The sequence below is a fragment of the Arenibacter algicola genome (assembly GCF_018860365.1).
Taxonomy (GTDB): Bacteria; Bacteroidota; Bacteroidia; order Flavobacteriales; family Flavobacteriaceae; genus Arenibacter; species Arenibacter algicola_B.
In genome coordinates this window covers 115,344-346,029 of the sequence record NZ_JAHKPO010000013.1, presented here as the reverse complement: position 1 = coordinate 346,029, position 230,686 = coordinate 115,344, and the positions used below count along the sequence as shown (strand labels likewise).

The following is a 230,686-nucleotide window of genomic DNA, read 5'->3' as shown; positions in this document are numbered from 1 at the left end:
CCTCGATTATCGCTGTAGTCTATGCTATGATTATTGGCAAATTCGTGTATAAAAAATTGAATTTGAAAAACACACAGGTCATTATCCTGGACAGCATGAAGACTTCGGCCTCCCTTATGGTCTTGGTGGGTTTTGCCAACCTTTTTGGCTATATCTTGATTACAGAGCAAATTCCACAAGAGATATCCAAGGAAATCTTGGGGTTTTCGGACAATAAATATGTAGTCTTACTTCTGATCAATCTGCTATTGATCGTGGTAGGCACCTTTATGGAGACCATTGCCGCCTTATTGATACTTTTTCCAATCCTTTTAAAAGTGGCGGTTGCCGTGGATGTGGACCCGATCCACTTTGCCGTGATAGCCGTTCTCAATTTAATTATAGGATTAACAACTCCTCCTGTGGGGGTTTGCCTTTTTGTGGCTTCCAGTATTGGAAAAATTTCCATTGGTGCAGTAAGTAAAGCTGGTCTACCATTTTTGTTGGTAAGCTTTTTGGTGCTGATTTTAGTTACGTTATTTCCGTGGTTCTCCTTAGCATTGCCAAACTTGTTTATCGATTGATTTTTAAACAGTCAGATAAGGTTCAAACCTTGTTTTAAAATTGAAGGAAAATTGATATTTCAGGCCCCTAAATGAAACATAAAATTTTTACAAAGGATAATTTCTTAGTCGGTTATTATCTAAAACCTATAAATTAATATACTTAAAATTAAGCCTATGAAACCCATAAATACAGCCTTATGCTCTTTTGGAATGAGTGGATTCGTTTTTCACGCCCCCTTCATTGAAGTACATCCCGGATTTAATTTATACGGAGTTTGGGAGAGAACCAAGAACAACGCCCAGGCCAAATATCCAAATATAAAAACCTTCCGCACCTTGGAGGAATTGTTGGCAGATAAAAATATAGAATTGGTAGTGGTAAATACACCAAGTGTAACGCATTATGATTTTACCAAACAGGCCATAAATTCAGGGAAAAACGTAATTGTAGAAAAGCCCTTTACGGCTACCGTAGCACAGGCGGAAGAATTGATCCAATTGGCCAAGGAGAAAAAGGTAACACTTTCTGTGTATCACAATAGAAGATATGACAGTGATTTTAAGACGGTAAAAAAAGTAATGGATGAGGGCTGGCTAGGAAATATTGTAGAGGCGGAAATCCATTATGATCGTTATGACCCAGGGCTGAGTTACAAGGTTCATAAGGAAATACCCACGGCCGCCGTTGGAAGTATATATGACTTGGGTTCACATTTGATAGATCAGGCTTTGATGTTGTTTGGTATGCCAAATGCCGTCTTCGGTGATCTGGACACCTTTCGCCCCAATTCCAAAGTAGGGGATTATTTTGATGTAAAATTGTTCTATAACAACCATAGGGTAATATTGAAATCCAGCTATTACGTTCGTGAGGCTTTGCCTGGAAATATTCTTCACGGAACCAAAGGCTCTTTTATAAAATCCAAAGCCGATGTACAGGAGGCTGCCCTTCAGGCAGAAAAAACACCAGGTACACAAAACTGGGGAGCAGAACCGGAAAAAGAAAAAGGAATGTTGCATACAGAAAAGGATGGTAAAATTATCAAGGAATACGTCCCAACTTTAAATGGGGACTATATGGCGTATTACGAAGGTATCTACCAAGCTTTAAGAAATAACAAGTCGGTCCCAGTCTCCGCAACAGACGGCATGAACGTTATAAAAATAATCGAGGCGGCTCTGAAAAGCAACAAGGAAAAGAGGGTCGTGGAATTATAGATGGGAACTGATTTTGAAATAGGAATTAACTGCCTCCGTTAAATACACTGGTGTTGAAAAGACCCAAGAGCGACAATCAAGTCCTGTGGACAGTTGGCACTTGGGAAGAGCCTCAAGCTAAATACCTTTTATTTTCTTGGCTCAAATCACCTTAAATCAAAATAAAACTATTAGAACCAAGATGGAAAAAATTGGATATAAAATAATTTCCACTACATTTGTGCAATCGATTACATTATTGCATGGATATGATTATAAAAGCTTAAGTGCATCCAATAGGATAATCGGTTCAAGACATAATAACATTTTAAAAAAGTAATATGCAACCATTAAACAGAAAAAACACCAATTTAGAGTCGACCCCACCAATTAAGATCGTACAATTTGGGGAAGGAAACTTTTTAAGGGCATTTGTGGATTTTGCTTTCCAAAAATTAAATCAGAAAGCTAATTTTGATGCCGGGATTGCGGTGGTCCAACCTATTGAAAAAGGTTTGGTAAAAATGCTTAATGAGCAAGATGGACTTTATACCCTGTTTTTGAAAGGAATACAGAAAGGTAAGGAAATACAGCATAAAGAGCTTATTACCAATATTGTAAAAGGTATTGACCCTTACAGCAATTTCAAGGACTACTTAAGTTTGGCCAAGGAAGAGGAACTTCAGTTTATTATTTCCAATACTACGGAAGCCGGTATAGCTTATGTTGCCACAGACACATTGGATATGCAGCCACCAAGTTCATTTCCCGCTAAATTAACGGTGCTATTGTATGAACGTTTCAAACATTTTAAAGGCGATGCCAATAAAGGCCTAACTATAATTCCTTGTGAGCTAATCAATTATAATTCTGATACACTCAAGGAAATAGTATTGAAATACTCCGATGACTGGAAACTGGGCCAAGACTTTAAAACCTGGCTTACCACAAATTCCACATTCCATAACACCTTGGTAGACCGTATAGTACCGGGATACCCAAAGGATGAAATTGAAGATTACAATGCCCAACTATCCTATAAGGACAATTTAATAGTAGCTGCGGAAACATTTCTACTTTGGGTCATTGAAGGAGAGGATAAGCTTAAAGAAAAATTACCTTTTCATAAAACGGATCTGGACGTTAAGATTGTAAAGGATATGCAGCCCTATAGAACTAGGAAGGTCCGAATATTAAACGGTGCACATACCTCAATGGTACCATTTTCCCTTTTATATGGGAATACAACGGTAAAACAAACCGTGGATAACGCCTTTACCGGCAAGTTTGTGAATGATGCCATTTTTAATGAAATAAACCATACGCTTCCTATGGGAAAAGAAGAGCTGGACAGCTTTGCGGAAGAGGTTTTAGACCGATTTAGAAATCCGTTTATTATTCATAACTTATCCAGTATTGCGTTAAATTCAATTTCAAAATTTAAGGTGAGGGTATTGCCAAGCTTATTGGAATACATAGACATCCACAAAAAATTACCAACAAACCTAACCTTCGCCTTCGCGGCCTTAATCCGATTTTATAAGGGAACCTGGAAGGGCGCGGATTTACCAGTAAATGATAGTGCTGACATAGTGGAGGCATTTGCACAAATCTGGAAATCCAATAATTATTTGGAAATCGCCAAAAAAACCTTGAGCAATACATCGTATTGGGGGGAGGACTTAACCCAGGTGGAAAATCTCACCGAAGCAGTTGCCCTAGCTTTGGAAGAAATTGATGCAAATGGTATTGAAGTAGGCTTTGCCAATTACAGTAAAAGGTTTTAAACCATTAGAGTAAAACTTATAAGAGGAAGATAAAATGAAAAGTAAAATTATAAAGGTAAATTCATCGGACAACGTTGCAGTTGCTTTGGTTAATTTAAAGGCAGGGGAAGTAATATCATTTGAAGGTGAGGAAATTACTGTGATATCCGATATCAAATTAAAGCATAAAATTGCCCTGCAAAAATTTGAATCCGGAGACCTTATCTTTATGTACGGTGTACTCGTAGGAAGCGCCAATGGTGTCATAGAAAAAGGAGATGTTTTAACTACAGAAAATGTTAAGCACCAGAGCGAAAAAGTTTTTGGAAAAACGGAAACCATAGGTTGGACCGCCCCCAATGTGGAGAAGTGGAAGGATCGAACATTCTTAGGGTACCATCGTGAAGACGGACAGGTAGGTACCGAAAATGTATGGCTATTTTTCCCCTTGGTTTTTTGTGAAAACAGGAACATCGAAATCTTAAAGGAAGTTTTTGAAAAGGAGCTTTTAAAACAAAAAGTGAATCCACATCAAATGTTGCTTCGTTCCTTGGTGAACAACACTGCGGAAGAAGCTTCCGTTGAAAACAATTCCAGTAATGTATTTGACAATATTGATGTAAAATTTATAACCCACCCAGGGGGTTGTGGCGGCATAAGGCAAGATTCCGAAAGTTTGGCCAAATTACTGGCAGGCTATGTAAATAACCCAAATGTGGCTGGCGCCACCGTATTGAGCTTGGGTTGCCAAAACCTTCAAATAAGTGTTTTTAAAGAAGCTTTGCACACCATAAATCCCAACTTGAACAAACCTGTACTCATATTTGAACAACAGCAAATGGGTACGGTGGATGAGATGTTATCGGCCATTGTCAAAGAGTCCTTTGAAGCCATTAAAAAGGCCAATAATGCAGTACGTAGACCTGCTCCGTTGTCCAAATTACGGGTTGGCCTGGAATGTGGGGGATCGGATGGATTTTCAGGTATATCCGCAAATCCCACCTTGGGGGCCGTTTCAGATTTATTGGCAGCACTTAATGGTACGGCCATACTATCAGAATTTCCGGAACTATGTGGTGTAGAACAGGAATTGGTAAATAGATGTGTTGAAGACGATAAGGGCCAGAAGTTTCTAAAGTTAATGAAGGCCTACGAAAAATCTGTTGTAGACGCAGGTTCTGGTTTTGACATGAACCCTTCGCCAGGAAATATTAAGGACGGCTTAATTACCGATGCCATGAAATCTGCAGGAGCTGCCAAGAAAGGAGGCACCTCCCCTATTCAAGATGTTTTGGATTATGGCGAATACATTACCAAACCCGGCCTTAACCTATTGTGTACTCCCGGAAACGATGTGGAAAGTACTACGGCCATGGTAGGTTCAGGTGCCAACATAGTTCTGTTTACTACAGGATTGGGAACACCAACAGGAAATCCTATTGCTCCTATTATTAAAGTATCCTCCAATACGGAACTAATGGAAAGAATGCCCGATATTATTGATATTGAAACCGGAGCGGTAATACGGGGTGAAAAAACGATTGAAGAAATGGCAGGAGAAATGTTGGACTTTATAATCGAAGTGGCCAGTGGAAAAATTCAGACCAAAGCCAAATTATTAAATCAAAATGATTTTATTCCTTGGCGTAGAGGAGTGTCTTTATAATATTTGTTAGACAATTGCCCTAATTATAAAATAATGGAAGGTTGAAGAATTTAAATAATTTCTTTAACCTTCTTTCTGTTTTAATGAAGATTTTCTAATAATCAGTTGGGGTGTCAACACCACGTTTTTGGTTATTTTAGTGTCCTCAGTATTGCTTACTTCTTCCAAAAAAACCTGAGCGGCGGTTCTTCCCATTTCCAGCGGAAATTGATCAACAGTCGTAATGGTAGTAAGTTCCATAAATCTGGTAAAGGGTTCATTGGAAAAACCTACTACGCAAATATCCTCGGGAATATTAAGTCCACTTTCCTTAATTTCCTGAATAGCTCCCAAAGCAGCGAAATCGCTTGAAGAAAATATAGCGTCTGGTGGAGTTTTCATATCCAAAAGATGGCGGGCAGCTCTTCTGCCATCAAGAACGTTACTCTGTGTCTCAATGACCAAGCTTTCATCAAAATCAATTCCATTATCAGCCAAGGCCTGCTTATAACCCAAATATCTATTCCTAAATATTTCAAAATTCCGATCGTTGGATAGGTGTGCTATACGCTTACAACCTTGGTCCAACAAATGTTTGGTAGCATCGTAACCACCTTTAAAATCATCAATGGTTACTGAACTGATACCTTTTATATCCTTCTTCCTATCAAAAAAGACCAAAGGCGTTTTTTTATTTTTTAGAAGTTTGTTAAACCCCTTATTTTCTTCCAGATTGGCATTGGAAATAGACATTAATATGCCATCCACCTGCACATTTACAAGCGAATTTATTTTTTCGTTTTCTATATGTTCCTGGTTGTGGGTCTGACAGATTATTACGTGGTAACCCTTAGGGTACAATTCTTCTTCAATACCACGTATAACCGATGAAAAGAAATTACTATCTATCCTTGGAACAATAACGCCTACATTATAACTCTTGCCGCTTTTAAGGGCCAAAGCCAACTTGTTCTGCTCATAATTCATTTCCAAGGCAGTCTCCAGAACCAGCTTGCGAGTATTTACACTTATTTTGGTATTGTTGTTCAGGGCCCTGGAAACGGTTGCAGCAGTGAGACCAAGTTTTGTCGCTATGTCGTATATGGTCGTTTTCTTTTTCATGAATTATCTAACTTGGTTCTTAAACAATATCACTATTGTTAGCTATTAATTGGGAACAAACTTAGTCCTAAACAGGCATAAAATTAAAGGAAATAAATGCAATAGGTGCGCATTCCTTTTCCCATCTTCTATTGGACCAGGCCTTCCTTTTAAAGAGCGTTTAGGTATAACCTTGGCAAGATATACTATTTTAACCATTAGATTGTAATCGATTGCAATTTAAGCTGAAGGTGTAATTTGGGAGCCATGATTAAGGAGCTTTAGGTACAATTGTCTATCCTTAACCCTTACTTCAAGTACTTTTCTACAAAATCTTCCTTAAAGGCGCGCCCAATAGGCACATACGTTTCCTTGTCAAAAATGATACGCTTTCCAGATACCTTCACAATTTGCCGTGTATTCACGATATAGGATTTATGTACCTGGGCAAACTGGTCCAATGGTAGGGTCTGCAACCAATACCTTAAGGAATGGGAGGTAAGATGTTTTTTTTCAGTGGTGAAAATTTCGGTATAGTCCGCTTCGGATTGGATATAAAAAATATCTGCAACTGCAATTTTAAGATGCTCGTAGCCCGACTTTATAAAAATCACCTCTGGAACTGTTTTCCTTTCCAAATCCCTTTCCGCGGTAGATCTTTGTAAATTAGGTGCAGGAACTTTGGAAACGGCCATTACGAAGCGTTCAAAAGAAAATGGTTTTAACAGGTAATCCGTCACTTGATATTCATAACTTTCAAGTGCGTATTCTGAAAAGGCCGTGGTTAATATCACATGAGGTTTCTTGTTCAAAGTCTTTAAAAAATCCATTCCCGAAATCTTGGGCAAATGGATATCCAAAAAAATAAGGTCTACCTCTTCCGCTTTTAGATAATCCATGGCCTTGAGGGCATCCGCGAAAGTAGCCTTGAGCTCCAAACTCTTCATTTCACCTATATACTTTTGTAGTACACGCTGTGCGGGCGGTTGGTCCTCTATGATTATGCAACGGATCATGCGCTTCCCTTATTAAGATCAATGTTCAACTTAACAGAATACGTGGTATCTGTTTCCTCAATTGATAAACTATGGGCTCCAGGATAAATAAGCCCTAGACGCTTTTTTACGTTCTGAAGACCTATGCCATGGGAAAGATCGTCAGTATTGGTTTCACGCCGAAAGGAATTGGAGCATTCAAATTGTAATAGGCCATTTTCAGATACTTGGATATCTACGCTGATAAAAATATCTTCTGATTGACTAGCGGTACTGTGCTTAAAGGAATTTTCCACAAATACGGTCAATATTAGCGGCGCAATTCGGTATCCGGACCCTATAATATCTGTTTTAAAATCTACGGTTCCCCTATTTTCAATCTGCAATTCGCTTAATTGGGTATAGTTTTTAAGGTGTTCTATCTCCTTGGTCAGTGGCACATATTTTTCCTTGCAGTCGTACAACATATACCTCAACACCGAAGAAAGTTCCAAAATAATGGTAGGTGTTTTTGGGGAATTATCAATGGCATAAGAGTAAAGATTGTTCAAATTGTTGAACAAAAAATGGGGATTGATCTGTGATTTTAAAAATTGCAGTTCATTTTCCTGTGCCGACATTTTTAACTTTTCTACTTCACTTTGGGAACTTATGGCATCCCAAGCAAACTTAAATCCCGACAAAATTCCAATTACCGGCAAAACATCGAAAACGGCATAATAAATCCCAGGAACAATTCTTGCTCTTTTGGTTCCTGGATAAAAAACCAGTTCCAAAAGCTCTTCGGCCCAAATCACACCAAACAACACCAAAACCACCAATCCCAAAAACTGCCAATATTTTTTTCGGTATAAAAATCTGGGCATTAGGAAGTAGGTAATAAAAGCGGCAAAAACGGTATAGACCAAAAAGAAAACCAGCTGGGCAAAGGTAATCCCCGGATTGTTCTTGTCGAAGGAATAGAAAAGCAGCACCAGGATATGGAGCACGACTTGAAAGAACAGTTCCTTCCTGGAAATCATGGCTTTTTTCATAATCCAAATCTAAGCTATTGCTCCCATTTCAAAAAATAGTGCTACGTCAACGGCAAAATTAAACCCCCAAACGGCGTATGCCCTACATAAAAACTACCCGCTGTCGTTCAATGGAATACTTTTGTCGTTCACAGAAAATACCCCTCTCATCTCGGTAAAAAAATGAATCTTTGTAATTCTTACAATTAAAATTAATAAAGGAAGCCATGAAAAAAATTTTGGTACAATTGTTAATCGCTACTTCATTCATACTCTATTGCCCTGTTGCCATGGCACAGGTAACCATAAAGGGAACTGTGGTGGAGGAATCCAGCGGACAGCCTATTGCCTATGCAACGGTAATGGTCGGCGATAACGAAACCAAAAAACCAATAGATGGCACTACCACTATGGATGATGGCAGTTTTAGCTTGGAGACCGATGCGTCCGACTATTATATAGAGGTAAGTTTTCTAGGTTTCCGGACCAAAACATTTGGACCGCCACCAACACAGGGCAAAACTATAGATTTAGGGAAGGTTGCCCTTACAGAGGATGCAGAACAACTACAGGAAGTAGTGGTACAGGGCGAGGTTTCACGTACCGAATTTAAATTGGACAAACGAGTATTCAACGTAGGCAAAGATCTTAGTACTACTGGGGCAAGTGCCTTGGAAGTTTTAAACAATGTTCCATCCGTTAACGTTAACATTGAAGGTCGCATTAGTCTGAGGGGGAGCCAGGGAGTTCAGATTCTCATCAACGGAAAGCCATCCATCATTGCTAGTGAAGAAGGAAATGCCCTGGGAACTATTACGGCAGATATGATTGAAAAGATTGAGGTAATGACCAACCCTTCAGCCAAATATGATGCCGAAGGGACTTCAGGTATAATCAATATCGTTTTAAAAAAGGAGGAGCGCAAAGGACTCAATGGCTCCATCTCGGTGAATACTGGGGCGCCTGATAGCCATAGTGTTGGGGTAAGCCTAAACAGAAGAACAGAGAATTTTAACCTGTTCACGCAATTGGGAATAGGCCTTAGGGATATGCCCAACGACCTTGAAACCAGAAACGTAGATTTGGAAAACAACACCACCATTCTTAGTAATGGTACCGAGTACCGAAATGAAACCTATTATAATATAGTCCTTGGAACCGATTATCACATTAATGACAACAACGTACTAACTCTCTCAGGCAACTTTGCCATGGAAATAGAGGAACAACCCTCCAACACCAGTTTTGTGGCCTTAGACTCCAACAATACCATTAGCTCAGAATGGGAGCGAACCGAAGTTACAGACGCAAAAAATCCTAAATTTCAGTATGAACTACAGTATAAAAAGGATTTCGAGAACCATGAGGACCATACCCTGCTTTTTAGTGGCTTAGGAAATTTCTTTGGGAAGGACCAATCCTCCGAATTCTTGAATACCACCATTTCCGGGGATGACAATGATAGCAGACAGCAGACTAGAACAGATTTTAAAGAAGCTATATTTACCTTTAAACTGGATTATACCAATCCTATAACTGACGAGTGGACCTTGGAAACAGGGGCGCAATATGTCATGAACGACGTAAGCAATGATTATGAGGTAAATAATTTCACCGACGGTGCCTTTGTTAACGACCCCGGTCTGACCAACGTCTTTGAATTCGATCAAAAAGTGCTAGGCCTATACGGTACCGGTTCATATGAAGGAAAAAAATGGGGCATAAAGGGAGGCTTACGCTTGGAACAGACCGGTCAGAATACCTTGCTTGTTACTACAAGCTCGACTAACGATCAAAACTACGGTAATTTTTTTCCCAGTCTTCACAGCTCCTATAAATTTAGCGACAAGGTTTCCGTTCAAGCTGGTTACTCCAAACGTATTTACCGACCAAGAATGTGGGATTTGAATCCCTTTTTCAATATCCGAAACAATTATAGCGTACGCCAGGGTAATCCCGACCTACAGCCCGAATTTACCGATTCCTATGAGATAACCAGTATATACATTTTAGGCCCTGCAAGCATAAATTTTGGGGTGTACCACCGCTATACCACAGACGTCATAGAGCGTATTACTACCTTCGAAAACAACGTTAGCACCACCAAGCCAGAGAATATTGGAACCAATAAAGCTACTGGTATAGAATTCAATGCGAAGTATAGTCCTGCCAAATGGCTAACCTTGAACGGGGATTTTAATTATAATCAATTTCAAAGGGATGGCATCTTCGAGACCACGGTTTTCGATTTTAGCAACCAACAATGGACTTCCAAATTAATGACAAAAATTAAACTTCCTTCCGATTTCGATTTGGAAATGACGGGCAACTATCAGTCCAGTTACCAAACGGTACAAAGTGACGTTAGTGATATGCTGTTTATGGATATGGGGCTTCGAAAAAATATAATGAAAGGCAAGGCCGTCCTCAATTTAAGCGTAAGGGACCTATTCGCCTCTAGGGTGGACGAGAGCCAAATTGCCCAGGCCAATTACGAGGTTTACAATCGCCGTCAAAGAGGCACATTTGTGGCCCTTGGCTTTAGCTATGGCTTCGGTAAGGGAGAGGCCATGCAGTATTCCGGACAACGTAGAAGGTAAACAAAGTCCTCGTATGGGCTAACAAAAAAATCCAACCTAGTTGAATAGGTTGGATTTTTTTGTTTGGATCGTCAGGAACTAATTTGGTATAATGCCCCAGTTCCCTATGAGCACTAACCAATTTTTAGTGGGAGCCCTATCCCTATTACTCCATTTCGAAACGCTCTAGGTAGACGACTCCTTTTTTGCCCTTAAGGGAAATACCCCATCCCGGAATTTCTTTGACCTGGTTCCCATCCTCCAAATGTGGGCGATAAAGGCCTGGAGCTATTGGAATTTTCTTTAGATTTTCTTCTATTGGGGAAAAGTTAATTCCATCCTTGGCCCAATGTATGGATTTACTCAGCGATGCCAGGGAAGCAATCCCCCCATTTTGGTTCCAGATCAATACTTCATGTCCCCTATCTATCAAGGGTTCTGGGTGCTTTTTATACGGTCCTTCTGGTTGGTCGGCCAAAGCGACCCCCATTTTTGTGAGCCCGGGCCCTTTTTTTCCATGAACAATAGAGCGACCCTTGTAATACAACCAAATTTTATCATCCTTTACCAACAAACTGGCATCATCTATCCGGTAACTATCAAAATCCTCGGGTACCTCACTAACTTCCAAAATCGGATTGTTTTTGACCCTAACGAAAGGACCTTCCGGGCTATCGGCAACTGCCAGGCCAATGGCGGTAAAGTCGTTCGTTGAATTATTTTCAAACTCCTTTTTTGCATTACCTGGGGTAGGTTTTACACCCGTGTAATACAAATAATATTTTCCCTTATGGGCCAATATATTGGGGGTAAAAACAGAGTGGCTGTCAAATTCGCCCTGCTGTCCAACATCCAAGGCCATGCCCTGCTCCTCCCAGGTACGCCCCTCATCCTTTGAGGTAGCATACCAAATGGTTGCCCAATACCCTGCCGTTGTTGGTCTATCCATTCGAGAATACCACACATAATAGGTGTCCCCTACATTTATAACATCACTATTGTCCCGTCTGTTGTACAGACTGTCTATTCCTATGCCCGGAATCTCCTGATAGGTAAATGTGGTAGTCGCTGCCTGTGATTGACTTGCAACTTCTTCTACTTCTTTTGGTTTCTCCTCGATTTTGGATTTACAGCTTGTTAAAAATAGTATTGATAATGCCATACAAACATTTATTACATTCAGGGGTTTTTTAACTGATTTTTGCATAAGTTTTCTTGTTATGAATTTTTCTTTAAAATGGTAGTACGGACGCCGGCGGAAGCGGCACTTTATTGTTTTTTCGCCAAGTTATTAGTTCATTCAACAATTGGGAAGCTATTTCAGGATTATTTTCCGCCAAATTATGAGCTTCCTTTAAATCTTTTTCCAAGTTGTACAATTCTACAATACCATCGTTTAAATACTGGATCAGCTTCCATTGGTCCTTTCTGATTATGGAACAGGGCGGATTTTTATAGGTACTTGCCACATGCCAAAATAGCGCCCGCTCTTTAAATGCAGCTTTTTTCAACAAAGGCAGCAAACTTTCCCCATCAAGTTTTCCCTCATAACCCTTCACCTGGGCCAACTCTAAAAATGTGGGAAAATAGTCCATTCCGCATATCGGGGTTTCTGAAACCCCGGCCTCAACATGACCTTTCCAATTTACAAAAGCAGGTACCCGTATGCCGCCTTCGTAAATAGTTCCCTTGGCTCCGCGCAAGGTATTTGTACCGCTTTGCAAACCGTTAAATCCGTTATCGGAAGTGAATATCACCATGGTATTTTCCCTCAACCCCTCCTGATCCAAATAATCAAAAATGCGTTTCACATTTTCATCTATGGAGGCAATCATGGTGGCGTAACCGGCAATTTCTTCACGGTTATTTTCTCCTTGACCTGTTATGGAATCAGCCGCTTTGCCCATAAATTTCTGAAACGAATCCTTGTCTCTTGGCACTGTAGGGCGATGTGGTGCATAATAATGAAGGTTCACCAAAAAGGGTTGCTGTTTATTGCGTTCAATAAAATTGATGGCATCATCCGTCAAACGGTCCGTCAACCATTCATCATCGTCCTTATCCCCAATAAAAGGATTCTTGAAAGGGGCCTTATAGCCACCGCTTTCAGATTTATAGCCTTCTGTATACCCGCGGGCAGGATCGCCCCACCAGGTGCCTCCTACGTTCTCATGAAACCCCTTTCCCAAAGGATAGTATTTTTGAATATCGATGGATAAGTGGTCTGCCAACCAATCCAAGTTTCCGTTGGCAGGTTGCTTTAAGGGTTTTTCAAATGGATAATCTGTTTCCTCTTCTGGATTGGGACCTACCACATGCCATTTTCCCAAGTGGATGGATCGGTAACCTGCATTTTTTAATGGCTCTGCATACATGGTATGTTCCAGGCCAACCGTCCAACGCGAAAATATATTGTGTTGGTTATCCCCTTTTTCCAAAACGGGGACATTGTATATTCCCGTCCTAAACGACTGTTTACCCGTTAACAAAGCTGCCCGTGAAGGGGAACAGGTGGGGTACATATAGGCATTGCTAAAGACAAGGCTTTCCCCTGCCAGCTGATCCAGATTGGGGGTTTCAAACCAATTGCTCCCCATAAAGCCCACATCTTGCCACCCTAGGTCATCGGCCATGATGAAAATAATGTTCGGCCTTTTTTCTGACTTACAGGAAGACAGTATCCAACAACAGAGAACGAACGCTATCGTCTTTTTAATGATTCCCATCCAAATCTACTTTTTTGGTCCCTTTCAACGCCTTATTCACATCCGTTTGTATGGCATTGGGAGCGTGTTGTTCACTTTTTGTTGCTATTTCAAAAGACCAGGCATAATCACTTTTTCCCAAGTCTGCCGGAGGGATTATTTCCAAGCCTTCAGGCGTTATGCTCCATTTAACCTCAGCCTCAGATCCTAGAAGTTTAACCGACTTCACTTCATTCTCTGCCCATCCTTTGGTAGCTTCAATAACTATAGAATTCACTGGTTTTTCCAATGCAATTGCAAAGAGCTTTGTTCCCTTGGTAGTAAAAGCAAGATTTCCCTTTTCCTGTTCATTTACCTTCCAATAGCGGGTTCCATAAATGGCCTCCCTATTTATTTCCAGCCACCTACCCATTTCGTGCAGTCGCTCCAATTGCTCCTCTGGAATAGTGCCATCAGCCTTGGGTCCGATATTTACCAAAAAGTTACCATTTCTGGAAATTACCTCTACCATCTCCTTAATAACGTCTTCTACGGTCTTGTAAGTGTCGTTTTCCAAATATCCAAAGGAGGTACCAAAGGTGGTACAGCTCTGCCATTTTGGGCCAATTACGTCCAGTTTAAGGTTGTCCTTTTCCAAACAGCCTACCCCATCGGGCCAGTTTCTATTGCCTCCCTTGTTGTTAACATAGACTTCCTGTCCCCTTTCCACTCCATTATTCATAAAATCGGTGATCATAAGACGACACTGGTCATAGAAATATTGGATTACTGGCTTAAATTCCTGGGGGTTTTTTCGAGTATCGTTCCCATCCCTGGTAAAAATAGGAATATCGTCTATCCATAAAAAGTCGGGTTGGTATTTCTCCTGAATTTCTTTCCACCGAGCTACATATTCATCCACGGCCTCTTTACTGAAACCAAACGGTCCATAGAGTGATTCCGCCTCCGGAACACGCTTAATTTCTTCAAGGATATCTGGCCGTGCCTCTGCGTCTACCACGTACTTTTCGGTGGTAAAAAAGCTGGTATGTCTTTCCCTATGATAGGATGGAGCATATTTTAAACCTTGTTTCTTAACCGCTTTTCCCAAATCACCTACGATATCCCTTTTGGGCCCCATGTCCATGGCATTCCAAGGCGTAAGATCCGAATCCCAGTTGGCCCAGCCGTCATGATGCTCTGCTGTTAATACCACGTATTTTGCACCGACCTCGGCAAAGAGTTTAGCCCAGTCGTCAGGATTCCAATTTTCAGCTTTAAACTCGGGAATAATATCCTTGTAACCAAACTCCGGAGGTGCGGCACCCCAACGCTCTCTTAAATAGTTATAATAATATGTTGAATCTTCGTATATAAGTTTAGGAACGTGTTCTGCATACCCTCTTCCTTCTTTACGGTGACCGATAACACTGTATGGCCCCCAATGAATAAAGATTCCTATTTTCCCGTCATTGAACCAATCGGGTACTGGCATTTTTTGAAGGGATTCCCAACTACCGTCATAAGTTAATTTTACAGTAGCTTCTGTCTTTTTTTCTGAATTACAAGCCCCTAACAATAAGGCTATGACAATAATTAAGATTGATTTTGATACTCCCATTTTTTATCTATTTAATTCTACTTTAATACAGTTTCCAAATTTTGATATACCACGCTTAAACCAGACATCAAAATTAGTTTTGGGGCCTGTAGGTTGATAAGGCGGCTTCCATTTCCTTTACAATTTCCGGGTATTTGTTATGCACATTGGTAGTTTGATATTTATCCTCCTCCAAATTGTATAGTTGTGCCACAGGAGCATCATCTTTTATATGCCCATCCTCTATATCGCTATTAACACCTCCTACAAAAGCTACGGCAGGAGCTCCGCCCCAAGCGTGATGATGTGGTTTGGACCCTGAAAACCCACCACTTCCTTGTGCTGGAATATACATCCATTTTCCTTTCCGTAGGGATAAATGGGTAGGTTTACTGGCAGCCAAAAGCAACTCTTTTCTAATAGGTTCTTCTGGTTTATCTACCAAAGCTGATAAAACGTTTACACTGTCGGAATTATCCATTTTGTTTAGATCCTGTCCGGTAATAGCCATAAAGGTGGCCAGCATATCTACATTACAGATCAACTGATGCGATACACTGCCCGCTTCAATTTTCCCTGGCCATTTGGCGATGAAGGGTACCCGGTGGCCACCTTCCCACACCCCGAACTTGAAGCCCAAGAGATCTCCGTTTATCTTGTGTCCGGCCTTTATGGCATTACGACCTCCTAAATTCAGCATCGCCCCATTATCGCTCGTGAAAATGATCAACGTATTATCTGCAACTCCTTGCTTTTCCAAGGTAGAAGTTACTTGTCCCACCATCCAATCCAATTCTTGAATAAAATCTCCATAAAGTTCGGCATCGCTTTTTCCCTGAAAGTTTTTTCCGGGAGTAAACGGGTGATGAATATGGGTGGTGGCCATGTACAAAAAGAAAGGATTTTGCTTTTCATTGGTAGTTTTCTCCGTAATCCAATCCACAGCCTTTCCTGCCAGTACCGTACCAACGGTATAATCGTTGTACAACTTATGGGCTTTTACAGCACCTTTAAACATATTGGCCGTTCTTTGTGAAGCTTCTGGCGGTATAGGAGTAATTGGTGTAACCTCTTTCTCCTTTCCTCTACCTACATACACCAAAGGGTCGTTTGGATCCGCTCCCACCACACGGTCATTTTCTACATACACATAAGGCGGCGCGCTGTTTACCACCGGAATACCATAGTAATAATCGAACCCTAAATCATTGGGTCCAGGCCGCAATGGTTTATTCCAAGTGTTTTCGCCCTTACCAAATCCTAAATGCCATTTTCCCAAGGCAGCCGTTGCATAGCCACTGTTTTTAAACACATCGGCAATGGTCAATTGTTCTGGGTTTATCAATAATTCTGAAGTAACGGGCGCAGGCCCCCAAATGCCTTTTCCGTTATTGCCACGAACAGGATATTGCCCAGTAAGCAAAGCATAACGGGATGGGGTACAGACTGCCGATGCAGAATGGGCATCGGTAAATATTTTACCTTCACTTGCCAATTTGTCTATGTTTGGCGTTTTTACTTTTGTGGCCCCATAGCAACCTACATCTCCATATCCCAAATCATCTACCAAAATATAAACTACGTTGGGTTTGTCTTGAGCAAACAACATGGATAGACCAAAACAAAAATAGAAGGTTGCAACGGTCATTACGCGCTGTAATATTCCACAATATTTCATTTTTGAAAACATATTATTTATCGTTTATTGTTTAATGCTTTCTTTTCTGGGAATAATATCATTTGGTGTAAAATAGGGCTCTGTTCCCAAAGGACCGGCATTTATTCCTCTTGCACCCAAATGCCCAATATCCCCCTTGGCCCAGTCCAATAGTTTAGTCAGTTCGGTAACAACCTCCGGGTTTTCGGCAGACACATCGGTGGTCTCCCCTATGTCGTTTTCCAAATTGTACAACATGTGTTTTGAAAACAAGATTCGATCTTCGGGTGCAGAGTGTATGGGCCATTTCATATAAACAATAGAGGTGGAATCTGGGCGATGCGGCAAATGTAATTTCCATTTGCCTTTGCGTACAGCTCGCAATATATGGTGTTGATAATAGAAAAAAGGTCTTTCCAGTTCAGTTGATTTTCCATGGATAATGTCCGAAATATCCAAGCCATCTATCACTCTGTCCTTAGGGATTGGTCCTCCTGCAATTTGGGCCAATGTGGGCAACATATCGATGGTAGCCGTTACCAAATCCGAAGTTTTTCCGGCCGGCACTTTTCCGGGTGCCCTAATTATACATGGTACCCTAATTCCGCCTTCCCAAGCAGAAGTTTTTGCACCCCGAAGGGGTTCGGCGTTTCCGCCATGGTCTCCTTTTATCCACCACGGGCCGTTGTCACTGGTAAAAATTACATAGGTATTGTCATCCAGCCCGTTTTCTTTTAACTTGGCCAAGATCCGTCCAACATTAAAATCAATTTCTTCTATAACATCGCCATAAAGGCCAGCGTCCGACTTCCCTTTAAACGCATCTGAAACCGCCAATTTAGTATGCGGCATAGTATGTGCCAGATATAAGAAAAATGGCTGTTCACTACTCTTTTCAATAAAGTCTATAGCCTCATCCGTATACCTTTTGGTAAGTGTGGACATATCAGCATTCTTTTCAATAAGCTGATTATTTCTCAATAAATGAACTCTGGAATCGTTACTTGTGGGTGTAAAAAAAGACGTATCAAATCCTTGATGCATTGGAAGTAGATTGGGGTTAAATTGCTCCGGATTATGCCCGGCAAGGTCCCATTTTCCTATCATGCCCGTTTTATAGCCAACAGTTTTTAAGACCTCGGCTATCGTAACCTCGCTTAAAGAAAGTTTGGGATGTGGCGCGTCTCCATAGTCGTTTCGGGCATTGCGCATTGGGTATCGGCCCGTCATTAATGCCGCTCGCGATGGCCCGCAGACCGTTTGGGCATAAAAGTTGGTAAATCTCATCCCTTCGGACGCCATTTTATCCAAGTTTGGAGTCTTGATGTTCGGCGACCCATAACAGCCAACATCACTGTACCCCTGGTCATCGGTAAAGATGATAATGAAGTTTGGCTTAGCGGCAGGATCTTGTTTTTTCTGCATACAGGCCGCTGCCAAAAAAAATAAAATACTGCCCGTTACAATAATATTCGCCCTCATTTTCTTATTTAATAGGTCTAATCCACATACAATGTCCGCCTCCCGGTGCCATTACGGCCTTAATAACATCTCCTTTTTTAACTTTGCCGTTCCTAACCTGGTAAGCTTCTGGATTGGTCTTACAATGGGTTTCACTAGTGTCTTCATAAAAGGTGATATCGTATTCTTTATCGGCCTCCAAAACGTCGAGATCAATGTCCAGAGTTCCTCCCTGTTGGTTATAAACGCTTCCAATAAACCATTCTTTACCGTGGCGCCTTGCCGTTGTAATATATTCGCCTATTTTGGAATGCAGGATCTTGCTCTCGTCCCATTTCCCAACAGGCAATTTTTGAATAAATTCGAAAAGATCGGCCTTGGCTTCATAAGCTTCCGGGGCATCTGGGATACAGACCAAACCACTGAAAATGATAAGCGTTCTAGCTGCTTCGGAGGTCACGGTTGAAAAATAAGTATTTGTTTCCCGTGGGCCTTTTTGTCGTAGCCCACTGTTGATCCCCGTTAGATCAAAATTGCCGTTGTTCATATCCAAAGGACCGGTGATGGCGTTTATCAGTGCCATTTTAATGAACGACTCGGGTGTAAAGGCCCTACGTGAATCTTGCTGGGCATGGCAGTATTCCCGAGTAATGGCATTAGGGTAGGAACGTCGTATTCCTGTAAAAGGTACCGGACTGTCATGGAAATCGATCAGCAACTCACTTGCTGCACTTTTCTGAATGGCCTCCCTGGTAAAATCCACATTACTGCCCATAAATCCGTATTTGATGCCTTTCATTCCCAAAGACTGGTAATAAGGAAAAAGTTCATCATCCCCATATTCTCCATGCCTCCTGTCATAATACAACATTAGATCTACCTCCTTTTCCGCGGCATAATCGATTACCTTTTTCAGGTCCAGTTTATCAGAAAGCTCAAAATGCCCTTTGGTTACCTCCTTATACCAGGAATCATCGATAAGAAAATAGTCGATTCCCTTTTCAGCGGCAAAGTCGATGAAACGGAAATAGCTTTCGGTATTAATGCCATACACAAACCCATCAGGAGCGGTGTAACCATGAACCCGCCAATCCCACAAGGTCTTTCCGGGCTTTATCCAATCCGTATTATCAAGTTTGGACGGACTTGCCAAATTGATGGGCACTGTGTTCACCACAAGGTCGCCAGCCGATTTCCCAAAAAGAATTACCCGCCAAGGACTGGTCCATTCCTTTTCACTTAATACTACTTTGTTAATTGATGCAATTTTTCCTTCCATCCCCCCAACATCAAGATGCATGGGATCCATACCATTGGCCACATAAAGATCCGACTCCAATAATGCCATAAAGGATTGGTCTGTAGATTCAACCACTAAAGGCACACTAATTTTTCCTTTTTTAGGACCTTTGTCCTGTAAATAATCGGTGAGTCCTTTATAATCCAAGGGGCCCAATGGTTCACTTTCGCCTGCTGGTGTAAAATAATTACTGCCGTTGGGCAAATTGTAAGTGCATTTAAAAATGGCCTCCTTTGGTTTTTCGCCTTCGTTGAGGACAAATCTAAAAGCAACTCCTTCATTATACGCCCTGGCCAACAATTTTCCCTCTACTCCATCGATATTTAGATCCAATTGAAGTTCTTTATAATGGTCACGGATGCTGCTATGCTGCCCCCAAACCGGATTCCAGCTATCGTCGTTTTCAATTTCTGTGGCATCCAAGATGGTCACCTTCGCGTTCGGTACTATTTCCAATTCCGAAGTCCCGACAAGTTCTACACCTTGAGAGCCAACCTGATAATTCAACTTATTATCAACAAGCTGTATCCCTATGGAACTATTACCATCTGGAGAAGTAAGGTTGATATTATCCAGGGATTTTTGGCAAGATACCAACGCTGTCAGCAAGGCAATAAAAAAGAATATTCTTCGCATAATCATTATAATTTTAATTTTTACATTTTTAATCTTTGGTCTCCATACTGCCCCACCAGTTGTTTTTGGGGTCAAAATCATTGGATAACAGGTCGATACGTTGTTTTTCCAGTGCAGGCATCTTGTCATATTGCATTTTATGCAAAAACTCCCTGGCCTCTTTTTCTGAATAAACAAGGTAGGCCGTGCATATTTTGCTCCACAATTTTATCCGATAGTCGAACAAGGTTCTCCCCAACTTGATCATATGGATATTGATAAAACTGGGTATCTTATCCTTATACTATTTTCTTTAGGTATCGGTTCAAAACTTACGCCATCGGCATGGTAGTGGGAGCGAATTGGAATATCAGCCAAAACCAAAAGTATATGAAACAGATCTACCAATGTCATTTAATTAATGTTTATTCACTCCATACAGGCCTTATCCAGATACAATGTCCCCCACCAGGGGCCATTATTGCCCTAATTACATCATCCTTTTTTACTTTACCATTCCTCACTTGGTAAGCTTCTGGATTGGTCTTACAATGGGTTTCTGGGGCATCTTCATAATACGTTACCTTATACTCCGTCCCTGCATCCAGAAAGTTGAGCTCAATATCCAATTCCCCACCCTGTTGGTTGTACACACTGCCAATAAACCAATCTTTCCCATGGCGTCGGGCAGTTGTGATGTACTCCCCAATTTTTGAATGAAGAATTCGGGTTTCGTTCCATTTCCCTACAGGTTGTTTTTGGATAAATTCAAATAGATCTTTCTTGGATTCGTATGCCTCAGGGGCATCAGGAATACAAACCAATCCACTGAAAATTACTAGCGTTCGGGCGGCTTCAGAGGCCACTGTTGAATAATAAGTATTTGTTTCAAGCGGGCTTTTATGCCGCAAACCACTATTTATCCCCGTTATATCAAAATTACCGTTGTTCATATCCAATGGACCCGTTATGGCATTAATCAATGCCATTTTAATAAAGGACTCGGGAGTAAAGGCTCTTCTTGAATCTTGTTGGGCGTGACAATATTCGCGGGTGACTGCGTTTGGAAAGGTCCTGTGTATACCGGTAAAAGGAACTGGCCCATCATGAAAGTCGATGAGCAACTCACTTTCAGCACTTTTCTTAATGGCTCCTCGAGAAAAGTCCGGGTTATCACCCATAAATCCATACTTTATCCCTTTGGCGCCGAGCGATTGAAAATAGGGATATAATTGAGTGTCCCCAAAATCCCCTCTTTTTCTGTCATAATATAAAATAACATCAACTTTTTTTTCCTTCGCGTAATCCATGACTCTGGCAATATCTAGATCCTCCTTAACTTTGAATTCTCCATCAGAATGCCCGCTATACCATCCACCATCGATCATAAAATACTCAATACTTGTAGCAGCCGCATAGTCAATAAAACGAAGGTAACTTTCTGTATTGATCCCATAGACGAAACCATCAGGAGCGGTATATCCATTTACACGGAAATCCCATAAACACTTTCCTGGTCTTATCCAGTCTGTATTCTCTAATTGACATGGGGTTGCCAAGTTTATAGCAGTGGTGTTTACTACTAAATCGCCAGCAGATTTGCCTAAAAGAATTAACCTCCATGGTGTAGTAAGACCTTCCTCACTTAATTCAACTTTGTTAATAGATTCAACATTTCCAGCCTCCAAATTAACTCCAAGATTCATAGACTTAAAGCCATTTGCTGCATACAAGTCCGATTCCAAAAGCGCTATATACAAATGGTCTGGTGTTTCAACAAGTAAAGGCACACTAATTGTTGTTTTTAGACCCTTATCCATTTCTCCTGAATGATAGGTGTTTAAATCCTTAAGGCTAAGGGGGCCCATAGGTTCGTGTTCACCCCGAGGCGCAAAAAAGGCACTCCCATCTGGCAAGGCGTACGAACAACTAAGTACTGCCTCCTTTGGTTTTGGACCATCTGCAAGCACAAAACGGAAAGCCACACCTTCGTTATAGGCCCTCGCCAGCATTTTCCCTCCCACTCCATCGATATTTAAATCCAATTGAAGTTCTTTATAATGGTCCCTGATGCTACTTTGCTGCCCCCACGCAGTAGTCCATGTACTATCGTGTTCAACAATCCGGGAATCCAATACAGTTACTGCAGACTCAGTGAATATTTCCAATTCAGAAATTCCAAGTATTTCTTTTCCAGACCAATTAAGCTGATAAGTAAGGGTACTATCAATCAATGAAATTCTCAAGTCAATATTACCATCTGGGGAAGTTAAGTTGAAATTATCAAGGGATTTTTGGCAGGACACCAACCCTGTCAGCAAGGCAATAATAAAGAAGATTCTTCGCACTATCATTATAATTTTAATTTTTACATTTTTAATCTTTGGTCTCCATACTGCCCCACCAGTTGTTGTTGGGATCAAAATCATTGGATAACATTTCCATCCGTTGTTTTTCCAGTGCAGGCATCTTTTCATATTGCATTTTGTACAAAAACTCCCTAGCCTTTTCTTCTGAATATTCAGGATCGGGCTTTGCGTATTTGGCCCCCACCTCTTTTAGATAATTAAACAACTCCTTGTTAAGTTCCTGTACCTTATCAGGATAGTCCGCCGCAACATCCGTTGTCTCACCAAGGTCTTTAGACAGGTTATAGAGTTCTTTTCTTCCATCCTCATAGTAATGAATAAGTTTCCAGTTGCCCCTACGAATAATGGAAGAAGGTTCCCCCCCTTGGTTACCGTAGTGCGGGAAGTGCCAGATAAGGGCACGCTCGGCCAATGGTTCCCCTTTAAACAAAGGGAGAAGGCTAATGCCATCACTATGTTGTTTTGGAAGCTGTTGGGCACCTGCCAACTCCAAGAATGTGGGATAAAAATCTGTTCCGGAAACGGGATAGTCAATTCTATCACCTCCCTTGGAGAGACCAGGAATTTTGATAAAATAGGGTTCCCTTATACCTCCCTCAAACTGATATCCTTTACCAGCACGCAAAGGTTTGTTAGTGGTAGAAAAATTATCCCCCGCTGCCACCCCTCCATTGTCGGACGTAAACACAATAATGGTATTTTCCTCAAGCCCCAACTCTTCGAGTGCTGAAAGCACCTGCCCAACAGCCTCATCCATTTGCTCTACCAAGCCAGCATAAATTGGGTTGTCCTGCACCTGGCGAATGGGCAAAAATTTTCCCATGCTATAGGCGCTTTTCGCCACTCCTTGTTGCACTGCCTTGTCCCGGTATTTCTTCCATTTTTCCTGAGTGGTCTGAATGGGCGAATGCACTGCATAAAAGGAGAGATAGGCAAAAAAGGGTTTTCCGGTTTTCTGAGGATTATTTTCTTGAATGAATTTCACCGTTTCCTTGGCAAGGCGATGCGAGAGGTTCTCCCCATCCTTCAGGTTTTCCAAATTCGGATTTTCATAGGGAGAAAAATAACCTCCCCTTGGCCCTCCGGACGTCCAGCCGCCAACGTTGATATCAAATCCATGATCTTCGGGCCATGAACCCTTGTCCCCCAAATGCCATTTTCCGGCAAAAAATGTTTTATAACCGTGCTGTTTCAACGCTTCGGGCATGGTAATATACTCCTTGGGCAGGTTATGGGTATATTTTGCAGGAAGCAGTTTTGTAAAACGATTCCTTTTTCGCCATGCTTCACCGGAAGGGGACCCAATATGTACGGTAATATCATGCCTGGCAGTAAATTTACCGGACATAATACTTGCCCGTGAGGGACTACAGACCCTACTGGCGGCATACCCATTGGTAAAAATGGTTCCTTGATCTGCTATCCTGTCTATGTTGGGTGTTTCATAGTAAGTGCTGCCCATACAACTCAGATCTGTATAGCCCAAATCATCGGCAAGGATGAAAACAATATTGGGTTGCCCCTTACTTTCCTGTTTTTGACAGGAAACATGTAATACTGTTATACAAGAGAGAATGGATATATAAAATCTTCGCATGGACTTGTGTAGTTTGAATTGTTGAAAATTTAATTATCGTGAATTTGATTTAAAAATAAATGTAAATAATTGATTATAAATTAATTAAAGCTAATGCTCATGTCTCCTCGAGTGCAGTCGAGAGGTTTTCAACAATTATATAGTTAAAATGAGGTCTCGACTGCGCCCGTCTGCCGACGAGGCAGGCTCGACCCGACAACATTAACCTAAAAAAATCATTAACAATTAAAAACCAACCGAACTCACCTTAATTAATAATTTCTTCAATTTGCTCCCAACCTTGCATACCATCATTTTCCTGTTTGGCTCCAGGCGTACTCCTTCCATCAAGAATGATTTTTTTAAGGGCCAACTTAAGCTCTGCCGCCTTCTCCGGGAATTGGGCTATCAAATTTTTTGTTTCCCCAATATCGGCCGCCAAATTGTATAGCTGCATAGCGGGCAAATCCAGTTTCTCTTGTTTTATATCCTGTGGCCTTGGGTAGCTCCAACCTCCGGAACCTGGACAAACACTTAATTTCCAAGAGCCCTGTCTGATGGCAAAAGATCCATTTATGGAATGATGTACGGTATATTCACGTATTTCCTCATCCTTTTTCCCTTGTATAAGAGACAGCATACTATAACTATCCTCCGCCTCGGTATCTTTAATTTTATACCCTGTCAATTCTGCGCAAGTGGCAAAAAAATCGGTGGTACAGATAATTTTGTCCGTACTTGTATTTTTTGGAGCCTTATTAGGCCATTCTACTATAAAAGGTACATGGTGCCCTCCTTCAAAAATATCGGCTTTGGTTCCCCTAAAAGTATAGCTGGGATCATGGTCTACTTTGGCAAGCTCTTCAAAATCGGCCTTTGGAGAACAGCCATTGTCACTGGTAAACACCAAGAGGGTATTTTCGGATATGCCCTGTTTTTTAAGGGCGGCCCTTATTTGGCCTACCACATCATCTACCTGCATTACAAAATCGCCGTACATATTGGTATTGCTCTTGCCCAAAAATTCCGTGGTTGGTAAAATGGGTGTGTGTGGTGCGGGCAATGGGAAATATAAGAAGAACGGGGATTTGCCCTTGGCCTTTTCATCGATATATTTAACGGCCTTGTCCGTCAGATCCTGAAGCACGGTAGCATGAACAAAATCGTCTGAAGTAGGTCCTTTTCTCCAAATGCCTTTTTCATCGACCGATACGGTGGTCTTGGTCGGCACCATAGTAGGCATATCGTTCTCCACATATACATAGGGCGCCATATCAAGGGAGCCACAAAAACCAAAGGAATAGTCGAACCCATGGGTAGCTGGGCCATTTTTAACGGGAGAGGCAAAGTTCACCTCTGGGTTTGCATTAAGTTTATTATGCTCTAAGTTGGGATTCTTATCCTGAATATCCCAGTCCCAGCCCAAGTGCCATTTGCCTACGTAGGCTGTATTGTAGCCCTGTGTTTTAAGCATTTCGGCAATGGTGGTACGTTCTTGTTTTATCAAGGATTTTGAATAACCGCTTAACACAAAGCTCTTCAAGGAGGTTCTCCAATTATATCGACCGGTCAATATCCCGTAGCGAGTTGGAGAACATACCGCCGATGAAGTATGGGCATCGGTAAACTTGACCCCATTGGCCGCCATAGCGTCCAAGTTTGGGGTGGCAATTTTACCTTCGGGGTTAAAAGCTTTAACATCGCCATAACCCAGGTCATCTGCAAGGATGTAGATGATATTGGGGTTTTGGGCTGCTCTTTTTTCTGTCGTTGCCTTATTCCTTTGGGCGTGGACAGAGAGTTGGGAGAAAACGAACAGTATTGTAATAAAATTGAATACTTTTTTCATATGTATAAAAAACTTTAGATGGTGTTTAATTTGCTTTTATGAATCCCTAGACTTTTTCTAAAAAAATCATTTTTAAAAATTTTAAAAATAGATAAAGGATATTGATGTTGCCACTAGTAAAAGCACCACTAGTGGTACGTTTTTTGCTTAGACCATGAGTTTAACGCTATATTTTGATAAATTTTTCACGACATTAAAAAAATCTAACGATATGGAAAAACCCCTTATACTACCCAGGTAATGCCAAAACTTGGCAGGTATAGGAATAAGGATTAGGAGGTAATAAAGGGCAGACAATTGGGTCTGCCCTTTTAAAAAATAAATTAATTCAAAACCTCCTTTTTAATACCTAGGGTATTGAATATTTTCATCGTTAAGATTGAAAAATATTAATTAGTTCCAAGGTGCATTTTGTGTCAGGCCTTTTGCGCGCTCTATTTCAGATTCAGGTATTGGCCAAATATTGGCTTGCCACCCTTTGCCCACTGCAGCTTTAGCCTCCTTTAGAGTACCCCATCTAACTAAGTCTAACCAGCGCAATCCTTCAAATGCCAATTCTACCCTCCTTTCCCTTCTCAAAATAACCCTTAATTCCGCTTGATCCATTGTTGTTATTGCAGGGTAATTGGAAGTATCTTCTTTAATTGTACCATATGCCCGTGCCCTCACAGTGTTGATAGCATCTAAAACAGATTGATCAATAGATCCAGATTCTATTTTTGCTTCTGCAAACATTAACAAAACATCTGCAAAACGAACTACTACAAAATTGGTGCCATCAGGCAACGTAAGTCCATCCTGTCTAGGAGGATCTGTCAACGGATTTAGATATTTTTTCATGTGATAGGGATTGGACCATGGAAAATCATTAGAATCACCAGTTAGCCACGCAGGCCAAACACCTCTGTTATATATGAAATTACCATCATTATCCTTAATGCCGTAAACTGCACCTGGATATTGAATGGATGCCCAAAGTCTTGGATCCCTATTTGCATATTCATCTGCAGAATCAAATAAGGTATTATTGGGATCATCTATCGTAAGTCCATTAGTGCTTTCAAAAGCGTCCACTAATTCTTTAAAAGTAGCAGAACCTTGAGCTGAAGACTGCGTTACTGAATGCCAATTAATAGACTCACCAACACTAGGTTCTACATTACTAAAATGAATATCAAATAATATTTCCGAATTGCCTTCATTCTCCTCATACAAAAGAGTTGAAAAGTTTGGAAATAAACTGTAAGAACCATATACCCCATTTATTATATCTTGCGTCACATTTATAGTTGCATCATAATTTTTTTCATTCAAAAGAACACGAGCTAAAAAGCCAGCTGCTGCTCCTTTTGTCAATCGACCATTTTCTGATACCGTTGTTGGTAAATTATCGATTCCAAATCGAATATCACTAATGGCTGAAGCCATAACATCTGCTTTTGGAGTTCTAACCATATCAACTGCCTCATCTATGGACACAGTATTAAGCAACAAGGGCACATCTCCAAAATATGGTACAAGATTGGCATGGAAAAACCCTCTTAAAAAACGGGCTTCCGCCACCATTTTATTCTTTAATGCCTCATCCATTTCAACGTTCTGGACATTTTCTATAAAGTAGTTGGCTCTAAAAACCCCCTCATAACAATGGTTCCAACGTCTCTGGATAGCTGTGTCAGAATTACCTGGAGCTTCCGTACCATCTGATAAATCAGAAAAACCTTGACTCCCAGGCCCTCTTACTATCTCATCGGTGGCTGAACCTAACAAAGGTGCATAAAGCGTAAAGGTGTTTTCCTGTAAAACCCCGTAAACAGCATTCAATGCCTGAGTAGCATCACTTTCTGTTTTAAAAAAATTACCTTCTGCCAGCCCATTTAAATCATTCCTATCTAAAAAATCTTTAGTACAACCCAATAACAATAAACCCATTGTAAGGTTTAATAATATAGTTTTATATATATTCTTTGTGTTCATCTTGTTTTCTTTTTTAAAGTGCAATATTAAATCCTAAGGAAATGATTTTAGTAGTTGGAATACGGTTAAAATCAACCGACCCTCCATTACCCAATGGCCTTTCTGGGTCAATCCCGTCGAACAAATTTGTAATCAAAAATGGGTTCTGAGCATTTGCATAAATCCTAAATTTGGATAGACCAATTGTGGAAATGACACTCTGCGGTAGGGAATATCCAATTTGGATATTTTTAATTCTTAAATAACCACCAGGATAAAGGTCGAAAGTAGAAGGAAACCTTAATCCTTCATTTCCGTGATATACTCCTTGAAACACCACTCTAGGCAATGTTCCATTAGGATTAAAACTAACAGATTCTTCTAGGTAACGTTTAGGTATACCTCCTTGGGAAGAAAATGGCTCAACCGCATGATAAGTAGCCCAATAATCTACTCCCGAAACTCCATTAGCCTGAATTGACAGGTCGATACCTTTGTAGTTAAAATCAATATTGAAACCGTATACCAGATCAGGGTATGGCTTACCTACAGGCACTTTATCATCTGCTGCCGCCTGTTGGCTTATGACCCCATCACCATTCTGATCAATATATTTAATATCACCTGCGGTTTGATTACCTCTACCATCTGTAATTGGCGCCGCCTGTGCTTCCTCGTGGGATTCAAACAAACCATCAGCTACAATTAAAAAAGGTTGATCAATAGGATATCCTACTTGAACAAGCTGGGTTCCAACTGGACCCCTTATAATCCTATCCACATCTCCGGCTATCTTTATCACTTCGTTTTCTGCGTGGGATAAATTACCACTAACGCTATAATTAAAATCTCCCAAACTATTAGAATATCCTAGAGCGAAATCCCATCCCCATGCATCAACCTCTGCAAGATTAACAACTGGGTTTTCCAGACCTCCAGCCAATCCAGGCACTGGAAATCCCAACAATTGATCTTTACGTGTTTCAAAAAAATAATTAAAATTAAAATTCAATCTGTTCTTAAATAGTCGACCTTCCAATGCTATGTCCTTTTTAACAGCGGTTTCCCATATGGCATCCCTATTAGCTAAACTTGTTGGTCCAGCACCAAGTGCTTGCTGATTATCAAAAACATAACTTAATCCGGCATTTTGTGCAACTGAGGATTGATATAGGTAAAGGCCCCCTGTATCTTGATTACCGACCTCTCCCCAAGATCCTCTAAGCTTTAAAAAGTTTATTAACCCGTCCGTATTAAAGAAATTCTCTTTAGAAAGAATCCAACCTGCAGAAAATGAAGGAAAATATCCCCATCGGTTTTCTGGAGCAAAACGAGAAGTCGCATCTGCCCTAAAGTTTGCGGTTAATAAATATTTCCCCTCGAAATCGTAATTTAAACGTCCAAAATAAGACCTAAAAGCAATATGGTTAGCACTACCCCCAGCAGTTTCATTTTCTGGATTCAAATTACCTATAACCTCAATACCAGGCTGATTATACTGACTAGTACCGGCATCCAAAGATTCTGATCTCTGCAACTCTTCAGAATATCCTCCAAGAATTTCAAAATAGTGAATTTGATTTATATCAAAATCGTAGTTTATTGTTGTTTGCAGAAGGGTATTAAAACTTGTTGTATGCTCCTTGTTCAAGCTATTATTAAAATTACCCCCTGCGCGTGAAAAAGTACCATCTTCAAAATAATCCCTAACACGCCAATAGTCGTATGCATTATTTACGGCTGTAATGTCAATATTGGTCATATTACCTGAAGCTAAGCCCTTTATTTTTAAATCTTTAATTGGCTCGTATTGAATATAGACATTTCCTAGAGTTCTCAACTCTTTAGCCGTATTTTTAGTTTCGTTCGCAATGGCAATTGGATTATCCCAATCTGCTCCAAATCCTCCCTGCTCAAATTTATTCCCTGTCCAAGCCCCATTATCCAATTGGACAGGCACTGTAGGATGCCGTCGAATGGCTAAAAATAATTGACCTCCCCCTGAACTAATATTAGGTCTTATATTCTCTCTATAATTACCCGTAACCGTGGCACCTATCTGTATTTTTTCAGTAATCTGCGAATCTAAATTTAACCTAAAAGTACCTTGCTTTGATCCGGTCCCTATGGAAATACCCTCTTGATCTAAGTAAGATGCTGAAGCAAAATAATTCGATTTTTCAGAGCCACCCCTTGCGCTAACATTGATCCTACTTATTAGTGCGGTATTAAATACTTCATCTATCCAATCTGTTCCTTGAAATCCAGTTTCTTCCAAAAATGCTTGATATCGGGCCAAAGCCGCATCCGATAAAAAAGGTGCTCCTATAGGCCCATTCAGATCTCCAGTAGTTGGAACTTCGAAGGCCATATTATGCACATTTATATAGGTCAAGGGATCCGAGACTTGTTGGGGTAATCTAGTAGCCGTTTGAAATCCAGAGTACATATCAATGTTAAGTTGTCCCTCCCCTTTTTTACCTCTTTTGGTAGTTACCAATATTACTCCGTTCGCCGCGCGAGACCCATAAATTGCGGTTGCAGAGGCATCTTTTAAAACCGAAATCGTATCTATATCATCAGGATTTACCGCATTAAGGTCAGCCTCAATACCATCTACTAGTACTAAGGCTGAATTACTTCCTGTAAAAGATGAAATACCCCTTATGGTAATTTGTGTTACATCTTGTCCAGGCTCACCTGATAATTGACTTACATGTACTCCAGCGGCTAAACCCTGCAAGGCTTGACTTGCATTTGTCAAAGGTCTTTTATTAAAATCATCCGATTTTATTTGCGCAACAGAACCTGTTAATGCATCTTTACTTTGTGTACCATAACCTACTACTACCACCTCCTCAAGGCCAGCAGCACTTTCCTCCAACACAACATTAAGATTGAACTCTCCCCTAATGGGAACTTCTTTTGTAGCATAACCAATGTAGGAAACCACTAAGGTTACGTTTTCATCAGCAACATCTATTGAAAAATTTCCGTCAAAATCGGTCTGGGTACCATTGACAGTTCCTTTTTCCACAATACTTGCACCCGGCAAGGGTTGACCCGTCTGATCTATCACTGTTCCTGAAACTTCATATTGCTGTGGCAGCAAAACTTCTTCCGTAGGCACGGCATTGATGTGCCGTTCACGGATTACGATACGATTTTTTCTGGACAGCTCAAATTCTACCGCAATCTTGGATAAACTTTGCTTTAAAAGCTTATCTACTCCAATCTCGCCTTTTTTCAATTGTACTTGAGGAGCGTTTGCAAACAGATCGTCCGGATATAAAAAACGATATTTGGTCTGGTTTTGAATAATATCAAAGACCTCATCTACAGAAACTACCTTGTCGGCCTCTATAGTTACTTTCTCCTGAGAAAATGATGTTTCCGTAGTTATCCCAAAAACGGTTGTACACAATAGAAAAATAAAGGTTTTCATAATCATGATTAACACCCGCATTCGGACGAACGACCGGGACTGAATTAATTTAATTTTCATAAATTTACATAGTATTGGTTGAACATTTGTTTAAGTAATACGCTTTAAAGGGACGAAGTTGATGCACCGCTAAATGTTCTCCTTCGTTCCCTTTTTTTTAAAAATTCTATTTCATTTCAAGAGTATTGTTTTATTAATAATTTCGTAGTCCTTTATGACCCTGAAATTTTTTATAGTATTCAATATATCTTCTATTTTCTGATCTTTATCCAGCACCCCATTAAACCCTGCTTTTTCCAGCTCAGGATTTTCAAAAATAACATCCATATCATACCATCGAGTTAGCACCTTCATAATCTCCACAAGTGGCTTTTTTCTAAAACTAAAAACGCCATCTTTCCATGAAATCTCGTTATAAATATTAACGGTAGCAACTTCCATGCTGTTATTATTAAGATTTAGGTTCGACTGTTGAGAGGGTTCCAGTTCACGTTTTCCATTTGTGGTACTAACTACAACCTTGCCCTCTACCAGGGTTGTATATATATTTACTTCCTCCTTATAGGCCTTAATATTGAATTCGGTACCCAAAACTTCTATTTCTTGGGATTGATTGGAAACTACAAACTTTGTACCTTCATGTTTGGTACTCGGTGAAACAGCAAAGTATCCTTCACCATAAACTAAATTTACCTGGCGAGTTTGGCCTTTTTTGAAGTTTACCGGATATTTAAGTTGGGATTCGGAATTTAACCAAACTTCAGTACCGTCGGATAATACCAGGTGAAATTGACCACCCCTTGGAACTGTTAAATAATTAAAGACCGCTCTTGCCTCATTACTCTTATCCGCTCCGTATACGATTACTTCGCCATTACTGCTTGCATTTTGTGTTTGATAGGTGTTACCCTTTTCCAAAGCAACTTGAGAGCCATCTTCCAGGGTCAAAGTGGCTTTGTTAGATCCAACATTAATATTATTACTAATTATTCTGGGTTTCGTTTCAATGGGCTCATTAAAACTGTTGTTCTTAAGAAAATAGCCAGTGGCCAATAAAACCGTGACAATTGCTGCAGCCGAATAGGTAATAATTTTACGGATCTTTTTTCGTCTAACAGCCTTAATCTCTTCGTCCATTAATTGCTGCAATTTGGTTTTTAATCTATTGGGATCAAATTGTCTCATTTCGTGTTCAATGGCATAATTTGTTTGGACATAGTCTTTGAACAATTTTTCGTTTTCAGCATTCTGCAACCATTCCCCTAAGGTATCCAACTCAGTCGTCGAGGCTTGACGGGTCAGGAATTTGGTAATTAGCTCCTTTGCTTTTTTATCGCTCATTAGAAACGTACTATTTACAATTAATACGTATCAATTTTACAATACCCTAACTTTTAAATGCATTTTTTTTATAAATTGCCCAAATTAACCGACAATTATTACCAAATTACCATATGCCAACCAAATATTATGACAACTTACAATTGATTGAAGCTCTGAAATCAGGGGATTCCAAAGCTTATACGTTTCTAGTGGATACGTACCATCATAAGCTATGTATTTATGCCTATAGCCTTAGTAATGATGAGAAAGCTGCTGAAGACATTGTCCAAAATGTTTTTATCCGTACCTGGAAGAAACGAAATCGGTTAAAAACCGATTTTGAAATTAGGAGTTTTCTTTATAAGTCGGTCTACAACGAATTTATAGACGAATACCGCAAACAGAAATTAGTAGTTCCCTTAGAGAAAAAATATATTGATGCCCTTACCACCATGGTAGAAAATGAAGATGGACATGCCTTTGAACGAAGAATAAAATTAGTAAAACGGGCAATTCAGGACCTACCTCCAAAATGTAAAGAAATATTTTTACTAAGTAAGCAAGATGGACTCACCAATTTAGAAATCGCCGAATATAAGCAAGTATCTATTAAATCGGTCGAGGCCCATATCACTAAAGCTTTTTCTATCCTGAGGCAATCAATAGGAGAGGAAATGCATCAGGTTCTATTCCTCATATTTAGAACCCTAAAAAACGATCAACTATCTATTGGAAAGAAATAGCTCCGAATATATGCTCTTCCATAGTATGCATTAATTGAACAATTAGAACATTGTTTAAGTGGCTTATAAAGAACTTATTGAAAAAGCCCTTATAATATAAAGAATGCTTAATTGCCACAAAAAATCCAACCTACTAAATAGATTGGATCCCGTTTTTGTTAGCCCCCTTCGGCTCCGCTCAGGGTAAACCTCTCTTACTAAATGGTTAAAAAATAAAAAAGACAGCCTTTATGACTGCCTTTCCTGGTAATTATCAACATGTACTGTTGTTGTTCCAAAGACCATTATGAGTTATCCTCAACTGTAGCTTCAGGTGCATTTTTCTTAACAGAAGCAATACCATTTTCCATGGCAGAGGAACTTGAATACATTTCGCTTTTGCCGATTACTTGACCATTGGATGCCTTGAGGTTAAAGTATGGGCTGCCATCTTTGGCCGTATTGCGTTCATATCTGCCATCTTCTTGCGAATTTGTTCTTACGGATGATATCCCATTATCACAAGCTGCTTTGGTAGTATACGCCTCACTTCCCAAAATGATCTGTCCATTGGATGCCTTTAAATTGAACCGAAACTGTCCGGATTTGTCTTTTTTAATTTCAAATTTTCCCATTTGTAATATTTTATTTTAAGACTTAAATATAATATATTTTTTGACGTTCATTTGAATAAATGATCTAGCGCCCACGATAAGATCTGTTATAAAACATAATAAGAACTTGGTTTATAGAAGACATTGGACAATTTTTGCATAAACACAACAATTAAGCACGATCCGTTAGAAATAATAAATTCTTCCTCTATAGGCTAACTCAATTATTTGCATAAATATTTAAATACCCAGAAATTAGGCATGATCCTTTCTTATCAATGTTGGATAATTGGAACGTATCTAAAAAGAAAAAGCCCAGTAAAACTAACGTTTTACCGGGCCTATCTGCTCCCCCTCTTGGGCTCGAACCAAGGAAGGTAACCTTTTGTAATACAACTATTTGACAACTTGCCAAGTTAATGGGTAACCGAATTGTATGCCCTTTTTCTTATATAATTTAATTATTCTTAAAATTCTTTTGTGAATGCATTGGCCAATACTTCACTCTGTTCCAGGACTCTGTCCGCTTCCATACGTGCCAAATCTGGCGGATAGCCATAACGCATTAATATTTTCCGTACGGTTACTCTCAATTTAGCTCTAACATCACTTCTTTTACTCCAATCAACCGTGGCATTTTTACGAATTATATCAACTATATGATGGATGAGTTCCTTCATTTTATCATCATCCAAGAATTTTGTTGAATCATTTTGATTTAGGACACTATAAAAAGCATATTCTTCCTCGGTTAAACCTAGTTCAACTGCTTTATGATCCTCTAACCTCATTTCACGTGCAATAGCCGATAATTCTTCTAATACCTGCGCTGAATCTATCTGATTGTTATGATATTTTTTTACAGCACTTTCAATCATTTCTGAAAACTTTTTAGCCTGTGCTATGTTTTTAGATTTTCTAACTCTTACATCATCGCTCAACAACTTTTTAAGCAACTCATAAGCCAAGTTCTTTTGTTGCATGTTTTTTACTTCCAATAAAAACTCGTCAGATAAAATGCCGACGGAAGGTGTTTCAATACCAGCAGCACTAAAAACATCAATTACCCCATCACTACTTAGAGCGTCATCTACAATTTGTTTAATCGCTGTTTCAACGTCATAATCAGATTTTACCCCAGAGGTTGTGAACTTATTGATCCGTGCCTTTACTGCTTGAAAAAATGCTACTTCATCCTTTATAGTATTAGCTTCCCTACTTGGAATAGCCATAGCAAATAACTTGGACAGGGATGTTATTTCTTTTAAAAACCTGTCCCTTAATTTTTCACTCGACAATATATAGTTTTGAGCACCCAATAAAACTTGTAGTTTTACATTAGTTTCTGCTTGAAAATAAGCTTTATAGTCGTAGTTATGGAACATCTGTTCAATGATCTCAAACTTTTCTATCATCAAAGCAACGGCTTCAGCTATATCTACAAACGCTTTTCCTTCTCCACCACTCTGTAAATAGGTTGCCATGGCATTACGTAATTCCTGTCCTATTCCGATATAATCTACAATTAAGCCTCCTGGCTTGTCCTTATAAACTCTGTTTACACGTGCTATGGCTTGCATCAAGTTGGCACCTTGCATTTTTTTGTCAATATACATCGTGTGCATGCTTGGTGCATCAAATCCTGTTAACCACATATCACGAACAATCACCAATTTTAATTCATCATTGGGGTCTTTCATTCGAGTTGCCAACTCCTTACGTTGTTGTTTAGTAGTATGGTGAGGTTGAAAGCTTTCTGGATCATCAGACGAACTCGTCATTATGACTTTAATAGTCCCTTTATCCCGATCTTCATGGTGCCATTCTGGTTTCAATTCTATTAATTGAGCATATAGATCCACACAAATTTGACGTGTCATACCCACAATCATGGCCTTACCCTCAAATACTTCTTGTCTGGCTTCAAAATGGGAAACAATATCTTCCGCGACGTCTTTTAAACGTTCTGGATGCCCAACAATAGCATTAATAGTGGCATTTTTCTTTTTAGCTCTTTCTAATTGCTCTTCCGTGGCACCTGAAATTTCATCTACCAAGGTGTCAATTTCACTACTAACTTCCTGATCCAATTTAATTTTCACCAAACGTGATTCGTAGCTGATAGGAACTGTTGCGCCATCATCAACTGCTTGTTTAATGTCATACACATCAATATACTTTCCAAAAACTGCTGGTGTTGATTTATCTTCTTTTTCAATAGGTGTGCCCGTAAAACCAATATAAGAGGCATTTGGCAAGGCATCCCGCATATATTTGGCATTGCCATAGCGCAGCTCTGAACCTTCCTCTAACTCTACAACACGGCCTTTAAAACCATATTGACTGCGGTGCGCCTCATCAGCAACTACCACAATGTTGGTTCTTTCTGATAATGTGTCATGTACATTGCCTTCCTCCGGACTGAATTTTTGAATAGTCGTAAAAACCACTCCCCCACCGGAAACTTTGAGCAATTCTTTTATATGTTCTCTACTCGTTGCCTGAACAGGTGTTTGTCGTAATAAACCAACACAGTTACCAAAGGTTCCAAACAACTGATCATCCAAATCATTTCTATCCGTTAAAATAACTATGGTAGGATTCTTCATTTCCGGATGTGTAATAATCTTTCCACTATAGAACACCATAGTCAAAGACTTACCAGAACCTTGTGTATGCCAAACCACGCCTATTTTTTTATTGCCATCCACGGAATGTGTTGCACGTATTGTTTGTTCTACTGCCTTCTGAACTGCATAATATTGATGATAAGCAGCTACCTTCTTTACCTTGCTAATAGATATTAAACCAGTTGTTTTATCTACTTTTTCTTCGCTTTCAAATACCGTACAATACCTTATTAAATTAAGAAGCACTTTCTTATTTAACATGAACTCTGAAAGGGTTTGTAGTTCAGTTAAGCCATAGGAGACTTTTGGTTCTGATGCTTTTGCCAAATCATTTGGATGTTGAATTGAAAGGTCATGCGCTGGTTCCTTAGGGGCTTTCCACGTTAAAAATCTTGATAAGGGCGCTGACAAGCTAGAAGCTTTCGCATCAATACCATCTGAGATTACACACAAAGCATTGTAATAAAATATACTAGGTACCGCACTCTTATAATTTTGGATCTGGGTATAGGCTCTATGAACCGTGGCTTTTTCATCAGTCGCATTTTTGAGTTCTACAATCACTAAAGGCAAGCCGTTAATGTAGATTACCACATCTAATCGCTTTTCAGAATTATTTTCCTTAACCACCAATTGATTGATTGCCCAAAATTCATTGTTTTCTGGGTTATCAAAATCTATGATTTGGACCTTTATCCCTTTTGTTACTCCTTCTTTTGTAAATTCTACAGTAACACCATTGGTCAAATACGTATGAAAACGCTCATTATTTTCCATCACATCTAATGTCCCTAAGTCTACAACTTTGCTGTAGGCTTCTGTAATCGCAGAGGATGGTAAGTTAGGATTTAGCTTTTCTAAAGAATTTCTAAACTGCTGTTCAAGAATTACACTTTCAAAACTTTTACGTTGTGGATTGGAGCCATATGGTGTAATATCTGGACCGTAATAATAGTTATAGCCTTGACTCACCAATTGGTCTATAAAAGCAATTTCTATGGCATTTTCATCGAGCATAATTTTACTCTTTATTTAATAATTCTTGCAATCTTGCTACAAAAACAGCTCTGTTATCATTACTAAAAGTTCTATCATACCCTATAAAATGGGTATTTAATTTTTTGTCAAAGCAATCGCCAAATTTATCAGTTTTCCAAGTGTCCTTTTGCCCACAACATTGAACAACAATATCATCATAAACCTTTTTACCTTCTAAAATAACCAGCTTAGGCTTAATAATTTCTATTAACTTCAAAGTAAATTCAGCACTCTTTTGGAAATAAGAATGGTGAAAACCATTTTCAATTTGATTTACTGTTTTATTAATATCGTTTCCATTGTTAGTAGCAATGTGATAAAAATTGGTTTTAACAACCTTATTCTCCAATAAATCTATAATTTTTACATTAGACCACTTCATTTGCTCAAAAAACTTGATAGTCTTTTCGGCTAAATGATATGTTCTAGGGTAATCCACCCTATAGTCGTCGTTGTACTTGTCCAAGTATGATATACGTTCATTATCAAACTGTACAGAATAGTGCCTTGTTTTATTACCCATGCCAGGATTGATCCCCACAAAGAGAATATCTGGCTTATCTATTAACTTGCCATCAATAACCTTAAAGCCATAATAAAGGCTTTTGGCTATTTCATTTTGGCGTAGTTTGTCATTAAGCGATGTATTGTAATCCAATACCTGTTCTTTCCAAGTTTCTAACGTTGTCATGCACGAAGTAATTATTAAAGAATTATATTCTGATTATCTATAAAATCATCCAATACATTTTTATAATTCACCAGCAAAGCCACAAGATCATTGTAAATTAAAGAATCATCAAGCTCAGTCACTTGCGCCAATAACATGGTTTCCTTTGCTTTTCGAAATGTTGGCTTTTTGTGTTTGATGCCAGCCCCTACCAAATAAGGCTTAAACGCACTATAAATCTTATTTCTGTTTCTGTTGTTTGTTTGCGGATAATTTTTAACTGCTACCCTAAAGTTGATTTTGATATTTTTTTCAGAGTATACCATATCAATGTATGGCCTAAGGGTAATGGTCGTGTTATTTTCATCCTCAATGGAAAGATCACGGTGTCCAAACCAAAACGCCAATAAGGGTTGCCGGTTATTTCCAACAGAACCCCAATCTGCCCATCTAAAATGAGGTTTATAATCCTTAAAAAAGCCTGTGCAAGACCACCAATCCCACTCACCTATTGGTTGTGATTTATAATTTTCAAAAGATTCTTTAGCTTTATCAAATAGTTGCTCCTTTTCGGCTATAAAGTTGTAATAACTAGTTACTATATCATTTTGTATACCTTGCTCTACCCCATGTCTTAATAGTGCCGAAAACTCTTTTACAGTATACTGGTAATATTCCTTACTTTTTACATCGTTGTAGCAATGTTGAAATCCTGTCTTGAAATAAATTGGCACTACCTTGTCTACTTTCTTGCTGATTATATTTTTGTACCTAGCGAGCTGGTCAGAGTGATTGGAAGTAAACACCTTGTCTTCTATTATTATACCTATACTTACCTTATCTATGACCAATTCAAGATACACATCTATTTTGTGGTACTGTGTTTGGAGTTTAAATGACTGTATACTGCTTAAAGGTATGTTCTTTGTAGCCAATAATTCCTTTAAAAAAGATGTACCCATTTTATGTAGAGGTTCATCACAAGTTTTGTAGTCTGGGTTTGCCCATTCTAATAACCAAGCTATAAATGCATCTTGGCTTAATTCACTAGTAGCATGATTGAACAAATTGGGTGCTTTTAGCATATTTACTTATAATTTCACTCTTATTTCTCCACTCATTAATTTTGGCAATAAGGTATCTCTTGTTAAAGTGAGGGATTGGATTTGTTTTGCGTTACTTAATATCTTTTCAAAAATTGGTTTTATTAATTTATCAAAATCTTTAAACGCTTTATTTGAAGGAATAACTGTTTCAAAGAATCTTAAAATATCTGTTTTCAAATTAACAAATACACTTCCACTTCCTTGTTGCACTAGTATTGGTTTAATATGAAGAAAAAGCAAGTACAGATATTCATTAGAAACTTTTGAGCTAGGAAAATGCATCCAACCATCATGAACACAACTATCAACCGCTAAAAATTTAGGCATTCCTGGTGTTGCACTATTGGATAACACTAAATCTCCTGCCTTTTTTAAAGTTGTTTTTTTTAAACCTTCAACTTTTATATGTTCTTTTATTTCAAATATATAGGGAGAATCAGTAGCCGTTGCATCAGAAATTTTTAACCATCTATAACCTGAATCTGAAATATAATCTTTAATTGGTCTTGGCGAACCTCCACGTTTTATTTTTGTTAAATCTCCAATTGTTCCTAAAGTCCACCCCTCAGGTAATTCATCACCAATTTGGTATTTACCAAACCATTCTTTAAAAATAGTTTGTGCTATGGTTTCTAAGGTGGTGTTTTGTTGTTTTAAGAGATTAATTTTATTATCAAAACTATTAATCAATGAAGCTACATATTCGATCATCTCTATTTTTGGAACAGGAACTTTTAACTCCGCTATTGCTCCCGTATTCAGAACTTCCTGTGCTGAACCAGTTGATATAGATAAAAGTAATTTTTGTCCAAAAGGTGAACGAAGTAAAATCTCTAGGTAGTCACTATATTCTTTTGGTGGTCTTAAAAAAACACAATTTGCAACATTCATTTCTTCAAATTCGTCTGAAATTTTACAAACATCACCTCGATTTTGACCAACTCTAACAATGACTATATCTCCTTTTTTTAATTGACTTTTTTTGTTTTTATTGTGAAAATCTTTTGTGACATAAGCCAAATCATTCATGTCAATCCTACCTAATCGAATGTTTTTTGATCGTAAAAAAGGAATCCCTTTTTCTTTAGTTGAGAAATATTTTGTAGTTGAGCCAACATATCCAACAGATACTTTATTACAAATATCCTTGATTTTTATAAAATTTATAGAACTCATAAGTTGAATCCAATTTTAGAAAGTTGCTGTTTTATTTCTTCATTCAACGCTTCTTCTTTAACCATCTGTTTTTTTAAAGCTGTGGTTAATTCAGCCATTTTATCTTCAAAAGGAATACCATCATCTTCTTCATCTTCAATACCTACATATCTCCCAGGTGTTAATACATGGTTGTGTTTAATCACTTCATCTGTTTTGGCAGATTTACAAAAGCCTTTAACATCCTCATAATTTTCACTCTTACGCCAATTATGGTATGTTTCAGTAATTAAATCAATATCCTCATCAGCTAAATCACGATGGGTCCTATCTTTCATATACCCCATCTCAGAAGCGTCAATAAACAATATTTCTTTACTATGGTTACTCTTTTCCCGTCTTAAAAACCAAATACAAGCCGGTATTCCGGTATTGTAAAACAGTTGTTTTGGTAAGGCTACAATGCACTCTACCAAATCTTGCTCTACCAGGTTTTTACGTATATCACCTTCCCCCGAGGTATTGGAACTTAAAGACCCATTTGCTAACACAGTTGCCATAACTCCTGTTGGCGCTAAATGATATAACATGTGCATCATCCAACCATAGTTAGCATTGCCACTCGGCGGTATGCCATATTTCCAACGGGCATCATCTTGCAAAATTTCTATACCCCAATCCTTTTGGTTAAACGGTGGATTGGCAAGAATATAATCTGCTTTTAAATCCGGGTGTGCATCTTTTAAAAATGAACCTTCTGTATTCCAGCTTACAAACTGTGAGTTTATGTTACGTATAGCTAGATTCATTTTAGATAGCTTCCAGGTAGTTTGGTTACTTTCCTGTCCATATACCGTAATGTCACTTATCTTTCCTTGGTGTTCTGTGACAAACTTTTCACTCATAACAAACATTCCTCCAGAACCGCAAGCAGGGTCAAAAACTCTGCCTTTATAAGGCTCAATCATTTCTACCATTAATTTTACTATGGCTTTTGGCGTGTAGAATTGACCTCCTTTTTTACCTTCAGCATTGGCAAACTCGCCTAGAAAATACTCGTAAACTCTACCAAAAAGATCCTTGGAATTTTCATTTTCTGCCTGGAGCTCTGTATTGGAAATTAAATCTATTAACTGCCCCAAGGAGGCTTTGTCCAAATTAGCCTTACCATATACTTTTGGAAGAACATTTTTTAGCTCTGAATTCTCCTTTTCAATAGCTTCCATGGCTTCGTCTATGATTTGTCCGATGGTGGCTAATTTCGCGTTATTGTGTAAGTGTGTCCAACGTGCTGTGGATGGTACAAAGAAAATATTTTCAGCTAAGTATTCATCTCTATCTTCTGGATCACTCCATTCATCCGCTTCCAACTTCTGGTAAAGCTCATTGAAGGTTTCAGAAATATATTTTATAAATACTAAGCCCAATACAACATACTTATATTCGGCTGCATCAATGTTTTTACGGAGTTTATCAGCTGCTTTGAAAAGGTTTTGCTCAAAAGTAGCACCGTTATTTTGTTTTGCCATTTATATGGATATTCAATTAAAATTTTTAAGTTTTAAATGTAAGCAAAACATTACTTAACTCAGCCACAATTTGATAATGTAAGACAAAAAGAAAGCCATAAATTACTTTTTATGGCTTTACTTTATTAACATTATAACTAGAAAATTCAAAGAATTTCTGCTAAGTGGAGTATTTCCAAATATAACCCCCCGACTTATCACGTTCACCTCTGCAGCATCTTGAAATACAGGTTTTGGATATTCCCGTAATTCTAGATGCTTCCGCTACAGATCTGTATTCAGCAACAAAACTATTGTCTAGGTTAAATTGCCCAACCTGTTTTTTTCTTTCATCAACAATTCCAACCGGAAAAGTAGAGGAATAAGTCCACAAGTAGCCTTTGCAGGTTTTACTTTGACCCGTACACGCATTTCCTATACAAGTTTTATATGCACTAACTGCATTAGCTGCACTTTCCAAGCTATCAAAGGTATTTATCAGGCTACCGTCTATAGTGTATTGATAAACGGATTTTTGCATCCCACCTCCTGAATCGGAATTAAGTCCATTTTCCATACTGTCGTATTTCATAATGTAATCCTTTTCCTTATGAGCCAACTCATTAATAGTGGTGGCAGTATCGATCTGCACCCACGTAAATGCCTCTGGGCCCTGAGTAGCTATTGCTTCTTGAAATTGCCCTCCTAAGCCCTTATTGGCCTTTTGGACATGGTCTGCCCTACGGGATTCCATCGTTTTGGTAGTGGCTCCGATATATGATTTACCACTTTCTTTATGGGTCACCTTGTAAATGATTCCTTTATTTTTCATCGTCCACCATTTTAATAGTTTTTAAAATAAAGATATACTTACCTCCAGAAGATTTGTCATCATATTCTAACTGTTTATGACTAGCAAACGCCTTTAGCCACTTTGTAAATTGGTGGGATGTAACATCCTTGTGGATAGGGTATTTTTCAAGGAATGACTGATGGCATTCCCTTTTATCAATCCATTTATCAAAATCTATAGAATCGTCCATATAAGACACGAATTCCTCCGAAGTATCATTAATCAATTTATTCTTTACCAGATTTATTGGATCAGGAATAATCAAACCTTTCTGGAAATAAACTTGGACGCAGTCCATCATTAATGCATCAAATGTGTTCCATTCATCGCTGTTCCAGTCACTAAAAAAGTTCTTCTTAAAATCATCTTTGGGCTGATGATCCACACTGTAATAATTTGCCACCTCAAATTCACAACGTCTTCTTTCGTCTGTTGAGCCACCCGTACCTTTCACCGGATAATTACTACTAACGATAAATTTGGGGGCGTTTTCGGGTCTAATATAGAATTCATGTTCATATTTCCGTTCCACCGTAACCCCTGAAGTTATCATGGAATACATGGTTTCTAAACTGAAATCTCTTTGCACGTCATCGTATCTGACCAAATCTGTCGTTGGAGTGATTCTTTGATTCCTAAACCAGCTGCCGGTTTTGATATTTTTGCCATCCATACCAACCAATTCTCTCATTTTGCTCAGTGCTTCCGTTAAAAGTGTTTTACCAGATCCACCATTTGCCTTACCATCAAAAGAAATGTTTTCGTCAACAAAGATCACTGCTCTAGTCAATGACGTATTCTGGTAACGATGAAGTAAATACCCAAATATCGACATTAAAGCGATTATCCTTTCAGAATTTTGGCCAGCAAGATTGTACATAAATTTGTAAAAATCTGATGCGAGGCCATTAGCGGGTTTATAATCTCTTTTTAAAATCCTTGAATCCCATATCTTATGAGGTAAATGCTCATATTCAACCTCTTCGATATTGCCCATGGTTACTTTTACTGCTGTATTTTTATAATAGAACCAGGCTTCATCTTTGGGATCCTTGTCGATAGGAATCTGTACCGTCCTGAGCAAATTATTTTTTCCTTTGTTAATATAGGTGGAAACACCTGTGGAAAAGGCTTCCAATACTTGAGCCTGTTTGTTGGAGGTCAGAAACCCCTTAATGTAATCAATCATTTCATGATCCGGAGCATCCGAAACGATGTTATTCTCTACCCTAACAACAGATATTCCATTTTTAGTGGCTGTTTTGCAAAAGCCTCCCTTTTCTAAAAATTTAGTCAGTTCATATTGTTTTATTTTTACTTTTCCGTCCGAAGCAATTGTCCAAAAGGGCATATTCCCTTTTTCAATTGAATTTTTCTTGTTTTCGTCTTTGGCTAAAGACTTTATTTCTAATTCTGCCATATATTACTTTTTATAATTTTAATAAAATTTTAAATCCCATTTCCTTTAAACTAGTTGTTATGTAGGATCCGTTAGATTTTCTGGAGCAAGGATATGAAGTTTATAGAGATTTTAATCTACTAAAAATTCAAAACGTAGTACATGCGAAGTACAGATATAGCCTTAATTAATAGGCATATTCATCATTTTAAAATGATAATTATTATAAAAAATATTTATGCGTAGTATTAGCGAAGTATAGGAGTTTTTAATATTTTATTTACCAAAATATTATCCAATTTCTCCTTTGTTTTCGGGGTGACTTTATAAGTCCTTAAGTCTGTAAAAGTGATTGTTTTTAAATGGGTGCTACTGACTTTTAGAAAGCATTTAACAGCAATTCTCCACTTATAACTTCCCTTGTCTTCAAAACCAAGATCAGTTCTATTAATTAATTCAATGAAGTATTTTAGTTCAGAGGTATGTCCAATCCATCTTACAGGATTCTCAACTTTAAGGTTTTGAAAAATATAAAGAAAGTCAGCTTCGACAGTGTCCCCTCCCAATAATTCATTATCTATTAACGCGTGGAAAAGTTTGGTCAATGTGCCCCAATGTGCCTTTGGAAGATATTTAAAAGAATTATTGCTTTTTCCATCACGATCTTCATAGTCTATGTATTCAACAGTTAATTCATTAATAAAATCAGATAATATGCCAGCAAATTTCCGACCAGTTTTGTGGTTTCTAAATTTTTCCAGTTTACGTATAAGCTTTTGTTTTAATGAGTTCCCATAGGCTATCTTTTGAACAAGCGGAATAGTGGCCGTTATAAACTCCTTAACAAAACTGTTTTTTATATCTATGAGTGCTGACTTAAATCCTGAAAGTTGGTATTCTTCAAATTTAATAACGACTTCATATTCTTCTACTTCCTCCAATGGTAAGGGAAGTTTATGTATTTGTATATAACTTTCAGTGCTTATAGAACCATCATAGTCAATACCAAAATAGTCAAATCTTTCCTTGGAAAATTCGTTTTCAAGGTGTCTTTCATTTAAGAAATCATCCAATACTTTTACCTTATCTACTAATCCCAATTTTATCCAATTTAATTTCCCAGCGGTTATAAAAGTAATATCATTGATGAAAATAGTATCACGTTTTAGCTATTATATAATAATCTAGAAAAAACTAATTGCAAAATATATGGCCAAAAATAGGGTATGTAAGACTATAACGGATAAGAAAGAAAAAAGGTTGAAGTCCATTTGACCCACCTCTTTTCTCTCCTTTTCCAATATGCACATAACGTTTTCAGGGGTTTTTTGATATAGGAGAAACCATCTCAAAAGCTTGGTTATCCAAAATACAGCATAACTCCTATTGAACTTAATGGTTAATCTACAAGGATGTCGAAATAATAATAGTAATAGGCAGCTCCCTCTATAACAAATACAGTCTTTAAATCCATAGTTACTTTCACACGCTCCACCCAAACAACTTGCCCTTTGTACAACTGCCCAACAGGCCTCAATACGGCCACTTTAAAGGGTGTAAAAAGTTGTTTCAGTATATTGTTCCAAGTGACTATATAGATCCACTCAGACGAGCTGTGTTTAAGCTGTTCGGCCAGGTCTTCTTTGTTCATAAAATATCCAAGAATCCTTAATTCAAAAACCAGTTTTCACTTCGGTTCTGCAAAGAATCAGCTAATCCTTGGACAAACTCAAAAGCACTGGCATTTCGCTCAAGGTTTGAGTCAATATAACTTGACTTGTTGGCTTCGGTCATTAAATTGTAAAAATTCCATAAGCTAATTTCCCTATTTGAACTTCTTGAGAAATTAGGATCCCCATAATAATTTTTAACAACGACTCCAATTTGGTTGTCATTCATTGCCAACGCCAACTTGCCAACTTTTTCTGTCTTATTTAGGTGTTGGTACATTCTCATTTTGCCTAAGGTATGTGCGAACTGAAGTTCATCTAATTGAAATTTACTCATTCGTTCTAAATTCCCTAAAAACCTATCCTTATCAAACTGATGAATTAACTCGTGTATTTTATCCTTCAATTCAGCGACACTGCTCACTCTTATGTCCGCATTTAATCCATCTGTACTTATAGCTAAATTGGTACACACTAAATTTTTAAATCCTATAAACACCTTGAACTTCTCAAGATTTCTTTTACTATACAGGTTTTCCTGATTTAAGGCCCTTACACCACCTATGGTCAGGGACAAGCTATTATTATTAACATTTTCTGTCAAACTTGGCACTTCAATCATGAAGGCACATCGTTGGTAGTAAATAGTCTTTTCTTCAGGTTTTAACTCCTTAACTGGTTTACCAATAGCGGATGGCACCCTTCCTTTGATTACATGAGATATTCTTATGTTAGGTGGTAATATCCTAGTTTCGGCAAAATTTGCCCTTGCCACCTCTGTAGTAGCATCAATAAATTGAGCATGCGAAATTGTAGATTCATTGTCACTATAAACTGGTATAATGCATTCCCTTTTAAGATGATCTAATGTCACCTGTTTCGTGTTAGCTTCTATAAAGCTCCCTTTTGATATTGTAATATCTTTTTCAGAAATAATCTGATTCTCTATATTATTCTTAACTGTTATCAGTTCCATTTTCTTGGTTTTTAGATTGTTGTATAATTTGTGTGTTTGAAATTACCTGAGATTGTATATTCTCCAATAGTTGCTTCTTTGCCATTATTCTTGGCTTGATAGTATCCTGAATATTTGGATATTTGGAATAGATATGTCTAAGTCCCTCGATACTTTCGCAAGCCTCAATTTCGAGTCTAACCCTTTCTTCTCCTGTTCCGGATCCTTGGTCGCACCACTGAATTATCTTTTTACCAGTACTTGCATTGATCACAAATTCTGGCTTGTCGATAAATAGCCCTGTACGATCCTTTGATGCCTTTGCATTATGGGCACTATCTATATCGAAAACTATAGTAAATTCATAGTCAAGATCATTCCTCTGAATGGCCTTTAAGCCAACCTTTTCAGGAACCATTTTACCATTCTTTTGATTTAGCACATAGTCCTGCTTTACTCTCATAGTTGAAATGATATGGGCATCAGAGCGGAGTAGTTTATTGATAAAGGCATTTTGCCTAGGTGTCACCTTACCCCAATTAGTGAAGCTATTGCCCAACATATTACTGTGGACATCCAATAGATAGTCCCAACAGTGAGATATACTATCAATTATAATAACTTCCATTCCTGCTTTTTCACAAAGCGAAATTGCTTCTATATACCTCTCTGGAGCATATGGAGGTTCAAAGGAGACCACGTTATAGGGGCCTAAGTGGGCATATAGGTCTGCTGACCTATTTTCAGTATCTATTATAGCTGTTTTGGTGAAATCTCCACTCACCAATCCCTTTGCAATGAGCAGTGAAGAATAGGTTTTTCCACTTCCTGCACTACCCTGTAGTGCCAGCTTTATTTTTGCTTTTTTCCTTTCGGATGTTCTTATTTCCATTGTAGCTATATTATTTAGTTTGTTAATAAAAAAGGACTTCTACATAGTTCATAGAAGTCCTTACCTCGAATTTGATGACACTTGGAATTAAACTACATCCTTATCATCAACTAATTGTTTTGCTACTTGTAGCAGTCCAGAAAAGTCTTCAGCGGTTGATCTTTCGGCATTGGAGAGGTGACTCATCCTTATTTGTGGATTACCTTCAGAATCGAAGGATAGATTGCACAAATAATCCTTGCCCGGTTCAATACCATACTGGTAATTCGAAAAATAGCACATAGCAGTGCGCTCTACCTCTTCACCGTCCGGCAAATTAAACTTTAGAGTTACCACTTTGAAAAGCTTTTGATTGGAGTTTTCCAATTCACTTTTTCCAATTTTCAATAAGGTTGCATTGAATAAAAATTCTGTTTCGCCCGTCTCCGGATTTTTAATTTGTTTGTAGTTGGTCATACTGATTAGATTTTAATTATGAGATAAGCCAGTCCTATCTCCCAGGATTTAAAAAGGGTGGGATGAAGTTTGATTCCATGAGCGAAGCGAATGCAGGCTAGGTAATGGCACTTAGGGTTGCCAAAAGTAAAATAGTCTCTTAAACAGGGGTCGGATGGCCTAAATGGGTATTTGAAGAAAGATCCAATTAAAGCAAGTACCCAAGCATCCAAAATTACAATTGGGGAGGGGCTTCTTTATAGTTTATTCAGTGCATGACTTTTTGAAAAAAAAATTAAAAAAAATTTTAAATTCAGGAAAAACGATAAAAGAATAATTATGAAAAATTTCAGATTTGAGGATTTACCCGCGGCCTTGGAATCAGTCCTTGAAAAAATAACCATCATTCAAGAGGAACTGGAAAATATCAAAAAGTATTTCCAACCTAAAGAACCTGTCGAGCTAATGACTAGACATGAAGTGGCGGATTATCTTAAAATTGATATTTCGACGGTTTATAATTGGACAAAGAAAGGGACGATAATCTCTTACGGAATTGGCTATAGAGTGTACTATAAAAGGAGTGAGATAGAGTCTAGTTTAATTAGAATAAACTAATTATATCACTACTCATTTTTCTTTCATCTCTAACTAATTTACAAGAATTTTATAATCAACCTGTATTATGACCACAGTCACCACGATAACTCCTGTGACTCCCACAAGGTGTACTTTAAAAAATAATGCACTACTTAGTCTAGCAGAAATAACGATTATGAGGTTTAACCCAATTAAACTATTTTAGTAGACATAAAGGGGATATAGTTGATAGCTATATCTAATTGTTGGCAGTCAGCAAAAGCAAAAGAACATGATCACCTATAAACAAAGGCAAATAACTAAGAATGAAGCCACAGGAATGAGAGTAGTTTCTCAATTTGTTCAGGAGTTTTGGGAGTGTGGCTGGCAACCTTTCGAGCAAAGAAATGACTGTGGAATTGATGGGGTTATCATTCTAAAAAAAAGAGGGACAGAATTAGGAGTGAGAATTAATGTTCAAGTTAAATGTGGGGGTGGATATATTTCAAGCTTAGATAATGAAACCATTAAATTTAAATTTAAAAGCAAGCCTAACCTTGAAAAGCATATTAAATACTGGAAAAAACAAATCGAACCTGCTGTTTTAATCTTTATTAACCCTGGTGATAGAATATCTAATAATCAGTCAGTTGATACCGACAAAGTCTTAAACCAAAAAACTAGATTAAACCCGGAAGCTTGGTGGGTTGATTTAAAAAGTACGGATCTAAAAACTGAAGGAATAGATACTTTAATAAACATCCCATTAAATCAGAAATTTGGAGAACATAGTAAAGGTGACTTTATAAAATTGTGCAGTAACTTAATACATTCTATTACTTACCCAAGGTTACATCTCGAAAACGATTACAAGAAGATTTTAATAGGTGATCAGCAAAAATCTAGGGATTTCTTCAAGAGATGGAAATCAGAAAACAATGGACTCTGTTATTGTTTAGCCCTAAGAACAAACATAATAATTTCCAATGTTGCTTGGAAGCACATTACTTCTAAAAAAAGAGGAACAGAACGAATAACTTATTCTTTAAAATCTTTAGGAATAGCTAAACAAATTGTTGAACAAGTAGAATTTTACACTACTTTCAATCAAAGAAAGACAACTAAAAATTATACCGTGAGTAAAATAGGAATTAAGGCCCATGTAGAAACTAAAGAACAAAAATTGGGATTAATTCAAGTTGTCTTAAATGTTAGAGATGATTTATATGGGAACAGAAAAGTTTGGCTTTATTCGATACATCAAATAAAATAGGTGGTTCACCCTACACTTCGTCCGTTAAGACTTCTAATGACTAGCATCGATAAAGCAAGTTGGTAAACCGTCCTATTTCGTTCAAAGTTACTAAAAAAAATAAAGCAGAACTGAGAACACTGTATATAGCAAATAGGGATTTCGGTTGTTAATGAAAGTTCACTTTTATTATCCAATACCGCCAAATATGTAATTTGGCTTTAAAATGAATAAGTTAAAAATAAAAATTTGGCTCGGTGCAAAACTGAAAGTTTGTTATTTTCTATTGCCCCAGTTACCATAATCTAATCGTTGGCAGAAACTAAAAGAAACTTCAAACAATTATGATAGAATGGATAAATAATAAATTTGGTACTGATTATTCAGTTCAAGAATTAGATGAAATTAAGGATTTTACCTTAATCTGGAATATTTTTGAGAATACAATATTTAATGCTCGCTTCTCAATAAATTTATTAGAACAAGAAATAGTCAACAGAAATCCAAATTTTGAAGATTTTCACGAATGTTTTAATTATTATCAGAACAGATATGTCGTAGAAAATTCAATTAGTAATCGCTTTCAATACTTGAATTTTAGAAGAAACGATAGGGAACAATTTGTAAAAGATGTGTTATTAGGTCATATTATTGCTGATAACGCTAAAGTTTTAGCCATTGGAATTATAGTATACAGGTTGCGTAATAATTTATTTCATGGGTTGAAAAACTATAGAAATTTAAATGGACAAGTTGAAAATTTTTCCAAAGCGAATACTTTTATTCAACGATTTCTAGAAATATAACAGTTATGTCAATTAGTGAGAAAAGTAGGAAAACGTTATGGGCAAGGTCTGGAAATAGATGTGCAATTTGCAGAATAGAACTTGTCACAGAAAAAGATGCTCACAATGTTAATTTAAACTTGGGAGAAGAATGCCATATAATTAGCAACAAGTCTAAAGGCCCTCGCCATAAACCAAAATACCTGGATGATTATGATGCCCATTCTAATCTAATTTTACTGTGTCGAAATCATCACAGAATTATAGATGAGCAAAATGAAACATATTCAGAAAAACTTCTTCATCAAATAAAAACCAATCATGAAAAATGGGTTAAACTAACAATAGATAAAGCTTCTAAAGAAGAATCTAAAGCTTCAAAGATGATTCTTAAAAGAATAACCTCTGGAAAAGAAATAGTAAATATTGTTAATGGCATGGATGTCTCAGAATTTGACCATGATGAATTAAAGACTCAGGAAGAAGTAGATGTTATTGGTTCGTTCTTACAAAACCTGCGAGATTGGGGAGACTTATTTGGTATGGGAGTAGTTGAAACACAACAGTCCATTGAAATTGGATTTAATCTTTCCAAAGATCTAAAGGAGATTGAAGACCTAGGGTTTATGATTTTTGGAGATAGTCGAAAATCTAAAATGACAAATGACCAGAAAGATGATTTAGGCACTTGGAAGATAGCCACGATTGTTATTAAGAGAAATGATAATACTGAGATTATTAATTTAAAAGAAGTCGCAGACATAATAGATAAAAACAAGTGCTGAATCAACTGGAATGCAAATAGTTAAAAAAGGCTGTATTGTTCGAGAAATGTTGGAAAAGGTGGAAGACCTAATCAATGCACAACTTGGAGGAATTATTTCTTTTTGGGAATGTGATAATTAAAAAATATAATTTCTGTAGCTGGATAATTTTTTATGGGAGAATTTTCTATTAACGAAAAAAATAAGTTGCAGCTTTTTTCTGCAATAAGAAAAGAACGGAATCCATTTGGTGAATTCGAAGATGGAAATGGCTATCTGAATTTTCTAGAAAGAATTTGGGATTTATCATCAATGCCTTCTGAGGACTCTCGATATGAGGATGCATTAAGAGAAATAATTCAACACACTATAAACAACGATGATTATGATGAAGAATACTTATTTATTGAAAGATTAAAGCTTACCAAAGATGATGAGGCCTTTGTCAGATTTCTTCAAACTGTTATTTCACCTGATTTTCGTAAAAATGAAGATGAAATTATAAAGTTTGTTTTATTAATAAATCAATACTTAGAGAAAGATACCCTTGAACTCTATCTTAATGAGTATAACGATGATGGACTTCCACTTTATATAATTAGACCTAAGACTAAAGAAAATGCATCTATTTATATAAAACATAACAACATTCCTTTTCATGTAGACAAAACAACTAGTTATAGTTTCGATAGAGGGACTGCACATAATAGACCGGTAAAATACCCCTCCTTTGTTTTGGCTCATAATTCTGGATGGAATGACCATAAATATTATACCCTTTTCTATTTATTTTATTATGATGTTGACACAAACAGAATCCCTATTGGTTCCGTAAAGGTTATGGATGAAGAAGAAAATAAAACTACCGTGATTCCTGATTCTTTTGAAAGCTTAAACACTTCCTTCTGTTCCCTAGGTCAAAGTTCCGATTATTATAAAAACTTGAAAGAGGTTTTAGGGAGAAATTTTGAAAGCGTCCTTTATGCATTAAAAGACTGTGCATTTTTTTTAGACATTCAAGAAAAATTTGAAAAAAAAGAAGCCTTTCGCCAATCCTTAATCCGAGTAGATAGAGCCGAAAGACTTCTTCGTGAAGCAAGATATATAGTGTACGATTATGATCTATCAAATCTTTATTCCTTTAATTATTCTTTTAAACCTATATTTTCAAAAGAACCTATTGATGTTGAGTTTAATTTTAATAACAGCAATGAATTTTCAAATAGAATTTATGGGATAATTGGTAAGAACGGTGCAGGTAAAACACAATTAATCACACACTTACCTAAGGATATTTCTAATAAAAAAAATGAAAGTTTTAGTCCGAAAACACCATTTTTTAGTAAGGTAATTACTGTGTCTTATAGTGTATTTGATAATTTTGAAATTCCTTCCAAAACAGCTTCATTTAATTACGTCTATTGTGGTATTCGTAACGATAAGGGTGAGATTAACTCTGAAAGAGGTTTACTACTTCGATTTCATAATACATGGAAGCGTATCGAAGAATTAGATAGAATTATTCAATGGCGTGATGTGTTATTAAATTTTATAGATGAAGAATTAGTAGATCAATTTATAGTTCCAGCGGAAAATGGAACTCAATTAAAACCAAAATTTGAAGTTGATATCACCGATTTTAGCGCGGTAAGAAAAAAATTAAGTTCGGGACAAGGAATCATTTTATTTATAATTACTGAGATTGTCGCAAACATTAGATATGATTCTCTATTATTATTTGACGAACCCGAAACACATTTGCATCCAAATGCCATAACTCAATTAGTTAATACAATCTACAACCTTGTGGAAGAATTTGAATCCTATTGTATCATTACAACTCATTCTCCTTTAATTATTAGAGAGCTTTTTTCTAAAAATGTTTATGTAATTGAGAAACACGAAAATGTTCCATCAATCCGAAGGATTGGGATAGAATCTTTCGGTGAAGATTCCTCTGTATTAACCGAAGAAGTTTTTGGAAACAAAGAAATTATAAAACATTATAAAACCAAAATAAAGGAGTTTGTAAGCGCAGGTTATAGTTATAATGCAATTGTTTCCCAAATTGAATTTGACCAAATTCCACTTAGTTTAAATGCTAAAATTTACATTAAAAGCTTAATTAAAAATAACGATGCGTAATCTAAATTCGTACAGTGGCGATGATTTTCAGTTCTACAAGGATATGATTGATTCGAAAAAAAAGTCACCTACTGATCCTGATTATAAAACAAGAGTGACATTACTCAATACATGCGTCGCGAAAAAATATATAGAATATCGTGCTTGCTTTGACGGGAATAATTTTAGTCTTTTATCTGCCCATCCATTCAACAACAACACTAAAACAGATCTCCTAAAGCTTTACTCGTTTAAGAGTAAAATAATTCAAAATCTTAAAATTAAAATTACTACTACTGAAACTAAGAGGATTATTAATACTTGCCAAAACTGTACCATAAGTGAAATCAATTCATTTGATCATTTAATTCCAAAAGAAGAGTTTTCAGAATATGCGGTTAATCCAAAAAACCTATTTCCGTCTTGCACTAAATGTAATTCGTATAAAAACACGAAATGGAAAGATCAAAACAGTAATCCTTTATTTTTGAATCTATATCTTGATATTCTGCCAGAGCAACAATATCTTTTTGCAGATATTAAAATTGAAGATAACGTAATAACGGTCGAATTCTCTCTTAAAAACCCAAATAGAATTGATGAAAACACTTTCAATTTAATATTAAGTCACTACACTGAACTTCACTTATTAGAGAGATTTACAGAAAATATTGATTCAGTTATAACTCCTTTAGAAAATACAATTAATAAATTCAGACAAAAATTACCTTTAAATGAAATAACGGATTTGATAATTGAAACTAGTGAAGTCAACAAACTTTCTTTCGGACATAATTACTGGAAGTCAATTTTAGAAATTGCATTAGTAACTAGCGAAGAGTTTTTACAACGATTTGTATAAATAAAAATAAAAAAAACTCTATTTATAATGGCATATTGTTATCCGGCTCAGTTTTATCTCCTTTTAGGGAAGCCTACACTTTTATTATAGCTAATAGTAACCTCATTAGCCATTATGACATGGGAAACAATTCCAAAAACAAAAGGTTACAATATAAAAATGAGATTTATATTTGACCAAAAGAAATACATTTAGAAATCAACAAATGCCGTATAAAAAATTCCAATGGTACAAAAGACGGTGCACAACACAAAAACTGAATTAATAATATTCTGAACTAAAAATAAAGTTACGTGAAAAATTTTAATGCTATTTTCTTGGGTGAGGCCTTTACTGTTCCAGAATTTTTACTTTTTATGGTAGGAGTTGTTGTCGTAATGGCAATAGTGTTGACTTTGATTTCTACTGGTGCAGAAAAATCAAAAGAAATTACTAAAAATTTAAAGGTCAAAATCGAGCAAAATAAACAAGAAAATATACTAAATGAAAGTATTCAAAATAACATGCGAGAATATCAAGAGTCTAAAAATAGTTTCCAGTATTTTTCAGACGACGGGCTTTTGAATATTTATGAACAATACCAAAATGGAACAAAAAGTTCAAATATGGAACAATTGGCGTTAGAAGAGGAATTAGTCAAAAGAAAAATAATTGACCACTCACCTATGCACGAAAAATTATATGCGATCAACAAGGAACTTTTTAAATAAAAAACTACTCACAATAACGTATAAAAATATTTGCTATTTTGTGATTAAATAAAGGTAGTTGCGTATTTGCTACATCTAAATTTCCTTCGGAAATTCCGCGCACACAAACACGCAACTATTCTTATACAAAACTGTTGTAACCACTTTACCATGATTTCAGAATCCGATTTCGAAAACCTACTGAAAAAAAGTGAAAGTTCAATATTAGACTTTAAGGAGGAGTTTTACGATTTTGGAAATGATTCTAATAAAAGTGCGACTTCAAAATTTGTTAAAGACGTAATATCATTTGCAAATACTATTCGACCAGAGACCTCATACATCATCTTTGGTGTAAGAGAGTTAACGAATGGTAAATTAGATTTAATTGGGCTAAAAGAAAAGTACGACGAATCAATTCTTCAGGATAAAATAAAAGACAAATTAACACCAAGACCAAAGTTTTCCTATTATTCAATACATTTCCAAGAAAAATTATTTGGAGTTTTAGAATTTCCTATTTACAAATATGAATTGCCTATTGTACCCTCCATAAATTCACTAAAAGGTTTAGAAGAAGGAAAAGTTTACTATAGAAATGGCTCTTCAAATACCGAAGCGGGTTTATATGATATAATTCGAATCAATGATTGGTTAAAATCCTTACCAGCCATATCTGAGAGTGTTTCTCAAAATGAAAATATTTCGGACTATTTAAAAGAGTTAGCAAAGGGAGAACAAAAACTATCAGCTATAATTTCAGAACTATTGGTGTTTTCTAAGAAACATAATCTGACTGAACTAAAAGAGTATTGCGAAACAGAAATAGCCGGTATTAAGTCAAATACTCCAGAAAAGTATCAATATCGAGCTCAAATGGTTTATTTATCATACTATCGAATTGAAATTAATCCATATTCATACATCACAACTACGGCTCAATCAGTTAAGAATGAGTTTGAAAAAAGTGATGATTTTTACAATTTTAAAATTGTAATGCATCAAACTCTACTAGAAATAGAAAGCAACATAGACCGTTTTAAGGGCAAAACAGATTCAACCTACGCTACTCTACAAACAAACACCCAAGCATTATTGGATATGGACAAAAAACATGACCTCTATCTCTATTTATTCTATGACAACTTTATAAACTTATATCGTAATATTAGACAAAAGGCGATTGACATCTTGATGAAAATACAAACTGGTGACAACAAAATCTCCTAAAAAAAGCACTAATCCAGTTATTATTAATTATTTTTTCATCAGCCTTACCATCTCCTCACTAACCCTCTTCTGAACAACCTTTCCATAATACTCCTGTGTAATCTTCATACTAGAATGACCCAAAAGCTCACTTACTATTTCCATGGGAACATCATTGTAAAGGAGCACAGTGGACGCAAAAGTTTTTCTAGCTATATGATGACTGATAGATTTATTGATACCTAAAATCCCTCCTATTTCCTTTAAATAGGAGTTGATCTTTTGATTACTGAATTTTGGAAGTGCACAATCCCCAGCCTCATCATATTTAACCAATATTGTTTTGGCTTTTGGTAACAAGGGAACAGATATCATCTTACTTGTTTTCTCCCTTTTCATTTGGATCCATTCATTGCCATCAAAGCCCTTAACTATGTGCTCTTTTTTTAGGTTTGCCATTTCATGGTATGCCAATCCGGTATAGCAACAAAAAACAAAAAGATCCTTAACCAGTTCAAGTCTAGGTTGGGTAAATTGATGCTCTTCGAGCAGCTTTAACTCATCTGTAGAAAGAAATACTACTTCTTTTCTGACCCGGCCAGGTTTGTGTTGTGCAAATGGATCTTTATCCAAATATCCTTCCGCTACAGCCACCTTAATAGGCTTCCTGAAGCGCTGTATAGCCTTGTTTAGGGTGACTTGTTTCTGATCCTTTACAGTCTTTAAATAATACTCAAAATCCTCTAAAAATTGAGGATTAAGTTTATTCAATGGCATGTCTTTTTTTTTATGCGCTGATAATATAAAGGCCTCAAGGTCATTACAGACATAATCAAATTTTTTCCATGTAGCTACCTTAATATCCTTATCGATTAATAGGGATTTTTTAGCTAGGAACCTTCTAAAATAGCTGACCACATTATCTTCCTTCTTTACTATTTTGCCAGCGTATTTATCAAAAATTTCATTAATACTATAATCATTGGAAGCTAGTTCCAATGAGAGGAAAGCATTATTTAGCTTTTGACCTATTAAGGAAAGTTGTCCATTTTTGCTTTTACATCCAGAGTCTCCAGTAAGAACTATTTGCCTTTTAGCATTCCAATATTCTGGATTAACAAATAGACCTGTAGAAAATTCCTTGCGTTTTTTCTGATAAGTAATTCTACATTTAATTGGACATAGTCCTTTTTGATTAAGCTTTGATTTATTTAAGTAAAACAAAACTGAGATTGATTGTTGATTCATGACCAATTGATTTAAGTGTTAAACAATTGGCACACAATTCAGATTTATAAATGGGACACCTAGGAATTTTAAAGGGACACCTAGAGGGACACCAAATATCCATTAATAACTTGGCAAGTTGACTTTTTATTGGAAAGTGCAGTTACTATACATAATGCAGCTAGATGCTGTAGAATATGCCTTAAACAAAAAATCCAACCTAAACAAATAGATTGGATTTCTATAAAAAGCTCCCCCTCTTGGGCTCGAACCAAGGACCCTCTGATTAACAGTCAGATGCTCTAACCAACTGAGCTAAGGAGGAGTGTATTTTTATCGCCTAAGCGGGTGCAAATATAAATGTTTTTTCAAATACGCCAAACAAAAAATGGCTGTTTTGCACCTAAATTTTAAAAATATTTATTTCCCCTATAAAAACTTCTTGATGATATTCCAGATATCGTTCCCAAATACCACTGCCATAAGCCCCATAAGTATAACAAAACCAATTATTTGGCCGGTTTCCAATACTTTTTCACTAGGCTTTCTACCAGAAATTATTTCATACAATAAAAACATTACATGCCCCCCGTCCAATGCCGGAATTGGCAGAATATTTAAAAATGCCAACCAAACCGAGAACATGGCCATAAAGTTCCAAAAGAAGGTCCAATTCCAAGTTTCAGGCATTAATTCTACAATTCCAATTGGTCCTTTAACCTGTTTGTAAGCACCTGTTTTGGTATTAAAGATTACCTTAAATTGCCTTATTTGATCCGTCAACACCTGAATGGTACGCTTATAGCCCGCAGGAATGGCCTCAAGAATACTATAATTATCGGTAACCCTAATATCGGTAATATCCAACTCTATCCCTATTACAGCTTCATCGGGAACAGTCAATCCCAAATGCTTGGTAGTACCGTTCCTTAATACGCTAATGTCTAATTCCTGATTGGCAGAGCTCTTTATTTTTGTTACCAATTCATCCCAAAACTCCGTGGACTCCCCATTTACCCCAATTATTTCATCTCCTGGCAATAGGCCTGCTTTTTCGGCTACCGAATTGGGAACCACCTTAGCGATAATTGCTTTTTTTCTATAATCCAAGAAATTTTTACCCTGGGTAGCAAAAACGGTCTCCTTGCCTTCATCCGACAAGGGAACGGTAATTTCCTGGCCATCCCTTTTAACCGTTACCTCATCCCCAAGAATGATATCTAAAACCGCCTCGTTGAATTTTCTGGTCTTCTTATCATCCACCATTAAAATTTGATCTCCGGTCTTCAACCCCAACTGTTCTCCAATTGAGTCCACCAGAATTCCATATTTTAAATTATCGGACGGTATATAGGTATCACCATTACTTGCCAACATAGTAGTATATATTACCCAAGCCAACAAAAAGTTTACAATAACCCCGCCTGTCATTATGATAAGACGTTGCCAAGCCGGCTTGGAGCGGAATTCCCAGGGCTGCGGCTCCTGCTTCATTTGCTCGGTATCCATACTCTCATCGATCATTCCGGCTATCTTTACATAACCGCCCAAGGGCAACCAACCAATTCCGTACTCAGTATCCCCAATTTTCTTCTTGAAAAGGGAAAACTTGACATCAAAAAATAAATAGAACTTTTCTACTTTCGTCTTAAAATATTTTGCGGGAAGAAAATGGCCCAATTCGTGAAGGATCACCAAAATGGATATGATAAGTACAAACTGTACAATCTGTATTGCTAACGTCATTAAGTATTTTTTTTTAAACTTTAAAAACGCACAAAAGTACATTATTACATGGTCTTAAAAAAAAAACTATTCCCCCAAAGGTCTTTTTAAGAAACATTTAGTAGGGATCGCCCTTTAGTTGCTTGAAATATATTGCCGTCTACCTTACCTTTACCAAAAAAAAATGCGTTCGTTTTTTGCCAAATTCAAATTCTTCGGCATTGTACTTCTGATAGTTTCGGCTGTAATCATTACCCTCTTTTACAATGCCCTTCAACCTAAAGAAATTCTGCCTGTCTATCAACCAGCCATGGTAAACTTCGAATTGGTGGACAGCACCCTGCAGCACGTAAAAAAATACCACACCATTGCCGATTTTGCATTGACCAATCAGAACGGAAAATTGGTGACCCAAAAAGACTACGAGAACAAAATTTATATTGCCGATTTTTTCTTTACCACCTGCCCTACTATTTGTCCTATAATGACAAAAAATATGGCCGGACTTCAGGACAAAATTATGAACGACAATGACATTCTACTGCTTTCCCATTCGGTTACCCCTGACATTGATTCCGTTCCCCAACTAAAAAAATATGCCTTGGAAAAAGGGGTCAAGGATAGCAAATGGAATCTGGTTACGGGCGACAAGAAGCAGATCTATGAACTAGCCAGAAAATCTTACATGGCCGTTAAGACCGATGGCGATGCTGGTCCTTACGATATGATCCACACCGAAAACTTTATTCTGGTAGACAAGGAACGTAGGATAAGGGGATTCTACGACGGTACCAAAACGGAAGAAATGGAGAAATTACTGAACGATCTGAAAATATTGAAATCAAGCTATGAAGAGTGATAGTTCAAGTTATTCAAGAAAATGAAAAGATCAAAATATTAGATGGCCTTTCCTAATCCAAAACTCCAAGTCCCAACTCTGTTTCTTTGAAAATAATAGCTACTTGGCATCATTCCGAAGCAACAGACCATTAAAGCATCAACTTTTTATAGTTTTACCCTCTTACTTCATCTTTTTCTTTTATTTTTGTGCTTAATTAAAATCAATCTAAATAAAAATTGACTACAACTGTAGCACATTTAAGGCGAGGGCAAAAGGGAATCATCAAGGAATTTGCCGATGGAATTCTTCCCATTAAGCTATTGGAACTAGGTTGTCTACCGGGCAACGAAATAGAATTGGTACAGGTAGCCCCTCTTAAAGACCCCATATACATTAACGTTAACGGCACCCATATCGCTATTAGGCGTTCCATGGCCGCCTTAATAGAGTTAGAAATTATTGAAGATTCCCCACTATGAGCAAACAGATCAAGGTTGCGCTTATAGGCAATCCCAATACTGGTAAAACTTCGGTCTTTAACCAACTTACCGGATTAAAACAAAAAGTAGGGAACTACCCAGGGATTACCGTAGAAAAAAAGGAAGGGGTCTGTAAATTACCCAGGGGTGTAAAGGCCCATATCCTGGATCTCCCAGGTACCTATAGCCTTAATACTACTTCCTTGGACGAGAGCGTAGTTGTAGAACTATTGCTCAACAAAAATGACAAGGATTTTCCGGATGTTGCGGTCGTAATAAGCGATGTTGAAAACCTAAAAAGAAATCTTCTTCTCTTTACACAGATCAAGGACCTTAAAATTCCGGTGATCTTGGTCATCAATATGGCCGATCGTATGTCCAGAACGGGTATTTCCCTGGATATTGAACTATTGGAAGAAAAGCTGGATACCAAAATTGCATTGGTAAGTACCAGAAAAGGGACAGGTATAGACCGAATCAAAGAATTGATCGCCGATTATAAAAATCTGTCCATTACCCCCAATGTAGACACTACGGTAATTGCGCCCGAGTATTTTGAAAAACTAAAGGCCACTTTCCCCAAAGAAGATCTTTACAAACTATGGCTGGTTATTACACAGGATGTAAATTTTATGCCCATAGAAAAGAATCCGATCAACATTGCCGCCTCTTTTGCCACCAAATCCAAATCCGAATTAAAACGACTTCAACAAAAGGAAACCATTCTTAGGTATCAATTTATAAACGGTATCCTAAAACAGGCCTATAAGGTAGATATTAACGCAGCCAAAGGTCTCAGGGCCACCTTGGACAAGATCTTGACGCACAAAATATTCGGATATCTTATATTTTTCGTCATCCTACTGACTATTTTCCAAGCCATATACGATTGGAGCAGTTACCCAATGGATTTTATTGACGAATCCTTTGCTTCTGCCAGTGAATGGGTCAAGGACACTTTACCCCCTGGGGTATTTACTAATTTGATAGCGGAAGGAATTCTCGCTGGAATAGGTGGAATCGTTATTTTTATTCCCCAAATAGCCTTTTTGTTCTTTTTTATTGCCCTTTTGGAGGAATCTGGCTATATGAGCCGGGTTGTTTTTTTAATGGACAAATTGATGCGTCCCTTTGGTTTAAGCGGTAAGAGCGTAGTGCCTTTAATTTCGGGAACGGCTTGTGCAATTCCCGCCATCATGGCCACAAGGACCATTGAGAACTGGAAGGAGCGACTTATTACCATTTTGGTTACCCCCTTTACTACCTGTTCTGCGCGCTTACCGGTTTATCTGATCATTATTGCCCTGGTAATCCCAGAAGGAAGATTTTTGGGCCTAAGTTATCAGGCCTTGACCTTAATGCTCCTGTATCTAATGGGGTTTGGCGCAGCTATATTTTCGGCGATGATCTTGAACAAGATTATGAAGATCAAGAGCAAGACCTTTTTTGTCATGGAAATGCCCAATTATAAGTTACCACTTGTGAAGAATGTGGTGTATACTGTGTGGGAAAAGACTAAAAGTTTTGTACTGGGTGCGGGAAAAATTATATTGGCCATCTCCATTATTCTATGGTTTTTGGGCTCCAATGGCTTTTCCAATGATTTTGAAAATGCCGACGAAATTGTAAGAGAGCAAATTGAAAAACAAGGATTTTCGGATTTTAATAAAACCAATATTGAAAGTACAATGGCCTCCTATAAATTAGCCTTACAGGATAGCATTGAGAAAAAAACCTATGCTTTGGACCAAACAGCACTAATGGACTCCCTAAGCGTAAAAGAAATGGCCTTAAAAGAAAAGGCTACCCACCAGGAAATTGCAAGTTATAAACTGGAAAATTCCTATATGGGATACATGGGAAAGGCCATAGAACCTGTGGTGCGCCCGTTAGGGTATGATTGGAAAATTGGTATTGCCGTCCTTACTTCCTTTGCCGCAAGAGAGGTCTTTGTGGGTACCTTGGCTACCATCTATAGCGTGGGCAGTGATGAAGAGGATACTATAAAGAACAGAATGGCCGCCGAAATCGATCCCAAAACAAAAAAACCTTTATTTAATCTGGCCTCAGGGATATCCTTGTTGCTTTTCTATGCTTTCGCCATGCAATGCATGAGTACGCTCGCCATAGTAAAAAGGGAGACAAATACTTGGAAATGGCCTGCAGCCCAGCTGGTTTTTATGAGTCTTTTTGCGTATATTGTAGCATTGATTGCATACCAGATTTTAAAGTAATCCGGACGATCAAAAAAAGGAAAAAAAGTAACGGACTTTGGTTCCGATAGATAAATAAGCAGCTTTAAACTTTTATCTGTTCAACGTTCAAAACGAATAATAAAAATGAGTATTCTTCAACACATACTGGTCTATATCACAGTTGCCTTGGCATTCGGGTATCTCGTTAAGAAATTCCTATTGCCAAAATCTTTGTTTGCAGGAAAAAAACGAAACTCCAAAGCCTGTGGTGATGGGGATTGTGGTTGTCATTAATCTTGTATTACAACCCATTTAATTCCCTCAACACCTATTACGACCAGCTGAAAAAGTAGAATTGTGTCTTAAAATAATCACAAGTCCATTGGATTCAGAATTCCAATTCCTTAATTTGGTGTTCCTTAGACCTCTTCTATGCTATTAAATAGAACCTTAATTACTACTTTTCTAATTGTTTTTGGATTTTGCTACAATCAGGCCCAAATTGTTACCTCTGTTGTAAAAGACTCCGCAACCCAACAACCTATACCCTACGCCACCGTACAATTATCCAATAAAAAAGGGGTGATTACCAATGAAGAAGGCCGTTTTAGTTTACAGATCGATCCAAACACCAAGGAAACCGACTCCCTTTTTATTTCATGCATGGGATATGAAGCCTTGGGCAAGCCATTGAACGAATTCAAGGAAAGTGTCATTTTTTTAAGTGCAAAACCCATAGAGTTAAATCCTGTTATTGTAAGTAATAAACAATATACTGCGGAAGAACTTATTGAACAGGTAAAAATCAATATCGACAGAAATTACAGTACCAATCTCACTAAAAAACGCGTGTTTTTCCGGGATTCCTACCATCAAACCCTCACAAAAAGCAACTATACGTTCAAGGAATCTACTATAGAGGCCCTAAACAAGAAATTCTTGGACAGTGTACTAAATTCCATCCCAAGAAAATCCAGTCGATACACCGAGATCCTAGGTGACTTTTATGGCAATTTTGAAGAGGACAACCAAAAACTGACCCTAATAAAGGCTTCGGACCTTTATGATAAGCAAAGTGAATTGGACCTGACTTCCTTGGAGGAAAAATTCAATGACATTCTAAAGAAAAATATTAAGCCCGATTCCTATTTCAAAATAAAATCGGGACTATTTGGCACTAAAGTGGACGCGGACGAATTTATGACCTTCGCAACCGATTCTACCGATGCCGAGGCCCTGAAGAAGGAACTGGCAGAAAAGAAAAAAAAGGAAGAAGAGCGCAAGAAGAATTTTGCCTCCTTTAAAAAGGGAAGTTTGGGGAAAATTATGGAAAAACAGTTCTTTCTCAAGGATTCCGACCTCAACTTTATCAACAAAGACAATCGCTACGATTTTAAGATGATAGATTTTACCTATTGGGGCGATGATGCGGTGTATATTTTGGATTTTGAGCCCAAAAGGGGTGCGGACTACAAGGGAAGGCTATATATAAATGCCGATGATTTTGCCATTATCCGGTTAGATTACAACAATGTTAAATCATTAAGAACCTTTAAACTTTTAGGTATTTCCTTGGATCAATATTTGGACAGGGGCAAAATGATCTTCTCTAAAAACGAAGACGGATTTTATTATTTGCGCTATCTGGAAGAGGAACTGGGCGCAAAAGTGGGAATAAAAAGACCTTTAAAGATAATTGAACTGAACAAGCGAGTAAAAGGAAGGAACAAACAAAATGAACTTCACTTAAAATTGGATATGGCCAGCAGCGGCATAAATAAGCACGAACTTATCCTTTTTGATACTGAGGATATCACGGAACAAGAATTCAATTCCATTAAGGAAAATAACACGGTACTTCCGACCTATATGCCAAATTATGATCCAGAATTTTGGAAGGGATATAACATTTTGGAACCCAACCAGGCTATTAAGGATTTTACCGCCCAAGTGGAGATTGATTGAATACTACACTAAATTTTGGATAAAGGAATAGAGCAATAAGCCCCATCCCATTACCAATAGTAATCCTCCAATTGGCGTAATAGGCCCCAGAATCCTGATCTTCTTCCCCTTGGCCGCACTTATGGAAAGACCATAAATACTAAAGGAAAAAAGAAATATCCCAATAATAAAACAATAAATCATATAACGTTCCAAGGCGGTTTCCAGGTTAAAGTTAAATCCTAAAACCAACAACAAAATGGCATGGTACATTTGATACTTTACACCTGTTTCAAAACTTTTTAACTGTTGTTCATTCAATGTCTTTTTTAGTGCGTGCGCCCCAAAGGCACCAAATACCACCGCTAAAAGACCATAAAGGGAACCCATTACATGAGCTATAAGTACCATAAAACTGTTATTACAAAGGTTAAAACTATATCTCCTAATTGAACTGCATCTTCAAATCCAAGTCCCTATTCAAATTAAAGGCACACTCCCTATAGCTGGGAGGTCCAAATGCCTTGATCTTGGCGTTGGAGAAGGCAACGGATTCCTTGGGGATTCCCAACCAATTTGTATCCAACTTGTCGTTTCCGTTTTCGTCATGAAAAATGGCAACGGCGTATTCCCCGTTGGGAAGATCCATAATCTTGAAGTTGGTGGTTGCCTCCTGTGCTGCAATCCGGTCTACCTTAAAAACCTCTTCGAATTTTAAAAATCCCTGGGAGCGATTATATATAGCAATATTTATATTCCCCAAAGAAGATTTCACGCCCTGTACTTCTACAGAAAGGTTGTGTTGGGACATCCCTAAAAAGGGAAAAGCAAACAGCAATAGCCAACTATATTTCTTCATGGTTACAGCAAAATCTACACCCAAATACAACATCTATTGTTTGGGCGGATTAATTTTATTGGACAAAAACTGATACATAAGCTCGGTTTCGGTACTATCGGGCATGTTTAAAAATAATTTCATGGAATCCTTATAGACCAACCTGATCTTTTGTTGGGATAGTTTATCTACATAAACATATACTTTGTTCGTACTTAGGCTATCCTCCTTAAAAACGCCCTTTTCCCTTTCCTTAACAGAGAAACCATTGATGCGCTCCATAGAAGGTATCTTTTCCACCATAGTAACACTATCCATATCGGCATATGGTATTTTTACGAAATATATTCCGGACAATATTTCCAGCTCCTCCTTTTCTGTCTTTACCCAATTTTTGTAATGTGCCGTAAAAGCTAGGGCCACAACAATTATTGTGACCACAATAAGCAAGTTGAGCAACCAATGTCTTTTTTCAGTTTTTCCCATATTATTAGTGAAGATAGACGATTAATTTATAAAAAATAGAACATTTCAACTAAGTCCAACATCCAGTGCCATCATTATTATAAAACCTCCTATAAAACCCATAGTGGCAATGTCCGTATACTTGTCCTGTTGCGTTTCCGGAATTACTTCTTCCACCACCACAAATATCATTGCACCGGCCGCAAAAGAAAGTGCATAGGGCAAAATGGGCTGAAATGTAAGAACGGCCCAAGCCCCCAACACTGCGGCAATGGGTTCTACCAAAGCAGAGGCCTGACCAAACATAAAGCTCTTTCTTCGGCTTAGCCCCTGTCTTCTCAATGGCATGGCAACAGCAAAACCCTCCGGGAAATTTTGGAGGCCTATCCCCAGGGCCAAAGCCACGGCACCGCCAATAGTAGCCCCGTCAAATCCTGCGGCCACACCCCCGAATAATACCCCAACGGCAAGTCCCTCCGGAATATTGTGCAAGGTAATCGCCAAAGTTAACAAGGTGGTTTTATGCCATGGTGTTTTAATACCCTCCTTTTCATTTTCCTTAAAGTTGATATGCAAATGCGGCAAGACCTTATCCAATCCAAAAAGAAATAATGCCCCCAATAAAAATCCAACTGCCGCCGGAATTACTTTTACAAATCCCTCCCCAGGGCTCATTTCTATTCCCGGTGCCAAAAGACTCCAGAAGCTGGCGGCTACCATAACCCCTCCGGTAAAACCCAACATCCCGTCCAACACTGCACGGTTCATGGTCTTAAAGAAAAAGACCAGTGCAGCTCCCAGAGCTGTTAATCCCCAAGTAAATAAGGTGGCATAAAAAGCAGCCAAAATAGGGTCAATTGCTTCAAAATAATCAATAACCTCCTTCATATTTCATCACTGGCTTTAATATACAAATTAGAAGCAATGACATGTGAAATTTGCATTTTTCTGCCATCAATCTCAATATTCAAAGAACCATCAAACTCTTCTATCTCCATTACCTTTATCTGGTTCCCCAAAGCTATGCCGTTCTTATCCAGGAATTTTAAAAAGGTAGCGGACGAATCCTTGACGCCAACACATACCCCTCCTGTATTTACGGGGACTTCACTCAATAACTCCCTGTCCCTTTCCTTAAATCCACCGTTCTTGTCGGGTATGGGATCTCCGTGTGGATCAAACTTAGGATATGCCAACAACCGATCTAGACTATCTATAAGTTTATCACTTTTAATATGCTCCAACTGTTCCGCCACTTCGTGCACCTCATCCCAGGAAAAATCCAACTTCTCCACCAAAAATACCTCCCAAAGTCTATGTTTTCTAATGATGTTCAATGCCGTTTTGTTTCCTAAGGCAGTCAAAGAAACCCCTTGGTAACGCTTGTAGTTTACCAGGTCCTTTTCGGACAGTCTCTTGATCATATCCGTAACCGAAGAAGGTTTGGTTTCCATTAGTTCAGCAATAGCATTGGTGGCTACTTCCTGGGTGCCCTTTCTTCCTAAATGAAAAATAGTCTTAATATAGTTTTCTTCCGAACGTGTCATTAAATACTTATTTACACAAAAATACATTTTTATTTATAAAAACAAATTTTTAGATTTGTCTAAATTTTAATTTAAATTGATGAAAAATATATTGTTGGCAAGTCTTCTTTTACCCCTTTTAAACCTTTATTCGCAAACCGGAACATTAGTTGGTACGGTCATTTCCGATGGGGAGGTTTTGCCCTGGGCCACAATACAACTTAAGGGCACCCAGCTAGGTACCACTACTGATGAAGCCGGGAAGTATATCCTTGAGGCCCCTTTTGGAACCTATACCGTGGTATGTAAAAGCATAGGATACAAATCCGTGGAAAAAGTAGTTACGCTAAACAACTCCCTTCCCTTGCAACTAAATTTTCAATTGGATGAAGATGTAATGGGGTTGGAACAAGTAGTGGTAACGGGTACCCGGACAGACAAAAGACGTACGGACTCTCCTGTAATCGTAAATTTGATCAATAGCAAAACATTGGATAATGTAGTGGCAACCAATCTTTCCGAAGGCCTAAGATTTCAACCTGGCCTACGTATTGAAACCGATTGCCAAACCTGCAATTACACCCAATTGCGCATAAACGGACTACAAGGAGGCTATTCCCAAATCCTTATCAACGGGAGACCCATTTTTAGCCCTCTTACCGGTTTATATGGCATGGAGCAAATTCCTACCAATATGATAGAACGCATTGAAATAGTCCGAGGAGGCGTCTCGGCCCTGTATGGATCCAGTGCCATTGGGGGGACAGTAAACGTGATGACCAAGATTCCAAGGAAAAACGATTATACCCTCACCTATACTTACCAAAATATGGGAAATAGCAGTAACGACCACCTTCTTGTTGGAAATGCAACTGTAGTCAACACCAAAAGAAATGCCGGAGCTACCTTTTTTGTCAGCAAGCGGGACCGTGACACCTATGATGCCAACGGCGATAATTTTTCTGAGCTACCACAGCTAAAAAACAATTCCTTTGGCACCAATTTCTTTTATATCCCTCAAGAAAACCAAAAACTGGAAGCGAGTATAAGTAGTATTAATGAATATCGATATGGTGGTGAGATAGTGGATAAACCCGCACATTTGGCACAGCAGTCGGAAGAAAGGACCCATAACGTGCTTATGGGCAGTTTGGATTATCAGATTAATTTTAATGAAGAAAAAAGTGCTTTGATACTCTATTATGGGGGTCAATATACCGATCGCGATCATTATACCGGCATCATACCGGACGAGGAACCCCAATTGGGCCAGTTTTATGCGGACCCTCCCTATGGCATATCCAATGTTACCACCCATCAAGGGGGGGCACAGTACAATCATAGATTCAACTCCTTTTTAGGGGGCAAGACCGTATTTACCCTTGGTTCCGAGTATGTATATGACGAGGTGTTGGATATAATTGAAGCCTATAATTACAAAATAGATCAGACCACAAGAAATCTTGGAGGTTTTGTACAGAATGATTGGGACATAACTTCAGATTTAAATTTTCTTTCAGGATTTAGAATAGACCAACACAACCTCTTGGACAAGGCCATTTTAAGCCCTAGGCTTTCCTTGCTGTACAAATGGAAGAAAGAGACACAATTAAGACTGGGCTGGGGCACAGGTTTCAGGGCGCCTCAAGCCTTTGATACCGATTTGCACATTGCGTTTGCCGGGGGTGGCATTTCGCGCATATCCCTATCGGATAATCTAAAAGAAGAACGCTCCAACAGTTTTACGGCATCAGTGAATTATGACAAGGCAAGGGAACACTTTATTGCAGGGTTCACCTTGGAGGGATTTTATACGCATCTAAATGATGCCTTTTATCTTTTCCCATTGGGGGAAGACCAATTTGGTGAACGTTTCGAAAAGAGAAATGGCAGCGGTGCCACCGTAAAAGGCATTACCCTGGAAACAAGGGCTAATTTTGATTATTTGCTACAGATCGATGCAGGCCTGACCCTACAATCCAGCCTCTTCGATGATGCCGTGGAGAATATTAAAGGCTTGGAAACCAAACGGGAATTTCTAAGAACCCCCAATAATTACGGTTACGCTACCTTTACCTATACGCCCACCAAAAAATTGAGTGCCAGCGCCAATATAGTATATACAGGTCCTATGGAACTGGTCCATTTTAGTGGAGAAGGAACCGGGCAGGCTCTGGATGAATACACTAGGTCCCCGTCTTTCACGGAACTGAGTCTCAGGCTTGGGTACAATTTTGAATTTTCCAATATGGATACCGGAATGGAGGTTTTCGGTGGGGTAAAAAACTTGACCAACGCTTATCAGGACGATTTCGACCTGGGTAAAAATAGGGATAGTAATTACGTTTATGGCCCGGGGGCACCCAGGACAGTTTTTGTTGGACTAAGAATAAAATCATTGTAATAGGCATGAAAAATAAGCTGACCTTATTAACACTCGTTTGTCTATTTAACGTTGGCTCCGGTATTACATATGCCCAGGTAAAGAATGGGATACAATGGATCAGCTTTGAGCAATTGCACGATTCCCTAAAGGTGCATCCAAAAAAAATATTTATCGATTTTTATGCGGATTGGTGCGCTCCCTGTCTAAAAATGGATGAAGTAGCTTTCAAAAACCCTAAGGTTATCCATAAACTCAACAACGACTATTATGCCGTGAAGATGAATGTGGAAACAACGGATACCATAGTTTTCGGGCAACAAAGTTTTATCAATAAGCGGGCCAATAAACGCAATCCCATACACGAAATCCCGCTTCTTTTAGCCAGTAGAAAAGACGCTCCCTTTACCTTGCCCGCTATGGTTTTGATGGATTCCAAATTTATTGCCCAAGCACGCTATTTCCAGTATCTGGATGCAGAACAATTACTCTCAATACTGGAAAAAATGCCCTGAACACCGCCAAATTTATATCGTTCAGGGAAATGTAAGTTCTATAAATAGAATTTGTACTTTTGGATTGCATCCTAATGATGGATGTCATATCATTTATTAACTCGGCTTAATTCCTAGACAATAGAGCGTATTTCCATGGCAACCTACGATTATATTATTATTGGCGCAGGGGCCTCTGGCTTGTTACTTGCAGATGCTTTGGGCAAGGATAATTTCTTCGCACAGAAATCAATTCTGTTGTTGGAAAAAAATTGGAATAAACAGAATGATCGTACCTGGTGTTTTTGGGAAATTGGCCAAGGTAATTTTGATGCCATACTACACAAGACCTGGGACCATATTTTTGTAGGAGATAATGAATATTCCAAACATACTCCCATTGCCCCTTATAAATATAAGATGCTTCGTGCAGAGGATTTTTACCATACTTACCGCAACAAAATAAATCACCATCCCAACATCACTTTTTTGGAAGGGAATGTTGTCCACATAGAGGAGAGGGACAACCAAGTAATTGTCACCACTGATTCCCATTCCTTTATCAGCAAAAAGGTGTTCAATAGCATATTCGACTATAAGCCCCTGTTGCAACAAAAGAAATACCCGGTCCTACAGCAACATTTTATAGGGTGGTTTATAAAATCTGATAAACCGGTTTTTGATAGTCAACAGGCTACTTTTATGGATTTTTCTATCCCTCAAAAAGGAAACACCCGCTTTATGTACGTGTTGCCATTTTCCGAAACCGAAGCTTTGGTGGAATACACCTTATTCTCCAAAAATGTACTTCCCGATCAAGAATATGAAGAGGCTATAAAATCCTATCTTAAGGATGATCTAAATTGTAAAGAATACGAAATAATAGAAAAGGAAAAAGGAAGCATCCCAATGAGCTGTTATGATTTTAACATCCACAACAGCAAAAACATTTTGCATATTGGGATTGCCGGAGGATGGGCAAAGCCAAGTTCGGGCTATACCTTTATGCGTACACATCAAAAAACAGGAGCTTTAATCCCGTTTTTGAAAAAAGACAAACCACTAAATACCTTTTTTAAAAAGGACCGATTTTGGTTTTATGACCTACTATTGTTGGATATACTCCATAGGAACAACAATAAGGGAAGGTTAATTTTTGGACAACTGTTCAAACAACGGAAAGCCCAAAATATCTTTAAATTTTTGGATGAAAAAACCAGCCTTTGGGAAGACTTAAAAATTATAGCGGCCTGCCCCAAAAAAGAATTTATCCAGGCCCTTATACGTCGGGTATTTTAATTTAACAAGCAATATTTTATAATATTGATTTATACACGTATATTTTATTCTTTTTAAGACCAATTTAAACCCATGCGAAACAATATCTCCCTCAGAATTGCCCTAATAGTTTCTCTTTTTGGCATTTTCACCATTTCCTGCGATAAAAAACCCAAGCAACCAAAGGAACCTTTGTTGGTCATAAAAGAGGATACGGCAACCGCCCGGATCAGATTTAAGGAAATAAGGGAAAGCGTTCCCGCACAGGTTGCCGAAGGCTTAACCCTTACCTTATGGGCTTCGGATTCTTTGGCTCCAGATCCAGTGGCCATGTCCGTAGATGACAAAGGCAACATATACTTGACTAGGACCAATCGCCAAAAAAATTCTGAATTCGATATCAGGGGTTTTAGGCATTGGATGACCCCGTCCATTGCCCTGCAGTCTGTGGAAGACAGAAAAAACTTTTTACACGAAACCTTCGCCACCGAAAAAAGCAAAGAAAATGAATGGCTAAAAGACCTAAATAAAGATAGTATTCACGATTGGAGAGACCTTACGGTACAAAAGGAGGAGATATGGAAATTGGAGGACCAAAATGCTAGAGGTTATGCTAACGTCGCCACTAGAATTCTGAATGATTTTCACAAAGAAACCTCCGATGTGGCCGGAGCATTATTGGTTAGAAAAAATGATATGTTCGTAGGTATAGCCCCGGATATGTGGAGAATTACCGATGAGGATGGAGATGGCATAATAAGCGATAAAACTTCCATTTCCCATGGTTATGGAGTTCATATCGGTTTTGGAGGGCATGGAATGTCGGGCGCCATTGAAGGTCCTGACGGGAGAATATATTGGGGAATTGGCGATATAGGGGCTAATATTACCACCGCTGACGGGACACATCATAAATATCCAAATCAAGGGGTTATTGTAAGGTCCAATCCCGATGGAAGCGATTTTGAGGTTTTTGCGGCGGGAGTACGCAATACCCACGAATTTGTATTTGACGAATACGGCAATATTATTACCGCGGATAATGACGGGGACCACCGCGGAGAAAGCGAACGCTTGGTATATATTGTGGAAGGATCGGACGCAGGTTGGCGCTCCAACTGGCAATATGGCAAGTACACCGATCCAAAAAACAATGGGTACAACGTTTGGATGGATGAAAAACTGTTCGTTCCACATTGGGAAGGTCAGGCCGCCTATATTATACCGCCCATTATGAATTTTCATAATGGTCCCACAGGAATGGCCTACAACCCGGGCACGGCATTGGGCAAGGAATGGAAAAATAAATTCTTTCTGGTAGAGTTTGTTGGCAATCCAAGTAGATCGCACATATGGAGTTTCGACCTTAAACCGAAAGGGGCCTCCTTTGAACTGAATAAGGAACAAGATATTTTAAGCGGAATTCTACCCACAGGAATTCGTTTCGCTCCTGATGGGGCACTATATATTGCAGATTGGATGAACGGCTGGGACACCAAAAATTACGGCCGGGTCTGGAAGTTGGATGTGGCTGGGAACAAAAACGACCTGAAGGCGGAAAGAAAGGAAACAGAGCGACTAATGACCCTGGATTATACGGATCAAAGCGTGGATAAATTAACCCAATTTCTATCCTATCCCGATATGCGTATTCGACAAAAGGCACAGTTCGAATTGGCCAATAGGGACAACAAGGGTCTAAAAGCCTTTACCGCGGCAATCTCACAAAAGCAAAACCAATTGGCCCGGGTACACGGCATTTGGGGCATTGGACAGTTGGCAAGAACAAATTTGCAAAGGGCCGAATCACTAATAGGGCTTTTAAAGGACAGTGATGCGGAAATAGTGGCACAGGCTGCCAAAACCTTGGGCGATGTAAAATATAATAATGCAGGGCCCGATTTAATTGCCCTACTGGGACACCAAAATGCCAGGGTCCGTTTCTTTGCCGCCCAGGCCTTGGGCAGGATAAAGAACAGAAATGCCATTGGGCCCCTTCTAAAAATGTTGGAAACCAATAATGACGAAGATCTATATTTAAGACATGCCGGGGTATTGGCATTGACGAGAATCGGGGAAGTTGCCCCAATTGTTGCCTTGGCCAAAAGCGAAAACAGAAGTTTGCGCATTGCAGCGGTATTGGTGTTGAGACGTCTACATAATGAACAGTTAGCCCTATTTTTAAGGGACTCGGATGAATACATAGTTACCGAGGCCGCAAGGGCAATAAACGATGATTGGTCTATTGAACCAGCCTTGCCAGCTTTAGCCTCCTTGTTGAAAGAGGAAAGATTTACCTCTGAACCATTGTTGCGCAGAAGTATCAATGCTGCTCTTAGGGTTGGTGGCGAGAAGGAACTGGACCTACTTATCAACTTTGCAAAAAGAGAATCCGTTTCAAGCAATCTTAGAGGCGAGGCATTGGCAGCCATTGGTACTTGGGCCTCCCCATCCGTATTGGATAGGGTAGATGGCCGCTACAGGGGCGAGATCAACAGGGATGCCATTGTAGTAAAGCAGAAGATAGAAAAGTATATTCCCGACTTTTTAAAGGATAAAAATCCGGACATTTTGGTAGCTACAGCCAAGGCCATAAGCTCATTGAAGATCGAAGGGTATAATGCCCAAATGGCACAGATTATGAAAAGCCATGCTTTTCCAGAGGTACGTTCGGCCATGTTGGCGGCGCTAGGGGACCTAAATTACACCAAAATAGAAGAGGCTATGAAGATAGGCATGGCGGATAAAGATAGGGATGTCCGCACTGTAGCGGTAGGATTGGTAACACAGTTAGATCTCCCCAAAGAAAAGCTTCCCGCCATTGTGGAACCTATATTCAAAAGTGGATCCATTGTGGAGCAACAGAAGATGTTGAGTGTCCTGGGAGAAATGCCCCTAGAAAAAAGTAAGGACGTATTAATCTCCCTTATAAAACAGGGGAATAACAAAAAGCTTTCCAACAGTGTTATCTTGGATTTAACAGAGGCTGTTGAGGCTACCCAATCCGAAGAGCTTATTGCGCAATTGGACAAACTAAAAGCCCATGGAGACGGTTTGGAAGCCTATACCGAGACTCTTAACGGGGGAAATAGAAGAGCGGGTTATCAGTATTTCAACACCAATTCCGCCGGACAGTGTGTTAGATGCCATGCCCTTGGCGGTGCCGGTGGAGCGGTGGGTCCGGCTTTGGACAATATAGGTAACATTTTAAGCAGGGAACAACTTCTTGAAGCCTTGATAAATCCTAGTGCACGCTTATCGCCAGGATATGGAATGGTTACCGTTACCCTAAAGGACGGACAATTGGTTACGGGAATATTGGAGGAAGAAACCGAAGATGAACTTATACTAAAAACTTCGGATGCGGAACCCATGGAAATTGCTTTGTCCCGAATAGACAAAAGACAAAATATGGCTTCAGGGATGCCTCCCATGGGGACAATAATGTCTAAAAGGGAAATAAGGGATGTGATCGAATTTTTGGCCAACTTGAAAAAGGATTAACCTAATACCAAAGTAGATCCCATATGGTCTCTATGGCACCTTAAACCTCGCGATTCATTAAGGCAGTACCGAACTGCCTTAATCTTTCCTTTTTCCCAGGTTCCAGGTTCAGCATTTCCAAGGTTGTGAAGGCCCTATCGGTATAACTTTTTATTTCTTCAATAGTTCTGGATACTGCTCCAGCTTCTTCAAACAATTGCTTTACTGTGGATATTTTGTCAGTGGGATCTTTTGGTTTAATGGAAAACAAGTGTTCCAACTCCTGCGCTTGGGTAGAATTTCCCATTTCCAAGGCTTTCAAATACAAATAGGTCTTTTTGTTTTCAATAATATCGCCCCCAACCTGTTTGCCAAAACTCTTGGGATCCCCAAAGGCGTCCAAATAATCGTCCTGCAACTGAAACGCAATACCCAGGTTCTTTCCAAAATCATATATTAAATCTTGTACATCGTTCGGCTTATCAGCAATTATGGCTCCCATTTTCATAGCAGCTGCCACCAATACCGCAGTTTTATTCTGGATCATGATCAGGTATTCCGGAATAGTAACATCTTCCCTGCTCTCAAAGTCCACATCGTATTGTTGCCCTTCACAAACCTCTAAAGCGGTTTGGCTAAACACCTGCAACAATTTCTTAAAAGTCATGGCAGGGTAACTTTCCAAAAGTTGATAGCTGTATATCAACATGGCATCCCCTGATAAAATGCCGGTATTTAGGTCCCATTTTTTATGCAACGTCTGTTTCCCTCTCCTTAAGGGTGCTTCATCCATAATATCGTCATGAACCAAAGAGAAATTGTGAAATACCTCTATGGCCAATGCAGCATCCAAAGCTTTTTTATAATCGCCTCCAAAAATATCAGTGGTCATCAATGTTAAAACCGGTCTTAGCCGTTTCCCCCCTAAATTTAGGATATAGGAAATTGGCTCATAAAGATTTACAGGTTCCTTAATTTTCACTTTCTTCTCCATATGGGCCAAAAACTCGGACCTATATTGTTCAATACTATGCATAATGGCAATTTTCTTCAAAAATACATTAAAAGCAATCACTTACCATAGGGAAACAAATTCCGAGGCAAAAAGAAAGATTTGGACTAAAATGTTAAGAAAACGTAAAACTTAGGAAACTTTTTTTGTTTTATAAGTTTCCACTATTATCTTTGCCGACGCTATGAAGGAAAAAATTTTAGAAAAGGCAACGGATATGTTTTTGACCCTTGGGTTCAAAAGTGTTACCATGGATGATTTGGCGAATGAAATGGGGATATCAAAAAAAACGATCTACACTCATTTTGAAAACAAGACAAAGTTGGTACAGGAATGTACTTTCGGCCTTTTGAATCAGATTAATTTAGGAATAGATTTTATATGTTCAAGTGGCAAGAATCCTATTGAGGAATTGTACGACATTAAAAAGTTTGTCATTTCACAATTGAAGGATGAAAAATCTTCCCCCCAATATCAATTGCAAAAATACTATCCCAAAATATTTGACAACCTTGGAAAAAAGCAATACGAGCTTATGCAGGAATGTACAGTAAACAATATTAAGAGAGGTTTGGAACTGGGAATTTACAGGGAAAATTTAAACGTGGAATTCGTGTCTCGAATCTATATTTCTGGTGTGGCCTGTATTAAGGATGAACGCTTTTTCCCGCAAGGCAATTTCTCGTCAAAAGAATTACAGGATTATTTTCTTGAATATCATTTGCGTGGAATTGTAACACCAAAGGGAAGAAAGATACTAAATGATATAATCAATTCGACACAGGATTAAATAAGAAGTTAAATGACCCTATCAAAAAAATTTAAACCCAATTTTATGAAAAATAGTTTTTTAGCACTAATGGTGCTATTTACAGCTACTTGGTCCTACGCCCAGGAACAAACTTATAGCTTCACCTTGGAGGAAGCCATTAATTTCGCCCTGGAAAATAACTATGGGGCCATTAATGCGGACAGAGATCTCTTGGATGCCCAAAAACAAAAATGGGAAACTATTGCCACAGGACTTCCCCAAATTAACGGGGCCGTTAGTTATCAGAACCAATTAAAGCAACCTGTCTCCCTGTTACCAGGTGAATTGATAGGGCAGGAACCGGGAACCTTTATCCCTATAGTCTTTAGTCAGCCACAAACTGCCAGTGCCACCGCTACCCTAAAACAACAAATTTTTGATGGCTCCTATATCGTGGGCGTTCAAGCCACTAAAGCCTTTATTGCCTACAGCGACAATAACAAGGAAAAGACAGAATTGGACGTACGTAAATCTGTTGTGGAAGCCTATGGCAATGTGCTTTTATCACAGGAAAGCATATCCATTCTAGAAAAGAACAAAGCGAATTTGGAGAAAAATTTATTTGAAACCCAAAAGCTTTTCGAGAATGGTCTAGGCGATGAGGAGAGTGTGGAGCAATTGCAGATTACCCTATCCTCGGTAGATAATCAGTTAAAAAACTCCTTGCGACTTCAGTCCATTACCCTGCAAATGTTAAATCTAATTATGGGACTGGATATAGATACTCCTACCAAACTAAAGGAGAATCTGTCCGATTTGACTCAGGCACAAATACGTTTGGATCTTTTGGAAGAAGAACTGGTATTGGACAACAATATAGATTTTAAAATAGTTGACAATCTTAACCAACAAAGGGAATTGGAGCTTAAACTGCAAAAAAGTTTGGCCTTGCCAACCTTAAATGCCTTTGTAAATTATGGCAGCACTTCTTATAGTGATAAGTTTAATTTTTTGGGCAACGACTCGGAATGGTTTGATTCCTCTATTCTTGGATTTGACCTGAGCATCCCTATTTTCAGTTCCCTAGGAAGGAGTGCCAAGACCGCAAGGGCAAAAATTGCGCTTGAAAAAGCAAGAACACAGAAATCCGAGACGGAACAAAATATTCGCCTGCAACACCAAACAGCCAAGAGCAACTACCTCTTTTCTATTGAACAGTATAATACGGCAAGTGATAATTTGGCCTTGGCCGAGCGTATTGAAAAGAAAAACGAAATAAAATACTCCGAAGGACTTGCCACTAGCTTTGAGCTTAGGCAGGCACAGACACAACTCTATGATGCGCAGCAGGAATACTTGCAATCCATGGTAGAGGTAATCAATAACAAAACAACCTTGGAAACGGTACTTAACAGCAAACTATAACATCAACCTAGAATTTATAACTATGAACAAAATATTTCAAATAATCGCACTGGGGACCCTATTGGTTTCTTGCGGAAACGACAACCAAAAAACTGTGGACGACCTTATCTCAGGAGGGGACCTAAATGCTTTGCGCACCAAAAAAAGTGAACTTTTCGAGCAACAAAAAGTATTGGAAACTGAAATGAAAAAACTGGATTCGGTTATAGGATCAATGAGCGGAAATGAAAACCTTCCCCTTGTTACCACCATTATAGCCGATCCCAAAAAATTTGACCATTTCTTGGATTTACAGGGCGACGTAAAAACGAAACAAAATGTGCTGATCTATCCGGAGATGCAAGGCGTCCTGCATAAAGTTTATGTAAAAGAGGGACAAGAAGTAACTAAGGGTCAAATCCTGGCCAGTATAGATGATGGCGGTATGGGCAGTCAACTGGAGCAATTAAAAACTCAGGCGCAATTGGCCAAAACCACCTTTGAACGTCAAAAAAGATTGTGGGAACAAAAAATAGGTTCTGAAATTCAGTATTTACAGGCAAAGACCAATTATGAAGCGTCCGAAAATGCCGTTAAGCAAATGGAAAGTCAATTAGGAAAGTCCACTATTAGGGCCCCTTTTTCCGGAATAATAGACGATGTTATCAAAGACCAAGGAACAGTGGTTGCCCCTGGTCCGGGATCCGAAGTTTTCCGAATAGTGAACCTTTCCGACATGTACATTGTAGTGGAAGTACCGGAAACCTATTTGGGAAGCATAAAAAATGGCAAGGAAGCCAAAGTATATTTCCCTGTTTTAGGCGATAGTATTATGACCAATATTAGACAAACAGGAAACTTTATTAATCCTGGCAACAGATCATTTACTGTAGAAATTCCAGTACCCAACAAGACAGGTACCATTAAGCCCAACTTGAGCGCCAAGGTACAATTGAACGACTACACCAGTGAAAATGCCATTCTAATTCCACAAAGTATTGTTTCCGAAAATGCCGATGGAGAGCAGTATGCCTATGTGGCCGAAGAACTGAATGACGAAAATGAGGCCATAGTAAAGAAGAAAATCATCACCACAGGGAAGACCCAAAATGGTTTCGTGGAAGTTCTTTCAGGAATCAGTAGTGGAAACCACATTATTAAAGAAGGCGCTAGAAGCGTCAAGGATGGTCAAAAAGTGAAAGTATTAAACTAAAAAGTCCATGAGCAAACTACAAAAAAACGCAGACAAAGAATTTAGTTTATCGTCTTGGGCAATAGATAACCCATCAGTTATTTATGTAATGATCGGTATCTTCCTATGGATCGGTTTTTCCTCCTATTTGGCAATGCCCAGGGAAGACTTCCCAGAGATCATAGAGACCAAGATTTATATAAGCACCCCCTATCCCGGTAATACAGCGGAGGATATAGAAAGGTTGATAACAGATCCTTTGGAGGATGAATTAAAGAATATTAGCAATGTTGTGGAAATCATTTCCACCTCACAGGAAGATTATTCCATTATCACCGTTGAGTTCGACGAAGAAATTACAGTAGAAGCGGCAAAACAAAAGGTAAAGGATGAGGTTGATGGTGAAAAAGCAAGTGAAGACTGGCCCACCTTTAACGGAGCCAAAGTGGAACCCAATGTGTTCGACCTAAATTTTTCCGAAGAAGTTCCTATAATGAACATCAACTTTACCGGCGATTATCCGGTAGAAAAATTAAAGGAATATGCCGAATACCTACAGGACGAAATTGAAAATCTCCCAGAAGTAAAAAAAGCCGACATTCGCGGAGCTCAGGAAAAAGAAGTGGAGGTTGCGGTAGATGTCTATAAAATGATGGCGGCCAAGGTTAGTTTTGACGATGTAATGCAGACCATTGGCAATGGTAACATGACCATGTCCGCAGGGAATTTAAAGATTGGTGGCCAACGGCGTACCATACGCATATTGGGAGAGATAGAAGACCCCGGCCAACTCAACGATTTTGTAGTAAAATCGGATAACGGGGCAGTATATTTAAAAGATATCGCCACCGTTCATTTTGACGAAAAGGATAAAACTACCTATGCCAGGGAATTTGGGGAAAGCGTTGTGATGTTGGATGTTAAAAAACGTGCAGGCCAAAATGCCATATCGGCATCAGATCAAATTAAGGAAATAGTAAAGACCACCAAGGCCAACTATTTCCCTCCCGATCTTCACATTTCCATTGCCAATGATTCCTCTACAAGAACGCTTAACCAGGTAGATGACTTGGTCAACAATATTATTTTCGGAATTATTCTGGTGGTAGGGGTGCTTATGTTCTTTTTAGGGTTCCGCAACGCCCTTTTCGTTGGCTTTGCCATACCCATGTCCATGTTTATGTCCTTTATGATCCTGTCCTGGTTGGGCTACACGCTTAATACCATGATTCTATTTGGAATGATTATGGGATTGGGAATGTTGGTGGATAATGGTATCGTTGTGGTAGAGAACGTGTATCGTCTAATGGATGAAGGAATGCCCCGTATTGAAGCAGCCAAAAAGGGAATCGGTGAAATTGCCTTTCCCATTATTATTTCTACGGCTACCACTGTTGCAGCCTTTGTTCCCCTAGGACTATGGCCCGGAATATTTGGACAGTTTATGATCTATTTTCCAATTACCTTGTCGGTAGTATTGGGATCCTCCCTGTTTGTAGCCATATTTATGAACTCCATGCTGGTATCTAACTTTATGGATACTGATGAAAAGGAATTGACCAGAAAACAGCTGGTTCGCATCAGTATTGTTATGGGCGGTCTTGGGTTATTGATCCTGTTGTTCGGAGGAGCTATGAGGGGATTGGGCTCTGTCATGATCTTAACGGCAGCCATGTTTTGGATTTACAAATATGTACTGAAGAAATGGGCCCTTCGCTTTCAAAAAAATACCATGACCCGTTTTGAAAACTGGTATGAAAAAAGATTGATACATGCCTTAAGGGGAAAGAATGTATACTGGTATTTTGGAATTACGGCTATGCTTTTGGTTGTGGTGTTTATGCTTTTCGGCATGTCTGTAGGTAGTGGGAGAACCAAAATAGAATTCTTCCCGGACAATATTCCCAATGAAATATATGTCTATATAGAGTACCCTGAAGGTACCGCCATAGAAAAGACCAATGAAATTACCCTTGATATTGAAAAAAAGGTCTATAGCATTGTCAATGACGAGGCCTATTTTCACAATGGGGAAAACTTTATTGTGACCACGGCCGTATCCCAGGTCGGTGAAGGCGCCGGTAACCCCTTGGCCGATGGAGGTTCTTCCGCCGAAATGCCCCATAAGGGCAAAATCACGGTCAACTTCAGCGAATTTAAATATAGGCGAGGAATAAACACGGAGGACATCCGTGCCAAAGTTCAGGCCGGACTAAGCGGTGTTTATCCCGGTGTAGCCATTTCCGTGGAAAAAGAGGCCAATGGCCCACCAGCCGGTTATCCTATTAACATTGAATTGGAAGGGAAAGATTACGACCAATTGATCAATACCGCTGAGGATATTAGAAACTTTATCAATACCAAAAATATCGCTGGTATAGAAGAAATAAAAATTGACGTAAACAAGAGCAAGCCCTCCATGCAGGTTAACGTAGACCGCAAGAAAGCTGGTGAGCTAGGGGTTTCTGTAGGCCAGGTGGGGAACCAATTGCGAAGGGCTCTGTTTGGTGAAAAAGCCGGGGTTTTTAAGGAAGATGGGGATGATTACGATATCAATGTCCGCTTTAGTGAAGATTTAAGATATAATAAAAGCGCCCTTTTCAACCAAAATATCATTTTTAGGGACCAATCTACGGGTAAAATCAAGGAAATTCCTATTTCTGCCGTGGCCACCGAAAGAAATACTTCGGCCTTTAGTGCCATTAAGCACAGGGACAATAAGCGTGTGGTTACCGTATATTCCGGACTACAACCTGGTTTTACGGATGCGGCGGCCATTGTAGCTGAGATACAAAAGGAAATGGAAGAATTTAAAAACCTTCCTACCGATATTAAAATTGACTATACCGGACAGATTGAAGAGCAAAACAAACAGATGATGTTCTTGGTCGGTGCATTTTTCACCGGTTTAGGCCTTATTATGTTGATATTGATATTTCAGTTTGGCGGTATTTCCAAGCCATTGATCATTATGATTGCTATTTTCCTAAGTTTTATAGGGGTATTTGGAGGTCTAATGATTACCGGATGGTCTTTTGTGATTATGATGACGATGATGGGAATAATTTCCTTGGCCGGTATTGTGGTGAACAATGGAGTGGTTCTTTTGGACTATACCCAGATTCTTATTGACCGTAGGAAGGTAAAGCTAGGTATGGATGATAAAGCCCTATTAACGAGGGAAGATGCAACAGAAGCCATCATTAAGGGAGGAAAAGCCAGGCTCAGACCGGTTCTTCTAACGGCAATCACCACTGTTTTAGGATTGATCCCCTTGGCAATCGGTTTAAATATCGATTTCTTTGCCTTATTTTCAGAATTTAATCCGCACATATATGTGGGAGGGGACAACGTGGTGTTCTGGGGTCCTTTGGCCTGGACGGTAATATTTGGGTTGATAGTGGCCACCTTCCTAACATTGATCATTGTTCCTGTACTATTTAACATTACCTACAGGATTAAAATAGCCCTTAGGGGCAGTGGTGATAGTAAGACAAAAACTAAGGAAGTAGCTGCTGCCTAGGTTATTTGCAACCAAAAAAAAGGAGCCTGTTAATTCAACAGGCTCCTTTTTTTTTCAGTATTCGTTACTTAATTTAACTATACCCGTCCTGTTTTGGAAATATCCCAAGAACTTATCTTAAATATGATGGGCCCATGTAGCTGTTCGGCAAAACTTGTCTAAAGGCAAATCCAATGTACTAGGTTTGCACGTACTGCTAAATCCCTAAAGCATCCTCCCATATATGAACAATCCGCTCTACAACCAATTCCGCCATGATCCAAAACAAAAAAACCCGGCGATATTCGCCAGGTTTCCTATTGAAAAAATAATTTTATTATTTATTGATCGCTAACTGGCCTACGCTATTCCATTCGGTAACATTGGCAATTTTACTGTCAACAAAATCCACTTCTTTTAGTTTTTTGGCATCCCAGAAAAACCATTTCCCAGTTTTCTTTCCTTCTGTATATTCACCCATGGCTATTTTCTTTCCATCTTCACCAAACATCTTCCATTCCCCATGCAGTTTTCCGTTTAGGAAATGTCCCTCTTGGGAAACTACCCCATTGTCATGGTAATAGGTGGCTTTTAACATTTCACCATCTTGTTCAAAAACAGGTTTTATATCTTGTGCGTTGATTACAACCGCAAATATTAGTGCAAAAACTAGTGTTATTCCTTTCATTTTATTTGGGATTTTATGTTTATCTATTATCTCTTAACGAATTAAAGATACATATATTTTACGAAAAAGAAACCTTTAGTTAACATTAAATTTACATTGAAACATTAAACACTTGTGTTTAAGAAGTTTATAAAACAAAGAAACTCCCTATTAAAGGGAGTTTCTGCTTTTATCTATAAATTGCTGTGTTACATCACCAAATTATTGGCCTTCATTCTGTGGTATAGGAAATTGGGTTACCCTATTGTCTCCCGCCCTATCTACTACCAACTCATCCAGTCTATCAAACCTCCTTAAATCTATCCAGCGATGACCCTCGGCAAATAACGAATATCTTCGTTCGTACAAAAGCCTGTCCTCATCTACACTGCCAGGAACAACAGGGCCAAGTCCAGCAGCATTTCTAACAACATTGATCGCCATTTCCGCTTCTCCGGGGTTATCTGTCATATTGGCCTCGGCATATAAAAGAATAAGCTCCTCATTTCTGATCATGGCCACAGGATCCGTGTTGGACTCATAAATATATACATCGTGGGTACCAGGAGTTAAATCTGCAATATTAAGTGGTCCATCCGTTCTTAAAACGGCCTTATCCAACCTATTATCCCCTGCCTCCGCTGAATTAACAAAATCTGGATGTGCAATTCTAGCGTTGGCCCCAGTGGAATTCTTGGCAAAAAATAACTGATTTAACTCATCCGAACCCGCTGCGGCAAATTGGTAATAAGCTCCCAAGTACATGTCTCCCCCGAAGTCCATAAAAGAATCGTCCAAAGCACTTAGTACCAATGAATAATTTCCTTGATAAGCGGCTACCCTAGCTGTCAACGCTCTATTAAATTCCAAATAGGATACCCCCAAAGTATTTGGGGAAACATCCCCACCAGTTGCCAAATCAGTGGCGGCACTATTTAACAATCCCAAAATGGAGGTAAGAGCGGCATCATAGCCCTCAAAGCTTCCCAAATTATCAGGATCGGCAACATCTGTACGTATTCCATTTTGATATAACATGTTTAACACGGTCAACAATTCATGCGCTTTTATGGTATTGGCAAATCCCCTAATAGCCCCTTTCTCGGCTTCGGAAAAATCTGTTGTAGTGTTCTCCAATCCTTCCAACAAAAGGTTACATTCCTTCACTACCGCATATCTGGCGGCATATGGGGTTGTAAGATAAAAGGCATTGTCATCCAATACACCAGTCATAAGATCTCCGGTCCATCTGGGGTCGGAACTCTGATGTCTCCAATAATCCCTTCCTACTACAGAAATAACATCTATCTGAGTATTCAATCGATCTCTCATATCGGCTAAAATTCCAGATACCACCTGAGGCAGTTCCGGTCTGGATACTCCCTCCGAAATAGATGCGGTTTCCGGTCCATTCAGATCTTTCCCATCTTCAATAGTACAACCAAAAACCAGAAATCCGATTATGGTCATTAATAGAACTTTTATTCTAATTGCGATTTTCATATTATTTTTTTTTTAATTATTAAAGTCCAATTGACAAGTGAAACATAAATCGTTTGGACGATGGAAATGGTGCTACTTCAATTCCTATCCCTGCAGCAGCCGAACCAAAATTGGAAACTTCTGGATCATAGCTATTATAATCAAAAATATTGATGATATTGTGTCCGGAAAGTCCAACTTTTACATTGGAAACATTCCCATTAAATAGTTTCTGGAGCGTGTTTTCCGGAAGGTTATAATACAAACCTATCTCCCTTAGTTTTAAATAAGATGCATCTTCCACAAAAGGGTCGGCAAAACCCGCGCCAAAAGCACTTTTTCTATAATCCCCATTGTTCAAGGCACCCGATGGATCCAAATTCATCTTATCGTAATCGGCACTAGTGTTACCAAAATCCGAGAGCAGCCTACTGAGGTTTACATTATCGCCCCCCTTCTTCCAGTGCCAAAAAAATGATAGCGTAAAATCTTTGTACTTGAAATTATTATTGAAGGACATTTGAAAATCGGGTTCGGCATCTCCCAATGTCACAACGTTACCATTTTCGTCATTACCAACAATCTGGGTGGCACTTTTACCTTCTTCTATCCTAAACGTTCCCAAACCAGTACCAAAACCTTGGGTATCAAAAGAAGCAACAGTTAATTTCGTTATTTCCGATCTATTTCTAAACCAAATTATACCGGAATCCCAAGAAAAATTTTCCGAATCAAAAGCGTTAACGTTTAAACCAATTTCAGCTCCTTTATTTTGCAGGGCACCGGCATTGGCCCATCGGAAGGTATAACCCGAGGATGGTTCATTGTCCGCTTGGAGAATAAGATCTTCAACTTTTTTATTATACCAAGTAAATTCCAGGGTTACCTTGTTTTTAAAGAATCCGGCATCCAAACCAATTTCGAACTCCTTTTGTCTTTCTGGCTGTATGGAGGGATCCCCAAGGGTTGCAGGGGTAATAATCCCTACATTTCCACTTATCAAAGAGTTGATATACGTTGTAAATAATGCCCCATTTGGAGCAAAGTTACCTGCTTCCCCGTAAGCTGCCCGCAACTTCAATTGATTCATTGCCTCAAGATTCCAAAAATCAAAGTTGTGAATATTTGCTGCAACCGATGCTTTTGGATAGTAAAACAACTTATTGGCATCGCCATTGTTGGAAGATTTATCCCCTCTTACCCCAAAGGTTCCAACAATCTTATCTTGGTAATTAATTTCCTCCTGAACGAAAAAACCGGCATCTTCCTGCTCCAACCTAAATTGATCTACTTTAACATTGGCCGCCTGATCCACGTTTTGTTCAGAAGCTATTAAGCCCGTTGATGTAACCCTAACAGTATTTTGGGAAAATTGTTCATTGGTAACACCAGCTTGGGTGGTAAAGCTAAGTTCATTATCTGTCCGGAAATTGTGTACCAAAAAACCCGAAAAGTTAGCATCGGTATTCTGGGTAGTACCGTCTGAGGACAAACCATCCACTCCCCCTACGGCTGGACTCATAAACTGCAATTCCCTTGGAAAAAAAACTGTAGTTTTTAGGGTATAGGTATCAACACCAGCCTTTAAAATCATTTTCAAACTCTGATTTTCATTTCTAAATAAATTAACATCCAAAGCCCCACCTGCTATTAAACGGCTTACAGATTCATTATTTGTCATGACATCACGGGTATGAATTTGATTGGAAGAGTTAGCAGGGTGATCAGGATAATTACCATCCGCATCGGGAAGCAAATAGTCCCAAGGTCTAGTAAACAAAAGGGAAACCCCTATGGTAGTATTGGAGTTGTCATTGTTAAAAAATCCCCTATCAGCACTGGACTTCAGGTAATTTCCGGTCAAGGATAATTTAATATCGTCTGTTATCCTATGGTCAACATTTAACCTAAGAGATTGTTTGGAGGCTCCAGTTCTTTTAACAATTCCATCCTCCTCATTATTGGTAAAGCTCCCAAAAAAAGAGGTCTTTTCGCTCCCACCTGAAATACTGACATTAGTATTGGTGATAAATCCTTTTTCCCCATATATCTCCTTTTCATAATCCCTTAATCTCCCTGCAGATTCAGCAGCAGTATATAAGGCCCCTTCTCCAAAAACACTCTCTGCCAAGGCGGAGGTCCAATTTCTTTGTCCAAGCAAGTTTACAGCCTCATTCCACCCTAAGGCTTGTGAAACATTTATTTTTGTTTTCCCAGCTTTCCCCTTCTTGGTTGTGATAATAATTACACCGGCCGCTGCCCTAGATCCGTAAATTGCGGAAGCAGAAGCCCCTTTAAGTATCTCGATATTTTGAATGTCGTCTGGATTAATGTCAGCAATTCTGTTAGATGCGTTATCCTGTGAATCGGTGGAGGAAGCCCCACCACCTGCAGCGTTGGAAATTTCGTTTAACCCTCCGGCATATACGCTATTATTGTTCACATATACACCATCTATAATATACAGCGGTTGACCCTGCCCATTTATGGAGGTTACACCTCTTAATTTTACGGACATCCCGCCCCCAGGTGCTCCAGATGCGGCAGTAATTTGCGCACCTGCAAATTTCCCGGCCAAGGCACCATCCAAAGTTTGAGGCGGCGTCCTACCCGTTAGCTCGTCGGCAGATACGGAAGCTACAGCGTTGGCCGCATTACTTCGTTTTACCGAGGTGGCCAGACCAGTCACCACAACCTCCTCCAAACCCGTTGCCGATTCGTCCAAAGTAACATTTAAAGTAGTTGGACTGCTTACCTGCATTTCCTTTGAGGCATACCCCAAGGAGGAAAACACAAGAATGGATGGAAAATTATTTACTGAAATTTCGTAATTACCATCAAAATCCGTAGTAGTACCCGTTGAAGTACCTTTAATAACAACATTTACCCCAGGAAGTGGATCTCCAAGACCTGAGTCTGTTACCTTTCCCTTAACAACATCCTGAGCCAATAACAGCAGAGGCGCCATTAAGAAAAATAAGAACATGTTCTTCTTAAATAATTTCTGTTTCATATTAGTAAGTTTCGTTAGAATTATATACTAAAATAAGTAAGTTTTGTTAATATTCTCTAAAAAAAATTAGAATTTGATAAATTTTTGTAATACATATTCATAATTTCCCAATTGCGGATATTTTTTTCAGCTTACCCTATTACTTCTTACATTTGCCTTTTCTTAGATGATATAAAAAGATGTATAGAAGTCATAATTGCGGTGAATTAAGGGAAGCCAATCAACAGGCTCAGGTTACCTTGTCAGGATGGGTACAAACAGTAAGGGACAAAGGTTTTGTGATATGGGCCGATCTTCGTGACCGATATGGAATTACCCAGCTCATTTTTGATGAGGAACGCTCTTCAGAAGAGATTATGGAAATTGCAAAATCTTTAGGTCGCGAATTTGTGATACAGGTTAAAGGAACCGTTATTGAAAGAGCTTCCAAAAACCCAAACATACCAACCGGAAATGTGGAAGTACTGGTCTCAGAGATCAAAATACTTAACAAATCCCTGGTTCCTCCCTTCACTATTGAAGACCAGACCGATGGCGGCGAAGATATCCGAATGAAATTCCGGTATCTGGACATTCGTAGAAATCCCGTTAAGAACAACCTCATTTTTCGACATAAAGTAGCCATTGAGGTTAGAAAATATCTCTCCGACCAAGGTTTTATTGAAGTGGAAACGCCCTATTTAATCAAATCTACCCCGGAAGGTGCCCGAGATTTTGTAGTTCCAAGTAGAATGAACGAAGGTCAGTTTTATGCCTTGCCACAATCGCCCCAAACATTTAAACAATTATTGATGGTTGGTGGCATGGACAAATACTTCCAGATCGTTAAATGCTTTAGGGACGAAGACCTTAGGGCGGACAGGCAACCAGAATTTACACAAATTGATTGCGAGATGGCCTTTGTGGAACAAGAAGATATTTTAAATGTTTTTGAGGGACTAACCAGGCATTTATTGAAAGAAATAAAAGGGGTTTCCATTGACAAGTTCCCAAGAATGACTTATGATGACGCCATGAAAAAATATGGCAACGATAAACCGGATATCCGTTTTGGTATGGAATTCGGTGAACTTAACGCTATTGCGCAACATAAGGACTTCGGAATATTTAACGAGGCCGAATTGGTCGTTGGTATTGCCATACCTGGGGGAGCGGCGTATACCAGAAAAGAAATTGATGCACTTGTAGATTGGGTACGCAGGCCACAAATAGGGGCCAAAGGAATGGTCTATGCCAGATATAATGAAGATGGTTCCTTTAAATCTTCGGTCGACAAATTTTATGATCAGGAAGATCTTGCAAAATGGGCAGAAGTCACAGGAGCAAAAGCGGGCGACTTAATCTGCGTCCTGTCCGGAGATGCCAACAAAACGCGCACACAGTTAAGTGCGCTTAGAATGGAAATTGCCCAGCGTTTAGGATTACGCAAAAAAGATGAGTTTGCTCCGCTTTGGGTAATAGATTTTCCATTATTGGAACTGGACGAGGAAACAGGTCATTACCACGCCATGCACCATCCATTTACCTCACCGAAGCCCGGTCAGTTGGAGTTGTTGGATACCGACCCCGGCGCAGTAAAGGCCAATGCCTATGATTTGGTGTTGAACGGCAATGAAATTGGAGGTGGTTCCATACGTATTCATGATAAACAAATACAGGCCACAATGTTCAGGCATCTTGGCTTTAGTCCAGAGGAGGCCAAGGCACAATTTGGATTTTTAATGGACGCCTTTCAATATGGGGCACCTCCCCATGGTGGTTTGGCATTTGGTCTCGATAGATTGGTGGCCATTTTGGGCGGACAGGAAACTATACGGGACTTTATTGCTTTTCCAAAAAATAATAGTGGACGCGATGTTATGATCGATGCCCCTGCCCCGATTGACGATTTACAGTTGAAGGAACTTCACCTAAAATTGGATTTATAATCATATCTTTAAAATCCTGCTAGTCGAGTAACTAGCGGGATTTTTTTCTAAATCATGACAGCACTAAAAAAATCTTGGCTTACCAACTTTTTGGTTTGGCGCGCAAAACATATCTCCCAAAGGCAATTTATTTATATCCTTAGTATTTTGGTTGGGTTTACTTCTGGGATAGGCGCTGTTGTCCTTAAAAATTTAACTCACTTTTTTCAACATCTATTGGAAGGTAATTTGGTAAGGTATTACCACAATGCCTTTTATTTTGTTTTTCCTATAATTGGTCTTACCCTTGTTTATTTGATCATTAAATACGTGATCCGCAACAAAGTGAGCCATGGTATTCCTTCTACCCTCTTTGCCATTTCCAAAATGAAGGGAATAATGCGGAAATATCAGATGTTCGGATCCATTCTTACCGCGCCCATTACTGTAGGTTTTGGGGGCTCTGTTGGGCTGGAAGGCCCTACGGTGGCAACAGGAGCAGCCATAAGCTCCAATATTTCAAGAATGTTCCACGTTAACCAGACCACGAGGAATTTACTTATAGGCTGTGCGGCAGCAGGAGCCATGTCTTCCATATTTAAAGCCCCCATTGCAGCCATTATTTTTGCCATTGAGGTATTTAGCCTGGACCTCACCATAGCCTCCATGTTGCCCTTGCTCTTGGCTTCCCTTTCAGGAATTATAACCTCCTACTTTTTCTTTGGGAGCGATGTACTTTTGCCTTTTAAAATTGAGGACGATTTTATTATTTCGGACGTTCCCTTCTTTATAATCCTAGGCTTGTTTGCAGGTCTAACCTCCATCTATTTCACAGAAGTATATGAGCGGATCCAAAAAATATTCGACAAAATAGGTTCTCCCATTAAAAGGTTGCTCTATGGTGGAATTGCTATTGGAATATTGGTTTATTTGGTCCCTCCTTTATACGGTGAGGGTTTTGATGTTATCAACAACCTCATCAAAGGCAACCCCGAAAAGGTATTGGAAAACAACATTTTTCAATTGGACCTTTCCAATGTTTGGATGGTAATAGGCTTACTCGCCGGATTGGTCTTTTTTAAAATTATTGCCTGTGCCCTAACTTTTGGTGCCGGGGGCGTTGGGGGTATCTTTGCCCCTACACTCTTTATGGGAAGCATAATGGGTAATTGCATTGCCAAAGCAATTAACAGTTTAGGAATCTTACCAAACCAAATTTCTGAAAGTAATTTTACACTGGTCGGTATGGCCGGACTTATGGCCGGCGTTCTCCACGCCCCCCTCACTGCAATCTTCCTTATAGCCGAGGTTACTGGGGGATATGAATTGTTCATACCGCTAATGATAACCTCTACTATCTCCTTTTCCATCACCAAATATGTGCACCCACATTCTGTTTACAACATGGAATTGGGCAGAAAGGGCGAATTAATTACGCATGATAAGGACCATGCCGTTTTAACTTTGATGGATATAGACAAAGTTATTGAAGATAATTTTGTCCCAATATATCCGGAGATGAATCTGGGGGATATTGTACATCAGGCAGTGGTAAAATCCAATAGAAATATATTTCCTGTAATTGATAAGGAGGACAATACCCTTTTGGGGATTATTTTGTTGGATGACATACGCCCCATTATGTTCGATCAGAAATTGTACAAGGAAGTGATGGCGTCCGATATTATGAACACACCCCCGGATATTATTGAATTGGACAAAGATAAAATGACGGATATCATGGAGAAGTTTCAAAGTAGCGGGGCATGGAACCTGCCCGTTATCAAGGATGAAAAATATATTGGATTTATTTCCAAATCCAAGCTATTGACTGCCTACAGAAGAAAATTAATAAATTTAACCTCCTAAAACCCACGTTAGGAATGAAGTATATTATTTCTTTAATTCTCTTAGCTTCCTTTGCTTCCATCATTTATGGTTTTAGTATTAATGAGGAAAATATACCCCTATCCAATAAATGCATAGGCTTTGGTACGGTCGGTATATTTCTGGTAGCCATGCCTCTCTTTCTTATCAAAGTAAGTAAAGGCAAAAAAATGAAGGATTATATGCTCACTGAAGAAAATATCAGGAAAATGCAAGGGAAGGAAAAAGAACCCACTGACAAGCAGTAATTTTGATTTTTTTTAAATTGATTATATCCAATTTTGCCCAAAAAAACATAAATTAGTAATCTAAACCATTATTATTTTAATTTCATTGGAATGACTGGAACAGTAAAATTTTTTAATGAATCCAAGGGATATGGCTTCATTACCAACGACGAAACGGGTAAAGACATTTTTGTTCATGCAACTTCATTAAATGGCACTGAACTTAACGAAGGTGACAAAGTAGAATACCAGGAAGAAGAAGGCCGAAAGGGAATAGTTGCTGCACAAGTGCAGGTAATTGGCTAATTCTATTTTATTTTGAAAAAATTGTAAACCCTTGGTAACCGCTAGGGGTTTTTATTTTTAACCTACTTATAAATTCCTTGGCTATCTCACCAATACCATTACAAAACCATCGGCCCCACTGCCCGCTGTAGTGCTGTTTTGGTCAAGGACCAATTGTGATTTGGCAACCACAATCCCCCCGATCTCTTTGTCGTTTATCTCCAAATAAAATTGATCTTTCTCCTCTAGGACGGAATAGGTATAAGTACCTGTTGGAAAGCCATTATAAATTGGGTTGGACCCGTCATTGTTGGCAACGATCAATGTCCCATCCTTGGCGTTGAATTTCCAAACAATTTCACCTTTTTCAAAGTCTTCATCAATCCCAGCGAATCCGCCACTAACGTTAATAAGGTTCCAAGTTCCGCTAACCTTATCGTTCTTTTCATGTGTACTATCTGTGGAACATCCGTTTAAGACAAAAATCAGACACAAGGCCAGCATTAATCCATATACTTTCATATTATCCAAGATTGTTGAACTAAAAAATAGATGCAAAATCAGTTAATAAGTTGCGTATTAGGTATGTCCAAATGGACCCTATCTAATTTAAATTGCGTTTTTGGATAAAAAAGCGTTTCAAAATTTCTGATGCTTCCTCCTCCAAAACCCCGTTCACCAATTCGGTCTTGGGATGTATTTTGGTTCCCATGGCCACAAAGCCCCTATCCACGTCCTTTGCCGCATAGACAATTTTGGAAATTTGACTCCAGTACAGGGCACCTGCACACATTTGACAGGGTTCCAGGGTTACATATAGGGTGCAATTATGAAGATATTTCCCCCCCAGAAAATTGGCCGCTGCAGTTATGGCCTGCATTTCGGCATGTGCCGTTACATCGTTCAAACGCTCAGTTAAATTGTGAGCCCTAGCTATGATCCTATTCTCAACAACAATTACGGCCCCAACGGGCACCTCTCCTATTTCAAAAGCAGCTTCTGCCTCTTGTAAGGCCTTTTTCATAAAATAAGTGTCGTCAAACGGGTTTATCATACCTAACAATTAAGCCACAATAGTAAACAATATTGGCGAAGGTTCAAAAAAAATACGATTTGTTTAAAATATCCTGAAAAACCGCCAATCCTACACTAAAAAACATGCCATTCAATGTTTAAATACATTAGTTTTGCGTAACATTTTTAATATGCCCAAGGGAATTCTACAACATATTAACGACCCTAAGGATATTCGAACCTTAGAAATTGTCGATCTATTACAACTTGCCCAAGAATTAAGGGAGTTTATCATAGACATTGTAGCTACCAAAGAAGGGCATTTGGGGGCCAGTCTGGGTGTAGTGGAACTAACGATCGCCCTTCACTATGTATTTAACACCCCAAAAGACAAACTAATATGGGATGTTGGACATCAGGCATACGGCCATAAAATATTAACAGGCCGTAGGGATATATTCAATACCAATAGACAATTGGGAGGAATAAGCGGATTTCCCAAACGTACAGAGAGCCGGTATGACGACTTTGGCACCGGACACAGTTCTACCTCCATTTCAGCAATCCTGGGCATGGCCTTGGCCTCACAAATAAAGGGCGCAAAGAATATACAGCACATCGCAGTCATCGGTGATGCTTCCATTGCCAGTGGCATGGCCTTTGAAGGGCTTAACCATGCCGGGGACACCAACGCCAACATCCTAATTGTCCTAAATGACAATGCCATAGGAATTGATCCTAGCGTGGGTGCCTTAAAAAAATACCTGACCAATGTTAAAAAAGGTACCGCCAAGGACGAGAACATATTTGAATGTTTAAATTTTAACTATTCAGGCCCTATGGATGGGCATGATCTGGCCACCTTGATTAAGGAACTAAAGAGACTAAAGGACATTGAGGGACCCAAATTGCTGCATATCATAACTACCAAGGGCAAAGGGCTCAAAAAAGCGGAGGAGAACCAAGTAGTGTATCATGCTCCAGGAAAATTTAATAAGGAAACGGGCGACCTTTGGCCCAAAACCTCTGAAAAACAACCTCCAAAATATCAGGATGTATTTGGGCACACCCTCGTGGAATTGGCCAAAAACAATGAAAATATAGTGGGTATAACCCCAGCTATGCCTACCGGAAGCTCCCTAAAATATATGATGGAACAAATCCCAGAAAGGGCATTTGATGTGGGCATTGCTGAGCAACATGCCGTAACCATGGCCGGCGGAATGGCCGCAGAAGGCCTGGTTCCATTTTGTAACATCTACTCTACTTTTTTACAACGTGCCTATGACCAGATCATACATGATGTAGCACTGCAGAATCTTCCCGTTATATTCTGTTTGGATCGTGCCGGCATAGTCGGGCAGGACGGTGCCACTCACCATGGAATATATGATATGGCTTATTTACGCTGTATTCCAAATCTTATTATTTTTGCACCCTTGAACGAAATTGAACTTAGGGATATAATGTTCACCGCACAACTGGGCCTAGGGCAACCCATAGCCATAAGGTACCCTAGAGGAAGAGGGGTAACATTGGATTGGAAACAAAAATTTAATAAAATTCCAATAGGAATATCCCAAGAATTAAAAAAAGGAACGAAAATTGCGGTACTTTCGATCGGTCATATTGGGAATATGGTCGGTGAATTACTAAAAAGCGTGAATGACAGGGACCAAATTGGCCATTATAATATGCGTTTTGTAAAACCTTTGGACACGATTATGTTGCAGAAAATATTCTCGACCTATGAAAATGTGATCACCATCGAGGATGGCTGTAAAATGGGAGGGTTTGGAAGTGCAATTTTGGAATATGCCAACGAGATGCATAGTTTTGTCCCCATAAAGATTTTTGGCATTGAAGATATTTTTATAGAGCAGGGAACCGTTGAAGAGCTCCATAAAATAGCTAAAATAGATATATCGACCTTAAAAAATTATATTAACAACCTCTTGAATACTGATTAGCATGTACGGTAAAATATTTATTATTGTCCTTCTGTTCCTAAATTTTAATTTTTTATTCTCACAAGATACCATTCCTGCTCCACAAGCCCCGGACTCTACCCAGATAGATTCGATGCGCATAGACACCATCGTAATACGGACCTTACAGGACAAAATTAAATACATTCCACGGGGCGCAGACCTGACCAATCCTGTTGTTTCCTTTAAGCGCACCAAGCCCTTGGAAGAAAAATATAGACGTTTTAGAATTCCTTCATTTTGGGAAAAGGAGAATAAACTTGGATTTAATTTTAGTGAGGTAGCATTTGTAAACTGGAATGCGGGGGGAAACAATTCCATTTCCGGATTGGCCAGTGCCAAGTTTGTGCGAAATTATAAATTTAGATACGTTCAACTCAACAACAATTTGGACATACGATATGGCCTTAATGCCCAAGAAGGCTTTAAGTTAAGAAAATCGGACGATGCACTACGGTTTTCCTCCACCTTTGCATTTCGAAGGGATACCATAAGCAATTGGTACTATTCCGCCAGCGCAGAATTTAGGACACAGTTCTCCAATGGTTACAAATACCCCAATAGGGATAAACCAATTTCTAGATTTATGGCTCCAGGCTATGCCCTTTTGGGAGCTGGTACATCCTATATTCCGGAAGGCAATAAATTCAACCTACGTCTGGCGCCACTTACTTTTAAATCTACCTTTGTATTGGACCAAACCTTAGCAAACGGTGGAGCTTTTGGAGTTCAAAAAGCACTGGTGGATACGGATGGCAATATCATAAAGGAGGGCGAGAACGTTTATCTGGAATTTGGATTTCTGGTATCCAACTCCTGGGAAACCATGGTTTATGAAAATGTGAAATTAAATCACAGATTGCAACTATACTCAGACTACGTAAAGAATTTCGGAAATATCGATGTTGACTGGGAACTTAATGTGGATTTGACCGTAAACAAATATGTTAAGGCTTCCATTGGCACCCATGTTTTATATGACCACGATATTATATTCGATGAGGTAAAAGCTACAGATGGCACCATTACCACCCCAGGAAAACGCAAAATACAGTTCAAACAATTGCTGGGCGTTGGTTTGGTCTATGATTTTTAAAGCTGTTTCCCCATAATCTTATTATGGATATGTACCGCCGCACTATCCGATAAGCTGGCAACATAACAGCAGGTACTCAAAAGTATGTCGTATGTGGAACCTTTAGTTTCCCTATAAGCTTCGGGCAAAGTGGAAATCATAAGTCGATCATAATTGGAACTATTCCCTTCCTTATTCCTGATCAAAGCCGTGGTATACACATCCAAAATGTCCGAGATGATCCTGTATCCTGCTATTTCCTTTTCCAATACCTCTTGTGACCGGTAGACCTTCTGTACACTTAATGTAATAATATCTTCTATCTGGGCCTTAAACTTGCTTTTGTCCATTAAGGATACCGAAAATTCCCCATTTAGGATGGCATCCTCATTTTCAATAAAAATGGCAATGGCATCAGAAATCAAGGTGTTGATTGCCAGAGCCCTTAAATAGCTCAGACGATCTTCCATATAGACCAAATTATTATACTTTTTTATGTTGATACTGTCCTTAACCAACTTTATTAGATATTCCAAAGCATAATCTTCTGAAATAAGACCCAAATTGATTCCATCCTCAAAATCGATAATGGTATAACAAATATCATCAGCAGCTTCCACCAAAAAGGTAAGCGGGTGTCTGCAAAAACCAACATCCTTGCCCTTTCCCCTAGATTCCAGCCCAAGTTCGGCGGCCACTTCCTGAAAAGACGCCACATCTTGTTGAAAAAACCCGAATTTCTTGTCCGCAATATGCTTGGTCGGCTTTTTGGGCAAGGATTCCTTTGGGTACTTCATAAAAGCTCCCAAGGTGGCGTAACTAAGCCGCAATCCGCCTTCAACACCTTGGCGGGATTCTGTTAATAATCTATATCCATTGGCATTCCCTTCGAAATCTATGATGTCCTGATACTCTTTTTGGGTCAGTACCGCTTCAAACTGTTTGCCCCTGCCTGTTTTAAAGTATTCCCCTATGGCCTTCTCCCCACTATGGCCAAAAGGTGGGTTCCCAATATCATGTGCCAAGGCCGCGGCAGCGACAATGGCGCCAAAATCGTTAAAATGATAGCCGTGTACCTCGCGCAAATGAGGATGTTTTTCCAAAATTTTCTTCCCGGCTATCCTTCCAAGGCTTCTACCTACTACTGAGACCTCCAAGCTATGGGTAAGGCGGGTGTGCACAAAATCGGTTTTGGAAAGGGGTATAACCTGGGTCTTGTCCTGTAGGCTCCTGAAAGCCGCAGAAAATATCACCCTGTCGTAATCCACCTCAAAACCCAATCGGGTTTCATCCTGTTCCTTTCTAATTCTTTTGTGGGTATCACCAAAACGTTTCAAGGAAAGAAGCTGTTCCCAATGCATAATGTAATTTTAGAGGTCGCAAGATACATTTTTAGGAATTCAACACATAATAAAACCATCTACCACTTGGGACAAACCAAAACCCGCAACCCAATTTTAACGATTAATTAAACTTAAGATTACAATGAATTTAATCCTTATCCCCATCTTAGCATTTGTCTTAAGACTATTTTGGTTTCATTTTAACTATTAGTTTTTGTCGACTATTTATGTGAAATCGGAAGCTACCTCTGGCCAAGGTAGCTTTTTATTTAAAGTAATAATATTACTAAGTTAACATTAAATTAACATATATATTGGTACTTTGTCCTCGACAAAAACTAATACATTATGAAAATGAAATGCTTAGCCCTAGGGCTTGCATTGTGCTCAATTTTTATATCCTATTCACAGGAACCCAATGCCCCGGAATTTGGCAAAGGACTTTTTAATTTAATGGGCAAGGACAGTACATGGAGTGCCAAGATTGCAACTAGAATGCAATTTTTGAGCAGCACAACTTGGACTGAAAATGCGAACGGAAATTATACGGATCCAGATTTTAATGCGCTCATAAGAAGGGCCAGATTAAAATTTGATGGCTTTGTATATTCGCCTAAACTTAGCTACAAACTTGAATTAGGTTTATCCAATAGGGATATTTCTGGTGGCTCGAAATACACAAGTGACGCCCCAAGATATATCTTGGACGCCGTAGTAATGTGGAATTTCTATCAAAATTTTGAACTTTGGGTAGGTCAGACCAAACTTCCCGGAAATGTTGAACGGGTTATTTCCTCAGGCAACCTTCAATTGGTAGATCGATCCCTTCTTAATGGCCAGTTTACCTTGGACAGGGATATGGGCATACAACTTAGACACTACAGCTATCTTACGGATACTTTTTTAATACGGGAAATAGTCTCCATTTCGCAGGGCGAAGGTAGAAACGTCACTACAGGAAATCTAGGAGGGCATCAATACAGCGGACGTTTGGAATTATTGCCATTTGGCGAATTCCAAGGCGGAGGCGAATACAGCGGAAGCGATTTAAAAAGGGAAAAATCCCCAAAACTGATGTTGGCCGCTACCTACAACCTTAATCTTAATGCAGTAAAGACCAGAGGTAGTCAAGGGACTTATATGGAAACCGATTATGGTTTTCACAAAACCAATATCAATACCCTGTTCCTCGATGCCGTTTTCAAATATAACGGATTCTCTTTCATGGGAGAATACGCCCATAGGGATGCCCAAGACCCCTTTGCTAGAAATATAGACGGCTCCCTGACCGGAGAAGTGGTTCAGGTGGGCCATGGATTAAATCTCCAAACCGGTTATCTATTTAACAGCAATTGGGAGATTTCCGGGAGATACACCAATGTGGAATTAAATAAGAATATTACCGGTGAAAACCCAGAAAATCAATATACTCTGGGACTTTCCAAATATATTGTAGGCCATAAATTGAAGGTGCAAACAGACATTAGTTATCTTTCCGTGGAAAATGGAATGGATGCGATGATGTATAGACTACAATTGGACGTACATTTTTAGTAAAAAATATAACCTTAAGATAACGTTACGAACCTAGAGACTTTAGATATTTGCAAACTATTTTTATAAGATAATGGACAATTTATATTTATTAATGATCATTGCTCTTGCCTTTTTGGCAATTGCAGATTTAGTAGTGGGAGTTAGCAATGATGCCGTTAACTTTTTAAATTCCGCAATTGGTTCCAAAGCGATTTCGTTCAGGACCATTATGATCGTCGCCAGTTTGGGGATAGCCATAGGTGCCATTTTTTCGAGTGGTATGATGGAGGTGGCCCGAAAAGGAATCTTTCACCCTGGAGAATTCATGTTCAGCGAAATCATGATAATTTTCATGGCTGTTATGATAACCGACATCCTTTTGCTGGATTTTTTCAATACAGTTGGGATGCCCACCTCCACCACAGTATCCATTGTATTTGAACTTTTAGGAGCCTCAGTTGCAATGTCCTTTATTAAAATAGCCTCAAGCGGGGGTGATTATATTGATATATATAATTATATAAACACATCCAAAGCCACTGAAATTATATTGGGCATATTGCTCTCCGTTGTAATTGCGTTTTCCATAGGGGCCTTGGTACAATATCTCTCCCGTATTCTACTTTCTTTCGAGTTTCGAAAAAAAGCCAAGATTCTGGGGGCCCTTTTTGGAGGTATTGCCCTGACAGCAATCACCTATTTCATTCTTATAAAAGGTTTAAAAGGGGCTACTTTTGTAAGCGAGGATGTCCTGAATTATATAAAAAACAATACCAGCACCATTACCATTGGAAGCCTTGTTCTTTGGACCCTGGCATCTTATATTATTTCGGTAATATTCAAATACGACGTGTATAAACTCATTATTATAGTAGGAACATTTGCTTTGGCACTTGCCTTTGCAGGGAACGACCTTGTTAACTTTATTGGAGTCCCCATCGCCGCTTGGCAGTCTTTTGAAGCCTGGCAGGCCTCTGGAATACCAGCTAATGAATTTAGCATGACAGTGCTGGCCGAAAAGGTTCCCACCCCCACTATTTTGTTGTTCGTAGCAGGAATGGTCATGGTTCTTACCCTCTGGTTTTCCAAAAAGGCACGTTATGTAACACAAACAGAAATTAACCTATCTAGGGAAGGTGAATCCAAGGAACGCTTTCAGCCTAATTTTCTATCAAGGGGAATAGTTAGATCGGCCATGATGCTATCTACAGTTACCACTGCCCTTTTGCCAAAAGCCTTACAGGAAAAAATAGATTCCAATTTTAAAAAGCCCGTTATACCCCTTTCCAAAGATAAAACTTTCGAAATGCCAGCTTTTGATATGGTAAGGGCTTCCGTTAACTTGATGGTTGCCGGGGTGCTCATATCCGTGGCCACCTCATACAAATTGCCATTATCTACCACTTATGTAACATTTATGGTAGCAATGGGAACCTCTTTGGCCGATAGGGCTTGGGGCGCAGAAAGTGCCGTTTACCGGGTTGCTGGGGTATTGAATGTCATTGGAGGTTGGTTCTTTACAGCCATTATAGCCTTTGTTTCTGCCGCGGTTATAGTTTCACTTATCAATATACATGTTCCCTCTATGGTGGCCATTCTATTATTGATAGCAGTTTTATTGCTTGTAAGAAACTACATTTCACATAATAAAAAATCCAAGGAAATAAGAGCAGAAGACAGTTTAAGAAAGGCCGAAAGCAGCTCTATCCAAGGAGTGATCGAGGAAAGTGCGGACAATATCTCCAATGTGGCAAAAAGAAGTAACAAAATTTACACACACATCATCGACGGACTTGCCAAACAGGATTTGGAGCTTCTAAAAAAGAACAAAAAACAGGTTGTTAAACTTTCTGCTGAAATAGATGAACTAAGAGATCATATATTCTATTTTATCAAGAATTTGGATGAGGCCAGTGTTGGTGCCAGTAATCTTTATATTAATATATTGGGGTATTTACAGGATATGGCCCAATCATTGGAATATCTGAACAAGATAAGCCATAAGCACATCCACAATAACCATAAAAAATTAAAATACAACCAGATTAAAGAGCTTAAGGAAATTGATCTGGAACTACAGAAATTGTTGAGTGCCACAAAGGCTGCATTTGAAACCCGCTCCTTTGAACGCATTGGTGTAATTTTTGCCAGCAAACAGGAACTACTGGATATGGTTTCACAAAAAATAGAAAAACAGATCGCTAGGACACGTACCGAAGAGTCCAGTCCAAAAAATACCACTTTGTACTTTACATTTCTTTTGGAAACAAAAGATTTTATTAACGCTACCATGAATCTTTTGGAGCTTTATTACAATGAGCACGATAGTACGGTGGAACCTGCCAAATTGGAAATACAATAGGGCGCATAACAATTGGAAGTTTGCATGAAATACTTATTGATGTTGGTATGTTTTGTTCATGCTACAGGATGTTTGGGCCAGGGGATATCCGGATCTGAACTCTTGGACAAGGCTATTGAATATCATGACCCCAAGGACAATTGGCACTCCTTTAAAAATGATTTTACGGTAATCATGGAAACGCCCAAAGGGGATAAAAGAAAAAGCCGAATCAACATTGACTTGCCCGCATCCTCCTTTAAGTTGACCACCAATAAGGCTGGAAAAACCATAGAACAGATTATGGTCAAGGATACATGCATTCTGAAAATTGATGGTGCAGCCATTATTTCGGAAAAGGATAGGGCATCCCATAACATCTCCTGTGAACGGGCCAAAAAAATGAGGGACTACTACACCTATCTCTACGGTCTTCCCATGAAATTAAAAGACCCGGGGGCACTTGTGGACCCGCTTGTTGAGACCAAAACCTTTAAGGACAAGAAATATTTGACACTAAAAGTCACTTATTCCGAGGATGTGGGAAGGGATACCTGGTATTTCTATTTTGATCCAACCAGCTATGCCATGAAGGCTTATCAATTCTTCCATGATGAATCCAAAAATGACGGTGAATACATTGTATTATCAGGGGAAGAGATTATCAGCAATGTTAAAATGCCCAAGAAAAGGGCATGGTTCTACAACAAAAACGATCAATATTTAGGAACGGACATTTTGAGTAAAACTCCGCATTGACCTATCTATAAAAATTCATTTCATCCATATATTTCCAGACTCTTTCAGGAAGCATAGGTCTAACATTTTTCCCCAACTTATGTTGGGCCCTAATAAAGGTTGAGGATATTTCCATGATAGGGGCTTCCACGTGTTGAATCTTATCGTGATTTCTAAAACGATGCACTACCTCTCCTTCAGAAATTCTTGGATAGACATAAATGTAATGGTTTTCCAGAATTACCTCATAATTCTTCCATTTATGCAGCCCTTTTAAATTATCCTCCCCCATTATCAAACAGAAATCATGTTTGTTATCATACTTTTCCAGCAAATGGGCCAAAGTGTTTACCGTATAATTCGGCTGTGGAAGATCAAACTCTATTTTGCTCGGCTTTAATTTGGGATAATCCAAGGTAGCTTCGGCTACCAGTTGATAACGATGATGATTGTCCAGCAGGCTTTTTTTGGTTTTAAATGGACTTTGTGGAGTAACCACGAACCAGACCTCATCCAAATCAGAAAACTCTACCATATGATTGGCAATCACCAAATGCCCTATATGGATCGGATTGAAGGTGCCAAAATAAAGTCCAATTTTTTTATTCATGCGAAATTTGATTCAGTATCATTTTTGAATGAAGTACTTTACATTTAATGGGGCGGGCCAACCTGAACCGGGCCTTGGTTTCCTAAATTTTACTTTTAATTTCAACGCCCACATATTCCGCCACCAATTTATGCGCCTCGTCCAATGCGGTATCCAAATCATAATTCTTAATTACCACATCAAATTGTGGAGCAGTGGCCAACTCTACCGAAGCTTTGGCAATCCGCATATTTATTTTATCCTCTGACTCCGTACTGCGCTTTTTCAACCTAATTTTAAGTTCATCAACACTTGGTGGCTTAACGAAGACGGCAAGCGTCTGATCAGGAAACTTCTTTTTTATCCGCAATCCACCTACCACGTCTATATCAAAAATTACGTTCTTGCCCTCCGCCCAGAGTCGGTCTACCTCACTTTTTAAAGTCCCGTAGAAATTATCCCTGTAGACCTCCTCCCATTCCAAAAAGTCATCGTTCTTAATGTGCCTCTTAAATTCGGACAGGGTCATGAAATAATAATGTTCGCCGTGTTTTTCCTTACCCCTCCTAGGCCTGGAGGTTGCAGAAATGGAAAAAGCCAAATTGAGTTCCGGCTGATTTAATAAATGTTTGACGATGGTAGTTTTTCCACTGCCCGAAGGGGCAGAAAAAATAATTAGCTTTCCTCCTTTCATTATAAAACGTTAAGCATTTGTTCTTTGATCTTTTCCAATTCATCCTTCATCTGCACCACCAACTGTTGCATAGGGGCAAAGTTTGCCTTGGAACCTATGGTATTGATTTCCCTTCCTATTTCCTGACTAATAAAGCCCAACTTCTTACCATTGGAGTCGTCAGATTTAAGGGTTGCGGCAAAATAATCCAAGTGATTGAGCAACCGGACTTTTTCTTCCGTGATATCATATTTCTCAAGATAATAGATAAGCTCTTGTTCAAAACGGTTTGTATCAAGATCGGCTTTTAAGTCCGCAACAGCCTTTTCCAGTCGCTCCCTGATCGTTAGCAGCCTGTCGGGATCCATTTGTGCCACCTGTTCCAATAAGCTCTTTAAAACGCTTATTCTGGCCTCAAAATCGGCTTCTAAAACCGTTCCCTCTTCCGTTCTAAAAATATTTATTTCCTTTAGAGCTTCCTCCAATGATTCCTTTATGACCTTATATTCCTCTTCATCAATGTCCTCCCGTTCCGTTTTCATAGTATCGGGCATGCGCATGGCAATTTCCAACAGACCCATTTCATTCCCCGAAACAATATGTCCCAACTGCTTCATGTATTGCCTTACCACTACTTCATTAACTTCCGAAGAGGTCTCTGCACCCGTATTTTCAATGTAAAGACTAAAATCTATTTTTCCCCTAACCAAGGAGCCCGCAATGGTCCTGCGCAATTCCAATTCCTTTTCCCGATAGGTGGAGGGTATTCTGGCATTTAAATCAAGGCTTTTACTATTTAGCGATTTGATTTCGATGGTGATTTTTTTCGAAGGAAGTTGAATAACATGCTTCCCAAACCCTGTCATAGATTGGATCATAAAATATTTTTAAATTTTGTCAAAGGTAAATAAAAATGAGGTTTGTATTCCTCGATAGTCAAGTACAGTGCAAAGTCATTCATTAAGGCCCTTAATACTATTCTGAACACTTCCCTAATGGGGTTTGCCCTCCTTATTTATTCGTTTCCCATTTTTATCAAAATTATGCGCTAATTGCTGTTCGCACCAAAATATACCTGCAAACAAGGCTACTACTAGAAAAAAACCGGAAATACCTAAGGACCAAGTGGGAGAAATAAAATAAGCTACAGTCCCTACCACTAAGGTGGCCATGCCCGTGTAAAACATCATTTCGGCTCCAATTTTATTGCCGAAATCCCAAGTCTCCTGGTTCCTCATGCTTTTCCTGGTGCGATAGCCATAAATAAAATTAATGCTTTTGGGAGGGAATGCTTTATAATACCAAGCAAAAATAATTAATAGCAGACTGGGCGCTGTGGCTCCAAAGAAAAATTCCCAGTGCATCTAAAGCTCCCTAACCCAAATATTCCTATAACTTACCCGGCTATTGTCCCCATGGTCCTGTAATTTTAAAGGACCCTTGCCGTGGGCCGGGTTTTTGGGCCAGCCTATATAGGGGGTAGTTCCCTTAATTTCAACATTGTCTTGAACCAGTACCCCATTATGTAAAACCGTAATGGTTCCAGATTTAATTTTATCTCCTTCATCATTGAACTCCGGGGCATGATAAATAATGTCATAGGTATTCCATTCCCCTGTGGGTACGGATGCCATTGCGAGCGGTACGTGCTGCTTGTAAACAGAACCCACTTGGCCGTTTACATAGGTATCGTTATCATTGTTATCCAAGACCTGAACCTCGTACAGCCCATTTAAAAAGACCCCACTATTGCCCCTGCTTTGACCCTTTCCCTGAACTTCTGCAGGAGATTTCCATTCCAAGTGCAATTGTATACTTCCAAAATTTTGGACCGTCTGTATATCACCTGTCTTGTTGTTAACGGTCATACTACCATCATTGTTCACGATCCACTTGGCCACTGTACTATCCCTAGAAGAGATCCAGTTGTCCAGATTGCCTCCATTAAAGAGTATAATGGCATCACTTGGAGCCCCTTTAATGGGATCATGTGGATTTACTACGGGTGGTACCGGTTTATAAAATTCGGTCTCTTCCGGGGTAGTAGGTTCCGTACCGGAGTATTCCCCGTGTACTACAAACTCTTCCCCAGTTGGTTTTATGTCTTTTGGTTCCAATGGATCCACGCTAACCTTTTCCTTACACGCAAATGCCAAGAACAAAATTAACGGAACATAAACAGATCTCATTTTCATAACAATATCCAATAACGGTTTAATCCAATGTTTTTATCTTAATATTTCTGTAGGACACTATGTCCCCGTGATCCTGTAATCCTATTTTTCCAGTTCTATACTTTCCAAAATGCTCCGATCCCTTAAATTTAGACTTGTCGATCATAGCCTCCCATTCCTCTCCATGTACTGGGAAAGAAGCCACTTCCGTACCATTTAGGACTACATTTCCCTTATTGGTTTTATGGTTTACTGTGATAACACAGGTATTCCATTCCCCAACAGGTTTGGTTACGTCCTCACTGGGACCAACCATATCGTACAAAGCTCCTGCCTGTCGAACAGGTCCATTTTTTGCGTCAGGGTGTTTTTCATTATCCAATACTTGTATTTCAGGTCCTGAGTGGTAAGCCTCACGAAGACTTTCAATTTCTTGCACTCCCCAGAATATACCGCTATTACCGCCTTCCGAAATCTTCCAATCTATGGAAAGTACAAAGTTGGTAAACTCTTCATTAGTCACTAAATTGTATTTCTCCCCTTTTGCCCTTTCCTTGGGAGGATAGAACACCATGGCACCGTCCTCAATCTTCCATGCATCCCCAACGCCATCTTCCTTATACCTTTTCCAGGCATCGAAGTTGGTCCCGTCAAAAAGCACCTTCCATTCCCCTTCAATTGGGGCTGTTGGAGGTGGAGTTGTTTTCTCAGAATTGGCAAGGGGATCTGAGTCCGTGTCCATGTTTTTTTTATCCGTTTTATCCTTACAGCCAATAACCATGACAGCTATTAAGGCACTGAAAATTAATTTTTTCATTTTCCTATTGATTGATTTTATAGTCCTAATATTTTCTTCAATACTGCTTTATCTATAGCCGCCCCTGCAAAATCGTCAAAGGTTTTTTCAGTGGCCTCAATTATATGGTCTTGGATAAACTTGGCACCTTCCCTAGCTCCTTGTTCCGGACTCTTTATGCAGCATTCCCATTCCATAACCGCCCAAACATCACAGCCGTACTGGGTTAATTTGGAGAAGATGGACTTAAAATCTATCTGTCCATCCCCAAGCGAACGATATCTTCCAGCCCTGTCGCCCCAATCGTTAAAACCACCAAAGGCTCCTTTTTTGCCTGTGGGATTAAATTCCGAATCCTTAACATGAAAAGATTTTATGAATTCATGGTAATGGTCTATGTAAGCTATGTAATCCAACTGCTGAAGTACAAAATGACTTGGATCGTACAAAATATTAACTCGTTTATGGTTACCGGTAGCAGCCAAGAAACGTTCAAAAGTATCCCCATCGTGAAGATCTTCGCCAGGGTGGATTTCGTAACATACGTCCACACCTTCCTTGTCAAAGTGATTTAGGATGGGCAACCATCTTTTGGCCAGCTCTTCGAAGCCCATTTCTACCAATCCTGCAGGTCTCTGCGGCCATGGATGGGCGGTATGCCATAGTAGGGAGCCTGAGAAAGTGGCATGTGCTTTTAGCCCGAGCCTACGACTCGCCGTGGCTCCTTTTTTAACAACATCAATGGCCCATTCGGTACGTGCCTTTGGATTGTTCTTCACCTTGTCCGGCGCAAAATTATCGAACATAAGGTCATAAGCAGGATTCACTGCCACCAATTGTCCTTGTAAATGCGTGGACAACTCTGTAATTTCCAGTCCATAGGAATTTATCTTTCCCTTTAATTCATCACAGTAGGTCTGACTCTCGGCAGCCTTATCCAAATCGATAAGAAAATCTACCCAAGTAGGTATTTGTATTCCCTTATATCCTAAATCGGATGCCCATTTACACATGCCATCCAATGAATTGAATGGTGCTTTTTCATCAACAAATTGTGCTAAAAATACTGCCGGCCCTTTAATTGTCTTCATTTTGATTTTTTATTAAGTATAATTGAAAATAACCTTTGTTAACATTTAGGATAAAAATCCTATATTTAAAGTTTGTAGCACATACCTACAAATGCGAAGTTATAAATATAGGAAAAGCATCAGAATTAAAACAAGAAATATAGAATGAATCAGAGTGAAATGTTTGATGCCATTGTTGTAGGTACCGGTATTAGTGGTGGTTGGGCAGCTAAAGAACTTTGCGAGAATGGGTTAAAGACTTTGGTGCTGGAAAGGGGACCAATGGTAAAGCATATCGAGGATTACCCAACAATGAACGATGACCCTTGGGATTACCCATTAAAAGGTGAATTGTCTAAATCCGATAAGGAAAAATATCACATACAAAGTAGGTTAAATTGGGCGCCAGATGAGAGCAATAAACATTTCTTTGTAAATGATTTGGAGCACCCTTATGTCCAAACCAAACGATTTGATTGGATACGAGGATATCAGGTCGGCGGGCGTTCCCTAACATGGGGCAGACAGAGTTACCGTTGGAGTGATATTGATTTTGAAGCCAATAAAAAAGAGGGCATTAGCATTGATTGGCCTGTTAGATATAAGGACATCTCACCATGGTATGACAAAGTTGAAGAATATATAGGGGTCAGTGGACAAGCCCTGGGGTTAAAACAATTGCCCGATGGCAAATTTCAACCCCCCATGAAATTGAATTGCGTAGAAGAAGACTTTCAAAAAACAATCGAAGAAAAATTTGATGATGGTCGTTTGGTGACCATTGGTCGTACGGCACACATTACAGATCCAAATGCAGATTTTGAAGGTCGCGGAGTGTGTCAAAATCGAGATAGATGCTGGCGTGGTTGCCCTTTCGGAGGCTATTTTAGCAGCAATTCATCCACTTTGCCGGCCGCAGAAAGAACTGGTAATATGACGCTCAGACCCAATTCTATTGTGTACGAAGTCGTCTATGATGATAAAACAAAAAGAGCTACCGGAGTAAAAATCATAGATTCGGAGACCAATGAAAAAATAGAATTCAAGGCCCGTATTATTTTTCTTTGTGCTTCCGCCATGGCTTCTGTAGGTATATTATTGCAATCAAAGAGTGAACGTTTTCCTAACGGCCTTGGAAATGACTCGGACGCCTTGGGAAGAGGAATAATGGACCATCATTATAAATTAGGGGCTACAGCCAAAGTTGATGGGTATTTGGACAAATATTATAAAGGCCGCCGTGCCAATGGTTTCTATATTCCGCGATTCGTAAATATGGACGAAAAGACCAAACGTAATGATTATATCCGTGGATTCGGATTTCAAGGCACAGCCAGTAGAGGCGATTGGTCCGAAACCATTGGGGAATTGGGATATGGAAAAGATCTTAAAGAAAGTATCCTAAAACCCGGTCATTGGACGATCGGTGTCACCGGATTTGGAGAATTCCTGCCATATGACGACAACAGGGTTACCTTAAGCCCTACTGAAAAAGATAAATGGGGGCTTCCACAATTGGCGTTTGATGTTGAGTTTAAGGAGAACGAGTTGAATATGCGCAAGGATATCAAAAAAGTTATCGTAGAAATGTTTGAAGTGGCTGGGTTTAAGGATGTACAATCCTATGAGGAATCTTCCTGGCCAGGATTGGGAATACATGAAATGGGCGGCGCCCGTATGGGGCATGATCCCAAAACTTCAATCTTGAATAAAAATAATCAAGTGCACCTGGTTCCCAATGTATATGTTACAGATGGTGCTTTTATGACTTCTTCCAATTGTGTTAATCCATCATTGACTTATATGGCATTTACGGCCAGGGCGGCAAATCATGCAGCCAAACAATTGAAAGCGGGTAAATTTTCATAACATCCTTCGAGAAATAATTAATGTATTTTACCGTTACTGTTAAATATTAGACCTAATTAGAATGGACAATGCTTCGGCTAGAAATATGTGGGGTGATTTTTTGGACGCCCACCTGGAATTTGCTTTTGTAGAAGCACCTAAAGTGTTTCAATTTAGCGACAATGAACAAGATGCGGACCACGAAGTGGATCTTGTCATCAAAAACCTTAAGAAAGCAGCCACCTTTTCACTTTTGGGCCTTCAATATAGAAAAGAGCCACTCCCTAAAATAGGTGCCTTTATAGTCCTTACGGATTGGAGCGGCAAGGCCAAATGTATCATTAGGACAACCGCTGTAAAACTAAAACCATTTTTCAGTATTACCAAAGAGTATGTTCAATTGGACGGCTTAGGGGATAAAAGTCTGGAACATTGGAAAAAATTCCACTGGGAATATTTTTCCCGTGAATTGGCACCCTTTAAACGTGTTCCCAGGGATAGTATGATCGTGGTCTGTGTAGAGTTCGACAAGGTATACGGATAGTCTTCAGTACTTAAACAACTTCCATAGAAAAGGGCCGCAATTGCGACCCTTTTTATATAAACAAAATCCTGTATTATTTCAAATTGATCCAAACGTTGCCCTTTTTGTTGGACTCAACAGTGCTCTCTATAAAATCGAGTCCTCGAACACCATCCATCATAGTAGGGAATTCACCATCGTTATATTTCTCGCCGCGAATTGCCCTTGCAACACCCAAATAAATATTGGCCATAGAATCAAAAATACCTTCGGGATGCCCTGCAGGCAATTTAGTTCCATCCAAAGACAACTTGGAATTATAGGCATGGCCCGGCTTATATACCTGAAGCGGCTTGTCATCACTAAGCACATAAAGGTAATTGGGATTTTCCTGCTCCCATCGTAGTCCACCCTTCTCACCATAAATGGCAATAGTTAGTCCGTTTTCCTCCCCGGTAGCAACCTGACTGGAGCGAATAACACCTTTCACGTGCTTATCCATTCGGATCAATACCGTACCGTCTACATCCATTTGGTTATCATCGTACAAATAGTTGAAATCTGCCAAAATGGATTTTATGGTCAATCCCGTAGTATATTCTATCATATTAAAGGCATGCACCCCTATATCTCCCATACAAGAACTGATTCCTGCCTTTTTAGGATCTAACCTCCAAACCGTTGAACGCTTAGCCTTGTCATGGATAATAGAGTTGATCCAACCTTGGTAATATGCCGCATCTACCTTATGTATTTTTCCGATAGCACCGGCCTTAATCATCTCCCTCATTTGCCTAACCATAGGATACCCTGTATAAGTGTGGGTAACTGCAAAAACGGTCTTGGCCTTTTCCAAGGTAGCCTGTAATATTTTAGCCTCCTCGTAGGTAGTGGTCATGGGCTTTTCACAAATTACGTGAAACCCATTTTCCAATAACTTTTTGGCCATAGGAAAATGCAAAAAGTTAGGGGTAAGTACAGAACATACCTGAATACGCTCTTCCTTTGGTAGTTTTAATTCCTCTTCCACCAAGGTATCAAAATCCTTATAGATCCTATTGGTAGGCACATCTATTTCCTTGGCAAAAGCAACATTCGCTTCAAAGTCCGGGTTAAAAACTGCGCCAACAATTTCGTAATTATCATTAATTTGGGATGCCACTCGGTGCAAAACCCCTATAAGGGAGTCTCCTCCGCCCCCTAAAATTCCTAATCTAATTTTCTTGCTCATAATATATTTATTCGTAAGTTACTCTTTATACTCTACTTCCTCGTTTTTAAAAAATATTGCGAACAGCACCATGGCCCCTAAGGCAAAAATAGCAGGAAATGTCCAAATATCCGTCCAATTGTGTACGCCATCGCCAATTATATAACTATCCGTTATTTTTCCTGCCACCCAAAAACCGATCAACATTCCAACGCCATAGGTGGCCAAGGTTATCAACCCCTGGGCCGCACTCTTAAATTTGTCACCTGCCTTTGAATCCGTATAAATCTGTCCGGAAACAAAGAAAAAATCATAGCAAATACCATGAAGGGCAATTCCCAATATTAGCATAAAGGCCAAATCTCCGGCATTTCCATATGCAAATAGGAGATATCTAATGGTCCATGCGAGCATCCCGGCAATCAAGGTATTCTTAAATCCAAATTTCTTGAAGAAATATGGCAATAACAACATAAACAAAACTTCCGAACCTTGGCCAATGGTCATTTTACCTGTGGGATTTTCCATTCCGATCTCTGACAAAAATGGATTTGCATTTTGGTAATAAAAGGCCAATGGTATGCAAATTAAAATGGATGAAAGAAAGAAAATAAGGAAATTTCTATCCTTTAGGAGTTTTAGGGCATCCAACCCCAAAATGCCTGAAATAGATACCTTTTCATCCGTTCTTACCTTTGGTGGTGTTTTGGGCAAGGTAAAACTAAAAATCCCCAAAACAGCTGATGCAATAGCCACCATTAAAAAAGTATTTTTCAAGAGGCCTTGTTCCCTAGAGCTTTCGGAATCCCATAGGAACACAAAACTAATTACTAGTCCGGCCACTATCCAACCTATAGTGCCAAAAACCCTCACAAAAGAAAACTCCTTGGCAGGATTTTTCATTTGGCTAAAGGAAATTGAATTCACCAAGGCCAAAGTTGGCATATAAAGAATCATGTATCCAAGTACATATGGGTAGAAACCAGCAAAGTCCAATGCCATATACATTTGATACATCATTATAGCACCAAGAAGATGCAAAACTCCTAAAATTCGCTCTGCGTTGAAATACCTGTCCGCAATTAAACCTATTATAAAAGGCGCAATTATGGCTCCCCAGGATTGGGTTGAATATGCCATAGCCGATTCTGCTCCCGTGGCCTTGAGATTCTGTCCCAAAAAAGTACCAAGTGTTACAAACCAACCTCCCCAAATAAAAAATTCGAGGAACATCATTAAGGACAACTGAACTTTGGTCTTTACATTCACGGTCTAGCAGGTATATTTATCGCTTATAAGTGGCATAATCCAAGACCAAGGGTTCAATGGAGTTGTTTCTAAAATCAACGGAAATCTGAGCCCTGTGATGGGTTGAGTGGTTTATGATATGAAATAACATATCCTGAATGGTATTGGTAAACAACCTACCCTGGGAATTCTCATAATCCAAGCGCTTTTCAAAACTATCCACATTGGTGATTATTTCAAAAGAACTTCTTTGATTTTCATAATGCAGGTCGCCCCAATCTTTTAACGATTGCAACTGAAAAACACCGTACTCCACTTTTTTACCAAGAATTCTGGCATTCCATATATGGTGCGCATTTAAAATATGACTGAAGAGTTCCGTAGTCCTTTCTGGAACATTTTCCAGCTTTTGGCACTCTTCAATCAATTTCTTATTGCAGTAAAAGTTATAATCGAACAGCTGATTGAAAAAAGCCTTCATAAAATATAGTGCTAATTAAGTTCCTTACCAGCTTTTATCAATAGATCCCTAGTGGCAAGAATTCCTTCCTCCTCACTTAAACGACTACCTTCGTATTCCACACCTATAAAACCGGTATAACCTGCATCCTTAACTATTTTAAGTATTCTAGGGTAGTCCAGTTTGGTTTCATTTCCGTCGGCATCAAAATCGTAAGATTTGGCACTTACGGCCAAGGCATGTGGCATTAGTTCGCTAATCCCTTTGTAGATATCATATTCCTCGGCACAGCCATCCTTGGTTCTTTCTATACAAAAGTTGCCAAAATCTGGAAGGGTACCACAATTATCCATATTTACCTTGGTCATAACCTCTGCCAACATAACGGCATTGGACGACAAGCCCCCATGGTTCTCTACCAAAATTTCAATATTTTTTCCCTTGGCATAGGTGGCCAACTGGGTTAGACCATCCACAGAACTGGCAACCCATTCATTGGGAACCTTGCTTCCTGATAGGTTTACCCTAATAGCGTGGCACCCCATATCGGCAGCAGCATCTACCCATTTAAAATGATTTTCAACTGCTTCCTTTCTCTTTTTAGCATCCGTGGTAGCAAGATCTCCTTGACCATCGATCATGATCAACACATTTTGCATACCATGTTTTTTGCTTTCCGCATTACTTTTTTCCACGAAAGCGGCCATAGCTTCCTTGGAAAAATTTGCAGCCTGCAATTCCTTATAATACAAACCACTTACATACTCCAATCCTGTAAAACCCCAATTTTTGGCCTTTTCAGCAAATGTATAAGGATCCACGCCATCTTCACGCACCATTCTATGCATTGACCATTGGGCCAAAGACAATTTAAAAAAAGGTTCCGTGGCTTTCATGCTTACTTCAGAGGTCTCCACATTTTTGGGCTGCTCCTTGGGGGCTTCTTTACAAGACAGTACACCCATTAATAAGGAAACCAAAACCACCTTGATCCCTTTGGTTTTTAAATTTTTTTGATTCATTTTTAAGTTTTGAGATTAAATCCAAGAATTAACAATTACTATAACGTTATAGTGCCATAGTATTAATGTATATAGGGTTTAAATGTAAAAAATTAATTTTATATTTAATAAATTTATTAAATAAACAATTTCATAAATGAGCAAGTTCAATAACAATGAAATGCAGGATTCTTATGATGCAATTGTCGTAGGTACAGGCATTAGCGGAGGATGGGCCGCCAAAGAATTATGCGAAAAAGGACTCAAAACCCTAGTGCTGGAGCGTGGAAGGATGGTGAAACACATCGAAGATTACGAGACGGCCAATCTAGATCCTTGGGATTTTCCAAATGCCGGTGAACCTACCAGGGAAGATATTGAAAAACAGCCTAAACAGAATAGAACAGGATATACCACCAATGCCGCAAGTAAAATGTGGTTTGTAAATGATTTGGAACATCCATATAATGAAATAAGACGATTTGATTGGATGAGAGGTTACCACTTGGGCGGGCGTTCCTTACAATGGGGACGTCAAAGTTACCGTTGGAGCGACATCGATTTTACTGCCAACCTAAAGGATGGCATTGCAGTTGATTGGCCCGTCCGGTATAAGGATATTGCACCGTGGTATTCAAAAGTGGAAAACTTTATCGGCGTTAGTGGGGAGGCACTTAACCTACCACAGTTGCCTGATAGCGATTTTCTACCTGCCATGGAAATGAATTGTGTGGAAGAACATTTTAAGAACAAAGTAACTGAAGGTTTTGACGACCGTGCCGTTACCATAGGTCGGGTTGCCCATATAACGGGGACCAAAAATTTTGACGGACGTACCAAATGTCAGTATAGAAACAGATGTATCAGAGGATGTCCTTTTGGAGGCTATTTTAGTAGTTTGTCATCTACCCTGCCCGCTGCGGAAGCAACAGGAAATATGACGTTGCGTACAGACTCCATTGTTCATGAAGTAATGTACGATCCCAATACCAAGAAAGCTACAGGGGTAAAGGTTATAGACAGGTTGACCAAGGAAACACATGAATTTAAGGCAAAAGTCATTTTCTTGTGTGCCTCGGCCATAGCCTCTACCGCTATTTTAATGCAATCCAAATCCGATCGTTTCCCAAATGGTATGGGCAACGACTCCGATCAATTGGGCCGTAATATTATGGACCACCATTTGGGGGTAGGCGCTTCCGGTAAATTCGATGGCTTCGAGGACAAATATTACAAAGGCCGAAGACCTAATGGGATATATATTCCTAGATTTAGGAACCTAGGAGGTGCTTCCGATAGAAAAGACTACAAGCGTGGCTTCGGTTATCAAGGTGGCGCCAGTAGAGGTAATTGGGAGGAAACGGTTGCTGAACTCTCTTACGGCAAAGATTTTAAGGAAAGTATGCTTAAACCCGGCGGTTGGAGAATGGGCATCGGCGGTTTTGGTGAAGTACTCCCTTATGAAGATAACAGAATGACCTTGGATTACGACAAACTGGATAGCTGGGGATTGCCCACAGTAACCTTTGACGCCGATCTACAGGAAAACGAATTCAACATGCGCAAGGACATGCAGCAATCTGCAGTAGAAATGTTGGAAAAGGCCGGATTACGAGATGTTAAAGGACATGATGGTCCAACCGGTTTAGGACTGGGCATTCATGAAATGGGTACGGCCAGAATGGGACGTAACAGAAAAACCTCCGTATTAAATGGCAACAACCAAATACACGATGTACCCAATGTATATGTTACCGATGGGGCATTTATGACCTCGGCAAGTTGTGTTAACCCATCATTGACTTACATGGCCTTCACCGCTAGGGCCGCCGACCATGCGGTTAAAGAACTTAAAAAAGGAAATATATAATGGATAGAAGAAAAGCACTTAAAAATATGGGGCTGGCATTAGGATACACTGTAGCCACCCCAACCTTGATCAGCATCGTACAGAGTTGTAAAAAAGATGCTGCAATGGTATGGACCCCGGATTTTTTAACATCAGCCGAAGGATCTGTACTAACCCATTTGGTAGATATTATTATGCCTAAGACGGATACACCTTCAGCCTCCGAAGTACAGGTCCATATCTTCATAGACCGTTTTGCCGATCAGGTAATGGAAAAGGAACAGCAAGATCTTTTAAAGATGACCATGGGGAAATTCACGGACAAGGCCTTAAAGGATTCCGGCAAAAAGGAAATTGCAGACCTGACCCCCGAAGATTTGGAACCGGTCCTTGCCAGTGCCCTCAAAATTTCCAAAGAGGATCAGGCCAAAAATTTTAAGGTAATAAACACTTATACGGAAGCCGTTAAGACTGGCCAAACAGCCACCTTGGATGAAGAGGTGTCAAGATTTGCCTTCGCCAATAATTTAAGAGGTCTGGTGATCTGGGGATATAAATCATCCGAATTTGTAGGAGAAAATGTATTGTCCTATTTACCTGTACCTGGTGAATATATTGCCTGTGGTGACCTTCAGGAATTAACAGGGGGAAAGGCCTGGTCACTATAAAGAATAATATTAATATTAAATTAAGAATAAGCTAAAAGGACTGGGATAGCCACTGGCAATTCGGTTCTTTTAGCATTATTTTATTACAAAATTCCAACCATATCCAAAAATGAAAATGAAAAGAAGAGATTTTATACAAAAAACAGCCCTTACCGGGGGTGCGGTTACCTTAGGAGGTTCTTTAGCATATGGGACCAGCACTAATTTAGATATGAAACATACGTTCAACTTAAAATATGCCCCGCATTTTGGAATGTTCAAGAACCTAGCAGGCGATGACCTTATTGACCAAATAAATTTCATGGCCGACCAAGGGTTTACAGCATTTGAAGATAACGGTATGATGGGCAGGGATGTAGCAACCCAAACCAAAATAGGAGAAGCATTGGCCAAACGCAATATGACCATGGGGGTTTTTGTGATAGACAAAGGAGGCAATATGGCCAACACCTTAGCGGCAGGCAAACAGGAATACATTGATATCTTTTTGGACGGATGTAGAAGAGCCGTAGACGTGGCCAAGCGCGTCAACGCCAAATGGATGACCGTAGTACCTGGCGGATTCGAAAGGAAACTGCCGATAGGTATCCAGGATGGCAATGTTATAGAAGCATTAAAAAGGGGTGCCGAAATTCTGGAACCGCACGGCTTGGTAATGGTACTTGAACCTTTATCGGACTCTCCCGATCTGTATTTACAGAATTCCGATCAGACCTATATGATCTGCAAGGGTGTGGACAGTCCTTCCTGTAAAATATTGTTCGACATTTACCATATGCAGAAAACCGAAGGTCATCTAATCCACAATATGGAACTTACTTGGGATGAGATCGACTATATCCAAATAGGGGACAATCCGGGTAGAAAAGAACCTACTACGGGAGAAATCAATTACAAAAATGTATTCAAGTATATACACAGTAAAGGATTTAAAGGGGTTCTGGGCATGGAGCACGGTAATTCCAGACCGGACAAAGAAGGTGAAATGGCGGTAATAAACGCCTATAAATCAGAAGACAATTTTTTGTAGTCGAAATTCCTTTTAAGACACTTAAGCAGTTAATTTAACGTTGCATTTAGAAAGTTTCCATCTTGTTTTCCCGTCAAAGAAACAAGATGGAACTTTATTTATACACCATAGCGATATACTTGATAATATTCGTCCTAGGTCGAATAATATATCACCATCATTTTAAAAAATGAAAATGGCATATCACGCTATATTCTTGTTTTTGAACTAATTATAATCCATTTTTCAATTTCCATCGTATATAATTATAAGTTATTTAATACGGGGCAAGATGGATAATTACATCACAATTCTGGTAATTTATTGTATAGCGTTCCTATGTGCGTTTATACTTAAACCTTATATATCCAATAGATAGGAATTCCTAATCCATAGTCATTGGAAAGGATTACCTTATACATTTCCCTTTTACTATAGACAAAAAAATCCCCGAAGAGACCTTCGGGGATTTTTTTGTTTCTTAACTATGCCCCATAAGCCATTTAGGAGCCGCACATTAAACAATCATCATCTGCCTGGCCCTCCTTTGCCTTGGCTATCAATTCCTTCATCTCAGCGGCTGTCATAGGTTTAACATCCACCTCCTGTGTGTTGGCAGAAGTGGCCTCCACCTTTATAGTCTTTGCTACAGCAGGAGCTACTATTGTGGCCTCCATTGGCGCCTCAACCACTGGTACTTCCTGTTTCTTTGAATTATCCAAAGTGAATTTAATGGCATCTGCCGCCGCTTTGGTCCTTAGGTAGTACATTCCGGTCTTAAGTCCACTTTTCCAGGCATAAAAATGCATTGAAGTTAATTTGGAATAATTTGCGTTCTCCATGAACAAGTTCAGGGACTGACTCTGGTCTATGAAATAACCACGTTGTCTGGACATGTCAATTATATCCTTCATACTTAATTCCCAAACCGTTTTGTACAATTCCTTAATTTCCGCAGGAATGTTATCAATATGCTGAACAGAACCATTGGCACGCATCAATTCCTGCTTCATATTTTCGTTCCAAAGTCCAAGACTTACCAAATCTTCCAATAAGTGTTTGTTCACTACAATAAACTCCCCGGACAAAACCCTACGGGTGTAAATGTTGGAAGTATAAGGTTCAAAACACTCATTGTTGCCCAATATTTGCGACGTAGAGGCCGTAGGCATAGGAGCTACCAACAAGGAATTGCGAACTCCGTTCTTTTTTACTTCTTTTCGTAATTTTGCCCAATCCCATCTACCGGACAACTCTTCATCCTTAACACCCCACAAATTGTGCTGGAATTCTCCTTTGGATATTGGGGATCCTTCATAAGTTGAGTAAACCCCCTCCTCTTTTGCCATTTCCATGGAAGCCGTAACGGCAGCAAAATACAAAGTCTCAAATATTTCTTGATTTAATTCCTTGGCAGCATCACTTGTGAAAGGTAACCTCAACATGATAAACGCATCGGCCAAACCTTGAACCCCCAAACCAACAGGCCTATGGCGCATATTGGAATTTTCGGCCTCCTTGATGGGGTAATAATTTCTGTCTATGACCTTATTTAAATTTTTGGTAACCCGTTTTGTGACCCTAAACAACTCCTTATGATCAAACTCCCCATTCTTAATAAACATCGGAAGCGCAATGGAAGCTAAATTACAGACCGCCACCTCATCCGGGGAAGTGTATTCCATTATTTCCGTACAAAGGTTGGAAGAGCGAATAGTACCTAAATTCTGTTGGTTACTTTTCCGGTTGGCAGCATCCTTGTAAAGCATGTACGGAGTACCTGTCTCTATTTGGGATTCCAAAATCTTCTCCCAAAGCTCTCTGGCCTTAACCGTTTTACGCCCCTTTTTTTCAGCTTCGTATTTAATATACAAATTCTCAAATTCCTCACTGTGATGATTAAATAGTCCAGGACATTCGTTAGGACACATCAGGGTCCAATTCTCATTGGCCTCTACCCTTTTCATAAATAAATCTGGAATCCACATGGCATAAAAAAGGTCTCTGGCCCTCATTTCCTCTTTTCCGTGATTTTTCTTCAAATCCAAGAAATCATATATGTCCGCATGCCATGGTTCAACATAGATTGCAAAACTACCCTTACGCTTTCCTCCACCCTGATCTACGTAACGTGCGGTATCATTAAAAACCTGCAACATTGGCACAATACCATTGGAAGTCCCATTGGTACCGGCAATATAAGAACCTGTAGCCCGTACATTGTGTATGGAAAGACCTATCCCCCCAGCGGATTGCGAAATTTTTGCAGTTTGTTTTAGCGTATCATAAATACCATCAATACTATCGTCCTTCATTGCCAAAAGGAAACAGGAGGACATTTGAGGTTTTGGGGTACCTGAATTAAATAAGGTAGGTGTAGCGTGGGTAAAGTATTTTTTGGACATCAACTCATAAGTCTCCAAAGCCGAATCAAGATCGTTCAAATGGATCCCGATAGATACCCTCATAAGCATATGCTGTGGCCTTTCGGCAATCTTCCCGTTCAGTTTCAAAAGATAGGAACGTTCCAAAGTCTTAAATCCGAAATAATCGTAGCCAAAATCCCGGTTATAAATAATGGTAGAATCCAACCTGTCCGCATTCTCGGCAACAACCTTATAAACCTCATCGGATAGTAAAGGGGCCTTTTTTCCTGTTCTAGGATTTACATATTCATAGAGATCCTTCATCGTTTCTGAAAAGGATTTCTTAGTGTTCTTATGTAGGTTGGAAACAGAAATACGCGCCGCCAATTTTGCATAATCCGGATGGGAAGTGGTCATTGTAGCTGCAATCTCCGCAGCTAGATTGTCCAGCTCAGATGTGGTTACCCCATCATAAAGCCCTTCAATTACGCGCATGGCAACCTTTAGCGGATCAACCAGATCGTTTAGGCCATAACACAATTTTCTTACTCTAGCTGTGATCTTATCGAACATCATCAGCTCTTTTCTTCCGTCTCTTTTTACTACATACATGTTGCTACAATTTTTTTAAATGATACTTAGTTTTGGGTTATGGCCCAATATGTTAAAAACATTAACATATCAAATTCATCGCATAAAAATCCCCTTATAACCCAAAGGGGATTTGAATAATACTATTATATCTTAAAAATCCGCGTCGAAGCTGATTTTCTGTGAATCGTCATCCTTATCCTTGTTGTTAGAGACCCCGGCCTTTTGATACTCGGCCACCCTTTTTTCAAAGAAATTGGTTTTACCTTGCAGGGAAATCATGTCCATAAAGTCGAACGGATTGGTAGAGTTATACACCTTATCACATTCCAATTCCACCAACAAACGATCCGTTACAAACTCTAGGTACTGTGTCATCAACTTAGAATTCATTCCTATTAAACTAGCTGGAAGTGATTCTGTAATGAATTCCCTTTCTATGTTCAAAGCGTCCACCAAAATTTCGGTAATCCGAGCTTTGGGAACCTTGTTTATTAGATGATTGTTGTGAAGATGAACTGCATAATCACAGTGCATCCCCTCATCCCTGGATATTAATTCATTGGAAAAAGTAAGCCCAGGCATCAGCCCTCTTTTCTTAAGCCAAAATATAGAGCAAAATGCCCCGGAGAAGAAAATACCTTCAACTGCAGCAAAGGCAATTAAACGTTCCGCAAAACTGGGAGACTCTATCCACTTCAAAGCCCAATCTGCCTTTTTCTTTATTGCCGGAAAATTCTCTATGGCATTAAAAAGTAAATCTTTCTCCTTTTCATCCTTTACGTAGGTATCGATCAAAAGGGAATAGGTTTCAGAATGAATATTTTCCATCATTATCTGAAAACCGTAGAAGAACTTTGCTTCGGCATATTGAACTTCACTTACGAAATTCTCTGCTAGATTCTCATTAACAATACCATCAGAAGCAGCAAAGAACGCTAGAATATGCTTTATGAAATAACGTTCATCACTATTCAATTTGTTGGTCCAATCATTAAGATCCGTATGCAGGTCAATTTCTTCAGCAGTCCAAAAACTAGCCTCACATTTTTTGTACCAATCCCACAAATCATGGTGTTTAATAGGGAAAATAACAAATCGGTTAAGGTTTTCTTTCAGAATCGGCTCTATAGCTGCTGACATATCTTTTTTTTGATTTATAGGGTTTCTTAAACTTAGGCGAAAATTTGCCCTCGATAGGAGATAACAAAGATTGCAAAATACCCCCAATAACTAAAGCCAAATAAGCATTATTAACCACAAAGTTTTTAACACAAAATGTTGAAATGTTACTTCGCAAGTGATGTTCATTACCTTTATAGTACAAAGCAAAATGAAAAAAAGACAAACGCTTTCCTTGAAAATATTATCCCAAAAAAATAAACCAAAAAGTATATAAAAAACATACTCTTTGGTTTATCCACATCATTACCAAAAACCAACCATTGGTTTGTTTGGTCATGTATCCGAAAATTGCCTTTTGTCTATTTCAATTTAAGTTTAAAAAAATTAGAGAGACAAAGCGGCCAAGATCATAAATATCGAAATAGCAATCATTGCTAAAAAAACTAGGCTTACGGCTTTAATATTTGAAATTGTCATGGTGGTGGAGTTTGAGTTAATATTGTATTTTAATACTTCGCACGTGGTTATATCCAAATGGAAATTATATTGTTCATGGTAAATCCTAACTATCATAAATCTTAGCCTCCCCAAACCTCATTTCCCGAAGTTAGCTGGGCCATCATCTACTTTCCAAATATATCTTAGATAATCCAGAAGGAATATCCAATATGTAACAAAGTGTGCAACAGATGTAACATTGGGGAACGAAAATACAAACTAAAGTATCATGCTTAAAACAAGTAATTAGTAGGCAGTGGCAGTTTCTCCGTGGATGAAACACCTTCTATTCGGAACCATACACTTCTTCACAACGGTTCCAAGTGCTTTCAAGATCTTCGTTTAATTCTATTATCCGATCGGCGTATCTAGCTTCTATTTCGAGTATTTCCTCCCCTGTACAGCCATCTGTTCCACTATTACTATAGAATTTTAAGCTCCTAATAGTTTCGTTCGCTACTACTTGCCCTCGCTTACACGTTTTAAGAGATTGTGTATTTCCTTCATCATCCACATTCTCTCTGAACGCATCTCGCTGATATCTCTCATTTTGAAGGTCAAAAACAGCGTCAAGATTTTTATAACAATCCGATTTCCCTAAATTTCCTAAAAGTTCTTCAGCTTGCTCTTCTGTGCAGGCACTTCCCATAAGCAACACCAAACCTATTACTATCATTTGTGTTTTCATTTTTATGCCGTTATTAAATTTGTTACATCAGCCAAACTATCATTAATACATAAAAGAGAATGCCACTATTGTAACAAAGTGTTCAACAAATGTAACATGGCCCACCTTGTACTATTGTTCATAAGTGTCTAGATACTCTTTGGGTGTTTTCTTATAGGTTTCCTTAAAGCACTTGATGAAATAAGAGGGAGTATTGAAACCTACGGCATAGGCTATTTCACTTATCGATGCATCCGAGGTCCTCAAAAGATGAACGGCCTGTTTTAATCGCTGTGATCTAATAAAAGCAGTAGTGGAAAGTCCGGTATAGGCCAAAAGTTTCCTATGAAGCTGCATGCGGCTCATTGCCAACTTTTCACAAAAAGCCTCCGCATTGAAGTTAGGATCGGCAAGATAGTCGTCCAGCACGCTTTGCAATTTGTTTAGAAACATTTCATCCGTAGGGGTAAGTGCTATGTCCTTAGCCTCTAATATCAACTCATGGCTATATCGGTTCCGCAGCATTTTTCGGTTTCCAATAAGGTTATCCACCCGTGCTTGAAGGATTTTCAATTTAAAGGGCTTGGTAATAAAATCATCTGCACCGGATTGCAGGCCGAGGAGCTCTTGATCTTCACCGACTCCAGCCGTCAGCAAAATAATGGGGATATGGCTTGTTCGTTCATCGGTCTTTAATGTATTACAAAGTTCAATCCCGTCACAAAGGGGCATGCGTACATCCGATATAATAATATCCGGAACCACTTCCAAAGCGCTATTAATTCCTTCTACACCATTGATTGCCTCCACAACCGTATACCTAGTTTTCCATGCGGCATTTAGAAACTCCCGTATCTCTTTATGATCCTCAACAATTAATACAATAGGCAGGTAACAAGGCCCGCCGTCATGTGCTGCACCCGGCATAGGGGTAGTATAGTCGTTCTGATCAAGATTTAAGTGGGGCTCACCCTCCTCCTTCCCTAATTCTACAACTTCCAAGTTTTCAAAATGGGACTTCATCAAGGGCAAACTCACCGAAAAGTGGATAAGCTTTGCTTCCTCCATTTGGACGGTTATTGAACCTTGATACAAACTCACCAATTCCTTCACAACCGAAAGACCAACACCGGCACCTTCCGAATATTCATTTTGCTGGTAAAATCGGGTAAAGAGATTATCAAGATCCACCTCTGAATATTGGGCTACCGTATTTTTGACACTGATCTGCACTTTACCTTCTTGCCTTCTGGCAATAAACTGGCACATTCCGCCTTCACTCACATATTTAAAAGCATTGGAAAGAAGATTGGTAATAATTTTTTCCAAGGCATCTTCATCAAACCAAACAGGTCTCAACTCCTCTATTTCTACCTTATAATCAATTCTCTTGATACCGGCCCTATACCTAAAAGAAGAGGTAAGCATCCCTAAAAAGAGGCCCATATCACCTTTAGAAATCTTTAGTTTCAATTTTCCCTTTTCCAACTTTGCCAAATGTAGCAGTTGATCTACCAAGGCCATTAAACGGTTGATATTCCTCTTGATCATGGAAAAATTGGCAAAATCCATATCTGACAGCCCACCCTGGGACAATTTCGAATCCACAGGTCCAGAAATTAAGGTCAGCGGAGTGCGGAATTCATGTGAAATATCGGTATATAGCTTTGATTTAAAACGATTTAACTTTTTAAACCGTTCGGTTTCTTCCATTTTTAATCGTAGGTTCAATTGCAATTGCCACTGCCATTTTAAGTAACTATAAACGCCATAAGCGAGCAATAAAAACAAGAAGACATAAGAAAATTTGGCCATAGGCGTCAAATACCATGGGGACATAATGGAAAAAGAAAAGCTGACCGGATCATGATTCCAAACCCCATCATAATTACTGGCCTTAACTTGAAATTCATATTCGCCCGGGGGCAATCGGGTATAACGCGCGAAGTTCTTTTGCCCTGAATACACCCAATCACTATCAAAATTCACCAATTTATATTGGTACTGGTTTTTCTCTGGAAGTGAATATTGTAGGCTGGAAAAACTAAAGGATAGAGTATTCTGATTAGCTTTCAGAGCCAGTCCATCCGAAATTGGGAAAGATGTATTATACACATCAAAACCAGTAATCGCAACCTTTGGAACTATGGTATTTTCCTTAATATTGTTAGGTTTAAACCAATAGAATCCGTCCAAACCACCAAAATAAAGATTGCCATCCCCATCCTTAAAATACGCACCGGTATTAAATTCTGTTGCCAAGCCTTCGTAATTGTTGTAGTTCACAATACTGGGTGCAGCCTCCAAATTAGCCGCAGGGGTAAATTTAGTTATTCCCTTATTGGAGCTTAACCATAAGGCCCCTTCATCATCTGGCAGTATCCCGTATATTACATTATTGGCAAGTCCATCCCTTACACTATACTCATAGAACATATTATTTTCAATATCGTACGCATTAAGTCCAGAACCATTGGTGCCGATCCAGAGTATATCATTGGGAGCATAGTATAGACTTTTTATCCTATTGCTTGTTAAGGAATTTCCATTGGTTGCATATTGATGGGTTGTAAATGTCTGCTCCTTAATATTGAACAATGCAATTCCATGGCCCTCGGTACCAATCCACAAATTTCCTTTGCCATCGGAGGTAATTGCCCTAATATTATTGCTGGGTATGCCATTTTGAAGAATTGGATCGTAATCATACTTTCTTAGTTCACCCCTAACCTTATCAAATTGAATAAGGCCTTGATCCCGAGTGCCCAGCCAGATCCGATTCTCCTCATCTTGATAAATGGACCAAATGGTATTTGCCGAAAGAGAACTTTCGGTTGTTTCCGAAAAATGCAAAAACTTACCTTTGGAATCTCGCATATTTAGGCCACCGTCCTGGGTCCCTATCCATAAATTATCCTCTTTATCTATCATTAAACTCATGACTCGATTGGAAGAAATGGTATTTTCATTTTCTGTTCCCGCCTTAAAGGTCCGCCAACTATCGGCCTCTGGGATATACTGTGTTAAACCTTTGCCAGAAGTACCTACCCAAACCGATTTCTCCCTATCTACCACAATAGACCTAACAACATCTATACTAACATTCTCTGGTGTTTGATAATCCGTAAAAGAATTAAATTTCTCCAAATACTGATCGTAATAACTAATTCCGGCCCCATCTGTTCCAAACCAAAGAGTTCCGGAATAATCCTCATAAATACTTAGTATGTCATTGTATTGAAGGGCAGTAGGGTTGTGCTTGGTTGTACTAAAATGTGTAATTGAAAGTTGCTTTAAATTAACTAGATAGAGTCCCTGTCCATAAGTGGCTATCCATAGTCTATCCATTGCATCCAAATGCAGGTCGGTTATATTCAAATCCCTTGGCAAACTATCTTTAAGGTCCAAATCTTCCAAACGGTTAAATACGCTCTCCCCGGAGTTCCTAAAATAAAGTCCGGCGCCAAAAGTACCTATCCATTCCCTAGACCTGATATCAGTAACTATATCACTGAAATTAGCAACTATCCGATTTCCATTGGCTGTTTGGGCCTTTACCTTTTGCAAGCGTACCTTGTTGTAATCATATTCCACAATTTCATTGTCCATGCACAACAATAGGACACCTTTTTCATTTTGGATTATGTTATAAATAGGGCCACCAGCAATGTTGGGGGAAAGCATTTGTCTAACCCCTTCCTTATCCGCCTTTTTTAAATAAAGTCCCTTGGAGTAGGTGCCTATCCACAGATTAAAATCCTTATCCATGAAAATTGAACTTGCGTCGTTAATTCCTTGAAGTGGAACAAAAATATTGGACTGGGTTTCCAGCTTATAAGGAATTCTATCATTGGGAATGGCCCAGACATGACCCTTTCTATCCACATAGACCTTCCCTAAATAACTATGTGTGGCCCTTGTAACATCGGCAAAGGTAAAAGGATAAATACTGAAGGTACTACCATCATACTTGTTAAGACCATCCTGCGTGGCAATCCACAGAAATCCTATACTGTCCTGAGCAATGGATACGGCACTATTCTGTGAAAGACCGTCATTAACGGAAAGCTGTCTAAATTTGATTTGGTCTTGGGAATATAGTAACTGGGCACAATTAAAATAAATTGCACCAATGAACATCGTGAAGATAAATTTTACTAATTTTTTCTTGCCCACGGTTAGTTCTATCTTGATTGGTTATATACAAGATAAGATATATCCGAGAAGAAATCAATGAAAAATATGCTTTAGGAATATAGGCTGCATAAGAACTATGGCCTTGGAGTCTCTTTTCTTTACCCCAAAATTCAATAAAAAAAGTAAAAATAACCACCAAATCGGTGCGATCCTTAAGATGCAATGAGTTTATGAATTACGAGAATCGGAACCACACGTTTAGGTAGTTCCCCCGAAACCTAAAGACTATGCGAATTCCAAAACCTACAAGTTGATTGCGTTTTTCAAATTTACATCAACATCCTTCGGATAATTTCACAACAATGACATGTTCGTAATTAAAAAAATCCTACAGGACCGCACTTTTTTTGGCAGTTAATTTTGCTTATTAATAATTATGGTCATTGAATGCTTGTGATTATTATTTATAATTTATGGATTATTATGTACAAAACTAAATTCTTAATACCGTCTGCCTGCTACTGCCTTATTTTCAACAAGTGAACTATTTTTATTGGTATCAACCTTATGTTCCACTAAATTGTTTTCATGTGAAGTTGCCCTCTCATTGTCCGTAACAACAGCTACAACAAGGACTAAAACTAAAACGATAAAGAAAACGATACATTTATTCATCACTTGCGTTTTGGCACTATTAGGTTAAACATGATTCCCTTGTAGGAATTATTTGGTTAACCAAATGTATATGAAATGTAAGAGCATATACCCCGTAATTGTGTAAATGGTAAAATTTCCTGTATAAATGACATTGGACAAATTCAAGATGCCTATATTTCTATTCAACATAAAAACTATAAGACTAAGCCCATCTTTCCCCAAAGGCCCAATCTTAATCCAATAACCACCAACTATACTCAATTCAATTCCATTGACACAAAATATTAAAAGCTTAACCAACAATATTTCTAATTTTGAGTATCTTTCCTATACTATGTTAGAAGCAGTTTTAGTAGACGACGAAATTAAAGCCCTACAGAGTCTTTCTTGGGAGCTGACCAACTTTAGTGATGAAATTAAAGTGGTCGCCTCCTTCACAGATCCTTTTGAGGCGTTAAAATATTTGGAACAATACCCTCCGGATTGTTTGTTCCTGGATATAGAAATGCCCACAATGGACGGATTTCAATTTATTCAGAAATTACAGAACAAGGAATTTCCAGTGGTCATTACCACTGCCTATAACCAATATGCGATAAAAGCCTTAAAGAACGAGGCAATAGATTATCTTCTAAAACCAATAGATACGGATGATTTAAATGCCACCATCGCAAAAATAAAAAAGTTCAACAGCAAAAATTATACTGCGGAAAAGCTGGAGAAAATATTGTTGAAATTCAATTCGGATTCACTTCAAAAAAAGATAACTATAAATACAGACGGGAAATTATTATTTTTACAAAGTGATGAAATCCTTTTTGCAGAATCAGATGGTAATTACAGTACCTTGTTTTTAAGTGACGGACAAAAAATTTTGCTCACTAAAAAATTGAAGGAGGTAAATCAGATACTGCCCAAGGATACTTTTTTTAGAATTCACAATTCCTTTATCATCAACCTTAATAAAATAAAGGAATTTCTTAAAACAGACGGTTACGTAATTTTACAATCCAACCATAAAATACCTGTTTCAAGACAAAAAAAGTCCGACTTTCTAGATTTAATATGATCTATCATTATGAATTTTCCCTCCTTAATTACTTGTATCTTTGGTCGACTTCCATTCTTAAATATAGGTAGTTTCTTTTTTTTTTTAATTTTTACCACCCTTTCCCTTTCCCCGGCCAATGCGCAGGAAGTTTCAGAAGAATTTAAAAGGATAACGGACAGCCTTATAAAGGCTTCCCCGGTAACCTATCAGGAATTGGATTCCATATTAAAGCCCAAAAGAAGTGATACTACTTACATGCGCTTTTTTGATATGGAGTCTGCCAGAAAAAAATACTTAATAGGACAGTCTTACGCCTTAAACCAGCTTGGGAGAAAATACAGGGATATTTCCAATTATTCCAAGGCCGTTGCACTCCATGAAAAGGCATTGCAGGCTGCCGTGGACGCCAACAACCTAGAATTCCGGGTATACAGTTTAAATATGTTGGGCGTAGTTTATAGGAGGAGCGATGCTATTAAAATAGCTTTGGATTACAATCAGGAAGCTTTGGAATTGGCGGAGTCTGAGGAAAATCCTTCCGACGGTCTAAAACGAAGCATAAACGTTTCCCTAAACAGCATAGGCAACCTATATTCCATCCTGAAACAATACGATATAGCCATTGCACAATTTAAGAAGTCGATGGCATTGGAAAAGGAGCTTGGAAATAAGTTGGGCCTTGCCATTAACTATCAAAATATTGGGGAATGCCTGGAATACAAGGGTGAATTGGAAGAGGCACTACATTACTACAGAACCTCCTTGGATTACAATAATGAAATTGATAGCGATAAGGGCAGGGTTATTTGTAAAAATAGTATTGCCCAGATCTACATAAAGCAAAACAAATTAACACAGGCATTGGAAATTCTTGAACCCAACCTGTTGGCTGCAGAAACCTTGGGGGACATGTCTATCATAGCTGCCATAAATATCAACATTGGCTGGGCACTGATGGAGTTAAAACAATATACAGAATCGGAAAAATACCTCGTGACCGGATTGGAAATGTCCAAAAAACATCATTTGCCGAGTTATATTGCCCATGCGTATAATTACCTATCCAAATTATATACCTACGAAGGGGAATACCAAAATGCCTTGGAGTACTACCAAATGGCGGAAAAATTTAACGAAGAAATTAATAGTGAGGTCAATCGCCGTTATATCAACGATTTGATCATAAAATATGAAACCGAAAAAAAAACCAATCAAATAGAGGCCTTGGCCAGGGAAAACGAATTCATGAACCTACGGCTACGCAAGAAAACAAATACCTTGATCATTGGAGCATTGGGGATGGCCCTTTTAACCTTTATACTTTACATACTATATAGACAGAAAGAGCTAAAAAATGAAAAACAGATCCTAACGTTGGAGCAAAGTATGTTGCGCAGCCAGATGAACCCACATTTTTTGTTCAATTCCCTAAATTCAATTAAACTATATATCATTAATAATGAAAAGAAGAATGCGGTACATTATCTTAATAAATTTTCCAAGTTGGTCCGCAAAATTCTTGAAGCTTCCTCATTAAAAGAAATATCCCTGGCCGATGAACTGGAGACCATCGACCTATACATGAACATTGAAAATATTAGATTTTCGCACGAGATAAATTTTACAGTACGGGTAGACGAATCCATTGATGAGCATACGGTTAAGATACCTTCGTTAATTCTACAACCATTTCTGGAAAATGCGCTCTGGCACGGGCTTTCCTCAAAAGAAGGAGAAAAAAAGATCCATTTGCACGTAAGCCGGGAAAATGAGAAATTCATTCAAATAAGCATCACCGATAACGGTGTTGGGAGGGAGGCCTCCGAAAGAATAAAGGAAAGCAAGATTTTAAAGCGAAAATCCATAGGCATCGATATTACCAAGGAAAGATTGGCCAATTTCTCCAAAGACTTCGAAAATTCCTTTCAGGTAGAAATAATAGACTTGTATGATTCCAATAATGTGGCCTTGGGCACCAAAGTGGTACTACACATCCCTACCCATTAGTATGCTCTAATGCAATTTGCTCCAATTCTGCATACCATTTTTTTCCAAACTTGCGAATCAAGGCCTCCTTTACAAATTTGTAAATTGGCACCTTAAGCTCATTGCCCAAGGAACATGCAGGGTCACAAATTTCCCATTTATGATAATTCACTGCTGTAAGTTCCGAATACTCGCGTACGCGTATGGGGTATAAATGACAGGAAACAGGCTTTTTCCATTTGGTAGCGCCTTGATTATATGCCTCTTCCAGGCCGCATTTTGTAATTCCTTTGTCATCAAAAACAACATAAGCACATTCACTGCCATTCACCAAGGGCGTTTCCCATTCACCATCCTCTCCGCGAATAAAGGCTCCCTGCTTTTCTATTTCAGCAATACCTTCGGGCCGTAAAAACGGTTTTACCTTGCTATAGATGTCCACCAAAATCTCCGTTTCCTTATCTTCAAGGGGAGCTCCGGCTTCACCATCAACACAACACGCCCCTTTACAGGCACTTAAATTACAAACGAAATCGTTCTCAATAATTTCCTCCGATACTATTGTTTTTCCCAGTTGGAACATACCATTTTATTAGGCAACAAATATAATTCTTTAAGGGATATATTTTCCTTTAAATAAATCCAAATACCCCTAATTAAACGTAAATTTGCCGCGTCTTAGCGAGAAAAGGCGAAACACGTATGTTAGAAACTAGGATTATATTTTTTTGATTATGGAATTCAATTTTAATTTTCGGGAAATAGTTACTGCCAGTATGGTTCTTTTTGCAGTAATAGATATAATAGGGAGCATCCCCATCATCATATCCCTAAGGAACAAAGTAGGACATATCCAATCTGGGAAAGCGTCTGTTGTTTCGGCCTGTATAATGGTGGCCTTTTTGTTTGTTGGGGAGGAAATTCTAAATCTAATAGGGATCGATGTCAACTCTTTTGCCGTCGCCGGGTCTTTTGTAATCTTCTTTTTGGCCATAGAAATGATTTTGGGAATTACCTTGTACAGGGACGATCAACCCGAAAGCGCCTCCATAGTACCTATTGCATTCCCCTTAATTGCCGGTGCCGGTACAGTAACCACCTTACTTTCATTAAGGGCCGAATACTACGTGGAGAATATCATTGTTGCCATAGTTATAAATGTTATTTTTGTATACTTTGTACTGAAGTCCTCTAGAAGAATAGAGCATATTTTAGGCAAAAACGGACTTAATGTAATCCGAAAAATATTTGGTGTTATTCTTTTGGCCATCGCTGTGAAGCTATTTACCTCTAATATCAACCAGTTATTTTAATCTTTTAAGCAATCGATCAGATGAACAAAATTGTAATAGTAATACTTATTGTACTTGGATTGGGCCTAATAGCCTATAATGTAACCTTGGTGGATTTTAAGAATCCTTTTCAAGGAAATAGCATAATTGCCTTAATAGGAATATTGGCCGCCCTATGTGCCATAGTACTTTTACTGATTTATAGTACTTCTAAAAAAATCCAGAAAAAAATTGAGCAGGATTAGTTAGTGGCTTCAATTTTATCCGCTCCCTGTTGCCTAATAGTTGGTTTATCCAATTCCAGCACCTTCTTCAACATATCATCCCCGCCACTTTTTATTTTGGCATAGACATTGGGATCGAACAATTGTTCTGCCAAGGTGGCCTTAATATATAGTTTTATCTTATCCTCGAAAGCATAGAAATCCAACTTAATATTTCTAGCCAGACAATAATCTATAAAGACCTCGAAAAGGATATCATCTACCCTAAAGTTATTTATAAATTCTTCCTTGGAATACCCTTTATACTGGGCCCTGTTGCCATCCAAATGCTCAAATACAAAATAGGACAGGAAGCCCAAACTTTCCATGCTCTCAAAATACTCCGATTCATTGGAGCCAATGGGCACAAATACATCAGGGATAATACCTCCACCACCATAGACCACCTTGCCATTTGGAGTCTTAAACTTTAGCGAATCGGCCACTTTAATACTGTCTACCGAAATCAGTTCCCCGTTATGGAAGCGATCGGTAAATTTCTGATAATAATCCTTGTTCCCCTTGTCGTAAGATTTCTGAATGGAACGTCCAGTGGGGGTATAATATCGGGATACGGTTAAGCGTACGGCAGAACCGTCCCCTAAATCCATTTCGCGCTGCACCAGACCCTTGCCAAAGGACCTACGCCCAACAATAGTGCCTATATCATTATCCTGTAAGGATCCGGCTATGATCTCGCTGGCAGAGGCGGAACGCTCATTAATTAATACGTACACCGGCTTATCCTCAAAATCGCCCTTCTTGGTGGCAAAGACCTTATCTATCTTGCCCTTTTTGTTTTTGGTGAATAATATCAATTTTCCGTCGGCCAGAAATTCATCTGCCATTTGTTCGGCAATCCCCAGATATCCGCCAGGGTTATCCCTAAGATCCAAGGTTAATTTCTTTGCCCCTTGGGCCTCCAATTTCCTTAAGGCCGCCTTAAATTCTTTATAAGTTGATTCGGCAAAACGATTTACTTTGATATAGCCCATATCCTTGGTGAGCATATAGTAGGCCTCTACACTTTTTATGGGAACCACATCCCTTTTGATATTTACACTGAAGGTCCTATTGTCGTCCTTCCTATATACCTGTAATCTTACCGGGGATCCCTTTTTGCCCTTTAGCTTTTCAACAACCAGATTATTGGGGATATTCTCTCCGAACAAAGTATCGTTATCCGCCATTAATATCCTGTCTCCAGCTTGCAGGCCCTTAAGAAAACTTGGCCCGTCCTCGATAGTCCTAATTACGGAAATAGTATCTTTATACATATAGAAATTAACGCCTATCCCCACAAAATCACCTTTCATATTCTCGGAGACCTTATCCATCTCCTGCTTCGGGATGTAGACTGAATGTGGATCCAATTTCTCCAAAATATTGTTTACAGTGACATCTACAATACTATCCGTATTGATGTCATCTACATACTCGTAATCTATATAATCTATTAGTCTATTAAGTTTGTCCTTTTTAGAATTGGTAGTGAAAAGCTTCTCAGGAGAATCATTGAAATTCAATTTTCCACCCACGAATATACCCGCGGCCAAAGCCAGGGCAATTATTGTAGGCCATATGTAGGAATTTTTTCTTTTCATGATTCAAATGGCATTTACACGTTCACAATGCTGGGCATGTGTACGAGCTGCACTCCGGCTTTTTCAAGAAATTGCAACCCAGAGTTATCTTTATAAGCTGTCTGATATACTACACGTTTTATGCCAGACTGATGTATTAATTTACTACATTCCTTGCAAGGAGACAATGTTATATACAAGGTGGCACCCTCGCAGGACTGAGTGGAAGAGGCTACTTTGGATATGGCATTGGCTTCGGCATGAAGAACATACCATTTGGTATATCCTTCTTCATCCTCGCAAATATTTTCAAATCCGGTTGGAGTCCCATTGTAACCGTCAGAAATTATCATCCTATCCTTCACGATTATTGCCCCTACCTGCTTGCGTTTGCAAAAGGAGAGTTTGCCCCATTCACTGGCCATTCGCAAGTACGCCTTATCGTACTTTTCCTGTTTACGTTCCTTCATCCGTTGATTTTTCCCATTAATTCATGAGCCTATTTCCCTTTTAAAATGTCTCTAGACCCCTTAGTGGCCAACCCAATGGTTTGCTTATGCAAAGGTAAGGGAACTTTTTATTGAAAATATTAGCGAATTGGGAATAAAATAACTTTTCCTTACCAAGATAGCCGCTACCCATAACCCATACAATCCTAAAAGGTTAAGATTTAGCTAAACTCTACCATGGAAACGTTGCAAACAACATAGGTATTGTAATAATTAGGATAATAATCGACATTACCTGAGTAAAAAGCGTTTGTTTCACCGCAAATAAAGATCTTACAATATAATTGGCGCACAATACCGCCAGTAGAATTAATATTTGGGAAAATTCTATCCCGGTCGCAAAACCCAATAAGGGGGAGATTTTTTCCTCTTCCTCGGCCATCAACATCTTAAAGTAATTGGAGAACCCAAAACCATGAACTAGGCCAAAAAATCCGGTTGCTACACTATAAAGGACCATATCCCTATGTTCTGCGGGTTTATTGGCATGGAATAGATTGTGTATGGCAGTAAAGAAAATAGTAATAGGAATAAGAAACTCTATCAACCCAACGTCAACTAGCAATATCCCATACACCGAAAGAGCAAGGGAAGCGCAATGGGCAATTGTAAAAATAGTGGCAAGCACCAATATTTTTTTCCAGTGTGCAAAGGTAAATGGAACTGCTAGGGCTGCCAAGAACAAAATATGGTCATAAGCATCCAAATCCAAAACATGCTCCAATCCCATCTGAATGTAAAACCAAAAATTCCCCATAGTCCAGAATAAAATTTAGATTTATTTAATTAGTGTCTTAAAGACCTCTTTCTTGTTGAATAATCTCGTAGGCTTTCTGCACTTCCTTGAACTTCTCCTCGGCCCCTTTTTTAATAGCTTCGTTTTCGGTATTTACCCTATCCGGATGATACTTTTTGGCCATGGTCCTATAGGCCTTTTTAACTTCCTCGTCGGTCACCGATTTTTCAATTTCCAATATTTTGTAGGCATTATCGGCCGATTTGATGAACATGGCCTTAATACTTTCAAAATCGATATGGCTCACCCTGAAATATCCTGCTATTTCCGAAATTTTATCGATTTCCGCTTGGCGCAAAGTGCCATCCGCTTGGGCTATTCCAAACAAAAAATGCAATAATTGAAGCCTTACCTCATATCTAGTACGCTGATTTAGATAGTTGCATATACGTTCTGCAGAGACTTCCCTTTTTTTAACAACCTCATTAAAGGTCCTAAAAATGGCATTGGCCTTATCCTTGCCATAGGTGCTGACAAAATATCGCCTCACATAATCCATTTCGGTCTGGCTAACGGAACCATCGGCCTTTATGACAATGGAACAAAGGGAGAGCAAATTGATCTCAAAATCTGCCGGAGATACATTCTGCTGTGTAATATCCCTAAAAACAGAACGGCCTCCCCCACTGCCAGAGCTTTTCAAATTATCGAAAAAGCTACCAATAATAAATCCCAGTATAGCCCCAGGGAACCTAAAGACATAATACCCCAATATTGCGGCAAACCATTTAATCATCTTTATTTCAAATTTTGGCAAAGATATAATTTTAAGGTACAATAGAAGGTTTAATGAAAAGTTAAGGTATTTAGTTAGGATGCCCTAAAATGGTTATCTTTGAAAACTTTATCAATAATCGAATAAAAATATATACTATGTATCCTGCAGAATTAGTAAAACCTATGAGACAAGACCTAGCAGTAGCGGGTTTTGAAGAACTATATACAGCCGATGCGGTTGAAAGTGCCCTTAGTAAGGAAGGAACTACCTTGGTAGTGGTCAATTCGGTTTGCGGTTGTGCCGCTGCCAATGCAAGACCTGCAGCCAAAATGAGCCTTCAGAATTCAAAAAAGCCAAACCATTTGGTGACCGTTTTTGCCGGTGTAGACACTGAGGCTGTGAATGCCGCAAGGAATGCAATGGTTCCTTTCCCACCATCTTCGCCCAGTATGGCATTGTTCAAGGACGGGGAACTGGTACATATGATAGAACGTCATCATATTGAAGGTAGGCCTGCAGAGGTAATTGCAGAGAATTTAATGGAAGCTTACAATGAATTTTGTTAATGTGGTATTACCCCATTAATATTCAGTAAATATTCTTGAATGAAACCGCTTTGTAAAAGAGCGGTTTTTTATTTTTGTAGCATGCAAAAAGTATTGGCATTTCCCTTGTCGGCCCTTTATCTCATATTATTTGGGTTAACATTGCTTGTGTTCCATCCCGTTCAATGGGTTTGCTTCAATTGGTTCGGCTATAACGCCCACAGAAAAAGTGTGGCCCTGTTGAACCTCTGCCTGCTGCGCTGTACCCATGTGCTTGGCACCCGTTATACCTTTAACAATCCACAAAATATACCAACAGATAGACCGGCCATTATTGTGCTCAACCATCAAAGTATGCATGATATTCCCCCTATTATTTGGCACATGCGAAAACATCACCCCAAATTTGTGAGTAAGATGGAATTGGGCAAAGGAATACCAAGCGTGTCTTATAACCTTAGGCATGGCGGTTCGGTACTCATAAATAGAAAGGATAGTAGGCAGTCCTTAACCGAAATAGCAAAATTGGGGAGTTATATTGAAAAGCATAAACGTTCAGCCGTAATATTCCCTGAGGGCACCAGAAGTAAGACCGGACAACCCAAAAAATTCCACACCACCGGATTAAAGGTTCTTCTAAAAAAGGCACCTTCCGCTCTAATTATCCCAATTAGCATCAACAATTCCTGGAAAATGTTGAAATATGGTAAATTTCCCTATGGACTTTGTAACCATATTACTTTCCAGGTGCACAAACCAATGGAAAATACCGGAGATTCGGAGGTGCTCATTGAAAAAGTTGAAAAAACCATAACCCAGGCCATAACTCCATCCGCATGACCAATACGCAGATTATAGAAGAAACTATTGCTTTCGTGAAAGAAACGCTGAAGGGAGCTGAAGGTGGGCATGATTGGTTTCATATCCAACGGGTCTTTAAGAATACCCTTCTTATAGCCAAAGATGAAAAGGTAGATGTGCTTGTAGTTAGTTTGGGGGCACTGCTGCACGATATTGCAGATGCAAAGTTTAATGGAGGGGACGAAACCGTTGGGCCAAAAATGGCATATGAATTCCTAACCTCCTTAGGGGTAGATAAAAAGATAGTGGACCATGTGGTAAAAATTATTGAAAACATCTCCTATAAATCCAGCTTGGACTCAAAAACGCTTTTTACTTCCAAAGAACTGCAGGTGGTACAGGATGCCGATCGTTTAGATGCCATTGGCGCCATTGGAATTGCCCGTGCCTTTAACTATGGCGGATTTAAGAACAGGGAACTTTATAACCCCGAAATTGCTCCCAACCTACAAATGACCAAGGAGGAGTACAAAAAATCCAAGGCACCTTCTATAAATCATTTTTATGAAAAATTACTTCTCTTAAAAGACAAGATGAATACGGAATCTGGCAAGAAACTAGCTGAAAAAAGGCACCAATTCATGTTGGAATATCTAGAGCAATTCTATAAGGAATGGAACGGTAATGCCTAATTTTTCTGACAAATACCTTTCAGTATATTTTTAATCGACTATTTATACGGCTTTGATCCAAACAAATCCTTGTATCCAATGTAATCCTCGGGATAAACAAAGCCGATGTACTAAAATAACTTTAACTGACCTCCCTTATAGCTTTCATAAAGGCCTGCATTAAGATTTGGAAAGACTTTGTCCTTAAAATATTTTTGTCGCGCCAAATGAGCCATATCCTTAATTTGCTGTGCAATTTTGCCTTCGCCTCTATTACGTATACCAAATCGACTGTCGTTTAGGGAACCTCCATGGCAGTCCGCTATCTGCTGCAATACTTTATTGGCCCTGTCGGGCAATGTCTTTCTTATCCAATCCTCAAATATTTGGCCTATGGCACCATTAAGCCTAACCACGGTGAACCCAAAGGAAAGAGCCCCTGCATCAGAAACGGCTTTGGCCAAATTAAGAATTTCATGACTGTTTATCCCAGGTATAATAGGGGCCAACATTGCATTTACGGGAATATGATTTTCGGACAAATGGCGGATGGTCTCCAAACGCTTTTTAATAGTAGCGGTCCTAGGCTCCAAGATGCGCCGGGTTTCTTCGGACAAGGAGGTTACAGAAATATTTACCCCTATCAAATTATCCGCCGCCAATTGAGTCAGGATATCCAAATCTCTTAATACCAGCACATTTTTGGTAATAATGCCTACCGGATGCCGGTATTTTAGAAACACTTCCAAACAAGCCCTGGTAATCCTGAATTGATGTTCTGCCGGTTGGTAACAGTCCGTATTGCCCGATAGGACAATGGTAGCAGCCTTCCAACTTCGGCTTTTCAATTTAGCCTCCAATAAGGCCGGCGCGTCCTTTTTGACCAAAATCTTGCGTTCAAAATCGAGTCCAGCACTATAACCCCAATATTCATGGGTATTTCTAGCATAACAATAAATACATCCATGTTCGCAACCCTGATAAGGATTCAGGGAATAATTCATGCCCACATCGGGACTATCTACTTTGTTTACAATCGTCTTTGGAAAGATGGGAAGGTACTGGGTCTTGTTACGATCCGATATTTCCCCTTCAATACGGCAGAATTCCAAAAAATCGTCCCTTAATTCATTGGAGAATTCGGCAAACCTATTGTTCGTATTTTGTTGGGCACCACGACCCTTGATATAATTATTTGGTTTCAAAATAAATGGATTTATTCCAAATTTATGGAATTTATCCAATTACTGACTCAAAAAACGTTAATTTATACACTTCGAAATGGAATTTAATCCTCCAAGACATTTTTAATAATAATCGTTGAATCTATCTAAATAACTATATTGTTGTCATAAATTTTGTGCAGATGAAACCTAGATCAACCAGATTTATAATAGTATTATTTATTTCCACCTGTTATAATTTATTTGCCCAACAAGAAAAGGATGTGGACGATGGCACCAATTTTACCATTGAAGAAGCCCAAGCTATTATTGATAAATACAACTTATTGGAAGGAAGCATTATATTGCACCCACGGGATTCCATAAATTCCTCCTTGATGGACACAAATCCTGAATTGGCCAAAAGCCTTTCCCAACCACCTTTGATGCCCATGACCAAAGCCGAATTTGAAAAGTCAGTCGCAGAATTGGCCGCTTACCAGCAATCAGAAAAAGGACAGATAGCAAAAAAGATTGGTGATTTTTATAGAAAACTCGGATCCACTGAACCTACCGGAGAACAACTGGATAGTTTATACTTGGGCATAGATAAGGAATACGGAACAGATTATTGGCAACAGGTTAGAGGCCCCTTGCCCCCTGGCGCAAAGCGTTACTCCAGTTTTGACAATAAACCAATGACCCTGGAACCATAGTATATTAAGATATTCGGGATGGCAACCCTGATCCTAGGGTCTTTATGGGGTGTTGATCTCTACTTTTACCAATTGTTTTTTAGATCCCCTTTTGGCATAATAAAGCATATTACTGTTTTCCTTGTCTATTAACGGCATGGAAACCATTAACGGAAGGCGTGCTTCGTGATCATCTATTACCTTTTCATAGCTTATCTTCCCCTCCTTGTCCAATTGGATCATAAATACATTTCTGTTACGGCTTAGGCCTTGCTTAAACACTAGCCTTTCACCACTTAACAATTGTGGATTTTCTGATGCCGTGCTGATCAAATAATAAGTATTGTCACCATTGGCACAAGAACTGTATGACGCGTACGCACCATCTCCCTGGGTCACCTCCGACTTATTAATATTTCTTGCCCATATGATATCTCCTTCCGAATTTAATTTGGCACTGACAATATCGTTGTAATGAAACCTTTCTATTTTTACCCGGGAACCGGTTGGGTCCTGCTGCACACTGGAGGTAACAAAATATTCCTCCGCATTAAAAAGAATGGAATTATCCTCGGTAATGCTGACATTCTTAAAGACCAAATTTTTGATTTCCGTATCGCCTTCCCTACCAAACTTGTCGTCCATAAACTGTTGTGAAAACGCATTGTATTTCTTTGCCTTGATGCCTAAGGAGTTCCTATCCAGTTCAAAATAGGCCAAACCATTATATCTATTATCCTTTCTATCTGCATAAAATCCAACGCAGATTAATTTATCGTTTACAATAATGGGTTTTAGGGCTTCAGAAAATTTACCAGGGTCATCAAAAGTCTTTGTAATGGCCCCATTCTTGGCAACCTTCAATAATTCGTATTGAAATTTACGTTCCGTAGCCGCGAAACGCTTCTTTTTATAATACGCCTTACCAACCAGATAGACTTGGTTTAAATCTTTTGAAGTAACCATGTTTTCAAAGGCGTAGTTCTTTTCTTCTATTTCTGCGGAAAAATCATATTCTATAAGTTTGTTTAAGCTGCTGTTAAAGAGATATACAAAATGTTTTTCCTCTTTTCCTTTTTTATAATGGGTACTGATAGCGATAGCGGATTTGTCCTCATTAAGAAAAGCCGTAGTAGTAAAACCTGATGAAAAATTCCTTCTATAGTAATTATGGTCCAAAGGATCATTTACTTGCTGGGAGGGTATGGAAAGAATGGTCTCCTCTACAAAATTAAAATTGTCTATTGGACTTCTGTGCACTACATAATCATAGGCACCCTTGCCAAGATTATAATCCAAGAACAAGATATTAAGTTGTCCGTTCTTTACAAAGGCATTAACAAAGTCGAGGCCCTTTAGCTTGTAATTATACTCCCCTACCAGTTCCAAATCCTTATTGTAATGTTCAATATAATACCCTTTGGGCTTCAGGATTATACCGGTGTAATAGGATCGTACCAAAATAGAACCTCCCATTCCGTCATCCGAAATTTCCAGCAGGTTTGAATATTTATACCTATCGTTATATTTTTCCCCGAAACTATATTTAACAGGCAATTGCTGGGCCTGAGTCAGGAAAAAGAAGGACAAAAACAAACATGGTAATACAAGATTTTTCCCAATATTCATAACAAGCTATTTAGGGTATCTTTTAAGCACCCGGAAAATTGGCCTTTCTTTTTTCCAAAAAAGCAGTGGTTCCCTCCTTAAAATCAGAAGTACCAAAACAACTGCCAAAAGCCTCTATTTCCGCTTTGAACCCGTTAATACTATTGTTAAAACCAGCATTTACCGCTTTTATTGCATAACTAATGGCTACAGGTGAATTATTCGATATCTTACCAGCAAATTTCATACATAGATCCATAAGATGTTCCTGCTCCACCACATAGTTGACCAAACCGAACTCCAATGCTTTGGAAGCATCGATCATGCCCGCTGTTAAGATCATTTCCATGGCCCTTCCCTTCCCTATAAGCTGTGGCAGTCTCTGTGTACCCCCATAGCCCGGTATAACACCTAGGGAAACCTCGGGAAGGCCCATTCTTGCATTATGGCTGGCCACCCTGAAATGACAGGCCATAGCCAATTCCAAGCCACCTCCCAAGGCAAATCCGTTAACAGCCGCAATGACCGGTGTGGATAGGTTTTCTACGAAATCGAACAATTGTTTTTGCCCTTTTGAGGCAAGTTTTCCACCTTCCTTCTCAGAAAAATTAGCGAACTCGGAAATATCGGCCCCTGCCACGAACGCCTTTTCACCGCTACCCGTTAATATAATCACCTTTACCTTTTTATCCTTTTCCAAATCTTTAAAGGCAAAGTGCAGTTCTTCAATGGTTGCCTTATTAAGGGCATTTAATTTAGTAGGCCTATTTATGGTAATAATGGCTACCTCTTTGTCTGTAGTGATAAGTAAATTTTCGTATTTCATTGCTTTAAAATTAATTTTCATCTCAAATTGTCAGAATATTCAATATCGCCTTTACTGTCCATATGGGCTTATATATTTACGCCTTCATTGGACATGGGAAACCGCACCGTAAAAACGGTTCCCTTACCGGGTTCGGAAGTAAAGTTGATAGTTCCTTTGTAGGTTTCCACAATATTTTTTACCATCCCCAGACCAAGGCCCATTCCGCTGGTCTTGGTTGTAAATTTAGGTTCGAACACCCTATCCTTTGATTGCATTGGGATTCCCATACCATTATCCTCCACGGTCATTTTTACAAAATCCCCATCTTTGGAGACCGTTACCAAAACCTTGGGAGCATCAACATTCACAATTGCCTGAGTGGCATTTTTGACTAGATTGGTAACTACCCTTATTAATTGAGTACGATCTAATTTGGCTATTATTTCCTCTTCCTCGGAGGAAAAATGAATATAGTTTTCATCAAAAATATCCACTGCCATTTTTACGATCTTCACCACATTCAGGGTCTCGTTCTGCTGGGCAGGCATATTGGCAAAGTTGGAAAAAGCAGAGGCGATACTACTCATAGTATCAATCTGCTGAATCAATGTTTTTGAATATTCCGAAACCTTTTTTATAATGTCGGGATCGTTCGGGTCGAACTTACGCTCAAAATTCTGCACGCTAAGACGCATAGGCGTAAGTGGATTTTTAATTTCATGAGCTACTTGTTTTGCCATTTCCCGCCATGCCTGCTCCCTCTCCCCTTTGGCCAGTTTTGCAGCACTAATTTCCAGCTCGTCTATCATTTCGTTATACGAGGTAATCAATTTCCCAATTTCTTCGCTCGGATTCTCCACTATAATCTTTTCGTTCCTCTTGGTAAGGTCGGTCTGATTTAATCTGTCGGAAATGGTTTGCAAGGACCTGGTGATATACTTGGAAATAAAATAAGCAAGACCAATAGCCAAGAGCATCAAAAGTAAATAAGCTCCTGTAAGCCTTAACAATATCTCCTTTAATTCCTTGTCGTTAAATGAGTTATCCTCAAAATATGGCAGGTTCAAAATCCCCACATTCTTAAATCTTTTGTCGCTTATGTAGGTATAGGACGCCTGATAACTATAGCCTGCGGCCGATTTTTGTTCCACGTACCTTTTGTTGGGCGAGGAAGCCAAATTGTTCAACACCTCTGCATCCAAACATGTGGAAATGGAATCTACTTCAAACTTGGGCCTAGAGCTTTTAATTAGTTGGCCTTGGAGATCATAAATATTAAAATTAATATTCTGTACCAAGGCAATCTCATAGATCTCATCACGGAAAATATGGCCTAAGTTTTCTGTTGTTACGGGAAAGGTAGTCTTTTGAAGTGCCAGATCAATACTCTGTTTTATCTGTTCCTCCTTACGCTCCATACGTTCGGCATGGTAATCCCTATTTTGCTCGCTGTATTGGTATATTGTGACGGCCGCAATCAAAACAAATGCAATCACCACCCAAAAAATCATGGAGATAAAAATTCGGGAACGCAAGGAAATGTTTCTCAACAATTGAAATGTATTTTAATTCCTAAAGGTAACAATTATCACGCCAAAAATAGTTGCCAAGTTAGGTTAAGGATTCCCCTAGGCTTCGGGATTTTTTTCCCGGATCCGCTTGTAAAGCCTTATCCCCAACATTAAAAGCACTCCCAGTACAACAATACCGACAACACCAAAAATCCAATTGAAGGTGCCCTTTAAAATCACCAAGAAAACCACAGCAAATAGAATTAAGGTAGCCCCTTCGTTCCAAATGCGCATAAATTTGGAGGTGTATTTCACCTCATCTCGCTGCAACTGTTTAAAGATCTGATGATTTTTTAAATGATAGGCTATTAGTAACAGTACAAAGGCTAGTTTTATGTGCATCCATGGCTGTTGCAACCAGGCCGGATACAAAAACAATAGCCATATGGCAAAAAAGGTAGCTAAAACGGCGGACGGCCATGTAATGATAAACCACAACCTCTTGGTCATCAACTTTAGTTGGTGGGTTAGGATTTCCCGCTCCGGTGACGTTTTTTGATCGGCTTCAATATGATAGATAAACAAACGAGGTATGTAGAACAATCCCGCAAACCAGGTAACTACAAAAATGAGGTGCAGGGATTTAATATAGTTGTAATAGTCGGTCATACAAGGTCTATTGTTCCGTAAAGATAGTAGACGGATTTCTGAAAAACTAATATAAATATCGGGACTTCATAATATTCCAAAATTCGATGATCAATTCAAAGTCAATCCTAGGTTGTGACCAAGGTAGCCCGTATCTCTTTCCTTAAAAAATAACCTGTAACCAACGTGGCCAAGACGTCTGCAATGGGAAAGGAAATCCAAACTCCCAGTTCCCCCAAGTAATTTGGTAAAATTAAAATGAGCGGTATAAAAAAGAAGCCTTGCCGGCTCAAGGTCAACAATAGGGCCGGTATGGCCTTCCCAATAGCCTGAAAATAAGCTGCACCTATCAATTGAACGGCTATAATTGGTGTCGCGGCAAAGACCCAGCGCATGGCCGAGGGGGTGTGTTCCAAAACATAAGAATTCATGGCCAGTTCTGAGGTCGACATATCTGGCCTGTTACTTAGAAATAAGGCGGCAATCTCCGCAGGAAAAATCATAAGCCCCACAAACACCACAAATGCCAAGCCAGCGGCATAAAGGATAGCGGTGTTGATCGATTCTCGTACCCTTTGGTATTTTTTTGCCCCGTAATTAAATCCCGCAATGGGCAGAAATCCCTGTGTAACCCCAAAAACAGGGAAGAGGGCAAACATAAGCATCCGAGCTAAAATGGCATAGACTGCGATCATGGCCTCCCCTCCCAAACCGAAGAGGATATTGTTCATCAACAAATAAATTAAACTTATTACAGCCTGCCTGGACAAGGTAACGAAACCTAAAGCCCCTATTTCTTTCAATATAGGGGTATCCAATCCGAAGTGGGACCATTTCAATTTAAGCTCGGAATTTTTGGACAGAAAAAAATATAGGATATAGGCAAAACAAAGAATATACCCAATGGTGGTTGCCCATGCCGCCCCCTCCATTCCCCAATCGAAGACATAGATAAAAATATAGTCCATCAAGAGATTCCCCACCGAAGGGATTATCATAGCGTTCATGGCAAACCTAGGCTTGCCTTCTGCCCTAATTACGGTATTCCCCATCATACATAGGGCCAAGAATGGCACCCCGTATAGCACAATGGTATAATATATCTTTGCCGGTACAAAAATATCCCCTTTACCACCAAAGGCCGGAATAAGACTATTTACATAATACAGGCCCAATATCACCATAACAATGGTGACCAGAAGAGTTAAGCTAATTTGATTTCCAAAGGTCTTTAGGGCCTTTTCCTTATTACTTCCGCCCAAGGCACGAGAAATAATGCTGGAACCTCCGATACCAATGGCCATACCGAGGGCCGCTATAAAAAAGGAAACCGGAAGTACTACATTGATGGCCGCTATAGCAATAGATCCGATCCAGTTGCCAACAAAAATAGAATCGACCAGAACGTTAAGTGACATGACCAAAATGCCTATAGAAGCTGGTACCGCCTGTTTTACCAGCAATTTCCCTATAGGTTCACTGCCCAACTGTTCTGAGGAAACCCTGGCCATTACGCAGGAAGTGTTTCCTTAGTCTGCCAATCCCCGATCCATTTCACCATTAAATTCACCCATGCCTCGTTATCGTTGAGACAGGGAATATGTTTGTAATCTTCCCCACCAGCTTCCTGGAACTGATGTTTTCCTTCCATGGCAATCTCCTCCAAGGTTTCCAGACAATCCGCAACAAAGGCCGGGGTAATTACCACCAAACGCTTAATACCCTCTTTCCCAAAACGCTCAAATTCAAAGTCGGTATAGGGCTTTAACCAGGGATCATTTGGCAGGCGGGACTGAAAGGAAAGACTCACCTTATCATTGGAAAGACCAAGTTTCTCCTTTACTTTCTCGGTCATCTCATAACACTGATGTCGATAGCAGGTATGGTGCGCCACGGAATTGGTCTTGCAACAACTTTCATCTATCTTACAATGAAATTTTGTGGGGTCGGACTTTCTAATATGCCTTTCGGGAATACCGTGATATGAAAACAAAATATGATCGTATTCAAAACCCTTCAACCCTGCTGCAATACTTTCTGAAAGTACCCCAATATAATCCTTGTTATTATAGAACGCCGGAAGCGTCGTTATTTTAATCTTAGGGAAAAATTCATCCTTTACCTCCATGGCCTTTACCACCACGGTTTCATAGGAAGACATAGCATAATGTGGATATAATGGCACCAACAGCACCTCGTCCACCCCTTTTTCGGACAGCTCCACCAAGGCGTTCTTAATCGTCATACTCCCATAACGCATCCCCAAGGCTACCGGAATTTCGCTTTGCTTTTTTACCTTATCGGCAAATCGTTCGGAGATCACTATTAAGGGAGATCCCTCTTCCCACCATATCTTTTGATAGGCTTCGGCCGATTTTTTAGGTCTAGTCTGTAGAATAATCCCCCGCACTATAATATTCCTTAACCAATTGGGGACATCTATAACCCTTTCGTCCATTAAAAATTCATCCAAATAAGGTTTAACATCCTTAGCTGTGGGACTATCCGGGGAACCTAAGTTTACCAACAAAACTCCTTTCATTCTTCCTTTTTTATCAATTTACCTGTGCAACAAAAATAACACATGCAGAGCAACTATAATTTAATTCCTATAAATAGTTTATCTATACCCGCATAGACAGGACCAATTTATAGGACATGGGCATATAGTACCTTTTTTAATACCGTTTAGTATTTTATTTCCAATGCCCCAAGTTTGCTTATTAATTGGGAACCTCCCAGCTTTTAATAAGTCCCTCTAGAGGTTGTTTAAAGTTAATAGGAGTATTATACTGTCCCGAAATTTTTATATTGAATAGATTTTAGTAAGTTAAAGTCCTTTTTGAACTTAAGCCAGATCTTTATGGAAAACATATTTCGAAACATAGACAACCAAACCCTCCTTTACGCTACGGGCACTTTTATCCTTCTGGCTATTCTTTACATCAGCACTTATTTTACCTTGCGCAAACTGGGAAGTAATCCAAAATATCTCATCCCCAAGGATGCCATGAAAAGAGTAAGTGTGCCACTTTTCATACTCTTCCTGTCCTTTTTAATTCGTTCAAAATCGCTTCATACCCTATTGTACCTAAACGACTATAGCTTTGTTATAAAAAAGTCTAGCACTCTGCTAATCATTTTTTCGATAACCTGGTTGATTTTGGTGGCTTTAAAGGTGGCCAAAAATTTAATTATCAAGAACTATGATGTAGAAACATCCGACAATTTAAAAGCTCGGAAAATTTACACCCAATTCAATATTCTAGAACGAATTTTCATTGTAGTAGTAGTGGTATTGGCCTTGGGTGCAGCTTTAATGAGTTTCGAAAGTATCCGGGAAGTTGGGGTAAGTCTTTTTGCCTCTGCAGGGGTAGCGGGTATTATCATAGGTTTTTCCGCACAAAAACTAATTGGAAGTATACTGGCCGGTATACAGATAGCCTTTACCCAACCTATAAAGTTTGACGACGTAGTGATTGTAGAGGGTGAGTGGGGCCGCATAGAAGAGATTACCCTGACTTATGTAGTGATAAAAATTTGGGACAAAAGGAGACTTATAGTCCCAACGACCTATTTTATAGAGAAGCCTTTTCAGAATTGGACCAAAACATCCGCAGATATAATGGGAACCGTTTTTATACATACAGATTATCGAGTTCCCTTCGATAAACTAAGGGAAGAACTCACTAGGGTTCTATCTTCCACAGATCTATGGGATGGAAAAGTAAATGTACTACAGGTGACGGATGCCAAGGCCCAGAGTGTAGAAATCAGAGCGTTAATGAGTGCTGTTGACTCGGCCACTGCATGGGATTTAAGGGTTTTGGTAAGGGAAAAACTGATTGGTTTTTTACAAGAAAATTATCCGGAAAGTCTGCCACATACACGTTTGTACCTTAAGGACGACCTTACAACCAAACCTTTCCAAAAATAGACCACCTTGCATAAGGTGTGGCATGAAACATGGTAGTTGAATACAAATAAAACGTTAATTATGCCCTAAGCTTTTATTCCTAATGTTTTTTGAAGCATTTTTAACTAAAATTTGGATTCTGGTATGCGTATTTACTTAGGTTTTCTATTTCTTATGATTTCCCAGGGAATTTTTGCCCAGGAGGAGAACAGTCTTCTTTGGGAAATATCCGGGAATAACCTAAAGGAATCGTCCTATTTGTACGGAACCATGCATGTAAGCCAAAAAATTGCCTTTAGGTTGGACGATGTTTTTTACGAAGCCTTGTACAAAAGTGAAATAGTGGCCTTGGAATCCGATCCGGATACCTGGTTGGAAGATTACGGCAAAATGCGTGGTAGCAGTATAGGCTATGGCACCGGATTTGTGACCAAAGGTTTTTATATCTATCCCTTTTCCATAAAAAACCCTACCAAGGAAATAGTGTCCTCATACCTTTCTTTGGATGATCGTCTTGTAAACAATATCCTTTACCGAACCAATGAAAGTTCCCAAAACTTTGAGGAAGAAACCTATCTGGACATGTTCATTTACCAGGCGGGGAAAAAATATTCAAAGCCTATTAGGGCTCTGGAGGACCTGGAGGAATCCACTGCCCTGGTGGGCAGGGCCAACATGAATGCCATGAAACCCAAACCGGACGAATGGCTTCAAAAAAAGATGCAGACCCAAGATGTAATGTCTCTTTTGCAGGATGCCTATAGGGAGCGCAATATCAATCTTATCGATTCCCTTGACCAGGCTATGTATACCGAGTATTATTTGGAGAACATGCTTTATGCCCGTAACAAAAATATGACGGCACGGTTGGATTCCTTAATGCATACGGCCACAGTATTTGCGGGGATTGGGGCAGCCCACCTCCCTGGAAAAAATGGGGTAATTCAACTCCTTAGAAACAAGGGATACGAAGTTAAGGCACTCTCCTCCCGATTTTCAAACAAAGGACGGGCCTTAAAAGATTCTTTGGAAGCCAAAACTCTCAGTAATGTTTATAGTAGGAGAACTCCTGATGATGGCCTTTTTAGCCTTCTTTTGCCCAACCAGCTATATCCAATAGCAGAATATACCAATACCACCTATATTTCACCCGATTTGGCCAATGGCAGCTACCTCATGGTGAACCGCATTCCCACTTTTACCTATTTAAAAAAGGACTACACCTACTCCTTGGATGATGTGGACAAACTACTGTTCGAAAATATTCCCGGAAAGATCCTTGAAAAGACGAAAATAGAAAACGGGACATATCCCGGTCTGGACATAAAAAATCAATTGAAAAACGGTGATTTTCAGAGGTATCATATCTACATTACCCCTTTGGAAATACTAATTTTTAAAATGAGCGGCCAAGGGGATTATGTGGTAAAACATTCGGATACGATTTTTAACAGCATCAGCTTCAATTCATTAGAAAAAAAACGAACGGTACTTTTTTCGGAATTCGATGACTTTGAAATTGAGATGCCAACCATTTACAATTTTACCAATCGCAAAAGAAAAGGCAATCGCTTTACTGAGGCAGTGAATCCAGAAACCTCCTCCTATTTCTTTCTAAAAAAAGCCACCCTCAACGATTTCAATTTTATTGAGCAAGACACCTTTGAGCTAAAACAAATTCAATCCAGATTTTATCAAGATCTTAAATTGGATCCCGAATATGGTACTTTCGATGACCAAAGCCTGACCTCTTCTGCCAAGTTCGATCCCAGCGGTTTACAAAAGCTTTATTTAAAAACCGTTATTTGGGGAAACAACTATTATCTCTTGGGCACTGTAACCAAAGACAGTACCGAGGCCCAGCACTATTTCGATTCATTTAAGATCAGGGAACCCAATTATACCGAAGAGTTTAAAAAAATACAGGATACCGCTATGTTTTTTTCTACGATTAGTCCCGTTGATCCACCAAAATTTGTAGAAAACAGTAATAATTATTACGAAAGGCACAAGAAACCCAAACCCTACAACGCCTACACTAAGAAATCTGTTTATCAGGACAAAAATAATGAGGCCATCTTGGTAACCGTAAACAAGGCCCATGATTTTCTAATGTTTCCCAATATAGATTCCGTTTGGCTGCTCAGGAGAAAATTGTACCGTCAGAATACTTTTAACATTATTAGGGAGGAACGCCCCCCGTACAATGAAAAATATCATGAACTAAACCTAACCCTGACAGATACGGCAAGTACTAGAGGAATACTGATAAAAAACATCGTTAAGGGGGGATTGCTTTACGAAATAAAGGCATTAATAGACACTGTTAGACCACCAAGTAAATTCGTCTCGGATTTCTTTAACAATTTCACACCCTACGATACCGTGGTCGGTTCCTCTATCTTAAGTGATAAAACCTCCGATTTTTTCCAGGCTATCAGACAGAACGACAGTATAGTCCATGACGGGTATACGTTTTTAAAATTTAATAAAAAACATGCCGATTCCCTTAAATACTATATATCGGAGTTCGACTTTAAAGACAATCAAAAATACCTACAGGCTCATATAATCCAGAAACTGGCCGAAATGCCAGACGTGGATGCTACCAACTTTTTTGAGAACTACTACGCAAGGTCTTACAACAACTCCAAAGCGCAAACGAAAATCCTACAGGCCATAAGCAAAAAACAAAATGAAAGTTCATTAGAACTGCTCTTACGCCTTATGTCCACCGATTTGCCCCTAGTATCCAGCAAACAGGAGATTCAAAATATATTCCAGCCCTATTTGGATAGCCTGCCCCTTGCCCGCAAATTATTCCCCGAAATATTGGACTACAGTGCCATTGAAGAATATAAATCCCCAATTTTCTCAATGCTTGCAAAGCTTAAAGCACGTGGATTGATCAAACCCAAGAGTTACAAGAAATACAAGAACCAGATTTTAAATGATGCGAAGATCCAATTAAAACGGCAACTTGGCCTTTCTATGGACCAATTGAACGAGGAGTCCCCAAGCAGCCCGCGTGATAACTATTACGATATCCTGGAAGATTATGCAGTGCTACTTTACCCATTCATCAAAGAAACGGAAGTAGCTATGTTCTTTCAACGTTTATCCACGGTAAACGATCCACAAATCCAAACTTCATATATTTCGCTGCTGGTAAAAAATGAAGAAAATCCAATTGGCAGGGAAAATAAAATACCGAAAAGTTTAATAATCTCCCTGTCCGAGAATCCAGAAACCCGTTTACTGCTATTTAAAAAATTACAACAAATTGGAAGACTCAATTTTTTCCCTTCCAATTATAGAAACCAAAAAGCCATTGCAGAATCCATTCTACACAATACCCTGGAATTAAACCCTGAACAGCATTCCATTGAATTCGTCAAGGACCAAAAAATGTATTATCCATCCACAAATTATCATAGTTACTACTTTAAAGTAAAAGATAAGGAAAGTTATAGTAACAATTTAAAAATGTTCATGTTAGTATTTACAGATACTGATCATATTCAGAGCAATCCCTACTACATTAACAAAGGGTTCAACATTACCGATATTAATACAGAAGAAGAAGTGTTACAATTAACGACCGAAGAGTATAATTTAAAAGACAGGCAACGTGCCATAGTGAACAATCCATCAGGATATACCGGATTTTCCCATTAGAAAGGTTGCTATTATCCAGATAGAGTCAACATTAACCATTATAGAAACCAACAACCACAAAAATGCATATTTTATAGCCAATGAAGTTTAATGGAAGACGAATCATGGTAGATTTTAATTAATTTCATTATTGAATTTTACAAAGGAAACCAGACGCCTAATATAATCCTGCTAAAAGAAAATATTTCTACCAAAATCAGATACCCTAAAAGGCATATAAAATTTAAAACCGTAAAGTACAACACATTTTAACTAATTTATTTACAAACAGTTATTTAATAAAATTTAAATTATCCATTTAAATGAAAACTATTTTCCTTAATCTCTTGTTCCTCTGCCTTATTCCCCATGGATCTGCCCAAAATCTAATTTGTTCTCCTCAGGATAGGGAAGCCTTTAACACCAAAATAAAGACAATTTCTAATATTAATACTGAAGATATTGGAACAACTATGGTTGCAGTGGGCAAAACGTTTATCGGAACTCCCTATGTGGCCAAAACTCTGGAAATAGGAGAAACTGAATCCTTGGTAATTAACTTTCAGGGGTTGGACTGCACTACCTTTGTAGAGAATGTTTTGGCTTTTAGTCTAATGTTACAAAACAACGAAAAGGACTTTGATAGCTTTTTAGACCATTTAGAAACCATTCGGTATAAAAATGGAGAGCTCAATGGTTATGCGTCACGGCTGCATTATTTTTCAGAATGGATCGCCAACAATGAGCATAAGGGCTTATTAAAGGATATGACCTCGGAAATTGGAGGTGTGGAAAGTAGTAAGGCCATCAATTTTATGAGCACACATAGAGAACTGTATCCATTTCTCAAAGATGATGAAAATTATAAAAAAATACAGGCTTCAGAGGAATTTCTGAAATTGCAGTCCATCTGTATCCTTCCTCAGGATCAAATAAAAGCTAATGAGCATTTAATTCAAACTGGCGATATAATTGCGCTGACCACTTCCATTAAAGGACTAGATATTACCCATACTGGAATTGCAAGTCGGGAAGCCGATGGCAGAATACATCTGTTGCACGCTTCCACAGGATCCATGGAGGTAGAAGTTTCCAAACTACCCTTAGCCGAATACCTAAAGGGCATAAAAAGTAATACGGGGATTATGGTGGCACGACCCTTATAAGGCTACCAATTATTTTCCTTGAACTGGAAAATGTTAAAGGGAACGGCCTCACCTTTAATCTTTAGAACCACAATCCCATGGCTGGGAACTTCCATCTGAATTGTTTCTTCCTTGGCGGTTTTATAGTCTTTATCGGCCCATATATCCCGAATGGTATATCCTTCAGAAGCCTTAATTCCTATATCCGATAGGTTAAAAGTTATGTTCGCCGGGCTATCGGACCTATTAAGCAATCCTACGGCTATTTCGCCGCTCATAGTATCTATAAGTGGTTTTGCCCAAACCTCCAATTCCCCATAATCTACCAAACGCCTTGACTGATAAACATAGGGACTTTGATTGAGTGCAATCATTTCACTATTACCCACCAGTTTCAATGTTTCATTGGACATAGTAGTTAGATCATTGCCCAACAAAAGTGGGGAATGCATTAAGCACCACATGGAAAAATGGGTCCTGTCCTCCTCCAGGGTCATTCCTCTACCAACTTGAAGCATATCCATATCATTATAATGTCCGGCAGAACTGTAGGTCCACAAATCCGCATTTAAATCAATAATCCTAAGAATAGATTCGAACCTATTGCTGATATCTCCGGAAATTCTCCATGAATCTGCTACCTGTGTTACCCATTTACCTGGAAACTTCCATCTACATACATTGAAAACTGTATTGGGGTTAATCTCCCTTATTATCTTTCCAATCTCTGAATATCTGGTTTCCTCATCCAATCCCAACCATTCTCCGCCACACCAATCCACTTTAATAAAGTCATATTTCCATTCCTTAAGATATAAGGTCAAGTCCTTCCGATCATGTCCATAAAGCCCCATTCCGGAGCCAATGGTGTCTTTATCCCAATAGGAGGCACAGGTATTGATCCCCGCATCGGAATAGATTCCTGCTTTTAGCCCTTTTGCATGAATATATTCTGCCAATGATTTCATTCCGGAAGGAAAGCGTTCCTTATGCACCAAGAGGTTTCCATTTTCATCCCGTCCCCCATAAAAGCCATCGTCTATATTGATGAAGGAATAACCGGCATTCTTTAAACCTGAGGACACCATGGCATCTGCCTGGGATTTTATAATCTCTTCATTAATATTCACCCTATAATTGTTCCAACTGGCCCAACCCATAATCGGTGCCTTGGAAGATTTTTTAGCTTCCTTCATTTCCTCCTTTTCCAAAGTGGCATTTAAGGAGTTTCCGTCGGTCTTTAAATTACAGGATAATGACAATATGCTCAATAAGATGGGAACGGTTCTATTCAAATTTCTAATTCGCATTTTTCTCCAAGGTTTGTTTTAATAATTTGCCTACTTTTCGGTATCCTTTTGCATTGGGATGCAAACCATCCGAGAAAAGACTGGCATCTATTTTCTGATCCTTGCCCAATAGCACCCCGCCAATATCTGCATAATCCACATTTTTAGAGGTTGCCAATGCAGCTATTCCCGTGTTTAAAATCCTCATACGTTCCTCCTTGTTCACCCTGGGAAACAACCCCAGCAATAACAGTCGCGCATTAGGCTGTCTTTCCTTTATGGCACTGATTACCATTTCCAATCCACTGAGAATCTCTTCATCCGTATTGAGGTGTTCATTGTTGGTGCCGATCATCAGGACTATTTGCTCAGCTTCAAAGCCATCCAATTCATCGTGATATATTCTCCAGAGCACGTTTTCTACCCTATCCCAACCAAACCCAAAATTGCGTACCTGCAATTCGTCCAAATTGGCCTTCCAGGAATCGGCTCCATTGCTTAAAGAGGCTTTTGGGCTACCTCCCCAATAATGGGTTATACTATTTCCGAAAAAACATATTTTTGGGGCACTTTCCCGATTCATTTTTAACAATTCCTGATGACGGCCTTCCCAAAGGTACATTTCGGGCTCCCTGGCTTGGGTTACCGGAATAGTTGTGGATATACCCCCTATAGGCTCCTTCAAGATCTCGCGTAAAGCTTTTTCATAGGCAACGGCATATTCCATCATTCCCAAATCCGTAGGATGGGTACCATCTACAAAACTCTCCATGGACAGATTCAGTTCTTCATTGGTTAATAGAAAAATATCCTTTATACCCTCGTCCTCCAATTGGACAAATGCCTCCTTGGCAATTCTATTTAAATCGGTGTAGGTTTTAAAACGTTCACTGTCTACGGCACCATCAGAATAACCGTCGTGGTCCACCAACAAAATTGGCGCTGAGGGACGCTTTGTCCTTATCTGTTTCACCCCGGAAATAAGAAGTTTCCGTACTTCATCCAACGAACGATCTTTGGTGGCGCCCAAATTCGGCAAACAATCCAACACATAGATTTTGGCATCAATTTCAGTAATAAAATTAATTACCTCTTCCTCCATTCTGCCATTTCCCGAAAAGGCTAAATTAATAAGTGGTCTATCCAATTTTCTTCCCAAGATAGAGGTCCATGCCATTCCTGGGCGAGAGGCGCAGGCCCCATGTGCAATGGAGGTGCCATAAACTACCACAGGTTTCTCCCTTCTTAATGGCAAAGGTTCCAAAACAGCCTCCACTGGTACTCCAATTTCCAACCACTCCACTTCATTGTACAAAGGCAAATACAACTGATACTCCCTACCCTTAGTATGGTATTCCTCTTTCGGGTCTATGTTGGAATAGCGATATTGTATGGTATCGGCAAAGGAATACTTTCCTCTGTACCATCTCCAATCCCCATCACTAGTCTTGGCATATAGATCCACCCCACTAACCCCGGTTGCTGGCATATGGGGCATGGCATGATTTCCTTTCACCTTATAGCGTACCGTAATAGATTCGGCATCACTTCTAAACCTAATAGAGAGGCCTGCTGAATGTTTAGATAGGTTCCAAACAGCAGTCCGAACTATTCCCTCGGCCTGCTTTGGCAATCTGTGATATCTTGAAGCCACCTGATCTGGCCAAGCTTGCCCTTCAACGACCAGGGAATTGGAATCTGCAGGATTCCACCAAGAAATAGCAGTGTCCTCCTGGGCAAGTGAAAATTGAAATAGCAAAATTATTGCCCATAAACCTAAAAACGATTTTTTTTCCATATCTACCTATTCTTAATTTTTTCTTTTAATGGGCACCCAGACCTCTTCTTCCGAATTTAAGTCGTTATTCCTGTATTTATCGCCCATAATCTCGAAATGCTCCCTATGATCCAACTCGTAATCCGATTTTGGCAACCATTCCCCATAAATATACTGTGCCGTTCCAGGAAAGCTACTTGGCAAACCCTTATGAACAAAAACGGCATATAATCCTCCTAACAAGGTATAGGTCTCCATACCACTGGGCAAGTCCTTATAATCTTCCACCTCAACAACGGCCCACTTTTCAAATTGGGTGGTATCATTAAATTCCGAAAAACTCAACAGCCGATCATAAACCTGCATACTTATCAAATTGGTGGTGACAGGGTTCCCAATTTCCTTTCTTCTGGTCATAAATCCCTGCCAAAGTTCCTTCGTCCTATCCCCAGATAAGCTCATGACCAATCGGTTGCCGATCAATTTTTTTTTCGATATCTCTTCAATTCGAGGCTCTATGTTCAATCCCATTTTACACAATCACTTAATTTATTATTCCATTTGTGAACCTATAAATGGTATTCTAGGAGCCAAAAAATATCCCGTTAAACTAGCAAACAGTATAGGGATAAAATACCCAAACCCGGTTAAAGTAGCCAAAAGAATAGTGGTACTCATAGGTGTTCTGGTGACACAGGCATTTATGGCCGCCATACAACTTATTATAGCCAAAATTGGATTAATGGAAGGGAATAAAATAGAAAGTATCATTCCTAAACTAACCCCAACAAAAAACAAGGGTATAATAAAACCACCCCGCCAACCAGAGGTAACAGTAATGGCAATAGCTACAATTTTAAAAACCAAAATCGCCACAAGCGCATTCAGTGATAGATCCTGAGTAAGCAGTTCGTTAATTTCATGATGGCCAAAATATCTCGTCAAAGGAAAAAAATAGGCTATAATCCCTAAAAGCAATCCCCCAATCAAAGTTTTTAAATAAATAGGAATCGGTCGCTTTTCAAAAATCAATTTAAAGAATTTGGTGCAGTATATAAATCCCCAAGCCACAAGAGTGCCACCCACGGCAAATATTACGGCATAGAGGAAATCGAACACGCCTGAATATTCATATTCGGATAAATTCCAAATAGGACCAATGCCCAAATGAATGACCAAAGCGAAAACCACGTAACTAAAACTACTTGCTACCAAGGCAGGAATAATAGCCTTATAGTATTCTACAGCATGTTTATGGTGCAGAATTTCCAGAGAGAATAAACTGCCTCCCAAAGGGGCGCCAAACAAGGCCGTAAAACCCGAAGCCATGCCCGCAATACTCAAGGAACGTAATTCTTCGCCCTTTAACCGGAATATTTTTCCAAGCCAAGTACCCGTTGACCCGGTAACCTGCACCAAAGGGGCTTCTGGGCCCAGACTACCGCCAGAGGCTACACAAAGCAAGGACGATAATATCATTGATGGATTATTCTTGGGATCCAACTTCCCCTTATTAAAACGAATGTTGTTTACAATGAGGTGGATTTCACCAGGATCACCAATAAAATGAATCACCAAACCGGCCAATAAACCAGCGATCGACATAAGGGGGATTACCTGCCAACCTGCAAAAAATGCCATTTTGTGGGTCAAGAATTCCAGCACAATCCAATATAAGCCAGCAATCAATCCCCCTAATAAACCAAGGAATGCCCATAATAAAAAGGTGCGACTGAATACAAAAGGATTAAACCGAATAGGCTGGTCCAAAATATTCAGATAAGTAATGAGTTTTCTTCTCCGTTTTAGCTTCACTTTTCGGCAAACTTTTTAGACAGGGATGCTTTAACTATCCAGGGATTATTTCGAAACTCTAAATATAAGGACATGATGGATAATGAAGAAGAATTTTAAGTAAGTATCCACTTTTATGGAGAGATATAGGAAAGAATTATTTCTTTTCTGCGGTTCGTTTACAAACCAGTTGGTCGGTTTAATATCATATTGAGCTGATTACAGCTCTGAAGCAGGTAAATCATCGGCGAATTATACACATAATCTGCCAACTTATCAATATTCCAGCATCGACAACAAACAAAAACCAACCTTTCGGTCGGTTTTTGTAATTATTCATACAACTGGCCACAAGCCAAAGGAAAAGCAAAAAACTAGGTGTCGATTAATTCACAGAAATCAAAGTGACCTCAAAAACAAGTACGGATCCACCAGGAATCCCACTATAATCCCTGCTACCGTAACCCAAATGGGCAGGCACCAAAAGTATTCCATTACCACCTTCCTTAAAATAGGCAATGCCCTCTGTCCAACCCGCTATTACCTGGTTTAAGCCAATAGTAATACCCTCTTCATCACTTTGATCGAAGACCGATCCATTAAGAAAATACCCTTTATAGGCCACAGTTACATTGGAACTGGCCACTGCCTGTGCTCCCGTCCCTTCTTCTTCAATTACGTAATAAAGTCCTGAATTACTTCTTATGGCGGTTAAGTTGTTCTCCTCAACATAGGCCTGGATATCCGCCTCGTTCTTGGCAACATAATCAATGTCCTCCTCTGTTTTCTTGTCGTTAGAACAAGAAATAAAAAGCATTAAGGCCAAAACAAAAAGTGTGTTCTTCATAGTTAATCTTTTTTAAGGGCCAAATATAGCAAAATACCTAAAGCCGTTATGCCGCCAATCCGTATGGGATTAAAAATTTTAGTTAATTATAAAATATAAAACACCCTTAAAACCTTATAAGTTGCGGTTTTAAGGGTGCTTAATTCCGTGTTATTCCAACTTATACTACAAAGCCAGGTCTGTAATTTCTCGTTACAAACTGGTTTGCCTCCTCAAGGTTGGTAATACGCATATTCTCTCCGTCCCAAAGCAATTTCTTACGGGCAAAGAACTCCATCTTGCCTTTCTCATTTTCTCTTTGCAACAAATAGCTACGAATGGCAAGGTTCCCCATTAGAACAGTCTCAGTCATAGGACCTGCATAGTCAAAGGAAGATGTTAGCCCAAGATGTTCCTTGCTGCCAAAACCGGCCTTACAGGCATCTATCCATAGACGTTGATGTCCGTATTCGGGTTCATCATTTGGCTCCACTTCCGGACCAAAATCCGTTGAGCCATCGTTCATATACAATTTTGGCATCAAAGGGGAACTATCGTTGATATTGGTAGAAATAATTCCCTTTTCACCTATGATCAATACCCCGTTCTGACTTCCATTACCTCCAATTTCGTGATCAGCCGGGATAATTTCTGGGTGTGCAGGTCTTATACCTCCATCGCTCCAGGTCATTTCTATTGGTGATTGACTCTTTTCCGTAGCTCCAAAGTGTAATGTTATAAATGATGAAGCCGGACATCCTTCTGGATGATAATCTGCATTCCACATATTGGTATATACCGCCCCCACGCTACATTCCGCATCTGTTGGATATTTAAGCCCCAAGGTTCTAAAAGGAATATCGATCAAATGACATCCTACATCTCCCAAAGCCCCTGTACCGTATTCCCACCATCCTCTCCATCCAAACGGATGCAAATTAGGGGTGTATGGCTTAAATTCCGATGGCCCTAGCCATAAGTCCCAGTTAAGGTCCTTTGGTTTGGCACTCGGATCTGGCTTAGGAAATGCTCCTCCCTGTGGCCAAACTGGCCTATTGGTCCATACCTGTACCTTGGATATCTTACCAAGGTCCCCAGAATCTACCCATTTTTGAACCATGCCCAATAACGGATTGGAACCTCCCTGGTTCCCCATTTGGGTCACTATTTTTTTGCTTCTAGCCATCTCGGTCAGCATTCTCGCCTCCCGTATATTGTGTGTCATAGGTTTTTGTACATATACATGTACCCCCCGCTCCATGGCATATGCAGCTGCCGGTCCATGAACGTGATCCGGGGTGGAAATGGTAACGGCATCGATCCCCTTTTCTTTGTCCAACATCTCCCTAAAATCTGCATAAAGCTTGGCTTTTGGGAAAAGTTCAACTGATTTTTTTGCCGATCCGGAGAAGTCCACATCACATAAGGCAACCACTTTTTCCCTACCTCCTACGGAAGCATTACGAATATCACTGGCACCTTTTCCCCCCGCACCTATGGCCGCAATGTTCAATCGGTCACTGGGAGCAGTATACCCAACACCCCCAAGAACATGCCTAGGCACAAAAAAGATGGAGGATGCCATAGCACCCTTTTTAATAAATGATCTGCGCGAATCCACAGCCTTTTTACATTTTTTCTTCTTCATAATTATTGATTATTAGATTTTTACATTGACTATTTTATCCATAAAAAATCCTCCGTAGCCGGAGTTATTACAACAACATTATTATACACCTAAGTACAACAATCATAGGGATACAGCAATATAGAACATATCCGTAAACATAATATCTAAGATTTTCTCAAATACTGTTACAATTTTAACCCTAATCAAAAACCCTGGCCCCTTGAAAATGAAAAGTTTATAAAATAAGGATTAAATTCCTGTAATTTGATTCCACCCTACACTGAAGAAGTTACTATGTTCCATGATCTGATACCACGTTCTCGGAGCCCACTGCTTTAATAAATACTTCCTCTGTAAAATAGCTAGAGTCTTAAATGGTAAAAAAGCCTTTCCTATTGACTCCGTTATGGCAACACAACTTTATATTTTAAGATTATTCATGTAATTAATGCAAATCCCCACCGTCTATTTATTTATGCCGGCGGATTCAATTATTCCTATACCCTAAGATTATTATCTATGATTTTTGTACTTCTTTTTGTAGTGGCATGCTTTCTGGCATATAGCAACGGGGCCAATGATAATTTTAAAGGTGTGGCCACCCTCTTTGGCAGTGGAACCACAAATTACAGTCGGGCCATAAATTGGGCAACACTAACGACATTTCTTGGTTCTGTTACCGCGATTTTCTTAGCTAGTTCCCTGGTCAAAAACTTCTCAGGCAAGGGCTTGGTCCCGGATGCTTTGATACAGACCCCTGAATTTGCAGTCTCAATAGCCCTAGGCGCGGGAATAACGGTGTTCTTGGCCACAAAAATAGGGATGCCTATTTCAACTACGCATAGTTTGGTAGGTGGACTTTTCGGTAGTGGAATAGTGGCTGTGGGAAGTACATTTAATTTTAGTCTGCTAGGTAGCACATTTATAATGCCCCTAATTTTGAGTCCATTGATGGCTGCCATCGCCAGTATAGTAGTCTATCTCCTTTTTAGACGATTACGTGTTTTCTTTGGAGTCAACAAACAAATCTGCATTTGCATTGGCCAAGAATACGTACCTATTGTAAACAATTTGAACAAGGTAAATCCTGTATCTAACTCCATTACCTCATACAAATCTATTAATATAGATAAAGAACAAAAATGCATTGAACGGTATCAAGGAGCCTTTTTGGGTTTAAATGCCCAAAAACTATTGGATGCTGCCCATTTTTTAAGTGCAGGGGTAGTTAGTTTTGCCAGAGGGTTGAACGACACCCCTAAATTGGTAGGTTTGCTCATTGTAATAAACACCCTATCTATAGAATGGGGCATGGTTGCCTTGGCCTTGGCAATGGCAATTGGGGGGCTATTGAACTCAAAAAAAGTTAGCGAAACCGTAAGCAAAAAAATAACGCCAATGAATCATGGGCAAGGATTTACGGCCAACCTTATTACAGGTCTTTTGGTAACCACCGCAAGTATACATGGCCTTCCCGTTTCTACGACCCATGTTTCAGTAGGCTCAATTTTTGGAATTGGTAGTGTAACCAAAAAGTCAGATATAAAAGTAGTCCGCAATATTGTATTTTCTTGGATACTGACATTACCTATAGCAGCCCTAATAAGTGCAATTGTCTATTTTTTGTTATCCAGCGCAGTTTAGCCTTTCTTGATCAAAGCCTCGGTTTTAAGGACATAAATACGGCTTTCTTTTTCCTTAAAGCCCAAACTTTTATACAGATTAATGGCTTCAATTCGCTTATCTGCGCTAAAAAGAAGGATTTCGGTAAGGCCATTTTCCTTACCCAATTCCACCAATTTTTCCATTAGTTTTCTGCCAATGCCCTGGCCCCGGTGCTCCACATCTACAACCACATCCTCAACCCAGCCCTTAATGCCGGATATAACGGTATAGGTGCACATTAAAGCCATTCCCAATACTTTATTGTTTTCCTTGCAATACACCAGACTAATCGGGTTGTCCGGATCAAGTACCTGCTTAAGGTCTATCTGTTTTATATCGGCATTTAACTGGCGGAATAATCCGGCCAGTTGTTGCTCCATATCAGGATTTACGTCTGACTCTTGTAGTAGGGCTATTTTCATGGGTTCTTATTTAATATTAAAAACTTAGGGTTATGATAATTTGCAAATTTAATTAAACTTATTTGGTCATACTTAATAGCCTTCCTTCTTTTGGTAAACCTTAACATAGTCGACCATAAAAACATCTGGAAAAATGGTTCTTAATATCTCCTCCTTTTTGTCTGGGTATTCCATGCTCAAGATCATATATTCCTCAATATTGGATATACCGGTAGTAACTTCGTAATACTTAAACCCGTCCACATAAAAAATATACTTGTCCGGGAACCATTCCAAACCAAAAGTATGAAACCCCAAACTTACCCCTCTGCGATAACTCTGCATACCCTTGGTAGATTGTTGATTGGGTCCGTAGGCCCAATGCACATTATGGGAAACTATATCGGTCCCCAATTTTTTAAAAAACTCCATTATATCTATTTCCGCCCCAAATTTGGACGGATCCTCCCCCTTGCTAATTCCTGGAGACTGCATCCAAAAAGCAGCCCATACACCCTCTGACTTTTGCAATTTGGCCCTACATTCATAATAGCCATATTTGGACATAAACTTACCTTGGGTACCTACAGCACTGCCCAAAAGGGAGTCTCCCTTTTTAAGGGCATATAATTTTAAATACCCGTTTTCTACTTTTACAGCCTCCTCGGACACATAAGCTATGGCCCTTGGTCCCACTCCTCTCACGGCCCATTTTGTAGTATCCAAAGATTTGCCCTTAAACTGATCTTCCCATATCAATTTATATCCCACTTTCTCCGGATTAAACCGCTTTTTGGACATAGGACCCTGGGCAGGGCGTTGCGCAAAGGCAAACTGCGTAATAAAAAAGAGGAATATCAATACGGTGGCCAATTTCATTTTTACGGATTTGTAACCTTCTATGGTTGTACACAAAAAAATTTCGGGTTAAAGTTCTTTTCCAGCCCTTTTATTCAATGGAATATTCCCGAGGTCAAAACACGGCTGAAACAACATATAATCAACGGTTTGGACCAACAGCAAGATAACACACATGAAACTACATTATCTGGCAAATTCTATCAAATACTGTTACAATTTTAACCATTAAGTCAATTACCTCAGGGCAAGCCTGTCTGCCGACAAAGGCAGGCCAATGAGGCATTGGAAGGAAACTACTGTTAACATTTCAACGACCGCCTTAACGGAACGGGCAAGCGTCGGAGCATTCAAATCCCTCTTAGTGAGTAAAATGTTTGGGTGTGTCCCTAGCGGGACGGGCTATCCGTTACAAGTCCTCGGCTTTTGCCTACGGGCTTTTCACTGCTATCCCTCACACGCTCTATCATTTGGACAGTCTATTTTTTGCCATTAATCAACAGCGCATAAAAAGGAATTATTATCTTACTTGTTCCAAAAAAACACAGCAAACCCTCCATACTAATAATAACCGGACCATGAAAACATACCTCCTTCTTCTTATATCCTCTACAATATTGCTTCTTGCTTGTAAAAAACACCAAAAAACCGGGGAAAATGTGACCATAGAGCAAGTTGCCATTATTACACCCAAAGATTCCGTACCCTTTCCTTCCGAATTAACACAATTTCAAACCTCAGCAGAGAATCCAATTTTTACCGGTACAGGTTCGGATACTTGGGACCAAAAAATTCGTGAACGCGGGTATATCCTAAAGGAAGACGATACCTACCATATGTGGTATACGGGCTTTCAAACGGAAAAGGAATCGCTTTCCCTAGGTTATGCCACCTCTTTGGACGGTATCACCTGGAAGCGCCATAAAAGTAACCCCGTTTTTAATGAGAGTTGGACCGAGGACATGATGGTAATAAAGGTAGGCGATACCTATCACATGTTTGCCGAAGGCAAAAACGATGTAGCCCATAGGTTAACCTCTACAGATCGCATTCATTGGACGGACCATGGTTCCCTGGATATGCGCAACGCCGATGGCTCCCCTTTGAGCAAAGGCCCTTATGGCACCCCTACGGTCTGGAGGGAAAACAACATATGGTATTTGTTCTATGAGCGCAACGACTTGGGCATTTGGCTTGCCACCTCCAAAGATCTAAAAGTATGGACCAATGTACAGGATGAACCTGTAATAACAATGGGTCCTGAAGAGTATGATCAATACGGCGTGGCCGTAAACCAGATCATTAAATACAAAGGATGGTATTATGCTTATTACCATGGCACCCCTTTTATAGACTGGAGCCTTTGGTCCACCAATGTGGCTGCATCAAAAGACTTGGTACATTGGAAAAAATATCCCCAAAATCCGATAATGGAAGAGAACAGATCCAGTGGCATCCTAGTTCCGGATGGAGACCAGTTTAGACTATATACCATGCACGACAAGGTAGAAGTACATTTTCCAAAAAGCCCCAAAAAGAACTAGGGTTGGCCTCTTTAACCTGGTTATTAACTTTCATATTTGGACTCCTCTTGCAGTTTTGTGCAAAATTTCAAATCCAACCACTTGGTCGGTTCTTGTTAAATCTGAACAACTAGGTGAGCCATGATACTTCGATATAAAACGCAATAAATCCTATGAAATACCACAATTTTTCGCTTAGTTGCCCAAAACCAGATCTAACAGACTATCCGGTCTTTTTGGAAAGTCATTAATTACCTCAATAATTGGATTTTATATGCCTTCATTATTTAATTCACGTTAAATATAGGGGCAGTTCCTGTTCTAAAGTGCTACATGGGCAAATACCTTACAACCCAACTCCTTTCCTAAATCATCCGCTAAAAGGGATTCAGTAAAAATTAAACAAAAAAAGTCCTGCGAGATTGCTGCCGACACACTAAATAAATTTAGCGTTGGTTGATTGGGTGTCGATAGAACCTTGCAGGACTACAGTAAAGGTTGGTGGTTATTAAAATTACAAAGTATTGGTGGTTAACTTTGTTTTGCAAATACCCAAGAGTTAATTCCTCTTTAGGCAATATTCAATTCCGCCCACCAAATGTTGACGGAAATTAAGGTCGTCAAAAGCTTCCTCAGTATGTCCCAAGCCAGTATAAAAGGCACGTCCGCCGTCATACTCATGGTACCATGCAATAGGGTGGTTATCACCATTCTTACCCCCCTCATAAGAGCTTTCATCCAGTTTCATGAGCACATGAACCTCTGGATTAATATTTTTATAGTTGTACCATTCATCAAAATGCGTCCAGATATCGGCCAAATGTTTGGTTGCAGGATGGTTGTGGTCTACCACGTCTATCCTAGCTGTTTGTTGTTTGGGGTGACTCAAAAAATAAGCCCCCACTAATTTGTTATACCATGGCCATTCATATTCCGTATCCGCCGCAGCATGAACACCCATAAAACTTCCGCCAGCTTGTATATATTTCTCAAAGGCCGATTGTTGCTCGTCGCCCAACACATCCATAGTAGTACTTAAAAAGACCACTAATTTAAACTTCTTAAGATTTTCGCTATTAAATTGAAGAGAATCCTCGGTATGGGTTACCGCAAAATTATTGGCTACACCTAATTTTACAAAAGTGGCTACCCCCTTTTCAATGGACTTATGACGGAAACCATTGGTTTTGGAAAACACCAAAACCCTATCCTTGGCCAATGTGTTGGCGGAAATTATTTTTTCTGGAATCTGTACAGGTGTATTGTGAAGATTAGGATTTAAGGTTACCTCTTCCTGTATTTTGGTGCTACCACATCCAATCACAACTACTAGCGCAATTAAGGCAATAGTACATTTATATAAGTGCATAAAAGTTATCGATTATCAATTTGAAGTTCTAAATATCTAAAATTTACCGCAACAAAACACATAATTTATCAATAATTCCAAAATATACTAGAGTTCTCACAATAATACCCCCACTTGTTAGAAATAAAAATTCCCGTCTTTTGAGCGGAATAAGCAGCATTGCAGATCCGAAAACATAAAAATATAATGAATAATACATGCTGAGGAACACAACCAACTTAACCGCTGGCCAAAGACATCAGGTATTTCTTTGGAGTGGTACTATACTTTTTCTTAAATGCTGCAATAAAGTGACTGGAAGTACTATAGCCTACCTTCAGCCCAACCTCATTGACATTGTGCTTGCCAGATTCCAACATTTTACGGGCATATTCCATCTTGTAATCGAATAAAAAACTGTATACGGAATCCCCATATATCTGCTTGAAGCCTTCTTTCAATTTTTTAAGGCTAAGCCCAATTTCTTCGGACAGCTCTTGTAGACTAGGTGGTTCGGCCATTCTAGAAATAATTATTTCCTTGGCATTCCGAATGCGCTTAACGTTGTCCTCGTCCACCAAAAAGGGACATTGTTCCACATCGGCATCCTCACTCTTATTAAAATAGAGTGAAATTAGTTCATAAACCTTCCCCTTTATATACAACTCCTTTATGGAACGATGAAGGTTATAGTTCATTACCTGACTCAGAACTACCGCTATCGCAGGGGATACAGCCTCTTGAGAATAGTACTTTTTATCTTTGTTATCCGAGCTTAAAAAAGGTATATAATCGGCTTCCTTGGAAAACAGGGAATGGAATTTCCGGATGGTCATTATAATGGAGACCATCCAGGAATTGGTATTTAAAACAAGATTAAGAGGTAGATCTACCTGAGTATTGTACAAGAGGAGCGAGTTGTCTTCATTGACCTCCAAGGCATACCTTCCTTCATTAAATACAAACTTGGCACTGCCCTTTAAACAGAAATGAAACTGAATAAAGGAACTGTCTATTTCTCGGGTAACCGTCTGGTTATGAATACCATCGTTTTGAATTTTCAACACATAGAACCCGTCTTCAATAAATACTTCCTCGAAAGACCCTTGAGCGATATTTTCTTCCTCCATGTCAACATTATATTAAATTTATCTATTTAGAAACATTCTAAATTACCAATGACAAGAATTCCCTTAACACCGCTAAAATATACTATTTCAAGGGTTTTCATACCCAAAACAGCGTTAAAAAACCACAAACGATATTTATTGTTCCTCTAGCGTTACTTTTATAAGTTTGATGCTCTTATTTTTGTGACGCTCTCAAGAGTACCTATGAAAGATTATCACATTTCCAAAAATAATTCATTTTATACCATTGGCCTAAACTACAAAAAGGCAGATGCCGAAGTGCGCGGTAAATTTAGCTTGGATGAAAACGCCATAGATCGCATATTGGAGCAAGCCAAACTAATAGGACTGGACGGTCTCTTGGTAACTTCTACCTGTAACCGTACCGAATTGCATGGATTTGCCCAGCATCCTTACCAGTTAATAAAATTATTGTGCGATAATACACATGGCACCGTGGAGGAATTTCAGGAAGTAGCCTATGTGTATAAAAATAATGATGCTATAAACCATCTTTTTAGGATGGGCACAGGATTGGACAGCCAAATTTTAGGCGATTTCGAAATTATTAGTCAATTACGACAAAGCTTCAATCGTTCAAAAAAGCAGCATATAGCCAATCCGTTCTTGGAGCGTTTATGCAATTCCGTTATCCAAGCCAGCAAAAGAATAAAGAACGAAACCAATATTTCTTCGGGCGCCACCTCGGTAGCCTTTGCCTCGGTACAATACATCATTAATACCGTACCCGATATATCAGAAAAAAATATTCTGTTGTTCGGCACCGGGAAAATTGGCAGAAATACTTGTGAAAATTTAATTAAGCATACCAAAAATTCGCACATCACCCTTATTAACCGTACCAAGGACAAGGCTGAGCGAATAGCTGGCAAATTTAATCTGATAGTCAAAAATTACGGGGACCTACAGACCGAAATCAGAAACACCGATGTGCTTATCGTGGCCACCGGGGCACAATCGCCCACTATTTCCAAAGAATTGATCTACACAAAGAAACCTTTGTTGATATTGGACCTTTCAATTCCAAAAAATGTATCGGATAATGTCACGGATTTGGAGAATGTTACCGTAATACATTTAGATCATTTATCCCAAATGACGGATGATACGCTGGAGAAAAGAAAAGAATCCGTACCTCAGGCCGAGGCCATTATTGAAGAAGTAAAGGAAGAATTTATAAAATGGTTGGAAACTAGAAAGTTTGCCCCAGTTATTAAGGCGCTTAAGAAAAAATTGAAGACCATGAAGGATGAAGAATTGGACTTCCAAAGCAAAAAGCTTTCCGATTTCAATTCTGTACAAGCCGATATTATCTCGGAACGCATCATTCAGAAAATTACCAAGCAATTTGCCAATCATCTTAAAGATACCGAAATAGATTCCGATACCAGTTTAGAGCTTATACAACGAGTTTTTCAACTAGAATTGGAGTCTAAATGAGTAAAACAATACGCATTGGTACCCGTGATAGTCAGTTGGCACTCTGGCAAGCCCACACCGTTCAGGACCAATTGGAAGCCCTTGGCTATAACACCGAAATAATTTCCGTAAAATCTACTGGGGACCTATTGTTGGACAAGCCCTTGTACGAGCTGGGTATCACCGGAATATTTACCAAAACCCTGGACATCGCCATGATCAATGGCACTGTTGATATAGCGGTGCATTCCATGAAAGACGTACCTACCCGACTTCCGAAAGGAATTGTACAGAGCGCTGTTCTTCCAAGAGCAAATACCCAAGATATATTAGTTTACAAAGATTTGGATTTTTTAAAATCCAACGGTACCATTGCCACCGGCAGTTTACGAAGACAGGCGCAATGGTTGCATAAATACCCATCTCACAAGGTTGTGGACATACGTGGAAATGTAAACACCCGACTGCAAAAACTTCATGACAACCCTTGGAATGGGGCCATCTTTGCAAAAGCAGGTTTGGAACGTATTGAAGTACTACCACCAAACCATATAGACTTGGATTGGATGGTACCTGCACCGGCACAAGGGGCCATGGTTGTGGTTAGCACAGAAAATGACGCGTTTTCAACAGAGGCCGTTCGCAAACTAAACGATTCCACCACAGATATTTGCACTCACGTAGAAAGGGAGTTCCTGCAAATATTGGAAGGGGGCTGCACAGCACCCATAGGGGCTTTGGCCAAAATAGAACAGGATAACCTCCATTTTGAAGGTGTACTACTTTCCTTGGATGGCAAGCAGAAATTAATGGTCAAAAAATCTATTCCCGCCAATGAATATATCCACTTTGGCAAGTTGTGTGCCCAAGAAATATTGGACAATGGCGGTAAGGAATTGATGGTGGAGATAAAAAAGGAATTGGCATGACCCCAGCTTGGGAATTACAAACCAAAGTATCATGAGCATGACCGTTCTTTCTACAAAAATCTTGACAGCCTCCCAAAAAGCAATACTGACCAATGCCAATATTAAAGCGGAAGAGTATGATGCCATCAATATTGAATTCTTAACTCCCAATATAGACCCAGATTTCAAAAATATCATATTTACCAGCCAAAATACCGTAAAGGCTTTTCTAAAGATAATGGGTCCTCAAAACGTCAAAAAAAATTCCTATTCTGCCTTTTGTGTGGGTGAAAAAACAAAATCGGTTTTAGAGAAAAATGGCATAAATGTCATGGAAATGACTAATTATGGAGCAGAATTGGCCGAGATTTTGGTAAATAAGCACTCAAATGAAACTTTTTTGTTTTTGTGCGGTAATAAACGTCGGGATGAAATTCCCTCCTACCTAACAAAACACAAGGTGGCATTTAAGGAACAGACCGTATATCAAAATACCCCAAATCATCTTACCTTTGACACCGATTTTGATGGTATTCTGTTTTTTAGTCCCAGCGGTATTGAAAGCTTTATAGCCAGAAATAATTTAAAGAAAAGTGTTGCATTTTGTATTGGTACTACCACCGCCTCGGAAGCCGAAAAACACACCAAAAATATAATTATTGCCCAAAAACCAACGATAGAAAGTGTCTTGGAAAGGGTTATAGATACTTTAAAAATAAAAAGCAATTAAACCGGCATACACAACAACTATCCCTTAACGGAATATAATCAAGGGGCAGTTTAAAATGGGTAGGCAAGAAGAACACCTAAATATTATGAGCATTAAAAACGATTTATTCTTAAGAGCATTAAAAGGAGAAACCGTAGAGCGCCCACCAGTTTGGATGATGCGCCAGGCAGGAAGATATCTACCGGAATTTATGGCAATCCGTGATAAGTACGACTTCTTTACCCGCTGCCGTACGCCGGAATTGGCCAGTGAAATTACGGTACAGCCCATACGCCGATACGGCATGGATGCCGCAATTTTGTTCAGCGATATTTTGGTAATCCCCCAAGCCATGAACATTGAAGTGCAGATGAAACCAAATTTCGGCCCTTATTTGCCAAATCCGGTTACGGACCAGAAAGGTGTGGACGAAGTTATTGTCCCAGACGTAAGCGTGGAATTGGACTATGTGATGCAGGCCATAAAAGCGACAAAGGAACTTTTGAACAATGATATCCCCTTAATCGGCTTTGCAGGCTCACCTTGGACCATTTTATGCTATGTAGTACAAGGCCAGGGTAGCAAAACCTTTGACAAGGCCAAGGAATTCTGTTTTACCAATCCAGTTGCGGCACATCAGCTACTGCAAAAAATCACCGATACTACCATTGCCTATCTAAAGGCAAAAGTTAATGCCGGTGTAGATGCCGTGCAGGTATTCGATTCTTGGGGAGGTATGTTGTCACCAGTAGATTACCAGGAATTTTCGTTCCAATATATACAACAGATTATAGATGCCCTTAAGGACGAGGCTCCCGTAATCGTTTTTGGTAAAGGATGCTGGTTCGCCTTGGGCGATATGGCCAAATCAGGAGCCGCTGCCCTTGGAGTGGACTGGACCTGTTCCGCACGTAATGCACGTTACCTTTCAGGAGGCAATATAACCCTTCAGGGGAATTTTGACCCAGCAAGATTGCTTTCTCCTCCGGCAGTAATCAAAAAAATGGTAACTCAAATGATCAATGAATTTGGCAAGGATAAATATGTAGTAAATCTTGGCCACGGTATTTTGCCCAATGTTCCCTTGGACAACGCCAAGGCCTTTATAGATGCGGTAAAGGAGTACCGACAGAATTAGAAGGGCGTATCCCTTTTTTTCTTCCTTTCAGGAAAAAAGGGTCGCACTTTCCGTTATATCTTTTATTTTTATGGAAGCATTATATCGGGGCACGGTTTAAAACACTAAAATTACGCCCCTAGAAGCGTTCCTATCGATAAAAATAAAAGGATGTCACTACAATCGCTTACGCAAAATCAATAGTATGACCCAACATATACTGAGCGGTATTAAAGCCTATTTTGGCACCTTTAAAATCCTTTCCCAATTGGGGCTTTGGCGATATTTTTGGATTCCCATATTTATAAGTGTAGTAATAGCCATTATAATTTTTACCTCTGCTTATGGGCTATCCGACAATATAGGCGGATTTCTTTCGCAATGGTGGACCTGGGACTGGGGAAAGCAAACAGTAAACCTGATCAGTGAAATCTTTGGCGGTCTTCTAATTATAGTGTTTGGCTTTATATTGTACAAACATATTGTCATGGCACTCTCCGCGCCTTTTATGAGCCCAGTTTCAGAAAAAATTGAAGCACACTTATTGGGAAACTCGGCAGAAAAACATAGAGATACTACTTTCGGGGAACAATTATGGCGCGGAATCCGTATCAACCTAAGAAACTTGATCATGGAAATTTTGTTGACCATCCCTCTTTTATTAATTGGTCTAATTCCGGTAATTGGATTGGTTTCAACTGTGCTAATATTTCTAATACAGGCCTATTATGCTGGTTTTGGAAATATGGACTATACTTTGGAGCGACATTTTAAATACGCCGAAAGTCTAAATTTTGTACGAAAGAACAAGGGCGTTGCCATAGGCAACGGAATTGTCTTTATGTTCTTTCTTTTTATTCCGGTAATTGGGGTAATCCTAGTGCTACCATTATCCGTTACCGCTGCGACCATAAGGACGGTAGAACTACTGAAATTGGAAAAAGAAAATGGGTAGCTCCCAAGACATGCAAGGTTTCCAAAACCTTGTAGGTCTGAAAACATGAAGCATAAATAGCAAATGGCCGATACCAAAGGGACAATACCTACAAGGTCAGGAAGACCTTGCAGGATAGGCAACTAACAGAACGCAAAACAGGACCTGCAAGGTGGAGCCGCTGGCAAGACCTACAAGGTTTCAAAAACCTTGTAGGTCTAAAAACATGAAGCACAAGGAGCGAATGGCTGATAGCAAAGAAAAGAAACAATACCTACAAGGTCGGGCAGACCTTGCAGGTTAGGTTATCAACAAAACGAAAACCAAGACCTGCAAGGTTCACAAAACCTTGTAGGTCTAAAAACATGAAGCATAAGTAGCGAATGGCTGATAGCAAAGAAAAGAAACAATACCTACAAGGTCGGGAAGACCTTGCAGGATAGGTAACCAACAGAACCAAAACCAAAACCTGCAAGGTTGAGCCGCTGGCAAGACCTGCAAGGTTTCAAAAACCTTGTAGGTCTGAAAACATGAAGCATAAATAACGAATGGCCGATACCAAAGAAAAGAAACAATACCTACAAGGTCGGGCAGACCTTGCAGGTTAGGTTATCAACAAAACGAAAACCAAGACCTGCAAGGTTCACAAAACCTTGTAGGTCTAAAACAAGAAAAAAAATGAAACTCGAAAAACTCGAAAAGGACCACTACTATCATATTTACAACCGGGGAATAAACGGTGGCCCAATATTTAAATCCAACGAAAACAAAAGCTACTTTCTAAAGTTGATTAACAAGTATTTGTCCAACAAAGTTTCTATCCTTGCATATTGTCTAATGGACAACCATTACCATATGGCAATCCAGGTCATTGAAGAAGAAAAAATGGTCACACAATCATTTTCAAATCTTTTCAATGCCTATGCCAAAGCATTTAATAAGATGCACAATAGAACGGGTAGTCTCTTTGAAAAACATTTTAGAAGGATTAAAATAGGTGACACTAATTATTTAAGGAACCTGATAATCTATATCAATACAAACCCGGAAAGTCATGGAACTACCAAAGATTATAAAACATACCAATATTCGTCTTATCAGACCACTATTTCCATTCAGAACAGTACCGATTCAGTGCCAATAGCAAAGGAAGAGGCAATAAATCTTTTTGATGATCTAGGGAATTTTGAATATTTGCATAATCAAAAAAGAAGCTTAGGTCTTGACAAATTGAACTGGGATTAATGATCTGCAAGGTTGAGCCGCTGGCAGGACTTGCAAGGTTTCCAAAAATTTGTAGGTCTGAGATAATAACTGAAAAAAATGATTGTTCCAAGGCAATGGAGCAAAACCTACAAGGTCAGGAAGATCTTGCAGGATTGGTAACCAACAGAACGCAAAACAGGACCTGCAAGGTGGAGCCACTGGCAAGACCTGCAAGGTTTCAAAAACCTTGTAGGTCTAAAAACATGAAGCATAAGTAGCGAATGGCTGATAGCAAAGAAAAGAAACAATACCTACAAGGTCGGGCAGACCTTGCAGGATAGGCAACCAACAGAACGCAAAACAGGACCTGCAAGGTTTACAAAACCTTGTAGGTCTAAGAACAAAAAAATAAACATGAAAGATAAATTTTACGCGTACATACAACAACTACAGGATAGGATTACTGCCAAATTGGAAGCCGTAGATGGTGAAGCCAAGTTTAGGGAAGACATTTGGGAGCGACCGGAAGGGGGCGGTGGCCGATCACGGGTCATAGAAAATGGGGCTGTTTTTGAAAAAGGCGGTGTAAACATTTCTGCCGTTCACGGAGCCTTGCCACAAAGCATGCAAAATTATTTTGGCGTTAAGGATGCCGATTTTTTTGCCTGTGGTCTTAGTCTAGTTATCCACCCAAAGAATCCCATGGTTCCTACAGTACATGCCAATTGGCGCTATTTTGAAATGTACAACAAGGAAGGTAAATTGGTAGATCAATGGTTTGGTGGCGGACAAGATCTTACCCCCTACTATTTGTTTGATGAGGATGCCAAACACTTTCATACCATCTGCAAAAATGCCTGTGACAAACATAATCCAGAATTCTACAGTACGTACAAGACAAAGTGCGATTATTATTTTTGGAATACCCATAGGAACGAAGCCCGTGGGATAGGCGGATTGTTTTATGATTACTGTAAAGCCAACACAGAGATGTCCATGGAAGATTGGTACAATTTTGAAACCGAAGTAGGCAATAGTTTTTTAGAGGCCTATATCCCCATTGTAGAAAAACGAAAAGACTTGTCCTACTCTAAAGAACAGCGGGATTGGCAAGAAATTCGGAGGGGACGTTATGTAGAGTTTAACCTGGTTCATGACAAGGGTACTCTCTTCGGCTTAAAGACCAATGGCCGAATAGAAAGTATATTAATGAGCCTACCTCCCCATGTACAATGGGTATATGACCATCACCCAGAAAAGGGAAGTGAGGAAGAGCGTTTATTACATGTTCTTGCCAAACCCAAGGAATGGGTATAGCAAACCTTAACATAGGATTATGAGTAAAAAAGGCAAAGAAAAAAATACCGCCAACAAGGCAAAACACACCAAACTCCTCAATAGAAAGAAAAACAAACTCAAAAAGGAAAAGGAAACCCGTAAGGAGCGACTTAAAGCGATTATAACACAGCATCGGGAAAAAGGCAATAACGAGGATACGAATTAGTCTTTATAAAGCAATAGAACCATAATCACTAAAGAAAAAATCATATTAACAAATAACCATGAATTGTCCCTGTGGATCCAATAATTCCTACGCCCAATGCTGTGAAAGGGCTCATAAGGACCTATCCCAGGTTACAACAGCAGAACAATTGATGCGTTCCCGCTATTCGGCCTTTGTTTTGGGCAATGGTAACTATTTAATGGATAGTCACCACTCCTCCACCAGACCCATTAAAGAAAAGAAATCTATTGAAGCTTGGGCAAAATCCGTAAGCTGGATCAGATTGGAGATTTTGGATAAGGAAAAAGGAGGAATAAACGACCAAAGGGGTACCGTTACCTTTAACGCATATTTTTTTGAAAACGGCAAGGTCGAGGTCATTCATGAAAAGTCGGACTTTGTAAAGGAAAACGGACTTTGGATGTATTTGGGCTTGGCAGAATAATACAAGGATTAACTTAATCCAATTATACAATTTAGGACTTGTTCCACTATCTTTGAATTTTAAAATAAACTAGCAATGTATCCACTTAAAAGAAATAGAAGACTCCGTACCAATGAGGCCATAAGGTCATTGGTCAGAGAAACCATTATCTCTCCAAATGATTTTTTAGTACCACTTTTTGTTGTGGAAGGAAATGGGGTCAAGGAAGAAATTGCATCCATGCCCAATTACTACAGATATAGCTTGGACTTATTGGAAAAGGAAGTCAAGGAACTTTGGGCTATGGGGTTAAAATCGGTACTTCTCTTTGTTAAAGTGCCAGACCATTTAAAGGACAATAAAGGCAAAGAAGCAGTAAACCCCAAGGGTTTAATGCAAAGGGCCATTAAAACGGTTAAAAATGCCTGTCCCGAGATGCTGGTAATGACCGACGTGGCATTGGACCCCTATTCATCCTACGGCCATGATGGTATAGTGGAGGACGGACAGATCATCAACGACGATACCGTGGAGGTTTTGGCCAATATGAGTGTAAGCCATGCCCAAGCAGGGGCCGATTTTGTAGCGCCCAGCGATATGATGGACGGCAGGATATTGAGTATTAGGGAAGCCTTGGAAGATGAAGGATTTATAGACACAGGAATTATGAGCTATAGTGCCAAATATGCCAGTGCATTTTATGGTCCCTTTAGGGATGCCTTGGATTCAGCCCCCGGTTTTGGCGATAAAAAAACCTATCAAATGGATTATGCCAATAGGTTTGAGGCCATTAAGGAAACCGAAATGGATATCGATGAGGGTGCGGATATTGTAATGGTGAAACCAGGTCTTTGCTATTTGGATATTGTAAGGGAGATCAAAAATGAAGTGGATGTTCCCGTAGCCGTATATCAGGTTTCAGGGGAATATGCCATGGTAAAGGCCGCTGCCGAAAAAGGATGGCTGGATCACGATGCCGTGATGATGGAGCAGTTGACCGCCATAAAAAGGGCCGGCGCCAATATCATTGCCAGCTACTTTGCCAAGGATGTAGTCCGTGTATTGGGATAAATTGGATCAACAACATATCACCTAAGGCCTTACAAAAAGTTATTATAGCGCTAAACTTATGTTATTGCCATATGAAAGATTTACTTTTTATACTTATCGTTCTTTTTATGAACCCACTACAGTCCCAAGACCTTTTGATTCCCACGTTTTTGGAAAAATGGGAAAATTCCAAAACCTATTTAGTGGATATAGCAGAAGCCATGCCTGCAGAGAAATATGATTTTAAGCCTACTGAAAGACAAAAAGGTTTTCAAGATCAATTACTGCATATAAAAAGTAATATGGATTGGTTAAGCAGTACTTATTTTGGTAGGCAATTGAGCGACAAGAACAGAGGTAATAATTCCAAATTAACAAAAGAGGAAACCATAAAATTACTGATTGACGGATTTGATGGGGTCAGCGCTATTTTGAAAAAAATTCCTTCCAATGTACTTTCGGAAAAGGTTGAATTCTTTGCCGGTGAAAAATCCAAATTACAAATATTAAATCTGTTACAGGACCATGTAACCCATCATCGGGGACAATTAATTGTATATTTAAATCTCAATAATATTGCACCGCCAAAATATGTGGGTTGGTAATTCATCTGCTATGAAAAAAAGTACTTCTGCTCCAATTATTATACTGTTAAGTATATTTTTTAATGCACAGCTAATAACCGCACAAACAACTAATCCGGAGTCACTTAGCTATGATAATCCGTCTGCTGTAGGAATGGATTCATTGTTTATCCATTCCAAAGTAGATTCTATAATGACCTTTGCCATTAAAGAAGAGGCCTTCCCGGGAGCACAGGTCTTGGTGGCCAAAAACAACAAGATCATTTTTCATAAAGCCTACGGATTTCATACTTATGACAGTGTTCAGCCCGTAGGCCTAACAGATATCTATGATCTGGCATCCGTAACCAAAATAATGGGGCCGCTACCAGCCTTGATGAAATTACATGACGAAGGAAAACTGGATTTGGATGCGCCCTTCAGTACCTTATGGCCTAAATGGAAAAACAGAAAGGATAAAAAGGAGCTGACCATAAGGGAAGTTTTTGCGCATCAGGCAGGATTGGTTCCCTATATAATTTTCCTTCAAGAGGTGATAAAGAAGAATGGTTCGGTAAAAAATCGTTTTGTAAGAAACGAACCTAGTCGTAGGTTCAGCACTAGAGCCTATGATAATATCTATATCAAGGATAGGTTTAAGAACAAAATATATCGTAAAATCAACAGCTCCAAAGTATCGGACATTAAAAAATACAAATATTCAGGACTTACATTTTTACTTTATCCCGAAATCATTTCACGATTGACTAATACAGATTACGAGACCTATGTAACCCAAAACTTTTATGCGCCTTTGGGAGCAAATACTTTGGGATTTAATCCCAAAACCAAAAATTATCAAAATAAAATAGTCCCCACGGAAATCGACACCTTATTTAGACATGAACTCACCAAAGATTGGGTCCACGACGAAAACGCAGCCCTTATGGGTGGGGTGTCTGGAAACGCAGGGCTATTTGCTTCGGCCACAGATTTGGCAAAAATGATGCAGATGTACATGAATTATGGTAGTTATGGAGGTAAGCGGTATTTGTCCGAAGCCACGGTGAAGGAATTTACCAAAGTACAATATCCAGAAAATGAAAACAGAAGGGGACTAATATTCGATAAACCCGATTTGAATAATCATGAACTTACCTTAGCGGATTCCTATCCTGCCCCAAGTACCAGTCCGGATAGTTTTGGACACAGTGGGTTTACAGGAACATTTGTATGGGCCGATCCACAAACCCAATTGGTTTACATATTTTTATCCAACCGTGTATATCCCAGCAGAACACATAGTAATATATACAAATACAATATCCGCTCTGCGGTACAGCAGGTATTTTACGACGCCATAATCGATTGAGTTAAGAATTTCTGAATTTATTAGTACTTTAGTATTTTATACATTTATATGGGGTTACTTATATTTTATGCACTTATATCCATCCTCGTATCCTTTCTATGCTCTATTTTGGAAGCGGTATTATTGAGTGTTCCACAAACCTTTATCAATTTAAAGAAAAAGGAAGGCAAATCCTTTGCCCTAGAGCTGGAAACGTTAAAAAAAGATGTGGACAAGCCCCTCATTGCCATTCTCACCTTAAACACCATAGCGCACACTGTTGGGGCAATTCTAGTGGGAGTGCAGGCAAAAGTTGCTTATGCTGAATTATACGGAAATACCGTAAAATCTATTTTAGGTATAGAATTTACAGAAGCCGCCATGGTGGGATTGGTTTCTACCATCATGACCATTCTAATTTTGGTGGCCTCGGAAATAATCCCCAAGACCATAGGTGCTACCTATTGGAAGCAATTGGCGCACGCTGCTACAACTACCCTAAAAATAATGGTGTGGGCCCTTCGTTGGACCGGAATTCTCTGGCTATTGCAGCTTTTTACAAGACTGGTCGGAAAAAAAGGTGTTCATGGGAGTGTATTTAGTCGGGAAGATTTTAGCGCCATGACCGATATTGCCCATGAGGAAGGTGTATTTCAAGAATCGGAATCCACCATAATCAGAAACCTCCTCAACTTTGACGAAATTAAGGTAAAGGACATCATGACCCCAAGGGCGGTGGTAAAAATTGCCTCGGAATCCACCACCATCAAGGAATTCTATAATGCCAACCCCAATATGCCATTTTCCAGAATTCCCGTATTCAGTAAAAAAATGGATAATATCACTGGATTCGTCCTGAAAGACATGATCTTGGAGGAAATAATTAAAAAAAATGGCAGCGCACCACTTTCCAGTATTAAAAGGGAGATATTGGTAAGTAACCGACAAACTCCGATTCCTGAGTTATTTGAAACCTTTATTTCCAAAAGGGAGCATATAGCCCTTGTTGTGGATGAATATGGTTCCGTTAGCGGGGTTGTAACTATGGAAGACATATTGGAGACCTTATTGGGCCTTGAAATAATGGACGAAAGCGATAATGTAGAAAACCTACAACACCTGGCGCGTAAAAATTGGAACGAAAGAGCCAAACGTCTTGGAATTATTCAAGGAAACAGAAATAAGGAATAATGGAGTCCGTATATATAAATACGCCTTTGGGTATTGCAAAAATTGAAGGCGATGAAGACGGATTAACTTCTATCACAGTGTTCGATAGTGAGGAAAAACTATCGGATATTATTCCTGAATTGCTTGAAGATGCCGTTTATCAGCTTCGGGAATATTTTGAAGGTACAAGAAAGGAATTTAGCTTAACGCTCAACCCCGAAGGAACAGATTTTCAAAAAAAGGTTTGGCTAGCCCTACAAAAAATACCCTATGGTAAAACAGTTTCTTATCTGGAGCTGTCCAAAACTTTGGGCGATGTTAAAGCCATTAGGGCCGTAGCTTCGGCAAATGGCCAAAATCCGTTATGGATAGTAGTACCATGCCACAGGGTCATTGGCAGCGATGGTTCCTTAACTGGATACGCCGGAGGATTACATCGTAAAAAATGGCTTTTGGAACATGAAAGCCCTGTAAAACAACAGACCCTCTTTTGATATTCACAGACTCTTCGGTCGGTACATCCTCCCTTAGAGCCATATTTATAAGCCTTTGCTGACTTACATCGATATATCTGTGTTCTTTATGGAAGTATCGCCAATCCGTACCGGTAATTCTTAGTCGTTCACCAACCGTATGGTCGGTTCGTGCATTGCTTTACTTCTAACTGCCTACGACAAGAATTGAGTTCAACCAATAAATAAAATACCCTTCACAACAGTTTTAAATTTGTTTGTATATTTATTATTCCCCCTTCTTTTATCAAAATAATAATCAAGCCTTTTAGGTTTTAAGAAACTTTGGATGCTACATAAAATTAACCTGGAACACATACTCTTTTTGGACATTGAAACGGTTCCGGAAGAAGAGAATTTTAATAAGCTGGACGACACCAAAAAAGAACTTTGGGAGCATAAGTCGCACTACCAACGAAAAGACGAATATACAGCGGAAGAATACTATGACCGGGCCGGAATTTGGGCAGAATTTGGAAAGATAGTTACAATTTCCGTTGGATACTTTAATTACAAAGGAGACAATCGGACTTTTAGGGTTACCTCATTTTATGGGGAAGAGCCTAAGATTCTCAAAGATTTTAAGAATTTGTTGGATACCCATTTCAATCGCCCCCACCACCTATTGTGCGGGCACAATGGCAAGGAATTCGATTTTCCCTATATCGCCAGGCGCATGATCATCAACAAGGTAGATTTGCCCAACAAGTTGGACCTTTTTGGCAAAAAGCCATGGGAAATAGCTCATTTGGACACTATGGAGCTATGGAAGTTTGGGGACTACAAGCATTATACCTCCCTTAAGCTAATGGCCAATATCCTAGGCATTCCCTCTCCAAAAGAGGATATAGACGGCAGTATGGTAAAAACCGTTTACTATGAAGAAAAGGATTTGGATCGGATCGTAAAATACTGTGAATTGGATGTGATTACAACAGCGCAAGTATTTTTACGCTTGCGGAATGATGAACTATTGGATGAAAGTGAAATTAAAAGAATATAGCGCTTTTGCTATTGAAACTTAAGACTAGGACTTGTAGAATTTAATAGATTTTGAGCCTTCCAGATCGGCTAAGGTTAGCACGTATAGGCCGGTAGTTAGATCGGCAATATAAATCTGCTTTTGCTCCGCCTTACCAGATTTTACCACGATCCCGTTAAGGGAAACTATTTTATACATGGCATCTTCGGAAATATCACCATTAATGGTCATTGAAGTCTGTACCGGATTGGGGAAAATAGAAAACTGCACCTCCAAAGTTAAGGTTTCATATTCCATATAGTCCAAAAGTTCGGTTTCGGTTCCCTTAAAGGTAAATTCGTATTCTTCACTATAATCTGAACTTATATTTTCGGAACAATAGGTCTTCAACCTTAGACTATATTCCATTCCCTCAACTAAATTATTTAAGCTAATAAAGTTATCGAAGGTTGTTTCCACATTCCATTCGTTACTTCCTTTATCTTTGTATTCTATTTGAAAAAGAGCATCTGTATTGGCTGTCCAGTTCAGTGTTACCGCAGTTTCATTGGAATTGGTCAGTTCAATATCTTCAGGGGTAACAAGTACACAGTCGGTAAGGGCAATCCCAGTAACAATAATTGAAAAATTCTGTGGCCCTTGGTTAAGAGTGTTTTTATGGGTTACTGTAATAGTATAATCCCCCTCGGCATTCTGAATATCTATTTTTTCAAATGGATCTACTCTATTGTCTCCATTAACTGCTGGAGCATCTGCCTTGGCTGCATTAAGTTTCCAAGGTAAAAAGGTTTTGCCATCCTTGGTGATCCGAATATCCAAATCGTTGATCAAGGCTGCTGACATATCATTTAAAGTTCCAGAATTTACTGCTCCTGTAGCGGGGTCTGTCCAAGAAATAGAGGCTGATAAAGGTTCTGTTCCATTGGCAACAACCTTATAGGTTTTGGTTTCACCTTCTGTAAGTGTTTCTTCCGAAATCATAGAGGAGAATCCTTTGTTTACTATTGCCTCTACGGCCGATTTTGAATTAATAACTCCCCAACCCATTTTATAGTCTGGACCAGGAGCATCAACATCGTCCGCAGTATGCAGTACCAATCCTTTTAAAGTGGCCGCCCTCATAAAACTACCTTCCATTTGTTCGTGATATTCCTGGATCAACAACATAGATCCGGTTACACCCGGTGCAGCTACCGATGTTCCATTAGCAGTCTCATACTTGGTGTCATTTGTAATACCAGTAGTATAAATATTGGTGCCATAAGCCGCAATGTCCGGCTTAATACGACCATCATCAACAGGTCCGAAACTGGAATAAGTAGTTACTGATGCTTTTAACAATTGCCCTTGATCATTGGTCTCAATATCTGCCGCAGCAACGGTAACGCCGTTTTTAGAGGTTGCAAATCCCAACATCAAATCATAACCATTGGAAGCCGATCCAAAAATAGGAGCCTCATTATCTTTACTTTTTTGGGAGTTCCCTGCAGCGGTAACCATTAAATAATAGGGAGCGTTATACATAATTTTGTCCCAATCCCTGGAAACTTGGATATAAGATCCAAAATACCAATCCGGCACACGGTCGGACATAATACCGTAGGAATGGTTGGACAATAACAAACCATCAGCCGCCATTTCCGCAACTTCAATTTTATCCCTTCTCCAGTCGTTGGAAACGGCCTTTGCCTTGTAGGCCACTCCTTTTGACTTTTTATCCAATCCTTGCGCAACCAAAATACCGGCGACCCTGGTGGCATGCGAATCTACAATTTCACTCTCATCCAAAGTCTGTACCCTACTGCCAAATTCTTTGTGGTTTGTTAAGACAGCTCCCCCGTCCCATATGCCTACCAACATGTTCTCTCCGTTAATACCTAAATCCAACAATCCATTATCATGCAAAACATTGGCCCTGGTAGCACTATTTAATTCTGTACTGAAAGTACTGTAATAAAGAGGGGTTCCATCATCGCCAATAGCAGTAAGTTCGCTAAAATTTCCGTCTGCCAATCTTTCTGTTAATTTCCAGCCCTTGGTCTTAGCAGTCTGTAACAAGTTATTGTTCTCCTTGTCAAAATTCTTTTTAAGGTCATTGGTAAACACGCCTAATTTTGAGCTACGGTACTTATCCTTAATGATATGGATTTGTTTCTCGGTTTGTGCAAACGAGTTAAAAGTAGCAAGACAAAAAGCTACTGGAAGTAAACACTTGCTAATCTTTAACAAAAAGTGGTTTGCGTAAGCCATGATAAAGTTTATAGTAAGATTTGGACTACAAATATACTATAACAGGCAAATATTATCGATTAACGCACCTTTTTATTCGATGAAACGCATGACTTTGTTGTGAACAGTCAAAAAAACGTTATGAACGGTTCTCTTTAAGGAAAGAATAAATTAAATATTGAACTTAAATTGTACGTAAACTGGAAAATGATCACTAAAACCTCCCATATATCTCCTTCCCACATAGGTTCTATGTGGGTTACCTTTGTACTTTCCTTTATATTCCGTGAGAAAGGCTTCATCAAAAATATTGGCCTCGGCAAAACTGTGGGTGCCCCGTTCGTAATTAAAAAAATTATGGGACACGATAATTTGATCAAAAAGACTCCAAGACCTCTTATAGTTGGCACTTCCCCTATCCGGGGATTTTAATCTCTCCATAGGATTATGCAAACTATCCCTACTCATCAAGGTCTGGAGACTGGCAGATGAAGGACCATCATTAAAATCGCCCATTACAATATAATTGGGATTTTCAATACTTTGCTCCAAGTCCTCCATAAAACCAATAATGGTTTTCGCTGCAGCAATACGCTTATAATCGGTCTCCACCTCCCCACTCCTTCTGGAAGGCCAATGGTTTACAAAAATATGGACCTCTTCTCCATTTAGAACTCCATTTATATATAAAATATCCCTTGTGGTATCACGCTGGCCGTTATCATTATGTATTATTAATGGAATAGCTTCCGATCTAATTACTTCAAAGTTATCCCTATTGTAAAGCAAGGCGTTATCTATTCCCCTCTCATCCGGGGAATCATAATGAACATAATCATAGTTGTACCCATTTAAAGGATCTGTGGACAACAAATCCTGAACTACCTTTCCATTTTCAACCTCTGCTACCCCAACCAGGACAGGGGGAAACCCAGTAGCTTCACGCCCAATTTGGCTTATAGTTTTGGCCAGTCTTGACAACTTATTTTGATAGCGCTTTGGTGTCCACTTTTTAGACCCATGTGGCGTAAAATCATCATCCAAGGTGTTTAAGTCATTTTTGGCATCAAATAGGTTTTCTAGATTATAGAAAGCCACAGTGTGGAGGGTATTGATCGATTTTTTCTTAAAAAATGAAAATTTCATCCAAAATATTTAATCGATTGCTAAAATACGAAAAACCCTTGGCAAGTATTGATTAGATTTGTACTTTAAATAAGTATATGCTAGAGAAGAAGACCATAGAATATGAAAAGGCAGTACTCATTGGGGTAATGAACAAGGACCAGAATGAGGAAAAGGTAAACGAATATCTGGATGAACTGGAATTCCTTACCTACACTGCCGGCGGTGAGGTTTGTAAACGCTTTGTTCAACGAATAGACTTGCCCAACCCCAAAACCTACATTGGTAGTGGAAAAATGTTGGAAGTGGAGGCCTATGTAAAGAGCAACGATATTGGATCCGTTATTTTCGATGATGAGCTCACACCGGGGCAACAGCGAAACATTGAAAGGCAATTAAAATGTAAAATCTTGGACCGTACCAGTTTAATCCTGGACATTTTTGCACAAAGGGCACAGACCAGTTATGCCCGTACCCAAGTGGAACTGGCCCAATACGAATATTTACTCCCCAGACTTACCGGACTTTGGACCCACTTGGAACGACAAAAAGGGGGTATTGGAATGCGTGGGCCAGGTGAAACGGAGATCGAAACTGATAGGCGTATTGTTCGTGACCGAATTTCACTACTAAAGAAAAAATTATTGAAGGTAGATAAGCAGATGGAAACCCAAAGAGGTAATCGCGGGGCACTTGTCCGTGTAGCCTTGGTTGGGTATACAAACGTTGGTAAATCTACCCTGATGAACGTTATTAGTAAAAGCGATGTCTTTGCCGAGAACAAGCTATTTGCCACCTTGGACACCACGGTCAGGAAAGTGGTAATAGGCAACCTTCCTTTTTTATTGAGCGATACTGTAGGATTCATTAGAAAACTGCCCACACAATTGGTAGAAAGTTTTAAAAGTACTTTGGATGAAGTGCGCGAAGCAGACCTGTTATTACATGTAGTAGATATTTCCCATCCCAATTTTGAAGAGCATATAGATTCTGTAAACCAAATTCTTACCGAAATAAAAAGTTCGGATAAAAAAACCATCATGGTTTTTAACAAGATAGATCAATACGAACACAAGACTATTGACGATGATGATTTGATTACAGAAAAAACCAATAAACATTTCACTATTGAAGAGTGGAAGAATACCTGGATGCGTAGAGTTGGAGATAGGGCCCTATTTATTTCGGCTTTGAACAAGGAAAATTTGGAAGAATTCAGAAAGCGCGTTTATGACGAGGTCCGGGACATTCACATAACCAGATTTCCGTATAACAACTTTCTATATCCGGAACATTTGGATGAATATTAGGTGGCAGCGATAATGGCTGTAAATCAAAAATTTTCATTTAATAAATACTAATTTTCATTTCTGACATAAATCCAAAGGCATTGAATATCAATACCTTTGGAACATTTCCCATTGCCGTTGGGAAAAACTATCCTTAAGGCACATCCATAAATACCGATCTTTCCTTAAAACAGATTTGTTGGCATCATAATTTTGGCTAACTTTAAGACAAGGAGATACTTCCCCAACCATTAACAACTACATCTTGGAAGAGAACTATCATAAATGGTATTCCCCGAATCTGAGCAAGGAAATGGAAATGATAGTTTATGGTCATTGGGGCTATCCATTGTTAATTTTTCCGACTACCAGAGGGAGGTATTACGAAAGCAAGGATTTTCATTTAATCGACTCCATTTCCTGGTTTATAGAACAAGGCAAGGTAAAAGTATATTGCTTGGATAGTATTGACGAATACAGTTGGTACAATAGATCCATACATCCCGCAGACCGTGTTAAAAACCATATTTGGTACGACAAAATGATTTTAGAGGAAGTAGTTGACAAAGTACAGCACGAATCCCCTAATGGCAAGGTAGCCGTTTCAGGATGTAGTTTTGGAGGCTACCACGCAGCAAATTTTGCCTTTAGACATCCCGAAAAGGTTAGCCACCTCTTCACCATGAGCGGGGCATTCGATATTAGGGACCAATTGGATGGGTATTACGACGATAATGTTTATTTTAATAATCCAGTGGATTACCTGCCCAATATGAATCATCCCGACCTGTACAATATGAAGATAATTTTAGGTACCAGCGAACATGATATTTGTTTGGGTGCCAATCTAGAAATGTCGGCAATATTAAGTAATAAAGGTATTGATCATTGGTTGGACAATAGGCCCAACGCAAGTCACGACTGGCCTATATGGCGCGAAATGTTCCCCCATTATTTATCCTTAATGTAAACTTTAATACCATAAACAGTATGAAAAAAATTGGAATACTATTCGGCCAGGAAAATACCTTTCCCCAAGCCTTTATTAATAGAATAAACAAAAAAAAAATAAATGGGATAATGGCCGAAGCCGTCATGATAGACAAGGTAATGCAGGCCGACCCTACGGAATATGCCGTTATCATAGATCGTATTTCCCAGGATGTTCCCTTTTATAGGGCATACCTAAAAAACGCAGCCATATCGGGTACCGCAGTTCTCAACAATCCCTTTTGGTGGAGCGCCGATGAAAAATTTTTTAATAATGCGCTAGCCATAAAAACAGGGGTTCCAGTACCAAAAACCGTGCTTCTTCCTTCAAAGGACAGGCCAGATGATACCACGGAAAATTCGTTCCGAAATTTAAAGTATCCAATGGATTGGGATGGCATTTTTGAACATATCGGTTTTCCCGCCTATATGAAGCCCTTTGCTGGAGGCGGATGGAAAAATGTCTATAAACTTAATAATGCGGATGAGTTTTTTAAGAATCATAGCGAAACTGGACAACTTATAATGATGCTACAAGAGGAAATCGTCTTTAACGAATATTTCCGCTGCTATTGCCTTGGCGGCAATGAGGTACGTATTATGCAATACGAACCCCGTAACCCCCACCATTTAAGATATGTACATGATGGACCTCCCTTAAGCAAAAAACTTTTGGATACGGTCAAGGACTACACCATAAAACTAAATGCAGCTTTAGGGTATGATTTCAACACCGTAGAATTCGCTGTAAGGGACGGTATACCTTACGCAATAGATTTTTGCAATCCTGCTCCGGATGCCGATATTAATTCCGTTGGGCAAGAAAATTTTGAATGGGTTGTGGAGACCGCGGCAAATATGGCCATAAAAAGAGCACAGGAGCACAAACCAGGTCAGATGAATCTTACCTGGGGAACATTTGTCAAGAATGCGGTTGCCCCAACCACAAAAAAACCAGCAGCCAAAAAAGCTCCCGCAAAAAAGGCTGCCCCAGCGATCAAAACCCCTGTTGCAAAAAAAGCCCAGACAAAAGCAAAAACGCCTACAGCTACAGCCCCAGAGGTAAAAAAAGCTCCGGCAAAAGCAGTAGCGACCAAAGCAAAAAAGGCAACCCCAGCTAAGACAACAACGGGCAAAAAAACAACTGCAGCCAAAAAAACATCGATAACAAAGGTCAAAGCAACAACGGCCACCACCAAAAAACCGGTCAAAAAGGCCACAACAACCAAAAGCAAGTCAAAATAGTTTTGACTATGCCCAAACTGTAATACCTGGAGACCAATGGATTTTACATTAGGAGTAGAAGAAGAATATCAAGTAATAGATCCCAATACTCGTGAACTGACTTCCCATGAGCAAAAAATTGTGGAAATTGCCGATGAGATCTTGGAAGGACAAGTAAAGGCAGAAATGCACCAAGCCGTAGTAGAAGTGGGTACGGTCATTTGCAAGGACATTAAAGAGGTTCGGTCCCAAGTAACACATTTGCGAAAAACAATATCGGAGGTTGCCTCCGGTCTAGGCCTACGCATAGCCGCAGCAGGTACCCACCCATTCTCGGAATGGGAAAAGCAATTAATCACCGTGCACCCGAGATATGATGAAATTGTACAGGAATTGCAGGATGCCGCCAGATCCAATCTTATTTTTGGCCTACATGTCCACGTGGGCATTGAGGATAGGGAAATGGCAATTCATATCTATAATTCCGTACGATATTTTTTACCCCATATTTACGCCCTTTCTACCAACTCTCCATTTTGGGAGGGTAGGAATACAGGCTTTAAATCTTTCCGAACCAAGGTGTTCGATAAATTTCCACGTACCGGTATTCCGGATTTCTTTACCGGTGCTGGGGAATACGAGCGCTATGTTAATCTCTTGGTTCAGACAAAGTGCATTGACAACGCCAAGAAAATATGGTGGGATGTAAGGGTGCACCCCTTTTACCCGACTATTGAATTTAGGATCTGTGATGTCCCCTTAACAGTAGATGAAACCGTCACTATAACGGCATTGATTCAGGCTTTGGTGGCCAAGCTTTATATTTTAAGAAGAAGCAACCTCAACTTTATCATTTACAAAAGGGCATTGATCAACGAAAACAAATGGAGGGCCTCAAGATATGGGATTGAAGGCAAGATGATCGACTTTGGAAAATCTATAGAAGTTCCAACAAAAGAATTAATTTTGGAGCTACTGGAATTTGTAGATGATGTGGTAGATGAACTTGGAAGCAGGGATGAAATCAATAAAATCCATAAAATTTTGAATGAAGGGACCGGGGCGGACAGACAATTGGCCGTTTTTGAAAAAACCAAAAACCTTAATGATGTAGTCGATTTTATTTTGAAGGAGACGGTTGCAGGGATTTAAATGAACAAGAAAAATGTTGGATAGAAAAAAAAAGATTGCCGTTTTAGACCTATATAATGGAATTCCCAATCAAGGACTCAGATGTATACGGGAAATATTGGATAAATTCAGCGCAGTAGCCGATTACCAATTTTTTGACGTTAGGACTAAAAATGAAGTTCCCGATACCGGTTATGATATTTACATATCTTCCGGAGGGCCCGGAAATCCTTTGGAAGGAGACGGCATCTGGGATAAAAAATACTATTCCCTTATAGACCAATTATGGGAACACAATGCTACTGGTGGCTATCCCAAAAAATACATTTTCTTTATTTGCCACTCCTATCAGATGGTATGTCACCATTTTGGCCTAGGAAAAATTACAAAACGAAAATCACCATCTTTTGGGGTTTTACCCATCCATAAGACCAAACATGGTAAGGCCGATGAATTGTTTTCCAAATTACCCGATCCGTTCTTTGCAGTGGATTCCAGGGATTGGCAACTAATTCAACCACGATTGAAGGTTTTTGAGGAAAAAGGCGCTAAAATATTGGCTTTGGAGAAAATCAGAACACATGTGGAATATGAGAGGGCCATAATGGCGGTACGTTTTTCTGAAGAATTTGTTGGTGTCCAGTTTCATCCCGAGGCCGAACCAGTGAGTATGGAAGCGCACTTTGCCAAACCAGAAAACGAAGAGAAGGTAGTAGCCACCTACGGGAAAAGAAAATATGACAATATGATGACCCATATAAGGGATACGGATAATTTGGAATCTACCTACAATTCCATAATACCGGGATTTATAGAAAATGCCATTAAAAAGATTGGATTATCCAAACAACTCTCTTAAAATAGGTTTTCATGGTAGAACATCTTCGTCAGCAGTACAATGCCGCATTCACGGATGATAAATACAAGGCATTTTTAGAAGGGATCCATTCAGCATATAACCACAAACCTTCCTTTCGGATAGCCGAGACCCCCATCTTTATACCCAAATACCTAAAGCATAGATTATTGGAAGCCTGCGATGAGGTGAACAATGTAATCTGCAGTCCCAATTTTAAAGAACTGACCCAAAACGCCCTTCAGGATGCGTCCCGATTGGTACCAGGGGAAGATAAACATACCACTTTTCTTCAAATGGACTTTGGAATATGTTTGGATGCGGAAGGGAAATTAATGCCACAAATGGTGGAAGTACAAGGCTTTCCCACTCTATATTTTTTTCAGGAACTCATGGCCAAGGGATATAGGGATCACTTTGATATACCATCCAACTATCATCATTTAAACAACATTTCCTCTACAGAATATGTTAAGAAATTGAGGGAGATCATTGTAGGTGATTGTTCCCCGGAAAATGTTATTCTTTTGGAAATTGAACCCCATAAACAAGCCACCCAAATAGATTTTTTGGGGACGGCCCACCATTTGGGAATAAAGATAATTTGTATAAGCGAATTGATTACCGAAGGGAAAAATGTTTTTTACACCGATCAAAATGGACTAAAAATACAAGTACGCAGGATTTATAACCGGGTTATTTTTGACGAGCTGTTCAAAAGGGACGATCTTCAGAAGCAATTCGATTTTACCAAGGAATACAATGTGGAATGGATAGGGCACCCCAATTGGTTTTTTAGGATAAGTAAATTTACCATGCCCTTGATCAACAGCCCTTATGTTCCCGCATGCCATTTCTTGCACCAACTGGAAAAGTATCCCGAGGACTTGGAAAACTATGTATTAAAACCATTATTTTCGTTTGCCGGATCGGGGGTACTCATCAATGTCACCAAACAAGATCTTGATGCTGTACAAGACAGGGAAAACTACATCTTACAGAAAAAAGTGACTTATGCACCGGCAATAAAGACCCCAACTGGTCCCGCCAAATGTGAAATCAGAATGTTGATGATATGGGAAAAGGGCGAAAAAAAGGCCAGAGTAGTCAACAATCTAGTGCGTATAAGCAAGGGTGAAATGGTCGGGGTGCGCTTTAACAAGGATAAGGACTGGGTGGGTGCCAGCGTAGGTTTCTTTGAGGACTAGAGGTACATTCAAATTTTTCACCTCCTTAGAGCTCTTCCCAAGACATATTAGGTACTTGCGTGAAAGTCTATTTGGATACGTCTGGTATGCTCGTTTAGCAATTCCAGCACCCGTTCCTGACTCTCCGATTGTACAATATGGCCTATATGGTACTCCTTTTGTAATTGCCAGCATATTTCCTGATCTGTAAAACAGGAATAGTCAGGGTATTGAAAACGACATAAGGAAACCACAATACCCGCATATTGGTTTTTTACCGCAGGCAGCTTATAAGGTTTTCCCTTTGCCATGGCATCTTCGATCACTGCCCATTCTGCCCACAAATTAATTCCAGAAGCAAAGGACACCATTTCTGCCAAATGGGCCCCACCGACCCTTGAGGCCGTTTCTAAAAAATAAAACTTCCCAGTGTCCCGAGATTTAATATACTCGCTGTGCGAGGCGCTAAATCGCATCCCGAAGGCCTTCAGGACTTCTTCATTAATTTCCATTAAACCCAAGGCATCTGGAGAATCCATCTTAAGGGTAATGGATCTAAAGATACCGTGACCGTGTGCCACATCCATAGGCGTACTTAAATATTGGGAAGCCTGTGTAAAAACAATCTTACCATCCACTGATAAAGAATCTACGTGATACACGTCGCCCGGAGCAAATTGCTCCAATAGGTACTCATGTCTACGATCGCCCAAAGACTCCAACACTGCCCATAGTTCTTCATTCGAGAATATTTTACGTATCCCCGTTGCAGAGGCTTCCGATCTCGGCTTAATTAACCATGGCGCAGCTACCCTTCTTGTATATTCGTCTATATCCCTATTGTTGAACAATGGGGTGAATGCCGGAACGGGAATATTGGACTCCGCCGCTTTCATTCTCATAGCCAATTTATCCCTAAAATACCTACCTGTGGTTTGTCCCATACCGGGAATTCTAAAATGTTCCCTTACCAAGGTGGCTTTCTCCACATCAAAATCGTCCAAGGCTACGATCCTGTCTATTTTTTGATTACGCATTAAAAAAGCGAGGCCAGAAATTAAATCGTCCATATTCCATACCCCTTCCCGCTTTTCCTGCATGTAGAAAATTTCATCGATAGATTCGCGAGGCCACTTTTTGTGTTCCAATCCCTTGGAGGTGACAAGTAACACCTTGTTGCCCAAAGCCTTACAAGATCTTAAAAAATCTTCTCCCTTAAAAAAACTGCTAATACACAAAAAGGTGGTTTGATCGGCTTTTCCTGTCATGGTCTTGAGGTATAACTTATTAGCTGTAAAATACCTATTAATCACCAATCAGCGTTAGAAACACTATAAAAAACTCTCAATTTGTTTTAAAAGGATTCTTGTCCTGATTATAACCCATTATTCCAGCAACCAAAACCCGAACAGGGTGTTGGGGGAATTTATGAGCCTATTTGAAACTATTTATCCAAACCGGCTATAAAATCGGTCAGCAGTCTAACCCCAAAAGCAGTTGCCGTTTTCTGGGTATAGAATTCCGCATCCCCAAAGGCCACCCCAGCAATGTCCAAGTGGGCCCATCTTGGATGTTTATCGGTAAAAAATTCTAAAAATTTAGCAGCACTTATAGCCCCGGCTATAGGCTTACCACTGTAATTTTTTACATCGGCAATATCGGATTTTATATCTCCCTCGTAGGAATCCCACAAAGGAAGTCGCCACAAACGTTCCCCGCACCCATCCCCCGCAGTTGTTAGTCCAAGGGCAAGGTCATCATTGTTCGTAAATAACCCGCCAGCTTCATAGCCCAAGGTTTGTACACAACTACCAGTAAGGGTAGCCACATCAATCATTACATCCGGACTATAGTTCTTATTTAGGTAGGCAATTCCGTCTGCCAATATTAAGCGTCCTTCTGCATCTGTATCAATAATCTCAATCGTTTTTTCTGCGTAAGACCCAATAACATCTCCCGGTTTTAAAGCTTTGGCATCAACACAGTTTTCTGTGGTGGGAATTACAGCAATAAGATGCACAGGCAATTTAAGTTTGGCCGTCAACTCAATCGTTCCAAGAACTGCTGCCGCTCCACCCATATCGCTTTTCATATAATGCATATTGGAAGAGCCTTTTATAGATAGTCCTCCTGTGTCAAAAGTAACACCTTTGCCCACCAAGCCCACTTTGGGCACTATTGAATCAATTGCATTTGGCTTATATTCCATTACAATAAACCTGGCAGGTGTTTCACTCCCTTGACCAACAGCCTTTAACGCAAATAATCCCAATTTCTCAATGGCCTTTTCATCGTGGACTTCCACCTTATAACCAAATTCCTTACCGGACAACACTGCTTCCTGACCCAATTTAATGGGGGTAAGCTTATTGCTAGGAGCGTTTACCAACCTTAATATCTTAAGCTGGGTTTCCGCGGTAGCCTTGCCCTTCTCAGTTGCCCTTTCAACAATTTCTTCAAAACCTCCTGGTAAACAAAAGCCCAATTTTAATTGGTCAGATTCCCATTTCTGCGTTTTCGTTTCCGATGTTTGATACAAGCCTTTTTTATAAGTACCCAACATTAAGCCACTGACTACACCTTCGGCCAAAACAGGTATAAATTCAGGGTCAAAATTGCCGTTGCTAATATCAATACTCAAATTGGACGGCAATTTGGCAGCTTCGATTTGAAGGAAGCGTTTAAAAGCTTCTATTATCACTTTTAAGGTTGGTTTTGTTCCCAAACCCAAGCAGTATACCCTTTTTACACTTTTATGGCCAATGGGATAAAACAAGGAGACTTCCTTTTTTTCGCCCTTTATTTGTTCCAGTAACAGTGTCTTGGGGAGTTGTAGATCCTCAGCCAATGCAGTAATGCCCGTTTCTAAATTTTCGCCTTGTACAAACGGTACTATAAGGGTTTCCAAAAAAAGACTTCTATCCTTTGTAATGCTGATCATAAAACTGTTTTAAGTTTATTTTCTAAAATAAAGAAATTCTATGGCTGCCGGGAATTCTTGACTCCAAAACCATTCCTCATGTTTCCCTTGGGGATCAATATGCAATTCAATATTTACAATAGTGCCCTCTTTGTTCTTATCCTCTAGAACTTGTTTCAATCTTTTCACATTCCCCACCATATTCACACTTTCGGAACCACCGGCATATAAATAGATATCGGTTGGATAAGGTTGATGAAATGCTATAGCATCAAAATAAATTTTGGGGGTAATCCAGAGCGAAGGAGAAAAAATCATCAATTTACCAAACACTGAAGGATATCTTAGCCCAGCATATATACTAATTAGTCCGCCCATGGAACTTCCACCAACTCCAGTATTCTCCCTTTCTTTTAAGGTCCTAAAATTTTTATCAATATGAGGTTTTAGGGTTTCCACCAAAAACTTAAGGTACTTTTTGCCGTCCCCTTTACCCCATTTGGTTTCCTTAAAGGGAGAAAATTCCAATACCCTTTCCTCATCCGCATGGTCTATTGCCACTACAATAACCTCCCCCATTCCCTTTCTTGCCAATTCCGACAGCTTTTCATCAATGGCCCAGTTCCCATAAGGTCCACCACCATCAAATAGATTTTGGCCATCATGTAAATACAATACTGGATAACTTTTTGAGCTGACCCCATAGCTACCTGGCAGGAGTACCGATATTCTTCTTTTCCTATTTAACTGCGGAATTTCATAATCCTCAGCTATTACACGAATCTCAGGCCTATAGGAAATTTGATTCCCGCCTTGGCTTTCTTCGTCGTTGATATTTTGCTCCAACATGCTCTTTTCCATAATTTTACCCCAACAAATGCGGACAAAGATAATCTGTTTTGGAACAACAGTACCATCAAAGTAACCCTAATCTATTGGTCCACCCAACATTCTGTCTCTATGACCCTAACATCAAAGGCGAAATGGCTGATTCCAAATTAATTAATAGGCGAAAAAGAAGATGTAGAAAATAATTATTATGCTGTTTATCGAAGAAAGGATACCGTTGGTTTTTTTCACAACATAATGGAGTGTGTTCACAACAAAAATTAAGTAGAACTGCCCAATCCTCCTATCTTTACATTGTATTTAAGTGATAGTGTTTCACCCCAAATCAAACACAAAACTTAATTCGAAGTGCTTTTTCCCCAAATCAGCACTTAACCTTAAAGTAACGCTTTAAAATAATAAACCAAATTTTACTGAAAGACCTACTTAACTAAAAAATTGCCCCTCCAAAGAGGGGCTTTTTTATTTACATTTTTTTAGTCTCCTAATTTGAAAAGGAATAGTTAACAGCCTCAAAGGTTTCCGAAATGGTCTGTTTACCGTCCGCTGATGCTATTTCGAGCATTAATTGATCCACTACTACGGTATTAGTGCCGGACGTAATAGAAATCATAACCGTTCTTGTACCCTTGCCAGTAAGTAATGGAGATGACGTATAGCTATACTTGGGGGAAATGCTCCCGCCAGTATAGGGCTGAACCCATATTCTACCACCATTTGGATCGGCGATTTCGTAATCATAAATAATGATAACCTCTTCATCGAATTTTAAGGAAGCCGGTGTATTGGGTGTCTTACTTTTTATAGTCACCTTATTAATAGCAGCCACCGAGGCTCCATCATCACTTTTACTACAGCCCGACATGGCTATCAAGAAGGTCAAAATTACTACTATACCACAAAGATGGTTACTTGCATTTTCAAATATTCCGTTTAAAAGCTTACATCCTGTTTTCATGATTTCATTGTTTTAATAGTTACCTAACATTTTTGGGAACATTTTCTATTGCGAAGACTAATTCTACTGAAAATAAACCAGCATATGTACCATTTCCTCGGGATCGGGGACATGTCCACCTCCAAAGGTTTTTCCATTGATGTGGTATAACACGGGTATAACCAGTGCCGCTTCATCCGTTAGGATACAAGAACCGTGTTCCAAAGTAGCTTTAAGCATTCCGTTATCATCAGCAACGGCAATATTGCCCGTCCCCGTATCCGGACCTATAGGCGGATTATTGAAATTCACAAAATCGTTCATAAAATCGATTTGCTCACCTACAGATCTGGTTTTGTTAAGATAGGCCAACCAAAAGGTATAAGTGCCGTTGGGAATCATTCCCTCAAGATTTACCTCTACCTTAGATGAATTGCCATTACAGTGCACCACCAAATTCCCCTTCGCGGTTTGAAATTCTGATAGAGTGATCTGATGATCGTCCGGAGCCATTATTGGTGTGAGCAGACCAATGGGATCATCAAATATATTCGCTGCAAAAAGGGGCTCATTGGGATCTGTTGGGGTATTACCCTCCTTGTCAACAATTTCCTCCAGTAATTGAACGCTCCCAAAGTTTAGATGGGCAGTAACATGCGTAGGTTTAACGACAAAATCTACTTTCGCCACTTGATGATACCGAAGATTAACCGAAATTGGAATGGCCGTTACCAATTCTGTGGATAAAGGAGGAATAATACTGACACTGTACTGGCCTAAATCCTTGGTTTCCCCAGAAAAATTGCCCTTCATATCAGTAACCATCTCTACTGTATCAGATCCATTGGTAAATGATACCTTAGTTTTGGGATATGGATTGCCTAGTTCATCCTTTACAGTCCCCTTTATCTTGCCAGTGAGATCCACTGGAAAATCGGTATCAGATTTAATACAGCTAAGGGCCGTACAAGTTAAAATGATTACCAATATCAACTGTAAAATCCATATAGATTTTATCCATTTAACAATTTTTGTAAATACAAATGTCCCAAACGCTCTTGTTGTTTTCATAATAACAGTTTTAGAGTTAAACAAACTTGAGGGGGAATATTTCTTGTTCTATCCAAAGCTATTACAACCATTATTGGCTAACTAACATAAATGTTCCATATTCTAACAGCATAGTTCCAACCTATAATTGTTGCTTTAACTGAAAAGGAGACTTATAATCCGTTAAAAGAGCTTGTATTGTTAGTGAAGGGGACGAATTGTATTTCGATGGAAACACGGGAAGATTATGAATACCAATACAAGACAATTATAAGCTGGCCAAAGCATTTAAAAGGCCGAAGGCGGAACACCATATAATCCTTTAAAACATTTGGCAAAATAAGAGAGGTTATTAAAGCCAACCATATAGGCTATCTGAGTAACACTATCCACTTTTTGTCGCAACAATTGGGCTGCCCTTTTCAACCTGAAGTTGCGCAGCAGTTCCCCAGGCGACTCATTGGTAAGGGCCTTAATTTTTCTATGCAATTGAGTCTTGCTCATGGCAAGCGCAACTTGCATTTCCAGAACTCCAAAATCCGGTTCTGAAAATTTATCCTCCAACAAAGCTAGGACCTCTTCCAAAAATTTTTGATCTACTGAAGTAACGGTTACTTTTTTAGGCTCTATCCCTATATCCTTATTACTAAAGAGCTCCCTAAGGTATTTGCGCTGCTCTATCAGATTCTTAATCCTCACCAAAAGTTCCTTTCCATCAAAGGGTTTCGTTAGGTAATCGTCTGCACCAATTACCAAACCTTCAATTTTGTTTTCGCTTCCGGCCTTTGCGGTAAGCATAATTACTGGTATATGACTGGTGTGCAAATCTGTCTTTAATTTTCGGCAAAGTTCAATACCATCCATCCGCGGCATCATCAGATCGGTAACAATCAAATCTGGAGGATCTTTTAGTGCACATTGCAATCCCGCTTCACCGTTAACCGCTTCAATTACCCTATAAGTCCCAATAAGCTGCCCTTTTATAAATTGTCTCATATCACTGTTATCCTCGACAAGCAAGATTCTTGGTAGATTCCTTTGATCGCCGGGGCATAGGTCATATGCATTTGGCATATTTGGATAAATACCTTTAGCTTCCGCGGCCAATTCGACTTTCATTGACCTTGTTTTTATTTCCTGTAAGGGTATCAGGACTGTAAAGAAGGTTCCTTTATTTTCTTTACTGGAAACGGTAATAGTTCCCCCCATTAGGTCTATAAGGTCTTTGGAAAGGGATAGTCCAATTCCAGAACCTTCCTTCTCCTTTGTGGCGCTGTTATCGACCTGATAAAATCGATCAAAAATAAATGGCAACCTTTCTTCTGGAATTCCTAAGCCGGTATCGGATACTTGTATTTGGAGATTATTTGAATAAAAATCTGCAACAAAGGATATTTCAGAACCGTTCTCAGAAAACTTAAAGGCATTTCCCAAAAGGTTGTACACTATGTTTTCCAGTTTATCACGATCAAATGAAGCCCAAAGCATATTAGTTGGTATTCTTACTCTATAGTCGATACTGCGTTGAGCTGCATGAGAATTGAAGGACGAGACTGCCGCCCTAAGACATTTAAAGACATCCCCTTCGGTAGGCGACAGTTTTAAACTCCCTTCGTCAATTTTTGACAGGTCCAATAGTTGGTTAACCATGTTCAGCAGGCGATTCGCATTCCTACGGATCATTCTTACCGTTTCCATACTTAATTTTTGGTCAAAATTCTGTTCCAACTGCTCTATAGGGCCTTTTATAAGGGTCAGTGGCGTACGGAATTCATGTGAAATATTGGCAAAGAATCGTGATTTAGCCTTGTCCAATTCCTGTAATTTTTCAGCTTGAACCTTTAATTGATTTGCTTGATGCCTAACTTCAGAAGTTCTAAGTGCAATGAGCTTTTCCAACGCTATGTTTTTAGCTTTTAATTGTCTAGATCGCAATTTTAGCATAGTCCATAAACATATTATAAATGCCAGCAAATAGATTAGATATGCCGCCCATGTCCGGTACCATGGAGGAAATATTTCAAAATAAAACGACCCAACGGAACTTAGACCGCCATAAATATCCTGTGCTCTTGCCTTAAAAAGATAATCACCTTCCCTAAGATTGGTATAATCCTTCTGTGTCTCAGTGGACCAATCGGACCATTTGTCCTCGAAACCTACGAGTTGATATTGGTATCTATTCTCCTCAGAACTCATTGCGGCAAATTCGAAACGAAGGCTCTTATTGGAATAAGGTAGTTGTGGTCTTAATGCCATATTACTACCCCCAAAAATAGCAGAATCCTGCCCTAAGGTTACTCGTCGTATATGAGTTTTGAATGGCAACTGAAAATCAAATGTGCTATTTAGGTCATACTTGGTTATTTCTTCCCCTCCCAGCCAAAGAACATTATCGGAATCCCAAAAAGCATTGAATTCCGTGGTACTTCTAAAACGCTCATCATAAATCCTCCTGACCGAGTAATGGCCTTGGCCATCAGCTGAAGCTGAAAATCGATATCGCCTACCTTCTACAGGATTGGTCTCCAAAATAATATGTTCACCCTTTTTCTGATAAGCCCTTGGATATACATAAATCGAATCTAGGCCAAACTTTTTCCCGTAATGTGCCTCAGGCAAAAATAATTCCGAATCAACATTCAATTTAAATAAAGGTCCACCCGCTCCATTGGAAGTTACCAATAATTCATTTTCAATTAAATACATATTAATGGGACCTTCAGGGAGGCCGTCCTGATATCGATCAACCTTAATATCTTCCCAACTCAGTTCAGCCGGATAGACTGGATTGGGCAATGTAAGTTTAATAACCTTGTTCAAGGTAGTTCCGAGCCAAATAGCACCACTATTATCTTCATCAATAAACTTTATATCCTCTACAATTTGATCGATATCTATTTCCTTCTGCCATAGTCCGTTTTTATTATATATGGTGGAAAGACCGTACATCTGGCCTACAAAAACCCGGTTGGGATCGCTTGTTGATTGATGTAATACCCGTGTTCCCGGCAAATATGCAATTTTGGAAACTACCTTGTTCGAAATTAAAAAAGTACCGTCTGCGGTACCAGCCAAAAAATCATCCCCAAGAGAAAGTAAAGAAAAACAACCTGTTCCTATTTCTTCTATTCTCTTAAATTCAAGAGAACGATTCTCCATATTCCTCCCTAGCTTAAAAAGTCCGTTATAGGTGCCAACGTACAATTCACCTTTATAACTTGTTATGGCAGAAACTGTTCCCTCCAGACCCAATCTTTTGTCATAAAAATTATAAGGTAAATGAGGTTCAATTTTTGAAATTCCTGTTTGAAGGGCCAGCCATAAGGCCTCACGATTGTCGACTACCATTCCATGGACTTGATTATTTAGAATTCCGTCGTCCGCTGTTATCGTCCTAATCAGTTTTCCATTCTGATCCATTAGAATCACTCCTCCCTTTAAAGTCGCAAAGGCGTATGTAGAATCGGGCATTTGTTGGCCTGCGTATAATAGATTTTCTTTGAGATATTGGTCTATTTCACTCTCCATTTTTAATATCTCCATTCCAGTATAAATGAATAGACCGCTCTCTCTAGAAGCTAGGAGCAACTGATTTCCCTTAAATGGCAAAGCAACAATTACTTTAATATCCTTAAATATTCCTCCATCGGGGATTAAAGCCAAGGAATCTCCCTGAAGTTTATAGAGACCTTGATCGGTTATCCTTATATAGACATGCCCATTTACCTGGAACTCCCTGTGGATTACTCCCGTATGAGGTATTATTTTCATCTCCCCATCCTGCCAACTATAAATTTCGTCGTCGGACACAAATAATACTCGATCTTCATTGGGGAATATTCGCCATACCGTGGCATTTAAAGGATGGGATATAGGAATTTTCGCTTTTAAGGAACGATACACGAGAAAACCCAAGGAATCGGGTTCCAGATAACCCAATTCCCTATCTCCTCCAACCCACTTTGTATTGTTCCCATCAACCACCACGGCACGTACCGCGTTTAATCCCGGCGATGTAATAAATCTCCAAACAGCCCCGTCATACTCTAGAATCCCTTCTCCATTTGCAGCATAAATGAAACCCTCCTTATCCTGAGTAATAAACCAATTTTGATAATGCGCCTGATAATCCTCATGGCTATAATTTTTAACGGAGTAAAAACCCAATTCAAAATTATCCTCATTCTTTTGGGAAAGAAGTAGAGAGGTTAGAAGTAAACAAAGGGGGAGAATGAACGCTTTCATCTCCAAGGGTTTATAACTACAAGATATCCAATTTTGATGTAATTACAATCCCCCTAAGAGAAAATATCAATTTTTCCACGGCCCAAATACTCAAATCTTAGAAGTATAACAGCCCGATATTGAATTGCCAATGCAATTGATTCATTTCAACACAAATTAAATATCCTCCCTTTCGAATCCCGAAATTCCAGAATTAATTTTTCTAACCCCATTAACATAGTGATATGCCACATTATGCACTCTATTCACAACATATATTTATCCATTAACTTACTCCCCACTATATTAGCCTTGTCGTTATTTGATTAAGCATTTAAAAGCACATGGTATGCACCTTCAGGTAACCCGAAAAAAAACACGCGAACTTTTTGAAAATTAAAATATATATCGCCTAACCAAAATTGACAAACCCTACTTTGCAAAAAAGGCCCTCATAGAGGGCCTTTTATTTTTTTTACCAATCAATATTGTCTTTTAGAACGAATAATTTAGACCGAACAGCCAATAGGTTTGTAAATCGTTGTCTATAGAATCGAAAGTGGGCGTAGGGTCACCCACATCAAGATTATCAATGGCATAGCTTAAGGCTTCCTGTCTGTTGTTTCTTAGACCAAATTCGAACCCTAGACCAATACCTTTCCATAAGGTATATCCAAAAGAGTTGGTCCAGGTCCAGTTGGAATAATCCGCACTCTTATAACTTTGAAACATGGACAAATTAGTCTTAAAGTTTACTTTGCCCAATTTCCTGGTATAGTCGGCCACAATTTTTGCACCCAAAGAAGATTCAAAAACAGTATCTCCAGTACTGAACACAAAGTTGTAGTTTAAGGGGTGAATAACCACCACCAAATCGGTAATAGGGGTCCAAGTTGCTCCAACCCCAATATCCAAATAGCCAGGATCATTAAAATTATCTATAATCGTGGTCCTATATTCCCCCAAAGTAGATATAGCGAACTTATCACTCAATTTTTGGCCGTACAACGAAGTTATATTAAAGACATCTGTAGCGGACCGAAAGCTATCATCATCGGTATCAATATCCTTGTCATCAATTTTTACCCACCCAAGATTAATGTTCAATGAATTTCTCCAGAAAAACTTAGGTTGATTAAGATTGGCAAAGGCATTGGTAGTAATACCTATATTCCCTGCACTAGAATTTGGAGTGCCTTTGGAATACCAATTGTTAAATCCGGAAAGACTGGCACCAATGGTTCCAAAAGCGCCTTTTTTCCATCCGGGTATGGCATTTATTTTTCCTTGAATGGCGTCTACCCTTCCTTGTATTGCCGCAATGGAATCTTTTTTACTTGCCTTTTCCGCCTTTAACTCCTCCAAAGTCTGGGCAACAGTAATGTTCATAGCCAACAAAGCGACTATTGCTAGTACAATTTTCTTCATAATAATTAGTGTTTATTTATAGTGGTGCAAAAATAAGGAATGTTGGAAAAGGAGGGAACTATATCTATCGTTATTTTGCTTTGAACAAGGGTACCGAAGAACAGGCTTCCCCGTACATTACACTTTTGGCTACAGACTGAATTTTGGTCGTAGCCCACAAATAGGCATTAGCCGGAACAGGTTTGTTGGAACAGCCTTTGATGATCACTGGTTTGTCCACAAATTCGGACACATCCAGATTTTCTATTATAGACTGATAGAGTGAGGATTCCAACATCTCCAAATCCCCAATAATAATTTGCTTGGAATAAGGTTGTAGTTTGGTAGCAATAAGCATATACGCCCAACCAGGAATAATGGCCTCGGAAGAGCATGTTAATGCCACATATGCATCCTTGTATTTAGTCCAATCATGTTCCTCCAATTGTGCACGAAATTCCCTTTCACGCAGTATTAAGCCTTCGTACAACCAATCCTTAATATCCATAAGTATCCTTTCCCCTTTGGGGTATAAGTCCTCTAGATTAAAGGTCACCAGTTTACTTTGGGAGACACGATTTACAATTTCAGACATAAATTTTCGGTTTTACAATATCACATCCAATCGGCATAATAGATATTACAATAATTAATAAGTGTCACTGGAAGCCAAAACTATAGCATCCCTAGTTCCAATTTGGCTTCTTCACTCATTAATTCCTGGGTCCAAGGGGGATCAAAAGTAATTTCCACCTCAACATCTTTTAGCTCATCTATAGATTTTACCTTTTCCTCCACTTCCATTGGGAGCGACTCGGCAACCGGACAGTTAGGTGAGGTCAAGGTCATTAGAATTTTAACTTCATTGTCCTCGTTAACGAAAACATCATAAATTAACCCTAATTCATAAATATCCACAGGTATTTCGGGGTCATAAATTGTTTTAAGTACCCTCACTATTTTTTCTCCCAATTCCTGGGTGTCTATAGTTTCTATTTCTTCACTCATTGTTTTAAATATTTATGGCCTGCAAAAGGGGTTAGTGCAACAATCCTTGAGGCAGGACCAATTAATTTAATTGTGTTTGGTATGCCACAGCATACAATTTCAATTGTTTGATCATACTTACCAGGCCATTTGCCCTCGTAGGTGACAAATGCTCCTTTAATCCGATCTCATCTATAAAACTGGTATCTGCATCAATGATATCCTTAGGTTTTTGGTTACTAAAAGCCCTGATCAAAATAGCAATGATACCTTTTGTAATAATGGCATCGCTATCCGCAGTAAAAACTAATCTATCACCTTCCAGTTCTGCATGTACCCAAACCTTGCTCTGACAGCCCTTAATAATATTGTCGTCGGTCTTATACTGTTCCTTGATCATTGGCAGTGACTTTCCGAGCTCTATCATATACTCATAGCGCTGCATCCAATCCTCAAACATAGAGAATTCATCAACTATCTCTTCCTGTATTTCTTTTATACTCATATCAAAATTTTGTGCCCATTGTATAATGGTAACAATTCGAAACAAAAATACAATAAGTAATTTTGCATATCAACTATTTAAAAGATTGAAAATTAACTAAATGAAGTTATGACAGCATTGTTTTTGCACGTCTTACACTAGACACCAATATATCTACTTCTTCCTTGGTATTGTAGAAACTAAAACTTGCCCGTACAGTACCAGGAATTTTGTAAAAATCCATGATGGGCTGGGCACAATGATGTCCTGTTCTTACAGCAACACCAAGTTTATCCAATATACTGCCAATATCATAAGGATGAAGTCCTTCAATATTAAAGGAAATCACGGCTGTTTTTTCTTTGGTATCTCCATAAATTCTTAATCCATCAATGGCCAGAAGTTCTTGGGTCGCATATTGCAAAAGTTCGTGTTCGTATTGGGCAATGGCATCAAATCCAATGGCGTTCATATAATCCAGAGCAGCACCAAAAGCAATACCACCACAAATATTGGGGGTACCTGCCTCGAACTTATGGGGAAGATCGGCATAGGTAGTTTTTTCAAAGCTTACCTCTGCAATCATTTCACCCCCTCCTTGGTAAGGTGGCAGTTTATTTAGCCACTCCTCCTTCCCGTAAAGCATTCCTACTCCAGTGGGACCACACATTTTATGTGCCGAAACAACGTAAAAATCTACATCCAGTTTCTGAACATCCGCTTTTATATGTGGTGCCGCTTGAGCACCATCTATTAAGACGGCAGCACCTACATTGTGTGCAGCTGTTATAATTTTTTCTATTGGATTAATGGTCCCCAAGGCATTTGAAACATGGTTGCAGAATACCAGTTTGGTACGGTTGGAAAGTAATTTATGGTATTCCTCCATAACCAATTTGCCTTCCAAGTTCATTGGAATCACTTTTAAAACAGCACCAGTACGTTCACAGAGCATTTGCCAAGGCACAATGTTGGAGTGGTGTTCCAATGCGGAAACTATAATTTCATCTCCTTTTTCCAATAAAGTGGTAAAACCATTGGCTACTAAGTTTATACCATGGGTAGTTCCGGAGGTAAAAATAATTTCTTGGGACTTAGCGGCATTAAAATGCTTTTGTATTTTCTGCCTTGCTTGTTCGTAAACGTCCGTTGCCTCTTGGGACAGTGTATGAACCCCTCTGTGGATATTAGCATTGTAGTTGCTATAATAATCCACAATGGTATCTATAACCTTTTGCGGGGTCTGGGACGTAGCAGCATTATCCAGATATACCAAGGGATAGCCGTTTACCTTCCTATTTAAGATAGGAAAGTCCTTACGTATGCTCAATATATCGAAAACAGTTTGTATCATGTTAAAAATTCAATGCTGGAAATTACGTTGAATAGAAACTTACTAAAGGTCAAATCCTAAACGAACTCCCAATTTGTTGGCAATTAATTTGTTGATCCTAACCTTTAATTCCGGAATTCGTACACTTTCCAAAACGTTATTGGCAAAGGCGTACATAAGCAATGCCCGCGCTTCTTTTTTCGGAATTCCCCGAGACTGTAGGTAAAATAAAGCCTCCTCATCCAATTGCCCAATGGTACAACCATGTGAACATTTTACATCGTCTGCGAAAATCTCCAGTTGAGGTTTTGTATTAATTGTAGCCTTGTCACTTACCAAAATATTATTGTTCTGTTGAAAGGCATTGGTCTTTTGGGCAATTTTGTCCACAATAATCTTACCGTTGAAAACGCCAGTGGAATTTTCGCCATATATCCCTTTATAATCTTGATGGCTCTCACAATTGGGCTGTATATGATGCACCAAGGTATGGTGATCCACATGTTGTTTTTCCTCAATAATGGTAACCCCCTTCATGGTAGAATCTATACGTTCCCCATTTTGATAAAAATTAAGGTTGTTTCGGGTTAATTTGCCCCCAAAGGAAAAGGTATGAACCTTTACAACACTGCCGTCTTTCTGATCTATATAAGTATTGTCTATCAAGGAGGAAGTTGTTAAATCGTTCTGCACCTTATAGTAATCTACATTGGCATTCTTGGCCGCAAAAATTTCGGTTACCGAGTTGGTAAACACCTCATTGGCCGTTAGACTCTGATGGCGCTCTATAATCTGCATTTCTGCATTTTCCTCTGCGATGATCAAATTTCTAGGCTGCAACAAAAGTGCGGCCTCATTCCCGGTTGAAAAATGAACAATTTCTATCGGTTTTTTTGGAATCTTGTTTTTGGGAATATAAATATAGGCCCCTTCCCTGCTAAAAGCTGTATTCAAGGTAGTCAACGAATCGTCCTTGGATGCTATTTTATTAAAATAAACATCTATTATTTGCTTGTACATGGGCTTGTTCAAGGCCGAACTCATTAGGCATACATCCACTCCATCATGGGTAGTCTCCGACAAAAAAGAACTATATACCCCATCTACAAAGACAATTTTAAAGGTGTCTATTTCATGTAGAAAGTACTTTTTTACATCCCTGTATTCCAACATGCTTTCCTTTTTTGGAAAGATGCTGAAATCTATTTTTTGAAGCGTATTTAGGGAAGTATATTTCCAGGCCTCCTCCTTTTTAGTGGGAAAACCCTTTGTCTCAAAATTCTTGATGGCCTCAGAACGTATATCGTGTACCGGATGATCTACATCCACACTGTTTTCAAATGCCAAGAATGAGGAAACCAATTTTTCTTTTAAATCCATTTTTACAAGTTGTAATGTCTAAATGTCAAATGTTATAAAGTGCCTTGTCTAATTAGACAAATACTTAATAAACCCACTTAACATTTTAGATATATTCTCAATTTTTTCCTTTAATAAAATAAACTCCTTCTCCTCCATATACCCCAAATCCAATGCTAAATACAACTGCGATCTCACCTCTCCCGCAGAGGCTTTTGAAATGTATAGAAAGTGAATAAATTCCTTATTTGTATTTCTTTCAAACCCTTCCGCAATATTGGAACTTGTAGATACCGAAGCTCTCCTAATTTGTCTCTTTAAATCAATATCTTTTTCAAAATCACCCTTATTCGTCAAACCATAAATTGCCTTATTGAAATCCCTACTCTCTTTCCAAGCATTTATTTCTTCAAACGAATTTATTTTGGCCATCTCAAATACACATTCAGAATGCAATTTTGACTTTTAAACTTTCAACATTGAACATTAAAACTATATCACAGTTTCCTGTTTCAACCAATCGTATCCTTTTTCTTCCAATTCCAAAGCAAGGTCCTTAGTGCCCGATTTAACGATCTTTCCGTTATGTAATACATGTACAAAATCAGGTACAATGTATTCTAATAGACGCTGGTAGTGAGTAATTACAATAACGGCATTATCCTTACTCTTTAATTTATTGACCCCATTGGCTACAATACGCAAGGCATCAATATCCAAACCGGAATCCGTTTCATCCAAAATGGCCAATTTAGGCTCCAACATAGCCATTTGAAAAATCTCGTTTCGCTTTTTCTCCCCACCGGAAAAGCCTTCATTAAGGGAGCGTGACAAAAATTTTCTGTCAATTTCCAACATTTCCGACTTCTCACGGATCAATTTCAACATATCCTTGGCTGGCATATCTTCCAGTCCTTTAGCCTTTCTAGACTCATTGATAGCTGTTTTCATGAAGTTGGTCACAGAAACACCCGGAATTTCCACTGGATATTGAAAGGATAAAAATATTCCCTTATGTGCCCTATCTTCAGGTGAGGTGTCTTCTAAATTTTCACCTTCCAAAAATACCTCTCCTTCGGTAACTTCAAATTCTTCCTTCCCGGCAATTACGGCCGCCAAGGTACTTTTCCCTGAACCGTTTGGCCCCATAATGGCATGTACTTCCCCTGCATTCACCGTTAGGTTTATTCCCTTTAATATCTCCTTATCCTCTACTCTAGCGTGTAAGTTGTTAATTTTCAGCATTGTTCTTAATTCTAATTATTTTAAATAATTGGGCGCCTTCGGCATTTTATTAAAATCTTCTTTATACGTTTAAAGAAACGGTGGCGTTTATACAATTTCTTAAAGACCCCTCCTTGACGAAGACAGGACTTTAGAAACTATTTCCTTTATCCTACAGATCCTTCTAAACTTATTTCCAATAATTTTTGGGCTTCCACCGCAAATTCCATTGGCAATTTATTCAGTACTTCCTTACTAAAACCGTTTACGATCAAGGCAATTGCCTTTTCCGTATCTATTCCCCGTTGATTGCAATAGAATATCTGATCCTCGCCGATCTTACTGGTTGTGGCCTCATGTTCTATTTGTGCGGACTTGTTTTTTACTTCTATATATGGAAAAGTATGTGCCCCACATTCGTTCCCCATTAGCAAGGAATCACATTGGGAAAAGTTTCTGGCATTATCCGCCCTACTATTTACCTGTACCAATCCACGATAACTGTTTTGGGACTTCCCGGCCGAGATACCCTTGGAAATAATAGTACTCCTGGTGTTTTTCCCTAAGTGGATCATTTTGGTTCCCGTATCCGCCTGTTGATAATTGTTGGTTACGGCTATAGAATAGAATTCCCCAATGGAATTGTCCCCTTTAAGAATACAGGATGGATATTTCCAAGTGACTGCAGAACCGGTTTCGACCTGTGTCCAAGAAATTTTTGCATTCTTTTCGCACAATCCTCTTTTGGTTACAAAATTGAAAACACCACCTTGACCCTCCTTATTTCCAGGGAACCAGTTTTGAACAGTTGAATACTTAATTTCGGCGTCATCCAAAGCAATCAACTCCACCACTGCGGCATGCAATTGATTTTCATCACGCGAAGGAGCGGTACATCCTTCCAAGTAACTTACATAACTTCCTTCATCAGCAATTACAAGGGTTCTTTCGAACTGCCCGGTTCCAGCCTGATTGATTCTAAAATAGGTGGAAAGTTCCATAGGGCAGCGAACGCCTTTTGGGATATAACAGAAAGACCCATCGGAAAAAACCGCTGAGTTAAGGGCCGCATAAAAGTTGTCCTTTTGCGGAACTACAGAACCTATATATTTTTTGACCAGTTCAGGGTGCTCTTTAATGGCCTCTGAAATGGAACAAAATATGATTCCCTTTTCGGCCAGTGTCTTCTTAAAGGTGGTAGCAACCGATACCGAATCCATTACGATATCCACAGCCACTCCCGCTAATTTCTTCTGTTCGTCCAAAGAAATACCCAATTTTTTGAAAGTGTCCAGCAATTCCGGATCTACCTCGTCCAAACTATCGTACTTCGGTTTCTTATTAGGTGCGGAATAATAGGAAATAGCCTGAAAATCTGGTTTTTTATATTTAACATTGGCCCATTCGGGCTCCACCATTTCCTTCCAGATTTTAAAGGATTCCAAACGCCACAGGGTCATCCATTCCGGTTCTTCCTTCTTTTTGGAAATAGCTATTACAATTTCCTCATTTAAACCAATGGGAAACGTATCCGATTCAATATCTGTGTAGAAACCATATTCATACTCTTTGGTTTCCAGTTCCTTCTTTAATTCTTCCTCTGTATATGCCATTCTTCCTAATTTAACAATTGCTCAATGTAACAATTGGTTAATTACTTATCATCTCTAATGTACTCATTGGTACATTTATACTTTTACATCATTACTCCCTTAAAGAGAGAAACTCTCTCCACATCCACAAGTCCTTTGGGCATTGGGATTATTAAATACAAATCCTTTGCCATTGAGTCCCCCGGAATATTCCAGTACGGTACCAACTAGATAAAGAAAACTTTTTTTATCCACTACAATCCGCACTGCGTTATCCTCGAAAATTTTATCGGTTTCCGTGGTCTTATTATCAAAATCTAGCTCATAGGACAATCCACTGCAACCTCCGCTTTTAACACCTACCCGCACGTAATCCTTGCTGGCATCAAAGCCTCCTTCGGCCATTAGGGCCATTACCCTCTGCTTAGCTGTTTCAGATACTTTAATCATTCTTAATTGGATTTAATCTAAATAGTTTACAAATATAGTACATAAGTAGGGTTTTACCATATTTCCTAACATTAATATAACGAATAGCCAAATCAAAATTTCTTATGGACGAAAGGATGATTAAAGTGGACCACTTATTCCAAGTGGATCGTTCTTGGAAACATGGCTTAGATTTTTTAAGGAAACTATGTTTTGGAAGCTTACATTATGGCCCGTACCTAAGGATTGTCCAAAGAAAAAATTAACAAGTGCTACCCATTAGGAATCCATTAAATATCTATACGGATTATCCTTTGGACCAACAGTAAAAACCCATTGACCGGATCTTGCACCGGGTATGGGCCAAATAGCTCCCAATGAATGGCTTAAAATCCTTGGGTACTATAAGGCACCAAGATTTAAGGATTTTTAATTCCAGGGCTATCCATAGGTTTTTGGGTCATGGTGTACCAAGTTTCCGTTGACCAAAGTGATAGGTTATTTTCACTTTTAAAAGGCTTTGTTATGTGTATGTATACCACCCTGTTTTCTTTAATACCGCCAATCTCCAAAAATACTTTTTTCCTATCTGCAGAAAGGTTCACCAATTTAATTGGAAGTCCTTCCACACCCAATTTTGGTCCACCGTAGTCCTCCGTTGCTTCATAATAAAATTGTTGCACCTCAAAAGCATCGGCATTCACCAATTCATCAGAAGCTATCGGCTCAGTAAATTCAATTTCCATACCGTTGCTTTTCGCCCTGACCGCCAACATTTCAAAAGTAGCTTTTTCATTGTATTTAAAGCGATGTAGGGCATACCAAAGTCGCCCCTCATGCCTCCAATTGCCACCGGATCCCACCCCGCCGGCATACAGGTTACCATCAGGGCCCCAGACCGTCCTATTGATACCGGCGTCCAATCCCTGAATAAAACGGAAGACAGCACCCTGTTTTACACCGTCAACCTCATCAATAAACACCCTTTTAATGCCTCCGTGGGTAACATCCCCGTGAATCATTTGATCCTTATACGGTCCGATATTCAAAATGGCAGGTTGACTAGGTGAATTGCTAATTTCGCCATGTGGAAGCCAAACCAAAGGAGGATCTTCCTTATAATCCTTTACCCGCTCCCAATCAGCATGTTTAAATCCATAAAATTTACCCTTTTCCACCCGTACAATCTTACTGGTGGGTATCCAATTGCCCTGGTTGTCCGCCACATAAAGAGCGCCATCGGGTCCTTCTGCAATACCATTGGGGGTTCTAAAACCTTCGGCTATCACTTCAACCTCACTACCATCCTTACTAATTCTCACTACCTTTCCCCTATCCTTTACTTCTTTATATTCAGAGCCCAAATCTGTTGCCAAGGTGGCATAAAAACTCCCCTCTTTATAGACCAATCCAAAGGCAAATTCATGATAATGAGAGGTAACGTTCCAGGAATCACAAACTTTTTGGTATTCGTCTATTACCTCATCACCATCGGTATCTATCAATTTGGTAAGTTCCTGTTTTTGCAGAACATATAGTTCCCCATCTACCATTTTAATTCCCAAAGGCTCGGCCAAACCTTTGGCTATTTGCTTTACTTCTATAGATTCAGGGTCTTCGGTATTGTAATTTTTCAAAATGTACACGGAGCCGGAGGCGTCCCAGGTACAGATGACCATTTTGTCTTTGTCTATAAAATCTATACCGCCTATCCTTGGATGAAATTCCGAGGGTTTGGCCTGAAACATATCGAAAGACGGGTGGACCGCATTCAAAGGCATTTGGTCTCCAGGAACCGTACTCGCCTTTTTTGAAACATAAGGCAATAATTTTCGAAAAGCACTGCTGTCGTGATAAAATACTGAATCCGGGACCACTGTAAACTGCTCCCCATCATTAGACCATTGAAGCGAAAGACCGTAACCTCCACCGCCTTGTTGAAATTGCAACAAGAATTCATTCCACCCCTTTTCCAATACCGCCGATGCGTTTACGGCCTCAGCACCGTGATCTCCTCTGTTATCAATTATTTCGGAACCATTAAGCTTCAATACCGAACCATCATCACTTATTAGTCTAAATGTTTTTTTTACCTTTTCATTAGATTTTATAAACCCTTTAAACTCCATATAGAAATGTTCATTGATTTCTCCCAAAACCCCTGAAGTGGGTAAATGAATTGCAGGTGCAATTCCGTTTAATATTGGCAAGGTGTTCTTGGTAAGGTCTTCATACAGATCCCCACTGTCATTTACCAAATATAAACTTACTGCTGCTCCGGCCTGCTTTTCCTTTTTATCGCCACCCCTTCGATCTTCATTGTCCAAGGCAAAAGTGATGTCGGGTGTATTCAATGCAATATCCACAACCCTTTCCTCGGGTTCGGGCTCACCATCCAAAGACAAAATATAATAGGCCATATTCTGTGCTTCGGACCTAGATATATCAGGATGGGCCGACATGGCGATAGTGCCCCAATTCCCGGTTCCGCCAAGTCTAACTTTATCCGCCAAGGCATCAACAGTGGCCCAATTAAAAGGATATCTCTTAGCAATGGAATCATATGCGGGACCTACCAAGTTTTCGTTTTGAAGATGACAGGCACTACAATCGCCCCCTTCAACTATTTTCCTTCCAACGGCGATCATTCCTAAATCATCCGCAATTGGGGCTGTCCAATCTGCCGGAACAGGATTAAAATACGTCTTAACTACAGTATTTTGGGCAAGCTCCAACCCATTGTTATTTTCACTCCTTTTTGCCCCGTTCACGGTTTCCTTAAATATCAACTTATCGTCAGTACCATAATTCAATACGGCTATCAGGTCTTTGGACGAACCTTCAAGAATAGTAAAGGTCCTAACCAATCCCGAACGACCTTCTTCAAAAGCGTACTCCGGAATTTCACGAATCTTAACCGATTTTCCAGATTTTGATATCAATTCAAGGTTTATTCCTACTTGACCGTTGATCATGGAATAACCCAAATAATTGATTTTTGGAATTTCTACCCCCTCTTGGCTTTTAATCCTCCATTGAGTTTGTTGGGAATCATCCTGCACATGGGCAAAACCAAAACTTGTAGGCTGAATACCGTGTGCTGTAGTATATACGGCTCCCTCATAATTAACCCCGCCTTTCCACACTTTGTATAAATTTCCGGACTGTAGGTTGTAACAGGTATACAAATCCTTATTCAGGGCAACCGTCAACATCCTTGGCTGTTTATCCATAACCGATCTAAACACCCAAGTATCTATTGGTCGATCATAGTTTGATTTACGCTCACATGAGAAATTAACAACTATCAAAAACAAGATAATGGGCAGGTGGGAGAACGTAGTATTTTTCATTTCTTAGTTATATAAAACTTTTAAGTAAAATAAGATTATAGGATATAAATAAATTGATACTTGCTTAAACGATTAAAAAACAAAATTAATTTACGTCAATAAATGTGTTCCTATCCCAATATTATTGAGCTAAGCCACTAATTATCAATACGCAAAATCCATGAAAACCCCTCAAACCCAAAATAGTTTTGAGGCAATAACTGATAAATTAACAAAATATATAGAAATTTATTAAAACATCTTTATGCAGATTACAAAAAATTAATTTAAATTCAAATCCATTTTAAAAAAATAGAAAAACTTTCAAAAATTATGTCCAAAAAAAAGACCGCATTTAGTAACAATTCGCGAAGAGATTTTATTAAAGGTACCGGCTTGGCAACTGCCGGATTTATGATTGTCCCAAGACACGTATTGGGAGGTCCAGGTTATGTTGCCCCAAGTGACAAACTTAATATTGCCGGCATTGGTGCCGGTGGTAAAGGTAGAAGTGATATTGCTTCCTTTGCAGAAAGTCCCAATGTTAATATTGTAGGGCTTTGCGATGTAGATGACAGACAGGCTGTTGAGTCCAGGAAATCGTTCCCAAAGGCAAAATACTATGCCGACTTTAGAAAAATGTTGGAAAATGAAAAGGACAATATTGATGCCGTATCGGTATCAACTCCAGACCACAATCATGCTGTAGCTGCCTATATGGCCATGTCCATGGGCAAGCATGTCTACGTTCAAAAACCATTGACACACGATATCTGGGAAGCTAGAATGCTTACCGAGGCAGCAAAAAAATTCAAGGTAGTTACCCAAATGGGGAACCAAGGTGGCTCAGGTGATGGCGTACGAAAAATGAAAGAACTTTATGATACAGGTATCATAGGTGAAGTACATACTGTAAAATGTTGGACCAATAGGGCTATATGGCCACAAGCACTTCAAACACCAACCAAAAAAGATAAAATACCCAAAGGGTTAAATTGGGACCTTTGGTTAGGTACCGCCGAAATGCGCGATTATAACGATGCCTATCTTCCTTTTGATTGGAGGGGTTGGTCCGATTTTGGAACTGGTGCACTTGGAGATATGGCCTGCCACATAATGGATCCCGTATACCGAATACTGCCTATACTTTATCCTAACCAGGTTGAGTGCAGCGTTTCAGATTCCTTTAAAGGGAAATTTGAAACAGCCGATTATCCTAAGAGTTTTCCGAATTCCAGTAAAATACACCTGAGCTATCCAAGAACCGATGGCAAAGGCAACGTAAAAGTTACTTGGATGGATGGTGGACTTCTACCAGAAAGACCAGATGAAATGGGCGACGACGAAGCTTTGGGCAACTGGGATGGTGGAGTACTATTTATTGGTACCAAAGGCAAATTATTGGCCGACTGTTATGGCGCCAATCCAAGACTCCTTCCTTTATCGCTAAACGAACAATTTGAAGTTGCAGAGACTATTGCGAGAGTTCCGGAAGGCCACTATCTACAATGGGTAAACGCCTGTATGGCGGGTTATGGCAATGCCGAAACCAGTTCTTCATTTGATTATGCCGGTCCTTTTACTGAAAGTATACTAATTGGTAACTTAGCGTTAAAAGCCTATTTTGAAGTAGACCCTAATGCCGATAAGGGCAGTTTCTGGGGAGGCTCAAAATACAACGGAAGAAAACGCTTGTTATGGGATGCTGAAAATATGAGGGTTACCAACTTTGAGGCTGCCAACAAATACGTAAAACGTAATTATAGAGCGGGATATTCTGTGGGATAGACCCTGGGTTATAATTTGATTTAATAGGCCGGACTTTATAAGTATCCTTAAAAATACTTATTTAGGTCCGGCTTTTTTATTGCTTACTTATAGAACCTTTATTAGTGATATAATGGATATACTCCTTATTTTTGCCGCATGATAGAAGACAAAAATCAAGAAAAGACAGGACTGGATCAATTGGGAGAGTTTGAATTGATAAAACATCTTACCAAAGATTTTACCTTACAGCATAAATCTACCCTTAAGGGAATTGGAGATGATGCCGCGGTGTTGGATTTCAAGGACAAGAAAGCCGTAATATCTACGGATCTATTGATAGAAGGAGTGCATTTCGACCTCAGCTATATGCCCCTGAAACACTTGGGCTATAAGTCGGTCATGGTAAATTTATCCGATATCTATGCCATGAACGCCACGGCCACGCAAATAACTGTATCCATTGCCGTTTCCAATAGATTTCCCTTAGAAGCTCTTGAAGAATTTTATAGCGGGGTTGCCTTGGCCTGTGAAATATATAAGGTAGACCTAGTGGGTGGGGATACTACCTCCTCTACCAAAGGAATGTTGGTAAGTGTTACCGCCATAGGAGAAGCCAAGGAAGAGAATATTGTATACAGAAGTGGGGCCAAACCCAACGACCTATTAGTGGTATCAGGGGATTTAGGTGGTGCCTACTGTGGTTTACAGGTTTTGGAAAGGGAAAAGGAAGTTTTCAAAGTAAATCCAAACAATCAACCCGACCTATCACCATACACTTATATTGTAGAACGCCAATTGAAGCCCGAAGCCCGAAGGGATATAAAAGGCTTGTTGGAAAAGTTGGAGATTCTCCCCACTTCTATGATCGATATCAGCGATGGACTTTCCTCTGAAATTTTACATTTATGCGATAAAAGTGAGGTGGGATGTAATTTATTCGAAGATAAAATTCCGTTGGATCCAACTGTAATTTCGGCATGTGAAGAATTTAAAATGGACAGTACACTGGTAGCCTTAAGCGGAGGTGAAGATTATGAATTATTGTTTACCATAGACCAAAAGGACTTTCCAAAAATAAAGGGTAATCCCCATTTTACGGTAGTGGGCCATATGACAGATAAGAATGAAGGTGTTCATTTGGTTTCCAGAAGCAACACCAAAATTCCTATCACTGCCCAGGGTTGGAATTCCTTTTCATAAAGGAAAGGGATCTATTGGGATCATTTAGGAAAAAAGAATTCCCGAAAACCTAGGACGTTCCTTACTTAACTGTCGTGGGGCGCTGGACAGCCAAGAATATGGGCGTTCATTAATTTACGGGAATAACTTCAAAAACTCCGATACCGCTTAAGGTCGGAATTAAGTTGCCAAGCATGGTTTAGGCTACCTGTTGGGTAGCCCTATGTCTTTTCTGATAAATATCTTGTAAGGTATTGTTGATATCCTGCAATTCCGGGGTCAAGTTGGATAGATTTCCACTTACATCCGTAGTTACCTCTTTATTACAATGAACACATTTATATTCCTTGATGTGTAAGGTTACCTTCTTGGATACTATGTAGTGATGTCCAAATATGCTGCAGCAGATAGCGCTGAGTTTTGTTCCATAGTCTGTCATAACTTTCTTCATAATGCAGGTTTTTTAGGTGGCATTGGTAAGGCTTAGGGGACCGTAAAATGCAAAAATTAAACTTTAGGTTATCAGGTGAAAGCACTTATTAAATGACTTTCAGATAATTAACGCCAACACCCTTTCATTTATTGAGTACAACCTGTTTTTTTTTCGTTTTTTTTTAGCAAAATTTGATTTTTTCGACCAACTGCACTTATTGGGTGATTATATACCCATTTAAACTAAACGGTTTTTAAACTATCTTTCGCCAAAATTGCCTTAAATGCCCAATACTAAGGATACCCTTGTCACCTCCTTTGCATTATTCTCCTTATTTTTTGGGGCAGGAAATTTAATTCTCCCACCCCTATTGGGGTTTCAGTCCGGAAATTGGTGGTGGCTGGTAGCATTGGGGTTTGCAATGTCTGCGGTCTTAGTGCCCATATTGGGAATTTTGGCCCACGCCAAATTACAGGGTACCATTTATGATTTTGGAAAAAAGGTCTCGCCAAATTTTAGTCTTGTCTATTCTTTATTGATCTATGCAATTTCGATAAGCTTGCCCTCGCCACGTACTGCCGCCGTAACCCATGAAATAGCAGTGCAACCGTTTTTCAATACTCCTGCCCTACTTAGCAGTATCGTCTACTTTACTTTAGTTTTTATTTTTGTCATAAATCGATCTAAATTATTGGACATATTGGGTAAATTTCTTACCCCTGCCATCATATTGATTTTGGTTTTGATAATCGTTACAAGCCTTTTTACGCTTGACTTCAATTTTGGGACCACCGATATTACCAGTCCGTTCAGCGATGGCATTTTGGAAGGCTATCAAACATTTGATGCTATTGGGGCCATTGTAGTTGGCGGTGTCATCATTGTCTCCATTAATTTAAAGCAGAACACATCCTTTGAAGACAAAAAAACTTTGGTCCGTAATGCTGGCTGGCTGGCTGGTTTGACCCTCTTTATAATTTACTCGGGCCTTATCCTTACCGGGGCCCTGAACCATCTTAATTTTGAATTGAATATCACCAGAATAGAATTACTTGCCGGAATAAGCAAACAAAGCCTGGGCAATAACGCCAATATTTTCCTGAGCATTTTAGTAAGTCTGGCCTGTTTTACCACTGCCGTAGGCATTGTTACAGGAACCGCTGATTTTATCAAGGACCGACTCCCTAAATACAAACATGCCTATCTGCTAACCGCAATAATTGGTTGCCTACTAGGGATTGCCATGGGACAATTTAATGTGGCCTATATTATTACGGTAGCTTTTCCGGCACTTATGTTTATATATCCTATAACTATAATATTAATCCTCCTGAATGTAATGCCGGAAAAATGGGCTTCACCTATGGTTTTTAAGTCTGTAGTAATCACCACCATTATTTTCAGTATTCCTGATTTTATGGGGAGTTTAGGAGACCTTGTTCCCCAAATGGGAATCTTCACATGGATCCCCCTAAGCGACTACCGTCTGGGATGGGTAATACCCGGTTTGGTAGCTTTTGTGGTTTCGAATCTTATAAGTGAATACCTATCTCCCAAGGGGCATAGCCAAAAAGAAAGTTTTTAAAAATAAAAAAGAGCTGGCTTATGCCAGCTCTTTCATATATAATTATAGTAACGACTTAAGAATTAACATTCATCAATTCTTCAATCTCTTCAACCTCAATAGGAATATTGGCCATAAGGTTAAAGGGAGCCCCTTTTTCTTGGATAACCACATCATCTTCCAATCTGATACCCATATTTTCCTCCGGAATATAAATTCCGGGCTCCACAGTATAGACCATATTGGCCACCATAGGCGTTTTTAATGCGCCGTAATCGTGGGTATTTAATCCAATATGATGGCTGGTGCCGTGCATAAAGTACTTTTTATAGGCCGGCCAATCTTTATCCTCATTTTGCACATCGGCCTTATCCAGCAAGCCCAATCCCAATAACTCGGATGTCATTAATTTACCTACTTCCTTATGGTATTCCCCCCACATGGTCCCGGGCACCAACATGGCCGTGGCGTCATTCTTTACCCGTAGCACTGCTTCATAAACCGCTTTCTGCCTAGGGGTAAACCTGCCGTTTACTGGAATGGTACGCGTAAGGTCACTGGAATAATTGGCGTATTCTGCCGCAACATCCATCAATAACATATCCCCGTCCTTACATTCGCGGTTATTTTCTATATAGTGCAATACATTGGCATTATTGCCAGATGCTATAATAGGGGTATAGGCAAAGCCCTTGGACCTATTACGGATAAATTCGTGCAACAACTCCGCTTCAATCTCATATTCCATAACCCCAGGTTTTACAAAACCCAATAGGCGCCTGAATCCCTTTTCGGTAATATTACAGGCCGTCTGCATGATGGCAATTTCCTCCGGCTCCTTCACCCCCCTAATTTCCTGTAATATAGGACTGCTTTTGGCCCATAGGTGCGCAGGATAATCTTGTTTGCATTTTAATATAAACCTATCTTCCCTTGTTTGGGTCTCCACGGCCTGGCGGTAATGCTCGTTGGTATTAAAGTATACCGTTTCCACTTCGGTCATAAGATCATAAAAGATCTTATCAAAATCTGTCAACCAATAAATGGTTTCGATCCCAGATACTTCCGTAGCTTTTTCTTTGGTTAATTTTTCTCCTTCCCAGACTGCAATATGTGCATTGGTTTCCCTTACGAACAAGACCTCTCTATGCTTTTTCTCATGAGCATCCGGGAACAACAACAAAATGGTCTCCTCTTGATCCGCACCACTTAAATAAAACAAATCCCTATTCTGTTCAAAAGGCATGGTACTATCGGCTCCCATGGGATACAGGTCATTGGAATTAAAAACGGCAATACTCTTTGGCTTCATCCGGGCCATAAATTTCTTGCGGTTCTTTACAAACAAGTTGTTATCTATTTGCTGATATTTCATTTTTCTGCTTTTGTCGTCAAATTTAATAAATAGGAAACGCTTTACCCCCCACAAAGCGTTAAATGATTTTTAAAACCACTCCTTTCCAACCATCGAAACTTTAAAATACCATACCTTCGTCCCTAGATTTTATATAATAAAAGTGTGGTGTATTATGCCCTATAAAGTCCCTAAAATATTGTCTATAGTTATGACTAAAAATCTAGTTCTTTTATTGATAAGTGCGGTTACCCTAAGCTGGGCACAAACAAAAAATTCTGCAGTTACTACAGACGATTATTTAGATATCCTCAGGAACAACCTTAGCGGGGAACAGGCCTATGAAACCACCGCATTCATAGAACAATTTTGGCGAGTGGTAGGCAATGAAGGTTTTAATAAGAGCATCCAAAAAGTGGCAGAATCCTTGAAAGCCGCAGGTTATGTCTTGGAGGAAAACGCATCCAAAACAGATCGGTTTACCTACAGATTGGAAAAAAGGCCCTTGCAACATCCCACTTGGGAAATTGTAGATGCAAACGTTACCCTGATTGGGGAAAATAACCCATTGCTATCCTACACCTCCAATAGGAACATGGTCTATTTAAATTCAATATCGACTCCGAGTAATGGAACAACTGCAGAAGTTATTTATGTTAAGGACATAAATGATCTTCAAAGCATTTCTGTAAAAGGAAAAATTATTTTTACGGAAACACAGGCTACCGAAATTTATAAGGAAGGGGTTTTAAAAAAAGGTGCTTTGGGTATGGTCACCTATGATAATCCCGACTATTTGAACCCTGAAAAAAATGTAAATTCCATTCAATTCCGAAGCTTGAAATTCGATCCCAAAAACACTTGGGGCATTGCCCTTTCCTATAGGGCCAAAGAAAGGCTAAAGGCGGCATTGGAAAAAGGAAAAGTATATGCCAAGGTAAATATTTCCAGCAAAATCTATCCTTCCGAAGAACTAACATTGGTTGCCGATATAAAGGGCTCCGAAATGCCAGAAGAACGCCTAGTGTTCAGCGCCCATATACAGGAACCTGGTGCCAACGATAATGCCAGTGGAGTGGGCGCCCAATTGGAAATGGCCACAGTAGCTGCCAAATTAATCAGAAATGAAAGTATTGATGCACAGCGTACCATGACCTTTATTTGGGGTGATGAAATTATATCTACAAAAAGATACCTTCAAGAAAATGAAAAAAGGGCCAAGGGCATAAAATGGGGGCTAAGCTTGGATATGGTCGGAGAAAACACGGCTATTACAGGGGGCTCGTTTTTAATTGAAAAAATGCCGGACCCAAGTGCCATATGGACCAGGGGGAAAGACAAACATACAGAATGGGGCGGCAATCTGCTTACCATGGAGGATATGAAGCCCCATTACCTAAATGACTATATGATCCATAATTTTTTGAAGCAGGGGAAGGTTGCCCATTGGGAAGTAAATACCAATCCTTATGAAGGTGGTAGTGACCATACCCCATTTTTGGACAACAATATACCCGGATTATTATTTTGGCATTTTACAGATCAGTTTTATCATACCGATAACGATAGATTGGATAAGGTCTCCCAAGAAACACTTAAAAATGTAAGCATTGCAGCCTTGGCAAGTGCCCTAACCTTAGTAAATGGTGATTCTTATTCAGCAATGGATATCGTTAAAATAGTACGGGATGCGGCAACAAATCGCCTTTCTGAGGAATTTCTGCTCAGTGAAAAATCCATCAAAGCCGGAAACCTCTTGGAAAGTGAGATAGATATAATAAAAGCTTGGGAAGATTGGTATTTAAAGGCCATTGCATCTACAACAGACTTGGCCTCCCCGGAAAATACGGTAATTTTGGATAAAGCCATTTTAGAGGCCCAGGCTACAATTGAGTCCCAATCAAAAATGTTTGTCGCAGAATTGGAAAAATAAGCTTGCTGGGATATTTCTAGGCATCATAAAAAAATTCTAATCGTCCATCACCATTAACTCTTAATGCCACTAGGTTAGTTGATCTAAATTCACCTTAATCATCCAGCACCAGAGCAATGCCGCCCATAACCAAAGTATAAGTAAGTATGCACCTACAAGCAGCACTTTGGATTGGGTTATTTTTTGGATGTAGTACCAGGCCACCGCGCCAAACACAAAACCAAAGGACCATAACATGCCCACCATAATAACACTGGGCCACACCCAATCGCCACTCCAATCATTTAGAGTGGGATAAGAGGCAAACAGGAAAGAAACCGGGTAATACAACAAACCTCCCAAAGCACCCATACTTACAAGGCCCAATATTGCCGTTATAAAAAAAGCAATTAAAGAGAATTTAATATTTAAAGACCAGTTCTTCCAGAATACCATCCAGTTATCCCAATTTATAATTCGGTTAGTTTCTAACGTTTGGAAACCAATAAAAGTATGGACGAACCAATGGGAATCAAATATTTTAACAAGAAAAAACCTTCAAAATAAACAACAATTGTTTGAGATTTTACATCAGCACTTTTCTACAAACCAGCATTTTATATGCGGTAAATAAAAAGTCATCTAAAAAGATTGCTCAAGGAAAACATTTCCTTTACCCAACTATTTTTGAAGTTGGATGAAAAAAGATTTATAGTATTTCCTCAATAAAATTGTGGATTTCTTTAAATTGGTTCTAAATACTGTACATAAATTCAACAAAATTTGTTGGTAACTCGTTTGTGGAGTAAATTTGTAATCAAAACAAATAACTAATGAGTGGATTTTTAAACTCTTCTATAGGCAGAAAGTACACCATGGCCCTTTCCGCCTTTTTCTTAATGATCTTTATACTTCAACATTTTGCCATTAATATCCTGTCTGTTCTTAGTCCGGATACTTTTAATGAAACCTCACATTTTATGGGCACCAATGCCTTGGTACAATACGGGCTGCAACCTGTACTGCTTTTTGGGGTTGTCTATCATTTTGTTATGGGGTTTGTATTGGAAATAAAGAATAAAAATGCCCGTGCCATAAAGTATGCCAAAAACAACGGTGCTGCCAATTCCACTTGGATGAGCAGAAATATGATATGGAGCGGTGGCTTCATCCTTGTTTTCTTGATCATACATTTCGTGGATTTCTGGTTTCCTGAAATAAACACAAAATATATTCAAGGAGACATGTCCGGCCTACTAGCCGATGGGGAGGGTTACCGTTATTACGAAGAACTGGTCCATAAATTTGAGCCTATTTGGAGGGTTGCCCTTTATTGTATAGGTTTTATTTTTCTTTCATTGCACCTACTTCACGGCTTTAGTTCAGCATTTCAGTCTGTTGGTGCCAACAATAAATATGTAAAAGGGTTAAAAGGATTTGGAAAGGCTTACGCTGTTTTAATTCCGTTAGGATTTATTTTCATTGCACTTTTTCACCATTTTAACCATTAATAATACAATTCTATGTCTGTATTGGATTCTAAAATACCAAAAGGCCCATTAAAGGATAAATGGACTACCTATAAGGATAAAATAAACTTGGTAAATCCTGCGAATAAGCGAAACATCGACGTTATTGTTGTTGGTACTGGCCTTGCAGGAGGTTCTGCCGCTGCAACCTTGGCCGAGCTAGGTTATAGGGTCAAAGCATTCTGCTATCAGGATTCCCCGCGTAGGGCGCATTCCATTGCTGCCCAAGGGGGTATTAATGCCGCAAAAAACTATCAAGGGGATGGGGATTCTACCTATCGCTTGTTTTACGATACTGTAAAAGGTGGGGATTACCGTTCACGTGAGGCCAACGTATATCGTTTGGCAGAGGTTTCGGCCAATATCATTGATCAATGTGTAGCACAAGGGGTACCTTTTGCTCGGGATTATGGTGGATTATTGGACAACCGTTCTTTTGGTGGTGTTTTGGTTTCCCGTACGTTTTACGCTAAAGGACAAACAGGACAACAATTATTGTTAGGGGCATATTCTGCCATGAACAGACAGATTGCCCGTGGGAAAATAGAAATGTACAACAGGCACGAAATGCTGGATGTTGTAAAGGTTAATGGCAAGGCTCGTGGTATTATAGCCCGTAACTTGGTTACCGGGGAAATAGAGCGCCATTCCGCACACGCCGTAGTAATTGCATCCGGGGGTTATGGAAATGTATATTTCCTCTCTACAAATGCCATGGGATCTAACGCCACAGCAGCATGGAAAATACATAAAAAGGGTGCCTTTTTCGCCAACCCTTGTTATACCCAAATTCACCCAACCTGTATCCCACGCTCGGGAGACTATCAGTCCAAATTGACCTTAATGTCCGAATCATTAAGAAATGATGGACGTATTTGGGTCCCTAAAAATATGGAAGATGTATTGGCCATTAGGGAAGGCAAATTAAAACCTACCCAGTTGAGCGAGGATCAAAGGGATTACTATCTAGAAAGAAGATATCCCGCCTTTGGAAACTTGGTGCCACGTGACGTGGCTTCCAGAGCAGCGAAAGAAAGATGTGATGCCGGATATGGTGTCAACGCCACTGGGGAAGCCGTATATCTGGATTTTAAGTCCGCTATAGAAAGATACGGTTTGGAACAGGCTAAAATTCACGGAATACAAAATGCGTCCAAAGAAAAAATTACAGCACTGGGCGAAGCAGTAGTAGAAGAAAAATATGGAAACCTATTTCAGATGTACGAGAAAATCGTAGATGAAAATCCATATAAGACCCCAATGATGATCTATCCTGCAACCCACTATACCATGGGCGGAGTTTGGGTAGATTACAACCTAATGACTACCGTAGAAGGATTGTATTGTATTGGAGAGGCAAATTTCTCCGATCATGGTGCCAACCGTTTGGGAGCATCTGCATTAATGCAAGGCTTGGCCGATGGTTATTTTGTGTTGCCGTACACTATAGGTGATTACCTTTCCCATGAAATTAGGACAGGTAAAATTCCAACAGACTCTCCCGAATTTGACGCAGCGGAAAAAGAAGTAACCGAAAGGATTAATTTCTTTGTCAATAATAAAGGAACGCATTCAGTAGATTATTTCCATAAACGTTTAGGTAAAGTTATGTGGGACAAATGTGGTATGTCCCGTAACGCTCAAGGCCTCAAGGAAGCCATTGCAGAAATTAAGGCTATTCGTGAAGAGTTCTATAAGGAAGTAAAAGTCCCTGGTTCCGCCAATGAGATGAATCCGGAATTGGAGAAAGCAGGAAGAGTGGCAGATTTCTTGGAATTGGGAGAATTGTTTGCCAAAGATGCCTTAATGCGCGAGGAATCCTGTGGTGGACATTTCCGTGAGGAGTCGGTAGAAATCGATGGAGAGCAAAAAGGGGAAGCAAAACGTAACGATAAGGACTATGCGTTCGTAGCTGCCTGGGAATACAAAGGGGAACCTTCGGATGCCGTTTTGCACAAAGAGCAATTGGAATTTAAGGATATAGAATTAAAACAAAGAAGTTATAAATAAATAGTATTGAGATATTAGAAGTGAGATATTAGAAATCTCACTACTTAGTACTCATTACTCAATACTTAAGATATGAATCTTACATTAAAAATTTGGAGACAGAAAGGACCACAGGACAAAGGTAAAATGGTCGATTATAAAGTGACTGAGATTTCAGAACACATGTCTTTCTTGGAAATGATGGATGTTTTAAACGAACAGCTAACCAATAAAGGGGAAGAGCCTGTTGCTTTTGACCATGACTGTCGCGAAGGTATTTGCGGTATGTGCTCTATGTACATCAATGGGGAAGCCCATGGCCCGGATAGGGGGGTTACCACATGTCAGTTGCATATGAGAATGTTCAAGGATGGTGATACCATTACCATTGAACCGTTTAGGGCAAAAGCCTTTCCGGTTATCAAGGATTTGGTCGTAGACCGCAGTTCATTTGATCGTATTCAACAGGCTGGTGGTTATATATCGGTCAACACCTCTGGAAATACCCAAGACGCCAATGCCATTCCAATAGATAAGCATTCGGCCGATACCGCCATGGATGCCGCTACCTGTATTGGTTGTGGCGCCTGCGTAGCAAGTTGTAAAAATTCCTCTGCCATGTTATTTGTTGGGGCCAAAGTATCCCAATACGCATTACTTCCGCAAGGACGGGTTGAGGCTACGGACAGAGTGAAAAATATGGTTGCTCAAATGGATTTGGAAGGATTTGGAAACTGTACCAATACAGGTGCTTGTGAGGTAGAATGTCCGAAAGGAATTTCCCTGGAAAACATTGCCCGTATGAACAGGGAGTTTTTCAGTGCCAGCATAAAAGGATAGTACGGATTACAATATAATTTATAATCTAAAGAAACAGACCCCATCCCTTTTCAGGAATGGGGTTTTTGTTTATTCATATTTTAAAAATCAAGTATCTTTAAGTATGAACAAGGAATATAAGGAAGAACGGATAATAGTTCCGCGTTTTAATGAAGAGTCCGGTTTTTATACCACTCCGGAACGCTCCAAGATGATGGGAAAGATCCGTGGCAAAAACACTATACCCGAATTGAAATTTAGAAAGGCTCTATGGGCCGAAGGATATCGGTATAGAATTGACTACAAGAGGTTGATAGGCAAACCCGATATAGTCCTAAAAAAATACAAAACCGTTATTTTTATAGATGGGGAATACTGGCATGGTTATAACTGGAAAGAAAGGAAACAAAAAATTAAAACAAACAAAGAGTTCTGGATTCCAAAAATTGAACGTAATATTCAACGGGATAAGGAAGTGAACCAAGAGCTACAACAATTGGGCTATACCGTTTTCAGATTTTGGGAGAGGGAAATTAAGAAAGAATTGGATCAATGTCTAGATCAGGTAATTCAGCATTTACAAACGCAGCAATCCTAATCTACCTATAACAAATTAAAACGCTCTCAAATGCCCAAATATAGCCACAAAATATTCTCTAAGCTTCCCAATGTAAAAACTACGATTTTTACCACCATGGGGCTATTGGCGCAAAAACACAACGCCATAAATCTATCACAGGGCTTCCCGAATTTTGAGCCCGATCCTTCCTTGATAGATTTGGTAACACAGGCCATGAAACAGGGCTACAATCAATATGCCCCTATGGCAGGTGTCCTGGAACTTCGCGAAAAAATTGCAGAAAAAATTGAACAACTCTATGGTAGACACTACAATCCGGACAGCGAAATAACCGTGACCATAGGTGCCACACAGGCCATTTTTACCATCATTACGGCATTTATAAGCCATGGTGATGAGGTTGTAGTCATTAAGCCTGCATACGACTGTTATGAGCCCGCCATTGAAGTCAATGGGGGCATTCCAGTATTTGTACAACTAAACAATATCGATTTTAAGGTGGACTGGGAAGAATTCCGTTCCAAGATTACCTCTAAAACCAAAATGGTCATAATTAACACCCCTCACAATCCTAGTGGCACCATATTCTCCAAAGAAGATATGCTTCAATTACAGCAAAGTCTTGAAAAAACAGATATAATTGTCATTAGCGATGAAGTATACGAACATATTGTTTTTGATGACCTTGAGCATGAAAGCGCTTCAAAATTCGACGACCTCGCCACCCGCACCTTTGTCTGTGGTTCCTTCGGAAAAACCTTTCATATAACCGGCTGGAAAATGGGATATTGTGCAGGCCCGTCCGAACTAATGCACGAATTTCGTAAAACCCATCAGTTTAATGTATTTAGTGCTGACCATGCCGTTCAAAAAGCTTTGGCCACCTATTTAAAGGAACCAGAACACTATCTTAGTCTCAACAAGTTTTATCAGGATAAGCGCGATCTTTTTCTTTCCGGATTAAGCAATTCTAGATTTAAAATACATCCCAGCCAAGGAACCTATTTTCAATTGGTGGATTTTAGTGACATTACCCTTGAACTGGATGAAGTATTTGCGGAACGTCTGGTAAAGGAATTCCAAATAGCCAGTATTCCTATTTCCGGGTTCAATACTATGGGGATTGATAATCACTTAATGCGATTCTGTTTCGCGAAGACCAACGAAACTTTGGAAAAGGCCACAGCAATTCTATGCAAGCTTTAATATATAGGGTTTATATCGACAATCCCTCCTGAAGGTCCAACCGCATCAACCAATCCGTTTGCTCATCATTACCAATAAAATAAGGATGGCTACCAAACTTATAGAACCCCAATCTTTGATAAAATTTAATGGCCTTAGGATTGTGCTCCCAAACACCAAGCCACAAATAAAACCTATTTTTGGTTTTTGCAATGGATATTACCTGCCGTAGTATCCACTCCCCAATTCCTTGACCTTGAAATTCTGCCAGAACGTAGATCCGTTCCAACTCTATGGAATCAATATCCTTAATATCCGATTGGGCTTCCTTTTCGTTTAATTTTATGTATCCCACTAAACTGGAATCCTCATAAATAAAATAAAAGGATGAATTAATATCCTTGAGTTCCTTCAAAAGCGTTTCCTCGCCAAAAGCGGAATCCAGGTATTCCTTAAAATCCTCCGGCTTATTGTCCTTTTCAAAAGCCTCTATAAAGGTCCTTCTGCCTAGATTAACCAAAACCCCCAAATCGGTAACGGAGCATGGCCTCAAATGTACTTTCATTGCTTTGCTTTCCTCCTTAAAAATACGACTTTTCATTTGTTCCAAAACAAAAAAGGGAGCAATACTATAAAGTATGCTCCCTTTGTAAACTATTGATTTATGCTATAGCATAAATAATTTTTTTGTCAATCTTACAATGCCTGTGAAAAAGTCATTTCGATAAACTTGAATTTCTTTTTGAGTGCGGGTGTGGTTAATTTGGGCTTCCATAATAATTTAGGTTTAGTAGTTGTTAAATTTGGGGTTTAACTTCTGTTATTAATTGCAATATAATTCAGATAAACGCAACATTTAAAAAATTGTTGTGAAACATACAGTAATTGTTGTATGCATATAAAAATAGTTATTTTGATCGATATATACCCTTTCCAAAATGTTAAATAGAGACTGTTCATTTAAGAGTATTATAAAATAAAAATTCAATAAAATATGATACACTTAATTGAACATACCCGTTAAATATCCATCTCTGGGATATCGCCTTCTACTATTAAATTCCCTTCAGTAGCCTTCACTATCTCATCAACGCTAACACCAGGCGCCCTTTCCAACAATTTAAATCCCTTGGGAGTCACATCCAGTACGGCCAAATTGGTCACAATCTTTTTTACACACCCAACTCCGGTTAATGGCAAAGTGCATTTCTTTAACAACTTGGATTCGCCTGCCCTATTGGTATGCATCATGGCAACAATGATGTTCTCAGCAGAAGCCACCAGATCCATGGCCCCACCCATTCCCTTGACCATTTTTCCCGGAATTTTCCAATTGGCAATATCACCATTCTCAGAAACCTCCATGGCTCCCAAAATGGTAAGGTCTACATGTTGGCCACGAATCATCCCAAAGCTCGTTACAGAGTCGAAAAACGAGGCTCCTGGCAGTGTTGTGATGGTCTGTTTGCCTGCATTGATTATATCGGCATCCTCTTCCCCTTCAAAAGGAAAAGGCCCCATTCCCAACACCCCGTTTTCACTTTGAAATTCCACACTGATATCATCCCTGACAAAATTGGCCACCAAAGTAGGTATCCCTATTCCCAGGTTTACATAATATCCGTCCTTTACTTCCTTTGCAATGCGTTTTGCTATTCCGTTTTTATCCAACATAATGTTGATTTGATAATTAGTTAATTTGATGATTTGGCACGTTTACTTGTGCCTATAATTTTCGAAATAATTCGAATAATAGATTCCAACTCTGAAAAAAGGGCTTCTTGCGGATTTGGATAGTATCTTGATGCTTGGCAAAGTTCTATCCAATATAAAGTTTCATCAGCCTCTTTAGCTGCAATTTTAAACTTATGAATAAAATCGGCAGAACTTTCTCCATTCTGAGCCTCCCATGTATTTGCTCCAATAGAAGTTCCACTTTTAAACAATTGAGAAGCCATTTCGTACTTATTTATAGTTCTCAATTCTTCACAATATTCAATAATTTGTAAGGAAAAATCGAAAGTTTTCTTAACTATTAAATTCTCCTTATCATTCCTCATATTATCAAATTTTCAAATCAGATAATTTTCAAATCGACTAATTAGTTTTACGTACTGTCAACTGCTCAATTCTTTTCTCGTAATTTTTTCCCTGAAAAATACGCTGTATAAAAATTCCTGGAACGTGAATTTGGTTGGGGTCCAACTGCCCTGCCGGAACCAACTCCTCTACCTCAGCCACCGTAATCTTGGCAGCGCCGCACATGGCCGGATTAAAATTGCGGGCGGTTCCCTTAAATATTAGATTCCCTGCCTCATCGCCCTTCCAAGCCTTGACAAAGGAAAAATCGGCCTTAAAGGCCTCTTCCAATACATACATCTTCCCATTAAACTCCCTAGTCTCTTTGCCTTCGGCCACTTCGGTTCCATAACCGGCCGGAGTATAAAAGGCGGGGAAACCGGCCTGTGCGGCCCTACATTTTTCCGCTAAAGTTCCTTGGGGGGTTAATTCTACGTCCAATTCCCCGCTCAACATTTGACGTTCAAACTCATCATTCTCCCCTACATAGGAAGAGATCATTTTCTTTATCTGTCTTTTGTGCAACAAGAGACCAAGACCAAAATCGTCCACTCCGGCGTTATTGGAAATACAGGTTAAATCCTTGACCCCCATTTTTACCAATGCCGCAATAGCATTTTCAGGGATACCACATAATCCAAATCCTCCGAGCATAAAAGTCATTCCA

192 protein-coding genes and 1 tRNA gene (2 of these 193 only partly in view) are annotated in these 230,686 nt (G+C 39.3%); 85 read left to right on the top strand and 108 right to left on the bottom strand.

Annotation, left to right across the window (positions count from 1 at the left end; all coding sequences use genetic code 11):
- From KO529_RS10150 to KO529_RS10135, 4 genes are all read left to right on the top strand, one after another.
- Positions 1–563, top strand: the 3' portion of a protein-coding gene (locus KO529_RS10150; protein ID WP_215947780.1) for a TRAP transporter large permease. 712 nt of this gene lie to the left of the window's left edge; the window shows 563 of its 1,275 coding nt (coding positions 713–1,275); the start codon falls outside the window, past its left edge; it ends in the stop codon at positions 561–563.
- A 156-nt stretch (positions 564–719) separates the two neighbouring features.
- On the top strand, positions 720–1,763 hold the full coding sequence (locus KO529_RS10145) for a Gfo/Idh/MocA family oxidoreductase (protein WP_215947779.1): 1,044 nt from the start codon (positions 720–722) through the stop codon (positions 1,761–1,763).
- A 320-nt stretch (positions 1,764–2,083) separates the two neighbouring features.
- Positions 2,084–3,529, top strand: a complete 1,446-nt coding sequence (locus KO529_RS10140; RefSeq protein ID WP_215947778.1) for a tagaturonate reductase — start codon at positions 2,084–2,086, stop codon at positions 3,527–3,529.
- A 34-nt stretch (positions 3,530–3,563) separates the two neighbouring features.
- Positions 3,564–5,174, top strand: coding sequence for a UxaA family hydrolase (locus KO529_RS10135; RefSeq protein ID WP_215947777.1), 1,611 nt, complete (start codon positions 3,564–3,566; stop codon positions 5,172–5,174).
- Positions 5,175–5,237: 63 nt separating this feature from the next.
- Here KO529_RS10135 and KO529_RS10130 read toward each other — a convergent pair whose 3' ends face one another.
- From KO529_RS10130 to KO529_RS10120, 3 genes are all read right to left on the bottom strand, one after another.
- A complete protein-coding gene (locus tag KO529_RS10130; RefSeq protein WP_215947776.1) occupies positions 5,238–6,275 on the bottom strand; it encodes a LacI family DNA-binding transcriptional regulator in 1,038 nt (345 codons plus the stop codon).
- 287 nt (positions 6,276–6,562) lie between these two features.
- The gene (locus KO529_RS10125; protein ID WP_215947775.1) at positions 6,563–7,270 is read right to left on the bottom strand and encodes a LytR/AlgR family response regulator transcription factor; all 708 of its coding nucleotides are present in this window, start codon (positions 7,268–7,270) and stop codon (positions 6,563–6,565) included.
- A complete protein-coding gene (locus KO529_RS10120; RefSeq protein WP_252734365.1) occupies positions 7,267–8,283 on the bottom strand; it encodes a sensor histidine kinase in 1,017 nt (338 codons plus the stop codon). Before KO529_RS10120 ends, KO529_RS10125 begins: the two co-directional genes overlap by 4 nt.
- A 206-nt stretch (positions 8,284–8,489) precedes the next feature.
- Here KO529_RS10120 and KO529_RS10115 point away from each other — a divergent pair, with 206 nt between their 5' ends.
- Positions 8,490–10,862 (top strand): outer membrane beta-barrel family protein, encoded by a 2,373-nt coding sequence (locus KO529_RS10115; RefSeq protein WP_215947774.1) that lies wholly within the window; start codon positions 8,490–8,492, stop codon positions 10,860–10,862.
- Between the two features lie 145 nt (positions 10,863–11,007).
- On the opposite strand, the gene KO529_RS10110 is transcribed toward KO529_RS10115, so the two are convergent.
- The 13 genes from KO529_RS10110 to KO529_RS10050 all read right to left on the bottom strand — a co-directional run bounded on the left by KO529_RS10110 (position 11,008) and on the right by KO529_RS10050 (position 32,694).
- The gene (locus KO529_RS10110; RefSeq protein ID WP_215947773.1) at positions 11,008–12,003 is read right to left on the bottom strand and encodes a family 43 glycosylhydrolase; all 996 of its coding nucleotides are present in this window, start codon (positions 12,001–12,003) and stop codon (positions 11,008–11,010) included.
- 70 nt (positions 12,004–12,073) lie between these two features.
- Complete coding sequence (locus KO529_RS10105; RefSeq protein WP_215947772.1) at positions 12,074–13,567, bottom strand: sulfatase; 1,494 nt, start codon at positions 13,565–13,567, stop codon at positions 12,074–12,076.
- Positions 13,554–15,146 (bottom strand): alpha-L-fucosidase, encoded by a 1,593-nt coding sequence (locus KO529_RS10100; protein WP_215947771.1) that lies wholly within the window; start codon positions 15,144–15,146, stop codon positions 13,554–13,556. Before KO529_RS10100 ends, KO529_RS10105 begins: the two co-directional genes overlap by 14 nt.
- Positions 15,147–15,219: 73 nt before the next feature.
- Positions 15,220–16,815 carry a sulfatase family protein gene (locus KO529_RS10095; RefSeq protein WP_215947770.1) on the bottom strand — a complete coding sequence of 532 codons (1,596 nt, stop codon included), beginning with the start codon at positions 16,813–16,815 and terminating at the stop codon, positions 15,220–15,222.
- A 12-nt stretch (positions 16,816–16,827) separates the two neighbouring features.
- Positions 16,828–18,264, bottom strand: coding sequence for a sulfatase family protein (locus tag KO529_RS10090; protein ID WP_215947769.1), 1,437 nt, complete (start codon positions 18,262–18,264; stop codon positions 16,828–16,830).
- A gap of 4 nt (positions 18,265–18,268) precedes the next feature.
- Complete coding sequence (locus tag KO529_RS10085; protein WP_215947768.1) at positions 18,269–20,179, bottom strand: glycoside hydrolase family 97 protein; 1,911 nt, start codon at positions 20,177–20,179, stop codon at positions 18,269–18,271.
- A 28-nt stretch (positions 20,180–20,207) separates the two neighbouring features.
- Positions 20,208–20,426 (bottom strand): hypothetical protein, encoded by a 219-nt coding sequence (locus KO529_RS10080; protein WP_215947767.1) that lies wholly within the window; start codon positions 20,424–20,426, stop codon positions 20,208–20,210.
- Positions 20,427–20,583: 157 nt separating this feature from the next.
- The gene (locus KO529_RS10075) at positions 20,584–22,512 is read right to left on the bottom strand and encodes a glycoside hydrolase family 97 protein (protein ID WP_215947766.1); all 1,929 of its coding nucleotides are present in this window, start codon (positions 22,510–22,512) and stop codon (positions 20,584–20,586) included.
- 22 nt (positions 22,513–22,534) lie between these two features.
- Positions 22,535–24,124 carry a sulfatase gene (locus KO529_RS10070; RefSeq protein ID WP_215947765.1) on the bottom strand — a complete coding sequence of 530 codons (1,590 nt, stop codon included), beginning with the start codon at positions 24,122–24,124 and terminating at the stop codon, positions 22,535–22,537.
- A 247-nt stretch (positions 24,125–24,371) separates the two neighbouring features.
- Positions 24,372–25,952, bottom strand: coding sequence for a sulfatase family protein (locus KO529_RS10065; protein ID WP_215947764.1), 1,581 nt, complete (start codon positions 25,950–25,952; stop codon positions 24,372–24,374).
- Positions 25,953–26,345: 393 nt separating this feature from the next.
- Positions 26,346–27,929 carry a RagB/SusD family nutrient uptake outer membrane protein gene (locus tag KO529_RS10060; protein WP_215947763.1) on the bottom strand — a complete coding sequence of 528 codons (1,584 nt, stop codon included), beginning with the start codon at positions 27,927–27,929 and terminating at the stop codon, positions 26,346–26,348.
- A 13-nt stretch (positions 27,930–27,942) separates the two neighbouring features.
- The gene (locus KO529_RS10055; protein WP_215947762.1) at positions 27,943–31,353 is read right to left on the bottom strand and encodes a SusC/RagA family TonB-linked outer membrane protein; all 3,411 of its coding nucleotides are present in this window, start codon (positions 31,351–31,353) and stop codon (positions 27,943–27,945) included.
- Positions 31,354–31,524: 171 nt separating this feature from the next.
- Positions 31,525–32,694, bottom strand: coding sequence for a FecR family protein (locus tag KO529_RS10050; RefSeq protein ID WP_215947761.1), 1,170 nt, complete (start codon positions 32,692–32,694; stop codon positions 31,525–31,527).
- Positions 32,695–32,807: 113 nt separating this feature from the next.
- On the opposite strand from KO529_RS10050, the gene KO529_RS10045 reads away from it, so the two are divergent.
- Complete coding sequence (locus KO529_RS10045) at positions 32,808–33,419, top strand: RNA polymerase sigma factor (RefSeq protein WP_215947760.1); 612 nt, start codon at positions 32,808–32,810, stop codon at positions 33,417–33,419.
- 284 nt (positions 33,420–33,703) lie between these two features.
- Here the strand turns inward: KO529_RS10045 and KO529_RS10040 are convergent, their stop codons facing one another.
- The 13 genes from KO529_RS10040 to KO529_RS09980 form a co-directional block, all read right to left on the bottom strand.
- The gene (locus tag KO529_RS10040) at positions 33,704–34,033 is read right to left on the bottom strand and encodes a YegP family protein (protein WP_215947759.1); all 330 of its coding nucleotides are present in this window, start codon (positions 34,031–34,033) and stop codon (positions 33,704–33,706) included.
- A 446-nt stretch (positions 34,034–34,479) separates the two neighbouring features.
- On the bottom strand, positions 34,480–37,659 hold the full coding sequence (locus KO529_RS10035; protein ID WP_215947758.1) for a type I restriction endonuclease subunit R: 3,180 nt from the start codon (positions 37,657–37,659) through the stop codon (positions 34,480–34,482).
- 4 nt (positions 37,660–37,663) lie between these two features.
- Positions 37,664–38,371 carry a hypothetical protein gene (locus KO529_RS10030; RefSeq protein WP_215947757.1) on the bottom strand — a complete coding sequence of 236 codons (708 nt, stop codon included), beginning with the start codon at positions 38,369–38,371 and terminating at the stop codon, positions 37,664–37,666.
- Positions 38,372–38,385: 14 nt separating this feature from the next.
- Positions 38,386–39,435 (bottom strand): PD-(D/E)XK nuclease family protein, encoded by a 1,050-nt coding sequence (locus KO529_RS10025; RefSeq protein ID WP_215947756.1) that lies wholly within the window; start codon positions 39,433–39,435, stop codon positions 38,386–38,388.
- Positions 39,436–39,441: 6 nt separating this feature from the next.
- A complete protein-coding gene (locus KO529_RS10020; RefSeq protein ID WP_215947755.1) occupies positions 39,442–40,632 on the bottom strand; it encodes a restriction endonuclease subunit S in 1,191 nt (396 codons plus the stop codon).
- Positions 40,629–42,140: a type I restriction-modification system subunit M gene (locus tag KO529_RS10015; RefSeq protein ID WP_215947754.1), complete on the bottom strand. Its 1,512-nt coding sequence runs from the start codon at positions 42,138–42,140 to the stop codon at positions 40,629–40,631. Before KO529_RS10015 ends, KO529_RS10020 begins: the two co-directional genes overlap by 4 nt.
- 160 nt (positions 42,141–42,300) lie before the next feature.
- A complete protein-coding gene (locus KO529_RS10010; RefSeq protein ID WP_215947753.1) occupies positions 42,301–42,951 on the bottom strand; it encodes an NUMOD1 domain-containing DNA-binding protein in 651 nt (216 codons plus the stop codon).
- Entirely contained in the window at positions 42,941–44,392 is a 1,452-nt protein-coding gene (locus KO529_RS10005) for a primase-helicase family protein (protein WP_215947752.1), read from the bottom strand. The genes KO529_RS10010 and KO529_RS10005 overlap by 11 nt, the downstream gene beginning before the upstream one ends.
- Before the next feature lie 227 nt (positions 44,393–44,619).
- Entirely contained in the window at positions 44,620–45,471 is an 852-nt protein-coding gene (locus KO529_RS10000; RefSeq protein WP_215947751.1) for a hypothetical protein, read from the bottom strand.
- A 299-nt stretch (positions 45,472–45,770) separates the two neighbouring features.
- Entirely contained in the window at positions 45,771–46,022 is a 252-nt protein-coding gene (locus tag KO529_RS09995; RefSeq protein ID WP_215947750.1) for a hypothetical protein, read from the bottom strand.
- A 17-nt stretch (positions 46,023–46,039) separates the two neighbouring features.
- Entirely contained in the window at positions 46,040–47,017 is a 978-nt protein-coding gene (locus KO529_RS09990) for a DUF3871 family protein (protein WP_215947749.1), read from the bottom strand.
- Complete coding sequence (locus KO529_RS09985) at positions 46,998–47,888, bottom strand: AAA family ATPase (protein ID WP_215947748.1); 891 nt, start codon at positions 47,886–47,888, stop codon at positions 46,998–47,000. The genes KO529_RS09990 and KO529_RS09985 overlap by 20 nt, the downstream gene beginning before the upstream one ends.
- A gap of 87 nt (positions 47,889–47,975) precedes the next feature.
- Complete coding sequence (locus KO529_RS09980) at positions 47,976–48,344, bottom strand: hypothetical protein (protein WP_215947747.1); 369 nt, start codon at positions 48,342–48,344, stop codon at positions 47,976–47,978.
- Positions 48,345–48,662: 318 nt separating this feature from the next.
- On the opposite strand from KO529_RS09980, the gene KO529_RS09975 reads away from it, so the two are divergent.
- From KO529_RS09975 to KO529_RS09940, 8 genes are all read left to right on the top strand, one after another.
- Positions 48,663–48,941, top strand: a complete 279-nt coding sequence (locus tag KO529_RS09975; protein WP_215947746.1) for a helix-turn-helix domain-containing protein — start codon at positions 48,663–48,665, stop codon at positions 48,939–48,941.
- A 253-nt stretch (positions 48,942–49,194) separates the two neighbouring features.
- Positions 49,195–50,175: a DUF4365 domain-containing protein gene (locus KO529_RS09970; RefSeq protein WP_215947745.1), complete on the top strand. Its 981-nt coding sequence runs from the start codon at positions 49,195–49,197 to the stop codon at positions 50,173–50,175.
- A 323-nt stretch (positions 50,176–50,498) separates the two neighbouring features.
- Entirely contained in the window at positions 50,499–50,960 is a 462-nt protein-coding gene (locus tag KO529_RS09965; RefSeq protein WP_215947744.1) for a hypothetical protein, read from the top strand.
- 5 nt (positions 50,961–50,965) lie between these two features.
- Entirely contained in the window at positions 50,966–51,724 is a 759-nt protein-coding gene (locus KO529_RS09960; RefSeq protein ID WP_215947743.1) for an HNH endonuclease, read from the top strand.
- Between the two features lie 153 nt (positions 51,725–51,877).
- Positions 51,878–53,848 carry an AAA family ATPase gene (locus KO529_RS09955; protein WP_215947742.1) on the top strand — a complete coding sequence of 657 codons (1,971 nt, stop codon included), beginning with the start codon at positions 51,878–51,880 and terminating at the stop codon, positions 53,846–53,848.
- A complete protein-coding gene (locus KO529_RS09950; RefSeq protein WP_215947741.1) occupies positions 53,841–54,689 on the top strand; it encodes an HNH endonuclease in 849 nt (282 codons plus the stop codon). The genes KO529_RS09955 and KO529_RS09950 overlap by 8 nt, the downstream gene beginning before the upstream one ends.
- A 293-nt stretch (positions 54,690–54,982) precedes the next feature.
- Positions 54,983–55,399 (top strand): hypothetical protein, encoded by a 417-nt coding sequence (locus KO529_RS09945; RefSeq protein WP_215947740.1) that lies wholly within the window; start codon positions 54,983–54,985, stop codon positions 55,397–55,399.
- A gap of 150 nt (positions 55,400–55,549) precedes the next feature.
- Positions 55,550–56,608, top strand: coding sequence for an AlbA family DNA-binding domain-containing protein (locus KO529_RS09940; RefSeq protein ID WP_215947739.1), 1,059 nt, complete (start codon positions 55,550–55,552; stop codon positions 56,606–56,608).
- Positions 56,609–56,635: 27 nt separating this feature from the next.
- Here the strand turns inward: KO529_RS09940 and KO529_RS09935 are convergent, their stop codons facing one another.
- From KO529_RS09935 to rseP, 3 genes are all read right to left on the bottom strand, one after another.
- Positions 56,636–57,835, bottom strand: coding sequence for a site-specific integrase (locus tag KO529_RS09935; protein WP_215947738.1), 1,200 nt, complete (start codon positions 57,833–57,835; stop codon positions 56,636–56,638).
- Between the two features lie 230 nt (positions 57,836–58,065).
- Positions 58,066–58,139, bottom strand: a tRNA-Asn gene (locus KO529_RS09930).
- 104 nt (positions 58,140–58,243) lie between these two features.
- Entirely contained in the window at positions 58,244–59,560 is a 1,317-nt protein-coding gene (gene rseP / locus KO529_RS09925; RefSeq protein WP_215947737.1) for an RIP metalloprotease RseP, read from the bottom strand.
- 163 nt (positions 59,561–59,723) lie between these two features.
- On the opposite strand from rseP, the gene KO529_RS09920 reads away from it, so the two are divergent.
- The 5 genes from KO529_RS09920 to KO529_RS09900 all read left to right on the top strand — a co-directional run bounded on the left by KO529_RS09920 (position 59,724) and on the right by KO529_RS09900 (position 65,019).
- Entirely contained in the window at positions 59,724–60,398 is a 675-nt protein-coding gene (locus KO529_RS09920; RefSeq protein ID WP_215947736.1) for an SCO family protein, read from the top strand.
- 218 nt (positions 60,399–60,616) lie between these two features.
- Positions 60,617–60,859, top strand: coding sequence for a FeoA family protein (locus KO529_RS09915; RefSeq protein ID WP_103438986.1), 243 nt, complete (start codon positions 60,617–60,619; stop codon positions 60,857–60,859).
- Complete coding sequence (gene feoB / locus KO529_RS09910; protein WP_215947735.1) at positions 60,856–63,093, top strand: ferrous iron transport protein B; 2,238 nt, start codon at positions 60,856–60,858, stop codon at positions 63,091–63,093. Before KO529_RS09915 ends, feoB begins: the two co-directional genes overlap by 4 nt.
- A 105-nt stretch (positions 63,094–63,198) precedes the next feature.
- Entirely contained in the window at positions 63,199–63,348 is a 150-nt protein-coding gene (locus KO529_RS09905) for a hypothetical protein (RefSeq protein ID WP_178346947.1), read from the top strand.
- Between the two features lie 138 nt (positions 63,349–63,486).
- Positions 63,487–65,019 carry a carboxypeptidase-like regulatory domain-containing protein gene (locus KO529_RS09900; protein WP_215947734.1) on the top strand — a complete coding sequence of 511 codons (1,533 nt, stop codon included), beginning with the start codon at positions 63,487–63,489 and terminating at the stop codon, positions 65,017–65,019.
- A gap of 3 nt (positions 65,020–65,022) precedes the next feature.
- Here the strand turns inward: KO529_RS09900 and KO529_RS09895 are convergent, their stop codons facing one another.
- Genes KO529_RS09895 through KO529_RS09875 form a run of 5 tightly spaced genes read right to left on the bottom strand, consistent with a single transcriptional unit; the run spans position 65,023 to position 67,848 of the window.
- Positions 65,023–65,409 carry a DUF423 domain-containing protein gene (locus tag KO529_RS09895; RefSeq protein WP_215947733.1) on the bottom strand — a complete coding sequence of 129 codons (387 nt, stop codon included), beginning with the start codon at positions 65,407–65,409 and terminating at the stop codon, positions 65,023–65,025.
- 34 nt (positions 65,410–65,443) lie between these two features.
- Positions 65,444–65,857 carry a DUF2141 domain-containing protein gene (locus KO529_RS09890; RefSeq protein ID WP_215947732.1) on the bottom strand — a complete coding sequence of 138 codons (414 nt, stop codon included), beginning with the start codon at positions 65,855–65,857 and terminating at the stop codon, positions 65,444–65,446.
- Between the two features lie 33 nt (positions 65,858–65,890).
- On the bottom strand, positions 65,891–66,322 hold the full coding sequence (locus KO529_RS09885; protein WP_215947731.1) for a hypothetical protein: 432 nt from the start codon (positions 66,320–66,322) through the stop codon (positions 65,891–65,893).
- A 45-nt stretch (positions 66,323–66,367) separates the two neighbouring features.
- Positions 66,368–67,189 (bottom strand): ZIP family metal transporter, encoded by an 822-nt coding sequence (locus KO529_RS09880; RefSeq protein WP_142190254.1) that lies wholly within the window; start codon positions 67,187–67,189, stop codon positions 66,368–66,370.
- Positions 67,186–67,848: a metal-dependent transcriptional regulator gene (locus KO529_RS09875; RefSeq protein WP_215947730.1), complete on the bottom strand. Its 663-nt coding sequence runs from the start codon at positions 67,846–67,848 to the stop codon at positions 67,186–67,188. The genes KO529_RS09880 and KO529_RS09875 overlap by 4 nt, the downstream gene beginning before the upstream one ends.
- A gap of 79 nt (positions 67,849–67,927) precedes the next feature.
- Here KO529_RS09875 and KO529_RS09870 point away from each other — a divergent pair, with 79 nt between their 5' ends.
- From KO529_RS09870 to KO529_RS09855, 4 genes are all read left to right on the top strand, one after another.
- Positions 67,928–70,231, top strand: coding sequence for a TonB-dependent receptor (locus KO529_RS09870; RefSeq protein WP_215947729.1), 2,304 nt, complete (start codon positions 67,928–67,930; stop codon positions 70,229–70,231).
- A 5-nt stretch (positions 70,232–70,236) separates the two neighbouring features.
- The gene (locus tag KO529_RS09865) at positions 70,237–70,725 is read left to right on the top strand and encodes a thioredoxin family protein (RefSeq protein ID WP_215947728.1); all 489 of its coding nucleotides are present in this window, start codon (positions 70,237–70,239) and stop codon (positions 70,723–70,725) included.
- Between the two features lie 135 nt (positions 70,726–70,860).
- Entirely contained in the window at positions 70,861–72,003 is a 1,143-nt protein-coding gene (locus KO529_RS09860; RefSeq protein WP_215947727.1) for a lycopene cyclase family protein, read from the top strand.
- Between the two features lie 72 nt (positions 72,004–72,075).
- On the top strand, positions 72,076–75,486 hold the full coding sequence (locus tag KO529_RS09855) for a HEAT repeat domain-containing protein (RefSeq protein WP_215947726.1): 3,411 nt from the start codon (positions 72,076–72,078) through the stop codon (positions 75,484–75,486).
- A gap of 40 nt (positions 75,487–75,526) precedes the next feature.
- On the opposite strand, the gene KO529_RS09850 is transcribed toward KO529_RS09855, so the two are convergent.
- The gene (locus KO529_RS09850; protein WP_215947725.1) at positions 75,527–76,501 is read right to left on the bottom strand and encodes a polyprenyl synthetase family protein; all 975 of its coding nucleotides are present in this window, start codon (positions 76,499–76,501) and stop codon (positions 75,527–75,529) included.
- Positions 76,502–76,661: 160 nt separating this feature from the next.
- Here KO529_RS09850 and KO529_RS09845 point away from each other — a divergent pair, with 160 nt between their 5' ends.
- Genes KO529_RS09845 through KO529_RS09830 form a run of 4 tightly spaced genes read left to right on the top strand, consistent with a single transcriptional unit; the run spans position 76,662 to position 83,347 of the window.
- Complete coding sequence (locus tag KO529_RS09845; RefSeq protein ID WP_215947724.1) at positions 76,662–77,267, top strand: TetR/AcrR family transcriptional regulator; 606 nt, start codon at positions 76,662–76,664, stop codon at positions 77,265–77,267.
- A gap of 45 nt (positions 77,268–77,312) precedes the next feature.
- Positions 77,313–78,653 (top strand): TolC family protein, encoded by a 1,341-nt coding sequence (locus tag KO529_RS09840; protein WP_215947723.1) that lies wholly within the window; start codon positions 77,313–77,315, stop codon positions 78,651–78,653.
- Positions 78,654–78,675: 22 nt separating this feature from the next.
- The gene (locus KO529_RS09835; protein WP_215947722.1) at positions 78,676–79,845 is read left to right on the top strand and encodes an efflux RND transporter periplasmic adaptor subunit; all 1,170 of its coding nucleotides are present in this window, start codon (positions 78,676–78,678) and stop codon (positions 79,843–79,845) included.
- A gap of 7 nt (positions 79,846–79,852) precedes the next feature.
- Positions 79,853–83,347, top strand: a complete 3,495-nt coding sequence (locus tag KO529_RS09830; protein WP_215947721.1) for an efflux RND transporter permease subunit — start codon at positions 79,853–79,855, stop codon at positions 83,345–83,347.
- A 316-nt stretch (positions 83,348–83,663) separates the two neighbouring features.
- On the opposite strand, the gene KO529_RS09825 is transcribed toward KO529_RS09830, so the two are convergent.
- The 3 genes from KO529_RS09825 to KO529_RS09815 form a co-directional block, all read right to left on the bottom strand.
- Positions 83,664–84,014: a toxin-antitoxin system YwqK family antitoxin gene (locus tag KO529_RS09825; protein ID WP_215947720.1), complete on the bottom strand. Its 351-nt coding sequence runs from the start codon at positions 84,012–84,014 to the stop codon at positions 83,664–83,666.
- A gap of 201 nt (positions 84,015–84,215) precedes the next feature.
- Entirely contained in the window at positions 84,216–85,496 is a 1,281-nt protein-coding gene (locus tag KO529_RS09820) for a RagB/SusD family nutrient uptake outer membrane protein (protein WP_215947719.1), read from the bottom strand.
- Between the two features lie 19 nt (positions 85,497–85,515).
- Positions 85,516–88,488, bottom strand: a complete 2,973-nt coding sequence (locus KO529_RS09815) for a SusC/RagA family TonB-linked outer membrane protein (protein ID WP_215947718.1) — start codon at positions 88,486–88,488, stop codon at positions 85,516–85,518.
- A gap of 179 nt (positions 88,489–88,667) precedes the next feature.
- Here KO529_RS09815 and aspS point away from each other — a divergent pair, with 179 nt between their 5' ends.
- The 4 genes from aspS to KO529_RS09795 all read left to right on the top strand — a co-directional run bounded on the left by aspS (position 88,668) and on the right by KO529_RS09795 (position 92,815).
- On the top strand, positions 88,668–90,416 hold the full coding sequence (gene aspS / locus KO529_RS09810; protein ID WP_215947717.1) for an aspartate--tRNA ligase: 1,749 nt from the start codon (positions 88,668–88,670) through the stop codon (positions 90,414–90,416).
- 54 nt (positions 90,417–90,470) lie between these two features.
- Entirely contained in the window at positions 90,471–92,264 is a 1,794-nt protein-coding gene (locus tag KO529_RS09805; RefSeq protein WP_215947716.1) for a chloride channel protein, read from the top strand.
- Positions 92,265–92,278: 14 nt separating this feature from the next.
- Positions 92,279–92,530, top strand: coding sequence for a hypothetical protein (locus tag KO529_RS09800; protein WP_215947715.1), 252 nt, complete (start codon positions 92,279–92,281; stop codon positions 92,528–92,530).
- Between the two features lie 90 nt (positions 92,531–92,620).
- Positions 92,621–92,815, top strand: a complete 195-nt coding sequence (locus KO529_RS09795; protein WP_215947714.1) for a cold-shock protein — start codon at positions 92,621–92,623, stop codon at positions 92,813–92,815.
- Between the two features lie 81 nt (positions 92,816–92,896).
- Here the strand turns inward: KO529_RS09795 and KO529_RS09790 are convergent, their stop codons facing one another.
- Together KO529_RS09790 and KO529_RS09785 are read right to left on the bottom strand one after the other, a co-directional pair.
- Positions 92,897–93,316, bottom strand: a complete 420-nt coding sequence (locus tag KO529_RS09790; RefSeq protein WP_215947713.1) for a hypothetical protein — start codon at positions 93,314–93,316, stop codon at positions 92,897–92,899.
- 82 nt (positions 93,317–93,398) lie between these two features.
- Entirely contained in the window at positions 93,399–93,848 is a 450-nt protein-coding gene (locus KO529_RS09785) for a nucleoside deaminase (RefSeq protein ID WP_215947712.1), read from the bottom strand.
- A gap of 151 nt (positions 93,849–93,999) precedes the next feature.
- Between KO529_RS09785 and KO529_RS09780 the strand changes: the two genes are divergently transcribed.
- Positions 94,000–95,778, top strand: a complete 1,779-nt coding sequence (locus tag KO529_RS09780) for a 1-deoxy-D-xylulose-5-phosphate synthase (protein WP_215947976.1) — start codon at positions 94,000–94,002, stop codon at positions 95,776–95,778.
- Position 95,779: 1 nt separating this feature from the next.
- Positions 95,780–96,892 (top strand): DUF3078 domain-containing protein, encoded by a 1,113-nt coding sequence (locus tag KO529_RS09775; RefSeq protein ID WP_215947711.1) that lies wholly within the window; start codon positions 95,780–95,782, stop codon positions 96,890–96,892.
- On the opposite strand, the gene dgt is transcribed toward KO529_RS09775, so the two are convergent.
- A complete protein-coding gene (gene dgt, locus KO529_RS09770) occupies positions 96,889–98,232 on the bottom strand; it encodes a dGTP triphosphohydrolase (RefSeq protein ID WP_215947710.1) in 1,344 nt (447 codons plus the stop codon). The two genes, KO529_RS09775 and dgt, sit on opposite strands and share 4 nt — an antisense overlap.
- 330 nt (positions 98,233–98,562) lie before the next feature.
- Here dgt and KO529_RS09765 point away from each other — a divergent pair, with 330 nt between their 5' ends.
- The 3 genes from KO529_RS09765 to KO529_RS09755 all read left to right on the top strand — a co-directional run bounded on the left by KO529_RS09765 (position 98,563) and on the right by KO529_RS09755 (position 102,850).
- Positions 98,563–99,768: a porin gene (locus tag KO529_RS09765; RefSeq protein ID WP_215947709.1), complete on the top strand. Its 1,206-nt coding sequence runs from the start codon at positions 98,563–98,565 to the stop codon at positions 99,766–99,768.
- A 73-nt stretch (positions 99,769–99,841) separates the two neighbouring features.
- Positions 99,842–102,112 carry an inorganic phosphate transporter gene (locus KO529_RS09760; protein ID WP_215947708.1) on the top strand — a complete coding sequence of 757 codons (2,271 nt, stop codon included), beginning with the start codon at positions 99,842–99,844 and terminating at the stop codon, positions 102,110–102,112.
- A gap of 24 nt (positions 102,113–102,136) precedes the next feature.
- Entirely contained in the window at positions 102,137–102,850 is a 714-nt protein-coding gene (locus KO529_RS09755; protein ID WP_215947707.1) for a DUF6503 family protein, read from the top strand.
- Position 102,851: 1 nt separating this feature from the next.
- On the opposite strand, the gene nadD is transcribed toward KO529_RS09755, so the two are convergent.
- The 7 genes from nadD to KO529_RS09720 form a co-directional block, all read right to left on the bottom strand.
- Complete coding sequence (nadD, locus tag KO529_RS09750) at positions 102,852–103,439, bottom strand: nicotinate (nicotinamide) nucleotide adenylyltransferase (protein ID WP_215947706.1); 588 nt, start codon at positions 103,437–103,439, stop codon at positions 102,852–102,854.
- An 82-nt stretch (positions 103,440–103,521) separates the two neighbouring features.
- Complete coding sequence (gene gmk, locus KO529_RS09745; protein WP_215947705.1) at positions 103,522–104,112, bottom strand: guanylate kinase; 591 nt, start codon at positions 104,110–104,112, stop codon at positions 103,522–103,524.
- Positions 104,112–104,969 carry a YicC/YloC family endoribonuclease gene (locus KO529_RS09740; protein WP_215947704.1) on the bottom strand — a complete coding sequence of 286 codons (858 nt, stop codon included), beginning with the start codon at positions 104,967–104,969 and terminating at the stop codon, positions 104,112–104,114. The genes gmk and KO529_RS09740 overlap by 1 nt, the downstream gene beginning before the upstream one ends.
- Before the next feature lie 114 nt (positions 104,970–105,083).
- Positions 105,084–105,455, bottom strand: coding sequence for an SdpI family protein (locus KO529_RS09735; RefSeq protein ID WP_215947703.1), 372 nt, complete (start codon positions 105,453–105,455; stop codon positions 105,084–105,086).
- A complete protein-coding gene (locus KO529_RS09730) occupies positions 105,456–106,280 on the bottom strand; it encodes a 3-keto-disaccharide hydrolase (RefSeq protein ID WP_215947975.1) in 825 nt (274 codons plus the stop codon). It lies immediately after the preceding gene.
- A 25-nt stretch (positions 106,281–106,305) separates the two neighbouring features.
- A complete protein-coding gene (locus KO529_RS09725; protein ID WP_215947702.1) occupies positions 106,306–107,082 on the bottom strand; it encodes a 3-keto-disaccharide hydrolase in 777 nt (258 codons plus the stop codon).
- A 17-nt stretch (positions 107,083–107,099) separates the two neighbouring features.
- Positions 107,100–108,152: a sugar phosphate isomerase/epimerase family protein gene (locus KO529_RS09720; RefSeq protein ID WP_031446297.1), complete on the bottom strand. Its 1,053-nt coding sequence runs from the start codon at positions 108,150–108,152 to the stop codon at positions 107,100–107,102.
- A 144-nt stretch (positions 108,153–108,296) separates the two neighbouring features.
- On the opposite strand from KO529_RS09720, the gene KO529_RS09715 reads away from it, so the two are divergent.
- Together KO529_RS09715 and KO529_RS09710 are read left to right on the top strand one after the other, a co-directional pair.
- Positions 108,297–110,000 (top strand): GMC oxidoreductase, encoded by a 1,704-nt coding sequence (locus KO529_RS09715; RefSeq protein ID WP_215947701.1) that lies wholly within the window; start codon positions 108,297–108,299, stop codon positions 109,998–110,000.
- Between the two features lie 61 nt (positions 110,001–110,061).
- Entirely contained in the window at positions 110,062–110,523 is a 462-nt protein-coding gene (locus tag KO529_RS09710; RefSeq protein WP_215947700.1) for an ASCH domain-containing protein, read from the top strand.
- Between the two features lie 73 nt (positions 110,524–110,596).
- Here the strand turns inward: KO529_RS09710 and KO529_RS09705 are convergent, their stop codons facing one another.
- From KO529_RS09705 to KO529_RS09690, 4 genes are read right to left on the bottom strand one after another with little or no spacing between them, the layout of a single operon-like run.
- A complete protein-coding gene (locus tag KO529_RS09705; RefSeq protein WP_215947699.1) occupies positions 110,597–111,733 on the bottom strand; it encodes a Gfo/Idh/MocA family protein in 1,137 nt (378 codons plus the stop codon).
- An 18-nt stretch (positions 111,734–111,751) separates the two neighbouring features.
- Positions 111,752–112,981, bottom strand: coding sequence for a nucleoside permease (locus KO529_RS09700; RefSeq protein WP_215947698.1), 1,230 nt, complete (start codon positions 112,979–112,981; stop codon positions 111,752–111,754).
- A 16-nt stretch (positions 112,982–112,997) separates the two neighbouring features.
- Positions 112,998–113,441 carry a DinB family protein gene (locus tag KO529_RS09695; RefSeq protein ID WP_215947697.1) on the bottom strand — a complete coding sequence of 148 codons (444 nt, stop codon included), beginning with the start codon at positions 113,439–113,441 and terminating at the stop codon, positions 112,998–113,000.
- Between the two features lie 11 nt (positions 113,442–113,452).
- Complete coding sequence (locus KO529_RS09690; RefSeq protein WP_215947696.1) at positions 113,453–114,442, bottom strand: sugar phosphate isomerase/epimerase family protein; 990 nt, start codon at positions 114,440–114,442, stop codon at positions 113,453–113,455.
- A gap of 136 nt (positions 114,443–114,578) precedes the next feature.
- On the opposite strand from KO529_RS09690, the gene KO529_RS09685 reads away from it, so the two are divergent.
- The 3 genes from KO529_RS09685 to KO529_RS09675 all read left to right on the top strand — a co-directional run bounded on the left by KO529_RS09685 (position 114,579) and on the right by KO529_RS09675 (position 117,968).
- Positions 114,579–116,291, top strand: a complete 1,713-nt coding sequence (locus KO529_RS09685; RefSeq protein WP_215947695.1) for a GMC oxidoreductase — start codon at positions 114,579–114,581, stop codon at positions 116,289–116,291.
- Positions 116,291–116,938 (top strand): gluconate 2-dehydrogenase subunit 3 family protein, encoded by a 648-nt coding sequence (locus KO529_RS09680; RefSeq protein WP_215947694.1) that lies wholly within the window; start codon positions 116,291–116,293, stop codon positions 116,936–116,938. The genes KO529_RS09685 and KO529_RS09680 overlap by 1 nt, the downstream gene beginning before the upstream one ends.
- Before the next feature lie 115 nt (positions 116,939–117,053).
- Entirely contained in the window at positions 117,054–117,968 is a 915-nt protein-coding gene (locus KO529_RS09675; protein WP_215947693.1) for a hydroxypyruvate isomerase family protein, read from the top strand.
- Positions 117,969–118,450: 482 nt separating this feature from the next.
- Here KO529_RS09675 and KO529_RS09670 read toward each other — a convergent pair whose 3' ends face one another.
- The 5 genes from KO529_RS09670 to KO529_RS09650 all read right to left on the bottom strand — a co-directional run bounded on the left by KO529_RS09670 (position 118,451) and on the right by KO529_RS09650 (position 128,006).
- Positions 118,451–120,925, bottom strand: coding sequence for a ribonucleoside-diphosphate reductase subunit alpha (locus KO529_RS09670; RefSeq protein ID WP_215947692.1), 2,475 nt, complete (start codon positions 120,923–120,925; stop codon positions 118,451–118,453).
- Between the two features lie 132 nt (positions 120,926–121,057).
- A complete protein-coding gene (locus KO529_RS09665) occupies positions 121,058–122,047 on the bottom strand; it encodes a ribonucleotide-diphosphate reductase subunit beta (protein WP_215947691.1) in 990 nt (329 codons plus the stop codon).
- Positions 122,048–122,813: 766 nt separating this feature from the next.
- Positions 122,814–123,215, bottom strand: coding sequence for a hypothetical protein (locus KO529_RS09660; protein WP_215947690.1), 402 nt, complete (start codon positions 123,213–123,215; stop codon positions 122,814–122,816).
- 111 nt (positions 123,216–123,326) lie between these two features.
- On the bottom strand, positions 123,327–127,334 hold the full coding sequence (locus KO529_RS09655) for a hybrid sensor histidine kinase/response regulator transcription factor (RefSeq protein WP_215947689.1): 4,008 nt from the start codon (positions 127,332–127,334) through the stop codon (positions 123,327–123,329).
- Positions 127,335–127,832: 498 nt separating this feature from the next.
- Positions 127,833–128,006, bottom strand: coding sequence for a hypothetical protein (locus tag KO529_RS09650; RefSeq protein ID WP_215947688.1), 174 nt, complete (start codon positions 128,004–128,006; stop codon positions 127,833–127,835).
- A 316-nt stretch (positions 128,007–128,322) separates the two neighbouring features.
- Here KO529_RS09650 and KO529_RS09645 point away from each other — a divergent pair, with 316 nt between their 5' ends.
- Together KO529_RS09645 and KO529_RS09640 are read left to right on the top strand one after the other, a co-directional pair.
- A complete protein-coding gene (locus tag KO529_RS09645) occupies positions 128,323–129,057 on the top strand; it encodes a LytR/AlgR family response regulator transcription factor (RefSeq protein WP_072859978.1) in 735 nt (244 codons plus the stop codon).
- Positions 129,058–129,066: 9 nt separating this feature from the next.
- The gene (locus tag KO529_RS09640; RefSeq protein ID WP_215947687.1) at positions 129,067–131,046 is read left to right on the top strand and encodes a tetratricopeptide repeat-containing sensor histidine kinase; all 1,980 of its coding nucleotides are present in this window, start codon (positions 129,067–129,069) and stop codon (positions 131,044–131,046) included.
- Here KO529_RS09640 and KO529_RS09635 read toward each other — a convergent pair.
- Positions 131,036–131,608 carry a DUF3109 family protein gene (locus KO529_RS09635; RefSeq protein WP_215947686.1) on the bottom strand — a complete coding sequence of 191 codons (573 nt, stop codon included), beginning with the start codon at positions 131,606–131,608 and terminating at the stop codon, positions 131,036–131,038. The genes KO529_RS09640 and KO529_RS09635 overlap by 11 nt on opposite strands.
- Positions 131,609–131,759: 151 nt before the next feature.
- Between KO529_RS09635 and KO529_RS09630 the strand changes: the two genes are divergently transcribed.
- Both KO529_RS09630 and KO529_RS09625 read left to right on the top strand, forming a co-directional pair.
- A complete protein-coding gene (locus tag KO529_RS09630) occupies positions 131,760–132,338 on the top strand; it encodes a MarC family protein (RefSeq protein ID WP_111622910.1) in 579 nt (192 codons plus the stop codon).
- 20 nt (positions 132,339–132,358) lie between these two features.
- Positions 132,359–132,562, top strand: coding sequence for a hypothetical protein (locus KO529_RS09625; RefSeq protein WP_215947685.1), 204 nt, complete (start codon positions 132,359–132,361; stop codon positions 132,560–132,562).
- On the opposite strand, the gene KO529_RS09620 is transcribed toward KO529_RS09625, so the two are convergent.
- The 4 genes from KO529_RS09620 to KO529_RS09605 all read right to left on the bottom strand — a co-directional run bounded on the left by KO529_RS09620 (position 132,559) and on the right by KO529_RS09605 (position 136,204).
- On the bottom strand, positions 132,559–134,184 hold the full coding sequence (locus KO529_RS09620; protein ID WP_215947684.1) for a S41 family peptidase: 1,626 nt from the start codon (positions 134,182–134,184) through the stop codon (positions 132,559–132,561). The two genes, KO529_RS09625 and KO529_RS09620, sit on opposite strands and share 4 nt — an antisense overlap.
- A 14-nt stretch (positions 134,185–134,198) precedes the next feature.
- The gene (locus tag KO529_RS09615) at positions 134,199–134,633 is read right to left on the bottom strand and encodes a deoxycytidylate deaminase (protein ID WP_215947683.1); all 435 of its coding nucleotides are present in this window, start codon (positions 134,631–134,633) and stop codon (positions 134,199–134,201) included.
- A gap of 211 nt (positions 134,634–134,844) precedes the next feature.
- A complete protein-coding gene (locus tag KO529_RS09610; RefSeq protein ID WP_215947682.1) occupies positions 134,845–135,429 on the bottom strand; it encodes a HupE/UreJ family protein in 585 nt (194 codons plus the stop codon).
- Between the two features lie 37 nt (positions 135,430–135,466).
- Complete coding sequence (locus KO529_RS09605; RefSeq protein WP_215947681.1) at positions 135,467–136,204, bottom strand: TerB family tellurite resistance protein; 738 nt, start codon at positions 136,202–136,204, stop codon at positions 135,467–135,469.
- A gap of 137 nt (positions 136,205–136,341) precedes the next feature.
- Between KO529_RS09605 and KO529_RS09600 the strand changes: the two genes are divergently transcribed.
- The 3 genes from KO529_RS09600 (at position 136,342) to KO529_RS09590 (ending at position 138,224) form a co-directional block, all read left to right on the top strand.
- The gene (locus KO529_RS09600) at positions 136,342–136,752 is read left to right on the top strand and encodes a BrxA/BrxB family bacilliredoxin (RefSeq protein ID WP_215947680.1); all 411 of its coding nucleotides are present in this window, start codon (positions 136,342–136,344) and stop codon (positions 136,750–136,752) included.
- Positions 136,753–136,833: 81 nt separating this feature from the next.
- The gene (locus KO529_RS09595; protein WP_215947679.1) at positions 136,834–137,571 is read left to right on the top strand and encodes a lysophospholipid acyltransferase family protein; all 738 of its coding nucleotides are present in this window, start codon (positions 136,834–136,836) and stop codon (positions 137,569–137,571) included.
- The gene (locus tag KO529_RS09590; RefSeq protein ID WP_215947678.1) at positions 137,568–138,224 is read left to right on the top strand and encodes an HD domain-containing protein; all 657 of its coding nucleotides are present in this window, start codon (positions 137,568–137,570) and stop codon (positions 138,222–138,224) included. The genes KO529_RS09595 and KO529_RS09590 overlap by 4 nt, the downstream gene beginning before the upstream one ends.
- 110 nt (positions 138,225–138,334) lie before the next feature.
- Here the strand turns inward: KO529_RS09590 and KO529_RS09585 are convergent, their stop codons facing one another.
- Positions 138,335–139,408 carry a PA0069 family radical SAM protein gene (locus tag KO529_RS09585; RefSeq protein ID WP_215947677.1) on the bottom strand — a complete coding sequence of 358 codons (1,074 nt, stop codon included), beginning with the start codon at positions 139,406–139,408 and terminating at the stop codon, positions 138,335–138,337.
- 161 nt (positions 139,409–139,569) lie between these two features.
- Here KO529_RS09585 and KO529_RS09580 point away from each other — a divergent pair, with 161 nt between their 5' ends.
- Complete coding sequence (locus KO529_RS09580; protein ID WP_215947676.1) at positions 139,570–140,082, top strand: hypothetical protein; 513 nt, start codon at positions 139,570–139,572, stop codon at positions 140,080–140,082.
- 42 nt (positions 140,083–140,124) lie between these two features.
- On the opposite strand, the gene KO529_RS09575 is transcribed toward KO529_RS09580, so the two are convergent.
- The 6 genes from KO529_RS09575 to hemH all read right to left on the bottom strand — a co-directional run bounded on the left by KO529_RS09575 (position 140,125) and on the right by hemH (position 147,178).
- Positions 140,125–141,690, bottom strand: a complete 1,566-nt coding sequence (locus KO529_RS09575; RefSeq protein WP_252734364.1) for a hypothetical protein — start codon at positions 141,688–141,690, stop codon at positions 140,125–140,127.
- Between the two features lie 22 nt (positions 141,691–141,712).
- Positions 141,713–142,495, bottom strand: a complete 783-nt coding sequence (locus KO529_RS09570) for an enoyl-CoA hydratase/isomerase family protein (RefSeq protein ID WP_215947675.1) — start codon at positions 142,493–142,495, stop codon at positions 141,713–141,715.
- A 68-nt stretch (positions 142,496–142,563) separates the two neighbouring features.
- Complete coding sequence (locus tag KO529_RS09565; protein ID WP_215947973.1) at positions 142,564–143,988, bottom strand: sensor histidine kinase; 1,425 nt, start codon at positions 143,986–143,988, stop codon at positions 142,564–142,566.
- A 117-nt stretch (positions 143,989–144,105) separates the two neighbouring features.
- Positions 144,106–144,657 (bottom strand): CopD family protein, encoded by a 552-nt coding sequence (locus KO529_RS09560; protein WP_215947674.1) that lies wholly within the window; start codon positions 144,655–144,657, stop codon positions 144,106–144,108.
- Positions 144,658–144,764: 107 nt separating this feature from the next.
- The gene (locus tag KO529_RS09555; RefSeq protein ID WP_215947673.1) at positions 144,765–146,147 is read right to left on the bottom strand and encodes an MATE family efflux transporter; all 1,383 of its coding nucleotides are present in this window, start codon (positions 146,145–146,147) and stop codon (positions 144,765–144,767) included.
- On the bottom strand, positions 146,147–147,178 hold the full coding sequence (hemH, locus tag KO529_RS09550; RefSeq protein WP_215947672.1) for a ferrochelatase: 1,032 nt from the start codon (positions 147,176–147,178) through the stop codon (positions 146,147–146,149). Before hemH ends, KO529_RS09555 begins: the two co-directional genes overlap by 1 nt.
- A 321-nt stretch (positions 147,179–147,499) precedes the next feature.
- On the opposite strand from hemH, the gene KO529_RS09545 reads away from it, so the two are divergent.
- From KO529_RS09545 to KO529_RS09535, 3 genes are all read left to right on the top strand, one after another.
- Complete coding sequence (locus KO529_RS09545; protein ID WP_215947671.1) at positions 147,500–148,573, top strand: mechanosensitive ion channel family protein; 1,074 nt, start codon at positions 147,500–147,502, stop codon at positions 148,571–148,573.
- 123 nt (positions 148,574–148,696) lie between these two features.
- Complete coding sequence (locus tag KO529_RS09540) at positions 148,697–152,230, top strand: TraB/GumN family protein (protein WP_215947670.1); 3,534 nt, start codon at positions 148,697–148,699, stop codon at positions 152,228–152,230.
- A 302-nt stretch (positions 152,231–152,532) separates the two neighbouring features.
- The gene (locus KO529_RS09535) at positions 152,533–153,375 is read left to right on the top strand and encodes an N-acetylmuramoyl-L-alanine amidase-like domain-containing protein (RefSeq protein ID WP_215947669.1); all 843 of its coding nucleotides are present in this window, start codon (positions 152,533–152,535) and stop codon (positions 153,373–153,375) included.
- A 2-nt stretch (positions 153,376–153,377) separates the two neighbouring features.
- On the opposite strand, the gene KO529_RS09530 is transcribed toward KO529_RS09535, so the two are convergent.
- The 6 genes from KO529_RS09530 to KO529_RS09505 form a co-directional block, all read right to left on the bottom strand.
- Complete coding sequence (locus KO529_RS09530) at positions 153,378–154,664, bottom strand: glycoside hydrolase family 27 protein (RefSeq protein WP_252734363.1); 1,287 nt, start codon at positions 154,662–154,664, stop codon at positions 153,378–153,380.
- Positions 154,654–156,441 carry an SGNH/GDSL hydrolase family protein gene (locus KO529_RS09525; RefSeq protein WP_215947668.1) on the bottom strand — a complete coding sequence of 596 codons (1,788 nt, stop codon included), beginning with the start codon at positions 156,439–156,441 and terminating at the stop codon, positions 154,654–154,656. The genes KO529_RS09530 and KO529_RS09525 overlap by 11 nt, the downstream gene beginning before the upstream one ends.
- A 12-nt stretch (positions 156,442–156,453) precedes the next feature.
- Positions 156,454–156,951 (bottom strand): GyrI-like domain-containing protein, encoded by a 498-nt coding sequence (locus KO529_RS09520; protein ID WP_252734362.1) that lies wholly within the window; start codon positions 156,949–156,951, stop codon positions 156,454–156,456.
- Between the two features lie 21 nt (positions 156,952–156,972).
- Positions 156,973–158,235 (bottom strand): chloride channel protein, encoded by a 1,263-nt coding sequence (locus tag KO529_RS09515; RefSeq protein WP_215947667.1) that lies wholly within the window; start codon positions 158,233–158,235, stop codon positions 156,973–156,975.
- Between the two features lie 364 nt (positions 158,236–158,599).
- Positions 158,600–159,061, bottom strand: coding sequence for an FKBP-type peptidyl-prolyl cis-trans isomerase (locus KO529_RS09510; protein WP_215947666.1), 462 nt, complete (start codon positions 159,059–159,061; stop codon positions 158,600–158,602).
- Positions 159,062–159,221: 160 nt separating this feature from the next.
- On the bottom strand, positions 159,222–160,688 hold the full coding sequence (locus KO529_RS09505; RefSeq protein ID WP_215947665.1) for a Gfo/Idh/MocA family protein: 1,467 nt from the start codon (positions 160,686–160,688) through the stop codon (positions 159,222–159,224).
- Positions 160,689–161,189: 501 nt separating this feature from the next.
- Between KO529_RS09505 and KO529_RS09500 the strand changes: the two genes are divergently transcribed.
- Positions 161,190–162,314, top strand: a complete 1,125-nt coding sequence (locus KO529_RS09500) for an inorganic phosphate transporter (RefSeq protein ID WP_215947664.1) — start codon at positions 161,190–161,192, stop codon at positions 162,312–162,314.
- Here KO529_RS09500 and KO529_RS09495 read toward each other — a convergent pair.
- Together KO529_RS09495 and KO529_RS09490 are read right to left on the bottom strand one after the other, a co-directional pair.
- Positions 162,311–162,757, bottom strand: a complete 447-nt coding sequence (locus tag KO529_RS09495; RefSeq protein WP_215947663.1) for a GNAT family N-acetyltransferase — start codon at positions 162,755–162,757, stop codon at positions 162,311–162,313. The two genes, KO529_RS09500 and KO529_RS09495, sit on opposite strands and share 4 nt — an antisense overlap.
- Positions 162,758–162,829: 72 nt before the next feature.
- Positions 162,830–163,651 (bottom strand): glycoside hydrolase family 16 protein, encoded by an 822-nt coding sequence (locus KO529_RS09490; RefSeq protein ID WP_215947662.1) that lies wholly within the window; start codon positions 163,649–163,651, stop codon positions 162,830–162,832.
- A 521-nt stretch (positions 163,652–164,172) separates the two neighbouring features.
- On the opposite strand from KO529_RS09490, the gene KO529_RS09485 reads away from it, so the two are divergent.
- Positions 164,173–165,138 carry a hypothetical protein gene (locus tag KO529_RS09485; RefSeq protein ID WP_215947661.1) on the top strand — a complete coding sequence of 322 codons (966 nt, stop codon included), beginning with the start codon at positions 164,173–164,175 and terminating at the stop codon, positions 165,136–165,138.
- 538 nt (positions 165,139–165,676) lie between these two features.
- Here KO529_RS09485 and KO529_RS09480 read toward each other — a convergent pair.
- Both KO529_RS09480 and KO529_RS09475 read right to left on the bottom strand, forming a co-directional pair.
- Complete coding sequence (locus KO529_RS09480; RefSeq protein WP_111622887.1) at positions 165,677–166,486, bottom strand: ThuA domain-containing protein; 810 nt, start codon at positions 166,484–166,486, stop codon at positions 165,677–165,679.
- 218 nt (positions 166,487–166,704) lie between these two features.
- Positions 166,705–167,595, bottom strand: a complete 891-nt coding sequence (locus tag KO529_RS09475; RefSeq protein WP_111622886.1) for a helix-turn-helix domain-containing protein — start codon at positions 167,593–167,595, stop codon at positions 166,705–166,707.
- 204 nt (positions 167,596–167,799) lie between these two features.
- Between KO529_RS09475 and hemA the strand changes: the two genes are divergently transcribed.
- The 16 genes from hemA to KO529_RS09395 all read left to right on the top strand — a co-directional run bounded on the left by hemA (position 167,800) and on the right by KO529_RS09395 (position 181,486).
- Positions 167,800–169,056 carry a glutamyl-tRNA reductase gene (hemA, locus tag KO529_RS09470; RefSeq protein ID WP_111622885.1) on the top strand — a complete coding sequence of 419 codons (1,257 nt, stop codon included), beginning with the start codon at positions 167,800–167,802 and terminating at the stop codon, positions 169,054–169,056.
- Positions 169,053–169,964 (top strand): hydroxymethylbilane synthase, encoded by a 912-nt coding sequence (hemC, locus tag KO529_RS09465; protein WP_215947660.1) that lies wholly within the window; start codon positions 169,053–169,055, stop codon positions 169,962–169,964. Before hemA ends, hemC begins: the two co-directional genes overlap by 4 nt.
- A 31-nt stretch (positions 169,965–169,995) precedes the next feature.
- On the top strand, positions 169,996–170,673 hold the full coding sequence (locus tag KO529_RS09460) for a uroporphyrinogen-III synthase (protein ID WP_252734360.1): 678 nt from the start codon (positions 169,996–169,998) through the stop codon (positions 170,671–170,673).
- 85 nt (positions 170,674–170,758) lie between these two features.
- Positions 170,759–171,790 (top strand): uroporphyrinogen decarboxylase, encoded by a 1,032-nt coding sequence (gene hemE, locus KO529_RS09455; protein ID WP_215947659.1) that lies wholly within the window; start codon positions 170,759–170,761, stop codon positions 171,788–171,790.
- Between the two features lie 184 nt (positions 171,791–171,974).
- Positions 171,975–172,724 carry an EI24 domain-containing protein gene (locus KO529_RS09450; RefSeq protein ID WP_215947658.1) on the top strand — a complete coding sequence of 250 codons (750 nt, stop codon included), beginning with the start codon at positions 171,975–171,977 and terminating at the stop codon, positions 172,722–172,724.
- A 657-nt stretch (positions 172,725–173,381) separates the two neighbouring features.
- Positions 173,382–173,948, top strand: coding sequence for a transposase (locus tag KO529_RS09445; RefSeq protein WP_215947657.1), 567 nt, complete (start codon positions 173,382–173,384; stop codon positions 173,946–173,948).
- A complete protein-coding gene (locus KO529_RS09440; protein ID WP_215947656.1) occupies positions 173,948–174,187 on the top strand; it encodes a hypothetical protein in 240 nt (79 codons plus the stop codon). The genes KO529_RS09445 and KO529_RS09440 overlap by 1 nt, the downstream gene beginning before the upstream one ends.
- 136 nt (positions 174,188–174,323) lie before the next feature.
- Positions 174,324–175,226, top strand: coding sequence for an oxygen-dependent coproporphyrinogen oxidase (gene hemF, locus KO529_RS09435; RefSeq protein ID WP_215947655.1), 903 nt, complete (start codon positions 174,324–174,326; stop codon positions 175,224–175,226).
- 19 nt (positions 175,227–175,245) lie between these two features.
- A complete protein-coding gene (locus KO529_RS09430) occupies positions 175,246–175,413 on the top strand; it encodes a hypothetical protein (protein WP_215947654.1) in 168 nt (55 codons plus the stop codon).
- Positions 175,414–175,471: 58 nt separating this feature from the next.
- Complete coding sequence (locus KO529_RS09425) at positions 175,472–175,858, top strand: YchJ family protein (RefSeq protein ID WP_215947653.1); 387 nt, start codon at positions 175,472–175,474, stop codon at positions 175,856–175,858.
- Between the two features lie 75 nt (positions 175,859–175,933).
- Positions 175,934–176,908, top strand: a complete 975-nt coding sequence (gene hemB, locus KO529_RS09420) for a porphobilinogen synthase (RefSeq protein ID WP_215947652.1) — start codon at positions 175,934–175,936, stop codon at positions 176,906–176,908.
- Positions 176,909–176,979: 71 nt separating this feature from the next.
- The gene (locus KO529_RS09415; protein ID WP_215947651.1) at positions 176,980–177,492 is read left to right on the top strand and encodes a DinB family protein; all 513 of its coding nucleotides are present in this window, start codon (positions 176,980–176,982) and stop codon (positions 177,490–177,492) included.
- Between the two features lie 10 nt (positions 177,493–177,502).
- On the top strand, positions 177,503–178,822 hold the full coding sequence (locus KO529_RS09410; RefSeq protein WP_215947650.1) for a serine hydrolase domain-containing protein: 1,320 nt from the start codon (positions 177,503–177,505) through the stop codon (positions 178,820–178,822).
- A 48-nt stretch (positions 178,823–178,870) separates the two neighbouring features.
- Complete coding sequence (locus KO529_RS09405; RefSeq protein ID WP_215947649.1) at positions 178,871–179,992, top strand: CNNM domain-containing protein; 1,122 nt, start codon at positions 178,871–178,873, stop codon at positions 179,990–179,992.
- Positions 179,992–180,465, top strand: a complete 474-nt coding sequence (locus KO529_RS09400; RefSeq protein ID WP_215947648.1) for a methylated-DNA--[protein]-cysteine S-methyltransferase — start codon at positions 179,992–179,994, stop codon at positions 180,463–180,465. The genes KO529_RS09405 and KO529_RS09400 overlap by 1 nt, the downstream gene beginning before the upstream one ends.
- Before the next feature lie 307 nt (positions 180,466–180,772).
- Positions 180,773–181,486 (top strand): 3'-5' exonuclease, encoded by a 714-nt coding sequence (locus tag KO529_RS09395; RefSeq protein WP_215947647.1) that lies wholly within the window; start codon positions 180,773–180,775, stop codon positions 181,484–181,486.
- Positions 181,487–181,510: 24 nt separating this feature from the next.
- Here the strand turns inward: KO529_RS09395 and KO529_RS09390 are convergent, their stop codons facing one another.
- Entirely contained in the window at positions 181,511–183,715 is a 2,205-nt protein-coding gene (locus KO529_RS09390) for a S8 family serine peptidase (protein WP_215947646.1), read from the bottom strand.
- A 150-nt stretch (positions 183,716–183,865) separates the two neighbouring features.
- Complete coding sequence (locus tag KO529_RS09385; RefSeq protein ID WP_215947645.1) at positions 183,866–184,840, bottom strand: endonuclease/exonuclease/phosphatase family protein; 975 nt, start codon at positions 184,838–184,840, stop codon at positions 183,866–183,868.
- A gap of 77 nt (positions 184,841–184,917) precedes the next feature.
- Here KO529_RS09385 and hflX point away from each other — a divergent pair, with 77 nt between their 5' ends.
- The 6 genes from hflX to KO529_RS09355 all read left to right on the top strand — a co-directional run bounded on the left by hflX (position 184,918) and on the right by KO529_RS09355 (position 191,517).
- Positions 184,918–186,129, top strand: a complete 1,212-nt coding sequence (gene hflX, locus KO529_RS09380; RefSeq protein ID WP_031446235.1) for a GTPase HflX — start codon at positions 184,918–184,920, stop codon at positions 186,127–186,129.
- Positions 186,130–186,373: 244 nt separating this feature from the next.
- A complete protein-coding gene (locus KO529_RS09375) occupies positions 186,374–187,078 on the top strand; it encodes an esterase family protein (RefSeq protein ID WP_215947644.1) in 705 nt (234 codons plus the stop codon).
- A 20-nt stretch (positions 187,079–187,098) separates the two neighbouring features.
- Entirely contained in the window at positions 187,099–188,343 is a 1,245-nt protein-coding gene (locus KO529_RS09370) for an ATP-grasp domain-containing protein (protein WP_354667774.1), read from the top strand.
- A 36-nt stretch (positions 188,344–188,379) separates the two neighbouring features.
- Complete coding sequence (locus KO529_RS09365; protein WP_215947643.1) at positions 188,380–189,474, top strand: carboxylate-amine ligase; 1,095 nt, start codon at positions 188,380–188,382, stop codon at positions 189,472–189,474.
- 13 nt (positions 189,475–189,487) lie between these two features.
- Entirely contained in the window at positions 189,488–190,312 is an 825-nt protein-coding gene (locus KO529_RS09360; RefSeq protein WP_215947642.1) for a type 1 glutamine amidotransferase, read from the top strand.
- Positions 190,313–190,323: 11 nt separating this feature from the next.
- Positions 190,324–191,517: a hypothetical protein gene (locus KO529_RS09355; protein WP_215947641.1), complete on the top strand. Its 1,194-nt coding sequence runs from the start codon at positions 190,324–190,326 to the stop codon at positions 191,515–191,517.
- Positions 191,518–191,564: 47 nt separating this feature from the next.
- Here KO529_RS09355 and KO529_RS09350 read toward each other — a convergent pair whose 3' ends face one another.
- The 17 genes from KO529_RS09350 to KO529_RS09270 form a co-directional block, all read right to left on the bottom strand.
- Positions 191,565–192,764, bottom strand: coding sequence for an ATP-grasp domain-containing protein (locus tag KO529_RS09350; protein ID WP_215947640.1), 1,200 nt, complete (start codon positions 192,762–192,764; stop codon positions 191,565–191,567).
- Positions 192,765–192,940: 176 nt separating this feature from the next.
- Positions 192,941–194,437 carry a leucyl aminopeptidase family protein gene (locus KO529_RS09345; RefSeq protein ID WP_215947639.1) on the bottom strand — a complete coding sequence of 499 codons (1,497 nt, stop codon included), beginning with the start codon at positions 194,435–194,437 and terminating at the stop codon, positions 192,941–192,943.
- Between the two features lie 15 nt (positions 194,438–194,452).
- Entirely contained in the window at positions 194,453–195,277 is an 825-nt protein-coding gene (locus KO529_RS09340) for an alpha/beta hydrolase (RefSeq protein WP_215947638.1), read from the bottom strand.
- A 472-nt stretch (positions 195,278–195,749) separates the two neighbouring features.
- The gene (locus tag KO529_RS09335; RefSeq protein WP_215947637.1) at positions 195,750–196,223 is read right to left on the bottom strand and encodes a hypothetical protein; all 474 of its coding nucleotides are present in this window, start codon (positions 196,221–196,223) and stop codon (positions 195,750–195,752) included.
- Positions 196,224–196,286: 63 nt separating this feature from the next.
- Positions 196,287–197,273, bottom strand: coding sequence for a carboxypeptidase-like regulatory domain-containing protein (locus KO529_RS09330; RefSeq protein WP_215947636.1), 987 nt, complete (start codon positions 197,271–197,273; stop codon positions 196,287–196,289).
- A gap of 267 nt (positions 197,274–197,540) precedes the next feature.
- The gene (locus KO529_RS09325; RefSeq protein WP_215947635.1) at positions 197,541–201,500 is read right to left on the bottom strand and encodes a hybrid sensor histidine kinase/response regulator transcription factor; all 3,960 of its coding nucleotides are present in this window, start codon (positions 201,498–201,500) and stop codon (positions 197,541–197,543) included.
- Between the two features lie 474 nt (positions 201,501–201,974).
- A complete protein-coding gene (locus KO529_RS09320) occupies positions 201,975–202,907 on the bottom strand; it encodes a DUF3078 domain-containing protein (protein ID WP_215947634.1) in 933 nt (310 codons plus the stop codon).
- A gap of 70 nt (positions 202,908–202,977) precedes the next feature.
- Positions 202,978–203,481 (bottom strand): DUF2480 family protein, encoded by a 504-nt coding sequence (locus KO529_RS09315; RefSeq protein ID WP_215947633.1) that lies wholly within the window; start codon positions 203,479–203,481, stop codon positions 202,978–202,980.
- Positions 203,482–203,561: 80 nt separating this feature from the next.
- Positions 203,562–203,894, bottom strand: a complete 333-nt coding sequence (locus tag KO529_RS09310) for an SUF system Fe-S cluster assembly protein (protein ID WP_093977837.1) — start codon at positions 203,892–203,894, stop codon at positions 203,562–203,564.
- A 61-nt stretch (positions 203,895–203,955) separates the two neighbouring features.
- A complete protein-coding gene (locus KO529_RS09305) occupies positions 203,956–204,378 on the bottom strand; it encodes a SufE family protein (protein ID WP_215947632.1) in 423 nt (140 codons plus the stop codon).
- Between the two features lie 106 nt (positions 204,379–204,484).
- A complete protein-coding gene (locus KO529_RS09300; protein WP_215947631.1) occupies positions 204,485–205,711 on the bottom strand; it encodes an aminotransferase class V-fold PLP-dependent enzyme in 1,227 nt (408 codons plus the stop codon).
- Positions 205,712–205,753: 42 nt separating this feature from the next.
- Positions 205,754–207,070: a Fe-S cluster assembly protein SufD gene (gene sufD, locus KO529_RS09295; protein ID WP_215947630.1), complete on the bottom strand. Its 1,317-nt coding sequence runs from the start codon at positions 207,068–207,070 to the stop codon at positions 205,754–205,756.
- Between the two features lie 48 nt (positions 207,071–207,118).
- A complete protein-coding gene (locus KO529_RS09290) occupies positions 207,119–207,481 on the bottom strand; it encodes a four helix bundle protein (RefSeq protein ID WP_215947629.1) in 363 nt (120 codons plus the stop codon).
- A gap of 60 nt (positions 207,482–207,541) precedes the next feature.
- Positions 207,542–208,294, bottom strand: a complete 753-nt coding sequence (gene sufC / locus KO529_RS09285) for a Fe-S cluster assembly ATPase SufC (protein WP_111622859.1) — start codon at positions 208,292–208,294, stop codon at positions 207,542–207,544.
- A gap of 146 nt (positions 208,295–208,440) precedes the next feature.
- On the bottom strand, positions 208,441–209,886 hold the full coding sequence (gene sufB / locus KO529_RS09280; protein WP_215947628.1) for a Fe-S cluster assembly protein SufB: 1,446 nt from the start codon (positions 209,884–209,886) through the stop codon (positions 208,441–208,443).
- Between the two features lie 99 nt (positions 209,887–209,985).
- A complete protein-coding gene (locus KO529_RS09275) occupies positions 209,986–210,315 on the bottom strand; it encodes a HesB/IscA family protein (protein WP_093977833.1) in 330 nt (109 codons plus the stop codon).
- 398 nt (positions 210,316–210,713) lie between these two features.
- Positions 210,714–213,647: a PA14 domain-containing protein gene (locus tag KO529_RS09270; RefSeq protein WP_215947627.1), complete on the bottom strand. Its 2,934-nt coding sequence runs from the start codon at positions 213,645–213,647 to the stop codon at positions 210,714–210,716.
- 312 nt (positions 213,648–213,959) lie between these two features.
- Here KO529_RS09270 and KO529_RS09265 point away from each other — a divergent pair, with 312 nt between their 5' ends.
- On the top strand, positions 213,960–215,414 hold the full coding sequence (locus KO529_RS09265; protein WP_215947626.1) for a Gfo/Idh/MocA family protein: 1,455 nt from the start codon (positions 213,960–213,962) through the stop codon (positions 215,412–215,414).
- Between the two features lie 138 nt (positions 215,415–215,552).
- Positions 215,553–216,596: a thiamine-phosphate kinase gene (gene thiL, locus KO529_RS09260; protein ID WP_215947625.1), complete on the top strand. Its 1,044-nt coding sequence runs from the start codon at positions 215,553–215,555 to the stop codon at positions 216,594–216,596.
- 178 nt (positions 216,597–216,774) lie between these two features.
- Here the strand turns inward: thiL and KO529_RS09255 are convergent, their stop codons facing one another.
- A complete protein-coding gene (locus tag KO529_RS09255) occupies positions 216,775–217,026 on the bottom strand; it encodes a hypothetical protein (protein ID WP_215947624.1) in 252 nt (83 codons plus the stop codon).
- Between the two features lie 265 nt (positions 217,027–217,291).
- Here KO529_RS09255 and brnQ point away from each other — a divergent pair, with 265 nt between their 5' ends.
- Positions 217,292–218,593 carry a branched-chain amino acid transport system II carrier protein gene (gene brnQ / locus KO529_RS09250; RefSeq protein ID WP_215947623.1) on the top strand — a complete coding sequence of 434 codons (1,302 nt, stop codon included), beginning with the start codon at positions 217,292–217,294 and terminating at the stop codon, positions 218,591–218,593.
- Between the two features lie 55 nt (positions 218,594–218,648).
- Here the strand turns inward: brnQ and KO529_RS09245 are convergent, their stop codons facing one another.
- Positions 218,649–219,947 carry an aminopeptidase P family protein gene (locus KO529_RS09245; RefSeq protein WP_215947622.1) on the bottom strand — a complete coding sequence of 433 codons (1,299 nt, stop codon included), beginning with the start codon at positions 219,945–219,947 and terminating at the stop codon, positions 218,649–218,651.
- 190 nt (positions 219,948–220,137) lie between these two features.
- Between KO529_RS09245 and KO529_RS09240 the strand changes: the two genes are divergently transcribed.
- On the top strand, positions 220,138–221,859 hold the full coding sequence (locus KO529_RS09240; protein WP_215947621.1) for a M28 family peptidase: 1,722 nt from the start codon (positions 220,138–220,140) through the stop codon (positions 221,857–221,859).
- Positions 221,860–221,928: 69 nt separating this feature from the next.
- Here the strand turns inward: KO529_RS09240 and KO529_RS09235 are convergent, their stop codons facing one another.
- Positions 221,929–222,294, bottom strand: coding sequence for a hypothetical protein (locus KO529_RS09235; protein ID WP_215947620.1), 366 nt, complete (start codon positions 222,292–222,294; stop codon positions 221,929–221,931).
- A 377-nt stretch (positions 222,295–222,671) separates the two neighbouring features.
- Between KO529_RS09235 and KO529_RS09230 the strand changes: the two genes are divergently transcribed.
- From KO529_RS09230 to KO529_RS09210, 5 genes are all read left to right on the top strand, one after another.
- Positions 222,672–223,349, top strand: a complete 678-nt coding sequence (locus KO529_RS09230) for a succinate dehydrogenase cytochrome b subunit (RefSeq protein ID WP_215947619.1) — start codon at positions 222,672–222,674, stop codon at positions 223,347–223,349.
- Positions 223,350–223,361: 12 nt separating this feature from the next.
- Complete coding sequence (locus KO529_RS09225) at positions 223,362–225,377, top strand: fumarate reductase/succinate dehydrogenase flavoprotein subunit (RefSeq protein WP_215947618.1); 2,016 nt, start codon at positions 223,362–223,364, stop codon at positions 225,375–225,377.
- Between the two features lie 72 nt (positions 225,378–225,449).
- Positions 225,450–226,196: a succinate dehydrogenase/fumarate reductase iron-sulfur subunit gene (locus KO529_RS09220; RefSeq protein ID WP_215947617.1), complete on the top strand. Its 747-nt coding sequence runs from the start codon at positions 225,450–225,452 to the stop codon at positions 226,194–226,196.
- Positions 226,197–226,299: 103 nt separating this feature from the next.
- Positions 226,300–226,773: a very short patch repair endonuclease gene (locus tag KO529_RS09215; protein WP_215947616.1), complete on the top strand. Its 474-nt coding sequence runs from the start codon at positions 226,300–226,302 to the stop codon at positions 226,771–226,773.
- A 30-nt stretch (positions 226,774–226,803) separates the two neighbouring features.
- Entirely contained in the window at positions 226,804–227,961 is a 1,158-nt protein-coding gene (locus tag KO529_RS09210; RefSeq protein WP_215947615.1) for a methionine aminotransferase, read from the top strand.
- Positions 227,962–227,971: 10 nt separating this feature from the next.
- Here KO529_RS09210 and KO529_RS09205 read toward each other — a convergent pair whose 3' ends face one another.
- From KO529_RS09205 to KO529_RS09190, 4 genes are all read right to left on the bottom strand, one after another.
- Positions 227,972–228,541, bottom strand: a complete 570-nt coding sequence (locus KO529_RS09205; RefSeq protein WP_252734359.1) for a GNAT family N-acetyltransferase — start codon at positions 228,539–228,541, stop codon at positions 227,972–227,974.
- Between the two features lie 419 nt (positions 228,542–228,960).
- Positions 228,961–229,614, bottom strand: a complete 654-nt coding sequence (locus tag KO529_RS09200; RefSeq protein WP_215947614.1) for a CoA transferase subunit B — start codon at positions 229,612–229,614, stop codon at positions 228,961–228,963.
- 20 nt (positions 229,615–229,634) lie between these two features.
- The gene (locus KO529_RS09195) at positions 229,635–230,000 is read right to left on the bottom strand and encodes a four helix bundle protein (protein WP_215947613.1); all 366 of its coding nucleotides are present in this window, start codon (positions 229,998–230,000) and stop codon (positions 229,635–229,637) included.
- 37 nt (positions 230,001–230,037) lie between these two features.
- Positions 230,038–230,686: the 3' portion of a CoA transferase subunit A gene (locus KO529_RS09190; protein ID WP_215947612.1), read on the bottom strand. Its footprint extends 53 nt past the window's final position; only the last 649 of its 702 coding nucleotides appear in the window; the start codon falls outside the window, past its right edge; it ends in the stop codon at positions 230,038–230,040.

Excerpts from the sequence above, each read along its gene's own strand:
- KO529_RS09650 (WP_215947688.1), bottom strand. The coding sequence starts at position 128,006 with ATGAATAAATGTATCGTTTTCTTTATCGTTTTAGTTTTAGTCCTTGTT.
- KO529_RS09865 (WP_215947728.1), top strand. The coding sequence starts at position 70,237 with ATGAAAAATAAGCTGACCTTATTAACACTCGTTTGTCTATTTAACGTT.
- KO529_RS09905 (WP_178346947.1), top strand. The coding sequence starts at position 63,199 with ATGAGTATTCTTCAACACATACTGGTCTATATCACAGTTGCCTTGGCA.
- KO529_RS10105 (WP_215947772.1), bottom strand. The coding sequence starts at position 13,567 with ATGGGAATCATTAAAAAGACGATAGCGTTCGTTCTCTGTTGTTGGATA.
- KO529_RS10035 (WP_215947758.1), bottom strand. The coding sequence starts at position 37,659 with ATGCTCGATGAAAATGCCATAGAAATTGCTTTTATAGACCAATTGGTG.
- KO529_RS09685 (WP_215947695.1), top strand. The coding sequence starts at position 114,579 with ATGAGCAAGTTCAATAACAATGAAATGCAGGATTCTTATGATGCAATT.
- KO529_RS09680 (WP_215947694.1), top strand. The coding sequence starts at position 116,291 with ATGGATAGAAGAAAAGCACTTAAAAATATGGGGCTGGCATTAGGATAC.
- KO529_RS09545 (WP_215947671.1), top strand. The coding sequence starts at position 147,500 with ATGGAAAACATATTTCGAAACATAGACAACCAAACCCTCCTTTACGCT.
- hemF (WP_215947655.1), top strand. The coding sequence starts at position 174,324 with ATGAAAGATAAATTTTACGCGTACATACAACAACTACAGGATAGGATT.
- KO529_RS09665 (WP_215947691.1), bottom strand. The coding sequence starts at position 122,047 with ATGTCAGCAGCTATAGAGCCGATTCTGAAAGAAAACCTTAACCGATTT.
- KO529_RS09985 (WP_215947748.1), bottom strand. The coding sequence starts at position 47,888 with ATGGAAATAAGAACATCCGAAAGGAAAAAAGCAAAAATAAAGCTGGCA.
- KO529_RS10120 (WP_252734365.1), bottom strand. The coding sequence starts at position 8,283 with ATGAAAAAAGCCATGATTTCCAGGAAGGAACTGTTCTTTCAAGTCGTG.
- KO529_RS10010 (WP_215947753.1), bottom strand. The coding sequence starts at position 42,951 with ATGAAAAATAAAGGAATCATTTACAAGGTGACCCATAAAGAAAGTGGT.
- KO529_RS09720 (WP_031446297.1), bottom strand. The coding sequence starts at position 108,152 with ATGAAGACAATTAAAGGGCCGGCAGTATTTTTAGCACAATTTGTTGAT.
- KO529_RS09955 (WP_215947742.1), top strand. The coding sequence starts at position 51,878 with ATGGGAGAATTTTCTATTAACGAAAAAAATAAGTTGCAGCTTTTTTCT.
- hemH (WP_215947672.1), bottom strand. The coding sequence starts at position 147,178 with ATGAAAGGAGTTTTGTTGGTAAACTTAGGTTCCCCGGATAGTCCCACA.
- KO529_RS09300 (WP_215947631.1), bottom strand. The coding sequence starts at position 205,711 with ATGATACAAACTGTTTTCGATATATTGAGCATACGTAAGGACTTTCCT.
- hemB (WP_215947652.1), top strand. The coding sequence starts at position 175,934 with ATGTATCCACTTAAAAGAAATAGAAGACTCCGTACCAATGAGGCCATA.
- KO529_RS09885 (WP_215947731.1), bottom strand. The coding sequence starts at position 66,322 with ATGGGAAAAACTGAAAAAAGACATTGGTTGCTCAACTTGCTTATTGTG.
- KO529_RS09895 (WP_215947733.1), bottom strand. The coding sequence starts at position 65,409 with ATGGTACTTATAGCTCATGTAATGGGTTCCCTTTATGGTCTTTTAGCG.
- KO529_RS10095 (WP_215947770.1), bottom strand. The coding sequence starts at position 16,815 with ATGTTTTCAAAAATGAAATATTGTGGAATATTACAGCGCGTAATGACC.
- KO529_RS09220 (WP_215947617.1), top strand. The coding sequence starts at position 225,450 with ATGAATCTTACATTAAAAATTTGGAGACAGAAAGGACCACAGGACAAA.
- KO529_RS09495 (WP_215947663.1), bottom strand. The coding sequence starts at position 162,757 with ATGAAAATAGCCCTACTACAAGAGTCAGACGTAAATCCTGATATGGAG.
- brnQ (WP_215947623.1), top strand. The coding sequence starts at position 217,292 with ATGCCCAATACTAAGGATACCCTTGTCACCTCCTTTGCATTATTCTCC.
- KO529_RS09990 (WP_215947749.1), bottom strand. The coding sequence starts at position 47,017 with ATGGAACTGATAACAGTTAAGAATAATATAGAGAATCAGATTATTTCT.
- KO529_RS09855 (WP_215947726.1), top strand. The coding sequence starts at position 72,076 with ATGCGAAACAATATCTCCCTCAGAATTGCCCTAATAGTTTCTCTTTTT.
- KO529_RS09755 (WP_215947707.1), top strand. The coding sequence starts at position 102,137 with ATGAAATACTTATTGATGTTGGTATGTTTTGTTCATGCTACAGGATGT.
- KO529_RS10065 (WP_215947764.1), bottom strand. The coding sequence starts at position 25,952 with ATGAAAAAAGTATTCAATTTTATTACAATACTGTTCGTTTTCTCCCAA.
- KO529_RS09335 (WP_215947637.1), bottom strand. The coding sequence starts at position 196,223 with ATGAAAACAGGATGTAAGCTTTTAAACGGAATATTTGAAAATGCAAGT.
- KO529_RS09740 (WP_215947704.1), bottom strand. The coding sequence starts at position 104,969 with ATGATCCAATCTATGACAGGGTTTGGGAAGCATGTTATTCAACTTCCT.
- KO529_RS10110 (WP_215947773.1), bottom strand. The coding sequence starts at position 12,003 with ATGGCATTATCAATACTATTTTTAACAAGCTGTAAATCCAAAATCGAG.
- KO529_RS09365 (WP_215947643.1), top strand. The coding sequence starts at position 188,380 with ATGGATTTTACATTAGGAGTAGAAGAAGAATATCAAGTAATAGATCCC.
- KO529_RS09765 (WP_215947709.1), top strand. The coding sequence starts at position 98,563 with ATGAAAATGAAATGCTTAGCCCTAGGGCTTGCATTGTGCTCAATTTTT.
- KO529_RS09725 (WP_215947702.1), bottom strand. The coding sequence starts at position 107,082 with ATGAAAAAATTAATTTTCAGTGCCTTAATAGCTGTCATGGTTATTGGC.
- dgt (WP_215947710.1), bottom strand. The coding sequence starts at position 98,232 with ATGCATTGGGAACAGCTTCTTTCCTTGAAACGTTTTGGTGATACCCAC.
- KO529_RS09270 (WP_215947627.1), bottom strand. The coding sequence starts at position 213,647 with ATGAAAAATACTACGTTCTCCCACCTGCCCATTATCTTGTTTTTGATA.
- KO529_RS09840 (WP_215947723.1), top strand. The coding sequence starts at position 77,313 with ATGAAAAATAGTTTTTTAGCACTAATGGTGCTATTTACAGCTACTTGG.
- KO529_RS09935 (WP_215947738.1), bottom strand. The coding sequence starts at position 57,835 with ATGAATCAACAATCAATCTCAGTTTTGTTTTACTTAAATAAATCAAAG.
- KO529_RS09600 (WP_215947680.1), top strand. The coding sequence starts at position 136,342 with ATGTATCCTGCAGAATTAGTAAAACCTATGAGACAAGACCTAGCAGTA.
- KO529_RS09995 (WP_215947750.1), bottom strand. The coding sequence starts at position 46,022 with ATGAACAAAGAAGACCTGGCCGAACAGCTTAAACACAGCTCGTCTGAG.
- hemE (WP_215947659.1), top strand. The coding sequence starts at position 170,759 with ATGAGCATTAAAAACGATTTATTCTTAAGAGCATTAAAAGGAGAAACC.
- KO529_RS09645 (WP_072859978.1), top strand. The coding sequence starts at position 128,323 with ATGTTAGAAGCAGTTTTAGTAGACGACGAAATTAAAGCCCTACAGAGT.
- KO529_RS10080 (WP_215947767.1), bottom strand. The coding sequence starts at position 20,426 with ATGATCAAGTTGGGGAGAACCTTGTTCGACTATCGGATAAAATTGTGG.
- KO529_RS10060 (WP_215947763.1), bottom strand. The coding sequence starts at position 27,929 with ATGAACACAAAGAATATATATAAAACTATATTATTAAACCTTACAATG.
- KO529_RS09710 (WP_215947700.1), top strand. The coding sequence starts at position 110,062 with ATGGACAATGCTTCGGCTAGAAATATGTGGGGTGATTTTTTGGACGCC.
- KO529_RS10030 (WP_215947757.1), bottom strand. The coding sequence starts at position 38,371 with ATGACAACGTTAGAAACTTGGAAAGAACAGGTATTGGATTACAATACA.
- KO529_RS10115 (WP_215947774.1), top strand. The coding sequence starts at position 8,490 with ATGAAAAAAATTTTGGTACAATTGTTAATCGCTACTTCATTCATACTC.
- KO529_RS09310 (WP_093977837.1), bottom strand. The coding sequence starts at position 203,894 with ATGAGTGAAGAAATAGAAACTATAGACACCCAGGAATTGGGAGAAAAA.
- KO529_RS09630 (WP_111622910.1), top strand. The coding sequence starts at position 131,760 with ATGGAATTCAATTTTAATTTTCGGGAAATAGTTACTGCCAGTATGGTT.
- KO529_RS09195 (WP_215947613.1), bottom strand. The coding sequence starts at position 230,000 with ATGAGGAATGATAAGGAGAATTTAATAGTTAAGAAAACTTTCGATTTT.
- KO529_RS09890 (WP_215947732.1), bottom strand. The coding sequence starts at position 65,857 with ATGAAGAAATATAGTTGGCTATTGCTGTTTGCTTTTCCCTTTTTAGGG.
- KO529_RS09390 (WP_215947646.1), bottom strand. The coding sequence starts at position 183,715 with ATGGCTTACGCAAACCACTTTTTGTTAAAGATTAGCAAGTGTTTACTT.
- sufD (WP_215947630.1), bottom strand. The coding sequence starts at position 207,070 with ATGGATTTAAAAGAAAAATTGGTTTCCTCATTCTTGGCATTTGAAAAC.
- KO529_RS09575 (WP_252734364.1), bottom strand. The coding sequence starts at position 141,690 with ATGAATATTGGGAAAAATCTTGTATTACCATGTTTGTTTTTGTCCTTC.
- KO529_RS09540 (WP_215947670.1), top strand. The coding sequence starts at position 148,697 with ATGCGTATTTACTTAGGTTTTCTATTTCTTATGATTTCCCAGGGAATT.
- KO529_RS09205 (WP_252734359.1), bottom strand. The coding sequence starts at position 228,541 with ATGAAAAGTCGTATTTTTAAGGAGGAAAGCAAAGCAATGAAAGTACAT.
- KO529_RS09320 (WP_215947634.1), bottom strand. The coding sequence starts at position 202,907 with ATGAAGAAAATTGTACTAGCAATAGTCGCTTTGTTGGCTATGAACATT.
- KO529_RS10145 (WP_215947779.1), top strand. The coding sequence starts at position 720 with ATGAAACCCATAAATACAGCCTTATGCTCTTTTGGAATGAGTGGATTC.
- KO529_RS09225 (WP_215947618.1), top strand. The coding sequence starts at position 223,362 with ATGTCTGTATTGGATTCTAAAATACCAAAAGGCCCATTAAAGGATAAA.
- KO529_RS09275 (WP_093977833.1), bottom strand. The coding sequence starts at position 210,315 with ATGATTAAAGTATCTGAAACAGCTAAGCAGAGGGTAATGGCCCTAATG.
- KO529_RS09410 (WP_215947650.1), top strand. The coding sequence starts at position 177,503 with ATGAAAAAAAGTACTTCTGCTCCAATTATTATACTGTTAAGTATATTT.
- KO529_RS09555 (WP_215947673.1), bottom strand. The coding sequence starts at position 146,147 with ATGGCCAGGGTTTCCTCAGAACAGTTGGGCAGTGAACCTATAGGGAAA.
- KO529_RS09535 (WP_215947669.1), top strand. The coding sequence starts at position 152,533 with ATGAAAACTATTTTCCTTAATCTCTTGTTCCTCTGCCTTATTCCCCAT.
- sufC (WP_111622859.1), bottom strand. The coding sequence starts at position 208,294 with ATGCTGAAAATTAACAACTTACACGCTAGAGTAGAGGATAAGGAGATA.
- KO529_RS09805 (WP_215947716.1), top strand. The coding sequence starts at position 90,471 with ATGACAGCACTAAAAAAATCTTGGCTTACCAACTTTTTGGTTTGGCGC.
- KO529_RS09325 (WP_215947635.1), bottom strand. The coding sequence starts at position 201,500 with ATGAAAGCGTTCATTCTCCCCCTTTGTTTACTTCTAACCTCTCTACTT.
- KO529_RS09425 (WP_215947653.1), top strand. The coding sequence starts at position 175,472 with ATGAATTGTCCCTGTGGATCCAATAATTCCTACGCCCAATGCTGTGAA.
- aspS (WP_215947717.1), top strand. The coding sequence starts at position 88,668 with ATGTATAGAAGTCATAATTGCGGTGAATTAAGGGAAGCCAATCAACAG.
- KO529_RS09245 (WP_215947622.1), bottom strand. The coding sequence starts at position 219,947 with ATGAAATATCAGCAAATAGATAACAACTTGTTTGTAAAGAACCGCAAG.
- KO529_RS09800 (WP_215947715.1), top strand. The coding sequence starts at position 92,279 with ATGAAGTATATTATTTCTTTAATTCTCTTAGCTTCCTTTGCTTCCATC.
- KO529_RS10135 (WP_215947777.1), top strand. The coding sequence starts at position 3,564 with ATGAAAAGTAAAATTATAAAGGTAAATTCATCGGACAACGTTGCAGTT.
- KO529_RS09560 (WP_215947674.1), bottom strand. The coding sequence starts at position 144,657 with ATGACCGACTATTACAACTATATTAAATCCCTGCACCTCATTTTTGTA.
- KO529_RS10040 (WP_215947759.1), bottom strand. The coding sequence starts at position 34,033 with ATGGGAAAATTTGAAATTAAAAAAGACAAATCCGGACAGTTTCGGTTC.
- KO529_RS09760 (WP_215947708.1), top strand. The coding sequence starts at position 99,842 with ATGGACAATTTATATTTATTAATGATCATTGCTCTTGCCTTTTTGGCA.
- KO529_RS09785 (WP_215947712.1), bottom strand. The coding sequence starts at position 93,848 with ATGATAAACCCGTTTGACGACACTTATTTTATGAAAAAGGCCTTACAA.
- KO529_RS09525 (WP_215947668.1), bottom strand. The coding sequence starts at position 156,441 with ATGGAAAAAAAATCGTTTTTAGGTTTATGGGCAATAATTTTGCTATTT.
- KO529_RS09735 (WP_215947703.1), bottom strand. The coding sequence starts at position 105,455 with ATGCACTGGGAATTTTTCTTTGGAGCCACAGCGCCCAGTCTGCTATTA.
- KO529_RS09305 (WP_215947632.1), bottom strand. The coding sequence starts at position 204,378 with ATGAGTATAAAAGAAATACAGGAAGAGATAGTTGATGAATTCTCTATG.
- KO529_RS09705 (WP_215947699.1), bottom strand. The coding sequence starts at position 111,733 with ATGAGCAAGAAAATTAGATTAGGAATTTTAGGGGGCGGAGGAGACTCC.
- KO529_RS10015 (WP_215947754.1), bottom strand. The coding sequence starts at position 42,140 with ATGGCAAAACAAAATAACGGTGCTACTTTTGAGCAAAACCTTTTCAAA.
- KO529_RS10090 (WP_215947769.1), bottom strand. The coding sequence starts at position 18,264 with ATGAGGGCGAATATTATTGTAACGGGCAGTATTTTATTTTTTTTGGCA.
- KO529_RS09610 (WP_215947682.1), bottom strand. The coding sequence starts at position 135,429 with ATGGGGAATTTTTGGTTTTACATTCAGATGGGATTGGAGCATGTTTTG.
- KO529_RS09875 (WP_215947730.1), bottom strand. The coding sequence starts at position 67,848 with ATGACACGTTCGGAAGAAAACTATATTAAGACTATTTTTCATTTAGGA.
- KO529_RS09605 (WP_215947681.1), bottom strand. The coding sequence starts at position 136,204 with ATGATTAAATGGTTTGCCGCAATATTGGGGTATTATGTCTTTAGGTTC.
- KO529_RS09590 (WP_215947678.1), top strand. The coding sequence starts at position 137,568 with ATGACCAATACGCAGATTATAGAAGAAACTATTGCTTTCGTGAAAGAA.
- KO529_RS09530 (WP_252734363.1), bottom strand. The coding sequence starts at position 154,664 with ATGCGAATTAGAAATTTGAATAGAACCGTTCCCATCTTATTGAGCATA.
- KO529_RS09360 (WP_215947642.1), top strand. The coding sequence starts at position 189,488 with ATGTTGGATAGAAAAAAAAAGATTGCCGTTTTAGACCTATATAATGGA.
- KO529_RS09330 (WP_215947636.1), bottom strand. The coding sequence starts at position 197,273 with ATGAAAACAACAAGAGCGTTTGGGACATTTGTATTTACAAAAATTGTT.
- KO529_RS09430 (WP_215947654.1), top strand. The coding sequence starts at position 175,246 with ATGAGTAAAAAAGGCAAAGAAAAAAATACCGCCAACAAGGCAAAACAC.
- KO529_RS09730 (WP_215947975.1), bottom strand. The coding sequence starts at position 106,280 with ATGAGATCTGTTTATGTTCCGTTAATTTTGTTCTTGGCATTTGCGTGT.
- KO529_RS09970 (WP_215947745.1), top strand. The coding sequence starts at position 49,195 with ATGATCACCTATAAACAAAGGCAAATAACTAAGAATGAAGCCACAGGA.
- KO529_RS09355 (WP_215947641.1), top strand. The coding sequence starts at position 190,324 with ATGGTAGAACATCTTCGTCAGCAGTACAATGCCGCATTCACGGATGAT.
- KO529_RS10055 (WP_215947762.1), bottom strand. The coding sequence starts at position 31,353 with ATGAAAACCTTTATTTTTCTATTGTGTACAACCGTTTTTGGGATAACT.
- KO529_RS09340 (WP_215947638.1), bottom strand. The coding sequence starts at position 195,277 with ATGGAAAAGAGCATGTTGGAGCAAAATATCAACGACGAAGAAAGCCAA.
- KO529_RS10045 (WP_215947760.1), top strand. The coding sequence starts at position 32,808 with ATGCCAACCAAATATTATGACAACTTACAATTGATTGAAGCTCTGAAA.
- KO529_RS09860 (WP_215947727.1), top strand. The coding sequence starts at position 70,861 with ATGGCAACCTACGATTATATTATTATTGGCGCAGGGGCCTCTGGCTTG.
- KO529_RS10025 (WP_215947756.1), bottom strand. The coding sequence starts at position 39,435 with ATGCTAAAAGCACCCAATTTGTTCAATCATGCTACTAGTGAATTAAGC.
- KO529_RS09210 (WP_215947615.1), top strand. The coding sequence starts at position 226,804 with ATGCCCAAATATAGCCACAAAATATTCTCTAAGCTTCCCAATGTAAAA.
- KO529_RS09975 (WP_215947746.1), top strand. The coding sequence starts at position 48,663 with ATGAAAAATTTCAGATTTGAGGATTTACCCGCGGCCTTGGAATCAGTC.
- KO529_RS09350 (WP_215947640.1), bottom strand. The coding sequence starts at position 192,764 with ATGACAGGAAAAGCCGATCAAACCACCTTTTTGTGTATTAGCAGTTTT.
- KO529_RS09385 (WP_215947645.1), bottom strand. The coding sequence starts at position 184,840 with ATGAAATTTTCATTTTTTAAGAAAAAATCGATCAATACCCTCCACACT.
- KO529_RS10070 (WP_215947765.1), bottom strand. The coding sequence starts at position 24,124 with ATGCGAAGATTTTATATATCCATTCTCTCTTGTATAACAGTATTACAT.
- feoB (WP_215947735.1), top strand. The coding sequence starts at position 60,856 with ATGAGCAAACAGATCAAGGTTGCGCTTATAGGCAATCCCAATACTGGT.
- KO529_RS10005 (WP_215947752.1), bottom strand. The coding sequence starts at position 44,392 with ATGGCAGAATTAGAAATAAAGTCTTTAGCCAAAGACGAAAACAAGAAA.
- KO529_RS09480 (WP_111622887.1), bottom strand. The coding sequence starts at position 166,486 with ATGCACTTATATAAATGTACTATTGCCTTAATTGCGCTAGTAGTTGTG.
- KO529_RS09775 (WP_215947711.1), top strand. The coding sequence starts at position 95,780 with ATGTACGGTAAAATATTTATTATTGTCCTTCTGTTCCTAAATTTTAAT.
- KO529_RS09900 (WP_215947734.1), top strand. The coding sequence starts at position 63,487 with ATGCTATTAAATAGAACCTTAATTACTACTTTTCTAATTGTTTTTGGA.
- KO529_RS09880 (WP_142190254.1), bottom strand. The coding sequence starts at position 67,189 with ATGAAGGAGGTTATTGATTATTTTGAAGCAATTGACCCTATTTTGGCT.
- KO529_RS09960 (WP_215947743.1), top strand. The coding sequence starts at position 50,966 with ATGTCAATTAGTGAGAAAAGTAGGAAAACGTTATGGGCAAGGTCTGGA.
- KO529_RS09850 (WP_215947725.1), bottom strand. The coding sequence starts at position 76,501 with ATGCATAGTATTGAACAATATAGGTCCGAGTTTTTGGCCCATATGGAG.
- KO529_RS10050 (WP_215947761.1), bottom strand. The coding sequence starts at position 32,694 with ATGAGCGATAAAAAAGCAAAGGAGCTAATTACCAAATTCCTGACCCGT.
- KO529_RS09265 (WP_215947626.1), top strand. The coding sequence starts at position 213,960 with ATGTCCAAAAAAAAGACCGCATTTAGTAACAATTCGCGAAGAGATTTT.
- KO529_RS10020 (WP_215947755.1), bottom strand. The coding sequence starts at position 40,632 with ATGAGTTCTATAAATTTTATAAAAATCAAGGATATTTGTAATAAAGTA.
- KO529_RS09500 (WP_215947664.1), top strand. The coding sequence starts at position 161,190 with ATGATTTTTGTACTTCTTTTTGTAGTGGCATGCTTTCTGGCATATAGC.
- rseP (WP_215947737.1), bottom strand. The coding sequence starts at position 59,560 with ATGACGTTAGCAATACAGATTGTACAGTTTGTACTTATCATATCCATT.
- KO529_RS09475 (WP_111622886.1), bottom strand. The coding sequence starts at position 167,595 with ATGGAGGAAGAAAATATCGCTCAAGGGTCTTTCGAGGAAGTATTTATT.
- KO529_RS09940 (WP_215947739.1), top strand. The coding sequence starts at position 55,550 with ATGATTTCAGAATCCGATTTCGAAAACCTACTGAAAAAAAGTGAAAGT.
- KO529_RS09635 (WP_215947686.1), bottom strand. The coding sequence starts at position 131,608 with ATGTTCCAACTGGGAAAAACAATAGTATCGGAGGAAATTATTGAGAAC.
- KO529_RS09780 (WP_215947976.1), top strand. The coding sequence starts at position 94,000 with ATGCCCAAGGGAATTCTACAACATATTAACGACCCTAAGGATATTCGA.
- KO529_RS09395 (WP_215947647.1), top strand. The coding sequence starts at position 180,773 with ATGCTACATAAAATTAACCTGGAACACATACTCTTTTTGGACATTGAA.
- hflX (WP_031446235.1), top strand. The coding sequence starts at position 184,918 with ATGCTAGAGAAGAAGACCATAGAATATGAAAAGGCAGTACTCATTGGG.
- KO529_RS09950 (WP_215947741.1), top strand. The coding sequence starts at position 53,841 with ATGCGTAATCTAAATTCGTACAGTGGCGATGATTTTCAGTTCTACAAG.
- KO529_RS10140 (WP_215947778.1), top strand. The coding sequence starts at position 2,084 with ATGCAACCATTAAACAGAAAAAACACCAATTTAGAGTCGACCCCACCA.
- KO529_RS09795 (WP_215947714.1), top strand. The coding sequence starts at position 92,621 with ATGACTGGAACAGTAAAATTTTTTAATGAATCCAAGGGATATGGCTTC.
- KO529_RS09255 (WP_215947624.1), bottom strand. The coding sequence starts at position 217,026 with ATGAAGAAAGTTATGACAGACTATGGAACAAAACTCAGCGCTATCTGC.
- gmk (WP_215947705.1), bottom strand. The coding sequence starts at position 104,112 with ATGAAAGGAGGAAAGCTAATTATTTTTTCTGCCCCTTCGGGCAGTGGA.
- nadD (WP_215947706.1), bottom strand. The coding sequence starts at position 103,439 with ATGAATAAAAAAATTGGACTTTATTTTGGCACCTTCAATCCGATCCAT.
- KO529_RS09505 (WP_215947665.1), bottom strand. The coding sequence starts at position 160,688 with ATGAAGAAGAAAAAATGTAAAAAGGCTGTGGATTCGCGCAGATCATTT.
- KO529_RS09580 (WP_215947676.1), top strand. The coding sequence starts at position 139,570 with ATGAAACCTAGATCAACCAGATTTATAATAGTATTATTTATTTCCACC.
- KO529_RS09660 (WP_215947690.1), bottom strand. The coding sequence starts at position 123,215 with ATGAAAACACAAATGATAGTAATAGGTTTGGTGTTGCTTATGGGAAGT.
- KO529_RS09830 (WP_215947721.1), top strand. The coding sequence starts at position 79,853 with ATGAGCAAACTACAAAAAAACGCAGACAAAGAATTTAGTTTATCGTCT.
- KO529_RS09400 (WP_215947648.1), top strand. The coding sequence starts at position 179,992 with ATGGAGTCCGTATATATAAATACGCCTTTGGGTATTGCAAAAATTGAA.
- KO529_RS09695 (WP_215947697.1), bottom strand. The coding sequence starts at position 113,441 with ATGAAGGCTTTTTTCAATCAGCTGTTCGATTATAACTTTTACTGCAAT.
- KO529_RS09640 (WP_215947687.1), top strand. The coding sequence starts at position 129,067 with ATGAATTTTCCCTCCTTAATTACTTGTATCTTTGGTCGACTTCCATTC.
- KO529_RS09450 (WP_215947658.1), top strand. The coding sequence starts at position 171,975 with ATGACCCAACATATACTGAGCGGTATTAAAGCCTATTTTGGCACCTTT.
- hemC (WP_215947660.1), top strand. The coding sequence starts at position 169,053 with ATGAGTAAAACAATACGCATTGGTACCCGTGATAGTCAGTTGGCACTC.
- KO529_RS09820 (WP_215947719.1), bottom strand. The coding sequence starts at position 85,496 with ATGAAAATCGCAATTAGAATAAAAGTTCTATTAATGACCATAATCGGA.
- KO529_RS09670 (WP_215947692.1), bottom strand. The coding sequence starts at position 120,925 with ATGTATGTAGTAAAAAGAGACGGAAGAAAAGAGCTGATGATGTTCGAT.
- KO529_RS09825 (WP_215947720.1), bottom strand. The coding sequence starts at position 84,014 with ATGAAAGGAATAACACTAGTTTTTGCACTAATATTTGCGGTTGTAATC.
- KO529_RS09415 (WP_215947651.1), top strand. The coding sequence starts at position 176,980 with ATGAAAGATTTACTTTTTATACTTATCGTTCTTTTTATGAACCCACTA.
- thiL (WP_215947625.1), top strand. The coding sequence starts at position 215,553 with ATGATAGAAGACAAAAATCAAGAAAAGACAGGACTGGATCAATTGGGA.
- KO529_RS09980 (WP_215947747.1), bottom strand. The coding sequence starts at position 48,344 with ATGACCAACTACAAACAAATTAAAAATCCGGAGACGGGCGAAACAGAA.
- KO529_RS10100 (WP_215947771.1), bottom strand. The coding sequence starts at position 15,146 with ATGGGAGTATCAAAATCAATCTTAATTATTGTCATAGCCTTATTGTTA.
- KO529_RS09440 (WP_215947656.1), top strand. The coding sequence starts at position 173,948 with ATGATCTGCAAGGTTGAGCCGCTGGCAGGACTTGCAAGGTTTCCAAAA.
- sufB (WP_215947628.1), bottom strand. The coding sequence starts at position 209,886 with ATGGCATATACAGAGGAAGAATTAAAGAAGGAACTGGAAACCAAAGAG.
- KO529_RS09570 (WP_215947675.1), bottom strand. The coding sequence starts at position 142,495 with ATGAAATACGAAAATTTACTTATCACTACAGACAAAGAGGTAGCCATT.
- KO529_RS09715 (WP_215947701.1), top strand. The coding sequence starts at position 108,297 with ATGAATCAGAGTGAAATGTTTGATGCCATTGTTGTAGGTACCGGTATT.
- KO529_RS09215 (WP_215947616.1), top strand. The coding sequence starts at position 226,300 with ATGAACAAGGAATATAAGGAAGAACGGATAATAGTTCCGCGTTTTAAT.
- KO529_RS09240 (WP_215947621.1), top strand. The coding sequence starts at position 220,138 with ATGACTAAAAATCTAGTTCTTTTATTGATAAGTGCGGTTACCCTAAGC.
- KO529_RS09620 (WP_215947684.1), bottom strand. The coding sequence starts at position 134,184 with ATGAAAAGAAAAAATTCCTACATATGGCCTACAATAATTGCCCTGGCT.
- KO529_RS09625 (WP_215947685.1), top strand. The coding sequence starts at position 132,359 with ATGAACAAAATTGTAATAGTAATACTTATTGTACTTGGATTGGGCCTA.
- KO529_RS09485 (WP_215947661.1), top strand. The coding sequence starts at position 164,173 with ATGAAAACATACCTCCTTCTTCTTATATCCTCTACAATATTGCTTCTT.
- KO529_RS09520 (WP_252734362.1), bottom strand. The coding sequence starts at position 156,951 with ATGGGATTGAACATAGAGCCTCGAATTGAAGAGATATCGAAAAAAAAA.
- KO529_RS09595 (WP_215947679.1), top strand. The coding sequence starts at position 136,834 with ATGCAAAAAGTATTGGCATTTCCCTTGTCGGCCCTTTATCTCATATTA.
- KO529_RS09690 (WP_215947696.1), bottom strand. The coding sequence starts at position 114,442 with ATGAATCAAAAAAATTTAAAAACCAAAGGGATCAAGGTGGTTTTGGTT.
- KO529_RS09870 (WP_215947729.1), top strand. The coding sequence starts at position 67,928 with ATGAAAAATATATTGTTGGCAAGTCTTCTTTTACCCCTTTTAAACCTT.
- KO529_RS10075 (WP_215947766.1), bottom strand. The coding sequence starts at position 22,512 with ATGATAGTGCGAAGAATCTTCTTTATTATTGCCTTGCTGACAGGGTTG.
- KO529_RS09565 (WP_215947973.1), bottom strand. The coding sequence starts at position 143,988 with ATGATTTTTTGGGTGGTGATTGCATTTGTTTTGATTGCGGCCGTCACA.
- KO529_RS09345 (WP_215947639.1), bottom strand. The coding sequence starts at position 194,437 with ATGATCAGCATTACAAAGGATAGAAGTCTTTTTTTGGAAACCCTTATA.
- KO529_RS09615 (WP_215947683.1), bottom strand. The coding sequence starts at position 134,633 with ATGAAGGAACGTAAACAGGAAAAGTACGATAAGGCGTACTTGCGAATG.
- KO529_RS09460 (WP_252734360.1), top strand. The coding sequence starts at position 169,996 with ATGAGCATGACCGTTCTTTCTACAAAAATCTTGACAGCCTCCCAAAAA.
- KO529_RS09370 (WP_354667774.1), top strand. The coding sequence starts at position 187,099 with ATGAAAAAAATTGGAATACTATTCGGCCAGGAAAATACCTTTCCCCAA.
- KO529_RS09200 (WP_215947614.1), bottom strand. The coding sequence starts at position 229,614 with ATGTTGGATAAAAACGGAATAGCAAAACGCATTGCAAAGGAAGTAAAG.
- KO529_RS09790 (WP_215947713.1), bottom strand. The coding sequence starts at position 93,316 with ATGAAAGTATATGGATTAATGCTGGCCTTGTGTCTGATTTTTGTCTTA.
- KO529_RS10125 (WP_215947775.1), bottom strand. The coding sequence starts at position 7,270 with ATGATCCGTTGCATAATCATAGAGGACCAACCGCCCGCACAGCGTGTA.
- KO529_RS09920 (WP_215947736.1), top strand. The coding sequence starts at position 59,724 with ATGCGTTCGTTTTTTGCCAAATTCAAATTCTTCGGCATTGTACTTCTG.
- KO529_RS10085 (WP_215947768.1), bottom strand. The coding sequence starts at position 20,179 with ATGCGAAGAATATTCTTTTTTATTGCCTTGCTGACAGCGTTGGTATCT.
- KO529_RS09235 (WP_215947620.1), bottom strand. The coding sequence starts at position 222,294 with ATGGTATTCTGGAAGAACTGGTCTTTAAATATTAAATTCTCTTTAATT.
- KO529_RS10130 (WP_215947776.1), bottom strand. The coding sequence starts at position 6,275 with ATGAAAAAGAAAACGACCATATACGACATAGCGACAAAACTTGGTCTC.
- KO529_RS09815 (WP_215947718.1), bottom strand. The coding sequence starts at position 88,488 with ATGAAACAGAAATTATTTAAGAAGAACATGTTCTTATTTTTCTTAATG.
- KO529_RS09675 (WP_215947693.1), top strand. The coding sequence starts at position 117,054 with ATGAAAAGAAGAGATTTTATACAAAAAACAGCCCTTACCGGGGGTGCG.
- KO529_RS09845 (WP_215947724.1), top strand. The coding sequence starts at position 76,662 with ATGAAGGAAAAAATTTTAGAAAAGGCAACGGATATGTTTTTGACCCTT.
- KO529_RS09655 (WP_215947689.1), bottom strand. The coding sequence starts at position 127,334 with ATGTTCATTGGTGCAATTTATTTTAATTGTGCCCAGTTACTATATTCC.
- KO529_RS09290 (WP_215947629.1), bottom strand. The coding sequence starts at position 207,481 with ATGGCCAAAATAAATTCGTTTGAAGAAATAAATGCTTGGAAAGAGAGT.
- hemA (WP_111622885.1), top strand. The coding sequence starts at position 167,800 with ATGAAAGATTATCACATTTCCAAAAATAATTCATTTTATACCATTGGC.
- KO529_RS09445 (WP_215947657.1), top strand. The coding sequence starts at position 173,382 with ATGAAACTCGAAAAACTCGAAAAGGACCACTACTATCATATTTACAAC.
- KO529_RS09965 (WP_215947744.1), top strand. The coding sequence starts at position 50,499 with ATGATAGAATGGATAAATAATAAATTTGGTACTGATTATTCAGTTCAA.
- KO529_RS09835 (WP_215947722.1), top strand. The coding sequence starts at position 78,676 with ATGAACAAAATATTTCAAATAATCGCACTGGGGACCCTATTGGTTTCT.
- KO529_RS09230 (WP_215947619.1), top strand. The coding sequence starts at position 222,672 with ATGAGTGGATTTTTAAACTCTTCTATAGGCAGAAAGTACACCATGGCC.
- KO529_RS09510 (WP_215947666.1), bottom strand. The coding sequence starts at position 159,061 with ATGAAGAACACACTTTTTGTTTTGGCCTTAATGCTTTTTATTTCTTGT.
- KO529_RS09315 (WP_215947633.1), bottom strand. The coding sequence starts at position 203,481 with ATGTCTGAAATTGTAAATCGTGTCTCCCAAAGTAAACTGGTGACCTTT.
- KO529_RS09405 (WP_215947649.1), top strand. The coding sequence starts at position 178,871 with ATGGGGTTACTTATATTTTATGCACTTATATCCATCCTCGTATCCTTT.